At 70.9% G+C, this 225803-nt stretch carries 197 protein-coding genes, 6 pseudogenes and 1 riboswitch (1 of these 204 running past the window's edge); of the genes and pseudogenes, 98 read left to right on the top strand and 105 right to left on the bottom strand.

Annotation, left to right across the window (positions count from 1 at the left end):
• Positions 1 to 203: 203 nt before the first annotated feature.
• The 4 genes and pseudogenes from ACZ5VQ_RS20280 to ACZ5VQ_RS20265 all read right to left on the bottom strand — a co-directional run.
• Positions 204 to 837: pseudogene (locus ACZ5VQ_RS20280) on the bottom strand (IS5 family transposase); the annotation flags it as partial.
• 216 nt (positions 838 to 1053) lie between these two features.
• The gene (locus tag ACZ5VQ_RS20275; protein ID WP_469106084.1) at positions 1054 to 1713 is read right to left on the bottom strand and encodes a hypothetical protein; all 660 of its coding nucleotides are present in this window, start codon (positions 1711 to 1713) and stop codon (positions 1054 to 1056) included.
• A gap of 497 nt (positions 1714 to 2210) precedes the next feature.
• The gene (locus tag ACZ5VQ_RS20270; RefSeq protein ID WP_469106083.1) at positions 2211 to 2387 is read right to left on the bottom strand and encodes a hypothetical protein; all 177 of its coding nucleotides are present in this window, start codon (positions 2385 to 2387) and stop codon (positions 2211 to 2213) included.
• A gap of 166 nt (positions 2388 to 2553) precedes the next feature.
• Positions 2554 to 3120: a hypothetical protein gene (locus ACZ5VQ_RS20265; RefSeq protein ID WP_469106082.1), complete on the bottom strand. Its 567-nt coding sequence runs from the start codon at positions 3118 to 3120 to the stop codon at positions 2554 to 2556.
• A 133-nt stretch (positions 3121 to 3253) separates the two neighbouring features.
• Between ACZ5VQ_RS20265 and ACZ5VQ_RS20260 the strand changes: the two are divergent.
• Both ACZ5VQ_RS20260 and ACZ5VQ_RS20255 read left to right on the top strand, forming a co-directional pair.
• Positions 3254 to 3553, top strand: a pseudogene (locus ACZ5VQ_RS20260) (Scr1 family TA system antitoxin-like transcriptional regulator); the annotation flags it as partial.
• Positions 3550 to 3771, top strand: coding sequence for a DUF397 domain-containing protein (locus tag ACZ5VQ_RS20255; RefSeq protein WP_469106081.1), 222 nt, complete (start codon positions 3550 to 3552; stop codon positions 3769 to 3771). The pseudogene ACZ5VQ_RS20260 and the gene ACZ5VQ_RS20255, both read left to right, overlap by 4 nt.
• On the opposite strand, the gene ACZ5VQ_RS20250 is transcribed toward ACZ5VQ_RS20255, so the two are convergent.
• The gene (locus ACZ5VQ_RS20250) at positions 3763 to 4362 is read right to left on the bottom strand and encodes an LURP-one-related family protein (protein ID WP_469106080.1); all 600 of its coding nucleotides are present in this window, start codon (positions 4360 to 4362) and stop codon (positions 3763 to 3765) included. The two genes, ACZ5VQ_RS20255 and ACZ5VQ_RS20250, sit on opposite strands and share 9 nt — an antisense overlap.
• A gap of 237 nt (positions 4363 to 4599) precedes the next feature.
• On the opposite strand from ACZ5VQ_RS20250, the gene ACZ5VQ_RS20245 reads away from it, so the two are divergent.
• From ACZ5VQ_RS20245 to ACZ5VQ_RS20205, 9 genes are all read left to right on the top strand, one after another.
• Positions 4600 to 6465, top strand: a complete 1866-nt coding sequence (locus ACZ5VQ_RS20245) for a sensor histidine kinase (RefSeq protein WP_469106079.1) — start codon at positions 4600 to 4602, stop codon at positions 6463 to 6465.
• Positions 6466 to 6660: 195 nt separating this feature from the next.
• Positions 6661 to 7323: a response regulator transcription factor gene (locus tag ACZ5VQ_RS20240; RefSeq protein WP_469106078.1), complete on the top strand. Its 663-nt coding sequence runs from the start codon at positions 6661 to 6663 to the stop codon at positions 7321 to 7323.
• Positions 7324 to 7410: 87 nt separating this feature from the next.
• On the top strand, positions 7411 to 7833 hold the full coding sequence (locus ACZ5VQ_RS20235) for a hypothetical protein (RefSeq protein ID WP_469106077.1): 423 nt from the start codon (positions 7411 to 7413) through the stop codon (positions 7831 to 7833).
• A 67-nt stretch (positions 7834 to 7900) separates the two neighbouring features.
• The gene (locus ACZ5VQ_RS20230; protein ID WP_469106076.1) at positions 7901 to 8728 is read left to right on the top strand and encodes an SDR family oxidoreductase; all 828 of its coding nucleotides are present in this window, start codon (positions 7901 to 7903) and stop codon (positions 8726 to 8728) included.
• 7 nt (positions 8729 to 8735) lie between these two features.
• Positions 8736 to 8924: a hypothetical protein gene (locus tag ACZ5VQ_RS20225; protein WP_469106075.1), complete on the top strand. Its 189-nt coding sequence runs from the start codon at positions 8736 to 8738 to the stop codon at positions 8922 to 8924.
• A gap of 109 nt (positions 8925 to 9033) precedes the next feature.
• Positions 9034 to 9423 (top strand): sortase-dependent protein, encoded by a 390-nt coding sequence (locus tag ACZ5VQ_RS20220; RefSeq protein WP_469106074.1) that lies wholly within the window; start codon positions 9034 to 9036, stop codon positions 9421 to 9423.
• Between the two features lie 80 nt (positions 9424 to 9503).
• Positions 9504 to 10094, top strand: a complete 591-nt coding sequence (locus ACZ5VQ_RS20215) for a class F sortase (protein ID WP_469106147.1) — start codon at positions 9504 to 9506, stop codon at positions 10092 to 10094.
• A 101-nt stretch (positions 10095 to 10195) separates the two neighbouring features.
• Complete coding sequence (locus ACZ5VQ_RS20210; protein ID WP_362080760.1) at positions 10196 to 10687, top strand: RNA polymerase sigma factor; 492 nt, start codon at positions 10196 to 10198, stop codon at positions 10685 to 10687.
• Positions 10671 to 11195, top strand: a complete 525-nt coding sequence (locus ACZ5VQ_RS20205; protein WP_469106073.1) for a hypothetical protein — start codon at positions 10671 to 10673, stop codon at positions 11193 to 11195. Before ACZ5VQ_RS20210 ends, ACZ5VQ_RS20205 begins: the two co-directional genes overlap by 17 nt.
• A gap of 19 nt (positions 11196 to 11214) precedes the next feature.
• Here the strand turns inward: ACZ5VQ_RS20205 and ACZ5VQ_RS20200 are convergent, their stop codons facing one another.
• The 3 genes from ACZ5VQ_RS20200 to ACZ5VQ_RS20190 form a co-directional block, all read right to left on the bottom strand.
• Positions 11215 to 11787: a hypothetical protein gene (locus ACZ5VQ_RS20200; RefSeq protein WP_469106072.1), complete on the bottom strand. Its 573-nt coding sequence runs from the start codon at positions 11785 to 11787 to the stop codon at positions 11215 to 11217.
• A 131-nt stretch (positions 11788 to 11918) separates the two neighbouring features.
• A complete protein-coding gene (locus ACZ5VQ_RS20195; RefSeq protein WP_469106071.1) occupies positions 11919 to 14504 on the bottom strand; it encodes a bifunctional FO biosynthesis protein CofGH in 2586 nt (861 codons plus the stop codon).
• Positions 14505 to 14601: 97 nt separating this feature from the next.
• Positions 14602 to 15447 (bottom strand): LLM class F420-dependent oxidoreductase, encoded by an 846-nt coding sequence (locus ACZ5VQ_RS20190; RefSeq protein ID WP_469106070.1) that lies wholly within the window; start codon positions 15445 to 15447, stop codon positions 14602 to 14604.
• A 223-nt stretch (positions 15448 to 15670) separates the two neighbouring features.
• On the opposite strand from ACZ5VQ_RS20190, the gene ACZ5VQ_RS20185 reads away from it, so the two are divergent.
• Entirely contained in the window at positions 15671 to 17230 is a 1560-nt protein-coding gene (locus ACZ5VQ_RS20185; protein WP_469106069.1) for a CehA/McbA family metallohydrolase, read from the top strand.
• 279 nt (positions 17231 to 17509) lie between these two features.
• Here ACZ5VQ_RS20185 and ACZ5VQ_RS20180 read toward each other — a convergent pair.
• From ACZ5VQ_RS20180 to ACZ5VQ_RS20165, 4 genes and pseudogenes are all read right to left on the bottom strand, one after another.
• Positions 17510 to 18423, bottom strand: a pseudogene (locus tag ACZ5VQ_RS20180) (serine/threonine-protein kinase); the annotation flags it as partial.
• Position 18424: 1 nt separating this feature from the next.
• Positions 18425 to 20302 (bottom strand): protein kinase domain-containing protein, encoded by a 1878-nt coding sequence (locus ACZ5VQ_RS20175; RefSeq protein ID WP_469106068.1) that lies wholly within the window; start codon positions 20300 to 20302, stop codon positions 18425 to 18427.
• Positions 20303 to 20434: 132 nt separating this feature from the next.
• Positions 20435 to 21943 carry an alpha/beta hydrolase gene (locus tag ACZ5VQ_RS20170; RefSeq protein WP_469106146.1) on the bottom strand — a complete coding sequence of 503 codons (1509 nt, stop codon included), beginning with the start codon at positions 21941 to 21943 and terminating at the stop codon, positions 20435 to 20437.
• Positions 21944 to 22102: 159 nt separating this feature from the next.
• On the bottom strand, positions 22103 to 22750 hold the full coding sequence (locus ACZ5VQ_RS20165) for a TetR/AcrR family transcriptional regulator (protein WP_469106067.1): 648 nt from the start codon (positions 22748 to 22750) through the stop codon (positions 22103 to 22105).
• Between the two features lie 188 nt (positions 22751 to 22938).
• On the opposite strand from ACZ5VQ_RS20165, the gene ACZ5VQ_RS20160 reads away from it, so the two are divergent.
• Positions 22939 to 23970: a medium chain dehydrogenase/reductase family protein gene (locus ACZ5VQ_RS20160; RefSeq protein WP_469106066.1), complete on the top strand. Its 1032-nt coding sequence runs from the start codon at positions 22939 to 22941 to the stop codon at positions 23968 to 23970.
• 124 nt (positions 23971 to 24094) lie between these two features.
• Positions 24095 to 24490: a nitroreductase/quinone reductase family protein gene (locus tag ACZ5VQ_RS20155; RefSeq protein WP_469106065.1), complete on the top strand. Its 396-nt coding sequence runs from the start codon at positions 24095 to 24097 to the stop codon at positions 24488 to 24490.
• A gap of 33 nt (positions 24491 to 24523) precedes the next feature.
• Here the strand turns inward: ACZ5VQ_RS20155 and ACZ5VQ_RS20150 are convergent, their stop codons facing one another.
• From ACZ5VQ_RS20150 to ACZ5VQ_RS20115, 8 genes are all read right to left on the bottom strand, one after another.
• The gene (locus ACZ5VQ_RS20150) at positions 24524 to 26188 is read right to left on the bottom strand and encodes a serine/threonine-protein kinase (RefSeq protein WP_469106064.1); all 1665 of its coding nucleotides are present in this window, start codon (positions 26186 to 26188) and stop codon (positions 24524 to 24526) included.
• 229 nt (positions 26189 to 26417) lie between these two features.
• On the bottom strand, positions 26418 to 27224 hold the full coding sequence (locus tag ACZ5VQ_RS20145; protein ID WP_469106063.1) for a TetR/AcrR family transcriptional regulator: 807 nt from the start codon (positions 27222 to 27224) through the stop codon (positions 26418 to 26420).
• A gap of 143 nt (positions 27225 to 27367) precedes the next feature.
• The gene (locus ACZ5VQ_RS20140) at positions 27368 to 28267 is read right to left on the bottom strand and encodes an SDR family NAD(P)-dependent oxidoreductase (protein ID WP_469106062.1); all 900 of its coding nucleotides are present in this window, start codon (positions 28265 to 28267) and stop codon (positions 27368 to 27370) included.
• Between the two features lie 123 nt (positions 28268 to 28390).
• The gene (locus ACZ5VQ_RS20135) at positions 28391 to 29161 is read right to left on the bottom strand and encodes an SDR family oxidoreductase (RefSeq protein ID WP_469106061.1); all 771 of its coding nucleotides are present in this window, start codon (positions 29159 to 29161) and stop codon (positions 28391 to 28393) included.
• Positions 29162 to 29508: 347 nt separating this feature from the next.
• On the bottom strand, positions 29509 to 30960 hold the full coding sequence (locus ACZ5VQ_RS20130) for an aldehyde dehydrogenase family protein (RefSeq protein ID WP_469106060.1): 1452 nt from the start codon (positions 30958 to 30960) through the stop codon (positions 29509 to 29511).
• A 37-nt stretch (positions 30961 to 30997) separates the two neighbouring features.
• Positions 30998 to 32728 carry an N-acyl-D-amino-acid deacylase family protein gene (locus tag ACZ5VQ_RS20125; RefSeq protein ID WP_362080713.1) on the bottom strand — a complete coding sequence of 577 codons (1731 nt, stop codon included), beginning with the start codon at positions 32726 to 32728 and terminating at the stop codon, positions 30998 to 31000.
• A 134-nt stretch (positions 32729 to 32862) separates the two neighbouring features.
• The gene (locus ACZ5VQ_RS20120) at positions 32863 to 33981 is read right to left on the bottom strand and encodes an LLM class flavin-dependent oxidoreductase (protein WP_469106059.1); all 1119 of its coding nucleotides are present in this window, start codon (positions 33979 to 33981) and stop codon (positions 32863 to 32865) included.
• A 110-nt stretch (positions 33982 to 34091) separates the two neighbouring features.
• The gene (locus ACZ5VQ_RS20115; RefSeq protein ID WP_469106058.1) at positions 34092 to 34868 is read right to left on the bottom strand and encodes an SDR family NAD(P)-dependent oxidoreductase; all 777 of its coding nucleotides are present in this window, start codon (positions 34866 to 34868) and stop codon (positions 34092 to 34094) included.
• 195 nt (positions 34869 to 35063) lie between these two features.
• On the opposite strand from ACZ5VQ_RS20115, the gene ACZ5VQ_RS20110 reads away from it, so the two are divergent.
• Positions 35064 to 35801 carry a hypothetical protein gene (locus tag ACZ5VQ_RS20110; RefSeq protein WP_362080703.1) on the top strand — a complete coding sequence of 246 codons (738 nt, stop codon included), beginning with the start codon at positions 35064 to 35066 and terminating at the stop codon, positions 35799 to 35801.
• A 67-nt stretch (positions 35802 to 35868) separates the two neighbouring features.
• Positions 35869 to 36660, top strand: coding sequence for a hypothetical protein (locus ACZ5VQ_RS20105; RefSeq protein ID WP_362080700.1), 792 nt, complete (start codon positions 35869 to 35871; stop codon positions 36658 to 36660).
• Positions 36661 to 36791: 131 nt separating this feature from the next.
• Here the strand turns inward: ACZ5VQ_RS20105 and ACZ5VQ_RS20100 are convergent.
• The 3 genes and pseudogenes from ACZ5VQ_RS20100 to ACZ5VQ_RS20090 form a co-directional block, all read right to left on the bottom strand.
• Positions 36792 to 36950: pseudogene (locus ACZ5VQ_RS20100) on the bottom strand (response regulator transcription factor); the annotation flags it as partial.
• 701 nt (positions 36951 to 37651) lie between these two features.
• On the bottom strand, positions 37652 to 38554 hold the full coding sequence (locus tag ACZ5VQ_RS20095; RefSeq protein ID WP_469106145.1) for an LLM class F420-dependent oxidoreductase: 903 nt from the start codon (positions 38552 to 38554) through the stop codon (positions 37652 to 37654).
• An 80-nt stretch (positions 38555 to 38634) separates the two neighbouring features.
• The gene (locus ACZ5VQ_RS20090; protein WP_469106057.1) at positions 38635 to 39867 is read right to left on the bottom strand and encodes an amidohydrolase family protein; all 1233 of its coding nucleotides are present in this window, start codon (positions 39865 to 39867) and stop codon (positions 38635 to 38637) included.
• Positions 39868 to 40090: 223 nt separating this feature from the next.
• On the opposite strand from ACZ5VQ_RS20090, the gene afsR reads away from it, so the two are divergent.
• The 6 genes and pseudogenes from afsR to ACZ5VQ_RS20060 all read left to right on the top strand — a co-directional run bounded on the left by afsR (position 40091) and on the right by ACZ5VQ_RS20060 (position 46070).
• Positions 40091 to 43054 (top strand): SARP-family global regulator AfsR, encoded by a 2964-nt coding sequence (gene afsR / locus ACZ5VQ_RS20085; protein WP_469106056.1) that lies wholly within the window; start codon positions 40091 to 40093, stop codon positions 43052 to 43054.
• A gap of 215 nt (positions 43055 to 43269) precedes the next feature.
• Positions 43270 to 43488 (top strand): hypothetical protein, encoded by a 219-nt coding sequence (locus tag ACZ5VQ_RS20080; protein WP_469106055.1) that lies wholly within the window; start codon positions 43270 to 43272, stop codon positions 43486 to 43488.
• A gap of 182 nt (positions 43489 to 43670) precedes the next feature.
• Positions 43671 to 43868, top strand: a complete 198-nt coding sequence (locus ACZ5VQ_RS20075; RefSeq protein WP_469106054.1) for a hypothetical protein — start codon at positions 43671 to 43673, stop codon at positions 43866 to 43868.
• Between the two features lie 134 nt (positions 43869 to 44002).
• Positions 44003 to 44543 (top strand): annotated as a pseudogene (locus tag ACZ5VQ_RS20070) (Scr1 family TA system antitoxin-like transcriptional regulator).
• A gap of 341 nt (positions 44544 to 44884) precedes the next feature.
• Positions 44885 to 45949 (top strand): hypothetical protein, encoded by a 1065-nt coding sequence (locus ACZ5VQ_RS20065; RefSeq protein ID WP_469106053.1) that lies wholly within the window; start codon positions 44885 to 44887, stop codon positions 45947 to 45949.
• Positions 45930 to 46070 carry a hypothetical protein gene (locus ACZ5VQ_RS20060; protein ID WP_469106052.1) on the top strand — a complete coding sequence of 47 codons (141 nt, stop codon included), beginning with the start codon at positions 45930 to 45932 and terminating at the stop codon, positions 46068 to 46070. The genes ACZ5VQ_RS20065 and ACZ5VQ_RS20060 overlap by 20 nt, the downstream gene beginning before the upstream one ends.
• A gap of 255 nt (positions 46071 to 46325) precedes the next feature.
• Here the strand turns inward: ACZ5VQ_RS20060 and ACZ5VQ_RS20055 are convergent, their stop codons facing one another.
• The 3 genes from ACZ5VQ_RS20055 to ACZ5VQ_RS20045 form a co-directional block, all read right to left on the bottom strand.
• Positions 46326 to 47570 carry a serine hydrolase domain-containing protein gene (locus ACZ5VQ_RS20055; RefSeq protein ID WP_469106051.1) on the bottom strand — a complete coding sequence of 415 codons (1245 nt, stop codon included), beginning with the start codon at positions 47568 to 47570 and terminating at the stop codon, positions 46326 to 46328.
• Between the two features lie 201 nt (positions 47571 to 47771).
• Entirely contained in the window at positions 47772 to 48431 is a 660-nt protein-coding gene (locus tag ACZ5VQ_RS20050; RefSeq protein ID WP_383393992.1) for a response regulator, read from the bottom strand.
• Positions 48419 to 49702, bottom strand: a complete 1284-nt coding sequence (locus tag ACZ5VQ_RS20045) for a sensor histidine kinase (RefSeq protein ID WP_469106050.1) — start codon at positions 49700 to 49702, stop codon at positions 48419 to 48421. Before ACZ5VQ_RS20045 ends, ACZ5VQ_RS20050 begins: the two co-directional genes overlap by 13 nt.
• Positions 49703 to 49940: 238 nt before the next feature.
• Between ACZ5VQ_RS20045 and ACZ5VQ_RS20040 the strand changes: the two genes are divergently transcribed.
• The 3 genes from ACZ5VQ_RS20040 to ACZ5VQ_RS20030 are packed head-to-tail and all read left to right on the top strand — an operon-like array spanning position 49941 to position 53570.
• The gene (locus ACZ5VQ_RS20040) at positions 49941 to 50183 is read left to right on the top strand and encodes a hypothetical protein (RefSeq protein WP_469106049.1); all 243 of its coding nucleotides are present in this window, start codon (positions 49941 to 49943) and stop codon (positions 50181 to 50183) included.
• The gene (locus tag ACZ5VQ_RS20035) at positions 50180 to 50950 is read left to right on the top strand and encodes an ABC transporter ATP-binding protein (RefSeq protein WP_469106048.1); all 771 of its coding nucleotides are present in this window, start codon (positions 50180 to 50182) and stop codon (positions 50948 to 50950) included. The genes ACZ5VQ_RS20040 and ACZ5VQ_RS20035 overlap by 4 nt, the downstream gene beginning before the upstream one ends.
• 4 nt (positions 50951 to 50954) lie before the next feature.
• Complete coding sequence (locus ACZ5VQ_RS20030; RefSeq protein WP_469106047.1) at positions 50955 to 53570, top strand: FtsX-like permease family protein; 2616 nt, start codon at positions 50955 to 50957, stop codon at positions 53568 to 53570.
• A gap of 141 nt (positions 53571 to 53711) precedes the next feature.
• Here ACZ5VQ_RS20030 and ACZ5VQ_RS20025 read toward each other — a convergent pair whose 3' ends face one another.
• Positions 53712 to 55355, bottom strand: coding sequence for a fatty acid--CoA ligase family protein (locus ACZ5VQ_RS20025; protein WP_469106046.1), 1644 nt, complete (start codon positions 55353 to 55355; stop codon positions 53712 to 53714).
• Between the two features lie 102 nt (positions 55356 to 55457).
• Here ACZ5VQ_RS20025 and ACZ5VQ_RS20020 point away from each other — a divergent pair, with 102 nt between their 5' ends.
• From ACZ5VQ_RS20020 to ACZ5VQ_RS20005, 4 genes are all read left to right on the top strand, one after another.
• On the top strand, positions 55458 to 56612 hold the full coding sequence (locus ACZ5VQ_RS20020) for a lipid-transfer protein (RefSeq protein ID WP_469106045.1): 1155 nt from the start codon (positions 55458 to 55460) through the stop codon (positions 56610 to 56612).
• 61 nt (positions 56613 to 56673) lie between these two features.
• Entirely contained in the window at positions 56674 to 57117 is a 444-nt protein-coding gene (locus ACZ5VQ_RS20015; RefSeq protein WP_469106044.1) for a Zn-ribbon domain-containing OB-fold protein, read from the top strand.
• On the top strand, positions 57114 to 57884 hold the full coding sequence (locus tag ACZ5VQ_RS20010; RefSeq protein ID WP_469106043.1) for an enoyl-CoA hydratase/isomerase family protein: 771 nt from the start codon (positions 57114 to 57116) through the stop codon (positions 57882 to 57884). The genes ACZ5VQ_RS20015 and ACZ5VQ_RS20010 overlap by 4 nt, the downstream gene beginning before the upstream one ends.
• A gap of 116 nt (positions 57885 to 58000) precedes the next feature.
• Positions 58001 to 58501, top strand: coding sequence for a hypothetical protein (locus tag ACZ5VQ_RS20005; protein ID WP_469106042.1), 501 nt, complete (start codon positions 58001 to 58003; stop codon positions 58499 to 58501).
• Positions 58502 to 58682: 181 nt separating this feature from the next.
• Here ACZ5VQ_RS20005 and ACZ5VQ_RS20000 read toward each other — a convergent pair whose 3' ends face one another.
• Together ACZ5VQ_RS20000 and kbpA are read right to left on the bottom strand one after the other, a co-directional pair.
• Positions 58683 to 61058 carry an outer membrane protein assembly factor BamB family protein gene (locus tag ACZ5VQ_RS20000; protein ID WP_469106041.1) on the bottom strand — a complete coding sequence of 792 codons (2376 nt, stop codon included), beginning with the start codon at positions 61056 to 61058 and terminating at the stop codon, positions 58683 to 58685.
• A gap of 289 nt (positions 61059 to 61347) precedes the next feature.
• Positions 61348 to 62190 carry an AfsK-binding protein KbpA gene (gene kbpA, locus ACZ5VQ_RS19995; RefSeq protein ID WP_469106040.1) on the bottom strand — a complete coding sequence of 281 codons (843 nt, stop codon included), beginning with the start codon at positions 62188 to 62190 and terminating at the stop codon, positions 61348 to 61350.
• A 135-nt stretch (positions 62191 to 62325) separates the two neighbouring features.
• Between kbpA and ACZ5VQ_RS19990 the strand changes: the two genes are divergently transcribed.
• Positions 62326 to 62973, top strand: coding sequence for a TetR family transcriptional regulator (locus tag ACZ5VQ_RS19990; RefSeq protein WP_107015451.1), 648 nt, complete (start codon positions 62326 to 62328; stop codon positions 62971 to 62973).
• Positions 62974 to 63038: 65 nt separating this feature from the next.
• Here ACZ5VQ_RS19990 and ACZ5VQ_RS19985 read toward each other — a convergent pair whose 3' ends face one another.
• Entirely contained in the window at positions 63039 to 63578 is a 540-nt protein-coding gene (locus tag ACZ5VQ_RS19985; RefSeq protein ID WP_469106039.1) for a nitroreductase family deazaflavin-dependent oxidoreductase, read from the bottom strand.
• Positions 63578 to 64795: an acyl-CoA dehydrogenase family protein gene (locus ACZ5VQ_RS19980; protein ID WP_469106038.1), complete on the bottom strand. Its 1218-nt coding sequence runs from the start codon at positions 64793 to 64795 to the stop codon at positions 63578 to 63580. The genes ACZ5VQ_RS19985 and ACZ5VQ_RS19980 overlap by 1 nt, the downstream gene beginning before the upstream one ends.
• 123 nt (positions 64796 to 64918) lie before the next feature.
• On the opposite strand from ACZ5VQ_RS19980, the gene ACZ5VQ_RS19975 reads away from it, so the two are divergent.
• The gene (locus ACZ5VQ_RS19975) at positions 64919 to 66145 is read left to right on the top strand and encodes a thiolase C-terminal domain-containing protein (RefSeq protein WP_469106037.1); all 1227 of its coding nucleotides are present in this window, start codon (positions 64919 to 64921) and stop codon (positions 66143 to 66145) included.
• A 31-nt stretch (positions 66146 to 66176) separates the two neighbouring features.
• On the opposite strand, the gene ACZ5VQ_RS19970 is transcribed toward ACZ5VQ_RS19975, so the two are convergent.
• On the bottom strand, positions 66177 to 66794 hold the full coding sequence (locus tag ACZ5VQ_RS19970; RefSeq protein WP_469106036.1) for a dihydrofolate reductase family protein: 618 nt from the start codon (positions 66792 to 66794) through the stop codon (positions 66177 to 66179).
• 120 nt (positions 66795 to 66914) lie between these two features.
• Positions 66915 to 67505: a GtrA domain-containing protein gene (locus tag ACZ5VQ_RS19965; RefSeq protein ID WP_469106035.1), complete on the bottom strand. Its 591-nt coding sequence runs from the start codon at positions 67503 to 67505 to the stop codon at positions 66915 to 66917.
• Between the two features lie 280 nt (positions 67506 to 67785).
• Here ACZ5VQ_RS19965 and ACZ5VQ_RS19960 point away from each other — a divergent pair, with 280 nt between their 5' ends.
• Together ACZ5VQ_RS19960 and ACZ5VQ_RS19955 are read left to right on the top strand one after the other, a co-directional pair.
• Positions 67786 to 68211: a pyridoxamine 5'-phosphate oxidase family protein gene (locus ACZ5VQ_RS19960; RefSeq protein WP_469106034.1), complete on the top strand. Its 426-nt coding sequence runs from the start codon at positions 67786 to 67788 to the stop codon at positions 68209 to 68211.
• 27 nt (positions 68212 to 68238) lie between these two features.
• Positions 68239 to 68922: a pyridoxine/pyridoxamine 5'-phosphate oxidase gene (locus ACZ5VQ_RS19955; protein WP_469106033.1), complete on the top strand. Its 684-nt coding sequence runs from the start codon at positions 68239 to 68241 to the stop codon at positions 68920 to 68922.
• Positions 68923 to 69010: 88 nt separating this feature from the next.
• Here ACZ5VQ_RS19955 and ACZ5VQ_RS19950 read toward each other — a convergent pair whose 3' ends face one another.
• Genes ACZ5VQ_RS19950 through ACZ5VQ_RS19940 form a run of 3 tightly spaced genes read right to left on the bottom strand, consistent with a single transcriptional unit; the run spans position 69011 to position 70571 of the window.
• On the bottom strand, positions 69011 to 69613 hold the full coding sequence (locus ACZ5VQ_RS19950; RefSeq protein WP_469106032.1) for a GNAT family N-acetyltransferase: 603 nt from the start codon (positions 69611 to 69613) through the stop codon (positions 69011 to 69013).
• A gap of 27 nt (positions 69614 to 69640) precedes the next feature.
• Positions 69641 to 70090, bottom strand: a complete 450-nt coding sequence (locus ACZ5VQ_RS19945) for a Zn-ribbon domain-containing OB-fold protein (RefSeq protein ID WP_469106031.1) — start codon at positions 70088 to 70090, stop codon at positions 69641 to 69643.
• Positions 70091 to 70121: 31 nt separating this feature from the next.
• Positions 70122 to 70571 (bottom strand): DoxX family protein, encoded by a 450-nt coding sequence (locus ACZ5VQ_RS19940; RefSeq protein WP_362087785.1) that lies wholly within the window; start codon positions 70569 to 70571, stop codon positions 70122 to 70124.
• 209 nt (positions 70572 to 70780) lie between these two features.
• Between ACZ5VQ_RS19940 and ACZ5VQ_RS19935 the strand changes: the two genes are divergently transcribed.
• On the top strand, positions 70781 to 71986 hold the full coding sequence (locus ACZ5VQ_RS19935) for a flavin-containing monooxygenase (RefSeq protein ID WP_469106030.1): 1206 nt from the start codon (positions 70781 to 70783) through the stop codon (positions 71984 to 71986).
• A 133-nt stretch (positions 71987 to 72119) separates the two neighbouring features.
• On the opposite strand, the gene ACZ5VQ_RS19930 is transcribed toward ACZ5VQ_RS19935, so the two are convergent.
• Positions 72120 to 73448 (bottom strand): COG1361 family protein, encoded by a 1329-nt coding sequence (locus ACZ5VQ_RS19930; RefSeq protein WP_469106029.1) that lies wholly within the window; start codon positions 73446 to 73448, stop codon positions 72120 to 72122.
• Positions 73449 to 73821: 373 nt separating this feature from the next.
• On the opposite strand from ACZ5VQ_RS19930, the gene ACZ5VQ_RS19925 reads away from it, so the two are divergent.
• From ACZ5VQ_RS19925 to ACZ5VQ_RS19915, 3 genes are all read left to right on the top strand, one after another.
• Positions 73822 to 76047 (top strand): acetate--CoA ligase family protein, encoded by a 2226-nt coding sequence (locus ACZ5VQ_RS19925; RefSeq protein ID WP_469106028.1) that lies wholly within the window; start codon positions 73822 to 73824, stop codon positions 76045 to 76047.
• Between the two features lie 462 nt (positions 76048 to 76509).
• Complete coding sequence (locus tag ACZ5VQ_RS19920; protein ID WP_469106144.1) at positions 76510 to 77229, top strand: enoyl-CoA hydratase/isomerase family protein; 720 nt, start codon at positions 76510 to 76512, stop codon at positions 77227 to 77229.
• 73 nt (positions 77230 to 77302) lie between these two features.
• Positions 77303 to 77929, top strand: coding sequence for a flavin reductase family protein (locus tag ACZ5VQ_RS19915; protein WP_469106027.1), 627 nt, complete (start codon positions 77303 to 77305; stop codon positions 77927 to 77929).
• Positions 77930 to 77954: 25 nt separating this feature from the next.
• On the opposite strand, the gene ACZ5VQ_RS19910 is transcribed toward ACZ5VQ_RS19915, so the two are convergent.
• Positions 77955 to 79316, bottom strand: coding sequence for an MFS transporter (locus ACZ5VQ_RS19910; protein ID WP_469106026.1), 1362 nt, complete (start codon positions 79314 to 79316; stop codon positions 77955 to 77957).
• 71 nt (positions 79317 to 79387) lie between these two features.
• Between ACZ5VQ_RS19910 and ACZ5VQ_RS19905 the strand changes: the two genes are divergently transcribed.
• Positions 79388 to 80368: a GlxA family transcriptional regulator gene (locus ACZ5VQ_RS19905; protein ID WP_469106025.1), complete on the top strand. Its 981-nt coding sequence runs from the start codon at positions 79388 to 79390 to the stop codon at positions 80366 to 80368.
• Positions 80369 to 80602: 234 nt separating this feature from the next.
• Here ACZ5VQ_RS19905 and ACZ5VQ_RS19900 read toward each other — a convergent pair whose 3' ends face one another.
• From ACZ5VQ_RS19900 to ACZ5VQ_RS19890, 3 genes are all read right to left on the bottom strand, one after another.
• The gene (locus tag ACZ5VQ_RS19900) at positions 80603 to 81652 is read right to left on the bottom strand and encodes a Zn-dependent alcohol dehydrogenase (protein ID WP_469106024.1); all 1050 of its coding nucleotides are present in this window, start codon (positions 81650 to 81652) and stop codon (positions 80603 to 80605) included.
• Between the two features lie 33 nt (positions 81653 to 81685).
• The gene (locus ACZ5VQ_RS19895; RefSeq protein WP_469106023.1) at positions 81686 to 82846 is read right to left on the bottom strand and encodes an acyl-CoA dehydrogenase family protein; all 1161 of its coding nucleotides are present in this window, start codon (positions 82844 to 82846) and stop codon (positions 81686 to 81688) included.
• A gap of 138 nt (positions 82847 to 82984) precedes the next feature.
• On the bottom strand, positions 82985 to 83893 hold the full coding sequence (locus ACZ5VQ_RS19890; RefSeq protein WP_469106022.1) for an SDR family NAD(P)-dependent oxidoreductase: 909 nt from the start codon (positions 83891 to 83893) through the stop codon (positions 82985 to 82987).
• Positions 83894 to 83989: 96 nt separating this feature from the next.
• Between ACZ5VQ_RS19890 and ACZ5VQ_RS19885 the strand changes: the two genes are divergently transcribed.
• A complete protein-coding gene (locus tag ACZ5VQ_RS19885) occupies positions 83990 to 84916 on the top strand; it encodes a cyclase family protein (RefSeq protein ID WP_469106021.1) in 927 nt (308 codons plus the stop codon).
• Between the two features lie 574 nt (positions 84917 to 85490).
• On the opposite strand, the gene ACZ5VQ_RS19880 is transcribed toward ACZ5VQ_RS19885, so the two are convergent.
• The 4 genes from ACZ5VQ_RS19880 to ACZ5VQ_RS19865 form a co-directional block, all read right to left on the bottom strand.
• On the bottom strand, positions 85491 to 85985 hold the full coding sequence (locus ACZ5VQ_RS19880) for an ATP-binding protein (protein WP_362085876.1): 495 nt from the start codon (positions 85983 to 85985) through the stop codon (positions 85491 to 85493).
• 495 nt (positions 85986 to 86480) lie between these two features.
• On the bottom strand, positions 86481 to 87365 hold the full coding sequence (locus ACZ5VQ_RS19875; protein WP_469106020.1) for an acyl-CoA dehydrogenase family protein: 885 nt from the start codon (positions 87363 to 87365) through the stop codon (positions 86481 to 86483).
• A gap of 4 nt (positions 87366 to 87369) precedes the next feature.
• Positions 87370 to 88524, bottom strand: a complete 1155-nt coding sequence (locus tag ACZ5VQ_RS19870) for an acyl-CoA dehydrogenase (RefSeq protein ID WP_189836924.1) — start codon at positions 88522 to 88524, stop codon at positions 87370 to 87372.
• Positions 88524 to 89717, bottom strand: a complete 1194-nt coding sequence (locus tag ACZ5VQ_RS19865) for an amidohydrolase family protein (protein WP_143639786.1) — start codon at positions 89715 to 89717, stop codon at positions 88524 to 88526. The genes ACZ5VQ_RS19870 and ACZ5VQ_RS19865 overlap by 1 nt, the downstream gene beginning before the upstream one ends.
• A 155-nt stretch (positions 89718 to 89872) precedes the next feature.
• Between ACZ5VQ_RS19865 and ACZ5VQ_RS19860 the strand changes: the two genes are divergently transcribed.
• Entirely contained in the window at positions 89873 to 91381 is a 1509-nt protein-coding gene (locus tag ACZ5VQ_RS19860) for a class I adenylate-forming enzyme family protein (RefSeq protein ID WP_469106019.1), read from the top strand.
• On the opposite strand, the gene ACZ5VQ_RS19855 is transcribed toward ACZ5VQ_RS19860, so the two are convergent.
• Together ACZ5VQ_RS19855 and ACZ5VQ_RS19850 are read right to left on the bottom strand one after the other, a co-directional pair.
• Positions 91360 to 91872, bottom strand: a complete 513-nt coding sequence (locus ACZ5VQ_RS19855; protein WP_469106018.1) for an EF-hand domain-containing protein — start codon at positions 91870 to 91872, stop codon at positions 91360 to 91362. The genes ACZ5VQ_RS19860 and ACZ5VQ_RS19855 overlap by 22 nt on opposite strands.
• 176 nt (positions 91873 to 92048) lie before the next feature.
• On the bottom strand, positions 92049 to 92423 hold the full coding sequence (locus ACZ5VQ_RS19850; protein WP_469106017.1) for an STAS domain-containing protein: 375 nt from the start codon (positions 92421 to 92423) through the stop codon (positions 92049 to 92051).
• A 410-nt stretch (positions 92424 to 92833) separates the two neighbouring features.
• On the opposite strand from ACZ5VQ_RS19850, the gene ACZ5VQ_RS19845 reads away from it, so the two are divergent.
• Together ACZ5VQ_RS19845 and ACZ5VQ_RS19840 are read left to right on the top strand one after the other, a co-directional pair.
• Positions 92834 to 93397 carry a sigma-70 family RNA polymerase sigma factor gene (locus ACZ5VQ_RS19845; RefSeq protein ID WP_469106016.1) on the top strand — a complete coding sequence of 188 codons (564 nt, stop codon included), beginning with the start codon at positions 92834 to 92836 and terminating at the stop codon, positions 93395 to 93397.
• The gene (locus ACZ5VQ_RS19840; protein ID WP_469106015.1) at positions 93394 to 94821 is read left to right on the top strand and encodes a zf-HC2 domain-containing protein; all 1428 of its coding nucleotides are present in this window, start codon (positions 93394 to 93396) and stop codon (positions 94819 to 94821) included. Before ACZ5VQ_RS19845 ends, ACZ5VQ_RS19840 begins: the two co-directional genes overlap by 4 nt.
• A 96-nt stretch (positions 94822 to 94917) precedes the next feature.
• Here the strand turns inward: ACZ5VQ_RS19840 and purU are convergent, their stop codons facing one another.
• Complete coding sequence (gene purU / locus ACZ5VQ_RS19835) at positions 94918 to 95784, bottom strand: formyltetrahydrofolate deformylase (protein WP_326729129.1); 867 nt, start codon at positions 95782 to 95784, stop codon at positions 94918 to 94920.
• An 87-nt stretch (positions 95785 to 95871) separates the two neighbouring features.
• Positions 95872 to 96372, bottom strand: a complete 501-nt coding sequence (locus tag ACZ5VQ_RS19830) for an SCO4402 family protein (RefSeq protein ID WP_269654783.1) — start codon at positions 96370 to 96372, stop codon at positions 95872 to 95874.
• A gap of 117 nt (positions 96373 to 96489) precedes the next feature.
• Here ACZ5VQ_RS19830 and ACZ5VQ_RS19825 point away from each other — a divergent pair, with 117 nt between their 5' ends.
• Positions 96490 to 97785 carry an ABC transporter substrate-binding protein gene (locus ACZ5VQ_RS19825; protein ID WP_469106014.1) on the top strand — a complete coding sequence of 432 codons (1296 nt, stop codon included), beginning with the start codon at positions 96490 to 96492 and terminating at the stop codon, positions 97783 to 97785.
• A 62-nt stretch (positions 97786 to 97847) separates the two neighbouring features.
• On the opposite strand, the gene ACZ5VQ_RS19820 is transcribed toward ACZ5VQ_RS19825, so the two are convergent.
• Both ACZ5VQ_RS19820 and ACZ5VQ_RS19815 read right to left on the bottom strand, forming a co-directional pair.
• A complete protein-coding gene (locus ACZ5VQ_RS19820) occupies positions 97848 to 99608 on the bottom strand; it encodes a hypothetical protein (protein ID WP_469106143.1) in 1761 nt (586 codons plus the stop codon).
• 769 nt (positions 99609 to 100377) lie between these two features.
• The gene (locus tag ACZ5VQ_RS19815) at positions 100378 to 101763 is read right to left on the bottom strand and encodes a transcriptional regulator (RefSeq protein WP_362085818.1); all 1386 of its coding nucleotides are present in this window, start codon (positions 101761 to 101763) and stop codon (positions 100378 to 100380) included.
• 323 nt (positions 101764 to 102086) lie between these two features.
• Between ACZ5VQ_RS19815 and ACZ5VQ_RS19810 the strand changes: the two genes are divergently transcribed.
• The 3 genes from ACZ5VQ_RS19810 (at position 102087) to ACZ5VQ_RS19800 (ending at position 105314) form a co-directional block, all read left to right on the top strand.
• Positions 102087 to 102746 carry a bifunctional DNA primase/polymerase gene (locus tag ACZ5VQ_RS19810; RefSeq protein WP_269649468.1) on the top strand — a complete coding sequence of 220 codons (660 nt, stop codon included), beginning with the start codon at positions 102087 to 102089 and terminating at the stop codon, positions 102744 to 102746.
• A 148-nt stretch (positions 102747 to 102894) separates the two neighbouring features.
• A complete protein-coding gene (locus tag ACZ5VQ_RS19805; protein ID WP_469106013.1) occupies positions 102895 to 103689 on the top strand; it encodes an ABC transporter ATP-binding protein in 795 nt (264 codons plus the stop codon).
• Complete coding sequence (locus ACZ5VQ_RS19800) at positions 103686 to 105314, top strand: transporter (protein ID WP_469106012.1); 1629 nt, start codon at positions 103686 to 103688, stop codon at positions 105312 to 105314. The genes ACZ5VQ_RS19805 and ACZ5VQ_RS19800 overlap by 4 nt, the downstream gene beginning before the upstream one ends.
• Before the next feature lie 202 nt (positions 105315 to 105516).
• Here ACZ5VQ_RS19800 and ACZ5VQ_RS19795 read toward each other — a convergent pair whose 3' ends face one another.
• Both ACZ5VQ_RS19795 and ACZ5VQ_RS19790 read right to left on the bottom strand, forming a co-directional pair.
• On the bottom strand, positions 105517 to 106443 hold the full coding sequence (locus ACZ5VQ_RS19795) for an alpha/beta fold hydrolase (RefSeq protein WP_469106011.1): 927 nt from the start codon (positions 106441 to 106443) through the stop codon (positions 105517 to 105519).
• Positions 106444 to 107124: 681 nt separating this feature from the next.
• Entirely contained in the window at positions 107125 to 107817 is a 693-nt protein-coding gene (locus ACZ5VQ_RS19790; RefSeq protein ID WP_200396624.1) for a metal-dependent transcriptional regulator, read from the bottom strand.
• Between the two features lie 281 nt (positions 107818 to 108098).
• On the opposite strand from ACZ5VQ_RS19790, the gene ACZ5VQ_RS19785 reads away from it, so the two are divergent.
• Positions 108099 to 108854 carry an SIS domain-containing protein gene (locus ACZ5VQ_RS19785; RefSeq protein ID WP_469106010.1) on the top strand — a complete coding sequence of 252 codons (756 nt, stop codon included), beginning with the start codon at positions 108099 to 108101 and terminating at the stop codon, positions 108852 to 108854.
• Positions 108855 to 108970: 116 nt separating this feature from the next.
• Here ACZ5VQ_RS19785 and ACZ5VQ_RS19780 read toward each other — a convergent pair whose 3' ends face one another.
• Complete coding sequence (locus ACZ5VQ_RS19780) at positions 108971 to 110377, bottom strand: PAS domain-containing protein (RefSeq protein WP_469106009.1); 1407 nt, start codon at positions 110375 to 110377, stop codon at positions 108971 to 108973.
• A 730-nt stretch (positions 110378 to 111107) separates the two neighbouring features.
• Here ACZ5VQ_RS19780 and iscB point away from each other — a divergent pair.
• Both iscB and ACZ5VQ_RS19770 read left to right on the top strand, forming a co-directional pair.
• Positions 111108 to 112568, top strand: coding sequence for an RNA-guided endonuclease IscB (gene iscB / locus ACZ5VQ_RS19775; protein ID WP_469106008.1), 1461 nt, complete (start codon positions 111108 to 111110; stop codon positions 112566 to 112568).
• Between the two features lie 482 nt (positions 112569 to 113050).
• Positions 113051 to 114106 (top strand): isopenicillin N synthase family dioxygenase, encoded by a 1056-nt coding sequence (locus ACZ5VQ_RS19770; RefSeq protein WP_469106142.1) that lies wholly within the window; start codon positions 113051 to 113053, stop codon positions 114104 to 114106.
• Between the two features lie 100 nt (positions 114107 to 114206).
• Here the strand turns inward: ACZ5VQ_RS19770 and ACZ5VQ_RS19765 are convergent, their stop codons facing one another.
• A complete protein-coding gene (locus tag ACZ5VQ_RS19765) occupies positions 114207 to 115307 on the bottom strand; it encodes a citrate synthase 2 (protein WP_469106007.1) in 1101 nt (366 codons plus the stop codon).
• Between the two features lie 284 nt (positions 115308 to 115591).
• On the opposite strand from ACZ5VQ_RS19765, the gene pdxH reads away from it, so the two are divergent.
• Positions 115592 to 116275 carry a pyridoxamine 5'-phosphate oxidase gene (gene pdxH / locus ACZ5VQ_RS19760; RefSeq protein WP_469106006.1) on the top strand — a complete coding sequence of 228 codons (684 nt, stop codon included), beginning with the start codon at positions 115592 to 115594 and terminating at the stop codon, positions 116273 to 116275.
• A gap of 12 nt (positions 116276 to 116287) precedes the next feature.
• On the opposite strand, the gene ACZ5VQ_RS19755 is transcribed toward pdxH, so the two are convergent.
• From ACZ5VQ_RS19755 to rox, 10 genes are all read right to left on the bottom strand, one after another.
• Complete coding sequence (locus ACZ5VQ_RS19755; RefSeq protein ID WP_469106005.1) at positions 116288 to 116926, bottom strand: TetR/AcrR family transcriptional regulator; 639 nt, start codon at positions 116924 to 116926, stop codon at positions 116288 to 116290.
• Entirely contained in the window at positions 116914 to 117648 is a 735-nt protein-coding gene (locus tag ACZ5VQ_RS19750) for an enoyl-CoA hydratase family protein (RefSeq protein WP_469106004.1), read from the bottom strand. The genes ACZ5VQ_RS19755 and ACZ5VQ_RS19750 overlap by 13 nt, the downstream gene beginning before the upstream one ends.
• Positions 117645 to 119237, bottom strand: coding sequence for a 4-coumarate--CoA ligase family protein (locus tag ACZ5VQ_RS19745; RefSeq protein ID WP_469106141.1), 1593 nt, complete (start codon positions 119235 to 119237; stop codon positions 117645 to 117647). Before ACZ5VQ_RS19745 ends, ACZ5VQ_RS19750 begins: the two co-directional genes overlap by 4 nt.
• A gap of 62 nt (positions 119238 to 119299) precedes the next feature.
• Positions 119300 to 120460 carry an acyl-CoA dehydrogenase family protein gene (locus ACZ5VQ_RS19740; RefSeq protein ID WP_469106003.1) on the bottom strand — a complete coding sequence of 387 codons (1161 nt, stop codon included), beginning with the start codon at positions 120458 to 120460 and terminating at the stop codon, positions 119300 to 119302.
• A gap of 108 nt (positions 120461 to 120568) precedes the next feature.
• Positions 120569 to 122443, bottom strand: coding sequence for an acetyl/propionyl/methylcrotonyl-CoA carboxylase subunit alpha (locus ACZ5VQ_RS19735; protein WP_469106002.1), 1875 nt, complete (start codon positions 122441 to 122443; stop codon positions 120569 to 120571).
• Between the two features lie 8 nt (positions 122444 to 122451).
• Entirely contained in the window at positions 122452 to 124059 is a 1608-nt protein-coding gene (locus ACZ5VQ_RS19730) for an acyl-CoA carboxylase subunit beta (RefSeq protein ID WP_469106001.1), read from the bottom strand.
• The gene (locus tag ACZ5VQ_RS19725) at positions 124056 to 125702 is read right to left on the bottom strand and encodes an acyclic terpene utilization AtuA family protein (protein ID WP_469106140.1); all 1647 of its coding nucleotides are present in this window, start codon (positions 125700 to 125702) and stop codon (positions 124056 to 124058) included. Before ACZ5VQ_RS19725 ends, ACZ5VQ_RS19730 begins: the two co-directional genes overlap by 4 nt.
• A 122-nt stretch (positions 125703 to 125824) precedes the next feature.
• Positions 125825 to 126625 (bottom strand): TIGR03084 family metal-binding protein, encoded by an 801-nt coding sequence (locus ACZ5VQ_RS19720; protein WP_469106000.1) that lies wholly within the window; start codon positions 126623 to 126625, stop codon positions 125825 to 125827.
• 389 nt (positions 126626 to 127014) lie between these two features.
• Positions 127015 to 127965, bottom strand: coding sequence for an EamA family transporter (locus ACZ5VQ_RS19715; RefSeq protein ID WP_469106139.1), 951 nt, complete (start codon positions 127963 to 127965; stop codon positions 127015 to 127017).
• Between the two features lie 225 nt (positions 127966 to 128190).
• Positions 128191 to 129744 (bottom strand): rifampin monooxygenase, encoded by a 1554-nt coding sequence (rox, locus tag ACZ5VQ_RS19710; protein ID WP_469105999.1) that lies wholly within the window; start codon positions 129742 to 129744, stop codon positions 128191 to 128193.
• Between the two features lie 336 nt (positions 129745 to 130080).
• On the opposite strand from rox, the gene ACZ5VQ_RS19705 reads away from it, so the two are divergent.
• Positions 130081 to 130770 (top strand): MFS transporter, encoded by a 690-nt coding sequence (locus ACZ5VQ_RS19705; RefSeq protein WP_469105998.1) that lies wholly within the window; start codon positions 130081 to 130083, stop codon positions 130768 to 130770.
• A gap of 87 nt (positions 130771 to 130857) precedes the next feature.
• Here ACZ5VQ_RS19705 and ACZ5VQ_RS19700 read toward each other — a convergent pair whose 3' ends face one another.
• Positions 130858 to 134139: an FAD-binding and (Fe-S)-binding domain-containing protein gene (locus ACZ5VQ_RS19700; RefSeq protein ID WP_469105997.1), complete on the bottom strand. Its 3282-nt coding sequence runs from the start codon at positions 134137 to 134139 to the stop codon at positions 130858 to 130860.
• A gap of 190 nt (positions 134140 to 134329) precedes the next feature.
• Here ACZ5VQ_RS19700 and ACZ5VQ_RS19695 point away from each other — a divergent pair, with 190 nt between their 5' ends.
• From ACZ5VQ_RS19695 to ACZ5VQ_RS19675, 5 genes are all read left to right on the top strand, one after another.
• On the top strand, positions 134330 to 136546 hold the full coding sequence (locus ACZ5VQ_RS19695) for a sensor histidine kinase (RefSeq protein WP_469105996.1): 2217 nt from the start codon (positions 134330 to 134332) through the stop codon (positions 136544 to 136546).
• 107 nt (positions 136547 to 136653) lie between these two features.
• A complete protein-coding gene (locus ACZ5VQ_RS19690; RefSeq protein WP_234048755.1) occupies positions 136654 to 137043 on the top strand; it encodes a roadblock/LC7 domain-containing protein in 390 nt (129 codons plus the stop codon).
• Positions 137040 to 137396, top strand: coding sequence for a DUF742 domain-containing protein (locus ACZ5VQ_RS19685; protein ID WP_143639742.1), 357 nt, complete (start codon positions 137040 to 137042; stop codon positions 137394 to 137396). The genes ACZ5VQ_RS19690 and ACZ5VQ_RS19685 overlap by 4 nt, the downstream gene beginning before the upstream one ends.
• Positions 137397 to 137511: 115 nt before the next feature.
• The gene (locus ACZ5VQ_RS19680) at positions 137512 to 138198 is read left to right on the top strand and encodes a GTP-binding protein (RefSeq protein ID WP_469106138.1); all 687 of its coding nucleotides are present in this window, start codon (positions 137512 to 137514) and stop codon (positions 138196 to 138198) included.
• Entirely contained in the window at positions 138195 to 139436 is a 1242-nt protein-coding gene (locus ACZ5VQ_RS19675) for a cytochrome P450 (RefSeq protein ID WP_469105995.1), read from the top strand. The genes ACZ5VQ_RS19680 and ACZ5VQ_RS19675 overlap by 4 nt, the downstream gene beginning before the upstream one ends.
• 41 nt (positions 139437 to 139477) lie before the next feature.
• On the opposite strand, the gene ACZ5VQ_RS19670 is transcribed toward ACZ5VQ_RS19675, so the two are convergent.
• Positions 139478 to 142399: an NACHT domain-containing protein gene (locus ACZ5VQ_RS19670; protein ID WP_469105994.1), complete on the bottom strand. Its 2922-nt coding sequence runs from the start codon at positions 142397 to 142399 to the stop codon at positions 139478 to 139480.
• 131 nt (positions 142400 to 142530) lie between these two features.
• On the opposite strand from ACZ5VQ_RS19670, the gene ACZ5VQ_RS19665 reads away from it, so the two are divergent.
• The gene (locus ACZ5VQ_RS19665; RefSeq protein ID WP_469105993.1) at positions 142531 to 142749 is read left to right on the top strand and encodes a hypothetical protein; all 219 of its coding nucleotides are present in this window, start codon (positions 142531 to 142533) and stop codon (positions 142747 to 142749) included.
• Positions 142750 to 142822: 73 nt separating this feature from the next.
• Positions 142823 to 143941, top strand: coding sequence for a phosphoserine transaminase (serC, locus tag ACZ5VQ_RS19660; RefSeq protein ID WP_469105992.1), 1119 nt, complete (start codon positions 142823 to 142825; stop codon positions 143939 to 143941).
• 115 nt (positions 143942 to 144056) lie between these two features.
• Here the strand turns inward: serC and ACZ5VQ_RS19655 are convergent, their stop codons facing one another.
• The 3 genes from ACZ5VQ_RS19655 to ACZ5VQ_RS19645 all read right to left on the bottom strand — a co-directional run bounded on the left by ACZ5VQ_RS19655 (position 144057) and on the right by ACZ5VQ_RS19645 (position 147774).
• Positions 144057 to 145622: a cellulase family glycosylhydrolase gene (locus tag ACZ5VQ_RS19655; protein ID WP_469105991.1), complete on the bottom strand. Its 1566-nt coding sequence runs from the start codon at positions 145620 to 145622 to the stop codon at positions 144057 to 144059.
• Positions 145623 to 145870: 248 nt separating this feature from the next.
• Entirely contained in the window at positions 145871 to 146743 is an 873-nt protein-coding gene (locus ACZ5VQ_RS19650; RefSeq protein ID WP_469105990.1) for an ABC transporter permease, read from the bottom strand.
• A complete protein-coding gene (locus ACZ5VQ_RS19645; protein WP_469105989.1) occupies positions 146740 to 147774 on the bottom strand; it encodes an ATP-binding cassette domain-containing protein in 1035 nt (344 codons plus the stop codon). Before ACZ5VQ_RS19645 ends, ACZ5VQ_RS19650 begins: the two co-directional genes overlap by 4 nt.
• A 103-nt stretch (positions 147775 to 147877) precedes the next feature.
• Here ACZ5VQ_RS19645 and ACZ5VQ_RS19640 point away from each other — a divergent pair, with 103 nt between their 5' ends.
• Positions 147878 to 148642, top strand: a complete 765-nt coding sequence (locus ACZ5VQ_RS19640) for a TetR/AcrR family transcriptional regulator (protein ID WP_469105988.1) — start codon at positions 147878 to 147880, stop codon at positions 148640 to 148642.
• Positions 148643 to 148760: 118 nt separating this feature from the next.
• Here the strand turns inward: ACZ5VQ_RS19640 and ACZ5VQ_RS19635 are convergent, their stop codons facing one another.
• A complete protein-coding gene (locus tag ACZ5VQ_RS19635) occupies positions 148761 to 149672 on the bottom strand; it encodes a MerR family transcriptional regulator (RefSeq protein ID WP_469105987.1) in 912 nt (303 codons plus the stop codon).
• A gap of 159 nt (positions 149673 to 149831) precedes the next feature.
• Positions 149832 to 150824 (bottom strand): WD40 repeat domain-containing protein, encoded by a 993-nt coding sequence (locus ACZ5VQ_RS19630; protein ID WP_469105986.1) that lies wholly within the window; start codon positions 150822 to 150824, stop codon positions 149832 to 149834.
• Positions 150825 to 150912: 88 nt separating this feature from the next.
• On the opposite strand from ACZ5VQ_RS19630, the gene ACZ5VQ_RS19625 reads away from it, so the two are divergent.
• On the top strand, positions 150913 to 151596 hold the full coding sequence (locus tag ACZ5VQ_RS19625; protein WP_469105985.1) for an SGNH/GDSL hydrolase family protein: 684 nt from the start codon (positions 150913 to 150915) through the stop codon (positions 151594 to 151596).
• Positions 151597 to 151684: 88 nt separating this feature from the next.
• Positions 151685 to 152272 (top strand): Uma2 family endonuclease, encoded by a 588-nt coding sequence (locus ACZ5VQ_RS19620; RefSeq protein WP_469105984.1) that lies wholly within the window; start codon positions 151685 to 151687, stop codon positions 152270 to 152272.
• A 24-nt stretch (positions 152273 to 152296) separates the two neighbouring features.
• Here ACZ5VQ_RS19620 and ACZ5VQ_RS19615 read toward each other — a convergent pair whose 3' ends face one another.
• Positions 152297 to 154975: a DUF6185 family protein gene (locus tag ACZ5VQ_RS19615; RefSeq protein WP_469105983.1), complete on the bottom strand. Its 2679-nt coding sequence runs from the start codon at positions 154973 to 154975 to the stop codon at positions 152297 to 152299.
• 228 nt (positions 154976 to 155203) lie between these two features.
• Here ACZ5VQ_RS19615 and ACZ5VQ_RS19610 point away from each other — a divergent pair, with 228 nt between their 5' ends.
• Positions 155204 to 155683, top strand: coding sequence for a MarR family transcriptional regulator (locus ACZ5VQ_RS19610; RefSeq protein ID WP_469105982.1), 480 nt, complete (start codon positions 155204 to 155206; stop codon positions 155681 to 155683).
• A gap of 42 nt (positions 155684 to 155725) precedes the next feature.
• Here ACZ5VQ_RS19610 and ACZ5VQ_RS19605 read toward each other — a convergent pair whose 3' ends face one another.
• The 3 genes from ACZ5VQ_RS19605 to ACZ5VQ_RS19595 all read right to left on the bottom strand — a co-directional run bounded on the left by ACZ5VQ_RS19605 (position 155726) and on the right by ACZ5VQ_RS19595 (position 158013).
• Entirely contained in the window at positions 155726 to 156343 is a 618-nt protein-coding gene (locus ACZ5VQ_RS19605; protein WP_469105981.1) for an SMI1/KNR4 family protein, read from the bottom strand.
• A gap of 110 nt (positions 156344 to 156453) precedes the next feature.
• On the bottom strand, positions 156454 to 157488 hold the full coding sequence (locus tag ACZ5VQ_RS19600) for a hypothetical protein (RefSeq protein WP_469105980.1): 1035 nt from the start codon (positions 157486 to 157488) through the stop codon (positions 156454 to 156456).
• 105 nt (positions 157489 to 157593) lie between these two features.
• Positions 157594 to 158013, bottom strand: a complete 420-nt coding sequence (locus tag ACZ5VQ_RS19595) for a hypothetical protein (RefSeq protein WP_469105979.1) — start codon at positions 158011 to 158013, stop codon at positions 157594 to 157596.
• Positions 158014 to 158096: 83 nt separating this feature from the next.
• Here ACZ5VQ_RS19595 and ACZ5VQ_RS19590 point away from each other — a divergent pair, with 83 nt between their 5' ends.
• The 3 genes from ACZ5VQ_RS19590 to ACZ5VQ_RS19580 all read left to right on the top strand — a co-directional run bounded on the left by ACZ5VQ_RS19590 (position 158097) and on the right by ACZ5VQ_RS19580 (position 160247).
• Positions 158097 to 158909: a helix-turn-helix domain-containing protein gene (locus ACZ5VQ_RS19590; protein ID WP_469105978.1), complete on the top strand. Its 813-nt coding sequence runs from the start codon at positions 158097 to 158099 to the stop codon at positions 158907 to 158909.
• Positions 158906 to 159106, top strand: coding sequence for a DUF397 domain-containing protein (locus ACZ5VQ_RS19585; protein ID WP_469105977.1), 201 nt, complete (start codon positions 158906 to 158908; stop codon positions 159104 to 159106). Before ACZ5VQ_RS19590 ends, ACZ5VQ_RS19585 begins: the two co-directional genes overlap by 4 nt.
• A 148-nt stretch (positions 159107 to 159254) precedes the next feature.
• Positions 159255 to 160247, top strand: a complete 993-nt coding sequence (locus ACZ5VQ_RS19580; protein ID WP_469105976.1) for an aldo/keto reductase — start codon at positions 159255 to 159257, stop codon at positions 160245 to 160247.
• Between the two features lie 251 nt (positions 160248 to 160498).
• Here the strand turns inward: ACZ5VQ_RS19580 and thpR are convergent, their stop codons facing one another.
• The 3 genes from thpR to ACZ5VQ_RS19565 form a co-directional block, all read right to left on the bottom strand.
• Entirely contained in the window at positions 160499 to 161071 is a 573-nt protein-coding gene (gene thpR / locus ACZ5VQ_RS19575; RefSeq protein ID WP_469105975.1) for an RNA 2',3'-cyclic phosphodiesterase, read from the bottom strand.
• Positions 161072 to 161231: 160 nt separating this feature from the next.
• Entirely contained in the window at positions 161232 to 162581 is a 1350-nt protein-coding gene (locus ACZ5VQ_RS19570) for an MFS transporter (RefSeq protein ID WP_469105974.1), read from the bottom strand.
• A 60-nt stretch (positions 162582 to 162641) separates the two neighbouring features.
• Complete coding sequence (locus tag ACZ5VQ_RS19565) at positions 162642 to 163079, bottom strand: MarR family winged helix-turn-helix transcriptional regulator (RefSeq protein WP_362084156.1); 438 nt, start codon at positions 163077 to 163079, stop codon at positions 162642 to 162644.
• A gap of 155 nt (positions 163080 to 163234) precedes the next feature.
• Here ACZ5VQ_RS19565 and ACZ5VQ_RS19560 point away from each other — a divergent pair, with 155 nt between their 5' ends.
• On the top strand, positions 163235 to 163417 hold the full coding sequence (locus ACZ5VQ_RS19560; RefSeq protein WP_055616674.1) for a hypothetical protein: 183 nt from the start codon (positions 163235 to 163237) through the stop codon (positions 163415 to 163417).
• A 76-nt stretch (positions 163418 to 163493) separates the two neighbouring features.
• Here the strand turns inward: ACZ5VQ_RS19560 and ACZ5VQ_RS19555 are convergent, their stop codons facing one another.
• Positions 163494 to 164945: an NCS2 family permease gene (locus tag ACZ5VQ_RS19555; protein WP_469105973.1), complete on the bottom strand. Its 1452-nt coding sequence runs from the start codon at positions 164943 to 164945 to the stop codon at positions 163494 to 163496.
• 187 nt (positions 164946 to 165132) lie between these two features.
• Between ACZ5VQ_RS19555 and ACZ5VQ_RS19550 the strand changes: the two genes are divergently transcribed.
• Positions 165133 to 165405: a DUF2530 domain-containing protein gene (locus ACZ5VQ_RS19550; protein ID WP_362084161.1), complete on the top strand. Its 273-nt coding sequence runs from the start codon at positions 165133 to 165135 to the stop codon at positions 165403 to 165405.
• A 160-nt stretch (positions 165406 to 165565) separates the two neighbouring features.
• Positions 165566 to 167974 carry an HAD-IC family P-type ATPase gene (locus tag ACZ5VQ_RS19545; protein ID WP_469105972.1) on the top strand — a complete coding sequence of 803 codons (2409 nt, stop codon included), beginning with the start codon at positions 165566 to 165568 and terminating at the stop codon, positions 167972 to 167974.
• 96 nt (positions 167975 to 168070) lie between these two features.
• On the opposite strand, the gene ACZ5VQ_RS19540 is transcribed toward ACZ5VQ_RS19545, so the two are convergent.
• The 4 genes from ACZ5VQ_RS19540 to ACZ5VQ_RS19525 form a co-directional block, all read right to left on the bottom strand.
• Positions 168071 to 169000: a hypothetical protein gene (locus ACZ5VQ_RS19540; RefSeq protein ID WP_469105971.1), complete on the bottom strand. Its 930-nt coding sequence runs from the start codon at positions 168998 to 169000 to the stop codon at positions 168071 to 168073.
• Between the two features lie 187 nt (positions 169001 to 169187).
• Positions 169188 to 169967, bottom strand: coding sequence for a calcium-binding protein (locus tag ACZ5VQ_RS19535; protein WP_469105970.1), 780 nt, complete (start codon positions 169965 to 169967; stop codon positions 169188 to 169190).
• Positions 169968 to 170227: 260 nt separating this feature from the next.
• A complete protein-coding gene (locus tag ACZ5VQ_RS19530) occupies positions 170228 to 173374 on the bottom strand; it encodes a sacsin N-terminal ATP-binding-like domain-containing protein (RefSeq protein WP_469105969.1) in 3147 nt (1048 codons plus the stop codon).
• 447 nt (positions 173375 to 173821) lie between these two features.
• Positions 173822 to 174745, bottom strand: a complete 924-nt coding sequence (locus tag ACZ5VQ_RS19525; RefSeq protein ID WP_469105968.1) for a DUF3027 domain-containing protein — start codon at positions 174743 to 174745, stop codon at positions 173822 to 173824.
• Between the two features lie 476 nt (positions 174746 to 175221).
• Between ACZ5VQ_RS19525 and ACZ5VQ_RS19520 the strand changes: the two genes are divergently transcribed.
• From ACZ5VQ_RS19520 to ACZ5VQ_RS19505, 4 genes are all read left to right on the top strand, one after another.
• The gene (locus ACZ5VQ_RS19520; protein WP_469105967.1) at positions 175222 to 176643 is read left to right on the top strand and encodes an MFS transporter; all 1422 of its coding nucleotides are present in this window, start codon (positions 175222 to 175224) and stop codon (positions 176641 to 176643) included.
• A gap of 98 nt (positions 176644 to 176741) precedes the next feature.
• Positions 176742 to 177230, top strand: coding sequence for a hypothetical protein (locus ACZ5VQ_RS19515; RefSeq protein WP_469105966.1), 489 nt, complete (start codon positions 176742 to 176744; stop codon positions 177228 to 177230).
• A gap of 19 nt (positions 177231 to 177249) precedes the next feature.
• Positions 177250 to 178002, top strand: coding sequence for a futalosine hydrolase (locus tag ACZ5VQ_RS19510; protein ID WP_469105965.1), 753 nt, complete (start codon positions 177250 to 177252; stop codon positions 178000 to 178002).
• Entirely contained in the window at positions 177986 to 178888 is a 903-nt protein-coding gene (locus tag ACZ5VQ_RS19505; protein ID WP_469105964.1) for a 1,4-dihydroxy-6-naphthoate synthase, read from the top strand. Before ACZ5VQ_RS19510 ends, ACZ5VQ_RS19505 begins: the two co-directional genes overlap by 17 nt.
• Before the next feature lie 71 nt (positions 178889 to 178959).
• On the opposite strand, the gene ACZ5VQ_RS19500 is transcribed toward ACZ5VQ_RS19505, so the two are convergent.
• A complete protein-coding gene (locus tag ACZ5VQ_RS19500; RefSeq protein ID WP_055610283.1) occupies positions 178960 to 179343 on the bottom strand; it encodes a cold-shock protein in 384 nt (127 codons plus the stop codon).
• 187 nt (positions 179344 to 179530) lie between these two features.
• On the opposite strand from ACZ5VQ_RS19500, the gene ACZ5VQ_RS19495 reads away from it, so the two are divergent.
• Positions 179531 to 179779 (top strand): hypothetical protein, encoded by a 249-nt coding sequence (locus tag ACZ5VQ_RS19495; RefSeq protein ID WP_362084190.1) that lies wholly within the window; start codon positions 179531 to 179533, stop codon positions 179777 to 179779.
• An 85-nt stretch (positions 179780 to 179864) separates the two neighbouring features.
• Here the strand turns inward: ACZ5VQ_RS19495 and ACZ5VQ_RS19490 are convergent, their stop codons facing one another.
• Positions 179865 to 180497, bottom strand: a complete 633-nt coding sequence (locus tag ACZ5VQ_RS19490) for an HAD family hydrolase (RefSeq protein ID WP_469105963.1) — start codon at positions 180495 to 180497, stop codon at positions 179865 to 179867.
• A gap of 212 nt (positions 180498 to 180709) precedes the next feature.
• On the opposite strand from ACZ5VQ_RS19490, the gene ACZ5VQ_RS19485 reads away from it, so the two are divergent.
• The 3 genes and pseudogenes from ACZ5VQ_RS19485 to ACZ5VQ_RS19475 form a co-directional block, all read left to right on the top strand.
• Complete coding sequence (locus ACZ5VQ_RS19485) at positions 180710 to 181702, top strand: FecCD family ABC transporter permease (protein ID WP_362084196.1); 993 nt, start codon at positions 180710 to 180712, stop codon at positions 181700 to 181702.
• Between the two features lie 119 nt (positions 181703 to 181821).
• Positions 181822 to 182820 (top strand): FecCD family ABC transporter permease, encoded by a 999-nt coding sequence (locus ACZ5VQ_RS19480; protein ID WP_469106137.1) that lies wholly within the window; start codon positions 181822 to 181824, stop codon positions 182818 to 182820.
• Positions 182821 to 182854: 34 nt separating this feature from the next.
• Positions 182855 to 183652: pseudogene (locus ACZ5VQ_RS19475) on the top strand (ABC transporter ATP-binding protein); the annotation flags it as partial.
• Positions 183653 to 183914: 262 nt separating this feature from the next.
• On the opposite strand, the gene ACZ5VQ_RS19470 reads toward ACZ5VQ_RS19475, so the two are convergent.
• Entirely contained in the window at positions 183915 to 184913 is a 999-nt protein-coding gene (locus ACZ5VQ_RS19470; protein ID WP_469105962.1) for a hypothetical protein, read from the bottom strand.
• 335 nt (positions 184914 to 185248) lie between these two features.
• On the opposite strand from ACZ5VQ_RS19470, the gene ACZ5VQ_RS19465 reads away from it, so the two are divergent.
• Together ACZ5VQ_RS19465 and ACZ5VQ_RS19460 are read left to right on the top strand one after the other, a co-directional pair.
• Entirely contained in the window at positions 185249 to 187885 is a 2637-nt protein-coding gene (locus tag ACZ5VQ_RS19465; RefSeq protein ID WP_469105961.1) for a helicase-associated domain-containing protein, read from the top strand.
• A gap of 495 nt (positions 187886 to 188380) precedes the next feature.
• Positions 188381 to 188614: a hypothetical protein gene (locus ACZ5VQ_RS19460; RefSeq protein WP_469105960.1), complete on the top strand. Its 234-nt coding sequence runs from the start codon at positions 188381 to 188383 to the stop codon at positions 188612 to 188614.
• Here the strand turns inward: ACZ5VQ_RS19460 and istB are convergent.
• Entirely contained in the window at positions 188592 to 189977 is a 1386-nt protein-coding gene (istB, locus tag ACZ5VQ_RS19455; RefSeq protein WP_469105959.1) for an IS21-like element helper ATPase IstB, read from the bottom strand. The two genes, ACZ5VQ_RS19460 and istB, sit on opposite strands and share 23 nt — an antisense overlap.
• A gap of 223 nt (positions 189978 to 190200) precedes the next feature.
• Here istB and ACZ5VQ_RS19450 point away from each other — a divergent pair, with 223 nt between their 5' ends.
• Complete coding sequence (locus ACZ5VQ_RS19450; RefSeq protein WP_383940230.1) at positions 190201 to 191844, top strand: DNA repair helicase XPB; 1644 nt, start codon at positions 190201 to 190203, stop codon at positions 191842 to 191844.
• Between the two features lie 110 nt (positions 191845 to 191954).
• On the opposite strand, the gene ACZ5VQ_RS19445 is transcribed toward ACZ5VQ_RS19450, so the two are convergent.
• Entirely contained in the window at positions 191955 to 192143 is a 189-nt protein-coding gene (locus ACZ5VQ_RS19445) for a hypothetical protein (protein WP_200396677.1), read from the bottom strand.
• A gap of 423 nt (positions 192144 to 192566) precedes the next feature.
• Between ACZ5VQ_RS19445 and ACZ5VQ_RS19440 the strand changes: the two genes are divergently transcribed.
• A complete protein-coding gene (locus tag ACZ5VQ_RS19440) occupies positions 192567 to 194636 on the top strand; it encodes a HelD family protein (RefSeq protein WP_469106136.1) in 2070 nt (689 codons plus the stop codon).
• 103 nt (positions 194637 to 194739) lie between these two features.
• Here the strand turns inward: ACZ5VQ_RS19440 and ACZ5VQ_RS19435 are convergent, their stop codons facing one another.
• Positions 194740 to 195429: a copper homeostasis protein CutC gene (locus ACZ5VQ_RS19435; RefSeq protein WP_469105958.1), complete on the bottom strand. Its 690-nt coding sequence runs from the start codon at positions 195427 to 195429 to the stop codon at positions 194740 to 194742.
• Between the two features lie 120 nt (positions 195430 to 195549).
• On the bottom strand, positions 195550 to 196221 hold the full coding sequence (locus ACZ5VQ_RS19430; protein WP_469105957.1) for a maleylpyruvate isomerase family mycothiol-dependent enzyme: 672 nt from the start codon (positions 196219 to 196221) through the stop codon (positions 195550 to 195552).
• Between the two features lie 136 nt (positions 196222 to 196357).
• Here ACZ5VQ_RS19430 and ACZ5VQ_RS19425 point away from each other — a divergent pair, with 136 nt between their 5' ends.
• From ACZ5VQ_RS19425 to ACZ5VQ_RS19415, 3 genes are all read left to right on the top strand, one after another.
• The gene (locus ACZ5VQ_RS19425) at positions 196358 to 197011 is read left to right on the top strand and encodes an HD domain-containing protein (protein WP_469105956.1); all 654 of its coding nucleotides are present in this window, start codon (positions 196358 to 196360) and stop codon (positions 197009 to 197011) included.
• A gap of 108 nt (positions 197012 to 197119) precedes the next feature.
• On the top strand, positions 197120 to 198346 hold the full coding sequence (locus tag ACZ5VQ_RS19420) for a Cmx/CmrA family chloramphenicol efflux MFS transporter (protein ID WP_469106135.1): 1227 nt from the start codon (positions 197120 to 197122) through the stop codon (positions 198344 to 198346).
• 18 nt (positions 198347 to 198364) lie between these two features.
• Entirely contained in the window at positions 198365 to 199450 is a 1086-nt protein-coding gene (locus ACZ5VQ_RS19415) for a GNAT family N-acetyltransferase (protein WP_469105955.1), read from the top strand.
• A gap of 51 nt (positions 199451 to 199501) precedes the next feature.
• Here ACZ5VQ_RS19415 and ACZ5VQ_RS19410 read toward each other — a convergent pair whose 3' ends face one another.
• Together ACZ5VQ_RS19410 and ACZ5VQ_RS19405 are read right to left on the bottom strand one after the other, a co-directional pair.
• The gene (locus tag ACZ5VQ_RS19410; protein ID WP_055613941.1) at positions 199502 to 199777 is read right to left on the bottom strand and encodes a DUF4031 domain-containing protein; all 276 of its coding nucleotides are present in this window, start codon (positions 199775 to 199777) and stop codon (positions 199502 to 199504) included.
• On the bottom strand, positions 199774 to 200199 hold the full coding sequence (locus tag ACZ5VQ_RS19405) for a hypothetical protein (RefSeq protein WP_469105954.1): 426 nt from the start codon (positions 200197 to 200199) through the stop codon (positions 199774 to 199776). Before ACZ5VQ_RS19405 ends, ACZ5VQ_RS19410 begins: the two co-directional genes overlap by 4 nt.
• Before the next feature lie 161 nt (positions 200200 to 200360).
• Between ACZ5VQ_RS19405 and ACZ5VQ_RS19400 the strand changes: the two genes are divergently transcribed.
• From ACZ5VQ_RS19400 to ACZ5VQ_RS19390, 3 genes are all read left to right on the top strand, one after another.
• Positions 200361 to 201278, top strand: a complete 918-nt coding sequence (locus ACZ5VQ_RS19400; protein ID WP_469105953.1) for a MurR/RpiR family transcriptional regulator — start codon at positions 200361 to 200363, stop codon at positions 201276 to 201278.
• A gap of 197 nt (positions 201279 to 201475) precedes the next feature.
• On the top strand, positions 201476 to 202468 hold the full coding sequence (gene murQ, locus ACZ5VQ_RS19395) for an N-acetylmuramic acid 6-phosphate etherase (protein WP_469105952.1): 993 nt from the start codon (positions 201476 to 201478) through the stop codon (positions 202466 to 202468).
• Between the two features lie 72 nt (positions 202469 to 202540).
• On the top strand, positions 202541 to 203128 hold the full coding sequence (locus ACZ5VQ_RS19390; RefSeq protein ID WP_469105951.1) for a hypothetical protein: 588 nt from the start codon (positions 202541 to 202543) through the stop codon (positions 203126 to 203128).
• Between the two features lie 16 nt (positions 203129 to 203144).
• Here the strand turns inward: ACZ5VQ_RS19390 and ACZ5VQ_RS19385 are convergent, their stop codons facing one another.
• A complete protein-coding gene (locus tag ACZ5VQ_RS19385) occupies positions 203145 to 204671 on the bottom strand; it encodes a subtype B tannase (protein WP_469106134.1) in 1527 nt (508 codons plus the stop codon).
• A 511-nt stretch (positions 204672 to 205182) separates the two neighbouring features.
• On the opposite strand from ACZ5VQ_RS19385, the gene ACZ5VQ_RS19380 reads away from it, so the two are divergent.
• Complete coding sequence (locus tag ACZ5VQ_RS19380) at positions 205183 to 205698, top strand: MarR family winged helix-turn-helix transcriptional regulator (protein WP_469105950.1); 516 nt, start codon at positions 205183 to 205185, stop codon at positions 205696 to 205698.
• A 52-nt stretch (positions 205699 to 205750) separates the two neighbouring features.
• Here the strand turns inward: ACZ5VQ_RS19380 and ACZ5VQ_RS19375 are convergent, their stop codons facing one another.
• Complete coding sequence (locus ACZ5VQ_RS19375; RefSeq protein ID WP_469105949.1) at positions 205751 to 206401, bottom strand: FMN-dependent NADH-azoreductase; 651 nt, start codon at positions 206399 to 206401, stop codon at positions 205751 to 205753.
• A gap of 169 nt (positions 206402 to 206570) precedes the next feature.
• Between ACZ5VQ_RS19375 and ACZ5VQ_RS19370 the strand changes: the two genes are divergently transcribed.
• The 3 genes from ACZ5VQ_RS19370 to ACZ5VQ_RS19360 all read left to right on the top strand — a co-directional run bounded on the left by ACZ5VQ_RS19370 (position 206571) and on the right by ACZ5VQ_RS19360 (position 208806).
• Positions 206571 to 207236 (top strand): nitroreductase, encoded by a 666-nt coding sequence (locus tag ACZ5VQ_RS19370; RefSeq protein ID WP_469105948.1) that lies wholly within the window; start codon positions 206571 to 206573, stop codon positions 207234 to 207236.
• A gap of 67 nt (positions 207237 to 207303) precedes the next feature.
• On the top strand, positions 207304 to 208101 hold the full coding sequence (locus tag ACZ5VQ_RS19365) for a DUF899 domain-containing protein (protein ID WP_469105947.1): 798 nt from the start codon (positions 207304 to 207306) through the stop codon (positions 208099 to 208101).
• A gap of 54 nt (positions 208102 to 208155) precedes the next feature.
• Complete coding sequence (locus ACZ5VQ_RS19360; RefSeq protein ID WP_469105946.1) at positions 208156 to 208806, top strand: uridine kinase family protein; 651 nt, start codon at positions 208156 to 208158, stop codon at positions 208804 to 208806.
• A 17-nt stretch (positions 208807 to 208823) separates the two neighbouring features.
• On the opposite strand, the gene ACZ5VQ_RS19355 is transcribed toward ACZ5VQ_RS19360, so the two are convergent.
• The gene (locus ACZ5VQ_RS19355) at positions 208824 to 209024 is read right to left on the bottom strand and encodes a hypothetical protein (protein WP_055616380.1); all 201 of its coding nucleotides are present in this window, start codon (positions 209022 to 209024) and stop codon (positions 208824 to 208826) included.
• Positions 209021 to 209248 (bottom strand): hypothetical protein, encoded by a 228-nt coding sequence (locus ACZ5VQ_RS19350; RefSeq protein WP_469105945.1) that lies wholly within the window; start codon positions 209246 to 209248, stop codon positions 209021 to 209023. Before ACZ5VQ_RS19350 ends, ACZ5VQ_RS19355 begins: the two co-directional genes overlap by 4 nt.
• A 115-nt stretch (positions 209249 to 209363) precedes the next feature.
• On the opposite strand from ACZ5VQ_RS19350, the gene ACZ5VQ_RS19345 reads away from it, so the two are divergent.
• The 5 genes from ACZ5VQ_RS19345 (at position 209364) to ACZ5VQ_RS19325 (ending at position 212558) form a co-directional block, all read left to right on the top strand.
• Entirely contained in the window at positions 209364 to 210206 is an 843-nt protein-coding gene (locus tag ACZ5VQ_RS19345; protein ID WP_469105944.1) for a helix-turn-helix domain-containing protein, read from the top strand.
• Entirely contained in the window at positions 210187 to 210453 is a 267-nt protein-coding gene (locus ACZ5VQ_RS19340; protein WP_469105943.1) for a DUF397 domain-containing protein, read from the top strand. Before ACZ5VQ_RS19345 ends, ACZ5VQ_RS19340 begins: the two co-directional genes overlap by 20 nt.
• Before the next feature lie 225 nt (positions 210454 to 210678).
• A complete protein-coding gene (locus ACZ5VQ_RS19335; RefSeq protein ID WP_469105942.1) occupies positions 210679 to 211581 on the top strand; it encodes a hypothetical protein in 903 nt (300 codons plus the stop codon).
• A gap of 59 nt (positions 211582 to 211640) precedes the next feature.
• On the top strand, positions 211641 to 212312 hold the full coding sequence (locus ACZ5VQ_RS19330; protein ID WP_469105941.1) for a Uma2 family endonuclease: 672 nt from the start codon (positions 211641 to 211643) through the stop codon (positions 212310 to 212312).
• Between the two features lie 33 nt (positions 212313 to 212345).
• Complete coding sequence (locus tag ACZ5VQ_RS19325) at positions 212346 to 212558, top strand: hypothetical protein (RefSeq protein ID WP_469105940.1); 213 nt, start codon at positions 212346 to 212348, stop codon at positions 212556 to 212558.
• An 82-nt stretch (positions 212559 to 212640) separates the two neighbouring features.
• On the opposite strand, the gene ACZ5VQ_RS19320 is transcribed toward ACZ5VQ_RS19325, so the two are convergent.
• Positions 212641 to 213765 (bottom strand): NADH:flavin oxidoreductase, encoded by a 1125-nt coding sequence (locus ACZ5VQ_RS19320; protein WP_469105939.1) that lies wholly within the window; start codon positions 213763 to 213765, stop codon positions 212641 to 212643.
• A gap of 280 nt (positions 213766 to 214045) precedes the next feature.
• On the opposite strand from ACZ5VQ_RS19320, the gene ACZ5VQ_RS19315 reads away from it, so the two are divergent.
• Positions 214046 to 216538: a phospholipase D-like domain-containing protein gene (locus tag ACZ5VQ_RS19315; protein ID WP_469105938.1), complete on the top strand. Its 2493-nt coding sequence runs from the start codon at positions 214046 to 214048 to the stop codon at positions 216536 to 216538.
• 155 nt (positions 216539 to 216693) lie between these two features.
• Here the strand turns inward: ACZ5VQ_RS19315 and groL are convergent, their stop codons facing one another.
• From groL to thrC, 4 genes are all read right to left on the bottom strand, one after another.
• Positions 216694 to 218322 (bottom strand): chaperonin GroEL, encoded by a 1629-nt coding sequence (groL, locus tag ACZ5VQ_RS19310; protein WP_055617458.1) that lies wholly within the window; start codon positions 218320 to 218322, stop codon positions 216694 to 216696.
• A 346-nt stretch (positions 218323 to 218668) separates the two neighbouring features.
• Positions 218669 to 218875, bottom strand: a complete 207-nt coding sequence (locus tag ACZ5VQ_RS19305) for a cold-shock protein (RefSeq protein ID WP_007493268.1) — start codon at positions 218873 to 218875, stop codon at positions 218669 to 218671.
• Positions 218876 to 219330: 455 nt separating this feature from the next.
• Positions 219331 to 219606, bottom strand: coding sequence for a MoaD/ThiS family protein (locus ACZ5VQ_RS19300; protein WP_362084273.1), 276 nt, complete (start codon positions 219604 to 219606; stop codon positions 219331 to 219333).
• Positions 219607 to 219755: 149 nt separating this feature from the next.
• A complete protein-coding gene (gene thrC, locus ACZ5VQ_RS19295; RefSeq protein ID WP_469105937.1) occupies positions 219756 to 221060 on the bottom strand; it encodes a threonine synthase in 1305 nt (434 codons plus the stop codon).
• Positions 221061 to 221077: 17 nt separating this feature from the next.
• A riboswitch (SAM riboswitch) is annotated at positions 221078 to 221235 on the bottom strand.
• Between the two features lie 204 nt (positions 221236 to 221439).
• Here thrC and ACZ5VQ_RS19290 point away from each other — a divergent pair.
• Together ACZ5VQ_RS19290 and ACZ5VQ_RS19285 are read left to right on the top strand one after the other, a co-directional pair.
• Positions 221440 to 222387 carry a glucosyl-3-phosphoglycerate synthase gene (locus tag ACZ5VQ_RS19290; RefSeq protein WP_469105936.1) on the top strand — a complete coding sequence of 316 codons (948 nt, stop codon included), beginning with the start codon at positions 221440 to 221442 and terminating at the stop codon, positions 222385 to 222387.
• A gap of 218 nt (positions 222388 to 222605) precedes the next feature.
• Positions 222606 to 224021, top strand: coding sequence for an alpha,alpha-trehalose-phosphate synthase (UDP-forming) (locus tag ACZ5VQ_RS19285; protein WP_469105935.1), 1416 nt, complete (start codon positions 222606 to 222608; stop codon positions 224019 to 224021).
• 53 nt (positions 224022 to 224074) lie between these two features.
• On the opposite strand, the gene otsB is transcribed toward ACZ5VQ_RS19285, so the two are convergent.
• The 3 genes from otsB to ACZ5VQ_RS19270 all read right to left on the bottom strand — a co-directional run.
• Positions 224075 to 224926 carry a trehalose-phosphatase gene (gene otsB / locus ACZ5VQ_RS19280; protein ID WP_469105934.1) on the bottom strand — a complete coding sequence of 284 codons (852 nt, stop codon included), beginning with the start codon at positions 224924 to 224926 and terminating at the stop codon, positions 224075 to 224077.
• A gap of 220 nt (positions 224927 to 225146) precedes the next feature.
• Complete coding sequence (locus ACZ5VQ_RS19275; protein WP_469105933.1) at positions 225147 to 225386, bottom strand: DUF3263 domain-containing protein; 240 nt, start codon at positions 225384 to 225386, stop codon at positions 225147 to 225149.
• Positions 225387 to 225418: 32 nt separating this feature from the next.
• Positions 225419 to 225803, bottom strand: the end of a protein-coding gene (locus ACZ5VQ_RS19270) for an ABC transporter substrate-binding protein (protein WP_469105932.1). It continues 881 nt past the right edge of the window; 385 of the gene's 1266 nt are visible here — the last part of the coding sequence; the start codon falls outside the window, past its right edge — the gene reads right to left on this strand; the stop codon is at positions 225419 to 225421.

Raw genomic sequence — 225803 nt, 5'->3', positions numbered from 1 at the left:
CCGCGCGACGTCTCTATGTCGACTCCTCCGAGGTGCTCGCGCACCGCGGCCACTAGATAGGTGCGTCGGCCCCTTCAAAGCGTGACATCGCGGTGGGGCGCCGTGCTCGCTGTGGCGTCCGTACCGTCGCCGAGCGAGGGTGCCTCGGATTGCGAACCTGCAGTTCAGCCGTACCAGGTGACGTTGCAGACTTACTGATCGTTTCAGAATGAGGTTCGCAGGCGACGGAGGCATATGAGGCTGCAGGCCAGTTCGAGCAGTCCCAGGTGGAGATCGGCGCGTCGTTCGTAGCGAGTGCGGAGCCGTTTGAACTGGTGCAGCCAGGCGAAGGCACGCTCGACCACCCAACGGACCTTGCCCAGTCCGGAGCCGTGGGCGACGCCGCGTCGCGCGATCACGGGTTTGATGCAGCGCTTCCACAACAGGCGGCAGTACTTGTCGAAGTCGTAGCCCCGGTCGGCGTACAGCCGCCGCGGCTTGCGGCGGGGGCGTCCCCGCAGGCCCCGGATCGATGGGACCGCGTCCAGCAGGGGCAGGAGCTGGGTGACATCGTGCCGGTTGCCGCCGGTGAGCCTGACGGCGAGCGGGGTTCCGTACCGGTCGACGATCAGGTGGTGCTTGGAGCCGGGGCGGGCGCGGTCAACGGGCGAGGGGCCGACGTGATCCCCCCTTGAGGGCCCGGATATGCGAGCCGTCCACAGCGCAGTCATCCAGGTCCAACACGTCGGCGCGGCGCAGCTCGCTCAGCAGGGCGCCATGCAGGCGTGGCCTGGCGCCTGCCTCGGTCCAGTCCCGCAGCCGGCGCCAGGCCGTCACCCCGGATACCCTGCCGACCAAGATCATCGAGCACAAGGCCCGCAGCTCAACTCATTCTCAAACGATCAGTTAGCCCTGCCCGCTCCCGTGGTCGTCCTCATCCAGCTCGGGCGCGTGCGGATCGCGCGGCGGGCGCAGGGCGCCGGCGGCCGGGACGCTGACGGTGAAGCTGTAGCGGCCGAGCAGGCTCCGGACCCCTGCCCCCGACCGGCGGCGGAGGCAGGGGCGAGAGGCCTCTCAGGGCGCGTTGACCTGGAAGTTCTGGTTGTTGGTGTTGCTGGCGCCGGGGCTGTTGATGTTGCGGTTCGTGTTGATGTTGTTGAACATCGGGATCAGGCCGTTGAGGCTGACGGGGAGGATGGACGTTCCGTTCCCGTTCCCGCCGTTCCCGCCGTTGCAGTTGGGGCCGGGGATGTTGACGGTGTCACTTGCTGAGGCGCTGAGGCCGCCTTGGATATCGATCACGGTGGCGGTGTTGGTGACCGTGCAGGGAGCGTCCTGGGCCACGCTCATGGTCACTTCGACCGTGTAGCTGCCTCCAGGGTCGATGGGGTCCGTGGTTTCGCACTCAAGCCTGGTGCGTGGATCGTTCAGAAAACATCCAACCCCGCTTCCGGTGGTGTTCTGGGTGATCGCGATCGATGTGGCTGTAAGCCCGGCGGGGAAGGTGTCCGTCATCCGCGTCCCCGCAGGGCTGGTCGGCTCGTCGCCGGGGTTGCTCACCGTGATGGTGAAGATCCCCTGCCCGCCCCGGGGGAAGTCCCCCGCGTGGGTCTTCGTGATGTCCAGCTGGGCCTGCGCGTAGGCGGGGGTGACCCCTACGGCGAGCAGGGCGACGCCCAGCCCCAGGACGGTGCCGAGGCTGGCGAAGCGCCGCCTCAAGGTGTGGATGGCCATGGTGGGGTTTCTCCTTGTGGTGTGGAGGTCTGCCGTGATGCGGCTCCGGCCGTGACGGACGGGGAGCTCCGCTCAGGCGGGACATCTGCGCACACAAGAACGCGGCGGGGGACGGCTTGATCACGGCTGCGAAGCTGGTGTCACTCGATCGCCGCGGGGTGGTACGGCTTTTACATGCGTGCGGGGCCTTCGCCCCCTCAGCAGGACCGCGCCTACGTCCGCCAGGAGTACGCGGCCTGGCACGTCCCGATCCCCCAGGCGCGCCGATCTCCACCAAGGACTGCTCGAACTCGCCTGCAGCCTCATATGCCTCCGCCCACCGAGGAGGTCGAACTCTCGCAGCCCGCCTTCCTTGTCCACAGGTCTGCCCACTCGTACGGCGTCGTGTCCGAGCGCGGCCAGCTCCGTGGCGAGCCGTTCGACCTCTGCCACCACTCCGGGTGGCAGCCCTTCGGTGATGTACTCGGCACTTGGGTTGTAGTCCCAGGACCAGTCCGTCACAGACCCGCCTCGGCCTCGGCCGCCGCCCGGATCGCGCGGATCTCCGCGATGGCCTCGGTCGGCTCCTGGTCCCCCGCGTCCACGATCCGCTCCAGTTCGTGGAGGCGGGGGGCGCGCTGCGGGTGCCGTTCGATCGCGACGAAGACGGCCCACGAGTGCACGAAAGCCCGCAACGGGGCGAGGCTCTGGGTCTGCTGTGCGTTCGTCGTGGCCTCGAAGAGGTGTTGAGTGAGCGCCGGGACCCGACTGGGTGCGATCCGGGCGACCGCGGCCCGTAGCGCGTCAGGGTGAGCTCGGGCATGGGGATCAGAGGTCCGTACGGGCCGTCGCTCTGAGCACTCACGGGGACCTCCGGTGCGGGTGGGGCGCTCCTCGTACGGGTACCGGCGGAGCCACCGCGGGGGCGAGGCGGCGTACGTCCTGTTCGCCGAGGTGGAGTCGGGGGTCGTGGATGCGGAGGCCCGCGAGGACGTCGCGGGCGGTGCGGTGGGCGGGGACGGTCTGGGGCTCCGGCGGCGGGGGTGATGTCGGCACGGGCGGGGTGGACGGCGGGGGCGGAGTCGTCGTCTGGCTCGGGTCGCTGTGAGGCTTCGGCGGTTGAGCGGCCGTGTGCGTTCTCGGCTTGTTGTACGAGATCGTGCGCGTCACGATGCGGCCCGAGGGAAAACGTTCCTTGATGCGGGCCAGGTATCCGTGGGTCTCCAACCCCCGCAGGGCCGCGGCGATCCTCGTCTCCCCCTCGGGAAACTTCGCCGCCAGCGCCTTGATGCCGACGAGCGTGCCGCTGCGGAGCGAGTGGATGTGGACCGCCAGACCGATGGCCGCCAGGGACAGCTCGGAGTGTGTGTCCGCGCTGACGCTGCCCGACCAATCCACCTTTCCGCCAGCCGAATTGGCCGCGATCACCCGACCGAGTGATCAGCAGTCAGAGACGCGGGACTGCTGGCGGTGCGGTGGATGACGGGCTCGGTTGGGTGGGTTGGGTTCTATCCCCGGTTCTTTCTCTTTGGCGTCCGGTCCTACCGGGTCACGTCGGTCCAGAATGGTGCTGCGGCAACAGCTCGAACGCCTGTTGGAGGTCGGCAGGTTGAGGCATGTGGAGATCCAGGTCATGCCGACGGACCGTGAGGATCACGCGGGCATGGGCGGCCCGCTCCAGTTGCTGAAACTTCAGGGCGGCAAGGCGTTGGGTCACTCGGAAGGTCAGCTGCACAGTCGCCTGATCACTGATCCGAAAGAGGTTCAGATCGTTGAGATGCGCTATGGCATGATCCGGGCGCAGGCTCTCACGCCGCGGGAGTCACTGACCCTGGTCGAGAAAGTTCTGGGAGAGACATGACCCCCACCGCCGCCTCCGCCGAAGCCGACTCCTCACTGGAGTGGTTCAAGAGCAGCTACAGCAGCAACGACGGCCCCGAGTGCGTCGAGGTCGCCATAGCCAGCGCCACCAACGCCCCCGTCCGCGTCCGCGACTCCAAGGACGCTGAGCGTGGCCGGCTCGCGTTCACCAGCACCGCTTGGAGCGAGTTCGTCGGCCACGCCCGCCGCTCAGCGTGACTGGAGTGCGTCCAGGGCCACCGCCTGGGCGATGGCCAGACGGCGGTCGAGGTCGGGGGACGCGATGTCCAGGACGTAGCGGTCGCGGAGGCCGAACTTCTTGTCGACCGCCATCGATCGCTTCTCGCCCTCGGTGAAGTCGAAGTGGTACGGCCATGCGAACGGCAGGAAGTCGACGAGCGGGAGGAACTCCCAGACTCGGCGCAGTACGGCCACGAACCTGTTGCGCTCGCGTCCCGTGAGTTGTGTCGTGCCCGGTTGGTCCAGGGTCCATGTCGAGCGCAGCAGTGAGGCGGCGAACTCCTTGCGGAACGTGCCGATGGTGTTGCCCGTCTCGTCCTGTACGTCGTAGGCGGCGCCGACTTCGAGGACCTGGCGGGCCCTGAAGGTGAACAGGACTCGGTTCCTGGACTCGTCGGAGTAGACGGTCACCTGTTCCTTGAACGTCATCCGCTTCTGCTGGGCGAAGGCGACGACCTCCCCCTCGGAGCCGTCCGGACGGGCCACGGTCACCACGTACCGGTTGGCCATGAAGGTCATCTTCTGCCGGACGTTGAACCGCTCGTGCGCCTGCAGTTGTGCCGTGTCCACGTGACGTCTCCCGTTTTTCGTCCCCTGCGCTGTTTCCTGCCGAACCATCGTCGCCGCGACGGCCGGTCCGGATCAGTCCTCGAAGGTCGCGGTCCGCAGCGACCTTCGGCTACGGCGCCGACACCCCCAACAGCGCCCGCCCCGGCCGGAGTCGTCCCGTGGTCGTCCACTTTCGTCGTTCTGCGGCGCGACGCAGGGATGATGCGGGTGCTCCCCGGCACTGCCTATCGTCGGGCCGTGGAACTGGACGAAGCGAAGACCGCGCGCATCGCATTGCCGCTCCGACGCCGGCTTGTCGCCGCGTCGCCCTGGAGCCGCGGGCGGATCGCCGGGGAGGCCGTACTCACCGTTGTACTCGCCGGGCTCGCGGGGCTGATCGACGCCGCGGGGGCAGGGTTCGGCGTACGGACCTTCGTCGTCGTCGCGGGTGTTGCCCTGCTGTCGTTGATCCGGCGGTCGCTGCCTGCGACGGCGCTGGTCGTCTCGGCGGCCGCGGCCGGGGAACTGGCGGGCGCCGCCCCGCTCCTGGTCTACGCGAGCTGGTCGGCGGGCAGCCGCATCATGAGGCCCTGGCGGGTGGTCGCCGCCTTCGCCGCCGCGTTCGTACTGCATGCCGCGCTGTCGTTGCGCAGTGAGTTCGGCGCGGGTTCCGACCTGCCACTGGCCTTCACGGGCGGGCTGAGCGCAGGCCTGTTCCTCACGCTGTCGATCGTGCCGGGCCTGGCCTCCCGCTACCGGGCACAGCGCCACTCCCTGCTGGACGCACTGCAGCGCAACAACGTCCAACTCGTGCGTGAGCAGACGATGGTGGCACGGCAGGCGCGCCTGCTGGAGCGGGGCCGCATAGCCCGGGACATGCACGACAGCCTCGGCCACCAACTCGCCCTGATCGCCGTGCACGCGGGCGCCCTTCAGGTCGATCCGGATCTCACCGACCGACAGCGGGAAGGCGTACGGATCCTGCGGGACGCCTCCGTCACCGCGATGGGCGAGCTGCGCGAGGCCGTCGGCATCCTCCACGAGGAGCGGGACGACAACCGGAACTGGCCCGACGTGCGCACCACCGAGCCCGGACACACAGAGCGCACCGAGCCCACCGAGCCCGCCGACCGCACCGACCGCACCGAGCCCGCCGACACGGACGGCGGGCGTCCCGGCTCCCGCGCGGTCGCCTCCATCGACGGGCTGGTCGAGTCGTCCCGGGCCGCCGGCGCGGCCGTGGAACTGCTCCGGTCCGGCGCCTTCCGGCAGTTGGCGCCCGCCGCGGGCCACACGGCGTACCGCATAGCCCAGGAGGGCCTGACCAACGCCCACAAGCACGCCCCGGGCGCCCCGATCACCCTCGCCCTGCGCTACGAACCGGACAGCCTGGTGGTGGAGGTCGCCAACGGGCCCGCGCCTGCCGGGGCACCGGACGCCCCGGCGGTGATCAGCGGCGGCCAGGGGCTCAGGGGCCTGCAGGAGCGGGCCCGGCTCATCGGCGGCATGGTGCACACCGGTCCCACCGCGGACGGCGGCTTCCGCATCGCGGGCATGCTGCCCTACAGCACAGGCGCCGGCGCCGCCCTCGGTACCGGCGCCGGCACCGAGGGCGGCGAACTCCAACCCCAGCACCCCCACGGCGCGACCTCCGTCGGCCCGTACAACGACTTTGTGGGGCAGCCCGGCACCGGCACCGCGGACAACAGTGGGGCGGTCATCAACCGGTCCGATCCGCAAGGGGAGTTCGCCGCCACCATGAGCAAGAAGAAGAACGTCGCCATCGGCTGCGCCGTCACCGCCGTCGTCCTCGTCGTGGGCATTGTCGCCCTGGGAATCTGGGGGGTGACGGCGTTCATGGACGAGGTGGACAAGGCCATGATCCCGCCGAGGGTCTACGAGTCGGCGCAGGTCGGCGATGCCGAGGCCGACGTGCAGGACAAGCTGCCCGACGAGGACTCGATCATGACCGCCGCCTGGGAGGACCAGGGCCCGCGGATGCCCAAGGACGCGACCTGCCGCCACTTCGCGTCCGACGACCCCGACGACACCACGACCCTCTTCAGATTCTGCTTCCGCGACGGAAAGCTGGTCGAGAAGCAGACCTTCAAGGACGAGAGCTGACCCGCATGACCGGGTGGTGACCCGGAAGGCCAGGAAATGACCGCAGGGCCGCGAAGCGACCCGGCCCGCCCCCGCCCCGCCCCCGCGCCAGCGCCCGCCCCTCCCCACACCGTCTCCCCCACGCACCCGACCGGATCAGGGCATGATGGCGAGGCCATGCCATCCGCTCCCGACCGACACCGCGCAGGAGGCCGTGTGATCCGGGTCCTCGTCGCCGACGACGAGCCGCTCATCCGGGCCGGCATCAGGATGATCCTCACCTCGGCCGACGACATCGACGTGGTCGCCGAGGCGGGTGACGGCCGCGAGGCGGTGGAGAACGCCCGGAGCACCGCCGTCGACGTGGCCCTGCTGGACATCCAGATGCCGGTGATGGACGGTCTGATGGCCCTGGCCGAACTGGGCCGCGCCGCACCGGACGTACGGGTGCTGATCCTCACCACGTTCGGCGAGCGCGACAACGTACTGCGCGCGCTCGGCCACGGCGGCGCGGGCTTCCTGCTCAAGGACTCCGCGCCCGACGAGCTGATCCACGCGGTGCGGGCGGCGGCGGCCGGGAACGCCTACCTCTCACCGGCGGCCACCCGGCATGTGGTCGACGCCCTCTCCTCCCCCGGGGCCACCGCCCGCGCGGAGGAGGCCAGGCACCGCCTCGACGGGCTGACCGCGCGGGAGCGTGACGTCCTCGCCCTGCTCGGCGAGGGTCTGTCCAACGCGGACGCGGGCAGGCGGCTGCACATGAGCGAGGCCACCGTGAAGACGTATGTCAGTCGCATCCTGACCAAGCTCGACTGCGACAACCGGGTCCAGGCGGCCCTGCTCGCCCGCGACGCCGGCCTGCACCCGGGCGACGTCTGACCGGTGACGCGGTGCCGCCCCCTTCCGCGGTGTCGGCCGGCCCCGCGGTGCGCCTCACGTTTTCGTGGGCCGTCTCGTCATAGGGGCATGAACACGAAAATCCGGTACGCCAACCTCGGCTTTCTGGCCGTGACCGCGCTGTACACAGGCGCCTGGGCCTATTTCTCGCCGAAGGAGTGGCACGCGACCTTTCCCGGCTTCGGGCTGAGCTGGCTGCCCCAGCTGGGCCCGTACAACGAGCACCTCGCCAAGGACGCCGGGGCCATGTTCCTGGCGCTGGCGATTCTGACGGCCGTCACCCTGGGTTCCGTACGGAACACCCGGCTCGTGCAGACCACGGGCGCGGTGTGGCTGGTCCTCAACGTGCTGCACCTCAGCTATCACATGCAGCATCTCGGCATGTACGGCACACGCGACCAGGTGCTCAACGTCGTCCTGCTGACGGCGCTGGTGCTGTCGTCGGCCCTTCTCCTCGTGCCGGTGCTCCCCGGGCGGCGAGGGGACACATGATGGCGTACGGGATCAGGATGGACAGGGACAAGGCGGACAGGAACACGGTGGAAGAAGGAGGTCCGTCATGCGGATCGCGGTAGCGGGCGGGACCGGGCTGGTCGGACGGTATGTGGTCGACGAGCTGGTCGCCGCGGGGCACGAACCGGTGGTCCTGGCCAGGGCGCGGGGTGTGGACCTCGTCTCGGGCGCCGGACTCGACGCCGCCATGACGGGCGCGGAGGCCGTCGTCGACGTCAGCAACCTGCAGACCACCAGCGCCAAGAAGTCGATCTCGTTCTTCGAGACCACCGGCCGGAACCTCCTGGCCGCCGGCGCCCGGGTCGGCGTACGGCATCACGTGCTCCTGTCGATCGTCGGCCTCGAACGGGTCCACCTCGGCTACTACCAGGGGAAACTGCGGCAGGAGGAGGTCGTGGCCAAGGACGGCCCGACGCCCTGGACGATCATGCGGGCCACGCAGTTCCACGAGTTCCCGCAACAGGTCCTCGACCGGATGCCGGGCCCGCTCGCGATGGTGCCCCGGATGCGTACGCAGCCGGTAGCGGCCCGCGAGGTCGCCCAGCATCTCGTGCGGCTCGTCCTCGGGGCGCCCCAGGGCATGGCGCCGGAGCTCGCCGGGCCGCGGGTCGAGGAACTCGTCGACATGGTGCGAAAGGTGCTGCGGGCCGGGGGCCGGCGCAGGCTGCTGGTGCCGGTCACGCTCCCCGGCGCCGTCGGGCGGGCCATGAAGGGCGGCGGCAATCTGCCGACCGGACCGGGGTCCCGCGGCACCCAGACCTTCGACGAGTGGCTCACCCGGAACGTCCGGCACATCGCGCAGGACGGGCACGGCGGGCAGGGCGGGCACGGCGGGCACAGCGGGCTGGACGGGCGCCCAGGAGAGGGAGGCTGAGCGGCCCATGCCCACCTCGCCCGGCCCCGACCAAGGCCTCGACTCCGGCCCCGGGCTCGACGCCGACGCTGGTCCCGATGCCGACGCCGATGCCGACGTCCGCGACGGCCTGATCACCGACCTGTGGCTCGTGGTCAACCCGGACAAACTCCACGCGTGGACCGAAAGACCGACCGATACACCGACCGCCCGATGACTTTGCCAGCTCTTTACAACCCGGTCCGCCCCTGTCTCGTCTCTCCGCTCGATCCGTACCCCAGTCCGCCGGGACACCGGGCGGGCGGGCCGACGAAAGAGAGCGATTCATGCGCCGAACTGTCCTCAGCGCCATAGCACTTGCCTGCACCGCCGTACTGGCGAGCACGGTGCCCGCGTTCGCCGACGGGTCGACCCCGACCGTGGCGCCGAGCGCCTCCCCGAGCCAGGCACCCTCCGAGGCGGCCCCGACGCCGGCTCCGAGCCAGGCACCGAGCGAGGGCACCGAGCCGACGGTGGCGCCCACCCCCGCGCCGACCAAGGCGCCCGGCGACGAGGTCTCCGTCGTACCGAGCGGAGCGCCCGACACCGGTTCGGTGCCGACGTCGACGAAGTCCGGATCCGACAGCGGGCTGATCGCCGGGGGCGCCGCCGCCGCGTTCGCCGTCGGCGGAGCGGCGTTCTTCGTCGTACGTCGTCGGCGGGCGACCGGGGAATGACCTTGCCCCCCAAGCACGTGCCCTCCAGGCGCGTGCCCTCCGGACGCGCGCTCTCCCGGCGCGCGTTCGTCACCGCGGCGATGGCGTCGCTGCTCGTGAGCTGCAACGGTGACAAGGCCGACCGGTCCACGGACGACCGGGCCGGAGCCGAGAAGACCGGGAACTCGTCGCCGTCCTCGCAACCCTCCGCGAACGCGGCGAAGGCCCTGGGACGTTCGGTTCCGGTCAGGTTGCAGGTCCCGGCCATCGAGGTCGACACCCCGGTCATGCGGCTGGGGCTGGCCTCGGACGGCACTGTCGAGGTGCCCCCGATCGCGGCGGACGACAAGGCGGGCTGGTACGAGCACTCGCCGACGCCCGGCCAGGTCGGCCCGTCGGTGATCCTCGGCCATGTCACGGTCGGCTCCTACGGTGACGGGGTCTTCCATCACCTCTCGCGGCTGCGCCGGGGCGACCGGATCGTGGCGCGTCTGGAGAACGGCAGGGCGGCGGAGTTCGCGGTCACCGACGTACGGACGGTCGCCCAGGCGGAGTTCCCGACGAAAGAGGTCTACGGGAACGTGGGCAGTCCCGAACTGCGTCTCATCACCTGCGGGGGCCCCCGCACCGGTGACGGGTACCGCGACAGCGTGATCGTCTTCGCCGCGCTGAGCGCCGACAGCACGCAATAACCCGTAGCTCCAGGGTCCTGGGCCGAGGCACCGTACGTCGACGGACGGTACGCCGACGGCCCGGGATCCTTCCTACGAGTCCATCACGACCATGGAGAGCGTTGAAACGGTCCCGCGAGAAGGCAGCGTCCGAGCTGTTCGCCGCCCTCTACCCGCGCCTGGCCGGCTGGTGCCGCCGCCTGGTCGACGACGACGAGACGGCCCACGAGATCGCCTCGGAGGCGTTCACCCGGCTCTGGGCCCGCTGGACGAACGTGTCGGAGCCCCGGGGGTTCCTCTACGTCACCGCCGCCAACCTCGTCCGGGACCACTGGCGCAAACTGGAGCGCGAGCGCAGAGCCGTACGCCGTGTCAGCGACGAGGTCGCCGTCCGGCCGCGGAACGAACAGGCCGACCCGTCGGTGCGCCTGCTCGTACAGTCGCTGCCGGAACGACTGCGCGTACCGATCCTGCTGCACTACTACGCCGACATGCCGATCCGGGAGGTGTCCGCGCTGACCGGGCGCAAGGAAGGAACCGTCAAGGCCGACCTCCACGCGGCCCGAGAAATGCTCCGCGCCCACCTGAGGAGAAGCCTTGATCACACCCTCTGAGGACGGTCCGGACCTGGAGCCCGACGACCCCCTCGCCGTCATCCTGCGGCCGGCCTCCGGCTATCTCGCCCCGCCCCCGGGCGGCTACGAGGCGATCCGCCGTGACGCCTCCCGCCGCCGGGTGCTCCGCGCCGCGGCCGGGGTCGGTCTGTCCTGCGTCGCCGCCGCCCTGATCGCGCTGCCGTTCCGCCTGGCCGCATCCGACGCGCCCGTCTCCCCGACGGTCCCGCTCGCCCCGCCGCCCGCGAGCAGCCCCTCGACGCCGCCCACGCCGTCGCCGTCGGCCTCCAAGCCCGCGACTCCCAGCCCCAGCCGCAGCCCCAGCGACTCGGCACCGAGCGCCGGCCCCAGCGTCCCGAACGGCTCCAGCGCCACGACCGAGCCGACCGCCCCCGACAGCGTCCCGACACCGACGCCGACACAGGCCCCGCCGTCCCTGGAACCGTCCGAACCGTCGACGGCTCCGGACCAGGTCGATACCACGCCCGAGAGCAGCGTCCGGCCGTAAGGACCCGTCCCGCCGGTCGCTAGTCGACGACCGCGACCTTCGTCCCCGCCGTGCCGAACTTCCAGACCGCGTCGCCGTCGGCGGCGCGCATGCGGATCCCGCCGGTCGGTACGCCGGACGCGGGCGGCGGCGGAGAAGAGCCGTCCACGGCGTTCGAGAAGGCGATGTTCGTGCCCGAGCTGACGGTGAAGAAGACGATGTTCTCGATCTCCACACCGTCGCTGCCCGTGCCGCCCTCGCGCCGGGTGCCGACCGTGTACGAGCCGGGTGCCGGGTTCACCGTCCCCGGCCACACCTTGAAGCTGCGCCGGGACGCGTCGCTCGCGTCGACGAGCCATACGCGGCGCTGGTCGAGGGAGTAGACGATGCGCCGTCCGGTGCCGGAGCCGTCCGGCACCGCGACCGGCTCGGACTCGTCGGGTGAGGCGGAGGGCTTGGCGGTCGCCGAGGCGGAGGGCTTCGGCGAGGCCGAGGCCGTGGGCTGCGGGCCCCTGTCGGCCTTGACGGCCAGGAACGTCACCGCCACCAGAGCGGCCGCGGTCAGACCGGAGACCCAGACCCACGAGGGAAGCCGTCGGGCAGGCACGCGCACGCATCTCCTCAGCTGTGATTCACCCCGTCGGAGGGTCGGATCATCCTACTCCGACGGGGTCCTCGGCCGTTCCTGGCCCACCTGCCCCGAGCCCGCTCCCGCGGGCCCGGGAACCCGCACGCCCGCGTCCGTCACTCCAGCACGGGCAGCAGCTCCGGCAGATGTCCGTCCGAGGCCTCCGCCGCCCGCTGCCGCTCCTCCGGCACCTCGCCATACAGGGTGGTGCGGGGCCGGGACGGCCGTCCCGCCGCGTCCGCCACGGCGATCAGCTCCTTGACGGACTTGTACGAGCCGTACGACGAGCCCGCCATCCGGGAGATGGTCTCCTCCATCAGCGTCCCGCCGAGGTCGTTGGCGCCCGAGCGGAGCATCTCCGCCGCGCCCTCCGTGCCCAGCTTCACCCAGCTGGTCTGGATGTTGGGGATGTGGGGGTGCAGGAGGAGCCGCGCCATCGCCATCACCGCGCGGTTGTCCCGAGTCGTCGGGCCCGGGCGGGCGATCCCCGCCAGGTACACCGGCGCGTTCGTGTGGATGAAGGGCAGGGTCACGAACTCCGTGAAGCCGCCGGTCTGTTGCTGGATCCGGGAGAGCGTACGGAAGTGGCCGAGCCAGTGGCGGGGCTGGTCCACATGCCCGTACATCATCGTGGACGAGGAACGGATGCCCAGTTCGTGCGCGGTGGTGATCACCTCGATCCAGGTCGCCGTGGGCAGTTTGCCCTTGGTGAGGACCCAGCGGACCTCGTCGTCGAGGATCTCGGCGGCCGTGCCGGGGATCGAGTCGAGGCCCGCCTCCTTGGCCGCGGTCAGCCATTCGCGGATCGACAGGCCGGTGCGGGTCGCGCCGTTCACGACCTCCATCGGCGAGAAGGCGTGGACGTGCATGCCGGGCACCCGCTCCTTCACCGCGCGGGCGATGTCGAAGTAGGCCGTCCCCGGCAGGTCCGGGTGGATGCCGCCCTGCATGCAGACCTCGACGGCCCCCAGGTCCCACGCCTGCTTGGCACGGTCGGCGACCTGGTCCAAAGAGAGCGTGTACGCGTCGGCGTCCGTGCGGCGCTGCGCGAAGGCGCAGAAGCGGCAGCCGGTGTAGCAGACGTTGGTGAAGTTGATGTTCCGCGTGACGATGTACGTGACGTCGTCACCGACCGCCGACCTGCGGACGTCGTCGGCGATCCGGCACAGCGCGTCCAGCGCCGGTCCGTCCGCGTGCAGCAGCGCGAGCGCCTCGTCGTCGGTGAGGCGGGTCGGGTCGTCGGCGGCCGTCGCCAGCGCGGCCCGTACGTCCGTGTCGATTCGCGAGGGCACCATGCCGGGCGCCGCGGCCTCCCGCAGGGCGTCCCAGTCGCCGTACACGTGGTCGTAGTCCTCGCGCCGGTCGGACGTGCGCCCCTCGGTGTCGATCGCGGTGTGCAGGTCCGTACGGCCGGACGAGGTGAACGCCTCCTCGGGCTCCTGCCAGGGGTGGCCCTCCACGACCGCGTCCGGCACCGCGAGCCCCGTCTCCGGGTCGGCGAGTGCCCGTACGTGCGGGAGCAGCCGCGGGTCCAGCCACGGCTCGCCGCGCTGCACGAACTCCGGGTACACACACAGCCGTTCGCGCAGTTCGAAGCCCGCCTCGGCCGACTGCTCGCGCAGCAGGTCGATCTGCGGCCAGGGGCGCTCGGGGTTGACGTGGTCGATGGTGAGCGGCGAGACCCCGCCCCAGTCGTCGATGCCGGCGCCGATCAGCCGCCCGTACTCGGAGTCCACGAGGTTCGGCGGTGCCTGGAGGCAGGCCGAGGGGCCCATGATGTGCCGGGCGACCGCGACCGTCGCGACCAGTTCGTCCAGTTCGGCGTCCGGCATCCCGCGCATCGCCGTGTCCGGCTTGGCGCGGAAGTTCTGGATGATCAGCTCCTGGATGCCGTGGTAGGACCGCGACACGCGCCGCAGCGCGAACAGCGAGTCCGCGCGCTCCTCGTACGTCTCGCCGATGCCGATCAGCACACCGCTGGTGAAGGGGACCGACGAGCGGCCGGCGTCCTCCAGGACGCGCAGGCGGACGGCCGGTTCCTTGTCCGGGGAGCCGTAGTGCGGGCCGCCCGGCTCGCTCCACAGTCGCGTCGCCGTCGTCTCCAGCATCATGCCCATGCTCGGCGCGACGGGCTTGAGCCGCTGGAAGTCGGTCCACGACATGACACCCGGGTTGAGGTGCGGGAGCAGGCCCGTCTCCTCCAGGATGCGGATCGAGATGGCCCGTACGTACGCGATCGTGTCGTCGTAGCCGTGCGCGTCGAGCCATTCGCGGGCCTCGGGCCAGCGGTCCTCGGGCTTGTCGCCGAGGGTGATCAGGGCTTCCTTGCAGCCCAGTTCGGCGCCCTTGCGGGCGATGTCGAGGACCTCGTCCGGGGACATGAACATCCCGTGGCCCGCCCGGCGGAGCTTGCCGGGGACCGTGACGAACGTGCAGTAGTGGCACTTGTCCCGGCAGAGCCGGGTGAGCGGGATGAAGACGCTCTTCGAGTACGTGATGACGCCGGGCCGGCCCGCCGCGGCCAGGCCCGCGTCGCGGACCCGGGCGGCGGACGCGGTCAGGTCGTCCAGGTCGGCGCCGCGTGCCTGGAGCAGGACGGCGGCCTCGGTGACGTCGAGGGCGACGCCGTCGCGGGCGCGTTTGAGGGCGCGACGCATGGCGTTCGCGGTGGGCCCGGTTCCGGAGGTCGCGGAAGTCGTCATCCTTCGAGCATACGATCGCATTGATCAGGCCCTGTTACAGATGGGCCGCGTCACGAGCGGCACACCAGCGCCGCACCAGTCACACACCAGCGGCCGGCTACAGGTACTTGGCGTATTCGTCCAGAACGCGCAGTACGTCCCCATCCCCGGCCGGCGGCAGCTGGAGGACGACCTCCTCGATGCCGAGGTCCGCGTAGTGCGTGAGCTTGCCGGGGGTGGGCAGCACCGCGTACGGCACGACCTGGAGGGCCTCGGGGTCGCGGCCTGCCTCTGCCCAGGCGGCCCGCAGTACGGGCACGGACTCCGTCAGCCCGCGGCCGCCGATCGGCATCCAGCCGTCCGTGTACTCGCTGATGTGCGAGAAGAGCTTGGGCCCTGCCGCTCCCCCGACGAGCGTGCGCGGCCCGACGACGGGACCGCGCGGCCGCTGTACGGGTTTGGGGTGGGTGTGGCTCGGCCGTACTGAGCCGAACTCGCCCTCGTAGCCGGTCGGTTCGGCGGACCACAGGGCCCGCATCAGGGCCATCCGGTCCCGGACCAGCTCCCGCCGCGTGCGCCAGTCGACGCCGTGGTCGGCGGCCTCCTCGACGTTCCAGCCGAAGCCGAGGCCGAGGGTGAAACGGCCGCCGGAGAGGTGGTCGAGGGTGGCGATCTGCTTGGCGAGGGCGACCGGGTCGTGCTGGGCGACGAGGGTGATCCCGGTGCCTAGCGCGAGCGACTCGGCGACCGCCGCCGCCTGACCGAGGGCGACGAAGGGGTCGAGGGTCCGGCCGTACTCGGGCGGCAGCTCACCGCCCGCCGGGTACGGGGTGACGCGCTCCACGGGTATGTGCGTGTGCTCGGGCAGATAGAGCCCGGCGAAGCCGCGCTCCTCCAGCTCACGGGCGAGCAGCGTGGGGGTGATCGTCTCGTCGGTGAGGAAGATCGTCACGGAGATGCGCATGGCACCTCCCTACCGGCACGAGCCTCAACTGTCCATACCGACCAGTAGGCATTCCACCTGCTTCTCCCGAATGCTTCTTATGAGTGCTCCATACCGGAAAACTGCCGATCCCCTTCCCTTGCACCACAGTTCACGGCTGAATACCAGGGTTGTCGTACCACCCCCGCAGCACCTGAACCGCTACATGCCACTCAGCCACTCACGAGACCCGGGAGCAGCAGACATGTGCGAGGACGACCACAGCGGAGACCGCAGCGGTGAACACGGCATCGGCAGACGCGCGCTGTTCGTGACGGGAGCCGCCGCCGCGCTTACGTTGGGAAGCGTGAGCTTTCCGAGCGAGGCCGCCGACGCGGCAGACGCGTCCGAGACCCGGACGGTCCGCGGCACCCTGCCCACCGGTTCGCCGGACTTCGTGTACCTGCCGGTCGAAGTCCCGGACGGCGTACGGGAGATCAAGGTCGCGTACACCTACGAGAGGCCCGCCGTCCCGGCCGGCACCGCGGGCAACGCGCTCGACATCGGCATCTTCGACCAGCGCGGCACCGAGCTGGGCGGCAAGGGCTTCCGCGGCTGGTCGGGCGGGGCCCGCACGGAGTTCTTCATCCGCGCCGACGACGCGACGCCCGGTTACATCCCGGGCCCGGTCAGGGAAGGCACCTGGCACATCGCGCTGGGCCCGTACACGGTGGCCCCGCAGGGACTCCCGTACGAGATCACCATCACGCTGACGTACGGCGAGCCGGGCGCGGTCGTGAGGCCGGTGTACCCGCCGTCACGGGCCAGGGGTCGCGGGCGTGCCTGGTACCGGGGCGACTGCCATCTGCACTCCTGGTACTCCGACGGCCGCCGCACCCCGTCCGAGATCGCGGCCCTCGCGCGGGCGGCGGGCCTGGACTTCATCAACTCGTCCGAGCACAACACGCACTCCGCGCACGCCCATTGGGCCCCGGAGGCCGGTGACGACCTGCTGATCATGCTGGGCGAGGAGGTGACGACCAGGAACGGTCACGTCGTCGCGCTCGGCACCGACCCGGGGACGTTCGTCGACTGGCGCTACCGGGCGCGCGACAACCGCTTCGGCAAGTACGCACGCCGGATCCGCGAGGCCGGCGGCCTCGTCGTGCCCGCCCACCCGCACGCCACCTGCGTCGGCTGCAACTGGAAGTTCGGCTTCGGCGAGGCGGACGCGGTCGAGGTGTGGAACGGCCCGTTCGGCCCCGACGACGAGGTGTCGCTGGCCGACTGGGACAGCATGCTGGTCGCCTCCGTGCGCGAGGGCCGGGGTGACGGTGGGGGCGGCCGGGACTGGATCCCGGCGATGGGCAACAGCGACGCCCACCGCGACCCCGACCCGGTCGGCACCCCGCAGACCGTCGTCCTCGCCGACGACCTGACCCGCGAGGCGATCCAGGAGGGCATCCGCGCGGGCCGCTCGTACGTCGCGGAGTCCAAGAAGGTGTCCCTGTCGTTCTCCGCAACCGGCCCGAAGGGCGAACACGCGGGGATCGGCGGCCGGTTGAAGGTCGACCGCGACGACCCGGTGACCGTCACGCTGGAGGCGTCCGGCGTACCGCGCTGCACTGTTCGGTTCGTCACGGACCAGGGGGTGCTCCACACGAGCGCGGTCCTGCCCGTGTCCGGGGCCGGGACGGTGGAGTGGCGTACGACTGCGCAGTACGCGGCGTACGTGCGGGCGGAGGTGCGGCACGAGGCTGCGGTTGGGCCGTTGCCCGGTGCGCTGGCCGCGTTCACCAACCCGATCTTCCTCGGGCGGGGGTGAGCGGGGCTCGGCTGAGGGCTGGGGTCGGGGGTGGCTGGGGGTGCGGGTGGGTGACGGGTGGCGGTCGGATTGGGTTGCTCGCGCAGTTCCTCGCGCCCCTAAAAGATTGCGCAGTTCCCCGCGCCCCTAAGAAGACTGCGCCGTACCCCTCGCCCTCAAAAAGACTGCGCAGTTCCCCGCGCCCCTAAGGGGCGCGGTCGGGGCTTACGGAGAAGGCCGTGTCGCCTGCCACGGCCACTATCGCGTCCTTCACCAGGAGCGTGCTCGGGATGCGGTTCTCCGCCGAGGTGCCCGGGTCGTCCAGCCGCCATCGGGCTTCCGAGCGGCGCTTCGGCCCTCCGGAACGGTCGGCGGGCCCGACTCGGACGGGGCCGCGGACGTCTCCGGCAGCTCCCTGAACAGCCAGTGCAGCTCCGCGAGTTCGGGCCGGACGGCCGGTCCTTGTCCAGGCAGCGCTCGACGATGCCCCGCAACGGCTGCGGGACTCCGTCCAGGGACGGCGGCTCGTTCATCACCTGGTAGCCCGTCACATACGGGCTGCCGCCGTCGAAGGGGCCGTTGCCGGTGGCCGCGAACACCAGGAGCGAGCCCAGCGAGAACACGTCGGAGGCCGCGGTGACGTCCCGGGGCGAGGCGAACTGTTCCGGGGACATGAAGGGCGGGGTGCCGATCAGCCGCCCTGTCACGGTGAGTGCCTGGCTGTCGGCGGCACGCGAGATGCCGAAGTCGATGACGCGCGGGCCGTCGCCTGCCATCAGGACGTTGCTCGGCTTCAGGTCGCGGTGCACCACACCCGCCTGGTGGATGTCCCTCAGTGCCTCGACGAGCCCCAGCGCGAGCGCGCGCAGCTCGCGCCCGCCCAACGGCCCTACCCTGTCCACCATTTCGGACAGCGTTCGGCCCGGCACGTACAGAGTTGCCATCCAGGGCAGTTCGGCGTCCGGGTCGGCGTCCACCACCGGGGCGGTGAACGCCCCGCTCACCCGGCGGGCCGCCGCGACCTCCTGCCGGAACCGGGCCCGGAACTCCTCGTCCAGCGCGTACTGCGCGTGCACGACCTTGACCGCGACCTGCCGCCCCGAGACCGAGCGCGCCAGATACACGACCCCCATGCCGCCGCTGCCCAGCCGGTCGACGAGCTCGTAACCGCCCATGGACCCGATGGACCCCTGCTCCCCGGTGTGCTGCTGCATGCTAGGCGCCTCCTGCCATGCGGGCCTGCTGGAGGTTCGTGAGCCGTCGCACGAAGAGGATGGCCAGTACGGCGGTCACGATGCCGATGACGTTGGCCGCCTGCGAGGTGACGATGGTGTCCGTGGCCGCGACGGCGAGGTCCCTGTCGTACCAGCTGGCCCACGAGTCGTTCGCGTACGCCAGGAAGTAGGCGAGCCAGAACCACCACCACATGTGCAGGAGCCACCGGCCGGCGCCGGCCGGCCTGCCGGTCGTCGCCGTCCAGATGTCGTTGCCGATCTGCTTGGGCATGTAGAAGTTGACGACCGGGATGAACCACGAACCGGCCGCCATCCCGGACGCGTGGCGGATGCGGCCCGGCGCGAAGGCCTCGGCGTTGAGCCGGCTGCGCTGGAACCAGAACGCCCACACGATCACCACCGGGATGCCCACGAACACGGTGAGTACCTCGGTCCCCAGCGACGCGACGCTCAGGTACCTGTAGTCCTCGATGAGGTCGGTGGCGGACGTACTGCCCGCCGCGGAGAGCCGGGAGTAGGCCACCCCGAGGACGGCGATCCGCAGCAGCAGCGGCACGACGAAGAGGGCCAGCAGAAGGGCCAGAGCGATCGAGAGCCCCCGGGTCGAGCGAGGGGTGGGCAAACGGGAGCCGTAGGCGGGAGCGGAGAAGTGCGGTGCCTGCAGATGCCCAGGGGGCGGGCTGTGCGGGTGGAGGCCCCCGGGAAGCGGGCTCTGCGGGTGGAGGCTGCCGGGCAGCGGGCTGTGCGGGTGAGGACTGCCGGGCTGCGGGCTCTGCCACGAGGGCGCCGTCGGGGAGTACGCGAGGGGAGGGCCGAAGCCCGGTACGGGGCTCGATGCCGGTATGGGGCTGGATGCCGGTGCGGGGCTCGGTATCCGCACCTGGGCGCTCGCACCGGGCACGGGACCCGACGCCGGCGCGGGGCCCTGCGGGTCCTCGCTGTCCAGGAGGCGTACGGCGTGTCTGCCCAGCTCCGCCAGCACCTCGCCGGGCAGCCACGCGCCGCCCCTGCCCCCTCTGCCGACCGGTGCGCCCGGCACCTCCTCGGCCGACGCCAACAGCGTGTCCAGGGAAGGCCGTTGGGCAGGGTCCTTCGCGAGGCAGGCCGCGATCAGTCCCTGCCACACCTCGGGTACACCCTCAAGATCCGCCTCCTCCTCCGCGATGCGGAAGAGCAGCGAGTGGATCCCGCCCTCGGCGGTACCGAACGGCAGCCGCCCCGTCGCGGTGTACGCCAGCACGGCACCGAGACAGAAGACGTCGCTCGCGAACGTCACCCGCTCCCCGCGCACCTGCTCGGGCGCCATGAAGCCCGGGGACCCCACGAGGGCCCCGGGCTTGGTGAGCCCGTCGGCGGACTGCACGGCCGTGTCGAGGGCGCGCGCGATGCCGAAGTCGATGACGCGGGGCCCGTCGATCGTCACCAGCACGTTGGAGGGCTTGAGGTCGCGGTGCACGAGACCCGCGCCGTGGATGGCCTGGAGTGCGCGGATGAGACCGATCGCCAGCGCGCGCACGGACTGCGGCGGCAGCGGTCCGTACTGCTTGTCCACCACCTCGGCGAGCGAGGGACCGGCGACGTAGCCGGTGGCGACCCAGGGGGTCGGCGCCTCGGTGTCGGCGTCGAGCACGGGTGCCGTCCAGTCGCCGCCGACCCGCTGGGCCGCCTTCACCTCCTGCGCGAACCGCCGCCTGAAGTCCGGCTTGCGGGCCAGCTCCTCCTTGACGACCTTGACCGCGACCGTACGGCCGCGCTCGGAACGGGCCAGATACACCCGCCCCATGCCGCCTTCACCGAGTCTGCCGAGCAGCCGGTAACCGCCGATCCAGCCCGGATCCGCCGGGTCCAACCCGTCCATGCTTGCTCCCTCTCCCCCGGCGCCGCGTTCGCCTGAGGATAGGGGAGGTGCGCGAGTGACGTGTGGGAGACCGGTGTCTGTCCGGCGGTCCTTTGCCTGTGAACAGTCGTGTACCCAAAGGCAGTTCCGTGCCTATCGGCAGTACGTGTCCTTGGCGGGCCGTTCCCCCGTGGCCAGGTAGCGGGTGACGGCCGTGTCCCCGCAGGCGTTGCCGTTGCCGAGGTAGGCGTCGTGTCCGGTGGAGTTCACGGTCACCATGACGGCGCGCTTGCCGAGGGCCGCGCGGAGTTCGCGGGCACCGGCGAGCGGGGCGGCGGGGTCGCGCTCGTTCTGGACCATGAGGATGGTGGAGGGGCCGCGGTCGGTGATCCGTACCGGGTCCTGCTTCGGCGGATACGGCCAGGCGGCGCAGAGGGTCGCGTTCCTCGGCATTCCGGCGGTCAGCGGGTACTTGGCGCGGCTCTCGTCGACCTCCTTCTGGTAGCGGGCGGCCGACGTGGGCCACTTCCCCTCGTTGCAGAAGGTCGCGGAGGCGACGGCGAGGCCGTTCTGCAACAGCGCCTCCGGGGGCGCCTCGGGCGCGGGCGGGACGGTGCCCTTCCGGGCGGCGAGGATCAACCGGGCCGCCGCCGGGAAGCCCTCGGGGTCGTAGAACGCGTCGAGCAGGCTCTGCCGCAGCACGTTGCCGTTCAACTCGGCCGGATTGGCGCCCGGCCAGGGGATCGGCTCGCGGTCGAGGCGTGCGGCGAGCCGCAGGAACATCGGCCGCACCCCGGCCGCCGTATCGGCCAGCCGGTACGGATTCCCGGGCGCCGAGGCCCACTTGGCGAACTCGGGAAAGACGCTCTCGACACCCTTCTCGAACCCGGCCCACAGGCCACGGGAGACCTGGCCGCCGTGGGCGTCCGCGTTGGCGTCCAGATTGCTGTCCAGCACGAACCGGTCGGTGCGGTGGGGGAACAACTGGCTGTAGACGGCTGCTAGATACGAGCCGTACGAGACGCCCCAGGCGGACAGCTTCCGCTCGCCGAGGGCCTCCCGGATGCGGTCGACGTCGTGCGCGTTGGCGAAGGTGTCGATGTGCCGCATCAACTCCCCGCCGTTGCGCTCGCAGGCGCCGGCCATCCGTGTGGCGGCAGCCATGTTCGGGGCGACGGACCCGCCCGGACCGCCGGGCCACGGCCGGAACGCGGTCGCGGCCAGGTCCCGCCGCTCGAACCCGCAACTCACCGGCGCGGACCGCCCGTTGCCCCGGGGATCGAACACGACGAGGTCGTACGCCTCCCGCACCTCCCGCGGCAGTGTCCGCGCCTTCGCCGACTGCTCTTCGAGACTGCTGCCACCGGGCCCTCCGGGTATCAGCAGCAGGACTCCTCGGCGTACGGCCGGCTTCTCGCTCCGGATTCGGGAGACGGCGATACCGATCTCCTCGCCCCCGGGGTCGGCGTAGTCCATGGGCACGTCGACGGTCGCGCACTCCTGTCCGGGGCCGAACCCGCTCCCCTCGCACTTCGCCCAGTCGAGGGGCTTGGCCCGTACGGGAGTCGGAGCGGTCGAAGCGGTCGCGGTGAGCGGCAGGGCGAGCCCGAGCACCACGCCGGAGACGGCGGTCAGGGCGATGTTCCGCTTGCTCTTCTTCATCATGGGAAGAGCCTCGCGAATCCGCGCCGGCCCGCCCATCCGGCCACCCGGCCTCTGCGCACGGCGGTTTCCCGAACCGGCGGCATCGCGGGAGAGGCGCCGGCGCCGGCATGGCACGGCGTGACGTGGCCCGGCCTGACGTGGCCCGGCCTGACGTGGTCAGCGCCTCAGCAGGTCGTCCAGTTCGGCCGCGTACAGCAGTGCGGGGTCGAAGCCCATCCCGGTGAAGTGACCGGCGAGCTCCAGGGACAGGACGCCGTGCAGCCGGGTCCAGAGGGCCAGGCCCCGGTGGAGGGCCGCGGGCGGGGCGGGGCGGTCGGCCGCCCACTGGCGGTGGCTTTCGAGGTGGGTGTCGAACGGCGTCGCGGGGCCGTCCGAGGGCAGCGCGGCGCAGGCGTCGAGCAACGTCACCATGATGTCCTGCGCGATTCCGGTGACGTCGTCCGGCGCGTGGTAGCCGGGTACGGGCGTGCCGTAGATGAGGAAGTAGCGGTGGGGGTCCGTGAGGGCCCACTCGCGCAGGGCGTACGCGAGCGCGGCGAGGTCGGCGCCGGATTCGGCGGCCGCCCTGAGGGTGTCGGCGAGGCTGCCGTACGCGTCCCTGATCAGCTCGGTGATCAGCTCGTCGCGGCCGGCGAAGTAGCGGTAGAGCGCGGGGCCGCTCATGCCCATCTGCTTGGCGATCGCGTTGAGGGAGAGCGCGGTCGCGCCCGCCGTGGCGATCTGCTCCCACGCGCGTTCCTTGATCTCCGTACGCACCTGGGTGCGGTAGCGCTCTCGCGGGGTCGTCGTACCGGTCTCCGCCATGACCTGCCGCCTTCCGTGCTCGCGGGGACACCTGCCAGATACAGGCTCAAGATTTAGTTAGAGGCTATCACTGAACCTCTTGACGTCACCTTTCTCGCGGAGTTATAACTTCTAACAGAAGCGAGAGAGACTAACTCACGCGGAACCCCAACACAGAGCGCAGAGCGCAGAGCGCAATGGAGGCAGTCATGAACGCCGAAGGACTCGTCGAGGTCGTCCTGCCGGGCAAGGTGGAGCCGGAGGGACTGGAGATCCGGCACGGAGCCGTACCCACCGCGGGCCCCGGTCAGGTCCTGATCCGGATGGAGGCGACCGGCGTCTCCTTCGCCGAGCAGCAGATGCGCCGCGGCCGCTACTACGACCAGCCGGCGTTCCCCTTCGTCCCCGGCTACGACCTGGTCGGCACCGTGACCGCGACCGGCGAGGGTGTCGAACCCGGCCTGGCCGGCACCCGGGTGGCCGCACTGGTCAAGGTCGGCGGCTGGGCCAGTCACGTACTCGTCGACGCGGCGGACGTGGTGCCGGTGCCCGACGGGGTCGGAGCGGCGGAGGCGGAGACGCTGGTGGTCAATGGCATCACCGCCTGGCAGATGCTGCACCGCAAGGCCCGCGTCCGCGCCGGGCACACCGTCCTGGTGCACGGCGCCAACGGCGGCGTCGGCTCGGTCCTGGTCCAGCTCGCCCTTGCCGCGGGCGCCAAGGTGATCGGCACGGCGTCCGCGCGCCACCACGACGCGCTGCGGGCCCAGGGAGTCACCCCCGTCGACTACCGCACCGAGGACATCCCCGCGCGGGTCCGCGAACTGGCCCCCGGCGGAGTGGACGCCGTCTTCGACCACGTCGGCGGCCGCAGCGCGATCGACTCCTGGCACCTCCTCGCACCCGGCGGCACGCTCGTCTCCTACGGCACCGCCTCCACCCGGGACGACGAGGGCTCCAAGCAGTTGCCCGTCCTCAAGCTGCTCGGCCGGATCTGGCTGTGGAACGCGCTGCCCAACGGCCGGAGCGCCTACTTCTTCAACATCTGGGCCGGGCGGGCCCTTTCCCGGAACCGGTTCCGGGCCCGGCTGCACGCCGACCTCGCCCAGGTCCTCGCGGCCCTCCAGCGCGGTGACATCACCGCCCGGATCGCCGCGCAACTGCCGCTCTCCCGCGTCGCCGACGCCCTGCGCCTGGCCGAGTCCGGCACCGTCGCCGGAAAGATCGTCCTGAACCCGTAGCGCACGCTCGGCCGCCACCCCGGCCGCCACCCCGGCGGGCCGAGCCGGACGTCCGAGCCCTATCCTCACGACCGACCGACGGCCTCGGCCGACAACCGCCGCCCAGGACGAGGATCACAACGACATGTCACGCCACCACGAGACCAAGTTCCGCGTCGTCACGAAGCTCCAGCGGTGGGTCGTGAACCCGGTGTCCAGACTGCTGCCGTTCCAGACGCTGTTGGAGACCACCGGGCGCAAGTCGGGGCTGCCGCGGCGGACTCCGGTCGGTGGACGGCGGGTCGGCCAGGAGTTCTGGATCGTGTCCGAGTACGGCGAGAAGTCGCAGTACGTACGGAACATCCGGGCGAACCCGAGCGTCCGCGTCCGCGACAAGGGCCGATGGCACCACGGCACCGCCCACCTGCTGCACAAGGACGACGCCCGCACCCGGCTGAAGTCCCTCCCGCGCATGAACAGCGCCGCGGTCCGGGCGGTCGGGACGAACCTGCTGACGGTGCGGGTGGATCTGACCGACTGAGGGACCCCACCCTCCGACGCCGGGCGAAACCGGCTAGGCCGCCCCCCGCCAGACCGTCAAGTCCCCGGTCACGAATCCGATGTCCGGCAGCGCGGTCGACTTCACCTCGACCACGAACAGAGCGATGTCTCCGGAGGGGTGTTCGAAGCAGATCTCGCTGCCGGCCGCCACGATGGCGAGCGGGAGCCTGTGGTCGGCGTCGGCGAGGGTTGCGCGACAGGATTCCAGGGTGGCGCCCGGCTTCTCGGAAGGCACCCAGTCGATCAGACTCGTGTCGCTCTCCAGCGCGCAGGTCTGCCCGCAGACGAAGCGGATGTCCCCCTTACGTTCCTTCGCGCTCCTGTCGTCCTTGACGTCTTTGGCGTCCTTGATGAGGTAGCGGTAGGGATCCTTGAGATCCAGGCGTTTCGTCGCGTTCAGCATCATCAAGGGGTACGCGGTCGGTTTCGGCGGCTTGGACGCGGTCGAGGAGGGGCGTGAACCTCCTGATGTCCGGCCCCCGGCTCCCGACCCCGAGGACGCCCCGGACGTCGATGAGGAAGTCGACGACCGTGCCGAGGACTCCTGACCGGACGCCGAGGACTCGGCCGCGTTCCGGTCGCGGAGCCGGTCCGACATGTTCAGGTTCGTCCATGCCACGCCCGCCGACAGCAGCGAACCCACCGTCACGGCGACCGCAAGCATCCTGGTACGCCGCCGGAGGGCGCGCCGCTCGTCCGACTTCGTCGGCTGCGGGCCCCGCTGCAGGTGCGGCTGCGGGAGCAACGGCATCGGCAGCACCGGGGTGGGATGGGGGACCGGGGACGGAACCGTGACCTCCGGCCCCATGACCTCCCGCCAGACGGCCGGCCCGGCGCCCGCGTCGGCACCCCGGCCCAGCCGCTGCCGACACCACTCGACGATCTCCGCCGGAGTGGCCCGCTCCCCCGGATCGGCGGCGAGGCACCGGGCCATCAGCGGACGGAGCTGCGCGGGCAACAGGGACAGGTCGGGTTCCGAGTGCACGATCCGGTACAGCACGCCGACCGAGTTGCCGTCCCCGTACAACGGTTCGCCCAGCGCCGCGAACGCCGCTGTCTGGCCGAGCGCGAACACGTCGGTCGCCACCGTGACCTCACCCCCGGACGCCTGCTCGGGAGCCATGAACTGAGGCGTGCCGACAGTCGCCCCCGTGGCGGTGTGCGAGGTGACGCCGGAGGCCAGCGAGATGCCGAAGTCGATCACCCGCGGCCCGTCGGCTGCCAGCAGCACGTTGGACGGCTTCAGGTCCCGGTGCACGATTCCCGCGGCATGGATGGCCTGCAGGGCCTCGGCCACCCCCGCCATCAGCCACAGCACCGCCGGCACCGGCAGTGGTCCGCGCCGGGCGACGGCCTCCGCCAGCGAGGGGCCGGGTACGTACAGCGTGGCCAGCCAGGGCGGTACGCCGTCCGCGTCGCCGTCGATCAGCTCCGCGGTGTACGCGCCCCGGACCCGCTGGGCCGCCTTTATCTCCCTGCGGAATCCCCGCCGGAAGGTCGGGTCGTCGGCCAGCTCCGGCCGGATCACCTTGATCGCCACCGGTCGGCCGCCCTGGGTGTGCGACAGATAGACCCGGCCCATGCCTCCCGCGCCGAGCCGGGCGGCGAGGCGGTAGCCGGCCACCATGGGCGGATCGTCCGCCTGCAGTGGCTGGAACACCTCAGTCGCGTGGTCCATCGGCCACCGTCCCCCGATCCCCTGAACCCTTGATCCCCTGAACGGAAGGCACGGCGCTCGGCCACCCCGTCAAGATCGTACGAACTGGAGATTCAAGCACGCCTGCGCCGAATTCGTGACCGGGTTCGAGAGTCGCCCCGGAGTTCCCGCGAAGGTCGTCGGGTCCGGCGGGGTGAGGAGAAGCCGACGGGGTGAGGAGAAGGGAGAGGAGGAGGGAGAGGAGAACTGCCTAACTCCGGGGGGCGTTCGAGATGCGGTCCAGCCACTCCGTGAGCAGGGCGTCCTCGGCGGGGCTGAGGGTCGGGACCGGGGACTGGCGGAGGAGGGCGTTCAGGCGGGCCGCCGCGGCGGGGAGGCGGGACGCGTCCGCCTCGGTGGTTCCTGCCGTGCCTGCCCTTTCTGCCGTTCCTGCCGTGCCTGTCGTTTCTGCCGTCTCCGACGCTTCCGTATCAGGTGTCGAGGGCTCGGGGGACGCCGTCGGAGCCGTCATCACGTCCGGTGTGAAGACCGTGGCGTGGACCCCGTCCCGTACCCGGCGGGACATCGAGACGTCGGTGAACGTCGCCGGGCGGGAGACCAGCATCAGGGCCACGCCTACGTTCGCGGACATGATGATCTGGGCGGCCAGTTCGGGGGCGAGGCGCAACTTGCCGTGTTCCGCGGCCCGTTGGAGGTCCGCCGTGAGGATGCGGTGGGACTCCAGGGCCGCCGCCGGGGGCTTACGCATCGCCGGTGAGTTCATCAGGCGGTACAGGTTCGGGTTGTGCAGGGCGAACTCGACATGGGTGTCCCAGCCGTCCCGCAGGTCCTGGACGGGGTCCGTGCCGGGGGTGCGGTCGCGCTTGGTCGCGAGGTACCTGTCCCAGCCGTGGTCGACGACCGCCGACAGGAGGCCCTCCTTGTCCCCGAAGTGGCGGTAGATGGCCGGGGCGCCGACCCCTGCCGCCTCGCACACGGCCCGGGTGGAGACGTCCCCGTCCGGCGACTCGGCGACGAGGGCCGCCGCCACTTCGAGAATGCGCGCTTTCGTACTCACGGGAGCGACGCTAACCGACGCGGTACGGGCCGGTGCGGTCCGGGCCGAGATGGGGCGGGCGGCCGATGTGGGGCGGGACGTTGCCGTTCTGGGCGTTGTCGTGCCGGCCGACATGGGGCGGGTCGATGTGGTCCGGGCCGGGGTCACGCGGCCGTCCCGTGCGGGGCGAGGAGGTCGTCGAGGCCTATGCGGGTCAGGAACTCGGCGCGGATGCGGTCCGCGACCCGGCTGACCTCCTCCGACCCGTCGTTCGCCGGGTCGACGTGGACCCGGAAGGGCCGCTCGCCGAGCGGGGTGCCGACGACCTCGACGATCGCGTCGGCCACCAGGGAAGCGGGGGCGTCAGCGGGCGCGAGGGCGGCGAGGCGCTGGGCGACCTGGTCCATCAGGCCCGCGTACCGCTCCTCGTACGCGGGCAGGACCGTCTGCTCGGCGGGGTGGCCGCCGGTCGCGAAGTGGTTGGTGCCGGAGGTGAAGGCGCCGGGCACGACGATGGTCGTCTCTATGCCGAAGCGGGCCAGCTCGGCGGCGTACGACACCGCGAGCGCGTCCATCGCGGCCTTCGCGGCGAAGTACGGCGCGAGGTAGGGCGGGGTGCCGCCCCGGGTCGAGGTCGAGCCGATCCAGAGCACCAGGCCGTGCTCCTGGGCCCGCAGGTGGGGCAGCGCGGCGCGGTTGACCCGCTGGGTACCCAGCACGTTCGTGTCGTACACCGCGGCCAGTTCCTCGGGGGTGAAGGCCTCGGTCGGGCCGGTCACCATGTGGCCCGCGTTGTGGACGACCACGTCCAGCGTGCCGGCCTCGGACAGGACCGTGGCAACGGCGGCGTCCGCGGACTCCTGCGAGAGGACGTCCAACTCGACCGTCCGCAGGTCCACTTGGTGCTCGGCCGCGTACACCTGCGCCTCCGCGACCCGGCTCGCGTTGCGCCCTGCCGTGTCGCGCATCGCCGCGTAGACCGTATGACCCGCGTCGGCCAGCGCCCGTGCGGCGAGCGCACCGAATCCCGAACCGGCGCCCGTGATGACGATCGTCTTGCCCATGACGGAACTCCTGAGGAGAGAGGGAGAGAGGGAGAGGGGGAGAGAGGGAGAGGGGGAGAGGGAGAGAGGGGGAATGGAGGGAGAAGGGGGAGGGGGGAAGGGGGAGAGACGAGTGTCGGGGGCTCAGGCGATGCCGCCGTTGGCGCGGAGCACCTGGCCGTTGACCCAGCGGCCGGCCGGGCCGGCGAGGAAGGACACGACCCCGGCGATGTCCTTCGGGGTGCCGAGGCGCTCCAGCGGCGGCTGGGCGGCCATCCTCGCGATCGTCTCCTCGTCCTTGCCGTCCAGGAACAGGGCGGTGGCGGTCGGGCCGGGGGCCACCGCGTTCACCGTGATGTCCCGGCCGCGCATCTCGCGGGCCAGGATCAGCGTCATGGCCTCGACGGCGCCCTTGCTGGCGGCGTACGCGCTGTAGCCGGGGATGGCGAGGGCCAGCACGGTACTGGAGAAGTTGACGACCGCGCCGCCCTCGCGCAGCCGGCGCACGGCCTGCTGGTCGACGACGAACGTGCCGCGGATGTTCGTGCGGTGCATCCGGTCCAGGGCGTCGAGGTCGAAGTCGGCGAGCGGGGCCAGTGTCATGACACCGGCCGCGTGGACGACCACGTCGACCCCGCCGTACGTCGACTCCGCGGCGTCGAAGAGTGCCGCCACCTCCATCTCGTCCGCCACGTCGGCCCGGAAGGCGAGCGCCTGGCCGCCCGCCTCGGTGATCGCGGCGACGGTCTTGTCGGCCTCGGCCTGATTCCCGGCGAAGTTCACGACGACCGCGAAGCCGTCGCCCGCGAGGCGCTCCGCGGTCTCGCGTCCGATACCGCGGGATCCGCCGGTGACGATCGCGACGCGGTCAGTGGTGGGGGTGGGGGTGGGGGTGATGGGCTGCTGGTCGCTCATGACGGTGCTCCTGTCGTGGCGGGGGAGCGGGCTTCACTCCCCGACAGAAACAACGCTAACACCGATTCAATAGCAACGCTACCCCTGGTCGTAGCGTCGCTACGGTGTCGTGGTCCGGACGAGGTCTCGCCCCCGCCGCCCCTACCCATTCCCGTCACTTACTCGGGGGCTCCGCCCCCGAACCCCCGCCAAAAGATTGCGCAGTTCCCCGCGCCCCTAAAAAGGGGCGCGGGGAACTGCGCGATCAGCCACAACGAAGCCGCACCCGACAACACACCCCAACGGGGTCTGGGGCGGAGCCCCAGGGGACGGGAATGGGTAGGGGCGGCGGGGGCGAGGAAAAGCCCTCAGCCCGGCCACACCAGTGACTGGAGTTCCGAGTACGCGTGCAGGGCGTACGAGCCGACGTCGCGGCCCACCCCGCTCTGCTTGAAGCCGCCGAACGGCGCCTCCATGTTGCGCCCGACCGTGTTGACGCCGACGCCGCCGGCCCGCAGCTGCCGGGCCACTCGGAAGGCGCGGGCGACATCGCCGGACCAGACGTAGTCGATGAGGCCGTAGTCGCTGTCGTTGGCGAGCTCGACGGCCTCCTCCTCGTCGTCGAAGGGGAGGACCACGACGACCGGGCCGAAGATCTCCTCGCGGACGACCCGCATGTCGGCCGTACAGTCGGCGAGGAGGGTCGGGGCGACGTAGAAGCCCCGGTCGGACGGCGGCCGTTCACCGCCCGCGGCCACCCGCGCCCCCTCCTTGCGGCCCAGTTCGACGTACGACTCGATCCGGTCCCGGTGCGCGGCCGAGATGACCGGACCGACGACCGTGCCCTCCGCCCGTGGGTCGCCCACCTTCAAGTAGCCGATGTAGGACGTCAGTTGGGTCACCAGTCGGTCGTAGACCGGGCGCTGCACGAGCACCCTCGTCGGGGCCGTGCAGATCTGGCCGCTGTAGAAGGAGAAGGTGGTTCCGATGCCGCGGACCGCCGACTCCAGGTCCGCGTCCTCGAAGACGACCGCCGCGCCCTTCCCTCCCAGCTCCATCAACTGCCGTTTCATACCGCGCCCGCACACCTCGGCGATCCGCCGTCCGACGGCGGTCGAGCCGGTGAAGCTCACCATGTCGACGTCGTCCGAGTCGACGGCCGCCTCGCCGACCTCGGCGCGCGAACCGCTGACGACGTTCACGACCCCGGGCGGCACCCCCGCGGCCTCCAGCGCCTGAGCCATTCGGTAGACGGACAGCGGGTCCTGCGGCGCGGGCTTCACGACGACGGTGTTGCCCATCGCGAGCGCCGGGGCGATCTTGCCGGCCGGGTTCGCCCAGGGATTGTTGTACGAGGTGATGCAGGTGATCACGCCTACTGGTTGGCGTACCGCCAGGGCGCCCATCACCGCCGCCCTGCCGAACGGGCCCGCCTCGTTGATCTGCGGGGGCAACGGCTCCTCGACGGGCTCCACGCGCGCGTACCGCTGGAATCGGGCCGCCCCGACCCCCACCTGCATCCCGCGCGCGGTGCCGGTCGTGGCCCCGGTCTCGGCCTGGGCCAGCTCGGCGTACGGGACGAGGTTGCGCCGGATCTCCGAGGCCGCCCGGTGCAGGACCGCGGCCCGCTCCTCGGGTGGCGTGCGCGACCATGACCGGAAGGCCTCGCGGGCCGCGGCTGCCGCCGCGTGCACCTGATCCCGCGAGGCCTCCGGAGCCAGCCCGACGACATCCTCGGTCGCCGGGTCGATCACCTCGTAGTGGCCGCCGTCCGGCTCCACCCACGAGCCGCCGATGAACAGCCGCTGCCCGTCCGTCACTTGGCCCCCCACACCCGCCGCCACCGTCGTCGTGACGTCACTTCGTGCTCACGGTCCGCGTGTCCCGGCCCGACCGCAGCACCTTGCCCGGTACGGCACCGGTCACCACATCGCCCCGTATCGCCTCGACTCCGTTGACCCAGACGGCCGTTATGCCGATCGCCTTCGAGTCGAGGCGCGGGCTGTCTCCCGGCAGGTCGTGCACCAGGGTGGCCTTGCCGGCGTCGATGCGGTCCGGGTCGAAGAGCACGAGGTCCGCATGGAAGCCCTCCGCTATCCGTCCGCGCTCACGCAGTCCGAAGAGCCGCGCCGGGTCGTCCGTGAGCATCTTCACGGCCTGCTCAAGAGTCGTCAGCTTCCGGCCCCGCAGGCAGTCCCCGATGAAGCGGGTCGTGTAGGGAGCCCCGCACATCCGGTCCAGATGGGCGCCCGCGTCCGAGCCGCCGAGCATCACGTCCTCGTGCCGCCATGTCTCCTGGCGCAGCGCCCACGAGTCGGGGTCGTTGTCGGTGGGCATGGGCCAGAGGACCGTACGCATGGCGTCGTTGGCGCAGATCTCGATGATGCACTCGAAGGGTTCCTGGCCGCGCTCGGCCGCGATGTCCCGTACGACCCGTCCGGTGAGCCCCTCGTTCTCCGGGCTGTAGGTGTCGCCGATGACGTACCGCCCGAAGTCGGCGAGGCGCCGGAAGACACCGGCCTCCTTGGAGTCGGCCCGCCGCAGCATCTCGGAACGGACCACGGGGTCCCGGAGTTTCGCGATCCGCTCGGGCACGGGGAGGCCGAGCACCTCGCCCCACCCGGGTATCAGGTTCAGCGCGCAGAAGGTCCCCAGCGACATGTTCATCGGTGTGAGGATCGGCATCGTCAGCGCAACGATCCGCCCACCGGCCTTACGGGCCCGCTCACTTGCCGCCAGCTGACGTGGGACGCGCTCGGGGACGGCCGCGTCGATCGTCAGGACGTTCCAGTTCAGCGGACGGCCCGCCGCCGCGCTCATCTCCACGAACAGATCGATCTCGTCGTCGCTGAACTGGTCGAGACAGCCCGCCACGATCGCCTCGATCTGCGTGCCCTCGTGATCGCCCACCGCCTGGGAGAGCGCGAGCAGTTCGGCGGGCTTGGCGTGCCGTGAGGCGACCGGCTTCCCGTCCCCGTCGGAGTGGGTGGAGGACTGTGTCGTGGACAGTCCCCAGGCGCCGGCCTCCATCGCCTCGTGGAAGAGTGCCAGCATCTGCTCCAGCTGCTCGGGCGAGGGCTGCCCACCGACGGCGTCGGGCCCCATCACATACCGCCTGAGCGCACAATGCCCCACCATGAAGCCCGCGTTGACCGCGATCCGCCCCTCCAGGGCATCCAGATACTCCCCGAAGGAGTGCCAGCTCCACGGCGCCCCCTCCTCCAGCGCGACCAGCGACATCCCCTCGACCTTGGACATCATCCGCCGTGTGTAGTCGGCGTCCTCGGGTCGCGACGGATTCAAGGGCGCGAGCGTGAATCCGCAGTTGCCCCCGGCGACCGTCGTCACTCCGTGGTTGAGCGAGGGCGTCGCATACGGGTCCCAGAACAGCTGCGCGTCGTAGTGGGTGTGGGGATCCACGAACCCGGGCGCGAGCACGAGCCCACTCGCGTCCTCACTCGTACGCGCCGGTTCGGTGACGGTACCGATCACAGCGATCCGCCCGTCCCGTATCCCCACATCGGCGATAAAGGCGGGCCCACCCGACCCATCAACGACAGTCACGCCTTTGATCAGATGGTCAAGCACGAGAAACCCTTCTCTCCCTGAGCCTTCTGGCTAACGGTGGGGCGCACTTACCCGGGGGCGCGGGGCTGTGTCGATTCGCGGCTCCGCCGCGCGGGCACAGCCGGCCACAACGAACCCGCACCCTCCGACGAACCTCAGACCGCCCCGCGGAACCGAGTGGTCCGATGGACAGGATCCGTATCGATCTTCGGAATCACATGCTCCCCGATCAACCTGATCGTCTGGAGCGTCTCCTCCTTGGGCACCCCGACCGGCAACCCGAACGACAACTGATCGGCCCCGGCCTGCTCCCACCGCTTGCACTGCGTGAGCACCTCGTCCGGGTCCCCGCAGATCAACAGCTCCTCGGAGATGAGCAGTTCGATGAACTCCTCGTTGTACTCGGGCAGCGTCTCCGGCCACACGGGGAACCCCTCGGGCCGCGGGAACGTGTCGTGGTAGCGGAACACCAGCGACGGCAGATAGTGCAGCCCGCCGCCCACGGCGATCCGGATCGCCTCGTCGTGCGTGGGCGCACAGATCGCGGTCGTCGTCACCATCACGTTGTCGTTGACGAAGTCCCCGATCGGCTCCGCCTCCACGACGGCCGTCTTGTACTGCTCAAGGACCCACTCCATGTCGGAGACCTTCTGCACGCTGAAGCCGAGCACTCCGAGCCCCTTGCGGGCGGCCATGGAGTACGAGGGCGGCGACCCGGCGGCGTACCACATCGCCGGGTGGGACTTCCCGTACGGCTTGGGCAGGACCTTGCGCGGCGGCAGTTGCCAGTGCTTGCCCTTGAACCCGACGTACTCGTCCTGGAGCCACATCTTCGGGAACTCGGCGATGGTCTCTTCCCAGATCTCCTTGGTGTGGTTCATGTCGGTGATGCCGGGGAGGAAGCCGAGGATCTCGTGCGAGCCGGCGCCGCGTCCGCTGCCGAACTCGAAGCGGTTCTCGGTGAGATGGTCGAGCATGGCGACCTTCTCGGCGACCTTCACCGGGTGGTTGACCTGGGCCAGCGGGTTGAAGATGCCCGACCCGAGGTGGATCCGCTCGGTCGCGTGCGCGAGATAGCCGAGGAAGACGTCGTTCGCGGAGAGGTGGGAGTACTCCTCCAGGAAGTGGTGCTCGGACGCCCACGCGTACTTGAAGCCGGACTTGTCCGCCTGGATGACGTACTCGGTCTCCTCCATCAGCGCCTTGTGCTCCGCGAGCGGATCGGTCTCGGCCCGCTTGCCCACGTATCCCTGTACAAAGAGCCCGAATTCCAAGGAGGTTCACCGTCCCCTGTCCGTCACCCTGCCGAACCTGACGCACCGTCAGATCCATCTGCCGCCGACTGTTGCACCGCGCCCGCGAGGCGTCAATACCTGATGGACCGTCACATGACGCTCACGCCCGCGAGCCAGCCCCCGTCGATCACGAACGGCTGTCCGGTGATGTACGAGGAGTCCTCCGAGGAGAGGAAGAGGGCGAGTCGGGCGACCTCCTCGGGCTTCCCGATCCGGCCCATCGGCACGAGCTTGCGGTAGAGCCGCTCGACACCGGCGGAGGAAGCCTCGGCGTCCGCCGTCGGGTCGAGCAGGGCCGGGTTGCTCATCGCGGTGTCGATGGCCCCCGGGCAGACGGCGTTGACACGGATGCCCTTGGGGGCCAGTTCCAGCGCGGCCACCCGCGTGAGGCCGACTATCGCGTGCTTGGTCGCGCTGTAGGCGCCGACGTACGCCATGCCGGTCACCCCGGTGTACGAGGCGGTGTTGACGATGGTCCCGCCGCCGGCCGCCTCGATCTCCGGGGCCAGGGTCTTGATGCCGAGGAAGACACCGACCTGGTTCACCTGCACGACCTGCATGAACTCGTCGAGGGGCGTGTCGACCAGGGAGTTGAAGCGCAGGATGCCCGCGTTGTTGACGAGCCCGTCGACCTTCCCGTACGCCTCCTTCGCGGCGGCCACCGCGGACGTCCAGTCCTCCTCCCGGCTCACGTCGAGGTGGACGTAGAGCGCGCCGATCTCCTTGGCGAAGGTCTCGCCCTGTCCGTCGAGGACGTCGGCGACCACGACGTCGGCCCCTTCCTCCCTGAACAGCCGGGCCTCCCGCTCCCCCTGGCCGCGTGCGGCGCCTGTGACGAGGACGACACGTCCGTCGAGCTTGCCCATGTGGACTCCCTTCGCGGTGCATTGGCCGAGGTCAGCGTACCGCTGGATCTGACGATGCGTCAGACCTGGGGAGGGTGCTTGCATTCGCGATCCCAAGTGACCGCCGAGTAGGGACATTTGACTCTGTCGGCCCCTCCCGCGGAACTCCAATAATCCTCAATCAAAAGGCAAAGGAACCCCCAAGGAGAGCTGAGCATGGCCAAGAGGCGCTTCAGGAACAAGAAGGTCCGGTACGTGGCGATCGGGGCCTCCGTCACGACCGGTGCGGCCGTCGCCGCCGTGCTGCTGCCGTCGGCCGACGCGGCCGACGAGAAGACGCCCGAGCAGATTGTCCAGATGTGCGAGAGGTCTGCGGTGATCAACGGGGAAAAGCGGTCGGTGGAGGATTTCGGGGGCGCCTTCGCCGATGGATTCCAGGCGGACAACTGCGATTTCGTCGAGACGAAGTTCGAGACCTTCGACGGACCCACGGAGAAGGTCACGGTCGATTTCCCGAACTGCGAGCCGAACGCCACCGAACCGTCCAAGGTGACCACCGAGTTCTCGAAGGCGGTCGGCCAGGGCGAGGGCACGTACACCGAGACCGAGCAGGGCGCCGGCGGCGGCCTCTTCGGATTCCTGAGCGGATCCTGGGTCAAGCACAAGAGCACGACGGACCTGACCATCAGGACGGTCACCGCCACGGAGTCGGAACAGCGCGAAGTCCCCGTCGGCAAGGTCCTGCACGTGACGTTCACGCCGAAGATGCAGCGCATGACCGGCGAATGGCGGGTGCGTATCAACGCCCGCGAACAGACCACCGTCCTGCCCGCCAGCCCCGAGCAGAACTTCGTGGCACCGGACGTCGTCGAGGGCCCGGTCGTCAGGCCGGGGGCCGCGGGCGCGCCCGGACTCGCGGACGGCGTCTCCAAGGCCGTGCTCACCGACTGCTGAGCCCGGACCGGGACCGCGCACGCTCCCCCAGAAGCCTTCCCCCTACTCCCCGTACAGGAGAAACACCATGACACGCACCGGTCGCGGCGGAAGCCACCGGAGCAAGAAGAAGCGCGTCCTTCTCTTCCTGGCGCCGGTCGCCGCCCTGGGCCTGGCCGTCCCGCTGATGTACAGCGCGGGCGCCGCCACCCCCGACGAGGTGGCCGCCGACTGCGGTGCGGACTCGGACAAGCTGGAGAACTGCGAGTTCGTCGACGTCCAGGCCAAGGCCAACAGTCTCGGCCCCAACGAGCGGGTCACCAGCGTGACCGACAACTGCGGAATCACCTCCGCCGCGACGAAGACGTTCAGCGGAACCGCGGCCGTGACCAGGGTGATCCAGACAGGGGATGGATTCTCCGTGGACGGCGGCACGAAGCTCGGGAACTCGTTCTTCGAGATCGGTGCCAAGTTCAGCACCACGGAAATCAACATCAAGCGCGACGACACCACGTCCTCGTTCTCCTTCACCAGAAGCGACACGGTGAAGGCGGACCACATCGCCTTCTTCATGTGGTCCCACAAACGCACCGATGTGAGCGGATTCCTGCGGGCCACCTACAAGGAGGCCCAGGACGGCCAGAAGGTGTTCTTCTCCCCCAGTGAGGGGGCCGCCACCGTGCACGTCTTCTATCCGCAGCTCCTGGCCAGTGGAACACCCGACGGCCGCCTCTGGCTGCGCAATGTGCAGTGCGGCACACCGGAGGCCGACGGAATCATCAACAGCGGGAACAGCATTCGCACCGAACCCGGATTCGGCGAGGGCGGCGCGAACGTCACCGACGTCGAAGTTCCCCTGTCGGAAGTCTCGGTGTCATAGCGACACCGACAAGCGGACGAAATCAGGAGCGAGCCCCCGGCACGGATACACGGGGGCTGGCTCCCACACCCGAACAGATCGTTCTCACACGCGAATGGAGAGCGCTGCCCCAGCCACTTCACAACCGCTTCCGTGCTCCCCCGGGCGTCCAGCTTGGCGTAGATGTTGCTGAGGTTGTTGCGGACGGTCTTCTCGCTCAGACCTAACCGCAGGCTGATCTCCTGGGCGCCGAGGCCGGTCGAGAGCAGTTCCATGATCTCCCGCTCCCGGGGCGAGAGCTGGGAGCGCATCCGCTCCGTCGCCTCCCCGCCACCCGGCATCCGCCCGGCGGCCTCCCGCAGTGCGGCGCACGCGGTCGGCGAGAGGTAGGTGTGGCCGACCACGGCGGCGACGGCCGCCGCGGACAGCATGGTGGTGCAGTAGTCGCCGTCGACCAGGTAGCCCGCCCCGCCCTGGAACACCCCGACCACCGTCTCGGTGTCCCGCACGGGGCTGACGACGACCACCGGGGCACTCACGGCGCCCATGGCCTTCGACAGCTCCGCGAGGTCGGCCGACGGATCCTGGCACCGGAGAACGACGACGTCCGCCGCACCCTCCAACGGGCTTTCCCGGAGGGCGCGGTAGGGCGGGGACACGGACAGCACCCGGCTCACGTAGGGGTCGTCCGCGACCGGCCAGTCCTCGTACGGCCAGTCGCCGTCACCGTCGGCGCGGGCGAGCACGACGGTCAGCTTGCGGGAGGGACCCATGGGAAGGATGGTGCCGACGGGCGGGGCGGTGGTGTCTGTGTGCTCGGAGCTGTGCGCGGAACCGTGCTGTGAGCCGTGCATGGAGGTTCGGACGTGCCGGGGGGATCGCACTTCGCGTGTCCTTCCGCCGTAGCCATGACGTCCTTACGTACGCGGCATCGGCGAGTTTTGTTCGAAGTTTCAAGAAAGAACTGTCTGGCTGTCAGACAGGTTCCCCAGGAACGACCTGAAACAGCCGCCTACAACAGCGGGGCGACCTCGGCGCCGAATGCCGCCATCTGGTCGGTGAGTTCGGTGCGGCTCCGGCTGCGGAACCGTACCTGGATCTGGTGCACCCCCATCGCCCGGTACGCGCGCAGCGACTCGGCGAGCGCCTCGGGAGCTCCGGCGAGAGTGCGGCGTCCCACGCTCCACTCCGGCTCCCCCACGTACAGCGGCTCGGTGATCGCGCCGACGGTGAGGGGTTCGACGACCCCCGCCTCCTCTCTCAGCCGTCGGACCCGGGCGATCTGCTCGGGCAGCCGCTCCCGCGGGTCCCCCTGCGGCAGCCACCCGTCGCCCTTGACCGCGGCCCGCCGGACGGCGGCGGGCGAGGACCCGCCGACCCAGACGGGGACCCGTTCCTGCGCGGGCCGGGGCCGCTGCCCGAGCCCCTCGAAGTCGTACAACTTCCCGTGGTGGGTGGGGAATTCATCGGGTCCGAGCGCGGCCCGCAGGGCGTCGACGCATTCGTCGAGCACGGCCCCGCGCCGCTCGAAGTCCACCCCGAGCACCTCGAACTCCTCCTGTACGTGTCCGGCGCCGACCCCGAGGATCAGGCGCCCCCCGCTCAGGTGGTCGAGGGTCGCGTACTGCTTGGCGGTGAGCAGCGGGTGCCGCAGCCCGACGACCGCGACATGGCTCAACAGCCGTACGCGCTCGGTGACTCCCGCCAGGAAGGCGAGGGTGGCGACCGGGTCGTACCAGACCGTGCTCATCGCGGAGGCGAGGCGGCGCGGTATGGCGACGTGGTCGCAGCTCGCGACGTAGTCGAAGCCGGAGCGGTCGGCGGTGCGGGCGATCTCGACGAGATCGGCGGGGCCCGCGTCCGCCTCCCACGCCTCCGCGTAGAGGGTGCTCTGGGACTGGACGGGGAGCTGGATCCCGTAGGTGAAGGACGTGTTGCCGAGACGCGCGTCGCCGGGGGCCGTGCCGTCGGAGGACGCGTTGCCGGGAGGGGCGCTCAACGGGCACCGCCCGGTCCGGCCCACAGCCCGTCGTCGGTCAGCCCCAGGAGCTCGATCGCGTTGCGCCGTACGATCCGGTCGACGACGTCCGCGTCCAGGTGGCCCATCTGCGCCTCGCCGACCTCCCGCGACTTGGGCCAGGTGGAGTCGGAGTGGGGGTAGTCGGTCTCGTACAGCACGTTCCCCACGCCGATGGCGTCGAGGTTCTTCAAACCGAAGGCGTCGTCGAAGAAGCACCCGTACACGTGCTCGGTGAAGAGTTCGGACGGCGGGCGGTGGACCTTGTCGGCGACGCCGCCCCAGCCGCGGTTCTCCTCCCACACGACGTCCGCGCGTTCGAGGATGTACGGGATCCAGCCGATCTGGCCCTCCGCGTACATGACCTTGAGGTTGGGGAAGCGCTCGAACTTTCCGCTCATCAGCCAGTCCACCATCGAGAAACAGCAGTTGGCGAAGGTGATGGTGGAGCCGACGGCCGGCGGGGCGTCGGCGGAGGTGGAGGGCATCCGGCTGCTCGACCCGATGTGCATGGCGATGACCGTGCCGGTCTCGTCGCAGGCGGCGAGGAACGGATCCCACTCGTCCGTATGAACGGAGGGCAGTCCGAGGTGCGGAGGTATCTCGGAGAAGGCGACGGCCCGTACTCCACGGGAGGCGTTGCGCCGCACCTCCTGCGCGGCGAGTTCCGCGTCCCACAGAGGTATGAGGGTGAGCGGTATCAGCCGGCCCCGGGCGTCGGGGCCGCACCACTCGTCGACCATCCAGTCGTTGTACGCGCGCACCGAGAGGAGCCCCAGTTCCCGGTCCTTGGCCTCGGTGAAGGTCTGGCCGCAGAAGCGGGGGAAGGTGGGGAAACAGAGGGCGGACTGGACGTGGTTGACGTCCATGTCGGCCAGCCTCTGCGGGACGTCGTACGACCCCGGGCGCATCTGCTCGTACGTGATGACTTCGAGTTTGATCTCGTCCCTGTCGTATCCGACGGCGGTGTCGAGACGGGTGAGGGGGCGGTGCAGGTCCTCGTAGACCCACCAGTCGCCGATCGGGCCGTCGTCCCCGGGGTTGCCCATGACCGGGGCGAACTTGCCGCCCAGGAAGGTCATTTCCTTGAGCGGGGCGCGGACTATGCGCGGGCCCCGGTCCCGGTACTGGGACGGGAGCCGGTCCCGCCAGACGTTGGGGGGCTCCACCGTGTGGTCGTCCACCGAGATGATCTTCGGGAAGGTCTCCATGGGTTTTACGGTAGCGCCGATCTGACGGCCCGTCAGCTATCGGGCGGCGGCTCTCTGGAATGCGGGAACCTCGTCACGGGGTTGCGGGGAGGGGGTGTGGGCCCTGTGAGGGCTTGCGCCACTCGGCACGGCGGCCTGTGATCGGTGTCTCCCACGGCTGACGCATCCGCCATGAACAAGGCAAACTGGCCTGGTTGTCATGACGTTTCGGCAGGGGGCAGCGATGGACGGTGTACCGCGAGTACCGGAGCAGTGGCGTCCCGATGATTCGGCGGCGCTCCGCTTCAGCGTGCTCGGCCCGGTGCGCGCCTGGCGTGGGGCGGATTCCCTACCCACCGGGTCCCCTCAACAACGTGCCCTGCTGGCGGCCCTGCTGCTCCGCGAGGGCCGCACGGCCACGGCGGGCGAGCTGATCGACGCGCTGTGGGGGGAGGAGCCGCCTTCACAGGCACTGGCGGCCGTTCGTACGTATGCGTCGCGGTTGCGGAAGATCCTTTCGCCGGGGGTTCTGGTGAGTGAGTCGGGCGGGTACGCCGTCCGCCTCACCGACGAGTCCGGCGTGGGCGCTTCGCTGGACCTCGCGCTGGCCCAGGAGCTGGCGGCCGACGCGGAGAAGGCGAAGGCGACGGGCGACCTGTGCCATGCGCGCGCCCTGCTGAACAAGGCGCTGAGTCTGTGGGACGGGGAGGTCCTGGCGAGCGTTCCCGGCCCGTACGCGGAGACCCAGCGCGCCCGCCTGGAGGAGTGGCGGCTCCAGCTCGTCGAGTCCCGGCTGGACATGGACCTGGAGCAGGGCTGCCACGCGGAGGCGATCTCCGAACTCACGGCGCTCACCGCGGCCCACCCCCTGCGGGAACGGCTGCGCGAGCTGCTGATGCTGGCGCTGTACCGCTCGGGCCGGCAGGCGGAGGCCCTGGCCGCCTACGCGGACACCCGCCGGCTGCTGGCGGACGAACTGGGCGTGGACCCGCGGCCCGGTCTGCAGGAACTCCAGCAGCGCATCCTGCAGGCGGACCCGGGGCTCGCGGAGCCCTCGGCCCCGCTGGCCCCCGAGACCGCGGCCGCGCCGGTGCGGCCCGCCCAACTTCCCGCCACCGTCTCGGACTTCACCGGCCGGACGTCCTTCGTGACCGAGCTGAGCGAGGTGCTGGCGGCGGCGTCGGCGTCCGAGGGCCAGGTGATGGCGGTGTCGGCGCTGGCCGGCATCGGCGGCGTGGGCAAGACGACGCTGGCCGTCCATGTCGCGCACCGGGCCCGGAGCGCCTTCCCGGACGGACAGCTGTACGTGGACCTTCAGGGAGCGGGCTCACGGGCGGTCGCCCCCGAGACGGTCCTCGGCGCCTTCCTGCGCGCCCTGGGCACGGCCGACTCGGCGATACCCGACTCCCTGGAGGAGCGGGCGGCCCTGTACCGCTCGACCCTGGACGGCCGCCGGATCCTGGTGCTGCTGGACAACGCACGGGACGCGGCCCAGGTACGCCCCCTGCTGCCCGGCATGGAGGGGTGCGCGGCGCTGGTGACGTCGCGGGTGCGGATGGTCGACCTGGCCGGGGCCCATCTGGTCGACCTGGACGTGATGTCGCCGGAGGAGGCGCTTCAGCTCTTCACGAAGATCGTGGGCGAGGAGCGGGTGGCCTCGGAGCGCGAGTCGGCCCTTGACGTGGTGGCGGCGTGCGGATTCCTGCCCCTCGCGATCAGGATCGCCGCCTCCCGCCTGGCGGCCCGGCGCACATGGACGGTCTCGGTCCTCGCCGCGAAGCTCGCCGACGAACGACGCCGGCTGGACGAACTCCAGGCGGGCGACCTGGCCGTGAAGGCGACCTTCGAGCTCGGCTACGGGCAGCTGGAGCCGACCCAGGCCCGCGCGTTCCGGCTGCTCGGACTGGCGGACGGCCCGGACATCTCCCTGGCGGCCGCCGCGGCGATGCTCGATCTGCCGGTCGAGGAGACCGAGGACCTCCTCGAATCCCTCGTCGACACCTCACTGCTGGAGTCGGCCGCGCCCGGCCGCTACCGCTACCACGACCTGGTACGGCTCTACGCGCGTGCGTGCGCGGAGCGGGACGAACAGCCACCGAGCGAACGGGCGGCCGCGATGTCGCGGATGCTCGACTTCTACCTGTCCACGGCCGCCGGGGTCTATGCGATCGAGCGGCCCGGGGACCGGCTGGTGGACCACCTGGAGCCCACGGAGTACGCCGGGCTGGGGTTCAACGAGGGCGCGGCTGCCCTCGACTGGCTGTACACCGAGGCGGCTTCGCTGCTGGCCTGTGTACGGCAGTCCGTCGGCACGGACAGACTTCGGCGCGCGGTCGACCTCCTCTGGGCGGCCAAGGACCTGACCGAGTCGGGCGCCAACTCCCACCAGTACGAGACGACGGCCAGGGCGATGTGCGAGGCCACCCGGCTCGCGGGGGACCTCCGCGCGGAAGGCCGGGCCCGGACGATCCTCACCGACGTCCTCCTGGTCTCCGGCCGTATCGAGCAGGCGGAGGAGGAGGCGCGCCTCGCCATGGAACTCGCGGGCGACGCGCAGGACGCCACTGCCATCAGCTGGGTGGCCAACAACCGCGGACTCATCTGCCTGCACCAAGGCCGGCCCGCGGACGGCAAGGCCTTCTTCGACCAGGCCATAGAGGGTCTGCGGGCAGCCGGCAACCGACCGTTCGAAGCGACCAGCCTGTGCAACCTCTCACGCGCCCACCTCGGTATGGGCAGCGTCGCCAAGGCGGTGGAGATCGCACAGCGTGGCGTCGAGATACACGCCGAGTTCGGCCGGACGGTGCGCCTCGCCAACAGCCACTACGCCGTGGGCATCGCCCTGCACAGGGCGGGCCGGCACACCGAGGCGCTCGGTCACTTCTCCGAAGCCCTGGGCATCCTCCACGACCACCGGCAACGGCTCTGGGAGGGGACCACGCACTTCCGGATCGCCGAGGTGCACCTCGCCGCCCGTCGTCCCGCGCAGGCTGCCCAGCACGCCGAACAGGCGCTCGCGCTCAGGTGCATCGGCGGCGACCGCATGCGGGGCAACGTCCTGACGCTCCTGGGGCGTGCGCTCTCCGTTCTGGGGCAGGTGGACCGGGCCAGGGCCTGCTGGCGCGAGGCGCTCAACCTGTACGAACAGAGCGGCGCCGAGGAGGCAGCCGAGGTACGCGCCCTGCTCACGCCTGCCACGGCGGCTTGAGCTCCGGGCCTCCCACCAGTGCGGATGCTGCCGTTCAGCATTCGTTTATCGGCGCGCGGCACTCTCTACCTGTCACACCGTCGCGTCGGGGGGCAGACGGTCTGACCAGGAGCCCAACGGCTAATGTGCGGCTCCGAACGCCCGTCCAGCGACCCTCGGGGGAGTTTCTGGGCGGGCGTTCCTCACTCGTTCACCACAACGGAGGATTCAGGCCCATGAGTGACACGAAGAAGGACACGGACGCCGTACTGCCGGACGACTCGGTCAAGGACGAGACCGCCACCACGCTGGACAACCCGATGCCCACGCCGCCGGTCAAGCCGGACGTCACGACGCTGGACAACCCGATGCCCACGCCGCCGGTCAAGCCGGACGTCACGACGCTGGACAACCCGATGCCCGCGCCGCCCTCGCTCGGCGTGGACAACAAGTAGAGACCTTCTCCTGACGGGGATCGGCCGCGGTGGCGCGGAGGGGGAGCCACCGCGGCCGAAGTCTGTCCGGCACCGGTTCGGGCCATGGATTGGCCCGAACTGTTCGATGGGATCGAACAATCGCCCCCTGTACCGCTAGCGTCACTTGCTGTTCGGAAGTCCCCTCCCCCACAGGAGCCGAGATGACCCGTACCAAGAAGACCCTCGCCACGATCGCCCTGATGCTCGGCGTCACCGCCGCAGCCGCGAGCCCGGCCCTGGCCGACAACGGCATGCCCGTTGCGCCGCTGGACAACGGTATGCCTGTTGCGCCGCTGGACAACGGTATGCCGGTCGCCCCTCCGGACAACGGCATGCCCGTGGTCCCGGTCGCTCCGTAAGGCAGCACTTCCCCGATGGGGGCCGAGCCCACCCGGCTCGGCCCCCATCGCCGTATCCGCCCCTGGCACCCCGGGGGTGAGTGCGTACCCGCGAAGGTCGGCAGGTCGACGTGCAAGGAGGGGAGGGTGATGCCGTGGGCGGCGAGGGCGGTGCGGAGTTCGCCTTCTACGGCGCCGAGTTGCGCCATCAGAGGGAGTTGGCGGGCCTCACGCTCGAACAGCTGGCGGAAGGGAGCTTCCGAGGCATCCCCTTCCTGAGCCAGATCGAGCGAGGTGAGCGGCGCATGCCGCTGGACCTGGCCCGGCACGTCGACAAGGTTCTGAGGACTGACGGCTTCTTCGAGCGCCGTACCGGCCGCTCAGATGGCCGAGTTGCTGGAGCAGATCGCGGAGGTGGTCCGGACCACGCGCTTCATTCTGCAGATCGTTCCGGAAACCGCGGCTGCCCATCCGTTCATGATGGGCATGACCAAGATCATGACCTTCGCGGACGCCCCTCCCGTGGTGTACGTCGAGAGTCTGCACAGCGGCCAAGTCATCGACTGCCCGGCGCTCGTGAAGCAGTACCGAGAGTCGTACGATCTGCGCAGGGCCGCCGCACTGCCGCCTGAGGCGTCCCTCGCCATGATCGAGGATGCGGTAGAGGACTATCGAGAAGGCAAGCACCGAGATTGACTTGAGCGCCGCTCTCTGGCGCAAGAGCAGCAACGGCACCGGCACCGGCACCGGCGGTGATTGCGTCGAAGCAGCCCCAACCTCCCCGGAGTCATCACCGTCCGCGACTCCAAGTCCAAGGCCAGCCCAGTACTCCTGATCGGCGCCACCCCCTGCCCCACCTTCATCACAGAACCGCTGCCCCCTCTCCCGCAGGAGTGATGGGAAGAAACGGGACACCCACAGCACTCCTCAGCCACCTCCAACCGTCCCAAACCTTCCAATCACCCCCCTACATCCACCCGCGCCATCGTTATCCACAGGCCGAGGTGGAGTGGATCTGGCTCCGGGATCCTGGGGGCGTGGATCACAGGGACCCCCTGCTCACCCTCGCCGAGGACGGCGTGCTGCTCTCCTCCCGTGCCCTCGCGGCCGGGTGGGGGCGCCGCGCGCTTTCCCGGGCGCTCGGGAGAGAGGGCTGGACCCGGATTCGGGCCGGGGCTTGGGCCGTGCCCGGGCGCGACGTGGACCTCCCCACCCGCCTCCGGGGCGTGCAGCTCCTGCGGCCGCAGCTCGTCGTGAGTCACCGCTCGGCGGCCGCAATCTGGGGGATCGAGACGCTTGGCCCGGTAGCCCCAGCCCGGAGTCCCCTGGAGTTCATCGATCCCGAGTGCCTCATTCGCCGGCAGGACAAGGGCGTGCTCGTCCACCGCATGGCCCTCGGAGAAGGAGACCTCGCCCGGAGGAATGGCCTGCGCGTGACGGACGTCGGCCGTACGCTCGCCGACCTCCTCCGGAGCGGGCCCCGGGACGAGGCCCTCGTCGCCGTCGAGTCAGCCCTCACCTGGCGAAGGGTCGGGGGTGTCCGCCGCCCGCCCCGCACGACCAGGTCAGCGATCGCCCTCGCGCTCGAAGCCCCCGCGCGGGGAGCGGAAAGAGCGGACCGCTGGTTACGGCTCGCCGATCCGAACGCCGGGTCACCCGCCGAGACCATCGCACGCCTGCGCCTGCACGACGCGGGTCTTCGCCCAGAGAGCCAGGCCGAACTCCGTACGCCCGACGGCCGCCGCCGCTACCTGGACTTCCTCTTCCGGGCCGAGGGGTTGGCCGTCGAGATCGAGGGATACGCCTACCACGGCACCCGGGAGTCCCACCGCCGGGACATCGACCGCTTCAACCAGGTCCTCCAGTGCCCCGAGGTCCGCCTTCTCCTCCGCTACACCGCGGCGCACGTTTTCCACCGCCCCGGGGACATGGTCGAGGAGATCCGCGCCGCTCTCTCCAAGCTCCGGGAGGACCGCGGCTCAGGAAGCCCGGGAACCCAGCGCCCCTCGGAACACCCCGCGCGGCCGGTCCCACCGGCCGTACCGTGGGCACGGCACGGCACGGTCTCAGGGAAGGATCAGGATGACCGCACAGCACATTGAGCCCGGCGGGCCCCTCATCCTCCGGCCGAGCGAACACCCGGCGCCCTGCGCGTGGCGCGGCGTCATGGACGAACTACGCAACCTCCACTCCTCCGCCCGGGAGTCGGTCACCCGTTACTGACTGGCGCTGGGAGGCTCGGGGTACGACCCGGGCGAACCCATGTCATCGGCGGTGACACCCCGCGCCGCCCGCCTTTGTCGCAGAGGTGGAGAAGTCTGCGGACGAGTTCGTGCGAGCCGCTGATGCACGCATCTCGACGGCGGCCAGTACCAAGGGGCAGGCGAAGGCGTCAGGTAGACCTTCACTTCGAATCACCACAGCGACCGGCCGCGGCAACCCCGGAGGGAGGGTCGTCGCGGCCGGGGCAACCCGGTCTCAGGCGCAGAGTTCGCCGTCGATCAGGTTGTTCTGGGCCTTCTCGGTGGAGAGGTCGGAGGCGCCGTCGCCGGTCGCGTGCAGGACCACGGACCGGCGGCCGTCCGGGCTGACGCCGTCGCGGGTGGTGGAGCCGGGGAGGTCGCCTCCGTGGCCGTAGTAGACGCCGCCGCAGGTCAGCGGGACCTCCATCAGGCCCAGGCCGTAGCGCGCGCCGGGCCATACGGGGTCCATCTCCGCGGCCCGTACGGTCGTCTTCATCTCCGCGAGCTGCGCCGGGCGGAGCAACTTGCCGCCCAGGAGCGCCTGGTGGAAGCGGGTCAGGTCGGCGGTCGTACCGATCATGGCGCCGGCCGCGCCCCCCGCCGACGGGTTGAACGCGGTGGTGTCGATCGTCGGCCCGGTCTTCCCGAAGTCGGAGTAGCCGTGCAGGTGGCGGCCGCGGATCCTGGGGTCCGTCGTCGGGGCGGAGGTGTCGCGCAGGCCCAGCGGGCGGATGATGCGCTTGGTGACCTGCTGCTCCCAGCTGTGCCCGGTGACCTTCTCGATGATCATTCCGGCGAGGATGTAGTTGGTGTTGGAGTACGACCACTTGGCGCCGGGCTCGAAGTCCGGGGCGTGCCGCATCGCGATGCCGACCAGCTGTTCCGGGGTCCAGGTGGTGTAGCGGCCCGCCTGGTAGGCGTCCACGCTGGTCAGCATGGGGAAGTCCGCGGTGTAGTTGAACAGCCCGCTGGTGTGCTGGAGCAGCTGCCGCACGGTGATCCTGCTGCCGTCGTTGCCGTTGCCGGACACCACTCCCGGCAGCCAGTGCTCCACGGTGTCGTCCAGCGACAGGCGTCCCTCGCCGACGAGTTGGAGTACGACCGTGGCGACGAACGTCTTGCTGGCGCTGGCCATCCGGAACCGGTCGCCGGAGCGCGCGGCCGCGCCGGTGGCCTTGTCTGCAACCCCGGCGGTGGCGTACCGGGAGCCCCGCGGCCCCGTCGACTGGGCAACGACACCGACGCTCCCGGTCTTCAGGATCGCGTCCACGTCCGCCTGAAGCGCCTTGTCACGCGCCTTGTTGAGTGCCTTGTCCTGCGCCTTGTTGAGTGTCTTGTCCTGCGCCTTGTCCTGCGCCTTGTTGAGCGTCGGCTTCGCCGCCTGGTCCGTCGCGCCCGCCGCGGGCAGGGTCAGTCCGATGCCGGCCAGGGCCGTCACCAGTGTCGTGGCCACGATGCGGGACGTGAGCTTCGTCTTCATGGGGGCGGGCTCCTTGCGGGTCGGTCGTCGTACCGCCGTTGCGGTGTGATCACCAACCTAGGAATTCCGGGCCCGCGTCACGATCCGGCTGCCTGGCCGTTCGGTACGGGTGCTCGCTCCCCTTCGGCGGTAGCGCCTGCTGTACCGGACCCGCCCCGACCTCGGCCAACACCGCTGAGATCTAAGGCTGGTGACGGTACCTCAGGTGCGGCGCCGTGCGTCGTCGAGGTAGCGCAGGACCGCCGCGACCCGCCGGTCCACCTGGTCGGCGGGCGACAGGTCGAGCTTGGCGAAGATGCTGCGGATGTGCTTGTGGACGGCGCCGTCCGTGACGACGAGCCGTTCGGCGATGGCGCCGTTGCCCAGTCCCTCGGCCATCAGCCCGAGCACGTCGCGCTCGCGCGGGCTGAGCCGCTCCAGACGGGTGTCCTGGCGGCTGCGCGTGAAGAGCTGCGCCACGACCTCCGGGTCGATGGCCGTGCCCCCGGCGGCCACCCGGTTGAGCGCGTCGAGGAACTCCTCGACCCGGCCGACCCGTTCCTTGAGCAGGTAGCCGAGCCCGGTGACCCCACCGACGAGCAGCTCCGTGGCGAAGGACTGCTCGACGTACGCCGACAGGACGAGGACCGCGAGATCGGGCCTGCGCCGCCGGGCCTCGACGGCCGCGACGATCCCCTCGTCGGTGTGCGTCGGCGGCATCCGTACGTCGAGGATGGCGACGTCGGGCTTGTGGGTGTCGATGGCGTCGAGGATGCCGTCGGCGGTTCCGGCGGTGGCCACCACGTCGAGGCCCTCCGCGCGCAGCAGCAGGGCAAGTCCCTCCCGCAGCAGCGGGTCGTCCTCGGCGATCACAATCCGCATGGCAGGTCCACCTTGAGAGTCGTCGGGCCGCCGGGTGGGCTGGCCAGGTCGAGGGTGCCGTCGTGGGCCGCGATGCGGCGGCGGATGCCGGTGAGCCCGGAGCCGCCCGCCTCGTCGGCGCCGCCGCGGCCGTCGTCGGTGATGTCAAGTTGCAGCCGGCCGCCACGGCTGCGGACCGTGACGGTGGCGCTCTTCGCCCCGCTGTGCTTGGCGATGTTGGTCAGCGTCTCGGCGACCACGAAGTAGGCGCTGGCCTCCACGGACGCGGCGCACCGCTCGGGCGCCTCGACATCGATCCGGCAGGGCACCGGGCAGCTCGCGGCGAGTCCGGTGAGCGCACCGGCGAGACCGCGGTCGGCCAGTACGGGCGGCAGGATGCCCCGGGCGACCGAGCGCAGTTCGGCGAGGGCCTGCTCGGCGGCGCTCTGGGCCCGTTCGAGGAGTTCGTCGGCGCCCGCCGGGTCGCGGGCCACCATGCGGCGGGCGGCGCCGAGCAGCACGGTGACGGTGACGAGCCGGTTCTGGGTGCCGTCGTGCAACGAGCGCTCGATGCGCCGCAGTTCGGTGGCGTGGGCGTCCAGGGCGGCCGCCCGGGTGGCGGTGAGTTCCGCGACGCGCAGGGACAGGTCGGTGTCGGGTCCGGCCGCGAGGAGGGTGCGTCCGGGGCGCGCCTGGAGCCGTGCCATGGCGGGGGTGAGGCCCAGGATGATCGCGATCCAGCCGAGCCCCAGCAGAGTCACGCCGAGGGCGTCGGCCCAGCCCTGGGCATGGCCGAGGCCCACGGACGTACTGGTCGCGTTCTCCGGCATGAGGCGCCAGTACAGCGGGAACAGCGCGTCGCGTACGGCCATCAGCGGCAGCAGCAGCGCGATCAGACCGAGCAGCAGCCCGAGCGTGCCGTGCCGGGACAGCCAGCGCAGCTCCCGCCGGGTGGTCGGGTCGACGAGGGCGAGCCGCAGCCGGGTCGGTGCCGGGTCGGGTCCGATGATCTCGGGGCCCCACCGGGCGAGCCGGTGGCGTTCACGGTCGGCGAGGGAGTGCAGGACGCGCAGCACGGCGGGGGCCATGAGCAGCCCGACGCCCACGACGGACGTCACGGCGGCGACGGCCAGCCAGACCAGCACGGCCAGCGCGAGCATCGCGGTCCCGAGCCCGCCGATGAGCTGTCCGAGCGCGCCGCCGGCGGCCTCGGCGGTCCGGATCGCGCTTGCCCTGATCCCGGGCGGGCCCGCGTCGGCCGGCCCACCGTGCCGGGTCGTGGAGGTCGACATCCGCCCCCTCCCTTCCTTCTTGCCTTCGCACCTTCGCCAACGGCCTTCCACGGCCGCGCAGTTCTGACGCCGCACAAGCCCGGGGGCTCGGTCAGGAGCCTAGAGGTACAGCCTGCTGTACCCCGAGTCGGGCTGCTGGCGGGCTCGGCCGCGCAGGGTGGTGATCCGTAGCTTCGAAGCATGGAAGCGGGACCCGCCCAAGGGCCCCCGGAACGCGACGAGTTCGGAGAGAACAGCCATGACGACCACGGACCCCTACCGCCTCACCAGCGGCACCGAGACCCCGGACGAGAGGGGGCCCGGCGTGCAGCGGGCCGACATCGTGCGTACGACGCTGTGGCTGGTGCTGGTCATCAGCACCGTCGGCAACATGGTGGCCTCCTACGGCGCCGCCTCCACCCAGCTCCACCTGGCCTGCGGCGCCGTCACCGCACTGTGCGTGACCGCGCTCGTCACCCGCCACCTGCGGGGCCGGCGATGAGCGGCGTCCACGCGGGAGCCGGCGCCGGACACCCGATGGCGACCCGGACCGCTCCCGCCATCGAGCTGGCGAACGTCAGCAAGACGTACGCGGGAGGGGTCCACGCCCTCGACGACGTGTCGCTGGCCGTGGAGCACGGCACGTTCCTCGCCGTGATGGGGCCCTCCGGGTCCGGCAAGAGCACGCTGATGCACTGCGCGGCCGGTCTTGACTCCCCGACCTCGGGCAGCATCCGGATCGGCGGCCAGGAGATCGCCGGGCTGAACGAGACCCGCCGCACCGAACTGCGCCGCGAGCACATCGGGTTCGTGTTCCAGTCCTACAACCTGGTCCCCGCACTCAGCATCGCCGACAACATCACGCTGCCGCTGCGCCTGGCGGGGCGGGCCCCCGACCGGGAGTGGCTGCGGACGCTGGTCGAGCGGGTCGGTCTCGCCGACCGGCTGTCGCACCGGCCCGCCGAGCTCTCCGGCGGCCAGCAGCAACGGGCCGCGATCGTACGGGCGTTGGTGGCCAAGCCGGCCGTCGTGTTCGCCGACGAGCCGACCGGCGCGCTGGATCTGCGCAGCGCCCACGAGGTGCTCGGCCTGCTGCGCGAACTCGTCGACGAGCTGCGCCAGACGGTGGTGATGGTCACCCACGACCCGGCCGCCGCCGCCCAGGCGCACCACGCGGTGGTGATGGCCGACGGCCGGGTGGTCGAGCGCCTGTACCAGCCCACCGCCCCGGAACTGGCCGACCGTCTCGTCAAGCTCGGAGAGGTCTAGAACCATGCTGCATCTCGCGGTCCGGATGGCCGGACACCGGATCACCGCCCTGCTGGCGGTGGCGTGCGCGGTCCTCGGCGGAGCGGCCCTGATCACCGGCACCGGAGTGATGGCCGAGTCCGGGTTTCGCTCCCAGCTGCCGGCCGGGCGCCTCGCGGGCGCGGAGGTCGTGGTCTCCACCGAACAGAGCTTCAGTTCGGGCCCCGACCTGCCGATCGCGCTCCCGGAGCGGGGCAGGGTCCCGGCCGAGCTGGTCGACGAGCTGGCCCAACTGCCCGGCGTCACCGCGGCGGTCGGCGACATCGGCTTCCCCGCCGCCCTCGTCGACGCCGACGGTCGGGTCGTACCGACCCAGGACCCGAGGACGGCCGGGCACGGCTGGTCCTCGACGAAGCTCTTCGTGGACGCGAAGGTCGACGGATCCGCGCCGGCCGGCACCGGCGAGGTCGCCCTCGACAGCGCGACGGCCAGCGCCGCGGGAGTACGGGTGGGCGACGGGGTCGAGGTCGTCGTGGCAGGCCGCGCCGCGGCCGCGTACCGCGTCACGGCGCTGGTCGACGCATCGGACGCCGGAATCCTCTTCGCCGACCCGACGGCCGTACGGCTGTCCGGCCGCGCCGACGGAGAGCGCGCCGGGACCGTGGACCTGGTCGCCCTGCGCACCGAGCCCGGCGCCGAGGCCTCGGTGGCCGCCGCGGCCCGCGAGAAGATCAAGGACACCGCCAAAGGCACGGCCAAGGACACCTCCACAAGCACCAGCACCGGCACCAACGCCGGCCCCGCCGGCCCCTCCGGCCTGGTCGTCTCCACTGGCTCCGAGCGCGGTGACATCGCCTCCCCCGGCGCGGGCGCCGCCCGCTCCCTGCTGATCCTGCTGGCCAGTTCGCTGGCCGGGGTCATCATGCTGATCATCGGTTTCGTGCTGGCGAGCGCGCTGGCCGTGTCGATCGGCGGCCAGCGCCGCGATCTGGCCCTGATGCGGGCCGTCGGCGCAACTCCCAAGCAGATCAGGCGGCTTGCGGCCGGGCAGGCCTCGATCATCGCCGCGGTGGCGGTCGTGCCCGGAGTCGGCCTCGGCTATCTGCTGGCCGGGCAGTTCCGGCGGATGCTCGTCGACCGCGGAGTGATCCCGGATGCCCTGCCGCTCACGTTCAGTCCGCTGCCCGCCCTCGCCACCGTGCTGCTGCTCGGCCTCGCCGTGCAGGTGTCGGCCCGCAGTGCCGCGTGGCGGACCTCGCGCATGCCGGCCACCGAGGCGGTCGCCGAGTCGCGCAGCGAACCCCGCACGCCGTCGAGGATGCGGGCCCGCTTCGGGCTGCTGCTGATCGTCGCCGCCACCACGCTCTCGGTCGTACCGCTGCTGAGCCGTACGGTCCTCGGCGCGACGGCCACCTCCATGGCCGGGATCATCGGCGCGATCGGTCTGGCCCTGGCGGGACCCGCGCTGGTCCGGGGCATCGGCGACGCGGCGGGCCGGCGGCTGCGGCCCGGGGTCTCGGCGCCGACCTGGCTCGCGGTGTCCAACATCCGCGGCTACGCGCTGCGGCTCTCCGGGGTCGTCAGTGCCCTGGCCATGGCGGTCGTGTTCGTCTTGACCTACACGCTGGCCCAGACGACCGTCATGAGCGCCACCGCGCAGGACACCCGCACCGGCACCCTCGCCCAGCAGCGCCTGACCGCGCCGGGCCTCGGCGGCCTGCCCGCCGGTACCCTCGCCGCCGTCACCAGGACCTCGGGCGTCGAGGCGGCGGCCCCGGTCAGCGACACCACCGTGATCCGGGAGTACGAGCAGTTCGGTGACCCGGTCGTCGAGTCCGGCTCGGCCATGATCCTGACCCCGGCCGCGTCGGGCGTCCTCGACCTCGGCGTACGGGACGGCAGCCTGGCCGAGCTCACCGGCGACACGGTCGCCGTCAGCACCGAGGTCGCCCGCTCCCCCGGCTCGGGACTCGGCAGCCGCATCACCCTGGTCCTCGGGGACGGCACCCGGGTCAGCCCCGAGGTCGTCGCCGTCTACGACCGCGCCCTCGGCTTCGGCCCGCTCGCCCTCTCCCACGACCTCGCCGAGGGCCACACCACCGCAGGGCTCGACCAGCGAATCCTCGTCCGCACCGACGGCACCGACGCGGCCCAGCGCGCCCTCACCGCCCTCGCCGCGGCCCGCCCCGGCCTGGCGCTTGAGCCCACCGACACCGGATCGGGAGGCAGCCTGAGCGACGCGCCGCCGGAGGTCTGGATCAACCTGGCCCTCATCGTCGTACTCCTCGGCTACCTCCTCCTCAGCATCGCCAACAAGCTCGTCGCGACGACCGCCCAGCGGCAGGGCGAGATCGCCACGCTCCGCCTCAACGGCACCACTCCGCGCCAGATCCTCGCGATGATGCGCCGCGAGGCCGCGGTGATCGGGGCCACCGCCCTCACCACCGGCCTGCTGCTGTCCGCGATCCCCCTCACGCTGCTCGGCATCGGCTTCCTGGACCGGCCGTGGCCCGCGGGCCCGGTGTGGCTGCTCCCCGCGGTCGCGCTGACCGTGATCTGCACCGCGTTCATCACGGTCGAACTCCCCACCCGGCAGGCACTGCGCACGGCACCCGCCCATGCGCTGTCCGCCCGCGAATAGGGCGCGACGCGGACGGAACCGGGAGTACGGGCAGACGCGCGGCCGGATCGTCCCGGCCGCGCGTCTGCGCCCGTACTCCCGGACCGGGCCAGCCCCCACCAGCCCTCAGCCTCCCGGACCGGACCAGCCCCTCAGCGACCCTCAGCGCCCCCGCAGCTCGCCCTTGACGACCTTCCCGCTCGCGTTCCTCGGCAGTTCTCCCACGAACTCCACCGTCCTGGGCACCTTGTAGTTCGCCATCTCCCGTCGGGCCCAGGCGATGAGGTCGTCCGCGGTCGCCACTGCCCCCGGCCGCCGCACGACGTACGCCCTGCCGACCTCGCCCAGCCGCGCGTCCGGTACGCCGATCACCGCCACGTCGGCCACGTCCGGGTGCAGGCCGAGGAGTTGCTCTATCTCCGCCGGGTAGGCGTTGAAGCCGCCGACGATGAACATGTCCTTGAGGCGGTCGGTGATGCGGAGGTTGCCGGCCGGGTCCAGGACGCCGATGTCGCCCGTGCGGAGCCAGCCGTCGGGGGTGAGGACCTCGGAGGTGGCCCGGGCGTCCTCGTAGTAGCCGCCCATGACGTTGAATCCGCGGACCAGGACCTCGCCCTGGGCGCCGGGAGCGACGGAGACGCCCGCCGCGTCCACCACCCTGACCTCCGTGCCAGGGATCGCACGGCCGGACGTCGACGCGATCACGCCCGGCTCGTCCCCGCGTCGGCACATCGAGACGATCCCGCTCGCCTCGGAGAGGCCGTAGGCGGTCAGGACGGTGTCCACCCCGAGTTCCTCCCGCAACCGCTCCACCAGGCGCAACGGCACCACCGCGGCGCCCGTCACCACCAGTCGCAGGGGCGAGAGGTCGTACGCGTCGCGGCCCGGGTGGTCCAGGAGCGACTGGTGGAGGGTGGGCGGGCCGGGCAGGACGGAGATCCGTTCCGAGGCCACGTTCGCGAGGACCGTGTCCACGTTGAACACCGGCTGCGGGATCATCGTCGCGCCCCGCATCAGACAGGCGATGACACCGGCCTTGTAGCCGAAGGTGTGGAAGAAGGGGTTCACGATCAGATAGCGGTCTCCCTGGCGGAGGCCCGCGAGATCGCTCCACACCTCGTACGCCCGCAGTGTCTGCGCGTGGGTGATCACCGCGCCCTTGGGGCGGCCCGTCGTGCCCGAGGTGTAGACGATGTCCGAGGGGGAGGACGACTCGACCGCCGAGGCCCTGGCCCTTACGTCCGCCGCGTCCACGCCGTCCCCGCTCGCCAGGAAGTCCTTCCAGGTGCGGAAGTCGGCGGGGGCGTCGTCCGAGAGGACCACCACCTGTTCGAGGTCCGGGAGCCCGGCGAGCGGACCCACGGAACCCGCCCCTCGACCCGCGGAACCCGGTCCTCGTCCCGCGGAACCCGGTCCTTCGCCGGCCGCCCGACGCAGCGACGCCACGTACGAAGTCCCCAGGAAAGTGCCCGTCACGAACAGCAGCTTCGCCCGGCTCCGGGAGAGGATGTACGCCGCCTCCGTGCCCTTGAAGCGGGTGTTCAGCGGAACGAGGACGGCGCCGGCCGACACCGCGCCCAGTGAAGAGACGATCCAGTCCAGGGTGTTGGGCGCCCAGATGGCCACGCGGTCACCGGGTTCGACGCCGTTCGCGACGCAGGCCGCCGCCGCGCGTTCCACCCGGGCGCCCAGCTCCGCGTACGAGACGCGGGTGCGGCCCTCGACGACCGCCTCCACGTCGGCGTACCGCTCGGCCGCCCCCCGCACCAGCCCGGGAATGGTGCCCCACTCCATGTCACCGCGCACGGCGAGCCTCCCCACGGTCGACACCCACTAGCTGACTACCCGTCAGATTAGCTGTAGCCTGACGCCCTGTCAGCATTCGTGGACCACGGTGGAGGTGCGCCCATGACAGGGGCAGGACTCAAGGACGCCACGGCCGTCGTAGGGATCGGGCAGACCCCCTTCGCCAAGCAACTCCCCGAGAGCGAGAAGGCGTTGGCCTGCCGGGCGATCCTCGCCGCCCTCGATGACGCCGGGATCTCCCCCGCCGAGGTGGACGCGCTCGCCTCCTACACCATGGAGGAGACCGACGAGGTGGAGGTGGCGAAGTCCGTCGGCTTCGGCGACCTCACCTTCTTCAGCAAGGTCGGGTACGGGGGCGGCGGTTCGTGCGCCACAGTCGCGCATCTGGCCGCCGCCGTGGCCACCGGGCAGGCGACGGTCGGGGTCGCCTGGCGCTCACGGAAACGGGGCAGCGGGCCGCGCCCGTGGAAGAACACCGCGGTCCAACTCCCCACCCCCGCCCAGTGGACCCGCCCTTTCGGTCTCCTGCGCCCCGCCGACGAGATCGCCATGCTCACCCGCCGCTACCTGCACGAGTACGGGGCGACCCGCGACCACCTCTTCAACGTCGCCCTGGCCTGCCGCAACCGGGCCAACCAGAACCCCGCGGCGATGATGTACGAGCGGCCGCTGACCCGGGACATGTATATGACCTCGCGGTGGATCAGCGAGCCCCTCTGCCTCTTCGACAACTGCCTCGAAACGGACGGCGCGTTGGCCTGTGTCGTCGTCTCCGCCGAACGGGCGCGCGACTGCCGGCAGCGGCCCGTGTACGTCCACTCCGCCGCCCAGGGCCTGCCCGCCCAGCACCACGGCATGGTCAACTACTGGAACGACGACCCGCTGACCGGACCCGCCTGGACCGCGGCCCGACACCTGTGGAAACACGCCGACTTCACCCCGGAGGACGTCGACGTCGCCCAGATCTACGACGCGTTCACCCCTCTCATACCGCTCTCCCTTGAGGGCTACGGCTTCTGCGGCCGGGGCGAGGGCGGCGCGTTCACGGAGGGCGGCGCCCTGGAGATCGGCGGACGGCTGCCGCTGAACACGAGCGGCGGTGGCCTCTCGGAGGCGTACGTCCACGGCTTCAACCTCATCAACGAGGGCGTGAAGCAGCTGAGGGGCACGAGCACCGCGCAGGTCCCGGGCGCGGCCACCTGCCTGGTCACGGCGGGTGAGGGCGTACCGACGTCCGCCCTGCTCCTGAGGACCTGACCATGTTCCGGAAGAAGCGACCGCCCGGGCATCCGCCGAACCAACCATCCGAAGGGCCGACATGCTGACACCTGTCGTGGACGACGACGGCGCCCCCTTCTGGGAGTACGCCGCCCGGGGCGAGCTGCGCGTCCAGGCCTGCGCCGAGCCCGACTGCGGCGAACTCCGCTTCCCGCCCCGGCCCTGCTGCCCGCACTGCCACTCCTTCGACAGCGAGTGGCGCAGGATGAGCGGCAAGGGGCGCGTCTGGTCGTACGTCGTCCCGCATCCGCCGCTGCTGCCCGAATACGCGGCACTGGCCCCGTACAACGTGATCGTCGTCGAGCTGGCGGACGCCCCGCGCATCCGGCTCGTCGGGAATCTCGTCAGTGGGCCGGAGGCGCCGCTCAACTCCGTCGCCCAGGACCGGATCCGGATCGGGGCGAAGGTGCAGGTGGTCTTCGCGAACGATGAGGGCGGCGAGGGCGGCACCGGGTTGCCCCGCTGGGTACTGGAGCGGCCATGACCCTGCGCGTCTCCGCCGACAAGGACACCGGCGTCGCGGTCGTCACCCTCGACCGCCCCGAGAAGCTCAACGCCATCGACCTCGGCACGGCGGCTGAACTGACCGCCGTCTGGCGGGAGTTCAGATTCGACGACTCCGTACGGGCGATCGTGCTCACCGGCGCGGGCGGGCGGGCCTTCTGCACGGGGCTCGACCGCGACGCCGTCGTCCCGCAGCCCAACTCCCCCTACATGGTGGACGATCCGCTCGTCGCGATCGGACCGAAGGCATGCGACCTGTGGAAGCCGGTCATCGTCGCCGTGAACGGGATGGCCTGCGGCGGCGCCTTCTATCTCATCGGCGAGGCGGACTTCGTGATCGCCGACGAGACGGCCACCTTCTTCGATCCGCACACGACGTACGGCATGGTCAGCGCGTACGAGTCCATCCTCCTGGCACAGCGGATGCCGGTCGGGGAGGTCGCCCGGATGGCGCTGATGGGCACGGCCGAGCGGGTCTCCGCGCGGCGGGCGTACGAGGTGGGGCTGGTCAGCGAGCTCACCGCACCCGGTGAGGCGCTGGCCGCCGGTGTGCGGTGCGCGGACGTCATCGCCTCCTGCCCGGCCGAGGCCGTGCAGGGCACGGTCCGGGCGCTGTGGGCGGCGAAGGAGGCGACACGGACGGCCGCGCTGGCGCACGCCCCGCATCTCGTTTCGATGGGCAATCTCCCGAGCGAGGCACAGGCGGGACTGTTCGCCGGTCGCCGCGGGGAGTTCCGGACCCGCTGACCCTCGCGCCTGGCCCGCCAACCGCCCGGGCCGTCACTGAGCGTGATCGTCGCGTGGCGGGGGTCGGCCACCCGGCGTAGCGTCTGCATCGAGAGCCCGGGAACGGAGGTCCGCGCATGGCCCGCAACCTGCTCGGGTCCGTCCTTGCTCTCGCCGGAGCGACGGCCGCCGTATGGAGCCCCTTCCGTGCCTGGTACGACGGCCGTCACGGTCGGCACTACCGCCTCGGGGACCTCTTCTCCGCGGGCGGCGTCACGAACGTCCCCGCGGAGCTCTTCGCCTCGCTCTTCCTGCCCTTCGCGGGCGCCGCGCTGATCACGCTGGCCGGGCTGCTGCTCCGGTCGCGACTGCTGGTGGCCCTGGCCGGCGTGATCGTCCTCGGCTTCACCGTGCTCTGGCTGATCCGGGTGGGCCAGGCCGCCGGCAGCCTCGTCATCTCCGGCGACGCGGGCGAGGGCCTGGGCGCCGGCACGGGGCTCGCCTTCGGCGGTGGTCTGCTGTTGCTGCTGGCCTCCGTGGTCCTGCGGGGGCGGGGGGCCCGGGCGGAGCCCGTGTACGTGCCTCCGGCGGATCCGGCGGTACCGACGCTTGACGGTCCGACCGCGGACTATCGCTGAGCGCGTCCGCGGGTTCTGCTCCGGAGGGCGACCGCCGAAGTGCGAGGGCCGGGGCCGCGCCCCTTCAGGGGCGCGGGGAACTGCGCAATCTTCTTTCAGGGGCGCGGGGAACTGCGCGACAAGCCCCCGCCGAGCCGCACACGCCCCCGAACCCCCAGGCGGTCCCGGGCGGCCCCACCCGTCAGGAACGGGCCGTCCCCGTCCCCTTCTCCGCGTCGAGCGCGTACACGCACCGGTCCTTGCTGCACGCGTACACCACCCCGTCCTTCACGACGGGCGCCCCGGTGATCTCCCCACCGGTCGCAAGCTTCCATCGCAGGCGGCCGTCGTCGGCCTTGAGCGTGTAGAGCAGATGGTCGGTGGACCCGAAGTGGATCCGTCCGTCGGCGACGGCGGGCGCGCCCACGACGTCACCGCCCGCCTGGAAGCGCCACTTCGGCGTACCGGTGACGGCGTCGAGCGTGTAGAGCCCCTTGCCGGACCCCACGTGGACGTGCCCCGCGGAGACGAGCACGGGATCGAGCGAGGACCGGGCCTCCGTGGCGATACGCCACCGGTCGCGCCCGTCGGTCGCGTCGAGGGCGTACACCGTGCCGAGGTAGTCGGCGAGGTAGATCCCGCCGCCCGTGACGGCGGGCCCCGGCGCGAAGGTCGGCGGGCTGAGGAAGACGGCGGGTGCCTCGAAGTGCCAGCGGACGTGGCCGCCGGCGATGTCGATGGCGAGGACCCGGGTGCCGGCGGACACGTACACGTATCCGTCGTCGGCATGGGTGATGCGCACGGGGACGCCGCCGCAGGACGCCGCGTCCCCGATGGGGTACGACCAGCGCTCCTCGCCGGTGCGGGCCTCCAGGGCACGCAGCCGGGCGTCCTTCCAGACGTAGACCGTGCCGTCGTGGACGGCGGGTCCTGCCTCGGGCGACTCGAAGTCGGTCTGGGCGCCGGTGACCTCCCAGAGCTTCTGCCCGTTGGCGGCCTCCCAGGCCTGTACGCCACCGCCGCGGGTGCCGGTGACGACCGTGCCGCGGTCGGCCTTGAGGGAGTACACCCAGGCGTCGGTCGGCAGCCGCCACAGGTCGGTGCCCTCGCGGGCGTCCAGGGCGAAGAGGGTGGGGCCGTCGGAGGCGTGGACGCGGCCGCCGGCGACCGCCATCGACCAGGCGACGTCCCGGGTCTTGAAGCGGCGCCGGCCGGTGGCCACGTCCAGGGCGTGCACCTCGAAGGACGTGACGTAGACGAGGTCGCCGGCGACGGCGGGGGTGCCCCACACGTCGTTCGACATGCGGAAGCGCCACGGCCGCCAGGAGGTGGCGGAGTCGGGGCCGGGGGCCGTCGCGGGCGCGGGTACCGGGACGGGTCCGGCGCCGGGTACGACGGGGTCGGCGCCGTTCACGCCGGGGCGCGGCCGGGACCAGGAGGCGGCGAGGCCGGCTTCGGGAGGAGGTGCCTTCACGGCGGCGGCGCGGGCGTCGGCGACACGCGGGCCGGGGCCGATGGGCACCTGGGCGCCCGCGAGGCGTACGGGCCCGGTGTCGGGCGCGCCGCCGTGCCGGCCCGTGCCGACGCCGACCGGGACGGGAGGCGGGTCGTGGGGCGGCGGGGGCGGCACCACGGGGGCGCCTCGTCCGCCGCTGCGGCCGGAGGACGGCTTGGCCGCCGGGCGGCCCCCGCGGCGCTGCTCGATGAGGCCCACGGCCCGCTCGGGCAGCCACGCGGACGCCGTACCGCTGTCGTCGGAGCCGGAGCCGAAGAGGTGGGGGGCGAGCTGGGCCTGGAGGTCGGCCGGGTTGGGGCGGCCCGTCGCCTCCATCTGCATGCAGGACTCGATGAGCGGGCGCAGCTCGTCGGGGAGTCCTTCGAGGTCCGGGCCCTCGCGCAGGAGCATGAAGACGGTCTCGACGGGGTTCGCGCCGTGGAAGGGCGCGTGGCCGGTGGCGGCGAAGACGAGCATCGAGCCGAGCGAGAAGACGTCGCTCGCGCCGGTCACGCTGCGGGAGTCCTTCGCCTGCTCGGGCGACATGTAGGCGGGGGTGCCGACGGCGACGTTGGTCATCGTCAGACGTGTGTTCGACACCCCGGAGGCGATACCGAAGTCGATGACGCGCGGCCCGTCCTCCACGACGAGGACGTTCGACGGCTTGAGGTCGCGGTGGACGAGACCGGCCCCGTGGATGGACTGCAGGGCCTCCGCGACACCCGCCGCGAGCCAGCGGACCGCCTGGGCCGGCAGCGGCCCGCACTCGGTCACTATCTCTTCGAGGGAGGGCGCGGGCACGTAGGCGGTGGCCAGCCAGGGCACGGCGGCGCGCGCGTCGGCGTCGACCACGGCGGCCGTGTAGAAGCCGGAGACGGCGCGGGCCGCCTCCACCTCGCGCGAGAAGCGGACCCGGAACAGCTGGTCCTCGGCGAGCTCCGTCCTGACCGTCTTGATCGCCACCCGCCGGCCCGAGGCCGAGCGCGCGAGATAGACCAGCCCCATGCCGCCGGCTCCCAGCCGTCCCAGCACCTCGAACGGCCCGATCCGCCGCGGATCGTGCTGTGTCAGCTGATCCACCACTTGCCTGCCACCTCCCCGTACGCGGCCGCGCTTCCAGCCACCGCTCCAGCCGCAGCATCAGCCACTGCGCAGCGTCTCACCACCGAACCGCTCCGGCGGCACGCACCCCGATTCTTCCTGGCCGCGGCTCCGGTTGCGAACCCGGGCCCGAATCGGGATGTCTCAGCGCGTCTCATGACAAAAGACCCGCGCTCGCCTTGCTTTTCAACGCCGCCCGGTGTTTTTCGACGCCTTTCGCAGCTTTGCGTACGCCGTTCGTACGCCCTTCAGTACTGAAGGGCCGCGAATTTCAAGTTTGCAGCAGGGCAAAGGACGCCCCCTGGTTGTCCGTGACGACCGCCACGCGCCCGTACGAGGCGTCGAAGGGCGGTGCCTGGACCCGTCCGCCGAGCCGTACCACCGTCCCGAGCAGGGCCTCGCAGTCGTCCACCCCGAAGTGGACGAGGAAGTGGGGCGGCATCTCGGCCGGGAAGGCCTCGGTGACGAGGACCCGGCCGAAGTCGCGGGTGGTGCCGGGGCCGAAGAGGGCGTCGTGGAAGAGACCGGTGTAGAAGGAGTCGGCGACGGCCGTGTCGCGCGCGTACAGCTCGACCCAGCTGAAGGAGCCCGGCCCGTGCCGTCTGCCGAAGCCGGGGTGCGTGCCGCCCTCCCAGAGCCCGAAGACCGCGCCCTCGGGGTCGGCGGCGAGCGCCATCGTGGCGTACGGGCCCACGGGCACCGGTGTCGTGATCACCTGGCCGCCCGCCTCCCGGATCCGGTCGGCCAGGTCATCGGCGTCCGGGGTGGCGAAGTACACCGTCCACACGGTGGGCATCCGGCCGTCCCGCTTCGGTACGAGGGCGGCCACGGGCTCGCCGTCGAGGTGCGCCCGTACGGAGCCCGCGTACGGGCCGGGGCCCGCGTAGGCCGCGGGGGCCGGGGACTCCAGGGAGCCCGGGGAGCCCGGGGCCGCCGAGGAGCGCGGGGCACCCGGGGAGGGCCCGGTCGTCTCCTCCGTCTTGTCGAAAGGCTCGAAGGTCCACCCGAACAGCTCGCCGTAGAAGCGCTTGCCCGCCTCGACGTCCGGGAGCTGGGCGTCGATCCAGCAGGGGACGCCCTCGGCGAAAGCGGCAGAGCCTTCAGATCCAGCCATGCGGCCAAGCTAACGGCCTTTCACGCATCCCGCAGAGCGAGCGGCAGCCCTTCTCCGGACCCTCTCCGAAGGTCCGCGCACCCCATTTGCAGTCGGCCGAATCGCGCTCCGATCACCCCTCGGTAAGCTGACGGCATGACAGGACAAGTGCGTACCGTCGACGGCCGTGTGGCCGGTCGGCGCGGGCAGGCGACGCGGCAGAAGCTGCTCGACTGCCTCAGCGAGATGCTCAGCTCCTCGCCCTACCGCGACGTCAAAGTCATCGACGTCGCGCGGAAGGCGGGCACTTCACCGGCGACCTTCTATCAGTACTTCCCGGACGTCGAGGGCGCCGTCCTGGAGATTGCAGAGCAAATGGCGGCGGAGGGCGCCGGGTTGACCGAACTCCTCGAAGGACGCTCCTGGGTCGGCAAGGCCGGCTGGCAGACCGCGCAGGAACTCGTGGACGGCTTCCTGGAGTTCTGGCGCAAAAACGATGCCATCCTCCGAGTCGTCGACCTGGGCGCCGCCGAGGGCGACAAACGCTTCTACAAGATCCGCATGAAGATCCTGAACTCCGTGAACAACTCCCTCACGGACACGGTCAAGGAGCTTCAGGCGAAGGGCAAGGTCGACAAGGACGTCAGCCCGGCCGCGATGGCGGGTTCCCTCGTCGCGATGCTCGCGGCGGTGGCCTCGCACCAGAAGGGCTTCCAGACCTGGGGCGTGAAGCAGGCCGAACTGAAGCCGAACCTCGCCCTGTTGGTCCATCTGGGTGTGACCGGCAAGAAGCCGACCAAGTAGTCCGCCGCACCCCGCGCCGGACGCCGGGTTTTTCCAGGCACAAGTCCTGTCACACAGGCGGCAGTTCACTCAGGTGGGCTGCCGCCTGTCGCGTTCCCCCAACTCCCGGCTCCGTCCCGCCGGACGATCCGGAACAGCCGGATCTCCCGCTCGACCCGCGCCTGGTACGTGGCATACGGCGGCCAGAACTCCAGCAGCGCCTTCCAGACCGTGTCCCGCTCCTCGCCCCGCAGCAGATGCGCGGTGACCGGGACGTCCCTGCCCTTCCAGCTGACCTCCGCGTCGGGATGGGCGAGGAGGTTGGCGGTCCAGGCGGGGTGATCCGTACGCCCGAAGTTGGACCCGATGAGGATCCAGCTCGCGCCCTCCCTCCCCTTTTCCCCCTCCGGCATGCAGGCCAGCGGCGTACGCCTGGGCAGTCCGCTCTTCGCGCCGCGCGCGGTGAGGATGACACCGGGCAGCATCTGGGCGCTGAGCAGGACCTTCCCGCGGGTGAGCCGGTGGACGGCGCGGTCCAGCGCGGGGATGAGATGGGGCGCGACCTTCGCGAAGGCGGGTGTCGAGGACACCCTCTGCACGATCCGAACTCCTACTCCGACGCCCATCAGACCGCCACCTCCCCGCCGCCGAACAGCCGTGCCGCGTCCGCCGCGTGCTCCCGCAGCCGGTGCACCGGCCCGAAGAGCAGCTCGTCGCCGGCCGCCCGCTTGAAGTACAGATGCGCCTCGTGCTCCCAGGTGAACCCGATACCGCCGTGCAGCTGCACGGCCTCGGAGGAGGTGATCCGCAGCGCCTCCAGCGCCTGGGCCAGCGCGAGCCCGCCCACCCGTTCCTCACCCACGGCGGCCGCCCAGGCCGCGTAGTAGGCCGCCGAGCGTGCCGCCTGCACCTGTACGTAGAGGTCGGCGAGCCGGTGCTTCACGGCCTGGAAGGACCCGATCGCTCGCCCGAACTGCTCACGCTGCTTGACGTATTCGACGGTCCGCTCCAGTACGCGGTCGGCGGCGCCGACGGCCTCCGCGGCGAGGACGGCGGCGGCCGAGTCACCGACCGCGACGAGCGCCCCGGTCACATCGGCGGACTCGTCGTCACCCAGCAACTCGGCTTCCACATCCCGGAGTTGGATCCGCGCCTGCGACCGCGTCCCGTCGAGGGAGGTGAGCCGTACGCGGGTCGCTCCCCCGCTCCCGGAACCGTCCTGTTCGGCGGGCAGAGAGTCCCGTACGAGAAAGAGGAGAGTCCGCGAGCGGGCGAAGCCTCCCGCGTGCGCGGCCACGACCAGCAGGCCCGCGCTGTGCCCGTCGAGCACCTGGTCGGCCTGCCCGTACAGCCGCCATCCGCCGTCGGTGCGCCGCGCCTGTACGCCTCCCGCGCGTCCGCCGCCCGCCCAGTCACCGCGGTTGTCGCCGGTCAGCCCGAGGGCGGTGGTCAGGCTCGCGCCGGACACCGCGAGGGCGGCGGTGAGTTCGCCGGAGGCGATCCGGGGCAGCAGTGCGGCCCGCTGAGCCTCGCTTCCCAGGGCCAGCAGCAGAGGTGCGCTGAGCACGGCCGTGGCGAGAAGCGGCGAGGGGGCGAGACTCCGCCCCAACTCCTCACTGGCGAGGGCGAGTTCGGTGACCGAACAGCCGACTCCTCCGTACGCCTCGGGAAACGCGAGCCCGGGCAGCCCGAGTTGCTGCGCCAGGGTTTCCCAGAGCGCGGAGTCGTACCCGCCCTCGGTCTGTACGGCGGTCCTGACCTCCTCCGGACCACAGCGTTTGAGGAGGAGCTCACGGAGGGTGCGGCGGATCTCGTCCTGCTCCGCGGTGAAGGTGGCGTCCATGGGCAGCACACTCCTTCGCATCTGACGGCGCGTCATGTTAGAGCGGCGGCGGCCAGATGCACAGAGGTGTGACGCCCCGCGCACCCTGCCGAGGCCCACCGAACCTGATGTACCGTCAGATTCATGACTGGGACCCGGACTCGAACCCGTCCACGGCCACGACCGCAGCCGCAGCCTCGGCCTCGGCGGAAGGTGGCGGTCGTCGGCGTGTCCCTCTCCGACTGCGGCCGGGTGGACGAGGCGACGCCGTACGCGCTCCATGCCCAGGCAGCCCGCCGGGCCCTGGCCGACTCGGGCCTGGACCGCTCGGTGATCGACGGCTTCGCCTCGGCAGGCCTCGGCACGCTGGCGCCGGTCGAGGTGGCCGAGTATCTGGGCCTGCGGCCCACCTGGGTCGACTCCACCTCCGTCGGCGGCTCCACCTGGGAGGTCATGGCGGCCCACGCGGCGGACGCGATCGCCGCCGGACACGCCAACGCTGTCCTGCTGGTGTACGGGTCCACGGCCCGCGCGGACATCAAGGCGGGCCGCCGCACGGGCAACCTCTCGTTCGGCGCGCGCGGTCCCCTGCAGTTCGAAGTCCCGTACGGCCACACGCTGATCGCCAAGTACGCGATGGCCGCGCGCCGCCACATGCACGAATACGGCACGACGCTGGAGCAGTTGGCGTCGGTGGCGGTGCAGGCGCGGGCCAACGCCACGCTGAATCCGGACGCGATGTTCCGGGACCCGATCACGGTCGACGACGTCCTGTCGGGCCCGATGATCGCGGACCCCTTCACCAAGCTGCACTGCTGCATACGGTCCGACGGCGGGGCGGCGGTCCTGCTGGCGGCCGAGGAGTACGTCCAGGACTGCCGTACGGCTCCCGTCTGGGTCCTCGGCACCGGGGAGCACGTCTCCCACACGACGATGTCGGAGTGGCCCGACTTCACGGTGTCACCGGCGGCGGTGAGCGGCCGAACCGCCTTCCGGCGGGCGGGAGTCGGTCCGCGGGACATCGACTTCGCCGAGATCTACGACGCCTTCACCTACATGACCCTGGTGACGCTGGAGGACCTCGGCTTCTGCGAGAAGGGCGAGGGGGGTGAGTTCGTGGCGAAGGGCCGCCTGGAGGTCGCCGGCGGCGAACTCCCCGTCAACACGGACGGGGGCGGCCTTTCGGCCCAGCATCCCGGCATGCGGGGCCTGTTCCTCCTCGTGGAGGCAGTCCGCCAACTCCGCGGCGAGGCGGGGACCCGCCAGGTCCACCGCCCCGACGGCCACCTACCGGAACTGGCCGTGGCGTCGGGGACGGGCGGCTGGTTCTGCTCTTCGGCGACGGTGGTGCTGGGGCGGTCACCGTCCTAGCCCCGCCTGCGGCCCGCGGTCGACGACCGGCCTACTCCCCCTGCGGGAGATGGCCCTTGGCCTCGTCATACGTGCCGCCACCCGCTGCCGCCGCGTCGTCCGGCCCGTAGACCAGGTTCACCACACCCGTCTCAAAGGTCTGCGAAGAGATCAGCTTCAGCGGAATCGAGGAGTCGCTCTCCTCGAACAACCGCATCCCCTTGCGCACGGCGATCGGATGCACCAGCAGATGCAGCTCGTCCAACAGCCCGGCGGCCAGCAGCTGCCGTACGACCGAGACGGAACCGCTGAGGGCGATGTCGCCACCCTCCTCGTTCTTCAGCGCGGTGACGGTCTCCACGAGGTCGCCCTCCAACTGCTCGGAGTTCCGCCAGGTGAACGCGAGCTCCTGCCGGGACGCGACGATCTTCCGCACATCACCGAGCTGCTTGGCGAACCCGGCGTCCTCACCGCCGGCGGCCTCCCGCTCGGGCCACGCCCCGGCGAAGCTGTCGTAGGTCGTGCGGCCGAACAGCATGGTGTCGGCCGTACCGAAGGTCGCACCGACGGCCGCGCCCATCTCGTCGTTGAAGTACGGGAAGTGCCACTGGTCGGGCGCCTCGACGACGCCGTCGAGCGAAATGAACAGCCCCGCGGTGATCTTCCTCATGAGGTTCCTCCAGGTTCCGGCAGAGCTGGTCGGTCAACTCTGTGTCGTCTCTGTGTCGTCGGGTAGACGGCGAGGACGGGAGAAACTAATCGGCGAAACCCCTGACTCGCGATCCGAGGCTCATGATCCGACCGCGAGCGCCGCGGGGGTGAGGACACGGTTCGGCAGGCGTGTCGGCACCGAGACCACCCGGCGCCGGGCGGCGGCGGCCTCGCGGACGAAGGCGCGGTCCCGGTCCTGGCCCTGCTTCCGGTCCTGGACCTGGCCCCCGTCCCTGCCACCCGCGAAGACGAACAGCCGCAGCACCAGGAAGCGGCCTGTGCCGGCGAGCCCGGAGGCGCTGAGGTAGACGACCTGCTCGGTGACCATGCCGGGCGACGACTGCACGAGGTGCAGGATCAGCATCGCGAGGGAGGTCACCGCGTACGCCGCCGTGGCCGACCCGGCGGACTGCCAGTGCTGACGCCAGCCGGCCCGCTTGCCGGTCCCGAAGGTGAAGAGCGCGTGCAGCTCCGTGCAGAGGACGGTCGAGGCGACCGTGATGACCGCGTTCGCCGCCACCCAGGGCATCGTCCCGGCCAGCAGGGCCACCGCACCACTGGAGAGGACCCCGATCCCGCCGCCGCACACCACGAACCGGACGAAGGAGGCGAACGGCCCCGGAGCAGCGTCGCCCACCGTCTTCGCCTGCTGCGCGAGCTGGGGCTTCATGGGGATTTCCTTCCGGGCGGCGGGGCCGTGAACCCCTGCGATCAACTGGGTTCAACCATGCCGTCGCCCGCCCGCGCCGACGAGACAGCCCACACCCGAACCCATGGTGGTGCTGGCTCCACCATGGAAGGGGGGTCCGCCCGCCGAGCGGCCCTGAACGCCTTCCGCGCGGCACCGCGCTTCCGGACCGCGGAACCGGAATACGGGACTGGAATACGGGACTGGACAGAACACGCTGAAACGACTGGAAGGAACGGACTCAACCGGCTGGAGGACCCGCATGGCCCTGACCCGTGAAGAGCGAGAGAAGTTCCTGAAAGAGCCGCACATCGCCGCGTTCGCGGTCGACGCCGGGGCGGGCCGCGCCCCGCTCACGGTGCCGGTCTGGTACCAGTACGAGCCCGACGGCACCGTATGGATCCTGATCCAGGCGGACTCCCGCAAGAACCAACTGATCGGCGCGGCGGGCCGGTTCTCCCTCATGGTCGACCGGCTCGAACCCACCATCCGGTACGTGTCCGTCGAGGGCCCGGTCCTCGACACGACCCCCGCAACCCACGAGCAGCTCCACGAGATCTCGGCCCGCTACCTCCCGGCCGACAAGGTCGACGGGTACGTCGACTTCTCCTGGAAGGAGCACGGCACCCAGGTGGTCGTCCGGATGCGGCCCGAACGCTGGCTCTCGTCGGACCTCGGGGCGGTCTGAGCCGGAGGCAGGCGCGACAATCGCCCCATGAGCACCGAGTCTTCCTCCTCCCCGCCTCCGTCCGAGTTCGTACGGCTGCTGAGGGAACAGCGGGTCTGGGACACCGAGCTGCCCCGATTCGCCCCGGACGCCGCCCCGGCGGAGCCGTTGCCGCTGTTCGAGCAGTGGTTCGCGGAGGCGGTGGCGGCCGGGCAGACCGAGCCGCACACGATGTCCCTGGCCACGGCGGACGAGGAGGGCAGGCCCGACGTACGGATCGTGATGCTGCACGGCGCCGACGAGGAGGGCTGGCACTTCGCGTCGCACGCGGGCAGCCGGAAGGGGCGGCAGCTGGCGGCCCGGCCGTACGCGGCGCTCGGCTTCTACTGGCCCGTGCAGGGCCGGCAGATCCGGGTGCGCGGCCGGGTGACCGTCGCTCCGCCCGAGGTCGCCCACGCCGACCTGCACGCCCGCTCGACCGGCGCCCTCGCCTCCGCGCTGGTGGGCCGCCAGAGCGAAGTCCTCGGCTCCTACGAGGAGTTGGAACGCGCCTCGGAGGCCGCCTGGCACCGGGCCCAGCAGGAACCGGACGCCGCCGCGCCCTCATGGACGGTGTACGTCCTCGCCCCCGACGAGGTGGAGTTCTTCCAGGGCGACCCCCACCGCCGCCACGTACGCCTCGCCTACCGCCGCACCGACTCCACTTGGCACAGGGAACTCCTGTGGCCGTAGGCCCGCCGACGGGTGTGCTTCGCCTGCGGCCCGGTGGGGGGTTGGGTGCGCAGCCGCCCGAACAACCGGAGCCCGCCCCACCCGGGCGTCAAAAAACACCAGCCTCCCCATCCGTGGCGAGCCGCGCATGCAGATGCACATCCCGAAACGCATCCTGCCGCCCCGCCTCGAACATCGCCCCCCGCAGCGTCCCCTCGTACGGAAACCCGCACCGCTCGGCAACCCGGCACGACACGTCGTGCCCCACCGCATGCCCCAACTCCAGCCGATGCAGCCCGAGCCCCTCGAACGCCCACCGCCCGGCCAGCGCCAGCGACCGCCTCGCGACCTGCCGCCCGCGCGCCTCCGGGAGCACCCAGTAGCCGACCCGCGCGACGCGTATGACGTGGTCGATGTCGTTGACCCCGATGTGCCCGAGCGTCACGCCGCTCTCCGCGTCGGTGACACGGAAGGAGGCCCCGACGCCTTCCACGGCCGCCTTGGCCCGGGCCCGCAGCGACTCCCGCGCACTGTCCAGGTCCTCGATCGCCCTGAGCGGGGTGTTCCACCGCCTGAACTCGGGGTCGGAACACCCCCGCAGCCATGCCTCGACATCCGAGTCGGCCTGAGCGTCCCACGGCCGCAGCCGCAGACCGTGACCGTGGAGTTCGGGAAAGGGACGGGCGGCGTGGGACTCGTACAAGTCGGTCATCGTTCCATTCAACAACGGGCGCCCGGGCTAGACGGAAGCGGGCCGGAACACCGGAACCGTGACCGCCCCCTCCCCTTCCCCCTCCCCTTCGTCCGCGCCGTCGGCGCTTCCGGTCCGGAAGGCCACCTCCAGCGCCATCCCCACCCGCAGCGACTCCTCCCCGCACCCCACCACCTCGGTCATCATCCGCGGCCCCTCCGCGAGATCGACGACGGCGGCTACGTACGGCGTGCGGGAGCCGAAGGGCGGCAGGTCGTTGCGGTGGACGACGGACCAGGTGTAGAGCGTGGCGCGGCCGCTGGCCCGTTCCCAGGTGACGTCCTCGCTCCAGCAGCGCGGGCAGAACTCGCGGGGGTAGTGGTGGGCGCGCCCGCACGCCCCGCATCGGCGTAGAAGCAGCAGCCCCTCGGCGGCCGCGTCCCAGTACGGCTGCGTAAAGGCGTCGACCTCCGGCAGATCGAACCGCGCCCCGCTCACGACAGCACCTCCACCAGAAGAACCCCGGCCATCAGAAGAAGCCCACCGCGCTGTCCAGCGACCACGTCTGCCACGACATCCCGAAGAGGGCCACCAGGGAGATCAGCGCCATCATCGCGTTCTGCCCCTGCTCGGCCCAGTCGTGGATCATCAGCACGAGGTAGAGGAGGTTGAGGAGCAGCCCGCCGACCAGGGCGATCGGGGTCAGGAAACCGACGACCAGACCGAGCCCGAGGGCGAGTTCCGCGTACACGACGACGTACGCCATCGTGCGCGGCCGTGGTGCGACCACCACCTCGAAGCCGCTGCGCACCGTGTTCCACCGGTGCTTGGCCGCGACGTCCGCCGCCCACGCGATCCCGGTCCCGCGCTCGAACCAGCCCTTCTTGTCCTTGTGCCGCCAGCTCTCCAGCCACCACAGCCCGAGACCGATACGAAGCACGGCGACCCATTCCGCCCCGGTGAGCCAGATCGTGTCCATGAACTCCCCTGCCGCCGAACGGGATCTGACGGTACGTCAGTTCAGCGTACGGACGGCGTACGCGCAAGAGCCGCGCCTCACCAAGCCCCCACAACCAGACGCCCTACGCCACGAGCCCCACGCACTCCTCCTACAGCCGTGATCAATCCGCAACCAATTCCGGGCTTGACCGAGACCCATCAAGTGACTACATGAATACGCTCTGGCACATGGCCGACTCCACAGCGCCCGCGGACCCCGCGGCACAGCCCCTCGCCGACCGCCCCGTGTACGTCATCGGCGGCGGCCCGGGCGGTCTCGCGGCGGCGCACGCGCTGCGCGCGCAGGGCGTGCGCGCCGTCGTGCTCGAAAAGTCCGAGCGCGTCGGGGCATCCTGGCGACGACACTACGACCGGCTCCATCTGCACACCACGCGGCGGCTGTCCGGGCTGCCCGGCCTGCCGATGCCGCGCTCGTTCGGGCGGTGGGTGTCGCGCGACAACGTGGTGCGGTACCTGGAGAAGTACGCCGAGTACCACGAGCTGGAGATCGTCACGGGTGTCGAGGTCTCCCGCGTGGAGCCCTCCGCCGACGGCAGCGGCTGGCTGCTGCACGCCACCGGTGGCCGGGAGCTGACCGGCAGCGCGGTCGTCGTCGCCACCGGCTACAACCACACTCCGCACGTGCCGGACTGGCCCGGCCGCGACGCGTTCAAGGGCGAACTCCTGCACGCGGGCGAGTACCGCAACCCCGCCCCCTACGCCGGACGTGACGTCCTCGTCGTCGGGGTCGGCAACACCGGTGCCGAGATCGCCGTCGACCTCGTCGAGGGCGGCGCCTCGCGCGTACGGCTCTCGGTGCGGACCGCGCCGCACATCGTGCGCCGGTCGACGGCCGGCTGGGCCGCCCAGTTCACCGGGATCCTCTGCCGGCGGCTGCCGGTCGGCCTGGTGGACCGGATGGCCGGGCCGCTGGCCAAGGTCAGCGTGCCCGACCTGTCGGCGCAGGGGCTGCCGCGTCCCGACACCGGGCTGTACTCCCGTGTGAACGAGGGGGCCATCCCCGTACAGGACGTCGGCCTGATCGACGCCGTCCGCAAGGGGCGCGTCGAGGTCGTGTCCGCGGTCGACGGCTTCGAGGACGGCAAGGTCGTCCTCGCGAACGGCGACCGCGTCGGCCCGGACGTCGTGATCGCCGCGACCGGTTACCGACGCTCCCTGGAGAACGTGGTCGGCCACCTCGACGTCCTGGACGGCCGGGGCCGCCCGGTGGTGCACGGCCCGCGCACCCCGAAGAACGCCCCCGGCCTCTACTTCACCGGCTTCACCAACCCCATCAGCGGCATGTTCCGCGAACTCTCCATGGACGCCGAAAAGATCGCAAAGGCAATCGCCCGAGACAGGGACCAAAGGCTCCCGTCCCGCATCACACGCTGACCCGCACGATCCCTCCGCTTTTCAGGGGCGCGGGGAACTGCGCAGTCTTTTGGCCTTTCCAGGGGCGCGGGGAACTGCGCGACCGGCCCCCACCGGCCCGCAGCCAAAAACCACCCCCACCCCCGCGGAGCGCCTAGTTCACGACCAGGGCCGCCGAGTTGTTCGAACTGTCCGGGTCGAACGGGAAAGTGTCACCCCACTCCGGGTGAACCGTGACCGCCCCACTCGCCCCGGGCACCACCGTGTCGACACGCAGCTTGAAGGCGTACGTACGCTTCGCGCTCTCCGACACCCAGTACGGCAGGTTGCACACATAGCGCGGGGCCCCCGTGGACCCCGGGTAGTGGCCGCCGTCCAGCGTGCGCGGGAAGCAGCCGGACGGGACTCCGGTGACCGTCGTGCCCTGCGGAACGCGCAGGTCGACGCTGGCCACCGGATCGCCGGAGCCGAGGTTGCCGACCCAGGCCGGGCCCTTGTTCCGGAAGGCGATCGAGGCCGTCACCGTGTCGCCGACGGCGCCCGAGACCTTGGCACCGCGCACCGCGAAGTCCGCCGTGTTGGCGGCGCCGATCTGCAGCGCCACGTAGTTGTCGTCGTTCCAGAGGTCGGTGGCACCGCCACCGGGCTCGACGCTCAGGTCCAGCCGCTCGTTGAACGCGTGCTCCGCGATCGCCACCTTCAGCGGCTCGGGCAGCTCGAACGACTCACCGGGCGGGAGGACTTCGTCGAACGTGCAGGTGGCGTGCGCGACCGGAACAGCGTCGGTGTACTCGCACTCGGGGTACGTCGACACGAATTCGAGCCCGTAGGACGCGTACATCGTCAGCGTGAAGCCGTTCGACGCCTCGTTGCCCTTGTTGGACAGCGCGAACGGGATCGTCTCCGTCGTCCCCGGCTCGGTCTCGCCGATCGGCGCCTCGTCACGGATCGAGAGGTCGGGGCCCGACGACGCCACCGTGAGCGTCGTGTCGAAGCTGTCCGCCACGAGAACGCCGTCGGGACCTCCGGTCGCGGTCGCCTCGTACGTGATCCGCCCCTGCGCACCGACCGCGGCGCCGTCTGCCGCCCGGACCTCCAGATGAATCTGCTCGTTGTCGCCCTCCCCGACGGGCACGTCCGGTACGACGCACACGGCGGTCGTGCCGCTCGGCGTGCAGTTGTCCGGCCAGGTCACCTCGGCGACCCCGGCGAGCCCCGAGACGTCCACGGTGAGCCTGCCGTCGGTCACGGTGAAGTTGCTGTTGTCGTGGAACATGCCCAGGTCGAGCGTCCGGGCCGGTGGCTCACCGCCGTCCGCGCCGAGCGGCAGGCTCTGCTCGTACGGGGCGTTGATCCACAGCTGGTCGGTCTCCGGTTCGTCGTCGGCCGCCGCCGGCAGGGCCAGGCCCACCGTCAGCAGGCCGGCCATCGCGCCGGTACAAGCTCCGAGGCGCAGGGCGCGCCGGACGGAGTCGGGTCTCATGTCTCCCCCAAGGGACTCGGTCGTGTCTCCTTCGACATGTGCAACATCTAGACCAGCGTGGGTGGTTGAAGGTTGCGCCCGGACTGTGCGGAACCTGTGTGCCCGGTCCCAGGACCGGATGCACCGGACGGGACACGCCGAGCCGGATACGCCGTTCCGAACAGCCGGACCGGACACGCCAAGCCGGACACGCCAAGCCGGACACGCCGGACCGGATACGCCGGACCGGGCGGGTTCCTTGGCAGACCCTGCCGGGTACAAACCCTGTGCTCGCCACAAGTTCTTTGCGTGCAGACCCGTTCCTGACGCGCCGTCAGTTCAGTAATCTGACACTGCGTCAGTTATTGGCAGCCACACAGGAGCGGGCGGACCGATGCTTGGATCAACCCACGGCACCCTCACCACCGACTCCCGCCGGGCCCGCGTCATCGCCTGCGGCGAGCAACCGGCCCCTGCCGTGCACGGCAGGCCCGCCGCCACCGACGACCTCGACGTCAGCGGCCGACCGCTGTACGCCGGCGTACCCGATCTGGACCGCTTCTTCCGCCCCGAACGCGTGGCCGTCGTCGGCGCCTCGGACGCCGAGGGGCGCCCGAACACCGGCATCACCCGGCAACTGCTCGCCTGGTCCGAGCGGGTGGGCGCGCAGCTGTATCCGGTGCATCCGACGCGTGAGTCGGTCTTCGGCATTCCGTGCGTCGCCGCTGTCGGGGAGCTGCCCGAAGAGGTCGACCTGGCCGTGCTGCTGGTCTCCGATCCACTGCCCGTGATCGAGGAACTCGCCGAGACCAAGGTGAAGTTCGCGGTCGCCTTCGCCTCCGGGTTCGCCGAGACCGGCGCGGAGGGAGCCGCCGCACAGGCCAGGCTGGCCGCCGCCGTGGAGCGCTCCGGGCTGCGTCTGCTCGGCCCGAACACGAACCTGAACGCCTTCGAGAAGTTCCGCGACGACCTGGACGGACCGGCGATCGCCCTGATCACCCAGTCCGGACACCAGGGGCGCCCGGTCTTCACCCTGCAGGAGCTGGGCATCCGCCTCTCCCACTGGGCGCCCACCGGCAACGAGGCCGACCTGGAAAGCGCCGACTTCATCTCCTACTTCGCCGAGCAGCCGGAGGTCGGGGCCATCGCCTGCTACGTCGAAGGGCTGAAGGACGGGCGCTCCTTCCTGCTCGCCGCGGACCGGGCGGCGCGGCGTGGGGTGCCGGTGGTGGCGGTGAAGGTCGGCCGCACGGAGACCGGTGCCCGCACGGCCGCCTCGCACACCGGCAAACTGACCGGCGCCGACGCGGTGGTGGACGCGGCGATGCGACAGTACGGCGTGATCCGCGTCGACGGCCTCGACGAACTCCAGGACACCGCGGCCCTGTTGGCGCGGGCCCGCCCCCCGTCCGCCGACGGTGTGGTCGTCTACTCCATCTCGGGCGGCACGGGCGCGCACTTCTCGGACCTGGCGTCGGAGGCGGGGCTCTGTCTGCCCACGCTCTCGGCCGGCAAGCAGGCCGAGCTGCACGAGTGGATACCCGAGTACCTGGACGTCTCCAACCCCGTCGACAACGGCGGGCATCCGGTGGGCGACTGGCGTGGCCGGAAGATCATCGACGCGATCCTCGCGGACCCGTCGGTGGGGGTGCTGATCTGTCCCATCACGGGCCCCTTCCCTCCGATGAGCGACAAGCTGGCGCAGGACCTGGTGGACGCGGCGGAACAGACGGACAAGCTGGTGTGCGTGGTGTGGGGTTCGCCGGTCGGCACGGAGGCCGCGTACCGGGAGACGCTGCTCGGTTCGTCCCGCGTGGCCACCTTCCGTACGTTCGCGAACTGCATCACGGCGGTGCGGGCCCATCTGGAGCATGCGCGGTTCTCCTCGTTCTACCGCTCGCCCTTCGACGAGGCGCCGCGTACGTCGTCCCCCTCGTTCCGCAAGGCGCAGGCGCTGATGCGGCCGGGGCAGCAGCTGAGCGAGCACGCGGCGAAGCAGTTGCTGCGCGCGTACGGGATACGCGTGCCGCGTGAGCAGTTGGTGACCAGTGCCGCGGCGTCCGTCCGGGCGGCGGGGCTCGTCGGCTACCCCGTCGTGATGAAGGCCTCCGGCGCGCAGCTCGCCCACAAGACGGAACTCGGCCTGGTGAAGATCGGGTTGACCTCCGCGAGTCAGGTCCGCGACGCGTATCGCGACCTCACCGACATCGCGCGGTACGAGGACGTGCCGCTCGACGGGGTGCTGGTGTGCCAGATGGTCGAGCCCGGTGTCGAGATGGTCGTGGGTGTCACCCAGGACGCGCTGTTCGGGCCGACCGTGACGGTCGGGCTGGGCGGGGTGCTCGTCGAGGTCCTGCGGGACACGGCGGTGGGGGTGCCGCCCTTCGGTGAGGACCAGGCGCGGTCGATGCTTTCTGAGCTCCGCGGGCGGGCGCTTCTGGACGGCGTGCGGGGGCGTCCTCCGGCGGACCTCGACGCGCTCGTCGAGGTCGTCCTCCGTGTCCAGCGCATGGCCCTCGAACTGGACGGCGAACTCTCCGAGCTGGACATCAATCCGTTGATGGTGCTGCCTCGGGGGCAGGGGGCGGTAGCCCTGGACGCGTTGGCTGTGTGCCGCTGAGGGGGACTTGCGGTGGGGTGTCGGGGGCGGTGATGTGTCGGGTGCGGGTTGGGTGGGTGCTGGTTGCGCAGTTCCCCGCGCCCCTAAAGGATGCGCCTGCCGTTCGTCGTTGGGTCGGGGCCGCGACGGGGCATCCGATCGCAGCTGTGTCATCCCGGGCCTATTGGGTGCCCTCGGGAGGTCGTGCTGCGATCGGAAACCCCGACACGACCCCTTGCTCCGGAGGGCGACTGCCGGAGGGTGGGGGGCGGGCCCCGTCAGGGGCGCGGGGAACTGCGCGATCAGCCCCCACCGGCCCGGGAGGTACGCACCGTCCTCAGCCACGCTCTTTGGGGGCGCGGGGAACTGCGCGACCAGCCACACACAACCCGCACCCACCCACAACCGGATCGGACCACCCCCTTGATACTCCACACCACCACCGACCACGTCTCATGGATCACCCTCAACCGCCCCGAAGCGATGAACGCCCTCACCCCGGACCAGCGCGACCACCTGATCCGGCTGTTCGAGGAAGCCTCCGCGGACCCGGACGTACGGGCGGTCGTCATCACGGCAACCGGCCGTGGATTCTGCGCGGGCGCAGATCTCCGCGGCGGCGGCCCACGAACGGACCGAGTCGCCGGAGACGTCGCCCGAGTCATCCGCCAGGGCGCCCAACGCCTGATCACCGCGATCCTGGACTGCGAGAAACCGGTGATCGCCGCGGTGAACGGCACCGCGGCAGGCATAGGCGCCCACCTCGCCTACGCCTGCGACCTGGTCATAGCCGCCGAATCGGCAAGGTTCATCGAGGTGTTCGTACGCCGCGGCCTCGTCCCGGACGGCGCCGGCGCCTACCTTCTCCCCCGCCTGATAGGCCCCCAGCGGGCGAAGGAGCTGATGTTCTTCGGCGACGCCCTGACCGCCGCGGACGCGGAACGCCTCGGCCTCGTCAACCGGGTCGTACCGGACGAGGAGTTGGAGAAGACGGCCCGCACCTGGGCCGAACGCCTCGCCACGGGCCCCACCCGCTCGATCGCCCTCACCAAGCAACTGGTGAACGCGTCCCTGGACACCGACCGCTCGACCGCCCTCACCGCCGAGGCCACCGCACAGGAGATCAACATGACGACGGCGGACGCACAGGAGGGAGTGACGTCGTTCGTGGAGCGCAGGGGACCGGAGTTCCACGGCCGCTGACCCCGCAGCGGCCGGGCCCGCTCGTGAGCACCCCTTCCAATCTGACACCCCGTCAGCTTCAATGGACAATGTGATGGGACACGCAGGAATGGCCGCCGCGGCGGTCCGCTACCTCAGGTCGGCCGGAGCCCCGGGCACCACGGGCCGGGTCGAACCCCTCCCGCGCCCGGACCTGCGAGCGGTCGGCGACGACGAACGCGCACCGATCGACCCGGCCGAATTCCGTCGCGTACTGGGCAACTTCGCCACGGGCGTGACCGTCGTGACCGCACCGGCGAGCGGCGGCGAGGACGAGCCCGCGGGCCCGGCCGGCTTCGCCTGCCAGTCCTTCTCCGCCCTGTCCCTCGACCCGCCGCTGATCGCGTTCATGGTCGCGCGTACGTCGACGACCTGGCCCCGCATCGCCCGCGCGGGCGTCTTCTGCGTGAACGTCCTGGGCGCCCACCAGGGCGACCTGTGCCGCGGCTTCGCGGTGAGCGGCGCCGACAAGTTCGCCGGGGTCGCCCACGACCCGGCCCCGGTCTCCGGCTCGCCGCGCCTCGCCGGCGCCCCCGCCTGGATCGACTGCACGATCCACGCCGTCCACACGGGCGGCGACCACCTGATCGTGGTCGGCAGGGTGGACGCCCTGGGCACGGCGGACGGCGACGGCGCGCCCCTGCTGTTCCACCGCGGCCGGTTCGGCCGGCTCACCGACTGAGGCCGCGCACCGGCCTCGTACGCGATCAGGCGAGAGCCGTCCGCGCCGCCACCGGCCGCCTCCGGATCACCAACGCCATCAGTGCCGCCGCCGCGCACAGCGCGCCCGAGGCGTACCACATGACGTCGTACGAGCCGAAGGTGTCGCGGGCGACGCCGCCGAGGAAGGCGACGAGGGCGGCGCCGACCTGGTGGGAGGCGAGGACCCAGCCGAAGACGATGGCGCTGTCGTCGCCGTAGTGCTCGCGGCACAGGGCGATGGTGGGCGGGACCGTGGCGACCCAGTCGAGGCCGTAGAAGACGATGAAGAAGATCATCGACGGGTGGACGGACGGGGCCAGCAGCATCGGGAGGAAGAGGAGGGAGATGCCGCGCAGGGCGTAGTAGACCGCCAGCAGGCGGCGCGGTTCGAAGCGGTCCGTGAACCAGCCGGAGGCGATCGTGCCGATGACGTCGAAGACGCCGATGACCGCGAGGAGCGACGCGGCCGCCGTGATCGGCATGCCGTGGTCGTGGGAGGCGGGCACGAAGTGCGTCTGGATCAGGCCGTTGGTCGAGGCCCCGCAGATCGCGAACGTGCCGGCGAGCAGCCAGAACGGGCCGGTGCGCGCGGCCGAGAAGAGGACCTTCACCGTACGCCGTGCCGCGCCGGGCACGGGTGGCGGCTTCTCCACGAACTCCGTTGCCCCGTACGGCTTCAGCCCCACGTCCGCAGGATGGTCGCGCAGCAGCAGCCAGACGAAGGGCACGACCGCGAGGGCCGCCAGGGCGACGGTGACGGCGGCCGGACGCCAGTCGTGCTTCTCCACGATCCAGGAGAGGACGGGCAGGAAGATCAGCTGACCGGAGGCGGAGGCTGCCGTGAGGATGCCCGTGACCAGGCCGCGCCGCTCGGTGAACCAGCGGTTGGTGACGGTCGCGGCGAAGGCAAGGGCCATGGAGCCGGAGCCCAGCCCGACCAGCAGTCCCCAGCACAGCAGCAGCTGCCACGCGGTCGTCATCCACACCGTCGCGCCGGAACCGACCGCGATCACCATCAGGGCCACCGCGACGACCCGGCGGATGCCGAACCGGTCCATCAGCGCGGCGGCGAACGGCGCCGTGAGCCCGTACAGCGCGAGGTTGACGGAGACCGCGAGCCCGATCGTGCCGCGCGACCAGTGGAACTCCTCGTGCAACGGGTCGATCAGCAGCCCCGGCAGCGAACGGAAGGCCGCGGCCCCGATGATCGTCACGAACGTCACGGCGGCGACGAACCAGGCCCGGTGTATCCGCCGCCGGCGCTTGCGGCCGCTGGGCTCCTCGCCGCCTGCGGATGCGTCCGTGGCGGCGGCTGCGGATCCATCCGCGACTGCGTCTGCACCTGCGGCATCGGTTGTCTGTGTCACGTCATAGAGCTTCCGGCCTGCGGACTCTCCGAACGAGTGGCCAGAAGGACAGCATTCGCTAGAATCGGGCCATGGGTCCGCACGCTCCCGTCCACCCCCACCGCGTGGTCGTCCTCGCCCTGGACGGCCTCCTCCCCTTCGAGCTGGGCATCCCGCAGCGGATCTTCGGCCGCGCCAAGGACGCCGAGGGCCGCCATCTGTACGAGGTGGTGACCTGCTCGATCCGGCCGCCGGGCCGGGTCGAGGCGGAGGCGGACTTCTCCATCCTGGTGGAGAACGGCCCGGAGGCCCTCGCCACCGCCGACACCGTCGTCGTTCCGGCCTCGTACGAGCTCGGCCCGGTGCACGACGAGGGCGTGCTCACGGACGAGCTGGCCGCGGCCCTCGCTCTGATCCGGCCCGGCACGCGGCTCGTCTCCATCTGCACGGGCGGGTACGTGCTCGCCGCCGCCGGATACCTCGACGGCCGCCCGGCGACCACGCACTGGGCGTCCGCCGAGCACTTCCAGCGGATCTTCCCTAAGGTGCGGGTGGACGCGGACGTGCTGTTCATCGACGACGGTGACGTGCTGACGTCCGCCGGGGTCGCGGCCGGGATCGACCTGTGCATCCACATCGTGCGCCGGGATCACGGCACGGCGGTCGCCAACGAGGTGGCCCGCCGTACGGTCGTGCCGCCGCACCGGGACGGCGGGCAGGCCCAGTACATCCAACGCCCTGTTCCTGAGCCAGAGTTGGCGTCCACGACCGCTGCCCGTGCCTGGGCGCTGGCGCGTCTGCACGAGCCGATCCAGTTGCGTGACATGGCCGAGCAGGAGTCCATGTCGGTGCGCACCTTCACCCGCCGCTTCCGCGAGGAGGCCGGCATCAGCGCCGGCCAGTGGCTCACCCAGCAACGCGTCGAACGCGCCCGCCACCTCCTGGAATCCACCGACCTCTCGATCGACCAGATCGCCCACGCCTCAGGCTTCGGCACCCCCCAGTCAATGCGCCAACACCTCCAATCCACCCTCGGCGTAACCCCCACGACCTACCGCCGAACCTTCCGCTGACCAACAGACTCCCTTCGCCCCCGCCGCCCCTACCCATTCCCGTCCCTTTTCGGGGGCCAGCCCCCGAACCCCCGCTCCTCAAACGCCGGAGGGGCTGACTACTAGCCCGTCCGGCGTTTGAGGACGAGCGCGTTCAGCGCGATACGGGGGTTCGGGGGCGGAGCCCCTGAGTAAGGGACGGGAATGGGTAGGGGCGGCGGGGGCGAAAACCCTCCGGTGCCCCGGCAACACCGCTCAGAACGTAAGAACAGCCCGGGCAACCCGCCCGGCCCCCGCATCGGCCGCAGCCTTCTCGAAGTCCTCCACCGGATACGTCTCCGTCACCAACTCGTCCAGCAACAACCGCCCCTCGCGATAAAGCTCCGCGTACAACGCGATATCCCGCTGAGGCCGAGAAGACCCATACCGACACCCAAGAATCGACTTGTCCAAGTACATCGACGAGACAAGGAAGGACGCCTCGGCCGTAGCCGCCGGAACCCCGAGCAGAACCGCCTGCCCATGCCGGTCGAGCAGATCGACGGCCTGCCGAACCAGCTCCACCCTCCCCACACACTCGAAGGCATGATCGGCCCCCGTGGGAAGAACCTCCCGCACCCCCTCCGTCGAAGACAGAAAGTGCGTAGCCCCGAACCGCCGGGCCACCCCCTCCTTCGCCGGATTCGAATCCACGGCCACCACGGTCAGCGCCCCGGCGATCCGAGCCCCCTGAATCACATTGAGCCCGATCCCCCCGGTACCGATGACGACCACGCTGTCCCCGCGATCCACCCGCGCCCGGTTCAGCACGGCCCCGACCCCGGTCAGCACCCCGCACCCGATGAGCGCGGCGGAGGTCAGCGGAATGTCGTCGGGAATCCGCACGGCCTGCACGGCCTTCACCAACGTCCGTTCCGCGAAGGCGGAGTTGGACGCGAACTGGTACAACGACTGCCCCGCCCGCGTGAACGGCCGCTGAGGCATCCCGATGGCCTTGCGGCACATGGTGGGCCGCCCCCGGTCGCACTCGGCGCAGGTCCCACAGTTCGCGAGTGTGGACAGGGAAACATGGTCCCCGGGCCGGACATGGGTGACGCCCGCACCGACCGCCTCCACGACCCCCGCACCCTCATGGCCGAGGACCACAGGTACGGGGAAGGGAATGGTCCCGTCCACCACGGAGAGATCGCTGTGGCACAGCCCCGCCGCGGAGATCGCCACCAGCACCTCCCCCGGCCCCGGCTCCCGTATCTCCAGGTCGTCGACCACCTGGGTCTGCCTGCCGTCGAAGATCACACCTCGCATGCCACACCCCTCGGACCCCGCATCGCGCCCACCTCATCCCTTCGGTTCCCTGGGAAGGCCGAGCACACGCTCGGCGATGATCGTGCGCTGAACCTCGTCCGAACCGCCGTAGATGGTGTCGGCCCGGCTGAACAGGAACAGGTGCTGCAGCTCGTCCAGTTCGTAGGGCGCCGAGGCGGACCAGTCCGCAGGCCCCACCGCCGCCCCCGCGCCCCGCACCCGCATCGCCAGCTCCCCGAGCCGCTGATGCCAACGCCCCCACAGCAGCTTGGCCACACTGGGAGCACCCTGGACCTGGAGCTGGTCCGCCGAACTCCCCAGCGTGCGCAGCGCGTTCCACCGCATGACGCGCAACTCGGCCCACTGGCGCACGAGACGGGCCCGTACGACGGGATCGTCCGCCGCACCTGTCGAGACGGCCGCCTCCACGACCCGCCCCAACTCCTGGGCGAAGCCGATCTGCTGGGCGAGTGTGGAGACACCCCGCTCGAAGCCGAGCAGGCTCATCGCGACCTGCCACCCGTTGCCCTCGCCCCCGACGACGTGCTCCACGCGCGCGTGCGCCCCGTCGAAGAAGACCTCGTTGAACTCGCTCGTACCCGTCATCTGGCGAATCGGCCGCACCTCGATCCGCCCCGGCTGATCCATCGGTACGAGCAGAAAACTCAGCCCGCGATGCCGCCGCGACCCCGCCTCCGTACGTGCCAGCACAAAACACCAGTCCGCCTCATGGGCGAGCGAGGTCCAGATCTTCTGCCCAGTGACCCGATACACGCCCGCGTCGCCGTCCCGTACGGCCTCCGTACGAATCCCCGCGAGGTCCGACCCGGCGCCCGGCTCGCTGTACCCCTGACACCAGAGCTCGTCACCGGACGCGATCGCGGGCAGAAACCGGGACTTCTGCTCCTCACTTCCATGAGCGATGAGAGTGGGCGCAAGAAGGTTCTCCCCGATGTGCCCGGTCCGAGCAGGCGCCCGGGACCGCGCATACTCCTCGGCCCAGACAACCTGCCGACTCAGCCCACCCAGCCGATTCCCGTACCCGTCCTCACCCCACCCGAGCCCAATCCACCCGGCCGCACCGAGCGTCCGCTCCCAGTCCCTCCGGTCCAGGCCACCCGAAACGCGCTCCCCCAGCCACCCCCGCACCTCAACCCGAAACGCCTCATCCTCCGCGGTGACCCCGAACTCCACGTCTCCTCCGCCCACCACAGCGCCCCATTAAGGGGCGCGGGGAACTGCGCAATCTTTTAGGCTTTTAGGGGCGCGGGGAACTGCGCGCTCAGCCACAGCCAACCCGCACCCACCGGCCAGCCCGCCCCTACGGCGCGCTCATTCCTCCCCAGCCGCGCGCCGCGCAGCCCGCGCCATCTCCTCCACCTGCTCAAGCAACGGCATCGGATCCGCCCCCACGGTCCCCGGCAGAAAGTCCGCGATCCGCTCAGGCGTCCAGGGCCCCTCCGCATACGCGGAACGGAGTTCCCTCGGCTGCGCCCACACCGCGATCTTCGGCCCGGCGATCGTGTAGACCTGCCCGGTGATCCGCTCCTCCCGCGCCCGCTCGGACAGCAGGTACACCACGAGCGCGGCAACGTCCTCGGGTTCGCCGATCTCCTTCAACTCCATCGGCACGTTCGCGGACATACGCGTACGTGCGACGGGCGCGACCGCGTTCGCGGTGACCCCGTACTTGTGGAGCCCCAGCGCGGCGCTCCGCACGAGCGAGATGATCCCGCCCTTGGCGGCGCTGTAGTTGGCCTGGGAGACGGACCCCTGGTGGTTGCCGCTGGTGAACCCGATGAGCGTCCCGGAGCCCTGCCGCCGCATCACGGCGGACGCGGCCCGGAAGACGGTGAACGTGCCTTTCAGGTGCGTGGCGAGGACCGGATCCCACTCCTCCTCGGACATGTTGAAGAGCATCCGCTCGCGGAGGATCCCGGCCACGCACACGACTCCGTCGAGCCGTCCGTACGTCTCCAGTGCCGTGTCGACGACGCGCTGTCCGCCCGCCATCGTCGAGATGTCGTCGGCGACGGCGATCGCGTCCCCGCCGGCCGCCTCGATCTCCTTGACGACGGCCTCGGCTATCTCGCTGGTCGGCTCGGCGCCCTCGATGGACACCCCGTAGTCGTTGACGACGACCCGTGCGCCCTCGGCCGCGGCGGCCAGCGCCACCGCGCGCCCGATGCCCCGGCCCGCCCCGGTCACGGCGACGACCTTGCCTGCCAAGAAGTTCCCCACGCCCCGGCCCCTTCCCGCAGTTTCTGACGGTCCGTTAGATTCGACTCAGATTCTACGACCCGTCAGATACCTGGAGACAAGCCCCGGGGAGCACTCATGTCGATGCCGGCCGAGTTCCACGAGATCGCCAAGCGCGTGAACAACTGGGGGCGTTGGGGCGCCGACGACGAGATCGGCACGCTGAACCTGATCACCGACGAGGTGGTGCGGGAGGCCGCCGCGACAGTCCGTACCGGCCGCCGCGTGCCACTGGCCCTCCCCCTGAAGCAGGACGGCGTACAGACCGGCATGATCCCGGGCCGGGTCAACCCGCTGCACGCGATGGTGCAGATCAACCAGGAGCTGTTCGGGCCCGGCACGGTCGCGTGCAGCGACGACGTCGTGACCATGGGCCTCCAGGCGGCCACCCACTGGGACGCACTCACCCACGTCTCACACTCGGGGAAGATCTACAACGGCCGTCCCGCGACCACCGTCACGGCCCACGGCGGCGCCGAGTTCAGCGGCATCGACAAGCCCCGCCACATCGTCTCGCGCGGCATCCTCCTGGACGTGGCCCGCGCGCTCGGCAAGGACCGCCTCGACGGCGGCCACGCGGTGACCCCGGAAGACCTCGAAGCGGCCGAGGAACTGGCCGGGACGAAAGTCCGCGCGGGCGACATCGTCCTCGTACGCACCGGTCAGATCCAGCTCTGCCTGGCGGGCGACAAGCACGCGTACGCGTTCCCGTCGCCCGGCCTGTCCGTCCGCACCCCGGAGTGGTTCCACGCACGCGATGTGGCCGCCGTCGCGAACGACACCCTCACCTTTGAGATATTTCCGCCCGAAACAGAGGACTTGTGGCTTCCCGTACACGCCCTCGATCTGGTCGAAATGGGCATGCTTCAGGGCCAGAACTGGAATCTCGAAGAGTTGTCCACAGCCTGTGGAGAACTTGGCCGCCATACGTTCCTGCTGTCGGCGATGCCCGAACCGTTCGTCGGCGCCACCGGAACCCCCGTGGCACCTGTCGCGATCCTCTGAGACACCCTGCCCACCGACCCGACCCCACCGACTCCGCCGGTTCCGTCGGTGGAGGGTCGGCTGGCGGCGCGCCTCCCCCACACTCGGCCGCACCCGGGCGGGAGGGACCCCACCTCACCCCGAGCACGACACCGCGCGCCGCCATCCGGCTCCGGCGTACCCGCCCTGCTCCCGACCCTGGAGGAGCCGACGCCGATCGCGACCCACGCTCGCCAAGGGCTCCCGTCACCGGAACCCTCGCCGTCCCCTCACGGCGAATCGCTGACCACAAGCGTGATCAAACGGACACGAATCGTCAACACCTGTTCGGGGATTCACGGCTTACGCCCCTCTTTGTGCCGCCACGGGCGGAAGCACGGCACGGCGCATCGGGCAGCACGGGACGAGTGGGGCGCGGCCCCTGTGCTTCCGTGCTCCGCCCGGAGGTCCGGATGCCATGGGCAGGTCGCAAGGCGCTGGTCGCGCCCCGCGGCGGAGCCGCACATGACACAGCCCCGCGCCCCTGAAGGGGCACGGTCGTTCGGCCGCGTAGGGACATGACGGCCCACTCGCCCCCGAAGGGACAACGCCCCGCTCAGACGACCTCGAACGCCAGATCCCCGTAAGCGGCCGGAGCCGCGTCGCACGTCACCGCGGTCGCCGCCGTCGCCGAACAGCGGTCCACCTCGCACCAGATGCGCTTGCCTGCGCCCTCGCTGCTCCAGCCCCAGCGGTCGGCGAGGCCGTCGACGAGGGCCAGGCCGCGGCCGTTGGTCTCGTCACCGTCCGCACACCGGGGGCGGGGTGGCCGGGCGCTGGCGTCGAGCACCTCAAGACGGACGGTGGCCACGGCCTCCGCAACGGCACGCTCTCCGGCGGTCGGACCCGTCGCGAAACTCGGCAGCAACAGGCGCAGCACGGCCGGACGGCCGGTGTGCACCACCGCGTTGGTGACCAGCTCGGAGACGAGCAGGATCAGCGTCTCGGCAAGCGGCTCATCGGCCTCTATCCCGGACCCCGCGAGCCGCGAACGGGCCCACCTCCGGGCCCGCCCCACCTCTGCGGGGTCGGGCCGGATCTCCAGCTGCACTTGAAGCACCTGCACCGCTCACACCATCCGAACCGGCGGACACATCGCCTCGCGCCTCGCAAGGGCCACGATCGTGGTCAGAAAAGGGTTCACGGAACGTGATCCCCTTAGGAGACAGCATGGTTGACGTACAGTCACCCCAACAAGCGCTTCGGGCATATTCCAGCGCGAAGGAGTACGCGTGCGGCATACTGTGCGACGCTCGTCACGGGGAGTCGAACAGGCAGGAACGGTCCTGCTTCCTGCCTCACGAGCGGTACGCATCGCCGGATCCGGAGCTGCCTCAGGGGCAACACCGTGATGGCCCGGCCTCAGAACCACTCGCATCCCACACAAGGTACCGGAGCACAGCTCCGACTCCAGGCCGTGACGAGTCACGCATAGGACACAACCCGATATCAACGCTCGGTAATTCCGGTATGCCACGTTCAGTGACATCCGTCCGTTCGAGCCCGTTCCGTCATGCCACGATCGACGGCAATGGACGTGCACAGTTCATGTCCGGGGCCCTGGTGCGACGGCCATCAGATCCTCCGCGAGCGCCTCCTCGGCCTCGGCCGCGCTCTGCCCGCGACGGGCCCGCAGCCAGGCACGTTTGAGGTGAAGGTGCACGTCGGACTCCCATGTGAAGCCCATGCCGCCGTGCACCTGGAGGCAGTCCCGGGCGCCGAGCCCGGCGGCCTCGTCGGCCAGCAGTCCGGCCGCCGCGATGTCGAGCGGATCGGCCGTGACGGCGGCCGCGTACACCGCACCGCGCGCCACCTCCACCCGCACCAGCATCTCCGAACACAGGTGTTTCACCGCCTGGAAGGCCCCGATCGGCTGCCCGAACTGCTCACGGGTCCGGGCGTGTTGCACGGCCAGTTCGCAGGTACGGGAGGCGGAGCCCAACTGCTCGGCGGCGGTCAGCAGCGCGGCCACCGGGTCGGGCGGCGCGGGGCGGGGCACCCGGTGCAGCGGAGTGAGCGGGTCCGCCGAGCGCATCGCGACGGCTCCCGTCACGTCTCCGCGTACGACGTCGGCCTCGTCCAGCCATTCGACGAGGGTGCCGTCGACGGCCGCGACGACGCTCTCGCCGGTGGCCGCTCCGGGCACCTCGCCGGCCGCGAGGTGCGTGGCCACGAGCGGTCCGGTGAGCAGGGCCCGGCCGGCCTCCTCGAAGGCCAGGACCGCCTCCGGGAGTCCCAGTCCGACTCCGCCCTCCGACTCGGGGAGCCGCAGTGCGAAGAAGCCCGCCTCACCCAACTCCCGCCAGAGCGCACGGTCGAGCCCCGGGGCGTCCACGGTGGCCCGCAACCGCTCCCGTCCGAAGCGCCGGTCCAGCAGTTCGCGCACCCCCGCCCGCAACGCCCGTTGATCATCAGTGAGTTGGAAATCCATACGGTCATCGCCCCTTCGGGAGGCCCAGGATCCGTTCGGCCACGATGTTCCGCTGGATCTGCGAGGTGCCGGCCGCGATGGTGTACGAGAGGGACGACAGCCGGTCCAGCGTCCACCGGCTGTCGAGGTCGAGCGCCTCGGGACCGAGGACATCGGCAGCAGCGTCGTACAGGTCCTGCCGCGCGCGCGAGTACCTCAGTTTGAAAACCGAACCCCCGACGCCCGGCACTCCGCCCGACCGCTCCGACTCGCTGACGTTCCACTGCGTGAGCCGCCAGAGCGCACGGAACTCGGCATTGAGACGACCGAGCCGGCGACGCAGCACCGCGTCGTCCCAGCGGCCGTTCTTCCGCGCCTCTCGCGCGAGTTCGCCGAGGACTCGCCGACAGGCCACCACCTCGCCCACGAAGGCCGTCCCGCGCTCGAACGACAACGTCACCATGGTCACGCGCCAGCCGTCGTTCTCCTCACCGACCCGGTTCGCGACGGGCACCCGCACGTCGTCGAGGAACACCTCGGCGAACTCGGTCGAACCCGCGAGCGTACGCAGTGGACGTACCGTGATCCCCGGCGCGTCCATCGGCATCGCGAGCCACGAAATCCCCCGGTGCTTGGGCGCCTTGGCGTCCGTCCGCACCAACAGCTCGCACCAGTCGGCGACTTCCGCGTGGGAGGTCCAGATCTTCGATCCGTTCACCACGTAGTCGTCGCCGTCCCGCCGCGCGCGTGTGCGCAGTGCCGCGAGGTCCGAGCCGGCGTCCGGCTCGCTGAACCCCTGGCACCACACCTCCTCGCCGCGCAGCACAGGCGGCAGCCAGCGCGCCCGCTGCCCGGCGTTCCCCTCGGCGGCGATGGTGGGCCCGGCGTGCAGCAGCCCGACGAAGTTGGCCCCTACGTAGGGCGCGCCCGCGTTCTCCGTCTCCTCCAGGAAGATCAGGTGCTGCGTCGGCGTGGCCCCGCGGCCCCCCGCGTCGGCGGGCCAGTGGAGCCCCGCGTACCCGGCGTCGTACAGCATGCGCTGCCAGCCGAGGTCGTACGCGCGTCTGCCGGGCCAGTCGTCGGGCGAGGGTTTCGGGGGCAGCCCGGGGAGGACCTTCGCGAGCCACTCCCGCAGCCGCGCGCGGAACTCCTCCTCCTCGGGCGTGCAGGAGAGGTCCATTACTTGTCGAGGTCCAGGCCGAGCATGCGGATGGCGTTGCCGCGCATCAGCTTGTAGACGGTCTCGTCGTCGAGGCCCTTCATGTGGTCGAGGGCGACCTCCTTGGTGTGCGGGAAGGTCGAGTCGACGTGCGGGTAGTCGGTCTCGAAGGTCGCGTTGTCCCGGCCGACCACGTCCAGCGACGCGACGCCGTGCTTGTCGCGGAAGAAGCAGCAGAAGATCTGCCGGTAGTAGTAGGTGGACGGCGGCTCGGGGATCAGGTCCCTGACCCCGCCCCAGGCCCGGTGCTCCTCCCACACGTCGTCGGCGCGCTCCAGGGCGTACGGGATCCAGCCCATCTGCCCTTCGGAGTAGGCGAGTTTGAGCTGCGGGAACTTCACGAGCACCCCGCTGAACAGGAAGTCCATCATCGAGGCCATGGCGTTGTTGAAGCTGAGCGAGGCCTGGACGGCGGGCGGCGCGTCGGGCGAGGCGGCGGGCATCTGGCTGCTGCTGCCGATGTGCATGTTGACGACCGTGCCGGTCTCCTGGCAGACCGCGAAGAACGGGTCCCAGTAGCCGGAGTGGATGGACGGCAGCCCGAGGTGCGTGGGGATCTCGGAGAAGGTCACGGCCCGCACGCCCCGGGCGGCGTTGTGCCTGATCTCGGCGACCGCGAGGTCGATGTCCCAGAGCGGAATGATGCACAGCGGAATCAGCCGCCCCCCACTCCCCCCGCACCACTCCTCGACCATGAAGTCGTTGTACGCGCGCACGCAGGCCAGCGCGACCTCCTTGTCGTGCGCCTCGGCGAAGGTCTGCCCGCAGAACCGCGGGAAGGTCGGGAAGCAGAGCGAACCCTCGACGTGGTTCGCGTCCATGTCCTTGAGCCGCTCGACCGGATCCCAGCACCCCGGCCGCATCTCCGCGCGCGTGATGCCCTCAAGGGTCATCTCGTCGCGGTCGAACCCGACGGCGGCGATGTTGCGCTTGTACGGGAACTTCAGGTCCTCGTAGATCCACCAGTCGGTGGGCGGCCCGTCCGGGTCCATCGTGATCTGGTACTTGCCCGCCACGTAGGCGAGTTCGCCGATCCCGGCCGTCAGCGGCTTGGGGCCGCGGTCCTGGTACTTCTTCGGCAGCCAGGTCTCGAAGAGGTTCGCGGGCTCGATCACATGGTCGTCGACGCTGATGATGCGGGGCAGTTCGGTCATGAGTCCCCTCCGCCTTGGCCAACTGCGAGTATCTGACGGACCGTCAGTTAAAGGTCCCCTAGAAGGCTAGCCCCGCACCCCTGGACCGACAAGGCACCGAGCCCTACGCTCTCCAGCCAATCTGACTACCCGTCAGCTGTGAGGAGTACCGGGCAATGACCGACACCCCGCACGCGCTGGGCACCTCCCGCACCTTCTGGGAACTCGTCGAGCGCCGCGCCGCGCTCACCCCCGACCGTCCCGTCCTCCTCCAGGACGACCGCACAATCACCTTCGAGGAACTGCGCTCGGGCGCGGAGCGGACCGCGGCCGGCCTCCATGACCTGGGCGTACGCCCCGGCACGGTGGTCGCCTGGCAGCTGCCGACCCGTATCGAGACGGTCGTGCTGGCGATGGCCCTGGCCAGGCTGGGCGCGGTCCAGTCCCCGGTGATCCCCTTCTACCGCGACCGCGAAGTCGCCTTCGCCGTACGGGAGTCCGGGGCCGCCCACTTCGCCGTACCGGGCGAGTGGCGCGGCTTCGACCACACGGCGATGGCGGAACGCATCGGCGCACACGGCGTCTTCGAGGCGTACGACTCCCTCCCCGAAGGGGACCCGTCCGTCCTGCCCCCGCCCCCCACCACGGGCACGGACGTGCGCTGGATCTACTGGACCTCGGGGACGACGTCCGACCCCAAGGGCGTACTGCACACGGACCGTTCGCTGATCGCCGGCGGCTCCTGCCTCGCCCACGCGCTGCGTCTGACGGCCGACGACATCGGCTCGATCGCGTTCCCCTTCGCGCACATAGGCGGCCCCGACTACCTGGTCATGCTGCTGCTGTACGGGTTCCCGGCGGTCCTCTTCGAGAAGTTCGCGCTGCCGGACGCCCTGGAGGGCTACCGCAAGCACGGGGTGACGGTGGCGGGCGGCTCGACGGCGTTCTACTCGATGTTCCTGGCCGAGCAGCGCAAACAGCCGGACACCAAACTCATCCCCACGCTGCGGCTCCTGGCGGGCGGCGGGGCACCGAAGCCACCGGAGGTGCACCATGCCGTCGTACGGGAGATGGGCGTCCGGCTGACCCATGGATACGGCATGACCGAGGTCCCGATGATCACGATGGGCTCGCCCGACGACTCGGAGGAGAACCTCGCGACGACGGAGGGAAGGCCCCCGGAGGGCATGGAGATCCGGATCGTGGACGGGGAGGTACGCCTGCGCGGAGAGGCCGTCTGCACGGGCTATCTGGACCCCGCGCAGACCACGGAGGCCTTCGACGAGGACGGTTTCCTGATCACGGGAGACCTCGGGCACCTCACCCCCGGCGGCCATCTCGTCCTGACGGGCCGCCTGAAGGACGTCATCATCCGCAAGGGAGAGAACATCTCGGCGAAGGAGATAGAGGACCTGCTGCACCGGCACCCGGCGGTCGGCGACGTCGCGGTGATCGGTCTGCCGGACGCGGAACGCGGCGAACGCGTATGCGCGGTGATCGAGCAGCCACCTGACGCCCCGCGGTTGACGCTCTCCGCAGCAACCAGCTACCTACGCGCGGAAGGACTGTCCGTGCACAAGCTGCCGGAGCAACTGGAGGTGGTGGACGCCCTTCCGCGCAACGAGACCCTGCGGAAGGTCCTCAAGTACAAACTCAGGGAACGCTATTCGGGCACCGTGAAGTAGCGGGCGAAGGCGCTCACGATCTCCGGCTCGGTGACCCGGCCGTCGGCGTCCGTGTCGAGCGCGCCGGCCGCGGCGGTGGCGACGGTCTCGGGCGCGCCGAGGGCCTTGAGGGCCCGCGCGATCTCGTCGACGGTCGCCGCCGAGTCCCCGTCGCCGTCCGCGATGGCGAGCGCCGCGTCCAGGAAGGGGCGGGCGATCTCGGCGAACCGGTCGGGGTTGTCCCGCAGCCGCTTCACCGCGCCGCCCACGAACTCCTCGCGGGTGATCCGCTGGTCGCCGTCCCGGTCCGCTATTCCGGCCATGCCCTGCCAGAAGGCCTCCGCGCCGATGTAGAGGGCCTGGCCCTTGTCGGACCGGGCCGTCGTGCCGAACTCGGCGAGCAGCGCCTTGGTCGCCGCGTTGAAGTCCTCGCGGTCGATATAGCCGTTGCCGTCCTGATCGAAGGTGGCGAACCGGGCGGCGATCTTTCGCTCGTACTCGGTGCTGACCATGTCTTTTCGGGCCGCCTTACATCACGTGGGTACGTCTGGCAGGGAGCGTACGACGACCGGGGCCCTCGGGGAGCGGGAAAACGACGCTTGTGCCAAGACCGGGGGAAATCCGCGACAACGCCGTCGCGGAGTTACGGGACGATCTTCCCCCGCAGGCGACCCGGACGTGACGCGAATCACGCCGACAGGGAGTCCGGCCCGTCGTCGACGGCGGCGTCGACATCGGGATACACGTCGAAGAGCCGGCGCACACCGAGGGCGCCGAGGACCCGGTTGACGTGGGAACCGTCCACGGCGCCCTGCGCGGGAAGGATCAAGCGGAGGCGTCCCTGGCAGGAGCGGAGGAGCCGGCGGGTCGCTATCAGCACCCCGACACCGCTGGAGTCGCAGAACAGGACTTCGGAGAGATCGAGGACAAGACTGTGCCGCCCCTCGGCCACGGCGTCGTGCACGCGCTGCCGCAGCACCGGTGACGTCACCAGATCCATCTCGCCCGACACCCGGAGCACGGCCCAGCCGCGCTGCTCGCCGTAGGTCACCCTGAGCGTCACGCGCCTGCCCCTCGCTCGACGTTGTGGACCCTGACGGCCCGACGACGTCGGACCCGGAAACGGAACCGGAAGTGGTCCTGTCACTTCCCTGGTGCGCGGCTGCCCCACCCTCACTCCATGAAACACCGGATGCGGAATCGAAGCGTGCCCCAGTTGGGCTGTTTCGGTCGAGAACGGTCTAGTACGGTCGATCCTGATCGGGCCGAGCCGCGGCAGACACACGCACACCGTGAGAAGCCGCACGCACAGCGTGATCGGGGCACTACCATCCACAGCTCCGCGAGGGGCGCGCATTGCCACAAAGGGGCGTGCGTTGTCAGGGGTGCCGACTACATTCGGGAGGAAGCCGGAGAGGAGAATCCGGTGGACACAGGGACAGGCGCACCGCACGACCGGGGGTGAGGGGCCGCATGACCAAGAAGGACGCGCCGCCCCGCTGGGACCGCAAGATGCAGCAGCGGCTCGCACGCGGGGAGGCGGCCGCGCTCGGTGAGCTCTACGACCGATTCGCTTCGCTCGTGCACGGCCTCGCCCATCGCGTGCTCGGAGACGACCGGGCGGCCGACGGCGTCACACGCGAGGTCTTCGCCCATGTCTGGGAGAACCCCGAGGCGTACGACCCCAAGCAGGGCCCCCTGCGCTCCTGGGTCGCCACGCTCACCCACCGCCTCGCCGTGCAGCGCCTGCGCGCGACGGAGACCGCCGCGCTCGCCCACGACGGCTCCGGCAGCACCGAGGAGCTGGAGCGCAAGGTCCGCCGCGCCTCGGTGGCGGCCCGCGCCGACTACATCGTGACGTCCATGCCCGCCCCGCTGCGCGCGGCCCTGGAGCTCGCGTACTTCCAGCGCCGCGACTACCGCCAGACCGCCGCCGACCTCGGCGTCACCGAGGACGAGGCCCGCCGCCGCCTGCGCCTGGGCCTCCAGCTCCTGTCCACTGCCCACGACACGGGCCGGTCCGGGGGTGCCCGATGAGAGGCATCGAGGCGCACGACGGATACGGCGACCAGCCGGACCCGGAGGACCACAACAGCCGAGTGGGCCCCCAGAAGGACACCTCACCCCCGTCCGACGACGCGGGCGGACCATCAGGCCCCAACTCCCCTCCCCCCGACACACCCCGCACCCCCGACGAACCCCAACCCCCACGCATACCCGTGCCACGCGCGTCGGTCGAGGACACGGGCCTCCCGCTCCCCGAGCCGGCCCCGGCCCTCCTGTTCCTCGAACACCGGGTCCTGAAGGCCCTGCTCGGCGCCTGGGCCCTGGCGGCCTGCTCGCCCGAGGAGACGGCGGCCGTCGAGGACCACCTGGGCACCTGCGGCGCGTGCGCGGACGAGGCGCTGCGCCTGCGCGACGCGGTGGGCCTCCTGCACCCGCCGGAGAGCCTCGACCTGGACCCCACCCTCCGCACCCGGGTCCTGGAGAGCTGCCTGGACCGCCGCCCGCCCCGTATCCCGGTCCCCGAATGGGCAACGCCGTACGACGCGGAGACGGCCCGCCTTGACGCCCTCCTCCAGGACATCGGCGACGCGGAGTGGCACGCTCCCGTACGCCTGCGCTGGTTCGAGGGCGACGAACAGACCAGCCGCCGCACCACCGTGGCGGGCGTGATCGCCCATCTCCTGACCGTGGACGGCCTGGTGGCCCTGACCCTGGGCCTGGACGACCCCCTCGAAGCCCCCGCGGACACCCCCACCCCCGCGGCCCGCACAGAGGCCTTCTGGTCCAGCTCGCACTTCCCGCCCACCCGTTCCGTACGAGGCCCTTGGCGCGAGCAGGCCCACAACCTGGTCCGCACGGTCGCCTTCGCGGCTGGGGGCACCTCCCGCGCATGGGGGTCCCCCCGGTCGAGCGAAGCCGAGACTGGGGGAGGAGCCGAGCGTGGGGGAGGCTCCGGCCGCCTCCCGGTCTCGTACGGCGCCTTCGAACTCCCCCTGCGGGACTCGATGCTGGACCGCGCCTTCGAGACGTGGGTCCACGCGGGAGACATCGCAGAGGCGGTCGACTACCCCTACGAACCGCCGTCGCCCCGCCACCTGCACGCCATGATCGACCTGGGTGCCCGCATGCTCCCCACGGCCCTGGCCGCCCGCCGCCAGGCCGGTCTCGCCGCCCCCGGCCAGACCCGCCACCTGGTCCCGGCCGGCGCCCCGGGCCGCAGCCTCCGCCTGGAGATCGAGGGCCTGGGCGGCGGCGAATGGCTCATCCCCCTGGACTCCCCCGGCGCGCTGCCCTCCCCCGACCACGAGGTGGCCCACATAGCCCTGGACGGCGTCGAGTTCTGCCAACTGGCCGCAGGCCACGTACCACCGGAGGAAGCGGCAGCGGGCCAGGTCGGCGACCGCGAGGCAATCCGGGACGTCCTCTTCGCAGCGGCGTCACTGAGCCGCATGTAGCGCGCAGGCGCAGGCCCCCGCCCCGCGCCTGTCCGCACCCGCCCCACACACGGGCACGGCCCGCGCCCCCCACGACAACGCGAGGCGCGACACACCTCAGTCGAAGACGACGGTCCGCCGCCCGTTCAACAGAATCCGCCGCTCCGCATGCCACTTCACGGCCCGGGCGAGCGCCTGGCACTCGACATCCCGCCCCACAGCGACAAGCTGCTCAGGCGTGACCTGGTGCCCCACCCGCTCGACCTCCTGCTCGATGATCGGCCCCTCGTCGAGGTCGGCCGTCACATAGTGCGCGGTGGCACCGATCAGCTTCACACCACGAACGTGCGCCTGGTGGTACGGCTTCGCGCCCTTGAAGCTCGGCAGGAACGAGTGATGGATATTGATGATCCGCCCGCTCAACTGCTTGCACAGGTCATCGGAGAGCACCTGCATGTACCGAGCGAGCACAACGAGCTCGACACCCTGCTCCCGCACCAGCTCCAACAACTGCGCCTCGGCCTGCGCCTTGTTGTCCTTGGTGACCGGAATGTGATGAAACGGCACATCATACGAGGCCACAAGCTCGGCGAACTCCGTGTGATTCGAGACCACAGCCGCGATCTCGACGGGCAGCGCCCCGGTCCGCGCCCGGAACAGCAGATCGTTCAGGCAGTGCCCGAACTTGCTGACCATCAGCACGACCCGCATCCTGTCCTCGGCCCGGTGGATCTGCCACTCCATCTGGAACGAGTCACCGATCGCCGCGAAGCTGGCCCGCAGCTTCTCCACCGTCACCGGCGACTCCGCCGAGAAGTGGACTCGCATGAAGAACAGCCCCGTGTCATGGTCACCGAACTGCTGGCTGTCCTCGATGTTGCACCCGGTCATGAAGAGATAACTCGACACGGCGTGCACGATGCCCTGCTTGTCAGGACAGGAAAGCGTAAGGACGTACTGCTCGGTCACGGACTGCTCGTTCATGCACGCCAGGGTCCCACAAGTCGAGCCGCACCCCACCACACGTCCCGCCTGCCGGACTGGGGACCGGGCCCGTCAGGGGCGCGGCCCTCAAGCCGAACGAGTCATGATCCGCAGAACCTCAAGCGTCCGAGGCTGCACATCGGGATCCTCCCCGTCGCTCACCGCCATCCGAACGTGCGCATCCCGAGCAGCCCGCACAGCCTCCGGCCACCCCTGATGTTCGAGATAGACGGAGACGGCGGCATCGGGCCCCACCTGATGCATGATCCGCAGCACCCGAAGCACGGCGCTGTCGACGAGCGCCGCCTCCTGCGAGTCCCGGAAGATCGTCCCCACGTATTTCTCGGCGGACCAGTTGTCCAGCCAGGTGTCCTCGACGAGGCGATAGACGGCGTCGGTCACATCCCCGTACCCGTCGACCCCCGCGAGCCAGACCCCTCGCTGGAACTCGGTGTCGGAAAGCATGTGCAGCGCGGAGCGCACATTGCTGCGCCAGCGCCACCACGGCATGTCGTTCAGTGGCATGCCGCCCATGGTGGATGAGCGACGCCCGCGACGGGAAGAGTTCTCCGAACCTTGCACGGTCACCGATCGTACGTTCTCGCCGATTCGTCCCGCCCCGCACCCCGGAGTTCACCTTCTGGTCACCAAGCGTTGACCATGGGTCACACCGGCCGTAGTGATGTGACGGAATCGTGCGTGTCCATGACCGGCAGGCGACGCACCCGCACCTTCCTCCCCGCCCACCATCGTCCCGCCAAGGCCAGAGTGCTGTCCGCGGGCGCGTTGGCGGCGTGTGCGTTCATAGCCGTCGGATGCGGTGTCGTCCCCGGTACCACGGGGGGTTCCGGGGACGACCCCATAACGGTCATGACGTGGGCGCCCGAGGAGACGAAGGCGACCAACAAGCCGGGCATGCCCGCCATGGCCCTGGCGTACGCGCGCTGGATCAACTCCAAGGGCGGCATCAACGGCCGCAAGCTCAAGGTCCTCACCTGCAACGACCGCAACGACACGGTGGCCGCCGCCAACTGCGCCCGCCGCGCGGTCGACGAGAACGTCGTCGCGGTCGTCGGCTCGTACAGCCAGCACGCCCGCTCCTTCTTCTCCCCGCTGGAGGCGGCCGGCATCCCGTATCTCGGCGGGTACGGCGTCACCGACGACGAGTTCACCAGCCCGCTCTCCTACCCGGTCAACGGCGGCCAGCCCGCCCTCCTGGCCGGCCTCGGACAGCAGCTCGCCAGGACCTGCGGCCCCGTCACCCTCGTACGCCCCGACACGATCGCCGGCGACGATCTGCCCGTCCTGCTCGACTCCGGCCTCAGCGCCGAGGGGCACTCGGCCGCCGTCGACCAGCGCGCCGCCGAGGACGCCACGGAGTACTCGACCCACGCCGACCAGGCGCTGCGGCGGGTCACGGCGGATCCGACGGAGGAGGGATGTGTGGTGCCCGCGCTCGGGGACCGCACGGACACCTTCATGGACTCGTTCCGGCGTGCCCGCAAGGCGTACCCGACGGTGCGGACGGCGTCCGTGCTGGGCAGCGTCGACCAGTCGGTGATCGACGCGACGGGCAGCGCGTACGAGGGCTCGTACGTGACCGGCTGGTACCCGGCGTCGCGCGACAAGCGGTGGAAGCCGATGCGCGCGGTCATCCGCGAGGAGGCCTTCGGTGACAACCGGATCGACGCGGCCGACCCCGGGGTGCAGACCACCTGGGTCGCCTACACGGTGCTGAAGAAGGCCGTCGAGTCGCTGGGCGACGGCGAGGTGTCCTCACGGACGCTCCGGCGGACGCTCGACGACGGCCTGAAGATCAACACGGGCGGTCTCACACCGACGCTCAGCTGGAGCTTCGACGATCTGACCGCGGCGAGCGGCTTCCCCCGGCTGGTCAACTCGGACGTGTCGTTCCAGGTGGTGCGCAAGGGGCAACTGGTCTCGGCCCGCAAGGGGTTCGTGAACGTGTCGAAGGTGCTGGAGAACACGGAAGCGTCCTGACACCGGCCGGCGCGCCCACCGGGCACCGGCCCGACCCCCGTCGGCCTCCCCGGCCGGGCCGGTCACAGCTGGCCGGGCTGGCGCTCCGTCAGTCCGTAGGTCTGGGCGATGGAGTTCCACAGCTTCGCGGCCTTGGCCTTCTGCGTGGTCGCGGTGCCGCTCTCCCGGTTGCCCGCCGCGGTCTGGCCCGTGTTGCGGGCCTGGCCCTTGCGGCAGCCCTTCTTGCCCGCAGTCTGGTCGGCCCAGGCCGCGTAGTGGGTGTCCGCCGCTGAGGAGGCCTTCCAGGCGCTGTTGAGCGCGGCGGTCAGCTGCGCGTGGTTCGGCAGCTTGTCGACCGAGAGGTCCGCGAGGCTGGTGACCAGGCCGTCGCGCTGCTTGGCCGCGTTGCGCAGATCGGTGGCCGCCTGGCCGAGGTCGGCGCACTTGCGTACGTTGCCGACGGCCTTGACCACCGAGTCGCGGCTGTCGCCGCTGTCCGCCAGGAGCTTGTCCAGGGCCACGGCCTGCTCCTTGGCCGGGTCGGCGGACGCGGAGGCCGATTCGTCCGTGGCGGGCGCGGTCGCCGCCACCGTCTTGTTGTCGTCGCCCTCATCACCCCCGCCACCGCTGAGCAGGGCGCCCGCGCCGATGCCGAGTACGGCGATGCCCACGCCGACCGCGGCGATCACGGGCACGCGGGAACGGCTGCGGCCGCCGCGGCCGTTGTCACCGTCCGCCGCGCCTCGGCGTGCGCCGCGGCCTGCGGGACCCTCGGGTGCGCCGGGGCCGCCGGGGGCACCGGGACCGTTCGGGGTGCCGAAGCCGGCCGCGGCGCCCTGTCTCCCCCGCGGCTGGTCGACCCGGGGCAACTGCTGCGTGGAGCCTCCGGCGTCGGCCCGGAAGAGGTTGTCGAACTCGGCCGGCGGCTGCTGCCGGTCCTCGGGTACGCCCGGGCGTACCCCGTACTGCGCCGCGCCGGGCTGGGCCGGCACGGGGGCGATGAACTGGGTGGGCTGGGCGTCGGGGTCGACGGCGGGAGGCAGGGGGCCCGCGCCGTTGCCTCCGGACGCCGGTCCCGGCCCGTCCGGCCGGACCCGGCCGAGGTACCGCGTGGACTCGGAGGACATCGCCGCGGGGGCCGCCCCCGCGGGAGGCATCTCGGGCGGCAGCGCACCGGGGCCCACCGGGGGAAGGAGCTGTGTGGCGCCCTCGTCGACGGACGGCGCGGCGGGCACCGGCGGCAGGTACTGGGTCGCACCCTCGTCCATGGCGGCGACGGGCGGCAGCGCACCGGAGCCCGCACCAACGGGCGGCAGCGGCGCGGCAGTCTGACCGCCGGGAGCGTACGGCGCGGGCGTCTGGCCGCCGGGCGCCTGCGGGTAGCCGTAGCCACCGGGAACCTGCGACTCGGCGGAGCCGCCCTGCTGGTGGGGCTGCGGCTGCTGCGGTGCCGCGTGGCCCGCGGGAGATTGGGGTGCCGCCTGGCCGTCGTGGGCCTGCGGATAGCCGTAGCCACCCGGTGTCCGCGACTCGGCGGAGCCGCCCTGCTGGTGGGGCTGCGGCTGCTGCGGTGCCGCGTGGCCCGCGGGAGGCTGGGGCGCCGCCGCCTGGCCGCCGTGGGCCTGCGGGTAGCCGTAACCGCCCGGAGCCTGTGACCCGGCGGGGCCCTGTGCGTGTGCCTGTGCGTTCTCGGGTGCGTACGGGCCCGGAGACTGCGGGGCGCCGTACCCGTTCGTCGGCGCGCCCTCGTGCGGGAGGGGTGTCCCGCCGCCCGGCCGCTGCTGGGGCACGGAGCCCGCTCCGGCGGTCTGCGGCGGATGCTGGCCGCCCCATGGGCCGCCCACCGTGCCCTGCGCACCGTACTGGGCCGTCGGCTCGGCGTACTGCGACGGCTGCCCGGCCGGCTGACCGGCGTATCCGCCCTGCGCACCGGAGCCGGGTGCCGACCCGTCCCAGCCCGGAGCCTGGGCTCCCGGACGTCCCTGGTTCGCCTGGTTTGCCTGGCCTTCCGGTCCCGAAGTGGTCGCGCCCCAGCCCGAGGGCTGTGCTCCCGCGTCCGGAGCCTGGGCGGTCCAACTCGAAATCTGCGGGGGCGCCTCCGGCGTCGGAGCGGCCCCGCCCTGGTCCCCGTGCTGCGTGCCCCAGCCGGGCGCCTGCGCACTTTGGTCCTGGCCCGCATTACCCCATTCACCGGTCGGCGTCCAACCCTGTCCGGGCTCCGGAGAGGCCCCCGGGGCGGGTCCCGGACCCCACGGCTGGTCCCAGGCCTGGCCGCCCGCGGGGACGGCGCGGTCGCCCGTCTGGCCCGGCAGGAGGGGTTCGCCGCCGTCGGACGGCAGCACGATGCCTTCGTGCGCGGGCCGCGCCGAGGGCTCGTCGCCCTGCCCGTTGTGCGTCACCGGGACTCCTACGAATGGGGGACCTTCGGAATCGTCGGTTCACGCTACCGGGTCCCCACAACCCGGTGCCACGCAGCACAGGTCGTGACAGCCGTCTCCGGGGGCGGCAGTAACGAATCCGCCCCCCAAGACGCTGTTCATGCCTCCTTTCGCCTCAGGGCCCTCCGTTCACCCCGCGTTCACTCCCGCGTAGACCTCAGGCCCGTGCGGCTGATCAGGCCGCCGCCTGCAACTCCATGCGCGCCCCGAACTCCCGTACCACCGGCTCGTCCCGGTAGGGCTCCAGGCGCTGTTGGAAGTCGTCCAGATACTCCGCCCCGCGGTTGGACCGCAGCGTGCCGAGCAGTTCGACCGCGCGCAGACCGGTGTGACAGGCCTGCTCGACCTCGCGCTGCTGGACCTGCGCGGTGGCGAGCAGTACGTACCCGATGGCGCGGCGCCTCGCGCGCGTCTCGGGGTGCCCGGCGAGGGACTCCTGAGCGCATCGCGCGGCCGCCTCCGACTGCCCGAGGTCCCGGTGACAATGCGCCAACTCGTCGGCCAGATACGCCTCGTCGAAGTGCGCGATCCACCGCGGGTCGTCGCCGGAATCCGGATCGGCCTGCTCCAGCGCCGCCACGGCCCGCCCGGACGCCGCCTGCGCGGAACGCGCGTCGCCCATCAACGCGTGCCCCCGCGCCTCCGCGGCGTGGAACATCGACTCCGCGCGCGGTGTGACCCGCCCGCGCGCCCCCTCCTGCGCCGCCCGCGCCAACTGCGCGATCTCGCGCGGATTCCCGAGCTGCGCCGCCAGGTGGCTCATGGACGCGGCGAGCACATACCCGCCGTATCCGCGGTCGCCCGCCGCCTGTGCGAGCCGCAGCGCCTGGATGTAGTACCGCTGCGCGAGCCCCGGCTGTCCGGTGTCGACCGCCATGTAGCCGGCCAGCTCCGTCAACCGCGCGACCGCCGCGAAGAGTTCACGCCCGACCGCTTCCCGGTACGAGCCCGCGAGCAGCCCGGAGACGACGCTGTTCAGGTAGTGCACGACCACCGGGCGTACGTGCCCGCTGCCGTACTGGTGGTCGAGGTCGACCAGCGCCTGGGTCATCGCGCTCACCGCCGCCACGTCGGACTGCCCGACCCGTGGCCCGGCGGCGCGCGACACCTGCGCGTCCGGCGAGGAGATCAGCCAGTCCCGGCTCGGCTCGACGAGCGCGGAGGCCGCGACGGACGAGCCGGACAGGAAGTCCCGCCGCCCCACGTCGCTGCGCCACAGCTCGCAGACCTGCTCGATCGCCCCGAGAACGGTCGGCGAGAACTGCAGCCCCACACCGGAGGCGAGGTTCTTGCCGTTCGCCATGCCGATCTCGTCGATCGTGACCGTCCGGCCCAGCTTGCGGCCGAGCGCCTCGGCGATGATCGCGGGCGCCCGCCCGCGCGGCTGCTGTCCTCGCAGCCAGCGCGCCACGGACGTCTTGTCGTAGCGCAGATCGAGGCCGTGCTCCGCGCCGCACATGTTGACCCGGCGGGCCAGCCCGGCGTTGGAACAGCCCGCTTCCTGGATGAGCGCCTGCAGTCGTTCGTTCGGCTGCCGCGCGACGAGAGGCCTTGCGGCCATTGGCGTACCCCCTGTGGCTGCGGTGCCTGCCCACGCACCGAGTTGACGGTCCTCAGTGACCGGGACCTCCCGCGCCCCTGCGGGGAGCGAAAAGATCCGGCCTCGAAGATCAATGCCCCGCGGACATACCGAAGATGCGAGACATGTGAGGATTGCCGGGGTAAAGGCTGCTGCCCGCCCCTCCGGTGGCTACCCACCCCCCGCTGCCGCCTCCCATGCGCGCCCCCACAGATGCATCCATGCGCCCCACGTGTGGAATCGGTGCTCCTCCCCCGCGCGCGTGTGAGCCGTAACCCCTGGTGGGTGCGGGAGTTGAGTTCAGCGTGGAAGAGACGATCGCAGGCACCGAGACCGCCCAGATCCCGAAGCAGCGAGGCGAGTCGCTGCAGGACATCGCCGTGCGCTATGCCGAAGAGCGCCATTGGGACGTGTTCCCAGGCACTTGGCTGGAAGCCGCCGACGGGGTGCAGCGCTGCTCGTGCGGCGAGCCCTCGTGCGCCGTGCCCGGCGCGCATCCGGCGCGTGAGGACTGGGCGACGCAGGCCACGGGCAGTGCGACCGTCGCGCGTCGGCTGTGGGCGAAGCAGCCGTCGGCGTCGATCCTGCTGCCCACGGGGCGGACGTTCGACGCGATCGACGTCCCCGAGACCTCGGGGTTTCTCGCGCTCGCCCGGATGAGGCGGATGGAGCTGACGCTCGGTCCTGTGACGTGTACGCCGGACCGGCGGATGCAGTTCTTCGTGCTGCCGGGCGCTGCCGTGAAGGTGCCTGATCTTGTGCGGAAGCTCGGGTGGCCGCTTGCTTCTCTTGATCTGAACGTCCTGGGGGAAGGTACGTACGTGGCCGCGCCGCCCACCCGGTTCGGGGCGCGGGGGGCCGTGCAGTGGGCCTGCCGGCCGACTCCCGCGAATCGGTGGCTGCCGGATGCCGAGGAACTGATCTCGCCCTTGGCTTACGCCTGTGGGCGAGACGCCCGGCGGTAGTGCTGCGCACGGCCGGTGGGGTCTGCGGGCGGGTGGGGGCTGGTCGCGCCCCGCGGCGGAGCCGCAAATGTCACCGCCCCACGCCCCTAAGAGACTGCGCAGTTCCCCGCGCCCCTAAAGGGGCACCGGCCCCCGTATCGTGCCCTGCATGACGGACGGAGTGCGGGTGAATGACGCGGTGGCCGTGCGGGTGCGGGGGCTGTGGAAGCGGTTCGGGGAGCAGGTCGCCGTCGCGGGGATCGATCTGGAGTTGCCCGCGGGGCAGTTCATCGGGCTGGTCGGGCCCAACGGGGCGGGGAAGACCACGACTCTGTCGATGGTGACCGGGCTGCTGCGGCCCGATCAGGGGTCCGTGGAGGTCGTCGGACACGATGTGTGGCGCGACCCCACGGAGGTCAAGGCCCGGATCGGGGTCCTGCCCGAGGGGCTGCGGCTCTTCGAGCGGCTCTCGGGGCGGGAACTCCTCGCGTACGCCGGGCGGCTGCGCGGACTGCCCGGTGCCGAGGTCGACAAGCGGGCCACCCAGCTGCTCGACGTGCTCGACCTCGCCGGCGCCCAGCACAAACTCGTCGTCGACTACTCGACCGGCATGCGCAAGAAGATCGGGCTTGCGGCGGCGCTGCTGCACAACCCGGAAGTGCTGTTCCTGGACGAGCCGTTCGAGGGCGTCGACCCGGTCTCCGCGCAGACGATCCGCGGGGTCCTGGAGCGCTACACCGCCTCCGGCGCGACCGTCGTCTTCTCCTCCCATGTGATGGAGCTCGTCGAGTCGCTGTGCGACTGGGTCGCCGTGATGGCCGCGGGCCGTATCCGCGCCCACGGCCCGCTCACCGAGGTGCGCGGCGAGGCGCCCTCCCTCCAGCAGGCCTTCCTTGAACTCGTCGGGGCGAACGCCCGCGACACCGGCTCCGACCTCGACTGGCTGGGCGGCGGCGCCCGGTGAGCGCCACAACCGCCACGAAGGCCGCCACCACCTCGACCGCCTCCCTCACCCCCGTCGTCGTACGCCTCAAGGTGTCGCTGCTGCGCAACGGGCTGCGGCAGTCGGCGGGGCGGCGGGCGGTGTACGTGGCGTCGCTCGTCGTCGTGCTGCTGTTCGCCGCGCTCCAGCTCATCGGGCTGATCGCGCTGCGCGGCAACACCCACGCGATGACCGTGACGGTGCTACTCACCGCCGTACTGGCGCTCGGCTGGGCCGTGATGCCGCTCTTCTTCTCCGGCGGCGACGAGACCCTCGACCCGACCCGCCTGGTGATGCTTCCCCTGCGCCCGGAGCCGCTCGTACGCGCGTTGCTGGTGGCCTCGCTGGTCGGCATAGGCCCGCTGTTCACGCTGTGCCTGCTCGTCGGTTCGGTCGTCGCGATGGCGCACGGGGCGGCGGCGTACGTCACCGGAGTCGTCGCGGTCGTCCTCGCGCTCCTGGTGTGCGTGGCCCTCGCGCGGACCATCGCCACCGCCAACACCCGGCTGCTGACCAGCCGCAAGGGCCGCGACCTGGCCGTCCTGAGCGGTCTGGTGATCGCGGTGGGCGCGCAGGTCGTCAACTTCGGGGCGCAGAAGCTCAATTCGTCGGGCATGTCCACGCTGGACCCGGCGGCAGACGTGGTCCGCTGGGTGCCGCCCGCGTCGGCGCTCGGCGCGGTGGACTCCGTCAGCGAGGGCTCGTACGCCGTCGGCCTCGCCCAGCTCGCCGTGAGCGGGGTGGCGCTGGCGGTACTGCTGGCCTTCTGGCAGCGGAGCCTGACCCGGCTGATGACCTCGCCGGACGGCTCGACGCTGCAGGCCGCCGAGCCCTCCCGGGACAAGGCGGGCCGTTCCTCCGGGCTCGGCCGGCTGCTGCCCGCGGGGCGCACGGGCACGGTCATGGAACGCAGCTTGCGGTACGTGTGGCGGGATCCGAAGACCAAGGCCGCGTGGGTGACCTCGCTCGCGATCGGTCTGATCGTGCCGGTGTTCAACGCGCTGCAGGGCACCGGCTCGATCTACTTCGCGTGCTTCGCGGCGGGCATGCTCGGCATCCAGATGTACAACCAGTTCGGGCAGGACACGTCCGCGTTCTGGATGGTCGCGATGACGATCTCGTCGACCCGGGACGCGTATGTCGAGCTGCGGGCACGGGCGTTGGCGCTCCTGGTGATCACCCTTCCGTACGCGGCCCTGGTGTGCGTCCTGACGACGGCGCTGCTCGGCGACTGGGCCGCGCTGCCCGAGGTGTTCGGCCTGTCGTTCGCGCTGCTCGGCGCGATGCTGGCGACCGGGGCCTGGTCCTCCGCCCGCTTCCCGTACTCGATCCCGCAGGAGAGCTACAAGAACGTGGCTCCCGGCCAGGCGAGCCTCGCCGGATTCTCGATCTTCGGCGGCATGATCGCGGCGGCCCTGCTGTGCGCGCCCGTCATCACCCTCACCATCTGGCTGAACGTCTCGTCGGACGGCCAGGACTGGACGTGGCTGCTGCTCCCGATCGGCACCGCCTACGGAGCGGCGATCGCCCTGGCGGGACTGCACCTCGCCGCACCACGAACAGCACGGCAACTGCCGGAGATCCTCGCGGCGGTGAGCAAGGGCTGACCGACCGGCATGGGCCCGCGCCCCGTTCTTTTGGGGGCGCGGGGAACTGCGCGGTCTTTTCGGGGCGCGGGGCTGCGGCATTTGCGGCTCCGCCCCGCGGGCGCGATCAGCACCCGCCAGGCCGCTGGCGAAGGACAACTCGCGGTACAGAAGGACAACTCGCGGTACAACGGCGCCATCCTGTCCAGGCGCCTCCAGGCGCCTAGCGCAGCGCGTCGTCCAGGAACGGCTCGACCGCCGCGCGCCACGCCTCCGGCTGGTCGTAGTGGACGAGATGCCCCGCATCGGCCACCTCCGCGTACTGCCCGTTGGGCAGAACACGGACCATCTCCTGGGACTCGGCCCGGCCGAGCTCGCCGTCGAGGCCACGGACGACGAGGGCGGGGCACTGGACCTGCGTGAGCTCCTCCCAGTGCGCGTCGTACACCCAGGTCTCGCGGGACTTGAGCATCTGCTCGGGCTCGAAGACGGGCCGCCAGCCGTCCGGCGACTCGGCCATCACCTCGGCGTAGAACTCACCGCGCGACGGGTTCGGGCGCTCCACCCAGGGGTCGTCCTCGCCGAACCACTTCCGTACGTCGGCGAGTGTGGCGAACGGGACCGGCCAGGCCTTGAACCAGTTCTCCCACTCGCGCTGCGAGGCGGCTCCCAGCGCCGAGGCCCGCATGTCGCAGATGACCAGGCCGCGCACGAGGTCGGGGCGCTTGGCGGCCAGCTGCCAGGCGGTCAGGGCGCCCATGGCGTGACCGATGAGGACGGCCGGGCCGAGGCCCAGCTGTTCGAGGGCGGCCTCGGCGTCCTCGACGTACGCCTCGCGGGTGTAGGAGGCCTCGGGCGGCTTGTCGCTCTGGCCGTGGCCCCGCTGATCGAGCGCGACGGCGCGATGCCGCTCGGAGAGCCAGCGGGCGGTGGGCGCCCAGTGGGATGCACGGCCCATGAGGCCGTGCAGTAACAGCACGCCGGGCGCACGCTCGATCTCCCCGGACGCGGTCCCGGTCCCGGACTCACCGGCCGGGGCTCCGGCCCCTGAGGGGTCGCCCCTCGGAGGGTCGATCTTGGGAGAGTCGGCGAACTCCCAGGCGGCGAGGTGTACGCCACCCGCACCGCTCACGTCGATGCGCCGCACCATACGTTGGCACCCCCCTTGATCCGCTCGGCCGGGTCGTCCCGCACGAACCGGCCGGTCCACTCGTACCGCTGGTCGTACCGTGCTCCTGCTGGTTCTTCCTGCGTAATCCGTAGTGGTTCCGTCACTCATACGCTATCGAATGCGCATTCGAAGATGGGGGTCTTGGCGGCAACACCCCTCCTTCGAGTGACCTCGCTCAAGGATTGACCGCCGCCGTCGAGGGGAGATCTTCAACGGGAGGCGGGCCGCTCGGGGAAAACGGTCCGTGGGGAATGACCCTGGGAGCTCGGGGCTCCGGGTCAGCACAGGGGAGGACAGGCCCCGGCGCCTCAGGGCGCCGGGGCCCTCCTCATGTCCGCGGCACATCCTCCCGCCCCCTCCCCGACCGCGCACCGGCGCCGCTGCCGCCACGGTCAAGAGCCCTCAGGTCATATGCCTCTCGCGACAGCCTCGCACGCAAACGGCCCGACCGCTGCGATTCCGCGCACTGAATCTTCATTTCTGAGCGAACAACGAGGTGGGACAACTGGGTTGTGTGTTACGGGAGTTGACGGCTGGGTTCACCGAACGAGCCGGGCGCACAAGGGCGCCCCGCAAGGGGCGCGGGGAACTGCGCGACAAGCCCCCACCACCCCGCAGACGAAGCAACCGCAGCCGAAGCAACCGCAGCCGAGCGGAGCGCTACCGCTTGGCGACGAAAACGTGGGACGCCACGTCCGCCTCCAGCTCCGCCGCCTCACCGCCGCTGCCGACCAGCACCCCGCCCGCGGACTCCGTCACGCTGACGACGGACCCGGGCTGCACGCCTGCCCTCCGCAGCGTGTACATCAGCTGCGCGTCCGTCTGGATCGGCTCACCGATGCGACGGACGACGACCGTCTTGCCGTCGAGCCCGGGGTCGAGATCGGCCAGCGACACCATGCCCGCGTCCAGGAACGGGTCCGCGCCGTCCTTCTCGCCCAGCTCCTCCAGGCCCGGGATCGGGTTGCCGTACGGCGACTCGGTGGGGTGACGCAGCAGTTCGAGCACACGCCGCTCGACCGCCTCGCTCATCACGTGCTCCCAGCGGCAGGCCTCGGCGTGCACCTGCTCCCACTCCAGACCGATCACGTCGACGAGCAGACACTCGGCGAGGCGGTGCTTGCGCATCACGCGCGTGGCGAGCCGACGGCCCTCGTCCGTGAGCTCCAGGTGCCGGTCGCTGGCGACGGACACCAGGCCGTCGCGCTCCATGCGCGCCACGGTCTGGCTGACCGTCGGCCCGCTCTGGTCGAGCCGCTCGGCGATCCGGGCGCGCATGGGGACCACACCTTCCTCCTCCAGCTCGAGGATGGTGCGGAGATACATCTCCGTGGTGTCGATCAGTCCGGACATACGTGCCCCTCGATTAGCTCTGCCGGAGGCTGAGTGGCTCACCGGCGTGTGCGCTGGCCCTGGCACCAATTCTGACGCATCCCACTGACAACCGTGCCGCGCAGGTGAAACCGCGTGGTGACGAGTGCCGGCGCGAACGGCCGGACTTGAGCTCGGCCGGGCGGGAACGGGGGCCCTCAGCACCCAGTGTCGCCCCTGCCGACCGTATTGACACAGCACTGGTCCAGACCGCAACGTGATCCGCGACACGACCGGGTGGACGGGGAGAGAGGGCTTCGCGCATGGGCGACAGCAAGCTGGCCGGGCAGTTCTTCGACGCCGCGATCGGCCTGCTGCAGCGGGTGCGGGACGAGGAGGCCGGGGCCGTCGAGGCCGCCGGGACGCTGATCGCCGACACGGTCGCCGACGGCGGGCGGCTCTTCGCGTTCGGCGCCGGTCACTCGTCGCTGGCCGCGCAGGACCTCGTGTACCGGGCGGGCGGCCTCGCGCTGATGAACCTGCTCGCCGTGCCGGGCGCCGTCGGGGTGGACGTCATGCCGGCGACGCTGGGCTCCGCGCTGGAGCGGGTCGACGGCCTGGCGAGCGCCGTCCTCGACACCAGCCCGGCCCGCTCCGGCGACGTACTCGTGATCGTCTCCCTCTCCGGGCGCAACGCCCTGCCCGTGGAGATGGCGATGAACGCCCGCGCGCTGGGCCTCAAGGTCATCGGGGTCACGTCGGTCGCGTACGCCACCGAGACGAAGTCCCGGCACACCTCGGGTACGTATCTGAAGGACCACTGCGACGTCGTCCTCGACTCGAAGATCGCGATCGGCGACGCGGAGCTCACGCTCGACACCGTCCCTGCGCCCTTCGCGCCCGCCTCCACGGTCGTCACCTCCGCCCTCCTCCAGGCCGTCATGGCCACGGCGGCAGGCACCCTCGCGGACCGCGGCATCGAGCCCCCACTCCTGCGCTCCGGCAACGTCGACGGCGGCCACGAGTGGAACGGCCGCGTGTTCGAGGAGTACGGGGACCGGATCTTCTACCGCCGTTGAGTGCCCTGCCCGTCCGGCGTTTGAGGACGGGCGCGGCAGCGCGATACGGGGGTTCGGGGGCAGAGCCCCCGAGCAAGGGACGGGCATGGGTAGGGGCGGCGGGGGCGAGACCCCCCTCACCCCCTCCGTTCCAGCGTCTCCCCCAGGTCCAGAGCCGTCGCGATCCGAACGGCGACATCCTCCGCGTACGTGGCATCGAGCCGCTCGAACTGCGTACGACTGGACCCACGCAGAAACGTGACGACACCCAACGTCCGCCCCCGACTGCGCAGAACCGCACACAAGGCGTGGACGGAGTCCGCAGGCCACTGCCGGGCAACGGCCCACTCACGCGCCCGCTCGGGCTCACTCGCCCCGGCCCCCGCACGCGCCGCCCCCGCACTGGCACGCACGGACCCGATCCGCTCCACACACTGAAGCGCCGGATGCCCGTCGGCATACCGCACGGGCAGCCCCGCACGCCCCGCGGGAAGGCTCGGCCCCGGCGCCCCGGAGGGCGTGGCGGCGGCCCGTACGAGCCGGACAGGACCCTCGCCGTCGGGCACGGCGCCACCGGCCACCCGGTCGATCAGCGCGTGGTCGGCGAAGCCGGCCAGCGCGAAGTCGAGGTGGACGCTCGCCGCCTCCGCCGGATCCTCGCACTCGGCGGCGGCACGCGCGGCCCGGTGCAGCTGGTTGGTCCTGAACCGCAGAAGCGCCGCCTCCTGCTCGGTCTGCTTGGCCTCGGTCACGTCCTGGAAGAGCCACCCCACCCCCAACGGAACCGGTTCTTCCGCGAGCGGCGAGGCGAGCCGCAGGAACCCGCTGCGCCAGCACCGCCGCTGTTCGCCCTCGTCGGTCCGCACGGTCACCCACATCTCGGCGGGCGCGGGCGGAGCGCCCTCCGCGAGGACGTGCGTGAGCGCACTCTCCAGCTCCTCCACGCCCTGGGCGAGCAGCTCGCCCAGGGGGCGCCCCAGTACAGCCGTACGCCCCGCGCCGAACGCGCGCGCCGCGTGCGCGTTGACGACGGCGGGCCGCAGATCGGCGTCGACGAGCACGACGCCCCAGGAGGCGTCGTCGAACAGCGCCTCGCTCAGCGCGATCGACCGCTCCAGATCGATCTGCGCGTGCACCTCACTGAAGGCGCAGTACACCCCGGCCGGCTTCCCGTGGGGACCCGGCACCGCGGCGGACTGGGTCCGTACGAGCACCCGGCCGCCGTCCTTGGTGAGCAGCGCGAACTCGTGGACCTGCCGTCCGGGTGCCTGCATCGCGGAGAGCAGCCGGCCCTCGACCTCCTCGGCGTCCGCGGGCCGCACGGCCCAGCCGGCGAACCCCTGCCGTCCGACCGCCTCGGCCGCGGTCCAGCCGAGGATCCGCTCCGCCTCCCGGTTCCAGTGCGTCACCACTCCGTCGGCGTCGAACGCGCACAGCGCCGCGTCCATCCCGTCGAGCAGAGCGGCGAGCAGATCGGCCCCGTCCCGCTCGGGCTCCTGCGGCCCGAGCTCGTCCGTGGTCCCACTACGCCGCGAAGCACTCACCTGGCACCCCCTGCAGGCCGTGTCGGCGTGTCCTGCGCGGTGTGCCCGCGCGTCTGATCACTCACTTCACTCACTACGAATCACTCACTAGGAATCATTCAACTCGAACGTGACGCAGCCCACATCTGGTTCCCACAAGATTGAGGAAATCGTTGTGTGGGGCCCAGGCCGCCGAGGCTCGGAGGCCCGACATGGACGCAGCCGCACCGGACACCAGGATCCCCGACGGGAAAGTGCGGATCGGCGGGGTCCCAGGTCACAGCAGGCGCCGCCGGGTCGGCGTACATAACAGCAAGATCGGGTGGGCGTTCGAGGAATGGGACCGATTCGCACGGATGGGCGTTTCCGGAGGAGATCGGCTTCCTCGGGGCCCTTGATCGCTAGCGTCGTCTGCACACGCCGAAAGGAGGTCACTCGCTCCTCGGCCGCAAGCCGCAGCCTGTGCCTGTTACGCACAGGCCGAGTGACCAGCCCCAGTCATCACGATCCAAAGATCAGGGAGGTGCCCTCGATGACTACGTTTCCCGCAGGCGGGCAGACCCACCAGGCTGTGCTTCCTCAGCAGCCTGCTCTGGAATCCGTGGGAGCAGACACCCCTGGGAGCAGGGACGAAACGGCTCACGGACACCCCGCCACCGCGCGGGGCACCGGCAGGAAACATGGGCGAGGGGAGACCGACGGGCGCGGCACCGGACCCCGTCGGCGTCACGCCGAAACCAGCGCATCGGCGATGGAGACGGCAGAGAACGGGAGCGGTGACGTTCCCACACAGGGCCATACGTACGCCGGTGGCATCGGCGCGAGCAGGGTCTTCGTCCTCTCCAAGGACGGTCGGCCCCTCATGCCCTGCCATCCCGCCCGCGCACGCGAACTCCTCGGCAAAGGGCGGGCCGTGGTCGCCAGGCAGGTTCCCTTCACCATCCGGTTGAAGGACCGCACCCTCGCCGAGTCAGAGGTCGATGGCGTGCAGTTACGCATCGACCCCGGCTCCAAGGGCACGGGCCTCGCGCTCACCGACGAGAAGAAGGAAGCCGACGGGCAAGGGGGCACTGTCACCGTCCGGCGCGGGCTGATCTCAGTCGAACTCCAGCACCGGGGCGATCAGATCCGCATGTGCATGCAACAGCGCGCCGGATACCGGCGCAGACGACGGTCCGCCAACTGCCGCTACCGAGCACCCCGCTCGAACAACCGCACCCGCCCCGGAGGATGGCTGCCTCCTTCACTGCGCCACCGCGTCGACACCACCGCCTCCCTGACCAGGCGCATGTGCCGATACGCACCCGTCACCGAGATCCACATGGAACGCGTCGCCTTCGACACCCACGCCATGAGCGCAGGCAAGCCCCTCACCGGAGCCGAGCGGCAACAGGGCACGCTCGCCGGAACCGAAATCCGCTCCTACCTCCTCACCAAGTGGAACCACGCCTGTGCCTACTGCGACGCCACCGGCGTACCTCTGAACATCGACCATCTCCGGCCCCGGAGTCGTGGAGGCTCAGACCGCGTCTCGAACCTCGTCCTCGCCTGCGTTCCCTGCAACCAGGCCAAAGGAAGCACGCCCGTCGAAATCTCTCTGGCCCACCGACCCGACCGCCTCGCAAAGATCCTCCGACAGGTCAGGACACCGCTCCATGACGCCGCCGCCATGAACGCCACCCGATGGCAGCTCACAGAGGCCTTGGAAACCCTCGGGAGACCGGTCCACGCGTGGTCGGGCGGCCGTACCAAGTGGAACCGCACAGCCATGGGGCTGGGCAAGACCCACACCTTGGACGCCCTGTCCGTCGGGCGTCTGGATCACGAGAGCGGCGACGCGATCGTCCGGCTGCCGGTACAGGTCCTCATCGTCAAGGCCACTGGACGCGGCTCGTACGCCCGCACCACACCGGACCGGTTCGGGTTCCCTCGCCTTCGGCGGGCCCGCGCGAAACAGCATTTCGGGTACGTCACCGGGGATCTCGTACGGGCGAACATGCCGACCGGCAAGTGGGCAGGCACGTGGACGGGGCGGATCTCCGTACGAGCCAGAGGACAGCACAGCCTCGCGACGGCACAGGGCCGGATCAACGTTTCGCACTGGAACCTGCGGCTCGTGCAGCGGGGCGATGGATACGGGTACGCCGCCAGGCAAGAGCCCCTGCCGTCCCCATCGCGAAAACCGGTTGAGCGACGTGCGACCAGTTCCTAGAGTATGGCCATTCCGGAAAGGAGGTGGTTCGGCAGATGTATGAAAACCGGACAGGAGAGGTGGCTGCGGGCTAGCGGCCCGTCACCACATTCAGTGCGGTGCCGGACCAGCGCGTGAGATGAGCGTGCAGCCGGCCCAATCTCAAGCAGTCACCCGACCCGCGAGCTCGCCGGTAAGTCCGGCCGGCTCCCTCCTCGGAGGGAACCAGAGTTCGCGGGTCGTCTGCGTTTCGCAGGCTTGTGAGGTGGGGCACTGGCGCATTGGGCGAGCCGGAGTAGGCTTGCGCCATGCTTCCGATGCTCGTTCGACGCCGACACGTGGACTACGTGCGCGTCACGAGCATGGGCTGTCGGCGTTCCGCCTGACCTCAGCCCCCCTTTCTCTCTCCTTCACCTGGCACCTGCGGGCCCGCCCCACCCTCGGCGGCTGCCCCGGGCCCGTAAACCATGCGGACGCACACCATGACGAACCTGAACGTGGCGATGAACCCGTCGGATCAGCCGTATCAGTCCCATTCGCCTTCGCCGTATCAGCCGTATCAGCAGCTTCCGATCATCGATCTTTCCGCGGCCGATCGTGGGCCGCAGGCGCGTGCGCTGCTGCACGCGCAGTTGCACAGTGCCGCGCACGACGTGGGGTTCTTCCAACTCGTGGGGCACGGGGTGGGGGAAGGCGAGACAGCCGCTCTGCTCGGCGCGATGCGTCGGTTCTTCGCGCTTCCGGAGGCGGACCGGCTCGCGATCGACAACGTCAACTCGCCTCACTTCCGCGGCTATACGCGGACCGGTGACGAGCGCACGGGTGGCAGCCAGGACTGGCGCGACCAGGTCGACATCGGGGCGGAACGGCCCGCGCGGACCCCCGGTCCCGGTGAGCCCGCGTACTGGTGGCTGGAGGGGCCCAACCAGTGGCCCGCCGCGCTGCCGGAGCTGCGTACCGCCGCGCTGGCGTGGATCGACCGGCTCAGCTCCGTCGCGGCGCGGCTTCTTCGCGAGCTGCTCACCGCCATCGGCGCGCCCGCCGGTTTCTACGAGCCCGTGTTCGGCGAGCGTGCCCATCCCCATCTGAAGCTGGTCCGGTATCCCGGCAGTGCGGGGGACGGCGCCGGTCAGGGCGTCGGGGCGCACAAGGACTACGGGTTCCTGACGCTGCTGTTGCAGGACCAGGTCGGCGGGTTGCAGGTGCAGCGCGAGGACGGGCTGTTCCATGACGTGCCGCCGGTCCCGGGGGCGTTCGTGGTGAACCTGGGGGAGCTGCTCGAAGTCGCCACCGACGGGTATCTCGTCGCCACCAACCACCGGGTGTTCAGTCCGCCGGGCGACAGTGAGCGGTTCTCCGTTCCCTTCTTCTACAACCCCCGGCTCGACGCCCGGATCGAGCCGCTGCCCTTCCCGTACGCCTCCGCCGCACCCGGGGTGACGAGCGACCCGGCGAACCCGCTCTTCGCGGAGTACGGGCGGAACGAGCTGAAGGGCAAGCTGCGGGCGCATCCGCTGGTCGCGGCCCGCCATCACGCGGAGCTGCTGGTCCCCGCGTGACCCGGCTGAGACGGGTGACCCGCGTGAGACGGGTGTGGCGGCTCCCCATGGAGAGCCGCCACATGGGCCCAGCACACATGGGCCCAGCACGCATGAGAAATCAGTGGGCGATGTCCTCGTAGCCCTCGATCTCGCGCGGGTTGCGGGTGCCCGGTCCCACATAGCGTGCGGAGGGTCGTACGAGCCGGCCCGTGCGCTTCTGTTCCAGGATGTGCGCGGACCAGCCGGCGGTGCGGGCGCAGGTGAACATCGAGGTGAACATGTGGGCCGGGACCTCGGCGAAGTCCAGGACGATGGCGGCCCAGAACTCGACGTTCGTGGCGAGGACGCGGTCCGGGCGGCGGGCGTGGAGCTCCGCCAGAGCCGCCTTCTCCAGGGCCTCGGCGACCTCGAAGCGGGGGGCGCCGAGTTCGCGGGCGGTGCGGCGCAGGACGCGTGCGCGGGGGTCCTCGGCGCGGTACACGCGGTGGCCGAAGCCCATCAGCCGCTCGCCCTTGTCGAGGGCCTGCCGGACGTAGGCGTCGGCGTCGCCGGTGCGCTCGATCTCCTCGATCATGCCGAGGACGCGGGAGGGGGCGCCGCCGTGCAGCGGGCCGGACATGGCGCCGACGGCACCCGAGAGGGCCGCCGCCACGTCGGCGCCGGTGGAGGCGATGACGCGGGCCGTGAAGGTGGACGCGTTCATGCCGTGCTCCGCGGCGGACGTCCAGTACGCGTCGACGGCCGCGACGTGCTTGGGGTCGGGCTCGCCGCGCCAGCGGATCATGAAGCGTTCGACGACGGACCGGGCCTTGTCGATCTCGCGCTGCGGGACCATGGGCAGGCCCGGGCCGCGGGCGGACTGGGCGACGTACGAGAGGGCCATGACGGCGGCGCGAGCGAGGTCCGCGCGGGCCTGCTGCTCGTCGATGTCGAGGAGGGGGCGCAGGCCCCACACGGGTGCCAGCATGGCGAGCGCGGACTGGACGTCCACGCGGATGTCACCGGAGTGGACGGGGATCGGGAACGGCTCGGCGGGCGGCAGGCCGGGGTTGAAGGCTCCGTCGACGAGCAGCCCCCAGACGTTGCCGAAGGAGACGTGGCCGACCAGATCCTCGATGTCGACGCCCCGGTACCGCAGGGCGCCGCCCTCCTTGTCCGGTTCGGCGATCTCCGTCTCGAAAGCGACGACTCCTTCGAGCCCGGGTACGAAGTCGGACATCAGGCGGCTCCTCATGATGTGTGCGACAGATGGTTTGTGGGGTGTGCGAGGGTGCTCGTGACCATATGTCTGTGATGGGTGGTGGCCGTCCGGTTCCGCGGTCGCCTCGTGGACTCGCGGTCCGTACGTCACCCCGGTGATGCCCCGTCCGGATGGCGGTCACCCAACCGTTTCGGAAGCAGGACGATATCCCTTGGTGTCACCTTTGGGGAGAGTACGCGGCACTGAGTGCCATGGCGTGATGAAGGCCACGCCCGCCGGGAGCCCCTCTGCCGCCGTTCGGAATGCGGCAGGATGACCGCGTGACCGACCGTGAACCCGTCCTCGACCCGGCGTTGATGCGCAAGCACTACCGGGCCGAGGGAATCGACGAGACAGAGCTGGCCGACCACCCGATGGAGCAGTTCGGGCGCTGGTTCGCCCTGGCCGCGAGGGACGGCCTGCTGTACGAGCCGAACGCCATGGTCGTCTCCACCGCGGACGCCGAGGGACGGACCAGCTCCCGCACGGTCCTCATGAAGCAGTACGACGAGCAGGGATTCGTCTTCTTCACCAACTACGAGTCCCGCAAGGCGCGCGACCTCGCCGCCAACCCGTACGTCTCCCTGCTCTTCCCGTGGCACGCGATGGCCCGGCAGGTCATCGTCAGCGGGACGGCCCGGCGCACGGGCCGCGACGAGACGGCCGCGTACTTCCGCACCCGTCCGCACGGCTCGCAGCTCGGCGCCTGGACCAGCACCCAGTCCGCGGTGATCTCATCCCGTGCCGAACTGGACTCCGCGTACGCCGAACTGGCCGCGCGCTACCCCGAGGGCGAGCAGGTCCCGGTCCCCCCGAACTGGGGCGGCTTCCGCGTCGCTCCTCAGACGGTCGAGTTCTGGCAGGGCCGCGAGAACCGCCTCCACGACCGCCTGCGCTATGTGGTCCGGGAGGACGGGTCGTGGCGGGTGGAGCGACTCAGTCCGTGAGGGCGGGAGCCCTCAGCCCAGCACCCCGTCGAGGATCTTCGACCACTGGGCGACCACTCGTTCGCGGCGGGCCTTGTCGTCCGTGAGGAGGTTGGCCAGGCCCAGGCCCCGGGACATGTCGAGGAGGCCCTGGACGGTTTCCCGGGCGCCGGGGCGGGTTTCGTCGGCGTTCAGGAGTTCCACGGCTATGCGGTGGGTCTCGCGGCCGACGTGGGCCTCCAACTCCGTTACGCGGGGGCGTAGTTGGTCCTCGTTGGAGGCGGCCACCCAGAGGTGGAGGGCGGCGCGGAAGAGGGGGCCCGTGTAGAGGTCGACGAGGGCGGCGACGACCGTGTGGCGGTCCGTGGGTCCGTCGGGGAACAGGTCGCGCAGGGCGGTGGAGCGTTCTTCGGCGACGTACTCGACGGCTGCCGTGAAGAGGTCCTCGCGGGTCGGGAAGTGGTGCTGGGCGGCGCCCCGGGAGACGCCGGCGCGTTCGGCGACGACGGAGACCGTGGAGCCGGCCCAGCCGTGTTCGGCGAGGCAGGCGACCGCGGCTTCGAGGAGGCGCTGCCGGGTGGCCCGGCTGCGGTCCTGCTTGGGTACGCGCTCGGCCGGCGGCGCGCCGTTCAGCACGCCGCCGGTCGTCGCGCCGCCGTTCACCACACCCATGAGGGATCCCGTCGTTCGAGGAAGGCCGTCATTCCCTCGCGGGCCTGCGCGGAGGAGAACAGCCGGGCCGAGAGCGCGGTGAGGTCGGCCGCGTCCCGGTCGAAGGTGTCCAGCACCTTAGCCGTGAGCAGCCGTTTCGTCTCGGCCAGTCCGTCCGGGGAGGCCCGACGCAGTCCGTCGAGCACGGGCGCGAGTACGTCGTCGGCGTCCTCGCCCGCCGCCGTGACGAGGCCGATCCGGGCGGCCTCGTCCGCGTCGAACCTCTCCCCGGTGAGGTAGTAACGGGCCACCGCGCGCGGGTCGAGCCGCGGCAGCAGGGGCAGCGAGATCACGGCCGGGGCGACCCCGATGCGTACCTCCGTGAAGGCGAACGTGGCCTCCTGGGAGGCGACGGCGATGTCGCAGGCGCCGAGCAGTCCGAGGCCGCCCGCGCGCACATGTCCTGTGACGCGGGCGACGACGGGTTTGGGCAGTTCGACGATCTGGCGCAGCAGGGCGACCAGGACGTCGGGGTCGGGAGGGTCGCGCAGGTCCGCGCCCGCGCTGAAGGTGTTGCCGGTGTGGGTGAGGACGACGGCGCGTACGTCACCGTCCTTGCCGCACTCCGTGAGCGCGTCCGCCAGCTCCCCCACGAGTCGGGCGGAGAGGGCGTTGCGCCGCTCGGGCGCGTCGAGCGCGAGGGTGGTGATCCCGCGCTCGTGCGCCCGCCGTACCACCGTCATGCGCGCTCCCTCAGTTCCCTCAGCTCCCGCAGTTCCCGCAGTTCCCGGCGCAGGATCTTGCCGGAGGCCGCCCTGGGCACGCCTTCGATGAAGACGACCTGCCTGATCTTCTTGTACGGGGCGACGCGCTCGGCGACGTACCCCATCACGTCGTCCTCGGTGAGGTCCTCCGCGGCCGGCTGGCGCACCACGTACGCGTGCGGCCTTTCGTTGTTGTCGCTGTCGTAGACGCCGATGACGGCGGCGTCGGCGATGCCGGGGTGCGTGAGCAGAAGGGCCTCCAGTTCGGCGGGGGCCACCTGGAAGCCCTTGTACTTGATCAGTTCCTTGACGCGGTCGACGACGTACAGCCAGCCGCCCGCGTCGACGTGCCCGACGTCCCCGGTGTGCAGCCAGCCGTCCTCGTCGATCATGGCGGCGGTCGCCTCGGGGCGGCCGAGGTAGCCCTTCATGACCTGTGGTCCGCGGATGACGATCTCGCCGCGCTCGTCGACGCCGACGTCCTTGCCGGGGTCGTCGAGGGAGACGATCCGCATCTCGGTGCCGGGGATGAGTTTTCCGACGCTTCCGGGAGGCGGGTTAGCGGAGTCCCGGGGCACGACGTGCGTACCGGGCGAGAGTTCCGTCATGCCGTACGCCTGGCCGACCGGCGGCAGTCCCAGCCTGCGCGAACAGGCCTCCGCCAGTTCGGCGTCCAGGGGCGCGGCCGCGCTGATGATGTACTCCAGGGACGACAGGTCGTAGCCCTCGACGGCCGGGTGCTTGGCGAGGGCGAGGACGATCGGCGGGGCCACGTACAGGCCGGTGATGCGGTGTTTCTCGATGGCCGCGAGGAACGTCTCCAGGTCGAAGCGCGGCAGTACGACGACGGTGGCGCCCTGCCTGAGCGGCGCGTTCATGAGGGCCGTGAGCCCGTAGATGTGGAAGAACGGCAGGACGGCGAGGATGCGGTCGCCGGGGCCCATCGGCATGGTGGGCGACAGCTGGGCGAGGTTGGTGGCGATGTTCCGGTGGGTGAGCATCACGCCCTTGGGGATGCCGGTCGTCCCGGAGGAGTACGGGAGGGCCGCCACGTCCTCCACCGGGTCGATGTCGATCTGCGGCTCGGGGGCCGTGGAGCCCAGCATGTCGAGCAGCGAGCGGTGCCCGGGTGCCTGGTCGCAGACGAAGATCTCCCGTACGCCGCCCGCGAGTTCGGCCGCCGTACGGGCCGTGTCCAGGAGCGGTGACACGGTGACGATCCACTCGGCCCTGCAGTCCCGCAGCTGCTTGGCGAACTCCTCGGGCGTGGCGAGCGGATGCACGGTCGTGACCGAAGCCCCCGCGCGCGTGGCGGCGAAGAACGCCACGGGGAAGGCGACGGTGTTGGGGCTGTGCAGCGCCAGCACGTCCCCCTTGCCGACCCCGAGGTCGGCGAGCGCGGCGGCGACCCGCCGGTGGAACGTGTCGAGTTGGGCGTAGGTGAGGGCCATCCCGTCCACGCCGTCGATCAGCGCGGGTGTGTCGCCCCGGGAGGCGGCGCGGCCCAGCACCGCCTCGTGGATGGGTTCTTCGACGGCGGGGACGTCTTCGTACTCGCTGCGGAACACCATGGCGGGCCCTTTCAGGAGTCGAACCGGAGGCTCGGCCGGAAGCTGTAGGGGAGATAGTGCTAGTAGGACTTCGGCAGGCCCAGGGTCTGGTGCGAGACGTAGTTGAGGATCATCTCCCTGCTGACGGGCGCGATCCGGGCCACCCGGGATGCCGTGATGAGGGACGCGAGGCCGAACTCGCCCGTCAGGCCGTTGCCGCCGAGGGTGTGCACGGACTGGTCGACCGCTTTCACACAGGCTTCGGCGGCCGCGTACTTGGCCATGTTGGCGGCCTCTCCGGCTCCCGCGTCGTCCCCGGAGTCGTACAGGAAGGCCGCCTTCTGCATCATCAGGCGGGCGAGTTCGAGTTCGATGTGTGCCTGCGCCAGGGGGTGCGCGATCGCCTGGTGGGCGCCGATCGGGTCCCTCCAGACGGTACGTTCGCGGGCGTAGGTGATGGCCCTGGAGAGGGCGTAGCGGCCCATGCCGATCGCGAAGGCGGCGGTCATGATGCGCTCGGGGTTGAGGCCCGCGAAGAGCTGGAGCAGGCCCGCGTCCTCGTCTCCGACGAGTGCGTCGGCGGGCAGGCGTACGTCGTCGAGGGTGAGTTCGAACTGCTTCTCCGCGCCGTGCAGTTCCATGTCGATCTGCCGCCGCTCGAAGCCGGGGGCGTCGCGGGGGACGATGAACAGGCAGGGCTTGAGCTTGCCCGTACGGGCGTCCTCCGCGCGGCCGACGATGAGCGTGGCGTCCGCGATGTCCACGCCGGAGATGAAGACCTTGCGGCCCGTGAGGATCCAGTCGGTTCCGTCCCGGCGGGCGGTCGTGGTGATGCGGTGGCTGTTGGAGCCGGCGTCGGGTTCGGTGATGCCGAAGGCCATGGTGCGGGTTCCGTCGGCCAGGGCCGGGAGCCAGTCCTGTTTCTGGGCTTCTGTGCCGAAGCGGGCGATCACTGTGCCGCAGATGGCCGGGGAGACGACCATCATGAGGAGGGGGCAGCCCGCGGCTCCCAACTCCTCAAGGACGATGGAGAGTTCGGCGATGCCGCCGCCTCCGCCTCCGAATTCCTCGGGGAGGTTGACGCCGAGGTAGCCGAGCTTGGCCGCCTCTGACCAGAGTTCGTCGGGGTGGGCGCCCGCCGCGACGACCTTGGTGAGGTATTCGCGGCCGTAGCGGTTGCCGAGGGCGGCCACGGCTGCTCGGAGGGCCTTGTGTTCGTCCGTTTCGAGGACGGTTGTCATTGGGGGCTCCTCAGGGGGAGGGGTGTTCTGTTGTGTGGAGGGTGCGGGTTCGTTGTGGCTGGTCGCGCCCACGCGGCGGAACCGCATGATCGACCCGGCCCCGCGCCCCTATCGGGGCGCCTCTTGCTGGACGACCGCCAGCAGCGCGCCCACCTCGACCTGCTGCCCCGGAGTCGCGTGCAGGGCCGTCAGCGTGCCTGTCGCCGGGGCTGTGATCTTGTGTTCCATCTTCATCGCCTCCAGCCAGATGAGGGGGTCTCCGGCCTGTACGGCGGAGCCGGTGGTGAGGCCGTCGGCGATTCGGGCGACCGTGCCGGGCATGGGGGCCAGGAGGGAGCCGGGGGACTGTTGGGCGGTGGGGTCCGGGAAGCGGGGCAGGGCGGTGAGCGCGGTGGTGTTCACGTAGACGCGGTCGTCGTCGTGGCGGGTGACGTCGAACTTCCGGCGTACGCCGTCGATTTCGAGTACGACGAGATCCGCGGCGGCGCTCAGCACGCGGACACCGTCGGCCGTCAGGCCCTCGCGGGTGTGCCGGTACTGAACCTCGTGTTCGCCGTGCGCCGAGGCGTAGCGCTTGGTCTGGGGCTGGGAGGGCAGGTTGCGCCAGCCGCCGAACCGGGAGCGGCCGTGGGCGTCCGCGAGGGCGGCGGCCAACGGGGCGTACGGGTCCGGGGCGGCCGTGGTGAGGGCGGCCAGGTGGCGGTCGTAGAAGGACGTGTCCATGCGGGCCGTCGTGAACTCCTCGTGGCGCAGGGAGCGTACGAGGAGGTCGCGATTGGTGACCGGGCCGTGGATCGTGGCCCGCTCAAGGGCTCCGGCCAGCCGGCGGATCGCCTCCGCGCGCGTGGGGGCGTACGCGACGGCCTTGGCGAGCATGGCGTCGTAGTGGACGCCGATCGTGTCGCCGTCCTCGTAGCCGGTGTCCAGGCGGATGCCGGGTACGGAGAGGCGGTGCAGGGTGCCGGTCTGCGGGGCCCAGTTCTGGGCGGGGTCCTCGGCGTAGAGGCGGGCCTCGACCGCGTGGCCGGACGACTGCGGTGGTTCGCCGTCCAGGCGCGCTCCCTCGGCGACGCTCAGCTGCAGGGCGACCAGGTCAATGCCGAACACCGCCTCCGTCACCGGGTGTTCGACCTGGAGGCGGGTGTTCATCTCCAGGAAGTGGACGTCGTCCCCGGAGACCAGGAACTCGACGGTGCCCGCACCCGCGTAGGTGATCGTGCGGGCGGCGGCCGTCGCCGCGGAGTGCAGGCGCTCCTCGACACCGGGGGCGAGGGCCGGCGCGGGTGCCTCCTCGATCACCTTCTGGTGGCGGCGCTGGAGGGAGCAGTCGCGGGTGCCGTACGCCCACACGGCGCCGTGCGTGTCGGCGACGATCTGCACCTCGACATGGCGTCCGTGCTCGACGTACGGCTCGACGAAGACCGTGCCGTCCCCGAAGGCGCTCAGCGCCTCGGCCGACGCGGCCTCCAACTCGCCCTTGAGATCGGCGAGTTCGCGGACGATCCGCATGCCGCGGCCGCCGCCGCCCGACGCCGCCTTCACCAGGACCGGCAGATCGGCCTCGGTCACCGCGTCTGGATCCAGGGGCGCGAGCAACGGCACCCCGGCGGCCGCCATCAGCTCCTTGGCACGGGTCTTGGAGGCCATCGCCTCGATCGCCTCGGGCGGCGGGCCGATCCAGACCAGGCCCGCGTCGAGGACGGCCCGCGCGAAGTCGGCGTTCTCGGACAGGAAGCCGTACCCGGGGTGCACCGCCTCCGCGCCCGCCGTCAGCGCGGCCTTCACGATCAGTTCGCCGCGCAGATACGTCTCGGTGGGCGTCGATCCCGGCAGGCGTACCGCGGTGTCGGCCACGCGCGCGTGGAGGGCGTTTTCGTCCGCGTCCGAGTACACGGCGACGGTTCGGATTCCCAACTCACGGCAGGTTCGGAAGACTCGGCAGGCGATCTCGCCCCGGTTGGCGACCAGCACACTCGAAATCATGGGACCTCTCACATCCGGAAGACGCCGAAGCCGCCGCGTGCGCCCTCGTAGGGCGCCGTGTGGATCGCGGACAGGCACAGGCCGAGGACGGTGCGGGTGTCGCGGGGATCGATGACCCCGTCGTCGTACAGCCGCCCGGACAGGAACATCGGCAGGGACTCGGACTCGATCTGCTGCTCGACCATGGCGCGCAGGGCGGCGTCGGCGTCCTCGTCGTAGGGCTGCCCCTTCGCGGCGGCGGACTGCCGGGCGACGATCGACAGGACGCCCGCGAGCTGCTGGGGGCCCATGACGGCGGACTTGGCGCTGGGCCAGGCGAAGAGGAAACGCGGGTCGTACGCCCGCCCGCACATGCCGTAGTGCCCGGCTCCGTACGACGCGCCCATGAGCACGGAGAGGTGGGGCACGCGGCTGTTGCTCACCGCGTTGATCATCATCGCGCCGTGCTTGATGATGCCGCCCTGTTCGTACTCCTTGCCGACCATGTAGCCGGTGGTGTTGTGCAGGAAGAGCAGGGGGATGTCCCGCTGGTTGGCCAGCTGGATGAACTGGGCCGCCTTCTGGGACTCCTCGCTGAAGAGCACGCCCTGGGCGTTGGCGAGGATGCCGACCGGGTAGCCATGGAGGGTCGCCCAGCCGGTGGCGAGGCTCGTTCCGTAGAGGGGCTTGAACTCGTCGAAGTCGGAGGCGTCGACGAGGCGCGCGACGACCTCGCGGGGGTCGAAGGGGGTGCGCAGGTCCCCGGGGACGATGCCGAGCAGCTCGTCCTCGTCGTACTTGGGCGGGGCGGCCGGGCCCGGATCGCCGTACGCCTTGCGGTGGTTGAGGCGGGCGACGACGCGGCGCGCCTGCCGGAGGGCGTCCTGCTCGTCGACGGCGAAGTAGTCGGCGAGGCCCGACACGCGCGCGTGCATCTCGGCGCCGCCCAGCGACTCGTCGTCGCTCTCCTCGCCGGTGGCCATCTTGACCAGCGGCGGACCGCCGAGGAAGACCTTCGCCCGCTCCTTGACCATGATCACGTGGTCGGACATGCCGGGGATGTACGCGCCGCCCGCGGTGGAGTTCCCGAAGACGACCGCGACGGTCGGGATGCCGGCCGCCGAAAGCCGCGTGATGTCACGGAAGATGGCGCCCCCGGGGATGAAGATCTCCTTCTGGGAGGGCAGGTCGGCGCCACCGGACTCGACGAGGCTGATGCAGGGCAGGCGGTTGGCGAGCGCGATGTCGTTCGCCCTGAGCGCCTTCTTCAGGCTCCAGGGGTTGCTGGCGCCGCCGCGCACGGTCGGGTCGTTCGCCGTGATCAGGCACTCCACGCCCTCGACGACACCGATGCCGGTGACGAGCGAGGCACCGACTGTGTACTCGGGGGAGGCGCTCCCCCAGGCCGCGAGCGGCGACAGCTCCAGGAACGGAGTGTCGGGGTCGAGGAGCAGCTCGATGCGCTCGCGGGCGAGCAGTTTGCCGCGCTTTCGGTGCCGGGCGACGTACTTCTCGCCGCCGCCCGCGAGGGCTTTCGCGTGCTCGGTGTCCAGCTCGGTGAGCTTGGCGAGCATGGCCTCGCGGTGGGCGGCGTAGTCCGGGGAGGCGGTGTCCAGCGCGGACGCCAGGACCGTCACAGCAGTACCTCCGGGATGTCGAGGTGGCGGGAGCGCAGCCATTCGCCGAGGGCCTTGGCCTGCGGATCGAAACGGTGCTGGGCGGCGACACCCTCGCCGAGGACTCCCTCCACTACGAAGTTGAGGGCGCGCAGGTTCGGCAGCACATGGCGTACGACGGTCAAGTCGGCCGTTTCCGGAAGGAGTTCGCGGAACCGGTCGGTGGTGAGGGTGTGCGCCAGCCAGCGCCAGGCGTCGTCCGAGCGGGCCCAGACGCCGACGTTCGCGTTGCCGCCCTTGTCACCGCTGCGGGCCCCGGCGACGAGGCCGAGGGGGGCGCGGCGGGTCGGTCCCGGGGTCGGGGATTCGGGCAGCGGCTCCGGCAGCGGGGGTTCCTCCAGCGGCTCCAGTACGCGGGTGTCCTGGGCCGGCATCACATGGATCCGGTGTCCGTCGTGGAGGACGGCCATATGGTCGACGTCGCCATGGGGGACGTACACATCCTCGAAGACCCCATAGGGCGCGCCCTTTCCGGGTGGCGCCAACACATGGAATCCGGGGTAGCTGCCGAGCGCCAGCTCTACGGCGGCTCCGCTGAGGGTCCGGCCCACCGTGTCCTGGTCGGGGTCACGCACGACGAGCCTGAGGAGGGCGCTGGCCGTCTCCTCGGTGGGGGCGTCGGGGTGGTCGGTGCGGGCGAGTTCCCAACGGACGTCGGCCGGGCGGGACTTGGCCGCCATGAGCGAGGTCTCCAGCTGGTCCCGGACGAGCGCGGCCTTCTTCTCGATGTCGAGCCCGGTCAGGACGAAGACGACCTCGTTGCGGAAACCGCCGAGGCGGTTGAGCCCGACCTTGAGGGTGGGCGGCGGGGCCTCGCCGCGCACACCGTCGATCCGTACCCGGTCGGGGCCCTCCTGGGTGAGCCGGACCGAGTCGAGGCGCGCGGTGACGTCGGGGCCCGCGTACCGGGCGCCGGACGTCTCGTACAGGAGCTGGGCGGTGACCGTACCGAGGTCGACGACGCCGCCGGTGCCGTCGTGCTTGGTGATGACGCTCGTGCCGTCCTCGTGGAGTTCGGCGACGGGGAAGCCCGGGTGGTGCAGGCGGTCCGGGTCGTGCTCGGCGAAGAAGGCGTAGTTGCCGCCGGTGGCCTGCGTGCCGCACTCCAGGACGTGCCCGGCGACGACGGCACCCGCGAGTCGGTCGTACGCGTCCGGCGTCCAGCCGAAGTGGGCGGCGGCCGGTCCCGTGACCAGGGCGGCGTCGGTGACTCGGCCGGTGACGACGATGTCCGCGCCCTCGCGGAGGCAGGTGGCGATGCCTTCGCCGCCCAGGTAGGCGTGCGCGGCGAGGCTCTTGGGGTGGCGTGCGGTGAGGTCGTCGCCCTCGACGTGCGCCACCCGCGCCGGGATGCCGAGCCGCTGGGCCAACTCCCGTACGGCGTCGGCGAGTCCGGCCGGGTTGAGGCCGCCGGCGTTGGCGACGATCCGTACACCCTTCTCGTGCGCGAGCCCGAGACACTCCTCCAGCTGGCGGAGGAAGGTGCGCGCGTAGCCGCCGGCCGGGTTCTTGAGGCGGTCGCGGCCGAGGATGAGCATGGTCAGCTCGGCGAGGTAGTCGCCGGTCAGGACGTCCAGGGGACCGCCGGTGAGCATCTCGCGCATCGCGTCGAACCGGTCGCCGTAGAAACCAGAGGCGTTGCCGATGCGGAGGGGGTGGGGATGGGGATGGGGTCGGGTTGCCGGGGCGGGTGTTGATCCTGTCGTGGAACGGACCCCTGAGTCGGTCATCCCGTGGCCCCCTTCGGCGCGCGGCCGGTGCCGGGCGGACCCGCGAAGGCCTGCGCGAAGTCGAGCCAGCGGTCGGCGTCGGGCCCTTGCGCCCGTACGGCGAGATCGGCGCGGTGGGCCCGCCGGGTGACGAGCAGACAGAAGTCGAGGGCGGGGCCGGTCACGCGCTGGGCCGCGCCCTCGGGGCCGTACGTCCACAACGCGCCGTCGCCGGAGGGTGCCGTCAGTTCGACTCGGAACTCCTCCTCCGGCGCGTCCAGCCCCTGTACCCCGAAGGCGAAGTTCCGGGCTCGCACCCCGATGCGCGCCACATGCCGCAGCCGGTCGGTGGGTGGCCTCATCACATGCAACGCGTCGGCGATGTCCTGGCCGTGGGCCCAGGTCTCCATCAGCCGGGCCGTCGCCATGGAGGCGGCGGACATCGGCGGCCCGTACCAGGGGAAGCGCACTCCTCTGGGTGCCGAACTCAGCACCTTGTGCAGGGCGTCACGCCCCGCGCGCCACTCGGCGAGCAGCCGTGCGGGCGGCAGCCCGGCGCCTTCCTCGGCCCCCTCGTCGACGAACCGGTCCGGGGCGGCGAGCGCCTTCTCCACCTCCGCCCCGAAGGCTGCCAGGTCGGTCGCCGCGAGCAGCGCCGACCGGTCGGTCCAGGCGAGATGCGCGATCTGATGGGCGACGGTCCAGCCCGCCGCGGGGGTCGCGAGCGCCCAGGCGTCCTCGCTCAACTCCCCCACCAGCCGGTCGAGTTCCTCGCTCTCGTCGCGCAGGTCGTCGAACACTGGCGTCGGATCGGTCACGATGCGCTCCCCTCGGGCACGGCGGTGTGCGGCGCGGTGTGCCCAGGAGCATGGCAGCGCTCACAGAAACAAGCAAGCGTGCTTGCATTATTGAAACCGGGATGGCGGACGGCATGTCTGGAGCGGGGCCGGTGCCGGGGCAGAGGCCGGAGCCGGAGCCGGGGCCGGAGCCGGGGCCGGTGCTGAAGCCGGTGCCGGGGCAGAGGCCGGAGCCGGAGCCGGGGCCAGGGCCAGGGCCAGGGAGAAGCTCATCGGTCGGAGGGAACCCCCGTCGGCCGGGGAGAAGCCGTCGGTAGGGGAGAAGCCCGCCTTGCTGGGGCCCGTCAGTCGGGGAAAAGCCCGCCGGTCGGCGGTGCCCGGGCAGGCACCTCGCCGGCGGGGCGGCGCGTCTAGGAGTCCAGCCCCTTGGCCCTGCCCCGGCCCACCTGGGTTCGTACCGCTCCCATGCTCGCCGCGATGACGAGTGTGATCGCCAGGGCCTCCGTCATGGAGAGCGTCTGGCTCAGGACCAGGAAGCCGGCGATCGAGGCGACGGCCGGTTCGAGGCTCATGAGGACGGCGAAGGTGGAGGCGGGCAGGCGGCGCAGGGCGAGGAGTTCGAGGGTGTAGGGGAGCACGGAGGAGAGGACGGCGACGGCGGAGCCCAGCGCGAGCGTGGTCGGGTCCAGCAGCTTCGAGCCGGACTCGACGAGGCCGAGCGGCAGGAACAGCACGGCCGCGACCGCCATGGCGAGCGCCAGCCCGTCGGCCTGCGGGAAGCGCCGCCCCGTACGGGCACTGAAGACGATGTACGCGGCCCACATGGCGCCGGCCGACAGGGCGAACGCGACACCGACCGGGTCGAGACTGTCGAAGCCTCCGCCGCCGAGGAGGAAGACGCCGCCGAGGGCGAGGCCGGCCCAGACGAAGTTGAGGGCGCGGCGGGAGGCCACCACCGAGAGCACGAGGGGGCCGAGCACTTCCAGCGTGACGGCGGGGCCGAGCGGGATGCGGGCGACCGACTGGTAGAAGAGGCCGTTCATCGCGGCCATCGTGATGCCGAAGACGACGACGGTTCCCCAGTCGGTGCGCGAGTGCCCGCGCAGTTTGGGGCGACAGACCACGAGCATCACGATCGCGGCGACCACGAGGCGGAGCGTGACGACGCCGAGCGCTCCGGTGCGCGGCATGAGCGTCACGGCGAGGGCACCGCCGAACTGGACGGAGATACCTCCGGCGAGCACGAGCCCCACGGGGCCGAGGGCCCGGATCCCGCGCGGGCCGCCCGCCGGACCGTCCGTCGGGCCCCCCGTCGAGCCCTCCGTCGGACTGGTCGCCGAGCCGACCCCCGGGTCGAACACGGGGGCCGGCCCGGCGACGGCGGCCGTGGGGTCGGCGACCGACGGGGAGCGGTCAGCGCTGGGGATGTTCACGGGGCCGTCCAGGAAGTTCGGGTCGAGAGCTGTTGTACGTTGCAGTACATCATGGTGGACTTTCCGGTCCAGGGTAATGGACTCAGTCAGGGCTGTACAACAGTTTTGCAGCTTACGCTGCGGTGAAATGTCCTGGGCGGCCCGGCGCCGGAATCAGTTGGCGGGCCTGCCGAACCAGCGGGTGAGGTGGTCGTCCAGGTCCCGCTGGTCGTCGCCGATCCAGGCGACGTGGCCGTCGGGGCGCAGCAGGACGCACGGAACATCCAGTGCCGCTGTGGGATCCGAGAGGTGATCGACCCGGTCCGACCAGCCGCCGACGGTCAGTCGTTCGGTACGGTCCAGCAGCAGGCCGCGGCCGCGATGCAGCAGGCCGTAGAGGTGGCCCTGTTTCACGTCGATGTCGCGCAGGCGGCGGCCGAGCAGGTCGGGGCCTTCGCCGAAGTCGTAGCGGACGGCGATCGCGGTGATCTTCTCGATCAGGTAGCGGTTCACCTCGTCGAAGTCCATCAGTTCGGTGAGCAGCCTGCGCAGGGCCTGCGGGCCCGGTTCGGTGGAGTGCAGTTCCATCTGGGCTCGGGTGTTGTCGAGCACGTCCTCGGCGACGGGATGACGTTCGGCCTGGTAGGTGTCCAGCAGTGTTTCCGGCGCCCAGCCGCGGATCTGTGCGGCCAGTTTCCAGCCGAGGTTGAACGCGTCCTGAACGCCCAGGTTGAGACCCTGTCCGCCGACGGGTGGATGGATGTGTGCCGCATCGCCGGCCAGCAGCACCCGCCCGACCCGATAGCGTTCGGCCAGCCGGGTGGCATCGCCGAAGCGGGACAGCCAGCGCGGGGAGTGCACACCGAAATCGGTTCCGGCGATGGCCCGCAGTTGTTGCCTGAAATCCTGGAGGGTGGGCGGTTCCGCGCGATCGCCGACTCCCGCGGCGGGGACTACGACGCTGTACGCCTTTTCGCCGAAGGGCCTGAGCCAGAATCGCTGATTGGTCCCGCCGATTTCGGCCACCTTGGCGGCGATCTCCTCCTGCGGCACACCCACTTCCATCTCGCCCATCAGCGTCTCGGTCCGCGAAGGCTCGCCGGGGAAGCCGACGCCGAGCAGTTTGCGCACCGTACTGCGCCCGCCGTCACAGCCGACGAGGTAGCGCGCACGCAGCCGTTCGCCTCCCCCGCCGGCTACGCCCTCACCGGCGGGGGTCCCCCAACTGGCCAGTTCGACGGTCACGCCCTCGTCGTCCTGCTCGAAACCGGCCACCGCACAACCGCGCCGGACCTGTGCACCCAGTTCGATCGCGTGCTCTTCGAGCAGACGGACGACGACCGGTTGCGGGATGCCCAGCAGATAGGCGTGCGCGGAATCCAGGCCCTCGGGCGCGGGTTTGTCGATGGCGGCGAAGAATCCTGCGGCCGGACGCCTTCTTCCGTGTTCGAGAAGGCGATCCAGCAGTCCGCGCATTGCCATCAGCTCGACACTGCGAATGTGCAGACCGACGATGCGGACCAACGACGCGGGCTCGGTTTCCTTCTCCAGAACGAGTACCCGCACATCGTGCAGCCGCAGTTCGGCGGCCAGCATCGCGCCGGTCGGCCCGCACCCGGCAATGATCACGTCGAACGTGACCGTATCCAGATCCGTCGCCGTATCCGTCGCCGTATCCCTATCCGGATCCGTCGCCGACGGCTCGGCGGTGAACTGTGGAGAGTGCATAGGTGTGTTGCCCTTCGGGAGTGCCTTGTTGGCAAGGCGCTCCCGGCGACACCTACGTCAATCGCCCGGCCGTGACGGGAAGGGGGAGCACCCACGTCGATGCAGCGTTCATGGGTCTCACCTCCTCGGGCGGTGTCACGGTCGTCTGGAAGCTACTGGCCCCGGCATCGTCCGGTCCAACCCTTTTCATCCGTCGGCCAGGCGGCGCAGGAGGGCCCGGGGGCGGTAGGGGATGACCTCGGCCAGTGAGATGGCGGTGCTGGTCCGGTCGGCGTTCCTCGGGACGTCCCGGGCCGTGTTCCCCGCAACGTCCGGGCCGACGTTCCCCGCAGCGCGGTGGCCGCCCTCAGCCGCATCGGCCGCACCGTCCGGGCCCCCGCCCCCTGGACGGCCGGCCTCGTCTTCGCCTGCTACACCCTTCCGTGGATGGCCGTGGTCGGGTTCCTGCCCACCATCTACCGCGACGGCGGGATGGCGGGCAGCTGGCCGGGCGTCCTCAGCGCGGTGGTCGGCGCGGCGAACGCCATCGGCTCGATCACCACCGCGGCACTCATGAGACGCGGCCTGCCCGCCCGCGCCCTCCTCGTCCCCGCCTTCGTCCTCATGGCCACCACATCCCTGCCAGCCTTCGCAGTCGACTGGCATACCCTCCCCGCGGGCACCGCCTGGCAGTTCCTCTGCGTCGTGGCCTTCTCGCTGACCGGCGGCGCGATACCGGCCACCTTGTTGCGCATGATCGGTGAACTCACTCCGGCAGGCGGCTCCGCCCCCGCCACCATGGGTCTGATCCAGCAGCTCTTCAACACCGGCAGTTTCATCGGTCCCGCGCTCGCCGCATGGCTGGCCACCCGCACCGGCGGCTGGCATTCCAGCTGGTGGATGACCTGTGCCTGCGCGGCAGTTGGCATCGTCCTCAGCCTCCGCCTCAGGACCCGGGTCACGGGCACGGTGGCGGCCCCGGTGGGAGACTCGACGACCGCCCTCACCACGTCCGCACAACCTTCCGGGCCCCCACGGCACCGCTGACGGCACGGCTGACGGCTTCGCGCCGCACGCTTGACCTGCGCCTGATCTGCGCCTGATCTGCGCCTGTTGTGCTGATCTACGCCACACCTAGATCTCGGGGCCGTCCAGACCCTCCGCCAGCACCTCCGCCAGGTGTCTGCCCTTCCGGCCTCCGAGCTGTTCCAACTGTTCCAGTTGGGCGCGGCACGAGAAGCCGTCCGCCAGGACCACCGGTTCCTCCCCGGCCGCCCGGACCGCCGGCAGCAGCTGTTCCTCCGCGCAGGCCACCGACACTTCGTAATGGCCCTTCTCGAAGCCGAAGTTGCCCGCCAGGCCGCAGCAGCCGCCGGAGAGTTCGCCGGTCAGGCCCGCTGCCGTGCGAAGGCGGCGGTCCGGGGCGTCGCCGAGGACCGCGTGCTGGTGGCAGTGGGTCTGACCCACGACAGGGCGGTCCAGTCGGGGTGGGGTCCAGTGCGGGGCGTGGCGTTCGAGCGCCTCCGCGAAGGTCAGGACGGCCGACGCCACTCGCTTGGCGCGCGGATCGTCGGGCAGCAGCTCGGGCAGGTCCGTGCGCAGGGCGGCGGCGCAGCTGGGTTCGAGGACGACGATGGGCGTGCCTTCCCCGGGGAAGGCCGGATCCCCGAGCGGATACAGCAGGTCGAGGGTGCGTCGCATCACCTTGCGGGCGCGGTCCAGTTGACCCGTCGAGACATAGGTCAGGCCGCAACAGACCCGGCCACGGGGAGCCACCCGCGGGACGTCGGACGGGCTCGGGGCGGCGGACGGGCTCGGGACAGCCGACGGGTCCGGGGCAGCCGACAGACTCGGAACGGCCGACGGAGCCGGGGCGGCCGACGGGGCCGGAGCAGTCGACGGGGCCGGAGCAGTCGACAGACTCGGAGCAGCGGGCAGACTCGGGGCAGTCGACAGACTCGGATCGGCGGGCGGGCCCGGGACATCCGACGGGTTCAGGGCGGTCTGCGGGCTCGGTGCGGCCAGCGATCCGTCGCCCGACGCCCGGCTCCACGGCTGCCGCCTGCCCATGCCCGGCACCCACCGAAGCCACCCGCCCACGGCCGGCATCCACCGAAGCCACCTGCCCAAGGCCGGCACCCGCAGGAGCCGTCTCTCCCTCGGCGGCCACGGCAGCACCCTCAGCCCCGCCGCCTCCAGAACCCGTGCCGCCGCCTTTCCGACGGACGGTGACAGGTACTCCGTGAAGGTGTCCGGCCAGAGAACGACCGTCTTGGGCAGGCCGTCCGGGTGCTCTTCGTACTCGACGCCGCCCTCGCGCATCTCCTGCCGTGCCTGCGCCCTGACCCCGCGGCCCCACCACCGGGTGAACGTCTCCCCCGCCACCCGCGGAATCTCCCGCTCGGGCGCGATCCCGCCCAGCCACTTCACCACGGCCGCCAACGGGCGTACCGAAGCGAGGAAGTTGACCGGGCCGGCCAAGTGCAGGCGGGAGACCGTGCCGAGCCAGACCGGCAGCCACCCCATCGCGTAGTGCGCGGCCGGTCGCCGGCGGCCCGCGTAGTGGTGGTGCAGGAACTCCGCCTTGTACGTGGCCATGTCGACCCCCACCGGGCAGTCGGAGCGGCAGCCCTTGCAGGACAGGCACAGGTCCAGCGCGTCCCGGACCTCCGTGGACGCCCAGCCGTCGGTGACGACCTCGCCCGCGAGCATCTCGTGCAGCAGCCGGGCCCGCCCGCGCGTGGAGTGCTCCTCCTCGCCGGTCGCGCGGAAGGAGGGGCACATGACGCCGGAGCCCGGACCGGCCGTCTCCGTGCGGCACTTGGCGACGCCCACGCATCTGCGGACCGCCGCCGAGAAGTCCCCTCCGTCGTGCGGATAGCCGAAGGCCACGTCCACCGGCTCGCGCGGGAGCACGGCGAATCTCAGGTTCTCGTCCAGGGCGGCGGGCCGGACCAGCATTCCCGGGTTGAGCAGGTCGTCCGGGTCCCACACCGACTTCGCTCGCTCGAAGAGGGCGACCATCTCCTCCCCGTACATCTTCGGGAGCAGTTCGGCCCTGGCCTGCCCGTCGCCGTGCTCTCCGGAGAGCGAGCCGCCGTGGGCGACGACCAGCTCCGCCAGCTCCTCCGAGAAGCGGCGGAAGCGGCCGATGCCCTCGGGGGAGAGCAGGTCGAAGTCGATGCGTACGTGAATGCAGCCGTCCCCGAAGTGCCCGTACGGCGTGCCGCGCAGGCCGTGGGAGGTCAGCAGCCCTCTGAAGTCCCGCAGATACGGGCCGAGTCGGGCCGGGGGCACCGCGCAGTCCTCCCAGCCGGGCCAGGCCTCGGTGCCGTCCGGCATCCGGGTCGCCGTGCCGCTCGCGTCCTCGCGGACGCGCCACAGGGCCCGCTGACCGGCCGGGTCGGTGACCACGAGGGAGTCGACGACGTCCGCGGCACGCACGATCGCGTCCGCACGCGCGCGTGCCTCAGCCGCCGTCCCGCCGCCCGTCTCCACGAAGAGCCAGGCGCCGCCCCTGGGCAGTCCCGCGTCCGCCCGTACGAGATCGGCCGCCATGCCCTCCACCGTCAACGGCCGGTACGGCAGCAGGCCCGCCGCCGCCTCGGCCGCCGCGCTCTCGTCCGCGTACGCCAGCACGGCCAGCGCACGCGCGCGTGGGGCCTCGACCAGCGCGACGACCGCCTCCGTCAGCACGCCGAGGGTGCCCTCGGAGCCGCAGAAGGAACGGGCTACGTCGGCGCCCTTCTCGGGGAGCAGCGCGTCCAGCGCGTACCCCGAAATACGGCGGGGCAGGTCCGGGAAGCCGGTGCGCAGCCGCTCCAACTCCCCCTCCACCAGGGCCCGCAGCCCCTCCGGAGCGCCCGCCCAGGAGCGGCCCGGCGACAGGAACTCGCCCCTCGCCGTCACCACGGACAGCTCGCGCACGCTGTCGGCCGTCGTGCCCCAGGCCACCGAGTGCGACCCGCACGAGTTGTTGCCGATCATCCCGCCGAGCGTGCACCGGCTGTGGGTCGACGGGTCGGGCCCGAAGCGCAGGCCGTGCGGCGCGGCCGCCTCCTGGAGGCGGTCCAGGACGACCCCCGGCTGGACCACGGCCGTGCGCTCCTGCGCGTCCAGGGACACGATCCGGTTCATGTGGCGGGTGAAGTCCAGCACCACACCCGTGCCGGTCGCCTGTCCCGCGATCGACGTACCACCACCACGCGCGACGACCGGCACACGGAGACGGGAGCAGACGGACAGCGCCGCCGCCACGTCGTCGGCGTCTCTCGGGGCGACCACACCGAGCGGCACGCGCCGGTAGTTGGACGCGTCCATGGTGGTCAGCGCCCTCGCCGTCACGCCGAAGGCGACCTCTCCGCGCACGGCTTTCCGCAGCTCCGACCGCAGCTCCCCGAGATCCATTTCCGTCATGCCTCCAAGAATGCACCCCGTCACTGACAGTGACCCCCGGCGGGCGAAGGAGGGTCGGCCCCCGGATTGGGGACGACTTGTGAAAGCGGGCACGAATCCTGCCCGGTCCGATCACGAACTCCCATATAGTGACCGCCAGTTGAGCACCAGGTGTCGCATCCCGCCCAGGACACGACCGAGGACACGATTGATGACCGCGCCCACCCCGCAAGCGCGCCCCACCCCGGATCGGCCGTCCCCAGCGCACCTCGGAGGCGAGCGACCTCGCCTGCGTGCCGTCGTGCTCGCCCCGCTCCTGGCCGCCGTACCGGCGGCGCTCGCCGTCGGCGCCGCGGTCGCCCTGGCCCCCGCGTCGGTGCGCGTGGCCCTCGCCTGGGGCGGCAGCGCGGGCGTCGTCCTGCTGTGCGCTGCCGTCGCCCTGGCGAGCCGCGCCATGGCAACGTCGCGATTACTCGTCCGCCGCCTCGAAGCGGTGTCCCAGGAGGCCGGCCGGCTGCTCCAGGAGCACGCCCGCCTCACCGAGGAGTCGGCCCGCGAACGCGCGCGCCTGACCGACGAGTACACCCGGGAACGCGCCCGCCTCGCCGAGCAGAACACCCACCAGAAGGTCCGTCTGGCCGCCGAACTCGACCGGGAGCGCATCCGCCTCGGCGCCGAGCACGCGCGCGTGGCCGACGAACTGCGGCAGGCGAGAACCGACCGCGCCGCCGCGATCTCGGCGGCCGCCAACACCGCGGGCCGGCTGCAGGCCCTGGCCACGAGCATGCTGGCCGACCTGCGCGCCATGGAGGAGCGGCACGCCGACGAGGACGTCCTCACCGACCTCCTCCACCTCGACCACCGCACCGCCCAGGCGGGCCGTCTCGCCGACTCCGTCGCCGTCCTCGCGGGCGCGCGCTCGGGCCGCCGCTGGGCGCGGCCCATCGTCATGGAGTCGATCCTGCGCGGCGCGATGGGCCGTATCAGCGGCTACCAGCGCGTACGCGTGCACTCGTCCAGCGAGGCCGCCGTGGCCGGGCACGCCGCCGAGGGCGTGATGCACGCGCTCGCCGAGATCCTCGACAACGCCGCGAACTTCTCTCCTCCGACGGCCGAAGTGCACGTCTACGTAGAGGAGGTTCCGGCCGGAGTCATCATCTCCGTGGAGGACAGCGGGCTGGTGATGGGCGACGTGCAGCTGCGCCGCGCCGAACGCGCCGTCTCCGGCGAGGAGGCGGAACTCGGCGGCCTCAGCGGCACCCGGCTCGGCCTCGCGGTCGTCGGCCGCCTCTCCCGCAAGTACGGCCTGAAGGTCTCCTTCCGCCCCTCCGCGCGCGGCGGCACGGGCGTCCTGGTGCTCATCCCCCAGGACATCCTCGCGAGCCCTGCCGCGACCGCGACGCAGACGCCGCCGCAGACTTCGGCTTCGAAGCCCACATCGGCTTCGACGCCAGCTTCGGCTTCGACTTCGGCTTCGATGCCGACTTCGGGTTCGGTGCCGACGTCGGGTTCGGTGCCGACTTCGGGTTCGGTGCCGACTTCGGGTTCGATGCCGACGTCGACGACCGGCTCGGCTCCGGAGGCTTCCCCGACGCCGACTTGGGCCTCCACCGCGACTCCGACGCCGGCCTCGACAACTGGCGCTGCCCCGACGTCCGCTTGGGCCTCGTTCTCGGCCTCGTCCTCGTCCTCGGCGCCTGCCTCGACATCGGCTTCGGACCTGGCCCCGGACCCGGACCCGGACCGGGACCGGGCATCGGCATCGACTCCGAGCCACGTACCGGCCACACCCCAGGTACCGACCGCGAACCGGGTCTCGCCCTCGCCCTCGGCCTCGGCACCCGGCCCGGCCGTGGCCTGGGTCCCGATTCCGGCCACGCATGACGCCCCTGAGACCCATGGCACCCACGGAGCCCAAGGCGCCCATGACGCCCACGACGCCCGTCACGGTCACGAGCCCGAGGTGTCCGACCCTGCGCCGCAGTCCTGGCCCCAGCCCCAGCCCTGGCCCCGCCCCCAGCAGTCGTACGCCGCCGCGCACGCCCTGCCCGACCTGGACCCGGAGCCCGTGCCCGCCCACGGCTCCCCGCTCCGGCCCGTGGTCGCCGACCCCCTCGTCAGCCTCCCCAAGCGCCACCGGGGCCGCACCCTCGCCGAGGCGGAGGCCGAAGTGGAGGCCCAGCGCTCCCGCAGCAGACCCCCGGCCGCGCTCGGCAGCCGTGACGACTCCGACGGTTCCGACGGTTCCGACCGCTCCGGCACCCCCTACTCCCCGGAGGCCCCCGGCTCCGCGCACGACGACGTGATGACCCGCGCCGCCCGCTTCAGCAGTTTCCGCCAAGCCGTCCGAGGGACGTCGGCGGAGGAGCCCGTACAAGCCCGTACGAGCCCTGCCACCTCCCACCCGGAAAGCGACCCCACTTCATGACCGGCCCCACCGGCCCCATCGGCAGCTCGGCCACGGCCGCCATCGCCGCATCCGCCTCCCCCACCGCCCACTCCTCCGCCTCCACCGAGGAGAAGCTGACCTGGCTCATGCAGGGCATGCTGGCGCGCACCCCCGGCGCCCGGCACGCGCTCGTGCTCTCCCGGGACGGCCTGAAGCTGTGCCGTACGCCGGAACTCTCCGTCGACCAGGCCGACCAGCTCGCCGCCATCGCCGCCGGTATCCAGTCGCTGTCCCACGGGGCGTCCATGGAGTTCGGGGACGGCACCGGGGGCGTACGGTCGGCGATGGCCGAGTTCTACGGCGGGGTCCTGTTCATCGTGGAGGCGGGCGAGGGCGCGCATCTGGCCCTGGTCACGGCCGAGGAGGCGGACCCCGGGCTCGTCGGGCACAACATGGCCGAACTCGTGGAACAGCTCGGCGAACACCTGAGTTCACAGCCTCGTACGTCACTGAGCGCGCAGCCACGTACGTCATGAGCCGGCCGGGCAGGGACGACGCGCCCGACCGGCTCTACACCGTCACGCAGGGACGCAGCCGGTCCACGCCCGGAACGCCGTTCGACCTGGTGACCCTGGTCGTCGCCGAGTGCGACGCGGTCCCCGGCATGCAGTCGGAGCACGCGGCGATCCTGCGCCTCGCCGAACGGCCCACCGCCGTCGCGGAGGTCGCCGCGGAACTGCGGCTGCCGGTCAGCATCACGAAGATCCTGCTCTCCGACCTCCTCGCCGAGGGCCGCGTCAGCGCCCGCCACCCGCGCAGGGCCGCAATCGCCGGCCGCCCCGATCCCGACATCCTGGAGCAGGTGCTCGTTGGACTCCGCAACCTCTGAACCGACCGCCGCCGCCCGGACACCCGACACGGGTACGTCCGACACGGGCACGTCCGACGCCGCTACATCCAGCGCCCGTACGCCCGAGGACCGTGCGCCCGAGGTTCGTACGCCCCTGGCGGCGTCCGCCGACAACGGGCTGAAGATCGTGGTCGTCGGCGGTTTCGGCGTCGGCAAGACGACGATGATCCACTCGGTGAGCGAGATCCGCCCCCTCAGCACCGAGGAGACGATCACGGGGGCCGGCGGGACGGTCGACGACGTCAGCGCGGTGCCCGGCAAGTCCCGGACGACCGTCGCCTTCGACTTCGGCCGCATCACGCTCAGCGCCCGCACCGTGCTCTACCTCTTCGGCGCGCCGGGCCAGGAGCGCTTCTGGTACCTCTGGGACCGGCTCTTCACCGGGGCGCTCGGCGCGGTCGTCCTCGTCGACACCCGCCGCATCGACGACTCCTGGTACGCCATCGACCGGCTCGAACGCCTCGGTACGCCGTTCATCGTCGCCCGCAACGACTTCCGCGGCCCCGCCCACACACCCGAACAGGTCCGCGACGCCCTCGATCTCGCCCCGCACATCCCGCTCGTCGACTGCGACGCACGCTCCCGCAACTCCGGCAAGCGTGTCCTGATCGCCCTCGTCGAACACATCAAGAGCCTGTACCTCGCCGAGGATCCGCAGGTCATCGAGAGGGTGCGGGCCGCCAGGAGTCCGTACGCGGCCGGGGGCTCCGCCGGTACACCGCAGGACCAGGTCACCGCACCCGCCGCGGTCACCTCACCCGCGCCGGAGTTGACCCAGTGAACCCCGCCCCCGTACGCCTCAACGGGCCCCGGTTCCTGGCAGAACCCGCGGAGCTGTACCGGGAGTTGAGGCGTGAGCACGGTGCCGTGGCGTCGGTGCTGCTCGACGGGGACATCCCGGCCTGGCTCGTGCTCGGCTACCGCGAGCTGCACCAGGTCACCGGGGATCCGGTGCTGTTCAGCCGCGACTCCGGCCTCTGGAACCAGTGGGACCGGGTCCCCGACGACTGGCCGCTGCTGCCGCTGATCGGCCGCGGGCAGCCGTCCATCCTCTACACCGTCGGCGAACGCCACCGCGAGCGCGCCGCGATGGTCAGCGACGCCCTCGAAGCCGTCGACGCCTTCGAACTGCGTACCCTCGCCGAGCGGTTCGCCGACGAACTGATCGACGCGGTGTGCGCCAAGGGCGCGACGGACCTGGTAGCGGACTACGCGGCCCTACTCCCCGTACGTGTCCTCGCCACCCTCTACGGCTTCGCCGACGAACAGGGCCCCGGGCTCGTCGCCGCCCTGAACGACATGGTCGACGGGCACGAGGGCGCCATCGCCGGGCAGTTGCACGTGGCCGCCGCGATGGCCCACCTGGTGGCGGACAGGGCGGCGCGCCCCGCGGACGACGTGGTCAGCCGGATGCTCGAGCGCGGACACGCGGGAGGGGGCGCGGGCGGCTTCACGCACGAGGAGATCACCCAGGACCTGATGGTCATGATGGCCGCCGGGCACCAGCCGACCGCCGACTGGATCGGCAACTCGCTGCGGCTGATGCTCACGGACGAGCGGTTCGCGGCCTCGCTCTTCGGCGGGCGGCGCAGTGTCGCCGAGGCGATGAACGAGGTGCTGTGGGAGGACACGCCCACGCAGAACGTGGCCGGGCGCTGGGCCGCCCGCGACACGCGGCTCGGGGGGCGGGGTGTGCGCGCCGGTGACCTCCTGCTGCTGGGCCTCCAGGCCGCCAACCACGACCCACAGGTCCGCACCCACAGCTCCGCCCTCACCGGCGGCAACAGCGCGCACTTCTCCTTCGGCCACGGCGAACACCGCTGCCCGTTCCCCGCCCAGGAGATAGCGGAGGTCATCGCCCGCACAGCCATCGAGGTAGTCCTGGACCGCCTCCCGGACATCGACCTGACCGTCCCCGCCAACTCGTTGACGCGTCGTCCCTCGCCGTGGCTACGAGGCCTGACGAACCTCCCCGTGCGCTTCACCCCTGCGCCGCCCCTCGGAGGCCTGCCCACCTGAGGAGTTGAGGCCTTCACGAACGCCGGACGGGCACGAGCAGTTCAGTTCCTCGGGCGGGGCTTTCGGGTGATGGCGCCGGGTGGGAAGTGCTCTGTGCCGAGGACTTCGTCTGCCCGGTGGATGGTGACGGCGAGGTCTGCCATGCCGCGCAGTGGAGTGAGGTCTACCTGCCGGGGCCCGCCGTAGCAGGTGATCGTCAGCTTTTTGAGGTTAGGAAGTGCCCTGGCCGCCGTGGCAAGGTCGTCGTCCGCCTTCCAGTTTCCCAGCCAGAGCTCCTCGATCTGTGGGGTGGGCGGGAGGTCGGCAAGCATGGACAGGCTGGCGCGGACCTGCAGCGTGAGACAGCTGAGCTCGGGCAATGCCGAGATCTGAGAAAGGCCGTCCAGGGGACCACACAGGTTCAGGTAGGTGAGGTTGGGCCAGCGGGCGACGCCTTCAAGCGTGTGGAGATGTTCGCAGGAGAGGATGCCGAGCCACAGGCTCGTGAGATCTGCGTCGACAGGCAGTGCTTCAAGGTTACGGAGCGGGTGCTTCACATTAAGACTCAGGCTCTTCAGGTGGGCCAGGCCCTGGAGGTCGTCGAGGCGTGCCGCCTCACACCCGTAGAGGCTGAGGCTGGTGACGGGCGTGGCGGCCAGTGGTGTCAGGTCCGCGACGTTCCGGCACTGGTTGAAGGAGATGTCGGTCAAGGACGTGTACGCCTGAAGGAAGCCCAGATTTTCCAGCGCAGAGTTCCGAGTGGCCTCCAGCCTCTGAAGCTCTCCCGGCCTGATCGCACTGGTGATCTCGCCGCTCGTGAAGTTTCCGGTGAATTCGACTCTGGTGAGAGTGCGCAGGTGGCGCAGCACCGAGAGTTGTTCGGCTGAGCGGACCCTCACATAATGGGCGCTCGGTGCGTGGGCGAGGACTTCGCGGGCGTAGTCCTCAGTGTCGAAGTTGCTCCATTCGTCATGCAGCGTGAACTGGACGTTGAAGCTAGTGCTGGCGCGGAATTTCTTCATGACCGTGAGAGCGGCGTCGCCGCCGATACGGCCGGCCGTACTGACAACGGCTTCGGCCTCGTCGTCCTCCAGGCCTTCGGGGCCGGGCAGCAGATCGAGGATGACCGGGCCGACCGCGGCCAGCGTATGGGCCTCTTCAACGCTCCGCGGGGGCAGGAGAGCAGCCGTGCGCTGCTGGACGTCCTCGCGGACGGCCGGGTCGAGCTCGGTCGCGTGTTCCAGGCAGGCCGTGGCCAGCAGATGCAGACGGGTGCGGTGCTTGGGGGTGCGGTCGCCGCGCGTGATCAAGCGGCGCAGCAGGCTTGCGCGTTCATGGGGACGCGCGTGGGCCACGGCCATACGCAGGACGTCCTCCCACTGATCGTCATGGGCGTGCCGGACCAGCAGGGGGATGTCGCGTGCCTCGATGGCGGCCTTGGCACCGAGATAGTCCTGGAAGGTGCGGTGGACGAAGTCGATGGTCTCGGCGGTGGGTTGCCGTAGCAGCCCGGAGCGGGCGAGCAGGTGGGTGAGGACACCGTCGGCGTCGGCCTGCTGAGCAATGTGCGGCATGGCGGGCAGGGCGTCGTCGACGAGCGCCCGCGCCGTGTCGTGGTCGAGTTCGGTCTGGCCGTTGCGAATGAGCCAGTAGGCCAGGCGCTGCAGGAGCTGGACGCTCTGGTGCTCGGTGAGGCTGAGCCCCTCGGGCGCCTCGATGTCGCGTTCGCGGTCACGGCGGTGCATCAGCATGGACAGGGCGGCCTCATAGAGCTCCATCCGGCCGTGCGGCAGGTGCCCGCGCCGGTCGCGGTGCAGGGCACAGACCAGCGCGCACAGCAGCGGTGTGGTGGTCAGGCGGGCCAGGTCGCGCTGAGAGCGCACGGTGTCCTTGAGCGCCTCTTCCAGAGTGGTCAGGTGGGCCCGTTCCTGATCGGTGGTGGCGTTGAAGGCGGCCGCGGTGTGCCAGCGGGTGACGAACACCGCCACGTCCCGGGTGCTCATGGGCCGTACGGTCAGTTCGGTGAATCCGCTGTCGGCGAGCCAGCCCTCGGGTACGGCGGAAGGCCGGGTGGTCACCAGATAGGCGGCCTGCGGGTAGGCGGCGAGCAGTTCGCGCAGCCACTGCCTGGTCTTGGCCCGCTGGGCCTGGGGTACTTCGTCGAGGCCGTCGATGAGCAGCAGGGCACGGCCCTCGACCAGGGCCCGGTCGGCCCAGTTCGCAGGCTGGGCGCCATCGCGCGGGCAGCCGACCGCAGTCAGGTATTCGTGCGGGGCGGGCAACTCGCCGCGGCGTACAAGGGTCCGCAGTGGCAGGACAAACGGCAGGCAGCCCTCCAAGTGGGCCAGCTGGGGCGGCAGGCGACGGCGTGCGGCGGAGACGGCGAGCCACTGCATCAGAGTGGTTTTGCCGCTGCCGGCCAGCCCCCGCACAAGGGTCCGCCGCCGTCCGGCCAGGGCCTGCTCGGCCCGCTCCACCCACACCTCCGCCCCTCCGTGGCCGAGCCCGGTGCCCATCTCGCCTCGGCTGTCGGTGAGCCCGGCGCCCCGGACAGGGGCGGAGAGTTCCAGGCTGAGATATGCGGCATCCAACGGCCAGCAGGCACGCTCCGGACGGGACAGATCCAGCCCGATCACCGACAGCTGCCCATATCGCTGCTCCAGATAGCCCCGGTACCAGTTCTCGAACCACTTCTCCGGGTCCGGATCGGCGTCGTCCACTGTCCCGACAGGCGCGGTAGGAGGCAGCGCGCGGGCCCGCAGCCGTAGCAACGGTTGGGCATCGGTCTTCAGAGCCGCCGCGAGTGCCACGACGGTCGCCTCGCTGGGCATGCCGGTCCCGTTCAGCGCCTGGCTGACCGTGGTGCGCCCCAGCCCCGCCCGCCCCGGCAGAGCGGTCATCGACAGCCGCCGCTGTACGCGCAGGCTCCGCAGCCGCTCCTTCAGCTCCGCCAGCACTTCCTGTCGGCTCTCGCTCGCCCCCACCCCGGCCCCCTCCACGGACAGCGCCGCCCCCGTTGTTCAAGCCCGTTCATCTTTGTCCATCCGAACGCCGCCGTACGCGACTTCGGCCACCTTCCTTCCATCGCCCCGCTCACGGAACGGAAGAAGCCCTCATGACCGCCTCGCCCACGCCCACGCACCTGGCGCTACTGACCCTGGCCCTGCTCGCCGCCTTCCTGCTCGCCCTGCTCGCCGCTGTCACCGCCGGACTGCTCGCCCGCTGGGACGGCGCCTCCGCGCCCGCCGCGCTGCTCCGCGCCGGAATCGCCTTCGGCGGGACCCTCACCCTGCTCATCGCCGTGCTGGCGCTGGTGGCCGGCACCCTCACATAACGCGCATGGACACCTCGTCTCACCGGCCGGACGACGTTTCACCCACGTTTCCGGAAACGGATACGCTCCCGTCGTGGCTGATATCCAGATCCCCGCTGACCTCAAGCCCGCCGACGGCCGTTTCGGCGCGGGCCCCTCCAAGGTGCGTACGGAGTCGCTCACCGCGCTCGCCGCGACCGGCACGTCCCTGATGGGGACGTCCCACCGCCAGGCCCCGGTTAAGAACCTCGTGGGGAAGGTCCGCGAGGGAGTGCGTGACCTCTTCCAGCTCCCCGAGGGCTACGAGGTCGTCCTCGGCAACGGCGGCTCCACCGCGTTCTGGGACGTCGCGACGCACGGCCTGATCGAGAACAAGTCGCAGCACCTCACCTTCGGTGAGTTCAGCTCGAAGTTCGCGAAGGCCGCCAAGCTCGCCCCCTGGCTCGCCGACCCGGACGTCATCACCTCCGAGCCGGGCACCCACCCGGAGCCGGTCGCCCAGTCGGGCGTGGACGTCTACGCCCTCACGCACAACGAGACCTCCACCGGTGTCGCGGCCCCGGTCAAGCGTGTCGCGAGCGCCGACGAGGGCTCCCTCGTCGTCGTGGACGCGACGAGCGGCGCGGGCGGCCTGCCCGTCGACATCGCCGAGACGGACGTCTACTACTTCGCCCCGCAGAAGTCCTTCGCCGCGGACGGCGGCCTGTGGATCGGGATCTTCTCCCCGGCCGCCATCGAGCGCGCCGAGCGCGTCCACGCGAGCGGCCGCCACGTCCCGGAGTTCTTCAGCCTGCCCACGGCGATCGACAACTCCCGCAAGAACCAGACGTACAACACCCCGGCCCTCGCCACCCTCTTCCTGCTGAACGACCAGCTGGAGTGGATCAACGGCCAGGGCGGCCTCGACTGGTCGGTCCGCCGCACTGCGACCTCCTCGCGCACGCTGTACGGCTGGGCCGAGGACGTCAAGTACGCGAACCCGTTCGTCACCGATCCGGCCAAGCGCTCCCAGGTCATCGGCACGATCGACTTCACCGACGACGTCGACGCGGCCGCCGTCGCCAAGGTCCTGCGCGCCAACGGCATCGTCGACACCGAGCCCTACCGCAAGCTCGGCCGCAACCAGCTCCGTGTCGCCATGTTCCCCGCGATCGACCCGGCGGACATCGAGTCCCTCACGAAGTGCGTCGACTACGTGATCGAGAAGCTGTAACCGTCGTCATCGAGCAGCTGTAACCGTCGCTCGTACGGCAACTGGGGCGCCCGGCACGGCAATCGTGCCGGGCGCCCCCCGTCTGTGCCATGGCGCCCGTCTCATGGCTCCTGTCTCATGTCGCCGTGCAGCTCACCGCCGGTGCTCCCCCGCCGCCCGGCGCGCCCCCGAACCCGAAGCTCGCCGAACCGCCCACCGCGACCGTCCCGTTGTGGTCGGCGTTCGACGCGGTCACCGTCGAACCGCTCTGCGTGTACGAGGCGTTCCACATGCTGGTGACCTTCTGGGCGCCCGGCCAAGTCCACGTGGCCTTCCAGGACTTGAGCGCGGTGGTGCCCGAATTGGTCACCTTCACCTCGGCGTTGAAGCCGCCGCCCCAGTCGCTGCTGACGGTGTAGGCGGCGGTGCAGGCCGCCGTGCCCCCGCCCGGGTCACCGGGGTCTCCGGGATCCCCCGGATCACCGGGATCGCCCCCGCCGCCCGGAAACCCCGGCGCCTTCACGCTCGCCAGGTATCCGTCCTTCACCGTGTCCACGGTCGTCCAGTCGTCCTTCAGGATCCCGCCCGTGTCACCGGAGTTGGGGTTCCAGGACCAGAAGGTCCAGGAGATGCTGTCGGCGCCGTACGTGCTCGTGGGCCGGAGGTAACTCACCAGCGCGGCAAGCCACTTCTGGTCGATCGTCGACTGGAGTGTCGTGCCAAACTCGCCCACCCACACCGGGGCGATGTTCTGCTTGAAGATGTAGCCCCAGTACTTGTCCCAGATGCCGGGCATGTTGGCGGGGAAGGTCGGGTCGCTGAACCAGCTCTGCTGGGCCACGCTCGTGGCGTAGTCGTGGGCCGAGTAGACGACCCGGTTCGGGACGTCCAGCTGGACGGGGTACTGGGCGACGCCCATCAGATTGCCGCCCCACCAGCCGGACACGCCGTTGAACGTCTGCACTCCCTCGACGAAGACCAGCAGCTCGGGGTTGACGGACAGGACCGCGTTGCCGGCGCGCTGGGCGGCCAGGCGCCAGTCCCTCGTCGTGTCGCCGCAGCCCCAACAGGCCGGATCGTGCGGCTCGTTGTGGAGGTCGATGCCGATCACCGTGGAGTTGCCCCGGTAACGGGTCGCCAGTGCCTTGAGGTTGGCGATCCACGTCGACTCCGGTACCGCGGAGGTGTACCAGAGCGCCGACTGGCCGGCCGCGTCCGGACGATGCCGGTCCAGTACGACCTTGAGGCCGCCCTGACCCGCGTACGCCACGATCCTGTCCATGATCTGGAGGGAGCCGAGGCCCTGGAGATCGGCGTTCTTGCCGCCGGAGAAGTCGATGCTGTTGGGTACGGTGCCGCTCTTGAAAAGGTCGTCGCTGTACGGCAGCCGGATGGTGTTGTAGCCGAGCGACTTCATCTGGTCGATCATGCTCTTGTAGTCGCGCGCCCAGAGGCCGTGGGGCGTGTGGTTGGCGGTCTCGAAGCCGAACCAGTTGATGCCGGCGATCCGTACGGGCTGACCGGCCGCGTCCAGCATCTGCCGGCCGCTGGTGTGCCAGTAACCGGCTCCGGGGGCCGCCGCCCCGGCCGCCCGGTCCACGGCGTCCGCCGGGTCGGCGTGGGCGGCCGTCTGCACACCGGCCAGCGGTAACAGGAGCGCCGCGGCGGCAGCACACAGCGCTCTTCGCAAGCTGCGGAACATGTCGCTGCTTCCTCTCGGGAGGCGCGGGCCCGGAACGAGTGGGAGCGCTCCCACCACACCGCGTATCCCCATGGAAGGGATCCTGCGTGGACACGTCAAGAAGTTGTGCGGTGTTCGGGACACTTGAGTCCCGAACACCGCACGCCCCCTGTCGCCGCACTCCCCCGTCGCCGCACAACCACGAACCAGCTGGGCCTACTGCTGCCGACTGCGGCCGATTACTGCCGATTACGGCCGATTACGGCCGACTACTTGCTGAGCTTCTGGAACCTCCGTACCGCCAGCGGAACGAAGATCAGCGTGAGGATCAGCGGCCACACGCCCGCCATCAGCAGCGCGTGCTGCTCGACCCACGAGTCGCCGCTGCCCACCGGCGTGCCGAACAGTTCGCGGGTGGCCGCGGCCGTCGACGAGATCGGGTTCCAGGCCGCCACGAAACCGAGCCAGTCCGGCATCAGCTGCGGGGCGACGAAGATGCTGGAGATCATCGTCAGCGGGAACGCGACCGCGAACAGACCGCCCGCCGCCTCCGGGTTGGGCACGAGCAGACCGAGCCACACCCCGAGCCAGATCAGCGCGAACCGCAGCCACAGCAGCAGCGCGAAGGCCCCCAGGAAGCCGAAGCCGCCGTCGGGCCGCCAGCCCATGGCGACCGCGGTGAGCATCAGGATCGTCAACTCCGCGCAGGCGACGATGAGATCGGTGACCCCGCGCCCGGCGACGACGGCGGACGGCGCCATCGGCATGGAGCGGAACCGGTCGATGACGCCCTTGGTGGAGTCGTACACGACGAGTGTCGCGGTGTTGATGAACCCGAAGGCCATCGTCATCACGAACATGCCCGGCATCAGGAAGTCCCGGTAGTCGCCGCCGCCCGGCACCTGCATCGCGCTGCCGAAGACGTACCCGTAGAGCAGCACGGACAGGATGGGGAAGCCCAACTGCCAGGCGATGTTGATCGGTTGGCGCTGGTAGTGGGTGAGCCCGCGCCGAACGACGTTCCAGCAGTCGGCGAGCACCCAGTACGTACGGCCGTGGTCGCCCTGCGCGGCCGGGCCGTGGTCGCCCTGTGCCGCCGGGGCCGGGGTGGTGGCCTGTGTGGTCGGGTCGAGGGTGGTCACGCCGCCTCCTTCTTGTTCGGCACGTCCTTCTTGTTCGGCACGTCCTTCTTGTTCAGCACGTCCGTCTCGTTCGGCACGTCCGTGCGGTGGCCGGTCAGACGCAGGAACACGTCGTCGAGGCTCGGCCTGCGCAGGCCGATGTCCTCCACCCGCACGCCCTCGTCCTGGAGGGTGCGGGCCACCTCGGTGAGCGCCGCGACCCGGTCGGTCACGGGCGCGTGCACCCTCAACTCGGTCTCGTCCGACTCCGGTTCGCCGTCCGACACCCGGGCGACGACCTTCACCGCCCGCGCGATGTCGGCCCGCTCGGCGACAACGACCTCGATCCGGTCGCCGCCCACCGTGCTCTTCAGCCCGTCCGGGGTGTCGTCGGCGATGGACCGCCCCTGGTCGATCACGGTGATGTGCGAGGCGAGCTTGTCGGCCTCCTCCAGATACTGCGTGGTCAGCAGCACGGTGGTGCCGCCGGTCACCAACGCCCGTACGGAGTCCCAGACTTCACCCCGGCCGCGCGGGTCGAGCCCGGTCGTCGGCTCGTCCAGGAACAGCACACGCGGGGTGAGGATCATCGACGCGGCGAGGTCCAGGCGCCGCCGCATGCCGCCGCTGTACTTCCCGACTCCCTTGTCCGCGGCGTCGGTCAGGTCGAACTGCTCCAGCAGCTCGCCCGCCCGCAGCCGCGCCCGGCGCCCGCCCAGGTGGAACAGCCGCCCGAACATCTCCAGGTTCTGCCGGCCGGTGAGCACCTCGTCCACCGCCGCGTACTGACCGGTGAGCCCGATCCGCGCCCGCACCTCCCGAGGGTGCCGGGCCACGTCCAGGCCCGCCACCTGTGCGCTCCCCGCATCGAGCTTCAGGAGTGTGGACAGGATGCGGACGGCGGTCGTCTTGCCCGCGCCGTTCGGCCCGAGCAGGCCGTGCACCGTGCCCTCCCGCACGGCCAGATCGAAGCCGTCGAGGGCCCGCTTCTCCCCGTACCTCTTCTCGAGCCCCTCGGCCCTCACCGCGTAACCGCTCACAGCAATCCCCATCCCTTGAAGCCCGCCCCTGAACCCGTCCCCAAAACTGGGTACGCCGTACCCTTTTGAGAGTACACCGTACTCAGTTTTGGCCCAAGGGATTATTCTGAGATCCATGACAAGCGGCTCGGGCGGCACGGAGACCAGCGGGAGCGGAGACATCGTCCGCACCCTCCACCTGCTGTGGGACACGGGCCCCCGGCCCAGCCGCGGGCCGAAGCCGGGCCTCACGCTCGACCGGATCGTGGAAGCGGCGGTCCGGATCGCGGACACGGAGGGCCTGGAGGCCGTCTCGATGCGACGGCTCTCCACGGAGCTCGGCACCGGCACGATGTCCCTCTACCGGTACGTCCCCGGCAAGGGCGAGCTGCTCGACCTGATGCTGGACCGCGTCCAGCGTCCGGGCGACGACACGCCCGTCTTCGGCGACAACTGGCGCTCGGCCCTGGAGGTACTCGGCCGCGAAAGCCTCGCCCTCTACCAGCGCCACCCATGGCTACTGCAGGTCAACCAGTCCCGCCCGGTCCTCGGCCCCAGCGCCATCGACGGCATGGAGAAGGTGATCTCCCAGATCAAGCCCATGGGCCTGAGCGACCCGGAGCTGGTCTCGGTGGTCATCATGATCGACTCGTACGTCACCGGCGCCGCCCGCTCCCAGCTGTACACGCAGGAGGCGGAGCGCAGGACGGGCCTGACGGACGCGGAGTTCTGGGCCGCCCAGGCCCCGATCCTGGAGAAGATCATGACCGGCGGCCGCTACCCCGTGATGGCCTCACTCGCCGAGGACGCCTTCGGCTCCGACTTCGACCACTTCGACTTCGGCCTGCAGCGGATCCTGGACGGCTTGGAGACGCTGGTCGAGCGCAGGGGCGCCCCGTAAGGGGCGCGGGGCTGTGACCATGTGCGGCTCCGCCGCCTGGGCGCGACCAGCCACAACCGGCCCGCACTGTCCGGCGGCCCTCACCCACCCTGCGGCCCGCGGAGCGCTGGGCCGTGTTTCAGGTGGCGGGTGACTCTTGGGCGGATAGTTCTTCGGCCAGTTCCATACAGCGCAGGCGGGCCGGGGAGAAGTCGTAGGGCATCTTGCCGATGGCTTCGAACACGCTCATGGAGTCGGCCTCCCGCCTGCCGGAGCTGAGGTCGGCCTCGTCCTCGCCGTCATCGGCGGTAGCAGGGTGCAAGGTGTCCCAGGCGTCGAAGAGGGCATCGTCGTCCTTATCCAGGCCGGACTCCTCGATGACGGCCTCCAGGGCGCTTTCGAAGGTGTGCCGCTCGACGGCCACCTGAGCCACCCGCGGATCATCGACGGCGACGCTGTCATCGAGTGCCTCCTCGGCGTCATCGATGCGGTCGGAGTCCTCCCGGAGAGCGGGATGCGTGGCCAGGACGACGAAGCGGGTGGCCTGGACGGCCGCGCCGAGCGGGCCGAAGATCCGCTCAGTGACCAGCAGACTGTCCAGGTCCGCCTGCCGCAGGGAGCCCTCGGGCAGGCTCTTGAGACGGTCGGTGACGAAGTCGGAGAGCAGGCCCATCCGGCTGCCTTCGGTGCGCATCCGCTGCACGGCGGTCCGCTGCCGCCGCAATTCCGCCTCCTGCTCGGCGAGGGTTTCCTCCAACCGCTCCAGGATGCCCGCGATACCGTCTCCGCTGTCCGCACCGGCGGAAGCCGTGCCGGTGGTAAAGGCGTCACGGATGTCGTCCAGGGCGATCCCGGCGTCGGCCATCTTGCGAATCCACAGCAGTCGGATCATGTCCTCGTACCCGTAGCGGCGGCGGTCATCGCCGCCCCGCTCAGGCTCGGGGAGCAGGCCGATCTCGTGGTAATGGCGAATCGCCCGCGGCGTGGTGCCGGCGAAGGCCGCCGCGTCACCGATCTTGACCTGGCGGGGTGGCATGAAGGACGAACGCATGAGCAAGGACCTTTCCTCAAGGGACCAGGACGTAGGTCCACCGGACCACATGCCGCTACGGAAGGTGCAACCCCACTGCTCATCAGCAAGATCGCCTCGCCCCACATCTTGATCATCATCGTGCAGGGCGCGCACAGGAATCCGAACCCAGAACACGGCCTAGTCGCGCCGCAGCAACCTCTTGAGCCCGTAGATGACGGCCAGGGCGACCACCAAGGCAACGGCACCCATCTTGATATCGGCGTTCATCCCGTCACCACCCCCGCCCCCGTCGACAGAACCGCCTTCCCCGGAAGGCGACTTACCGTCTCCGCCGCCCCCGCCCGGCACGTTCCCCGGCTCCACCGAGCTGTCCGAGCCCTCACTCCCGTACAGCAGCGTGGATCCGTCGGGGATGTACGCCATCGACTCGCCCTGCCCCTGGAGCGGCACGCTCAGCCGCCCCTCCTTCTTCACCTTCCCACCGTTCCAGTCGTACGCGAGGCCGCCGAAGTAGCCGCGTACGGCGAGCTGCTTGCCGTCGGGGGAGAAGGCGCCGTCGGTGACCCAGAGGTCGATGGCGCCGATGCGTTCGAAGGTGTTGGTGCCGGAGGGAGTGAGCTTGGCGGGCCCCTCGTACAGCCCTCCCCCGTCCTCGTTCTTCGAGACGATGTAGACGCGTCCGGTCTTCGGGTGGACCATCAGCGCCTCGGCGTCCCGCGCCCCGTCGGCGTACTTCACGTCGTACTGCGTGGCGCGGACGGTCTGGTTCTTGAGCTGCTTGGGCTCGGGCAGCTCGTAGATCCAGACGTGGTCCCAGGTGCCGCCGAGGTTGTCGCCGATGTCACCGACGTAGAGATGGCCGTTCGGGCCCATGGAGATGGCCTCGACGTCCCGGGGCCGGCCGACGCCCGCCATGGTGACGGTGGCGACGGTCTCGCCGGTCTTGCTGTCGACGGCGTAGAGGAAGGCCCCGTCGTCGCTGTCGTTGTGGGTCCAGTAGACGCCGGGGTGGACGCGGGAGGCGACGAGCCCGCTGGACTCGGTGATCCGGGGATCCTTGATCGTGAACCCGTCCGCCCCCTCCGAACCGGCGCTGTCGGCGGCAACGGCGGGCGCGACGAGCACCCCGGCGAGGAGGGCCCCGAAAAGGAACGCAAGCGAGCGACGCATGCCCCAAGACTGCCATCCCCGCCGCCGGTTCAGCGGGCGTGTCCAGCCTCACACCCTGCCCCTTCCGCTGATCGTCCATGATGAGCGGATGCTCAGGTTCATGCCCGTCGGCGATTCCATGACCATCGGAAGCGCGGGTGAACACACCTGGCGTTACCGGATGTGGCAGCACCTGCGCGCGACGTACGGCGGCCCCTTCAAGATCGTCGGCCCGCGCGAGACGCTCTACGACAAGGCCACGGAGACCGCCGACTCGTACGAGTACGCCGACCGGGACTTTCCGCTCGCCCATCTGGCGGGGTGGGGCGAGGGCTGGCACCACCTGACCCCGTTGATCGCGGACGCGGTCCGCAGGTCACGCGCCGACGTGCTCCTCGTCTCCCTCGGACTGATCGACCTGGGCTTCTACACGAACGCGGCCCAGACGGCGGAGAACGCCCGCACCTTCATCGCCGAGGCCCGCTCGGCGAACCCCCGCGTGGCGATGGTCCTCCTGCCGGTGATCCCGAACACGAGGGCGGAGACGGACGCGCCCTTCGCCCGCGAGGTCGGCCTCTTCAACGAGCTCCTCGCGAAGACGGTCGCGGACCTGGACGAGCCCGCGTCCCCCCTCCTCCTGGCCTCGGTCCCGCCCTCGTACGACATCACCCACGACACATACGACGGCACCCACCCCAACGCCTCCGGCGAACACAAACTGGCGGCGGCCTTCGCCGAGGCGATGCATCAGGCGTGGGATGTGGGCGAACGGTACGAGGCCGAAAGCGACTGACCGAATCGGGGCGTGGCCTGGTCACCGTGCGTATCGTTGTACCGCGCGGCTGCACTCGTCCGAGTAGCGGCCGGGGAGGAGCGCCACGATGACCGTCCTGGAAGACAGGATCGAGATGGCCGACACGAACGTCGATCGCCTGGACCAGTGGTTCGAGCGACTTGAGCGGATGCCCGTCCCCGAGGGAATCAAGGTTGAGATCGTCGGGGGTAACGTCTTCATGACGCCGCAGCGAAGCGTCCACTGGCACGTCATCCGGAGGATCATCCGGGCGTTGGAGGACAGGTTCGGCATGGACGTCGAGGCACTGTCCGACGTGCGGATCGACTTTCCCGGTCACGAGAACGGCTTCTGCCCCGACGTGGTCAAGATGCGTGACGGCGCTACGGATGGCACCGAAGGCCGCTGGCGTCACGAGGATGTCGAATTCGTCGCCGAGATCATCTCAAGGGGGACGGCCCAGAACGACTACGGCCCCAAGAAGGACGCCTACGCCGCCGCCGAGGTCCCCGTCTACCTCATCGCCGACCCCTACCAGGGCAAGTGCCACCTCTTCACGCAGCCCAAGGACGGGGAGTACGTCATCGAAACCTCCGTCGGCTTCGGCGCGGACGTCGACATGACGGGCACGGTCCTCGGCCTCACCCTCAAGACGGACGAGTTCCCCCGGGACTGACGTCCCTCAACGGGATCCGCCGGCTCACTTGCTCTCGGCGGGCTCCGGCGTCACCGCGGGTTCCGCGAAGAACTGCCAAATGCTGATCATTGCGATGATCTGGGCGACCAGATAGGCGACCTGGAGCGAGTAGTACCGCATCTGGTAGACCGACAGCAGTAGTCCCAGACGGCTCTGCCAGTAGCGCCGTTCACCCTGGAACGTGTCGAGGTCGAGCGCGATGCCAGTGACTGTGAGGACGAACAGCATCGCCGAGACGTGCAGGGCGAGGTTGCTGACGCTTTCGCGCGTGAACCAGGCGAGCAGGGCATCGAGCCCGGCGGGCAGCGCGAACGCGAGCGTGACCGGGAGCGCCTTGACCGCTCCCCGCCGTCCTGGAAGCACACGCCACAGCGCTCCCAAAACGAACCCTGCCCCCGCCCAGGTGACCATCCAGTAGACAAGGGTGAGCACCATCTCAGGGAAACCGAACTGGTTCGAGAGGGTGGACTCCCATGCTTCTCCCCGGACCGCCCACGCCCAGGTGGTGAGGGCGGCCGCCGGCAGCCCGGGGATCAGTGCGAAGCGGGCACCCCTGCTGCCGTTGGCCCACCAGGTGTCGCGCGGGCCCAGCGCCAGGGCGGCGTCCACCACGGACACCTTCGACGGGAGCCGGTCGGGAACGGTCAGAACGCCGTTCGCGGGCCAGTCGTGCAGATCGCTCAGCTTTCTTTCCTCTTCATCTCGTACGGGAGGCTGGTCACCGAACAGCCCTTGGTCGAGCCGACGCAGCGTGGCGTGGGTCTCGCGATACGTGCGGGCCCTGGACAGCAGCTCGGTACGGACGCCCGGCCCGAGGACCTCGGCCAAAGCGCGTCCGGAACGCGCGAGAGGCTGGGCCAGAACGGAGCGGCCGACAAAGAGGGTGGCAGCCCCGTAGAGGGCCATCATGTGCAGGGGTATCCACATACTTGAGGGAAGGGCGACGGCCAGTGGCCAGCCGCCGCCCAGCCCTACCCCGACCGGGAAGAAGGTGAGGAACAACAGGCGCGCCGCCCAGTCGCCCGGCGGTCGGTCCACCGGCGACAGGCAGGAGGAGATGTGCCAGGCACGAAGGGCGGCCAGTGCGGCCACGCTCGTCAGTAGCCAGCCGTAACCGGTGATCCAGTCCTGTCCGTTGGAGACGGACCACATCGCGTCCCAGAGCAGCTTCATCCGGTGGTCCTTGCCGTAGTCGGCGTCCACGGGCTCGCTCAGCCAGGAGACACGCTGCCAGGTGCGCTCCTGCGTCAACGCGGCGCATACGGCGATGACCACGGTCGCGCCCAGGACGGCCGGTAGGACGACACGCAACTGCAGGACCCGGTCCTTGCCCGGGAATCGGCGGCTCTCCGGGAGTAGTTGTCCGTCGGTGGCGAGCCGCCAGATGGCGGCGACGAAACCGAGCAGGGTCAACGCCATGAGACAGCACACGGAGGCTGTCTGTGCGGCGAGCGCCTTGTCCGAGGCGGTATAGACGTAGTCCGCCGGTGCGACACGCAACGGACGTAGATCGAACCGCTCCGGCCACTTCATTTCTGCGAGCGGCAATAGGGCCAACAGACCCGCCAACGCCCAGATCCGCCGAGGCGGTCTGGCGAGAAGCAAGAGCATAACGGCGATCGTCAGGGCAAGGCCGTGCCCGTGGAAGATCCACTCGTCGAGCCACCGATCGTCGCGCCTGCGCTGCACGTATTGGTCGATCAGGTCGCCTGTCAGGGTCAGCGCGTCAATGGCGGCGGAGACCCAGGCCCACGCGACGAGATTACGCCGTGTGTGTCGCTGGTGATCGGTCGGGTTGGCAGAACGCCCTCCGTAACTTCGGGCCGCGGCCAACAGCAGAGCGGATACCACGACCGTCCACATCAGCCCGCCGAATCCGTTCAGCCCCATAACAGTCAGCCGGTTGTTCTGCGCGGCCCAGGAACGTTGCCAGGAGGGCCGGAGCCAGACGGTCACCGAGGGCGCTGAACGACCCTTTGCCGTCTGCCGGCCCGAAGTCTCTTTCTCCCCGGCCTTGCTCCCCGTGGCCCCTTTCTCCTTCTCTGCCCCCTCCTCGGCCGCCTTCTCTGCCGTCCTCTTCTGTTGAGCAACGGCTTCGGGCCGCCACACAAGAGTTGTGGCTCCCTGCCCCGCGTAGGGCTTCGGCTTCGCCGACTCGGCTCCCGGCTCCCCGGGATCAACCGTGATCTTGGCCCACTGAGCACCTTCAAGAGCGGGCGGAACCTGAAGTCGTACGAACCACCGCTCCGCGCCAGCCCGGACGGTCCACACGCCCACATGGAGGTCGGATCGGTACTGGTCGACCCACGAGTGCGCCCTGTCAACGACCTTGACGCGCCCGCCCTTCGACGTCACCACGGGGTTGCCGACCCGCCACTCCGCCCAGTGTCGCTGCTGATTCTTCTGTTCACTCCTGGTGAGGCATGACATCGCCGTGATGTACCGACGGCTGTCCTCGCTGAGCAACAGGTCCTGCGCGAGGGGCCAACTGTCCGGTAGATCGACCGTCAGCCTGGTGACTATCTTGGTCCACGTCCGGTCGTCATGCTGCAACTCCACCGACGCACTGACCCGCGCCTTGGTGAGTCGCTCCCTTTTGCAGGTGTCGTCCGGCGATGGCTCTGCCGCCCGAGCGCCCACCGGTACGACCAGCACGCACAGCAGTCCTACGAGAGCCGACACGGCCCACCTGAACGCACGGGTTCCCAACAGACGCCCCCCGACTGAATCCGTGCCGCACATCATGACGCATGCTGCTGACATCTGCCGAGGCCACTTGACAAACCAACACCCATGACCCACGCGCCAGTTGTTGGCCCACCATTCCGGACGTCAAACTCTCCACCCGACTCAGCTGCACCCGACCAGCCGTCTTGACCTCAACCAAACTTGAGCTCCTACGGTCGCCGCATGACCACTCAGAGCCCGACGCAGCTCACCCCGTACCCCCGTCAGCAGCTCGCCGCCCAGCCCATCGGTTACTGGACCGGCGCCGCCTACCGTGAGGTGGTGGGCCGAATCCGCAAGGAGCTGGCGACGGAGTCGCTCACCCAGCCCCACTGGTGGATCCTCAACCACGTCGCCGCGTCCCCGGCCCACTGGACCCGCGCCGAACTCACCGCGAAGCTCACCCGCTACGACGACCAGGGCATCGACTTCTCCGAGGTCTTCGACGACCTGGCGAACCGCGGCTGGACCGCGGAGGACACCGCAGGCACCCTCACCCTCACCGAGGCGGGAGAAGCCGGCCGCGTCCGCGCCAAGGAGCGCAACCTCCGGGCCCACGAGCAGACGCACGCCGGGATCACCGAGGAGGAGTACGTGGCCACCCTCGACGTCCTGCGCCGGGTGATAGCGAACCTGGGCGGGAACAGCGACCTGCCGGAATGACCGAATGACCGAATGACCGGCCGGAATAGCTCCGCCGGTGCGTCAGGAGCCGTCGCCGTCGTCGATGAACCCGAACTGGCGATTGAGACTGTTCATGTCCCAGCCGGCAGGTGCGTCGGGTTCATCGGGTTCGTCGGTCCACGAGAGGGTGCCCGGGAAATCCGCGTCCTCATACGTCGCCTCCCACTCTTCGTCGCCCGGCAGCATCACGATCCACGGCGGGGAGGAGTCCAGAGCGTCCGCCACCCAGGCCAGCAGAGCCGAGAACGACGCCCCGAGCGGATCGTCGTCCCGGACATACCCCTGCACGGGGTCGTAGCTCCCGATACGTCCCGTCCTCGTATCGACCGTCATCTCCAGTGGGCCGAGGCTGCCGATGGGCACGTACACGGGCTCGTCGCTCTTGAGGGCGTGCCACTCGGTGTAGGAGCGCACGATCTCGTCGACGCCGTACAGAACAAAGCCGGGCGGGACGACCGTGACGAGCCCCGAGCCGTTGTGTCGGAGCATCGACCGTTCGAGGTCCGGCGGGAGGCGGATGCCGGCCTGATCCGACAGCCGCGCGATGTCGTCCCGCCCGGCCGGCTCCGGCAGTTCGTCCTCGGGCGCATACCGCGCCAGCCACCGCTCGACCTTCTCCCACGACTCGTCGACCGTCACGAGACCGCCCCCTTCAGTCGCGTCAGTCGCGCGACGCCGCCTCGCTCCCAGCATGCCCTCGACCTCGGCCCTCGGTGCGCGAACTCACGGACCCAGTGCGGCCGGACGCGCTACGCACCGGCGGCACACTCCTGTACGCGCGTCCGCCACTGCTCCGAGAGCGGCTGGAGTTGGAGTGTCGCCTCGAAGGCGGCGGCTGTGCGGCAGCGGAGGCAGTGGGTTTCGCCGTTGCGGGGGCGGAAGACGTGTTCGGTGCCGGGACCGGGGCAGGTCACCAAGCCCCGCCGGGCCGGGGCCACGGCCCGCTCGGGCGGTGGGGTAGTCACCTGACGCCTCGCCGCCGGTAGCTTCTGGATCAGGCGGTGGCGCAGGAAGCCGACCGCCGAGCGGATGCCGTCCGCCGGGAGGCCGGTCGTCAGGGCGCGGCGGAGGTCCGGCGCCGAGACGCCCCGCCGCAGCCACTCCGCTGCCGCGTCGGCCAGGAGACGGGCCTCGCGTACACCGAGGAGCAGGTCACGGTTCGCGTGACGCAGGGACAGCAACACCCCTTCTGCCTCGGCGAGTTCGGAGGCTGGGGCGGGGGCAGACCCAGGTTCCGCCTCAGGTTCGGGTTCGGGTTCCTCGACGACAGCCGCTTCATCGACACACGGGGCCCGGCGGTCTTGGGGTGGTGGGTGGGGAAGGTTCTTCTCTCCCGAGTCTTCTGTCTGGGGAGAGTCACCGACCGTCCGCTCCCCCGGCCCGCCGACCGTCGGCGGACGCTCACTCGGTACGTCGTCGCCCGAGTCCGCGCCCACGTCCGCGTCCGCCCCTCCCCCGCGGGCCCGGGACGCCTCGTCACGCGTGAGGGTGACATTGGTGAGGAGTTGCTCCGTGACCCAGCGGCCCCGCGCGCCCTGCTCCCGCCACTCGTGCAAGTAACCGCAGTCGGCGAGGAGTTGCTTGGCCTTCTGGTACGCCCGGCCCTTCAGGCCCAACCTGGCCGCGTGTTCGCTGAGCGGCTTGGGGGCGGTGGCCTCGGACTCGGGGAGCCCCTGTACGTACAGCAGCAGAACCTTCGCGTCACTGTTGAGCCGCGAGTGCCGTACGACGTCGTGCGAGGCCTTCGTGTAACGCCGAACCGGCGCGATAGCATGCCGAAGCATTTCTGGTGGAGTTCCGTCCACTGGTGGTGAAGGTCCTCGGGCGGTGTTGGTAGCACCTCCGGGGACCGCTCCGCACACGGATGCGTACGGAGTGTGATGTCGCGGTCACGCTACAGCACCGATCAAGCGACCCACCACTTCATGCAGCAACCCCGCCTCCACGAACGGCACTTCGGGCGTCGGCTCCGACCGCCACTCCAACGGCCAGGTCAGCCCACCCAACGCGGGCACCCCCACGTACGCCCATCCCTGCGCGTCCCGGCCGAGTGCCCGCGCCCCGGCGGGCCAGCGGTAGCCGGTGACACTTTGCGGGGGCAACAGGAAGTACATGTACCGGTGCCCCGTCGCCTCCCGGACGATCGGGCCCGCCCGAAAGTCCGTGAACTGCATCAGCTCGTACGCCACTTGTTCTGCGAGCACGCCCGCGATGCGTACGGCGTCGAAGTGGATGCCGGCGTGACGGAGTCCGTGACCGGAGGCGGGGATCCAGGTGTGGAGGGCGGCGGGGGGAGTTTTCGGGTTCATGGAGCAAATGCTTATGGGCCGTCACATACTGTGACCAGGGTTACGCAAGGTCCGTGCACCTCTGTGCACTTGGGGAGGTCGTTGTGCACTCCGGTGATCAGAGTTCGAGCAACCTGGAGATGTTCGGCTCGTTGCTGCGGTTCTTCCGCGAACGGGCCGGGATCACGCAGGAGGGGTTGGGCGGGCAGGTCGGATACTCCAAGTCCCAAGTGGCGATGGTGGAGCGGGGAGAGCGGCCCCCCAAGGGACAACTCGTCGAGATCGCGGATGAGGCGCTGGGTGCACAAGGTGCACTTCTGGCGGCGGGCAGGACGTTGAAGACCAGCCGTTTCCCCTCATGGTTCGAGGACTACGCCGGGCTGGAAGCCAAGGCGACCGCCATCTACATGTACGCGAACCACCTGATCCCCGGCCTGCTCCAGACCGAGGTGTACGGGCGGGCGACCTTCGACGTCCACTGCCCGCCCCTGGAGGACGACGAAATCGAGGCCCGGCTCGCGGCCCGCCTCGACCGGCAGGGGGTCCTGGACCGTAAGCCCGCCCCGGTCATCGGCTTCGTGCTGGAGGAACACGTCCTGAGGCGGCCACTCGGAGGCTGGCAAGCTCTCAAGGAGCAGTTGGGCCACATCCTCGACGTGGGGAAGCGGCGCAACGTCGCGATCCAGGTGATGCCGACCAACCGGCAGGTCCACGCGGGACTCGACGGCCCGATGATCCTGCTGGAGACGCACGAGCACAAACAGATCACTTACGTCGAGGGGCCGAGCAACGGCTACTTCATCAGCGAACAGCCTGACCTGGGAAACACGTTCGCGCGATATGGCATTCTGCGGGCGCAGGCCCTCAACCCCGAGGAGTCGGCGAAGCTGATCGACGAAGTGGCAGGCGGACTATGAGCACTGACCTGAACTGGTTCAAGAGCAGCTACAGCAGCGGCCAGGGCGGCGAATGCCTAGAGATAGCCATAGCCCAGACCACCCCCGCCACCCCCACCACCATCCACATCCGCGACTCCAAAACCCCCACCGCCCCCATGCTCAAGGTCGCTCCCGCGTCATGGGCCACCTTCCTAGCGCTCGTCGCCGAGCCGTGACCTACGCGAGTCTCGCCGTCCGGGCCGAGACCAGCAGCACGAACCGTCGGACGCGCCGGAGTGACGAATCCGCACGGGGGATTCTCATGGCCGGACACCCTGGAAGCGGTGTTGCCTAGAGCGCACTCCACGACGTTGGCTATGAGCCATGAAGTACACGCAGCTGGGACGCACAGGACTCAAGGTCAGCCGACTCGTGCTCGGGACCATGAACTTCGGTCCGCAGACCGACGAGGCCGACAGCCACGCGATCATGGACGCGGCGCTGGACGCGGGGATCAACTACTTCGACACCGCCAACGTGTACGGCTGGGGCGAGAACAAGGGCCGTACCGAAGAGATCATCGGCAACTGGTTCGCCAAGGGCGGCGAGCGGCGCGACAAGGTCGTGCTCGCCACCAAGGTGTACGGGAACATGGCCGCCGACGGCGACGCCTGGCCCAACCACGACAAGCTCTCCGCGGTCAATATCCGGCGGGCCGTCGACGCCAGCCTCAAGCGGCTCCAGACCGACTACATCGACGTCTACCAGTTCCATCACGTCGACCGCCGCACTCCCTTCGAGGAGATCTGGCAGGCCATCGACGTACTCGTACAGCAGGGCAAGATCCTGTACGTCGGGTCCTCCAACTTCCCCGGCTACAAGATCGCCCAGGCCAACGAGATCGCCGCCAGGCGCGGCGGCACCATCGGCCTCGTCAGCGAGCAGTGCCTCTACAACCTCGCCGAGCGCCGCGCCGAGATGGAGGTCATCCCGGCCGCGCAGGAGTACGGGCTCGGCGTCATCCCGTGGTCCCCGCTGCACGGCGGTCTGCTCGGCGGTGTCATCAAGAAGGAGGTCGAGGGCGGGCGCCGGGCGAGCGGCCGGGCCGCCGACGCCCTCGCCAACACCGCCATCCGCGCGCAGATCCAGTCGTACGAGGACCTGCTCGACAAGCACGGCATCGAGCCCGGCGAGGCCGCCCTGGCCTGGCTCCTCACCCGCCCCGGCGTGACCGGCCCGATCGTCGGCCCCCGCACCGCCGGGCAACTGGACTCCGCCCTGCGCGCCGTCGAACTGGAACTGACCGACGACCTGCTGACCGGCCTCGACGAGATCTTCCCGGGCCCGGGCCCTTCGCCGGAGGCCTTCGCCTGGTAGCGGCACGTGAAAAGGGCGCCCCGACGGGGGCGCCCTGAAGGGGCGCGGGGAACTGCGCGACCTGGGGCACCTCCCGGCCGAAGGCTGGGGGACCACAACGGGTCCGCAGCCGACAGCCCGCCGACGAAGGCAGACGGCTACCTACCGACCGCCGCCGCCATCGCCACCACAACAAACATCAGCACAAGAACACCGGCCATGATCCGGTTACGCGTCTTCGGGTCCACGCCATCGAGCGTAACCGGCCACCCTTACGCCTCCGCGCCTAGGGCCCACCGCCCGTGCACCTCATACCGCGGCTGCTCCCCGGGCACCCCCGAGGCAGGCAGCCGACTCCGCATCAGACACAGCTCGCCGACCGTCCACCCCCGCCCCTCGAACCCGTCGAGCAAGGCCACGTACGGACCGAAGTCCGTCTCCTCCCGGCTCCGCGCCAGCGTGAGATGCGGCTGGTACCGCCGGTGCTCCTCCCGCTCCACCCCCGCCTTGCGCCCCGCCGCCCCCGCCCGCTCGGCGAGCAGCCGCAAGGTACGTACGTCCCCCGCGGCGCCCGCCCACAGCGCGCGGCCCCCGAAACGGCCGCCGCCCCGCAGCGAGAGCGGGAAGGGATCGGTCCGTCGCGCCGAACGCTCCAGCCGGGCCGACAGATCCGGTACGAGTTCCTCGTCGACCTCTCCGTAGAACGCGAGCGTGAAGTGCCAGCCGGGCCGGCCCGTCCAGCGCAGCCCGTGGTCGGCACCGGGCAGGTGCCTCAACTCGTCGACCACCGAGGCGAGTTCGGCGGTCACGTTCTCCGGGGGCAGCACGGCGGCGAAGAGTCTCATGCCGTCACCCTGCCAGGCGGCCCGTGAGGGGCGCCGGGCTGCATCGATCTGCGGCTCCGCCGCGTTGGGGGTCCCCCCGCGCTCGATCGAAGCCGAGAGTGGGGGGGATCGACCAGCCACAACGGACCCGCGGACAAAGAGCGCGCTCCCAGCGGAGTGTTCAGGCGGCGGTCGCCAGTGCCCGTTCTCTAGGCACGAAGCGGACCTGTGGGTGGCCGTGGTGCCAGCCCACCGACAGGCGCAGGCCGCCCACGCGGGCCAGGGCGAGGCCGACGGTTACCGCGGCCAGGGCCGAGATGACTCCGCCGACGGCGAAGCCGACCCGGGGACCGTAGGCGTCCGTGATCCAGCCGACGACGGGCGCCCCCAGTGGCGTACCGCCCATGAAGACCATCATGAACAGGGCCATGACGCGGCCGCGCATGGCCGGGTCGGTGCCCATCTGGACCGCGGTGTTCGCCGTGACGTTGACCGTCAGGCCGGCGATCCCGATCGGGACCATGAGGAGAGCGAACAGCCAGTAGGACGGGGCCAGGGCGGCCACTATCTCCAGGACGCCGAAGGCGACGGCGGCCGCGACCAGCACGCGCGCCCGGGCCGTGCCACGCCGGGCGGCGAGGAGCGCGCCCGCGAGCGACCCCACGGCCATCAGCGTGTTGAAGAGGCTGTACGCGCCAGCGCCGGCGTGGAAGACGTCGTCCGCGTAGGCCGAGAGCCAGACCGGGAAGTTGAAGCCGAAGGTGCCGATGAAGCCGACGAGGATGATCGGCCACATCAGGTCGGGGCGGCCGGCGACATAGCGCAGGCCCTCGCGGAGCTGGCCCTTGCCGCGCGGGGTGCGCTCGACCTGGTTCAGCTCGCGGGAGCGCATCAGGAGCAGACCGGCGATGGGCGCGACGAACGACAGTCCGTTGAGCAGGAACGCCCAGCCCGTGCCCACGCTCGTGATCAGCACACCCGCGACCGCGGGGCCGACGAGACGGGCGGACTGGAAGTTGGCGGAGTTGAGGCTGACCGCGTTCTGCAGCTGGTCGGGGCCGACCATCTCGGAGACGAAGGACTGCCGGGCCGGGTTGTCTATCACCGTGGCGAGGCCCACGGCGAAGGCGGCGACGTAGACGTGCCAGACCTGGACGTGGCCGGAGATGGTGAGGAAGGCGAGCGCGAGGCCGGTGAGGCCCATGGCGGTCTGGGTGGCCAGCAGCGTCGGGCGCTTCGGGAGGCGGTCCACGAGGACACCGCCGTAGAGGCCGAAGAGCAGCATCGGCAGGAACTGCAGGGCCGTGGTGATACCGACGGCGGCGGAGGAGCCGGTGAGGCTCAGCACCAGCCAGTCCTGGGCGATTCGCTGCATCCAGGTGCCGGTGTTGGAGACGACCTGGCCGGTGAAGAACAGCCGGTAGTTCCTGATCTTCAGCGAGCTGAACATCGAGGAGCGTGGCTTGGGAACGGACGGGGAGTTGTGGGCGGCAGGTGCGGGGGCGGAGTCTGCTCCGGGTCCCGTACTCAACGGCGTTCGCCTCCTTGGACGGGGGTGGGTTCGGTGCGCGCGGCGTGCGGGTGCGCGCGGTTACAGATGCGCGAGCTTCTCCAGGACGGGGGCGGCCTCGCGGAGCTTCGCCCAGTCGTCCTCGTCGAGGCCCTCGACCAGGGAGGCCAGCCACGCGTTCCGCTTGCGGCGGCTCTCGTCGAGCATGGCCTCGGCCCGCTCGGTCTGCGTGACGACCTTCTGGCGCCGGTCCTCGGGATGCGGCTCCAGCTTGACCAGGCCCTTGGCTTCGAGGAGCGCCACGATGCGGGTCATGGAGGGCGGCTGCACATGCTCCTTGCGGGCGAGCTCGCCCGGGGTGGCCGTGCCGCAGCGGGCGAGGGTGCCGAGCACCGACATCTCGGTCGGGCTCAGCGACTCGTCGACCCGCTGGTGCTTGAGTCGACGCGACAGGCGCATCACGGCGGATCGCAGGGAGTTCACGGCGGCAACGTCGTCGCCATGGGTCAGGTCAGGCATGTTCCTTAGAATAACTCATTACTCTCGCTAAAGACCACCCGAGTGCACGCCTGATGCCCGTGAAACGGGCCACTGACGCATTTCATCACTCATACGAGTGAGACAGCTCCGGAAAGTGACCCGACGGGTGGCCGGATGCGGCAACCCTCGACCGCATGGGGACCAGTGTGCTCAGCCTGCGGATAGACGGGGAGCTGCTCGATCGGCTCCGGCACCATGCGGCCAAACGGGGAATGAGCGTCCAGGACTACGTCGTCCGGACGCTCGTGCGCGACGACTTCGACGAACGGTTCCAGACCGCGGTCGAGGAGACGGAAAAGTTCTACGGGGTCACGTGAGCCCGAGAGCCTGATTGCCCTGCGGGGTCACGTGAGCCCCGCGGCGGGTCGGGATTGAGGCCTCAGGCCTCAGGCCTCAGGTCAGACCCAGCGCCGGCATCAGGTAGTAGAAGACGAACACCGCCGACACCACGTACATCGCGACCGGTACGTCCCGCCCGCGCCCGGCCGCCAGCCGCAGCACGACGAACGTGATGAAGCCCATGCCGATGCCGTTCGTGATCGAGTACGTGAACGGCATCATCAGCATCGTCACGAACGCCGGGATCGCGATGGTGTGGTCGGCCCAGTCGATCTGGCGGATCGAGCCGGACATGATCAGGAAGCCGACCGCGAGCAGCGCGGGCGTGGCGGCCTGGGACGGGACCATCGCGGCGACGGGGGTCAGGAAGAGCGCGGCACCGAAGAGCGCGCCGGTGACGACGTTCGCGAAACCGGTGCGCGCGCCCTCGCCGACGCCCGCCGTGGACTCCACGAAGCAGGTGGTGGCGGAGGACGAGGTGGCGCCACCGGCGGCGACCGCGATGCCGTCGACGAAGAGCACCTTGTTGATGCCCGGCATGTTGCCGTCCTCGTCGGTCAGCTTCGCCTCGTCGCCGATGCCCATGATCGTGCCCATCGCGTCGAAGAAGCACGAGAGCAGCACGGTGAAGACGAACAGCACACCGGTCAGTACGCCGACCTTGCCGAAGCCGCCGAAGAGGCTGACCTGCCCGACGAGCCCGAAGTCGGGGCTCGCGACCGGGCTGCCGGGCCACTTCGGGGTGGTCAGACCCCAGGAGGGCACCGTGGCGACGGCGTTGATGACGAGCGCGACGACGGTCATGGCGACGATCGAGATCAGGATCGCGCCCGGCACCTTGCGCACGATGAGCGCGAGCGTGAGGAGCGTGCCGAGCACGAAGACGAGTACGGGCCAGCCGTCGAGGTGACCGGTCCCGCCGAGCTGCAACGGCACGGTGGTCTGTGCGGCGTCCGGGATGCGCGAGACGAAGCCCGAGTCGACGAGCCCGATCAGCATGATGAACAGGCCGATACCGATCGCGATGCCCTTGCGCAGGCCGAGGGGCACGGCGTTCATCACGCGCTCACGCAGACCGGTGGCGACGAGCAGCATCACCACGAACCCGGCGAGCACCACCATGCCCATGGCGTCCGGCCAGGACATCCGGGGCGCGAGCTGGAGCGCGACGACGGTGTTCACGCCGAGACCGGCGGCGAGCGCGATCGGTACGTTGCCGATGACGCCCATCAGGAGCGTGGTGAACGCCGCCGTCAGCGCGGTCGCGGTGACCAGCTGGCCGTTGTCCAGCTGGTGTCCGTACATGTCCTTCGCGCTGCCCAGGATGATCGGGTTCAGCACGATGATGTAGGCCATCGCGAAGAAGGTGGCGAAACCGCCGCGGATCTCGCGCGACAGCGTGCTGCCGCGCTCCGAGATCCGGAAGTAGCGGTCGAGTGCGCCGGAGCCGGACCGGGGGTCCGGCTGCTTGGGCGCGGAGGCCTTGGCGGGGGCCGAGGTGGGCATGCGGGGACCTCATCGCCGGCGGACATCCCCGATGTCCATGTGGCGTCTCGTGATGTGGCGTTTCATACGAACGGAAGTGGCCAGAAGCAAACAGTTTCAGTATGAACATACGTCACGGAGAGCGCTATCTCCGCGCGTAGACATGACCGCCCGCGCATGGTCCTGATCACCTCGTAAGCTGTCCCCCATGGCTGGGTTTTTTTCGGGATCCCCGAAACACGAGGCGCCGGAGCCCCTGGAGGGTCCCGTGGTCGCCACCATCACGGGTGGCACGATCCTCTGGTTCGTCCTCTTCCTGGCACAGCTGCCCTTCTACAACTGGTTCGACGACCACGGACACCTGTGGTGGCTCTGGACCTGCCTGGCCGGCGCGGGCCTCGGCCTGATCGGCATCTGGTACGTGCGGGGCCGCGAAGCGGCGCTGAAGAGGGACGAGGCGGCGCAGGAGCCGACCCCGTAGGGGGCGCGGGGAACCACGCGAGCAACCCCCACCGGCCTACGGGCGGACAACCGCACCGCGCGGGCGCGTACAACCACGGAACCATTCCGGCTCCTCCCCTGGTCGGATCTTTGCCGCACTCGGCGGGTGAAGCCGTATATCCACCCGTACCGTCGGATGCATGACGCACATCGACGCGGGTGCCGAACTCGACCCTGTGCATCCCACACCCGTACCCACCCCCGCCGCGAGGGCGGTGGGCCTCACCGCGGCCGAGGTCGCCGAGCGGGTGGCGCGGGGCGAGGTCAACGACGTACCCGTGCGCAGCAGTCGCTCCACGGCCGACATCGTCCGGGCGAACGTCTTCACCCGGTTCAACGCGATCATCGGCGTGCTCTGGCTGATCATGATGTTCGTCGCGCCGTTCCAGGACAGCCTGTTCGGCTATGTGATCCTCGCGAACACCGGGATCGGCATCATCCAGGAGCTGCGCGCGAAGAAGACGCTGGACTCGCTGGCGGTGATCGGCGAGGCGCGGCCGACCGTCCGCAGGGACGGGGTCGCCGCCGAGGTCGGCACCTCCGAGATCGTGCTCGGGGACCTGATCGAGATCGGGCCGGGCGACAAGATCGTCGTGGACGGCGAGTGCGTCGAGGCCGACGGCCTGGAGATCGACGAGTCGCTGCTCACCGGTGAGGCGGACCCGGTCGTCAAACAGCCCGGTGACCAGGTGATGTCGGGCAGCTTCGTGGTGGCGGGCGGCGGCGCGTTCACCGCGACGAAGGTGGGCCGCGAGGCGTACGCGGCGCAGCTCGCCGAGGAGGCGAGCCGCTTCACCCTCGTCCACTCCGAGCTGCGGACCGGTATCTCCACGATCCTCAAGTACGTGACGTGGATGATGATCCCGGCCGCGATCGGCCTGGCCATCACCCAACTCGTCGTCAAGAACGACGACTTCAAGGACTCGATCGCGCGGGCCGTCGGCGGCATCGTGCCCATGGTCCCGGAGGGGCTGGTCCTCCTCACCTCCGTCGCCTTCGCGATCGGGGTGATCCGGCTTGGCCGGAAACAGTGCCTCGTCCAGGAACTCCCGGCCATCGAGGGCCTCGCCCGCGTCGACACGGTCTGCCTCGACAAGACGGGCACGCTGACCGAGGGCGGCATGGACGTCACCGAGCTGCGCCCCCTCAACGGCAGCGACGAGCCGTACGTACGGAAGGTGCTGGGCGCCCTCGGCGAGTCGGACCCGCGGCCGAACGCCTCGCTCCAGGCCATCATCGACGCCTACCCGGACGGCGAGGGCTGGCGCTGCGTCGAGTCGCTGCCCTTCTCCTCCGCGCGCAAGTACAGCGGGGCGACCTTCAGCGAGGGCGACGGCGGGTCGAGTACGTGGCTGCTGGGTGCCCCGGACGTGCTGCTGCCGTCCGAGGACCCGGCGCTCGCCGAGACCGAGCACCTCAACGAGCAGGGGCTGCGGGTGCTGCTGCTGGCCCGCGCCGACAAGGACCTCGACGACCCGCGGGTCCAGGAGGGCGCCCGGCCGACCGCGCTCGTCGTCCTGGAGCAGCGGCTGCGGCCCGACGCGGCGGACACCCTGCGGTACTTCGAGGAGCAGGACGTACGGGCCAAGGTGATCTCCGGCGACAACGCGGTGTCGGTCGGCGCGGTCGCCGCCAAGCTCGGGCTGCCCGGAGCCTCCGCCACGGTCGACGCGCGGCGGCTGCCCACCGAGAAGGCCGAGATGGCCAGGGCGCTGGACGAGGGGACGGTGTTCGGGCGGGTCACTCCCCAGCAGAAGCGGGACATGGTGGGGGCGCTCCAGTCGCACGGCCACACGGTCGCGATGACGGGTGACGGCGTCAACGACGTGCTCGCCCTGAAGGACGCCGACATCGGGGTCGCGATGGGGTCCGGGTCGGAGGCCACCCGGGCCGTCGCCCAGATCGTGCTGCTGAACAACAGCTTCGCGACTCTGCCGTCCGTCGTCGCCGAGGGGCGGCGGGTCATCGGGAACATCACTCGGGTCGCGACGTTGTTCCTGGTCAAGACCGTGTACTCGGTGCTGCTCGCGGTGATGGTGGTCTGCTCGCAGGTCGAGTACCCGTTCCTGCCCCGGCACTTGACCCTGTTGTCGACGCTGACGATCGGTGTGCCGGCGTTCTTCCTGGCCCTGGCGCCCAACAAGGAGCGGGCCCGGCCGCACTTCGTGCGGCGGGTGATGCGGTACTCGATTCCGGGCGGGGTCGTCGCGGCGGTCGCCACGTTCGCCACGTATCTGATCGCTCGTCACCACTACACGGGCGAAGGGGCGTTGGACGCGGAGACCAGTGCGGCGACGTTGACCTTGTTCCTGATCGCGATGTGGGTCCTTGCGATCATCGCGCGGCCCTACACGTGGTGGCGGGTGGGGCTCGTCGCCGCGATGGGGCTCGGGTTCGTGATCGTGCTCGTCGTGCCGTGGCTCCAGGAGTTCTTCGCGCTGAAGCTGGTCGGAACGACCATGCCGTGGACTGCCGTCGGCATCGCGGTGGTGGCCTCGGCGTCACTGGAGTTCGTGTGGAGGTGGGTCGACCGGAAGTTCCCCGCGTGAGCGCTCCGCTCGGGGCCGGGGGTGGCGGGGGTGTGTTGACGCCGCTGGCCCCACGCCCGTCGAGGCGTGGGGCCAGTGGTTGGCAAGCGAGAGGGGCTAGTTCACGTCGACGAAGTCGCCCGCGGCCTTGACGGCCGGAGTGGTCGTCGTGCCCGCGAAGTTGTAGCGGAAGTAACCGTCGGCGGCAGCCTTGACGGTGGTCTTCAGGGCGCCGGCCGTACCGGACTTGACCGTCTTGACGTCCACGTAGGTGGACGTGCCCTTCTTCTTGAACTGCAGCTTCACCGACTGGACGGTGTAGCCCGCGTACTTGTTGGTCTCCCAGTTGGCACGCGTCAGGTTGCCCTTGACCGTGATGGTCTTGCCCTTCTTCACGGGCTCCGGCGAGGCGTTGACCGTCAGCTTCGAGAAGCGCTGGACCTTGGTGGTGCCGACCTTGGCGGCCTCGGCGACACCGACCTTGGTGACGTCGAAGTCTTCGGCGGTCGGGTCCTGGCCGTTGAAGGCGACGGCGTAGGCGTTGGCGTTCCACGTACCGGCGTCGGAGTTGAGGAGCTCGCCGTCGCCCGGACGGACGTCGATGGTGCCCTTGCAGGACGCGACGGTGGTGGAGACCGGCGTGCAGGTCGGGTAGAGGTCACCGAACAGGTAGTTGTCCGGCGACTCGTAGGAACCGCGGTAGACCTCCAGGTCGACGACGAAGTCGGCCGCGGCGATGTCGACGTCGGCGGCGTGCGTCAGCGTGAAGGTCGTCGGGACGGTGACGTGCTTGCTGGTGCCGGCGACGATCGCCTTGCCGCCGTTGATCTTCACGTCCGAGAAGCTCGCGTCCAGGACGTACGGCGCGTCGGCCTCGGCGGCGGCGATACGGGTGCCGCTCTTGCCGGAGGCGGCGTGGGCGGAGTCGAGCACCTTCGCGACGTCCGCGCGCGAGATGGCGGAGTCGTCGGCCTGAGCGGCCGGAACAGCGAAGGCGGAGAGAGCCAGGGCGCCGGTGACGGCGGCCACGGTGGCACGTATGCGCATGCGTTCCCCTGATGGAGAAAGGGCCCCGGACGGCATTCGTCCTCACGTCGGGGCCGAAGTGATCAAGAGTCTGTTGACCCGAGTGATCAGATGCGTGACGGGGGTGAATGGTTGTACGCGAGGTGAATCTTTTGCGTACGCGTGACCAAGGTCATCTTCACCACTCACCCCGACACACCCGAGGGGCCTACTGCACGTCGATGAGGTCACCCGCGGCCGCGACCGCCGGAGTCGTCGTCGTGCCCGCGAAGTTGTAGCGGTAGTAGCCGTCGACCGAGGCCGTGACCGTGGTCTTCAGGGCACCGGCCGAACCGGACCTGACCGACTTGACGTCCTTGTAGGTCGTCGTGCCCTTCTTCTTGAACTGGAGCTTCACCGACTGGGAGGTGTAGCCCGCGTACCTGCCCGTGTCCCAGTTGGCACGGGTCAGGTTGCCCTTGACCGTGATGGTCCTGCCCTTCTTCACGGGCTCCGGCGAGGCGTTGACGGTCAGCTTGGAGGCGCGCTTGACCTTGAAGCCCTTGGCGTTGTCCTTCTGGACATAGTCGGCGTCGACGCCCGCGGCGAGCGCCCAGACCTTCCAGCCGCCGGCCACCGAGTTGATCAGGTTGGCGCCGGACTCAAGGGTGAAGCTCGACTTGCAGGTCGAGGTCGTGGCGTTGACCTCGGCGCAGGTGGCGCGGAGGTCGCTGCTGTTGGCGACGGCGCCGCTGTCGGACGACTCGATGTCCGCGCCGTGGTACAGGATCGCCTGGGCCCAGTCGATGCCCGAGTCGTCCGTGGCGGTGAAGGAGACCGTGAAGGTCTTCTTCCCGGTCGCGCCGCCGACGACGTCCTTGCCGCCGTTGACCACGACGTTCGAGATCTTGGTGTCGCCCGCCGAGTCGTCGGCCTGGGCGGCCGGCACGGCGAGGACGGACAGGGCCAGGGCACCGGTGACGACGCCCAGGGTGGCACGTATGCGCATGCGTTCCCCACGTGGAGAGGGACCTCGCGGCGAAGCCATGTCACGCGAGGTCCGGTCATTGAGACTGCGGAGCCCGAGGGCTCGCGGTGATCAGATCCACGAAGGGAACGAATGGTTGTACGAGTTGTGAACTTCTGGTGCCTATGTTGCCCAGATCACATCAGTGGCCCCGGGCGCCCCTGCCGAACCTCCGGCCCGGAGCCCGTCTGCCGAACCTCCGGGCCGGAGCGCGTCTGCCGAACCTCCGGCCCCAGGTCCCCTCAGTCGAACCAGCGGTCCCGTGCCAGTTCCTCCGTCCTGGACGGGTCCTCCAGCAGGGCGCCGACCTCGAAGCGGCGTGGCCACTGGCCGGCCGCCCAGGCGAGGCCCGCGGCGACGCCCTCCACAGTGGCGGCGTGCAGCACGCCGTCGCGGGTGCGGCGCCAGTCGAGTTCGGTGCCGTCGACGAAGAGCTCCTCGTGCTCGACGTACGTCGTGGGGGTCGAGGGGCCCAGCAGGACCCGTACGGACTCCGGGACGTCGTGTTCGACGCCCTCGCTCGTGACCTCGCCGGTCACGGACTCACTCAGCCGCCGGACCTGGAACAGCTCGGCGAGGTCGGCGGCGCGGGACGGGCGGACGGGGAGCAGCGGGGTGCCGGCGGTGAAGGGCAGCAGGTCGGGCGAGTCGACGACCACGGCGTCGGCCGCGTCCACGACGGTCACCCGGCCGTCCACCACGGCCCGCAACTCGTCCGGCAGGGTGACCTGTTCGGGGTCGAGGTCGGCCAACGCGCTGTAGAGGGCGTGCAGTTGGGCGGAGGTGACCTCGCGGTCGGGGTCGGCGAGGCGGTCGAGGAGCTCCGCGGCGCCGCCCGGTTCGGCGAGGAGGGCGGCGACGGAGGTGCGGACGCCGAGGGCCCGCAGGACCTGCTCGTCGTTGAAGCCGGTGGCGTCGGCGGCGTCGTACAGGCCGTGCAGGAGCGGGTCGCCGCCCTCGGCGCGCAGGCCGGCCGGACGGCGGCCGTCGAGGACCGGGTTCCCGCGCAGCCACCAGGCGGTGTACGGCCGGACGATCTCGTGCGTTCCGTCGGGCAGCAGGATCCGGACCGGCTGGGTGAGGGCGTCCCGCAGCGGCGGCCGGGAGAGCAGGGCGAGGGCCTCGGGCCAGCGGTCCTCGTCCACCAGGTCGAGGTCCCGTACGGCGACGAGCTCCGTGGCGACGGGCGGCACCGGCGAGTCGGGCAGCCGGTCCAGGACGTCCTCGCACCACACGTCCACGGCGTCGAGGAGCCCCGCGTCGTCGGGCTCGGCGAACTCCCCTTCCCGCGGCTCAAGTTCGTCGGGGTCGAGGACCACGTCCGTGGCGCGTACGAGGGTGAAGTTGGCCAGCACCCCGCAGGCGGCGAGCGGCTGTTCGCCCCAGCGCTCGGCCAACTCGGTGTCCACGGAGGCGAGTTCGTCCTCGCGCATCACCTGGGCGAACGGGCTGCCGGGGAGGACGAGTTCGCCGGCCGGGGCGAGTTCGCCCTCCTCGTCGGGGAGGGCGAGGGCGCCGAGCCAGGGTTCGTCGCCGGGTTCGAGGCGCGCGTCGCGGACGAGCGCGAGGACCGTGTCGGCCAGTTCCTCGGCGTCCGGGGCGTCCTCGTCCCAGGCTCCGCCGTCGTCGTCGAGGGAGGCGGCGACGGCCGCGCGGACCTGCGGGGTGGTGAGGACGGCACGCGGGGTGGCGGGCAGGGCGCCCAGCTTCTCCAGGAGCGGATGTGCGGCGTCCGGGTGGGCGACCTTGAGGCCGAGGCGGGCGAGGCGCACCAGGGCCTCCGGGGCGGCCCGCTCGCCGTCCGCGGCGGGCAGCAGGACCTGCCGGGGCCCGATCGTCGTACGCCCGTCCGCGAGCGGCACGGGAAGCCCGGTGAGCCGGTCCGGGTCGACGCCGGCCAGGCTGTCGTAGAGCCGCCGCCACCACTCGGGGTCCTTCTCCAGTCCGGCCAGCCGGTCGATCGCCTCGGTCAGCGGCACACGGGCGACGCCCAACGTCCGCAGTTCCGCCCGCCGTTCGAGCCCGGCGGGCAGCAGGCTGGGCAGCACCTCGGCGAGGACCTGCACGGTCTCGGCGCCCGCCCCCTCCACCACCTCGGCGTCACGGGGGCGCAGGGACTCCGGGAGGTCGGAGTCCTCGTCCTCGTCGCCGGTCGGCTCGACAGCGGGCGGCAGGAAGGCGGTACGCGGCAGCCGGTCGAGGATCGCCTGACGCAGGGTCCCGTCGAGCTCGCCCTTGCCGAGCGAGCCCGGCACGAGGCCGATGATCCCGGTGGTCACCGGCCGCCAGTCGGCCAGCAGTTCGGCGTACGCGTCCGCCGCGCGCTGCATCAGGAAGTCGGTCAGCGGGCCGGGGGCGGCGTGCCGGCGGGTGGTGTCGAGCGGGAGCGAGGCGATGAGCAGCGCGGGCACGCCGAGGGGTTCGTCGCTGGGCGTGGGCGCGTGCACGACAGGGCTGGTGCGGGGCCTGGCCAGGGTCCCGTCGGCGTCGACCGGGACGGCCCAGGTGACCGACCAGTGGGGGCGCAGCCGCTCCTCGACGGGCCGGTCGGCGAGCAGCGCGGGCTCCAGGGCGCCGTGCGCGGAGACGGTACGCCAGCGGGTCGTGCCGTCGCGGGAGTCCTCGACGACCACATCGCCGCTCTCCGCGTCGGCGCGGCGCCGGATGGTCCGTACGCTCCCGTCCCGGGCCTCGACGACGACTTCCGTCAGTCCGGGCAGGGCCAGCAGCAGCGCGTCGTCGACGCCCCCGAGGAGCCGCTCGGCGAGATCCTCGGCCGCCGCGTCCCGCAGCGGCAGGATCACGACGCTGTCGTACGAGTCCGGGGCGGTGCCCTCGGCCGCGAACGGCAGCCTGAGCAGCGGCACATGACCGTCGCGGCGCCGCAGTTCGTCGCCGAGCCCGGGGCTGTGGCGGGCGATGTCGGTGGCGAGTTCGCGGGCCTCGACGAGAGACCAGCGGACGCCTCCGTGCCGTCCCACGAGGGCGGGTTCGTCGGTCACGGCGAGCACGGCCGCGAAGCCGACGCCGAAGCGGCCGACCGCACTGTCGTGGTCGTCCCGCTTGGCGGAGGCGCGCAGCGTGGAGAGGGACTCGACGCCCGTCGCGTCCAGCGGGGCGCCGGTGTTGGCGGCGACGAGGACGCCGTCGCGGAGGGTGAGCCTGAGCCTGCCGGGTGCTCCGGCCCGGGCGGCGGCGTCGGCGGCGTTCTGCGCGAGCTCGACCACCAGCCGGTCGCGGTAGCCGCCGAGAACCAGGTCCTCCTCGGCGTTGGCGTCCTCGCGGAACCGGGCCGGGCTCGTCGCCCAGGCGTCCAGCACCCCGCGCCGGAGCCGCGCCGTCCCGAACGGGTCCGCGCCCTCGGCAGCCGGCCGCACGAACTTGCTCACGGTTACTCTCCCTTACGTCGTACGGCCGCACGCGGTGGCTCGGTCGCGGCACGAAGGTACCGCGTGGTCCCCTGCGGGGGGCTCCGCGGGTGAGGTGGGTGGGGCTGTGGCTGGCCGCGCAGTTCCTCGCACCCCTGAGGTGGGTGGGGTGGCTGATGTCGTGGGTTCACCGCGGGCCGGTGTGCTGGTCGCGCAGTTCCCCGCGCCCCTGAGGTGGGTGGGTGTTGATGTGCTTGGTTCACCGCGGGTCGGTCGGGGTTGCTCGCGCAGTTCCCCGCGCCCCTGCCTTTTCGTCTTTAGGGGCGCGGGGAACTGCGCACTCAGCCAAAACTCACCCGCACCCGACATCCCACGCCGACCCCACCCACCTCAGGGGCGCGGGGAACTGCGCACCAGGCCACAGGCACCCCGCACCTCAAAGCGAGCCGGCGGCAGCCAGAGGGCAGCCTAGGAGTGGCCGAACTCCGCCGAGGACTCGTCCGGGCCGACGGACACGGACCCCGAGTCCGGCGACGGACGCAGGGGGAACGGGTCCACCCGGGTCTCGTCGATCACCGGCGGAGCAGGACGCGGCGGTTTGGGCATGACCGCGGCCTCCGAGTGGCCACCGCACCCGTACGACAGCGACACCACACGCCCGTCCGCCGGCGAGAACTCGTTCGCGCACAGACCGAACGCCTGCCCGAGCGAGCCCCCGATGGGATTCAGGAAGCCACAGCTGACGCAGGTGGCGGGAGCGGCCTGGGCCATCGCGGTCTTGGGCCCGTACGACTCCTCCCAGCGGTCGGCCGCGACATGCAGCCCGTACCGCGAGAGCACCCGCGCCCGCCGCATCCCGAGCTCCTCGGCGACGGAGGCGATCGACCCGCGGGTCGGTACGGCGGGCAGTGTGGCCGGCGTCCCGGCCGTGACCTCGGCGTCCTCCGCCTCCACGAGCTCGGCCATCTCCTCGGAGATCGGCGAGTTCGGCGCGGGCTCGTCCTCGCCGGAGAACCCCGCCTCCAGGCGCAGATCCTCCGCGTCCGTGGGCAGGAGGTCCCCCGGACCCATGTCCCCGGGCCGGAGCCGCTCGCTCCACGGCACCCACTCGGGTGCCTGCAGCGCGTCCGGTCCTGGCAGCAGAACCGTCTCGTCGAGGGTGACGAGCTTCGCCCGCGAGGCCCGGGCCACGGTCACCGCCCAGCGCCACCCGCGATAGCCCAGGTCCTTGCACTCGAAGAAGTGCGTGACGACGCGGTCCCCTTCGCTGACCATCCCCGCGTGCTCCCCGACGACGCCGGGCACGGCGGCCTCCTCGGCGGCGGCCCGGGCGAGGTCGACGGCCTCGGCGCACAGACGGTCGGGGGTTCGGCTTCGCGTTGTCGCGCTCACAGGTATCGCTTCTCTCCTACGCCGTCTCACGAGTGCGCCGTCCCTCGACGGGGGTGCGGACGGAGCGGACCGGAGGGCCGCGTCGACGTCCGCGCCCGATCGCACTCGGGCGCACCTACGTCATCCATTCTGCGGGATGGCCGAGAGGCGCGCGGCCGAGAACAACCGCCGCGGGCGCGCTACGCACGCTACCGTCTCGTCGGCGCCTGGCCTACACCGCGGTCTCTTCGCCGCTCCTCGGCGTGGCCTTTGCGGGCTCCGCGATGGGTACTTTGCCCGCTCCTCAATGGACGGTTCCGCCCACTTGACAGGCTGTTCTTCGCCTCTCCGTGGCCAATTCTCGCCCGTCCGCCCATCCGGAGCAGCTCCACAATCCCCCGAAACCTGCCGCTGAGCGGCGAACCCACAGCGTCCACTCAGCCCCTATACGCGCGGTAACCGCGCTACATGCGCCGTTCTCGGGGCACTATTGCGGAGTGGCAGCCGCAAGGTCGCCCCATGGTGCCACCGGGATCGGTGAGGCCGGGGCGGGACAAACGAGCGGATCGGGCCCGGTGCGAGGGGCCGTCCGTTCCGTCGGGCGTGCCCTGCACCTGCCGTTCACGGGGACGGCCAGGGGCATCAGAAAGGCGACACACGCGCACGGCGCGGGCGAGTCGGGCCTCGGCAAACTGATCGAACTGCACGGGGTGAACGGCGCCGGCGACATGATGATCACCGTCGCGCTCGCCTCCACGGTCTTCTTCTCGGTGCCGACGGACGAGGCCCGCGGCCGCGTGGCGCTCTACCTCGCGATCACGATGGCCCCGTTCGCACTCCTCGCCCCGGTCATCGGGCCGCTCCTGGACCGCCTTCCGCACGGCCGCCGCGCCGCGATGGCGGGCGCGTTCATCGCCCGCGCGTTCATGGCCCTGCTGCTGTCGAGCGCGGTCGTCACGGGCAGCATCGAGCTCTACCCGGCGGCCCTCGGCGTCCTGGTGGCGTCGAAGGCGTACGGCGTGGTCAGAAGCGCCGTGGTGCCCCGGCTCCTGCCACCCGCGTTCTCCCTGGTCAAGGCGAACTCACGGGTCACGCTCGGCGGCCTCCTCGCCACCGGTGCGGCCGCCCCGATCGGGGCCGGACTGCAGGCGCTCGGGCCGCGCTATCCGCTCTACGGCGCCTTCGTGATCTTCGTGGCGGGTACGTTCCTGTCGTTCCAGCTCCCGCACAAGGTCGACTCGGCCAAGGGTGAGGACAAGGCCCTGCTCGCCGCGGACGAGCAGCACCTGCACGGGCCGCACCTGAAACCGCCGAAGCGCCCGGGGCTGCGCACGGTCGGCACGGCGGTCACGCACGCGCTCGCCGCGAACGCGGCGCTGCGCTGTCTCTCCGGGTTCCTGATCTTCTTCCTCGCGTTCCTGCTGCGCGAGCATCCGCTGGCCGGTGCGAGCGCGGCGGTCTCGCTGGGGATAGTGGGTGTCTCGGCGGGCGCGGGCAACGCGCTCGGCACGGCGGTCGGGGCGGCGCTGAGAACCCGGTCCCCGGAGCTGATCATCGTGACGGTGATCGCGGTGGTGCTGGGGGTCGCGATCACGGCCGCGGTGTTCTTCGGGGTGATCCTCGTCGCGATACTCGCCGCGTTCGCCGGGTTCGCGCAGGCACTGTCCAAGCTGTCGCTGGACGCGCTGATCCAGCGGGATGTACCGGAACTGGTCCGGACGTCCGCGTTCGCCCGCTCGGAGACCATCCTGCAGATGGCCTGGGTGGTCGGCGGGGCGATCGGCATCGCACTTCCGCTCAACGGCACGCTGGGGCTGTCCGTGGCCGCCGGGATCGTCGCCGCCGGCTGGCTCACCACGGTCCGCGGGCTGCTGACCGCGGCTCGCCGCGGGGGGCGGCAGCACGCGCGGGTGGCGTGAGGGGCTCCGCCCCTCACGGAGCGCGGGGAACTGGCGCGGCGCGCCGCGTACCCCACCCGCGTAGGTGGGGCGCCTGGGCCGCCCGATAGCCTTCGGGCATGAGCTCCCAGCGTCCCCTTGCGCGCCGTCGCCGCGCCGTCGCCGCCGCAGGCGCCGTTTCCGCCGGACTTCTCGTCCTGTCCGCCTGTGACAAGCCGACGCCGATGGCCACCGTCACGATCGGCAACGACTCGGTCAGCACCGAGGCCGAGTGCTACAAGGACGGCGACAACATCGGCCGCGCGGAAGCCACCAAGTGCGCCCAGAAGAAGGCCTCCGACACGATCAGCGTCCCGCAGGGCGAGACGCTGCGGATCGGCGTCGACCCGGAGATCGCGGACGAGGGCTGGGCCCTGTGGATCAACGGTCAGCGCGTCACCGACCCGTTCAAGAAGACGTACTACTCCTTCGAGGGCGTCGACCTCTTCGCGAGCCAGCAGGGCCAGCCCGCGCCGAAGACGCTGAACATCAGCATCGTCCAGCAGAACAAGGCCGACTCGAAGTTCGCGGGCGTCTGGAACTTCAAGCTCGAGAACGCCGACGCTTGAGCCGCCTGATCCGCCGCCCATGCGTGTCCTCGTAGCCACCGCGGTCCTCGTCGAACGGGACGCGGTGGCCGCGGCGTTCGCGCCCTCGCCGGCCCGGGAGTACGCGATTCCGGGGGCGACCCTGAGCAGGGTGACGCCCGCGGAGGGCGGCCCCGCCGTCTTCGATCTGCTCGCCGCGGGCGTGGGCCCGGCGGCCGCCGCCGCCGCGACCGCGGCCGCGCTCACGGCAGCCGCCCTGAACGAACCGCCGCAGGGTCCATCCGGGCCGTACGACCTGGTCGTCTCCACCGGTATCGGGGGCGGTTTCCAGCCCGGGGCGCCCGTCGGGTCGCTCGTCCTCGCCGACGAGATCACCGCGGCGGATCTCGGTGCCGAGACCGCGGACGGATTCGTACCGGTCACCGAACTGGGCTTCGGTGCCGTCACCCACCGCCCGCCGGAATCACTCGTACGAGCGGTCGCGGCCGTCACCGGAGCGCGTACCGGTGCTGTTCTCACCGTCAACACCGTGACCGGAAGCGCCGGCCGCGCCGCCGAACTGCGCCGGCGCCATCCACGGGCGCTCGCCGAGGCGATGGAGGGGTTCGGGGTCGCGGAGGCGGCCGCCGCGCACGGTGTGCCCGTACTGGAGCTCCGTGCCGTGTCCAACCCCGTCGGGCCCCGCGACCGTGCCGCCTGGCGGATCGGGGACGCCCTCGCGGCACTCACCGGGGCATTCGGGAAGCTCGCGCCCGCATTGGAGAGTTGGAATCCACATGACCGCACTCAATGAGAACGAGACCGACGCCGATGCCGGCACCGGCGGCTCCGGCGGCACCGAGCCGCTGAGGATCGCGTACTCGCCCTGCCCGAACGACACCTTCGTCTTCGACTCGTGGGCACATGGCCGGATCCCGGGGGCGCCCGCGCTGGACGTGACCTTCGCGGACATCGACATCACCAACGGCATGGCGGAACGCGGCGAGTTCGACGTCCTGAAGGTGTCGTACGCCGTCCTGCCGTACGTCCTGGACGAGTGGGCCCTGCTGCCCTGCGGGGGCGCCCTGGGGCGGGGCTGCGGGCCGCTGGTGCTGACCCGGGAGCCCGGCGTGGACCTCACCGGCCGCACGGTCGCCGTGCCGAGCGAGAGGTCGACCGCCTACCTGCTGTTCCGCCTGTGGGCCGCGGACACCGTGCCCGGCGGGGTCGGCGAGATCGTCGTCATGCCGTTCCACGAGATCATGCCGGCGGTGCGGGACGGCAAGGTCGACGCGGGCCTGGTGATCCACGAGGCGCGCTTCACCTACCAGAACTACGGGCTCCACAAGCTCGCGGACATGGGCGAGCACTGGGAGTCGACGACGGGTCTGCCGATCCCGCTCGGCGCGATCATCGCCAAGCGGTCGCTGGGCGAGGACACGTTGCGGCTGCTCGCCGAGTCCGCCCGTACGTCGGTGCGCGCCGCCTGGGACGATCCCGAGGCGTCGCGGGCGTACGTCATGGAGCACGCCCAGGAGATGGACGTCTCCGTCGCGAACCAGCACATCGGGCTGTACGTCAACGAGTTCACGGCCGACCTCGGCGAGGACGGGTACGCGGCGGTTCGGGGGCTGTTGACGCGCGCGGCGGCCGAGGGACTGGTGCCGGCTCTCGCGCCGGACGCGCTTTCGTTTCCCTGAAAAACTGCGCCCGCTCCCCTGAAGGGGCGCGGGCGCAGATGCCCAGTACCGGGAGTCTGCGAAGCAGGTCCCTAGACGTCCAGTTGGTCCGCCACCGCGCGGAGCAGGCCCGCGATCTTCGCGCCGGAGGCCTTGTCGGGGTAGCGGCCCCTTTCCAGCATGGGCGTGATGTTTTCGAGGAGCGTCGTCAAGTCCTGCACGATGGACGCCAGTTCGTCCGGCTTACGGCGCTGGGCGGCCGCGACGGACGGGGTGGGGTCCAGGATCGTCACCGAAAGCGCCTGGTCACCGCGCTGTCCGGCGACCACGCCGAACTCCACGCGCTGACCCGGCTTGAGAACATCGACTCCGGCGGGCAGGACCGAGGAATGAACGAAGACGTCGCCGCCGTCGTCGCGGGAGAGAAAGCCGAAGCCCTTCTCGCTGTTGAACCACTTGACCTTGCCGGTAGGCACGTCTGTCCTCGTCCTCGTACTCGTCGGGAAACTGCGGCTGAAAACTACGGCTGAAACTGCTCGGGAAACGGGTCCGTATAGCACTACAGCGGGTCGTCGGACCCGCCGGTACCAAGGCTAATGGTCCGGCGGCTGCTGACAAGACGTCGCCGGATTGTTCCTCCGCGCAGGGAACTACCCTGGTCGGGTGCGTGACAAAACCCAAACGAATTCCGCCGCGACCGGAGACGGACTGATCCGTGCCGGTGCCATCGTGTTCTTCGTCGGCGCCTTGGCCACACTGGTCACCGTTGCCCCACTGTTGCTGGGTACGACGCCCTTTCCCACGTACATGTTCGGGTTGAGCATGTTGATGGGGGTTGGCTTCCTGATTGCGGGGGCGGGGGTGTTCCAGTCGATTGCCAGTGGGCGTCGGCAGGCGCGCGGGGGTTCGTGAACCTGAGGTCGTCCTGCGACCGCGGGTAGTTCGTGGCTGGTCGGGCCCACGCGGCGGAGCCGCATATGTACACAGCCCCGCGCCCCTATCGGGGCGCGCCCACGTATCCCACCAGCCAACTCGGGAACCCCGTCAGGTCCGTGAGGACCACGTCCGCGCCCGCCGCGCGCAGTTCCCGCGCGTCGCACGGGCCCGTGGCCACCGCTACGGACAGGGCGTTCGCGGTGCGGGCGCCTCGTACGTCGCCGGTGTGGTCGCCGACGTAGATGCCCGCGTCGTACTCGCGCAGGGCCTCGGCCTTGCGTTCGGCCCACAGATCGCCGATGACGGCGTCGGGCTCGATACCGAGGTGGCTGAGATGCAGCTTGGCATTCGGCTCGTACTTGGCGGTGACGACGATGGCCCGGCCGCCCGCTTCCCGTACCGCGGCCATGGCCTCGCGGGCACCGGCCATGGCGGGCGTCGCGGCGATGGCGTGTGTGGGGTACATCTCCCGGTAGACGTCCGCCACGGCCTCGACCTCCTCGGCCGGGAACCAGTTCACCAGCTCCTCCGCGAGCGGCGGCCCGAGCCTCGTGACGGCCAGATCGGCATCGATGTACGTCCCGGTCCGCGCGGAAAGTGCCTGGTAGCAGGCGTGGATACCGGGCCGGGAGTCAATGAGGGTCATGTCGAGATCGAAGCCGACGGTCAGCACACGAGAAGTCATATGGACCATTGTGCCCAGCAAAGGTGGCTCTCCTGTGATGGTCCGGTGAGCATGAGCGGCCCCGACAGGGGCGCGGGGCTGTGTACATGTGCGGCTCCGCCGCGTGGGCGCGACCAGCCCTCCACCGGCCCGCGGCCGACGCCCCACAACCGCCACATAGACTCAGCCAAGCCTTACCAAACCAGCCAGCCATCAGCCACGCACTCCCGGAGCACCAGCCCATGCAAGCCAGACGCGCCGCCGCCCTCGCGGCAGCCGTCGTGGCGCTGCTGCTGGCGATCCTGTTCAGCCTGGCGGTCGGCGCCCGCGCCGTCCCCCCGTCCGCGGTCCTGGACGCACTGCTGAACGGCGGCCACAGCGACGCCGCCGAAGTCGTACGCGGCCTGCGCGTCCCCCGTACCCTCATCGGCCTGATGGTCGGCGCGGGACTCGCGCTCGCGGGCACGGTCCTCCAGGGCATCACCCGCAACCCCATCGCCGACCCCGGCATCCTCGGTATCAGCCAGGGCGCCTCGGTCGGTGTCGTCCTCGCCATCGCGTTCGCGGGGATCCACACGCTCACGGGGTATGTGTGGTTCGCCTTCGCAGGCGCGGCCGTCGCGTCGGTCGCGGTGTACGCGATCGCGTCCAGCGGGCGGGGCGGCGCGACGCCGGTGAAGCTCGCGCTGGGCGGGGCCGCCATCAACGCGCTGCTCGTGTCGGTCACCACCGCCGTGCTCACCACCAAGGCCTCCGCGCTGGACGAGTTCCGCTTCTGGCAGGTGGGCTCGCTGGCCGGGCGGGACGCGGAGATCGTCGGGCAGGTGTGGCCGTTCCTGCTGGCCGGGGCCGTGCTCGTGCTGTCGGTGGCCCGCGGGCTCGACGCGCTCGCGCTCGGCGAGGACGTCGCCCGGGGGCTGGGGCAGCGGGTCGCGACGGTACGGATCGTCGGCGGGCTCGGGGCCACCGTCCTCACCGGGGTCGGGGTCGCCGCGGCCGGGCCCCTCGCCTTCATCGGGCTTGCGGTTCCGCACATCGCCCGCGCGATCGTGGGGCCCGCCCACCGGTGGGTGCTGCCGCTCGCGGCGCTCCTCGGCCCGACCATGCTGCTCGTCTCGGACACCGTCGGCCGGGTGCTGTTCCCGCCGAGCGAGGTCCCGGCGGGCGTGATGACGGCGCTGATCGGCGTGCCGTTCCTGGTCGGGCTCGTCCGCAGGAAGGCGGTACCTGCGTGACGACGGCCGCGACGAGCCATAAGACCCCGACGCCCCCCACGGCCAAGGCCTCCACTGACGGAAGGGCCACCACCGCCTCCGCCGGATACTCCGTACTCCGCGCCCGGCCGGCCACCTTCCTGCTGCACCGGCGGGCGGTCGCCGTGGGCGCGGGCCTCGCCGTGCTGCTCGCGGCGACCTGTCTCGCGTACCTCTGCGTCGGCGAGAGCTTCGTCGCGCCCGGTGAGGTGCTGAAGGTCCTGACCGGGCGGCCGTCGGCGGACGAGCTGGTGGTCGGGACGCTGCGGGCGCCCCGGCTGGTGGTCGGGCTGCTCGTCGGGGCGGCCTTCGGGGTCGCGGGCGGGCTGATCCAGACCGTCGCCCGCAACCCGCTCGCGAGCCCGGACATCATCGGGATCAGTCAGGGCGCGAGCGCGCTGACAGTGGGCGCGATGACGTTCGGGGTGACGTCGTACACGGTCCTGCCGTATCTGTCCGTCGCGGGCGGGCTGTTGGCCGCCGCGCTCGTGTACGTCTTCGCCTGGCGCGGCGGGCTGCAGGCGACGCGGTTCGTGCTCATCGGGATCGGGTTCGCGATCGCGCTGCGCTCGGTGACCACGCTCTTCATGACGAAGGGCGACTATCTGGTCGCACAGCAGGCGCAGATCTGGATGACGGGCTCGCTGAACGGCCGTGGCTGGGCGGAGGCCGCGCCCCTCGGCTGGACGCTGCTGGTCCTCGTACCGGCCGTCGCGTGGGCGGCACGGGCGCAGCGGACCGTCGGCCTGGACGACGACACGGCGACGGCGCTCGGTGTGCGGCTGAACCGGGTGCGGCTGGGGCTCGTGGTGCTCGGGGTCGTCCTCGCCTCGGTGGCGACCGGGGCGGCGGGGCCCGTCGACTTCGTGGCACTGCTCGCTCCGCAGATCGCCCGGCGCATGACCCGTACCGCCCAGATCCCCCTCGTGTGCTCGGCGTTGCTGGGTGCCGTCATCGTCGTCCTCGCCGATCTGCTGGGGCGGAAGCTGTTCTCGCCGACCGAGGTGCCGGTCGGGGTGTTCACGGCGGCCGTGGGGGCGCCGTATCTGATCTGGCTCATCGTCCGGAGCCGTACCGTCCGTTCTGGGGTCAAGGCGTGAGGCAGAGCATGGCAAAGGGCAAGAGGGGCAGGGCATGAGCAGGCTGTCGGCGCGTGAGCTGACGCTCGCGTACGAGGACCGCACGGTGGTACGCGAGCTGGATCTCGCGATTCCGGACGGGCGGGTGACGGTCGTCGTCGGGCCCAACGCCTGCGGCAAATCAACCACTTTGCGCGCTCTCGGGCGGCTGCTGAAGCCGAAGGGCGGGGCCGTGCTCCTGGACGGAACCTCGCTCGCCAAGCTGCCCACCAAGCGGATCGCCCAGCAGATCGGGCTGTTGCCGCAGACGCCGGTCGCCCCCGAGGCGATCACGGTCGCGGACCTCGTCTCGCGTGGCCGGCAGCCGCACCAGAGCTGGTGGCAGCAGTGGTCGGAGGCGGACGAGCGGGCCGTGACCGAGGCGATGGAGCGTACGGACGTGGCCTCGCTGGCCGAGCGGCCCGTGGACGAGCTGTCGGGCGGGCAGCGACAGCGGGTCTGGATCGCGATGGCGCTCGCGCAGGAGACCGAACTGCTGCTCCTGGACGAGCCGACGACCTACCTCGACATCGCGCACCAGGTGGAAGTCCTGGACCTGGTACGGCAGTTGAACCATGACCGCGGCCGCACGGTCGTGGTCGTCCTGCACGACCTCAACCAGGCCGCCCGCTACGCCGACCACCTTGTCGCCATGAAGGAGGGCCAGATCGTCGCCTCCGGGCCGCCGTCGGAGATCGTCACGGCCGATCTCGTACGGGAGGTCTTCGGGCTGGAGTGCGTGGTCGTGCCGGATCCGGTGACGGGGTCGCCGCTGGTGGTGCCGGGGGCGCCCTGGCGGGGCGGCGATGCCGGTGCTCCGGGCGCGACGAGCGGCACCGAAGCCCTGGTCCCGGCGGGCGATGCCGGAGCGCCGGGCCCGGGGGGCACCGCAGAAGTCCCCGGCCCGGCGGGCGGGGCCGAGGCCGTCGGCCCCGCGGACGACCCGGAGGTCCTGGAGGTCCCTGAGGTCCCGGAAAGCCCCGAAGTCCCGGAGGTCCCGGAAAGCCCCGAAGTCCCGGAGGTCCCGGAAAGCCCCGAAGTCCCGGCCCAGGGCGGCGCCCCGGAGGGGGACTCCACTACCTCGGGCGCTGGGACCTCCACACCAGGTACAGCGCCGAAGCGATAGCCGCGCCGCGCAGGACCCAGGGCCAGGTCTCGGCGACCGCGTCGTTCATCCGGCCGTCCGCGATGGGCGTGCCCCAGCGGCCTTCCGTACGGCCCCAGAGCCAGACGATGCCCGCGGTGACGGCCAGGCCGGGGACGCCGAGGACGGCCCACTTCGACTCGGTGGGGCTGAGGCGGCGCGAGAGGTAGGCGATGAGCCAGCCGAGGCCGAGCATCACGAGGTTGCCGATGGCGGCGCCTGCGACCAGCAGGGCCGCGGCGAGCAGCAGCAGGGGGTTCGTCCAGCCGCCGCCGACGGGGCGCAGCCGGGGGACGAGGCGGCGGGTCTTCTTCCCGGCCGCCGCATCCGCCTCGGCCGCCTCGACGGGTGCCGCGGGCACGACGGGCGCCGCGGGCTTCGGGTCCGGCTCCTCCGTCTCCCGGGGCGGCGGCTTGAGCAGTTCGGGGATCTCGATGCCGCCCGTGAACCCGGGCACGCTGTCCACCGACCCGAACGGGCTGCTCTCCACCCGCCACCAGTCGGGCTGTCCGGACCCGAGTTCCTCCGCGCTCGCGAGGTGCGGCGGGGAGGGCGCGGCGTCGGCCGTCGCGGGGACGTCCGGCTCGGCGGGGCGCGGCCGGGGGACGACCCGGCGCAGGCGCTTCGACCGCGGCTCGGGCTCCTGGGCGCGCTGGGTGGGGACGGCCGCCCGGGGCTCGGCGGGGCCCTCTCCCCCGCCGGTGTCGGCGTTCGCGGCGGCGACGACCGACTCGGGGGTGCCGAGCCGTTCGAGGATGCGGCGGACCGCGGCCGGACTGTCGACGGTCGCCTTGGCCCGGCGCCTGTCGATCTCGTTGCGCAGCTCCGAGACCAGGCGCATGCGGATGCCCGACGGCAGCTGCCGTTGCTGGGCCACGTCTCCGACACGGCTCAGATACTCGTAGACGACCTGGTCGCTCTCGATACCCACGAAGTCCCCTCCGGGGCGGGTGCGTCGAATACCCCGTGGGACGACGTTAGCGCAGGGGGATGGGCGCGGACGCGGGTCAGGTCGGCTCGCACACGCGTCGAAGTCGAGGTCCGTTCTCGGATCCCCCAATCCCCTTGACCGGCCGAGCAGTTGACCGGGAGCCCAGAGTGAGCGATGGGAGTGGAGTGTCGCCAGGGGTGCCGTGTTCCTCCTGACGACGTTCGCCTCGCAGCCGTCCGGGAAACGTTCCGTTCGTCCGGCGTTCGCCCGGCACACGGGTTCCGGGCCCTGGTACACGGCCCCTGGCGGGCCCGCCACCCGCTACCGTTGAGCGGATGAGCAGCGATGAGAAGCAGGTCGCCCCGCGGTCCCTCGCGGAGGCGCTCCGCGCGAAGGACGACGGTTCCCTCGCCGCGCTCCTGCGCGCCCGCCCGGACCTCATCACGCCCGTCCCCACCGATCTCACGCAGCTCGCCACCCGCGCAGGCACCCGCGCCTCGGTGATCCGCGCCCTGGAGCGCCTGGACCGGTTCACGCTCCAGACGGCGGAGGCGCTGGCGGTGGCCCCTGAGCCGGCGGACCGCGAGACGCTCCTCGCGCTGCTGGCCGGCGACGAGAACGACCCCGCGGTCGTCGGGGCGTTCCCGCACGCCCTGGCCGCCCTGCGCGAACAGGCCCTGGTGTGGGGCCCGGACGACCGGCTCCGCCTGGTCCGCACGGCCCGCGAACTGCTCGCGCCCTCGCCGCAGCACCCGTCCCCGACGGGTCTCGGCCCGACGGTCGCGGAGGCCACGTCGGGCATGTCCCCGGGCCGGATCCAGGAGATCCTCACGGCGGCGGGGCTGCCCACGACGCACGACGCGGTGTCGGCGGTGGCGTCCCTGACCGCCCTGTTCACCGACCGCGCCCGGATGGCGGAGCTGCTCGCCGCGGCCCCGCCCGACTCCCTGGACGTCCTGTCCCGGCTGGTCTGGGGCCCGCCCTACGGCCAGGTGACCGCCGATCCCGCCTCGCGTCTGCGCTGGCTCCTGGACCGCGGTCTGCTCCTGCCGACGGCGCCCGGCACGGTCGTACTGCCCCGCGAGGTCGCCCTCCATCTCCGGGCGGGCCGCGCCCATCGCGACACCGAGCCCCTGCCACCGGCGGTCGAGCCCGCCGCCACCCACCGTCCACAGGTTGTGGACACAACTGCGGCAGGCCAGGCGTACACCTCGCTCGCGACCATCGAGGAGCTGCTGAAGGACTGGGACGAGGGCGGCCCGACCGTCCTGCGCGCGGGCGGCCTGAGCGTACGGGACCTCAAGCGCACCGCCGTGGCCCTGGACGTCCCGGAGCCGGTCGCCGCGTTCTGGGTCGAACTCGCTTATGCGGCAGGCCTGTTGGCGTCGGACGGCGAGGCCGACGAGCGGTACGCGGCGACCCCGGCGTACGACGAGTGGCTGGAGCTCCCGGCGGCCGCGCGCTGGACGCGACTGGCCACGGCCTGGCTGTCCGCCACCCGCACGGCGGGCGTGATCGGCGGCCGGGACGCCAAGGAGCGCACCCTGTCGGCGCTGGGCCCGGGCCTCGACCGCTCGGCCGCCCCCGAGGTCCGCCACCGTGTCCTGACACTCCTCGCCGCGCTCCCCGAGGGCACCTCCGCGTCCCCCGACTCCCTCGTCGCCCGCCTCCACTGGGAGCGCGCGCTGCGCGGGGCCGCCTCCTCGGACGACCTGCGGGCCCGGCTCGCCCGGTGGACGCTGTCCGAGGCCGAGTCACTGGGGATCACCGGGCGGGGGGCGCTGTCGGCGCACGGGCGGGCGCTGATCGGGGCGCAACCGGGCGCGGCCGCCCCGGAGACGAGGACGGGAACGGGAACGGAGACGGGGACGAGAACGGAGACGGGGGCAGGGACTGAGGCGGGGACGGGAACGGGAACGGGGACCGAGACGGACTCCGGCCCGGGCGACAAACTGCCCGTCCACCACCACAGGCACCACCCCGCGCCCCCTCCGCAACCCCGCTCGTCCGCCGAGCTGGCCTCCGCCGCCGCCCGCGCCGGCAAACTGCTCGCGCCTCTGCTGCCCGAGCCCCTCGACCACGTCCTCCTCCAGGCGGACCTGACGGCGGTGGCCCCCGGCCCGCTGCAACGCCCGCTGGCGGACACGCTGGACGTCCTGGCGGACGTGGAGTCGAAGGGCGGGGCGACGGTGTACCGCTTCACACCGGGCTCCGTCCGCCGGGCCCTGGACGCGGGCCGCTCGGCCTCGGACCTGCACGCCTTTCTCTCCGAGCACTCCCGTACGCCGGTTCCGCAGCCGCTCACCTACCTGATCGACGACGTGGCGCGCAGGCACGGCCATCTGCGGATCGGTTCGGCGTCGGCGTACGTCCGCTGCGACGACGACGCCCTGCTGAACGAGATCATCGCCGACAAGCGCTCCCAGGGGCTGCGCCTGCGCCGTCTCGCGCCCACGGTGCTGGCCGCGCAGGCCGACCCGGCCACGCTGCTCGAAGGGCTGCGCTCGATGGGCTTCGCACCGGCCGCCGAGTCCGCCGAGGGCGACGTACTGATCACCCGCGCGCACGCCCACCGCACGCCCCCGCGCACGGCGCCCGAGCCGGTCCCCGACGGTCCGCCGTCCCCCGACACCACCCTGCTGGGCGCCGCGATCCGGGCCATCCGCGCGGGCGACCTGGCCTCCACGACCCCGCACAAGCCCACCGCCTCCGCCGCTCCCGGTCGCAACGGCACGCTCCCGCGCACCACCTCCGCCGAGACCCTCGCCACCATGCAGGCCGCCGTCCTCACCGGCGACACCCTCTGGATCGGGTACGTCAACGCCGAGGGCTCCGCCAGCCAGCGCGTCATCGCCCCGATCAAGGTGGAGGGCGGCTTCGTCACGGCGTACGACCACACCGCGGACGAGGTCCGCACGTACCCGCTGCACCGCGTGACGGGCGTCGCGGAACTGGCGGACGAGCAGGCCTGAGGCAGGCCCGGGGCAGATCTGAGGCAGATCTGAGGCAGGTTCGAAGCCGTCCCGGCCGGAAAACGCGCCCCGCCCCCGGCCGGAGGTCCGCCCCCGTCTCACTCGTCCGGGTGTACACGGCGGTTCATGCACGCCACGCCGGACGCTTCCCACTCATGAGGGACCTTCGGGGACCTCCCGCATCGTGGCGCGGGTCGCGGGGCAGCCACTGGACGTCCTGATCAGGCACCGGCCTGATCACACCACCAGGAGGTAGTCCCATGCGCACTGCTCGCCGTGTCGCCACCGTTCTGATCGGTACCGCCGCGCTGCTCGGCGCACTCGCGTCACAGGCCGCGGCGATCGGCATCGATCTCGGCGGGGGCCTGACCCTCTGAGGCCGCCCCCGCACGTCCCGTACGCCCCGCGGGCCGGACTCGGCATCCCGAGTCCGGCCCGTCCCCTCCGAGGGCCCCCGCCCCCGCTCAGCAGCGTCAGAAAGGCCTCAGAAACCCCATGCGTTCCACGCTCCGGACCCGCACCGCGGCCCGTACCGCGATCCGTACCGCCGCCACCGCCACGCTCTTCGCCTCGGCCGCGCTCGTCGGCGTGCTCGCCCCGCAGGCCGCCGCCGCGCAGCCCGCGCTGCCGCTGCCCATCCCGGTCGCCGCCGTCGAACCGCTCGTCACCGAGGGGGTCAGCATTGAGGGACCGCTGGTCAACAACATCACTCTGCCCACGCTGAAGTAGCCCGGCGCATCCGGTAGCTGTCCCCTTCGAGCCGGACGATCTCCGCGTGGTGCGCGAGGCGGTCGACCATCGCGGGGGCGGCCCCGCCGAAGATCTCGTCCCAGCGGCCGAGCGGGCGGTCGCCGGTCACGATCAGCGAGGCCCGCTCGTAGCGGTGCGCGACGAGCTGGAAGAAGAGGTGGGCGGTGTCCGCGTCGAACGGGGTGTATCCGACCTCGTCCACGATCAGCAGCGGGTGGGAGTCCAGCGCGGCCAGCTCCTCGGCGAGCCGCCCGGCCGCCCGCGCCTCCCGCAGCCTCGCGGCCCACTGCGCGGCGGTCGCGAACAGCACCTGGTGTCCCGCCTGGCAGGCCCGCACACCGAGGGCGACGGCGAGATGCGTCTTGCCGGTGCCGGGTGGCCCGACGAACACCACGTTCCGCCGCGCGGCGACGAAGTCCAGCTTGCCGAGCCGGGCCAGCACCTCCCGGTCGAAGTCCCGCGGATGATCCTCGTCGAACTCCTCCAACTGCTTCCGGGAGGGAAAACGGGCGGCACGGATCCGGGTCTCGGCCCCCGTCTCGTACGAGGAGGAGTTCTCGTACGAGGGCGGGGACAGGTACGAGCCCGTCGCCTGGGCGGGAATCGGGACCTGGACCGGGGGCGGGGCCGGGGCCCGCGTGGCCGCCGCCGAGGTCGAGACCTCAGCCGGGACGGCCGTCGAGGCGCAGTGCCCCCCGCCGGCTCCGTCCTGCCCGTACGCCGGCGCGTGCCCGTGCCCCTTGTGCGAGCGGTCCCCGTGCTCCGCCATCGGCCCCGACATGTACGCCAGGATCGCCGCCGAGGCGATGAAGGCCATGTGGATCACCGTCCCCCACAGCAGCGAGTGCTGCGAGGTGTGGTGCACGTCCACGAACATCTGGAGCAGATGGACGGAGGAGATGCCCACGATGGCGGTGGCGAGCTTCACCTTCAGGACGTTGGAGTTGACGTGCGAGAGCCATTCCGGCTGGTCACGGTGGCCCTGGAGACCGATGCGGGAGACGAAGGTCTCGTACCCCCCGACGATCACCATGATCAGCAGGTTCGCGATCATGACGACGTCGACCAGCTTCAGCACGGCGAGCATGACGTACGTCTCGTTCGCCTGCCCGGTCACGCACCGGAGAATTAAATTCCACAGCTCGTTGAAGAACTTGTAGACGTACACGCCCTGCGCGGCCACCAGCCCGAAGTAGAGCGGGGCCTGGAGCCAGCGGGTGGCGAAGAGGGCGTACCCGAGCGTCGTGGACGGCTGGGAGACGACGGGCAGCGCAACAGTCGGCGAAGCCGGCGGGGGCGCGTGCGGTGGGGCATGGACGTGGCTGTGACCGGGTCCGGACAACGGTGGCTCTCCCTGGGCGGTGACCTGGGGCAGTGACCTGCGGGGACCGCCATTCTTCGGGTACGCGGCCGTAAATCTGAATTCCCACCACTCATTGGAATGAATAGACATCCAGTAGGACAGGACGGGGCGTCATCCGGTTCGAGGCGTGCGGCGTGGACGATCAGGCACACTGGACGTTTGGCCGTGCACACCGCACAGCTGTGCAGAAGGGGACGCACGCGTGAATGGTCCACTCATCGTCCAGTCCGACAAGACGCTGCTCCTGGAGGTCGACCACGAGCTGGCGGACGAGTGCCGTCGTGCCATCGCGCCCTTCGCGGAGCTGGAGCGGGCGCCGGAGCACATCCACACCTACCGGCTGACGCCGCTCGGGCTGTGGAACGCGCGGGCGGCCGGTCACGACGCCGAGCAGGTCGTCGACGCGCTCGTGCAGTACAGCCGTTATCCGGTGCCGCACGCGCTGCTGGTCGACATCGCCGAGACGATGGACCGCTACGGACGCCTGACGCTGAGCAAGGACCCGGCGCACGGGCTCGTCCTCACGACCACCGACCGGCCCGTGCTGGAGGAGATCCTCCGCTCGAAGCGGGTCATTCCGCTGGTCGGCGCCCGGATCGACCCGGACACGGTCGCCGTGCACCCCTCCGAGCGCGGCCAGATCAAGCAGACGCTGCTGAGGCTGGGCTGGCCGGCCGAGGACCTCGCCGGGTACGTGGACGGCGAGGCGCACCCCATCGAGCTGGCCGAGGACGGCTGGGCCCTGCGGCCGTACCAGAAGCAGGCGGTGGAGAACTTCTGGCACGGCGGGTCAGGGGTGGTCGTACTCCCCTGTGGCGCCGGAAAGACGCTGGTCGGCGCCGGGTCCATGGCCCAGGCCAAGGCCACCACGCTCATCCTCGTCACGAACACCGTCTCCGCCCGGCAGTGGAAGCACGAGCTGGTGAAGCGGACCTCGCTGACCGAGGAGGAGATCGGGGAGTACAGCGGTACGCGGAAGGAGATCCGCCCGGTCACCATCGCGACGTACCAGGTCCTGACGACGAAGCGGAAGGGTGTCTATCCGCACCTGGAGCTGTTCGACTCGCGCGACTGGGGCCTGATCGTCTACGACGAGGTGCACCTGCTGCCCGCGCCGGTCTTCAAGTTCACGGCTGACCTGCAGGCACGTCGGCGCCTGGGCCTGACGGCCACGCTGGTGCGGGAGGACGGCCGTGAGTCGGACGTGTTCTCACTGATCGGCCCGAAGCGTTTTGACGCTCCCTGGAAGGAGATCGAGGCGCAGGGGTACATCGCGCCCGCGGACTGTGTGGAGGTCCGCGTCAATCTCACGGACGCCGAGCGCCTCGCGTACGCGACCGCCGAGACGGAGGAGAAGTACCGCTTCTGCGCGACGACCGCGACGAAGCGGAAGGTGACGGAGGCGCTGGTGCGGCGGTTCGCCGGGCAGCAGATCCTTGTCATCGGGCAGTACATCGACCAACTCGACGAGCTGGGCGAGCACTTGGACGCGCCGGTCATCAAGGGTGAGACGTCGAACGCGCAGCGCGAGAAGCTCTTCGAGGCGTTCCGGCAGGGCGAGATCAGTGTGCTCGTGGTGTCGAAGGTGGCGAACTTCTCGATCGACCTGCCGGAGGCGACCGTCGCGATCCAGGTGTCGGGAACGTTCGGGTCCCGCCAGGAGGAGGCACAGCGGCTCGGGCGGGTGCTGCGGCCGAAGGCCGACGGGCACCAGGCGCACTTCTACTCGGTGGTGGCTCGGGACACGATCGATCAGGACTTCGCGGCGCATCGCCAGCGGTTCCTGGCCGAGCAGGGGTATGCGTATCGCATCGTGGATGCGGACGAGTTGCTCGCGGACAGCTGAGCGAGGAGGTTCGTGGGGGAGGGTGCGGGTCGGTGGGGGCTGGTCATCGCAGTTCCTCGCGCCCCTAAAGGCCAAAAGACTGCGCCGTTCCCCGCGCCCCTTTCAGGGCGCTACCGGCGGCGTACGCCTGCTTCCTCTTCGTATTCGCCCAGGAGGACCACGCTCAGGGTGGCGGTCGCGAAGACCTTGACGGCGCGGAGGGCGTCGCCGAGGCGGTGGCGGTGGCTGCCCTGGAGGGCGGTGGCTCCCGAGGGGGGTCCGGGACTGACAGGGGCTGGGGTGAAGGTCGCTGCGCTCATGTATCCATAGTGGAATTTCCGCCCTCCGCTTTCATCGGCCTGCGGACCGAACCTCCGTCGTCCGCGCGTACGACTCCGGAGTGACCCTTCCCCCGTAGGGAGGGGGACCGCGTCCCCTAGGGGACGCGGGTGTCGTACGCGGCCGGTCGTACGGATCGGGGGGCTCGGTCGCCGGATCCGGGGCTCGGTCGTACGGATCCGGGCTCGGCCGCCGCGAAAATGGTTGGCCCCCGCCACTCCCTCTCGCCTAGGATCTCCGCTCTTGCCCGCCTCCCTCGCGGAGTGCCGCCGACCGGACGGAAACCGGTCGGCACACAGCCCGGCCATACGGCGACAGCCCCGCCATACGGCGATGAGGCACACCCACGCAGCAGGCTCCAGGCCCCGGAGGCATCACCCGTGTCCACCCCGCCCGACTCCGCCATGTCGGTCCCCGATCCGTCCGACGACCCGCTCTCCCGCGAGCGCGCCCACCTCACCCACTCCCGTGCCGCCCTCCGCTCGATGCGCGAGGACGTCGAGTCGCTCGACATCCGGGACGTCACCGCGAACTGGGTCAACGCGGAGGTCCTCACGCGCCAGATCGGCGAGCGGGTCAAGGCCCTCGCGGACCTCTCGCACACCCCGCTCTTCTTCGGCCGCCTCGACTATCTGCACTCCCCGGGTGCCGACCAGGCCGAGGGCGCGGAGGGCGAGCGCTTCTACATCGGGCGCCGGCACGTGCACGACGCCGACGGGGACCCGATGGTGATCGACTGGCGTGCCCCGGTGTCCCAGCCCTTCTACCGGGCCTCCAAGAAGAACCCGCTGGACATCGCGCTGCGCCGCCGCTTCGGGTACACGGGCGGCGACCTCACCGCGTACGAGGACGAGCACCTCTCCGACCCGGCTGATTCATCGGGGGACGCCACCACCAGCAAACTGCTCCAGCAGGAGATCGAGCGCCCGCGCGTCGGCCCGATGCGCGACATCGTGGCGACGATCCAGCCCGAGCAGGACGAGATCGTACGGTCCGGTCTCGGCGGCACGGTCTGCGTCCAGGGCGGTCCGGGCACCGGGAAGACGGCGGTCGGCCTGCACCGGGTCGCCTACCTCCTCTACGCCCACCGCGACCGGCTCGCCCGCACCGGCACCCTGGTCATCGGGCCGAACGCGTCCTTCCTCCACTACATCGAGCAGGTGCTGCCCGCACTGGGCGAGTTGGAGGTCAAGCAGGCCACGGTCGACAATCTGGTCGCGCATGTGGAGGTGCGGGGCAGGGACGAGGCGGCGGCCGCGGTCGTCAAGGGCGACGCACGGATGGCCGAGGTGCTGCGCCGGGCCGTCCGCTCGCACGTGACCATGCCCACCGAGCCGGTCATGGTGGTCCGCGGCTCACGGCGCTGGCGCGTTCCGGCGTACGAACTCGAAGTCATCGTCCGTGAGTTGCTCGACCGGGACATCCGGTACGGCGCCGCCCGCGAGGCCCTTCCGCAGCGCATCGCGCACGCCGTGCTGGTGCAGATGGAGCGGTCGGGCGAGGCCCCGGACGACCGGGTGCAGGACGCCGTGGCCCGCAACACCGCGGTGAAGGCGGCGGTGAAGGAGGTCTGGCCGCCGGTCGACCCCGCGAAGCTCGTGCTGCGCCTGCTCTCCGACGCCGACTTCCTGGCCACCCACGCCGAGGGCATCCTCACCGAGGACGAGCAGAAGACGATCCTGTGGGCCAGGCCCGTACGGTCGGTCAAGTCCGCCAAGTGGGCCGCCGCGGACGCCGTGTTGATCGACGAGGCCACCGATCTCGTACAGCGCACGCACTCCCTCGGGCATGTGGTGCTCGACGAGGCGCAGGACCTCTCTCCCATGCAGTACCGGGCGGTGGGGCGGCGCTGCACGACCGGTTCGGCGACCGTGCTCGGGGACCTGGCACAGGGCACGACGCCCTGGGCGACCCGGAGTTGGGAGGAGGCGCTGACCCACCTGGGCAAGGGGGATGCGGTCGTCGAGGAGCTGACGGCCGGTTTCCGTGTGCCGACGGACGTCATCACGTACGCGTCCCGGCTCCTCCCCCACATCGCGCCCGGCCTGACCCCGGTGGCGTCGGTCCGCGAGAACCCCGGCTTCTTCGAGGTCCGCCCGGCCACCGCAAACACCGCGGACACCGAAGTGGTCGCCGCCTGCGAGGAGTTGCTGCGCAACGAGGGCTCGGTCGGCCTGATCGCGGCCGACGCGCGCGTACCGCTGCTGGCCGAGGCCCTGACGGCGGCCGGGCTCCCCTACCTGGGCCCCGGCGAGGAGACGACCCTCACCACCCGCCTCACCCTGGTCCCGGCCTCGCTCGCCAAGGGCTTGGAGTACGACTACGTGGTCCTGGACGAGCCCCGGGCCGTAGTCGACGGCGAACCGGACGAACGCACCGGCCTGCGCCGCCTGTACGTGTCCCTGACCCGAGCGGTCTCGGGCCTGATCGTCACACACGCGGCGCCGCTTCCGCCCCAACTGTCGGAACACTGACGACTCCGGTCCGGAAGCGCCCCGAAAGGGGCGCGGGGAACTGCGCGACCGGCCCCCACGCACCCGCAGACGAATATCCGCACCCCAGCGGAGCGCAGAGCGCTTACGCGTCCAGCGCCGTCCGCCACTCCCGTACCGCCTCCGCCGAGACCGGCACGTTCCAGCCGCCGGGCCGGGCCGCTCCCCCGATGTGGAAGGCGTCGACGCCGACGGCCCGCAGCCGCGGTACGTGGTCGAGGCGCAGGGCACCGCCGACGAGGAGCCGCGGCTCGTACCCCGGTTCGCCGCGGCGGGCCGCCTCCGCGAGGAGCGTGGCCAGACCCTCGTCCACACCCGCCGCGGACCCCGCCGTGAGGTACGCGTCCAGACCGGGCAGGTCGGCGAGGCTCTTGCGCAGCGCGTCGCGGTCGGCCGCGCGGTCGATCGCCCGGTGGAACGTCCAGCGGCAGCCGTCCAGCTCGGCGAGCACCGCCTCCAGCGCGGGCAGGTCCGGGTCCCTGGTCTCGTCCAGGAACCCGAGCACGAACTCGTCCGCCCCGGCGGCCCGCAGCTCCCGGGCCGCCCGCCGGAGTTCTCGTACGTCCCCGGCCTCGAAACCGTCGGCCAGGCGCAGCATCACTCGCAGCGAGATGCCGACGGCGGCCCTGATCTCCGCGAAGGTCGCGACCGGCGGGGTCAGCCCGTCGGCGGCCATGTCGGTGACCAGCTCCAGTCGATCCGCGCCTCCGGCCTCGGCGGCGACCGCGTCCTCGACACCGAGGGCGATCACCTCCAGGACTGCACGCTCACTCATAGGACCTCTTCCCTCGGGCGGCTACAGGTCTAGTCCAATAGTCAGCCTACGCGCTCGACGCCGAGGACCGACGGACCGGGCCCGCTCGGCCGGGCCGGAGCCCGGGGCCGCCGCCGGGGCTCAGCCGAACAGATTGAGCTCCGCCTCGGTCGCCCCCGCCAGCTCGTAACGCGTCCCGGTCAGCGGGCGCCCCGCGTGCAGCCGTACGAGGGTGGCCGCGTCGCCGATGTAACGGGCCGGCGGCCGGTCGCCCGAAGGTGCGCCGAGCAGCAGCGGCTCGTCCAGGTCGTCGAGGTCGGCGTGCAGGGCCGGCCGCCCCCGGTCGCGGGTGATCCACGCCAACAGGTCGAGCGCGGGCCCCACTTGGGCACCCGCGTACGCTCCGGGCTCGCCCCAGGCCTCCCGTACGTCTCCCGCGTGCACCCACTCGCCGAGTCCGACCCCGTCCAGCGCACCGCCGGCCTTGGCGATCACGGGGCCCGCGTCGGTCATGCCGCGCTCCAGCTCGTCGACGATCTCCGCGAGGGACCGGCCGGACCGCTCGGCGATGTCCCGGTCGTTCGCCTCGGGGCTGAACACCCCCTCCTCGTAGCGGCTCTCCACGACCCGCGACAACGCGGCCGAGCAGTGCGCGAGGACGTGTCGCACGGTCCAGCCCGGACAGCAGGTCCTGACCTCGAAGTCCTGCTCGGGCCGCCCTCGCAGGAGGGGGATCAGGACGTCCCGTTCCGCGGCAAGCAGGCGGGCGGGCAGTTCCGGGTCGCGTACGGGGTGCGTGTCTGTGGCAGTCATGCAGACACGCTAGATGCTCCGCTGCGGGGCGGTCATGGGTCTGCGGGTCCGTTGTGGCTGGTCGTGCCCACGCGGCGGAGCCGCAAAATTGATGCAGCCCCGCGCCCCTTACCAGGCGCGGTGGAGAATGAGGCCCATGGCCGACCTCGACTCCCTGCGCAGCCGCTGGTTCCTCGCCCTGGAAGGGGCCCGTGACGCCGACGCCCGGACGGACCCCGCCCCCTACGCCGACAACCTCATCTCCCGCTGGTCGGAGCCGCAGCGGCGGTATCACACGGTCGAGCATCTGACGGCGGTCCTGGACCACATCGACGTACTGGAGGCGCACGGGAAGTACGCGGACGACGCCGATCTGGTCCGGCTGGCCGCGTGGTTCCACGACGCGGTCTACCTCCCCGACCGTTCCGAGAACGAGGAGCGGTCGGCCCGGCTCGCCGAGCGCGCGCTTGCCGAAGCCGGTGTCCCGGCGGCCGGGACGGCGGAGGTCGCCCGTCTCGTCCGCCTCACCGTCACGCACGCCCCGGGCGACGACGACCCCAACGGCCAGGTCCTCTGCGACGCCGACCTCGCCATTCTGGCGGCGCCCCCGGCCGCGTACGTCGCCTACACGGCCGCCGTGCGCGAGGAGTACGCCTTCGTCCCGCCGGAGGCCTTCCGCGAGGGCCGCGCGGCGATCCTGCGGCAGCTCCTGGAACTGCCGCGCCTCTTCCACACCCCGTACGGGACAAGGGAATGGGAGGGTCCGGCACGCCGGAACCTGGAGTCGGAGCTCGGCCTGTTGACGGGCTGAACAGCAGCCGATGGAATGACAGGCCCATCCATGAGGTTGGCACCTGATATGCCCGTCCCCACGAGCGCCGGCTCAGCCACGCCCACCCGCACCACCACCCGCACCCGTATGCCCCTGGCCGTCTACGTCCTCGGGCTCTCCGTCTTCGCGCTGGGCACCAGTGAGTTCATGCTCTCCGGGCTGCTGCCGGCCGTCGCGGACGACATGAACGTGTCGATTCCGCGCGCGGGGCTCCTGATATCCGCCTTCGCCGTCGGCATGGTGGTGGGCGCGCCGCTGCTGGCCGTGGCGACGCTCCGGCTGCCCCGCCGTACGACCCTGATCTCGCTCATCGCGGTCTTCGGAGTGGGCCAGATCGCGGGCGCCCTCGCCCCGAACTACGCCGTGCTCTTCGCGTCCCGTGTCGTGAGCGCGCTGGCGTGCGCCGGGTTCTGGGCGGTCGGCGCGGCCGTGGCCATCGCCATGGTCCCGGTGAACGCCAGGGCCCGCGCCCTCGCCGTGATGATCGGCGGCCTGTCCATCGCGAACGTCCTCGGTGTCCCGGCGGGCGCCTTCCTGGGCGGGAGCCTCGGCTGGCGGTCGGCGTTCTGGGCGGTCGGCGCGGCCTCCGCGGTCGCCCTGGTCGGAGTGGCCACGCTCATCCCCCGTATCCCGCTCCCCGACGAGAAGCCGCAGCTCAGGCGGGAGCTGCGGATCTACCGCGACCGGCAGGTCTGGCTGTCCATCTCGCTGATCGCGTTCGCCGCGGGCGGTGTCTTCTGCGCGTTCAGCTATCTCGCGCCGCTGCTCACCGACGTCTCCGGGCTCGACGACAGCTGGGTGCCCGTGGTGCTCGGGCTGTTCGGCGTCGGGGCGCTGATCGGCACGGTGATCGGGGGCCGGATCGCCGACGCGCACCTCTTCGGGGTGCTGCTCTCCGGTATCGCGGCCTCGTCCGTGCTGCTGGTCGCGCTGGCACTGCTCGGCCAGTACGCCGTCGCCGCCGTCACCCTCGCCTTCCTCCTCGGCGTCTCCGCCTTCTACACGGCCCCGGCCCTGAACGCCCGGATGTTCAACGTCGCGGGCAAGGCCCCGACCCTGGCCGGTGCCACCACCACGGCCGCGTTCAACCTCGGCAACACCGGCGGCCCCTGGATCGGCGGTGCCGTCATCGACGCGGGCCTCGGCTTCGCCTCCCCGGCCTGGGCGGGCGCGGCCCTGACGGTCACGGCGGGCGCGGTGACGGCGGCCTCGCTGCGCCTGCACCGGCGTACGGCGGCCTCGCGGGTGGTCATCGCCGGAGCCACAGCCCCAGCCCCCAACGAGCCGATTAATCAGTCTCGTTCGGCGAACTGATCACCTATTCTCACCGGCATGCTGGACATGGGCGGGGATCAGGTGGAAGAGGCGGTGGCGGACGCGGTGGCGACACTGCGGCAGGTGGCCGACCGGGACTGGAGCGTCAAGGCGGGCCGTCTGGACTGGAGTTGCCGTAGGACGGCGGAGCACATCGCGTCGGACTGCGTCGCGTACGCGGGGCAGCTGGCGGGCCTCCCCACCGACCGTTACGTACCGTTCGACATCACCTTCGACGAGTGCGAGAGCCCCGAGGACGTCCTCCAGGTCGTCGAGGCGACCGGCACCCTGCTCGCGGCCGCCGTCCGGACCGCCCCGCGCGAGGCCCGCGCCTTCCACCCGTACCCCTTCCGCAGCGCGAACCGCGAGGGCTTCGCCGCGATGGGCGTCACCGAGGTGCTCGCGCACACGCACGACATCACCGAGGGCCTGGGCATTCCGTACGAGCCGCCCGCGGCGCTCTGCGAGGCGGTGCTCACCCGGATCTTCCCGCACGTCCGGCCCGCGCCCGGCGACGGCCACTGGCGCACGCTCCTGTGGGCCACGGGCCGCGGCGACCTGCCCGGCCGAGCGCCCCTCACCGGCTGGCGCTGGAACAACAACCTCGTGATCCCCGCCGAACGTCTCACCCTCCAGGGCGTCACCCCCGCGGCCGCCGCCGACCTCGGCGCGGGCGGCACCGGCGGCTTCGAGTGGACGCAGGACGGCCCCTTCGAGGGCACGCGGGACGCCGCCGGCATGGTGACGAAGGCGTACGAGGCCGGTGTGCACCGCCCGGAGTTCGGCCTGTTCGTCCTGGTACGCCGCGAGGACGGCCGCGCGGTCGGCGGCATGGGCTTACACGGCACCCCGGACGAGGACGGCCGCGCCGAGGTCGGCTACGACCTGGCCGAGTCCGCCCGCGGCAACGGCTACGCCGCCGAGGCCCTGCGCGCCCTGTCCGCCTGGGCCCTCTCCCGCGACGACGTCACGTCCCTGTTCGCGACGGTGGACCGCGTCAACGCCCCCTCCCAGAGCGTGCTGTCCCGCGCGGGCTTCACCCGGGTGAGCGGGGAGGGCAGGGACGGGGACGGGGAGCAGTACGCGTACGAGCTGAGGGGCTGATCGCTGCGCGAGTGATGGCTGCGCGGCCGATGCTGAGTGTTGTCGCGCCCGTCAACTCCCGGGCACGGCACGGCCCTTGGGCCTGCGCAGCCCGGATGCGAGCAGCAGCCGCACCACCTCACGGCTGCGAACCTCCACCGCTCCGGCCGCCACCGCGTCCTCGTACCGGTGCGAGGGGATGTCATAGTGATCACGCTCGAAGGCCCGGGCGGGGGCGCCCAGCCGGCGGGCGAAGTCGTGCAGTTCGTCGTACGAGACGTCGCTGACGAGGTGGGACCACATGCGGCCGTGCCCCGGCCAGTCGGGCGGGTCGATGTAGACGGTCACGAGGAGAGCGTCCCCCCGCCGGTCCCGCCGCCTGGGCCCGCGCCGGCCGCCTTGAGCGCGCCCACCGCCGAGACCTTCACTCCCGCCTTGTGGCACACCCAGTGCGGGTCGGGCCCCAGCTCCGGCTCCACTTCCAGGGCGTGGGGGTCACCGGTACCGCAGACGGGACACAGCGGCCAGCGCCCGTACCGCTCAAGAAGCGCGTCCTGTACGTCCTGGGCGACGAGCCCCGCCACGTAGTCGACCCCGTCCGGCCACTGCTCCACCCACCAGCGCCGCTGCACCACCGACTCCTCGACGAACGAGACGACGTCCGGCTCGGCAACCTCACCCGCGGCAAGATCGGCAAGCACGAGCGCCCGCGCCGCGTGCAACGCCTGCTCCAAGGGGCTGATGGGATGGGGGGAGGGCGGAGAATCCATACGTCCATTGTGCGCCACCCGGGCAGCGCGGTGCCGGGCCCGTAAGGGGCGCGGGGCTGTATACATGTGCGGCGCCGCCGCGTGGGCGGGAGCCCCCGTCGGCCCGCAGACGCAGGACCCACCCCCTTGACCCTCCCCCGTGCCGAAAATATCTTTCATACGTGACCCACGAAGTGAAGGAAATTTTCGCGGGCGAAACCCCGCCGGCCCCCGCGGCCCTCGCCGCCAAGGTCCGCACACTCGCCCCGTCGATGACCCGCTCCATGCAGCGCGTCGCCGAGGCCGTGGCCGCCGACCCCGCCGGCTGCGCGGCCCTCACGGTCACCGGCCTCGCGGAACTGACCGGCACCAGCGAGGCGACGGTCGTCCGCACGGCCCGTCTCCTCGGCTACCCCGGCTACCGCGACCTGCGGCTGGCCCTCGCCGGACTCGCCGCCCAGCAGCAGTCGGGCCGGGCCCCCGCCGTGACGGCCGACATCGCGGTCGACGACCCGATCGCGGACGTGGTCGCCAAGCTCGCGTACGACGAACAGCAGACGCTCGCCGACACGGCGGCCGGCCTGGACACGGTCCAGCTCGGCGCGGCGGTCGGCGCCCTCGCGGCCGCCCGCCGTATCGACGTGTACGGCGTCGGGGCATCCGGCCTCGTCGCGCAGGACCTGACCCAGAAGCTCCTGCGGATCGGTCTCATAGCGCAGGCGCACAGCGACCCGCACCTCGCGGTGACCAACGCCGTGCAACTGCGGGCCAAGGACGTGGCGATCTCGATCACGCACTCCGGGTCGACGGGCGATGTCATCGAGCCGTTGCGGGTCGCGTTCGAACACGGGGCCACGACGGTCGCGATCACCGGGCGCCCGGACGGTCCCGTCACCCAGTACGCGGACCACATCCTCACCACGTCCACGGCCCGGGAGAGCGAGCTGCGGCCCGCGGCGATGTCCTCGCGGACGAGTCAGCTGCTGGTGGTGGACTGCCTGTTCATCGGGGTCGCGCAGCGGACGTATGAGACTGCGGCGCCTGCGTTGTCGGCGTCGTACGAGGCGTTGGCGCACCGTCACCGGAGCGGGTCGCGCTAGCCGCGGTTTGAGGCCGGTGGGTAGCTGCGGGTGCGTGGGCGCTGGTTGCGCCCACGCGGCAGGTCGCATAGGTACACAGCCCCGCGCCCCTGAAAGAAGGCAGGTACACGTCCCCGGCACCGGAAAGTCCAGCCGCCGAAAGCCCGGACCGGACAGCCCAGCACCAGAACGCCCAGTACCAGAAAGAGCCGTCGTACATGACCTCCAGCGCCGATGCCACCGACGCCCCCTCTCATTCCTCGCGCTCCTCCCACTCCTCGCCCTCCGACCACCGCGATGTGCGGGCCGAGTTGGAGAGTCTGACCACTGAGGCCTTTCGGCCCGAGTTGTCCGAGATCGATCAGTTGCCCACGCTGGACATCGCGAAGCTCATGAACGGGGAGGACGCGACCGTGCCGGGCGCGGTCGCCGCGCAGCTGCCGGGCATCGCGGCGGCGATCGACGCCATCGCGGAGCGGATGGGGCGGGGCGGGCGGCTCGTCTACGCGGGCGCGGGCACGGCCGGCCGGCTCGGGGTGCTGGACGCGTCCGAGTGTCCGCCCACCTTCAACACCGACCCCTCCGAGGTCGTCGGCCTGGTCGCGGGCGGCCCGGCGGCGATGACGACGTCGATCGAGGGCGCGGAGGACTCGGCGGAGCTGGCCGTGGAGGACCTCTCCGCCCTGGACCTCACGGCGGACGACGTGGTCGTGGGCGTCTCGGCCTCGGGCCGCACCCCGTACGCGATCGGGGCGGTGGAGCACGCGCGGGCGCTCGGTGCCCTCACGGTCGGCCTGTCCTGCAACGCGGACAGCGCCCTGGCGGCGGCGGCCGACCACGGCATCGAGGTGGTCGTGGGGCCCGAGCTGCTGACCGGCTCCACCCGCCTGAAGGCGGGCACGGCCCAGAAACTCGTCCTCAACATGCTCTCGACGATCACGATGATCCGCCTGGGCAAGACGTACGGGAACCTGATGGTCGACGTACGGGCCTCGAACGAGAAGCTGCGCGCCCGCTCCCGCCGTATCGTCGCGCTCGCCACCGGCGCCTCCGACGAGGAGATCGAGACAGCCCTCGCCGCAACGGACGGCGAGGTCAAGAACGCCATCCTCACCATCCTGGGCAACGTGGACGGCCCCACGGCGGCCCACCTCCTGGAGGAAAGCGACGGCCACCTGCGCGCGGCGCTGGCAGCGGCACCCCGTCTTTAGTCTTTTGGCTCTCCCCGGACTGTCAGTGGGACATGCGAGGGTGGAGGAGCCAAAAGGAAGGGACGCCAAACCGTGAACCACGCGCAACTGACCGCTCTGGGCCGCGCCCTGCGGGTGCTCGGCGAGCACGGGGACGCCCTGTCCTCCGATACGCAGGACGCGAAACTGCATGAGGTGAAGGCCGACCTCAAGCGGGCGCTGGACCTGCTGGAGGAGACCGTGACGACGGCGGCCCCGACCACGCGCTGCCCGGAGCACCCCACGGGCCCGGTCGACCAGGACGCCCCGGACCTGTGCCTGCTCTGCGAGACCCGTCGCCGCCTCGCCCGCCGTTCGAAGGTCAACGACTCGTTCCCGCAGGGCCGTCCGACCGCCCCGGACGAGCTCGTGGAGCGCACGAAGTCGCGTTACGGCGTCCGGGGCGACCGGCCCCAGCCCCAGCAGCGCTGGCTCCCCGAGCTGTGGACGGGCCAGGCCTGGCAGCTCTGCGGCACACCCCGCCGCGACAAGCAGGAGGCGGAGCTGTATCTCGCCGCCCAGCGCCGGGGCCCCCGCCCGAGCATGGCCTACCGACTGGTGCACGAGTTCACCGACTACGAGGTGCTGCGGATCTGGGGCACCCCGGTGAAGATCGACATCGAGCCGATGGGGAACCTCTAGCCCGACACCCCTGTTCTCAGCCGGTCCCTCCGCTCCAGCCCGACACCTCGGCGATCCACTTGATGAAGTCGCCCGGGTCCTGGTCGGCGCCGTGGCCGGCGTCCCAGTAGTACGCGGTGTCGGCGTCGTCGCCCAGGCTCGTCAGGCGGGCGGAGAGGTTGCCCGCGACCGAGAGCGAGGTGTCGCTGTCCTTGGTGCCGAGGCGTATCCACCAGTGCTTGGACCGGTTCCGGTTGAGGTCCTCGACGAGGTGGTGCATCGGGTTCATCAGGTCGAGCTTCGCGGGGATGTCGACGTCGAGACGGGCGCTGTCGCCGCCGGCGTGACGCAGGCTGTAGAGCGTGAAGTGGCGGGCCTTCGTGGTCCCCGTGCCGAACAGGTTGTTCTCGGGGGTGGCCAGGTCGAAGCCGTCGAACGACGGCGCGTTCTTCTTCCGGGCGCCCACGTGGGTGAGGAAGTCGGCCCAGGAGAAGGCCGCCCGGCCGCCGGACCACGTGATGAACGTGTTCGCGGCCAGGTAGGCGGCACGGTCCGCGTCCGGCAGGGCGGCGAGGTATCGGGTGGCCGACGGCTCCAGATGGGTCTTCAGCAGGTACTCGTCTAGGTTGCGCGCGGTGAGCCTGCCGAAGCCCTTCGCCCGCAGCCCGAGTGAGGCCAGGTGGTCGCCGTACGCGGCCTTGAGCTCCCGGGAAATGGTCTGGTCGACCTGTGCGCCGCTGCCCAGCGGGTTGTCGCCCCAGCACCACTCGTACGCCATGTCGGAGTGTTCGAGGTCGGTGATCGGGCACCAGGCGCCGACGGCGAAGATCGCGTCGCTCGCGTCGGCCGCGCCGATCGCCTTCAGATACGGGTCGTAGCGCGGGCTGTCACCGGACGCGCCGAGCAGCGAGGACAGGGCCCCGCCGGCACTGACACCGGAGGAGACGATCCGGTGCACGTTGCCCGGGACGCGGCCCTCGTTGGACTTCAGGTACCGCACGGCGGCCTTCAGGTCCACGATGGCGGCCGGTGCTGTGCCGTAGTACGTCCCGGTGGCGTCGACGAGGGTACGGCCGCGGGCGCCCGGCTCCACGACGACGTACCCGGCGGCGAGCGCGAGCGCCTGGCGGCTGGTCCCGCCGCCCATCCCGGACGGGACGATCCCGGTGTTCTTCGCCACGGACGACGGCATGTAACCGCCGATGGCGTTGGCGAGGAGGATCGGCGCGTCGGTGGCGTCGACGGCCGTTCCGTCGATCCGCACCGGGACGCTGACGTTCAGGGACTGGTACGCCGCGTCGACCGGCTTCGCCACGTACGAGGCGACCTTGTGGAATCGGTAGACGACCTCATGGGCGACGCCGTCGGTGTCCTTGATGGTGAGGGTCGACTCGGTGTAGGCGTCGGGGTCGAAGGCCAGGGAGGAGCGGCTCGCGGCGGCCGAGGCCACCGAGGGTGCCGCTGAGGTCCCGCTCCCGGCCCGAGTTGCCTGAGTGGCCTGCGCGGCCCGTGCCCCGGAGGCGAAGCCGACCGTCGGCACCGCCGCGGCCGCCGTGAGTCCCATGACCACTGCTCTACGCTGCACTTCCGTCTCCTGTCTGCACGGCCCATACGGTCAACAACCGTTTGCCAACGCCCGGTTGGGTGCCGACGGACCCCAGTGCAGCAGCGATTTCTTAAGACTTCCTGTGCCCCTCCGGCCACAGCACAGGGAACCGGCCACCACCCCCCAACACCACGTCCTGCCTGGTCCACCGCCATACCGAACGAATCGCCCACAAAATTGTCAGCAATTTTGGCGCATTCTCGCGCGGGGAGCGGGGGGGGGGAAAACCCCCCCCCCCCCCCCCCCCCCCCCCCCCCCCCCCCAAACCCCCCCCCCCCCCCCCCCAACCCACCCCCCCCCCCCCCCCCCCCCCTCCCCCTCCTCCTCCTTCTTCCTGTTGGGGGTGGGGGGGGGGGGGGGGGGTGGTGGGGGGGGGGGGGGGCACCCCCCCCCCCCCCCCCCCCCCCCCGGCCGCATACCGTTTCAATCGAGACCGTATCGATCGGATTAACAGCGGTAACATGCCGCCATGACCGCCGACGCTCCCCACCCCGTCACCACCAGCGCCTCGCAGCCCGCCGCCACAACCACCTCGCGCGCGACCGACGGCCCCGGGGACACCTCACCCTTCGCTCTCGGTCTGCTGCTGCGGCAGGCGCACTGGCGGGCGGCCGCGGTGATGTCGGAGGCGCTTCGGCCGCTCGGCATCGAGTTGCGGCATTTCGCCGTGCTGATCGCGCTGGTCGACCGCGGACCCACGGTGCAGCGCGACCTGGCGGCGGCGACGGGGACGGACAAGGCGGGGATCATGCGGGTCGTCGACGACCTGGAGCGCAAGGGCCTGGCCGTACGCAAGTCCGTTCCGGGGGACCGGCGGGTGCGGGCGGTGGAGATCACGCCTCAGGGCATCGAGCTCTTCGACGCGGCCCATGCGGGGGCGGCGCCGCTGGCCGAGAGCCTGGTCGCCGACCTGGCGCCCGGCGAGCCCGAGCAGCTGACCGACCTGCTGACCCGGTTCGCCTATCCCGCGGGCGGCGAGGGGTAGGCACTCCCACGGCCCACAACCCACGGCCCACGACCCACTGCCCGGGGGCGGTTTACGCGGCGAGGCGTTCCGCGAGCGCCTTGGCCTTGGCGGTCGCGTCCGCGAAGGCGCGCTCGCGCGAGGCCTCGTACAGGGGGATCAGCTCGGACATGGCGGGGTTGCGGGGGGCCATGGTGAGTTCCGGGACGATGAATTCGAGGTCCAGGCCGAGGGCACCCTGGAGGACGACCTCCAGGTAGTTCTGCACGAACTCGAAGCCCTCGCGCGGGGTGCCCGGCGCGTAGGAGCCGCCGCGGCTGGCGACGACGACGACCGGGGTGCCCTGGGCGGAGGGGGCCTCACCCGCCGTACGACCGAGCAGGAACACGTTGTCCAGCCACGCCTTGAGGGTCGACGGGATCGAGTAGTTGTGCATCGGGGCGCCGATCAGGACGACGTCCGCCCGCTCCAACTCCTCCATGAGCCGCACGCGCTCGCCGAACGCGGCGGCCTGCTCCGGGGTGCGCTCGGACGGGTCCGTGAAGCCGGCGGACCAGGCGGCGGCGGTGATGTGCGGGACCGGGTCGGCGGCGAGGTCGCGGTGGATCACCGTGCCCTCCGGGTGCTGCTCCTCCCAGGCCTTGCGGAAGGCGTCCGCGACCGAACGGGACGAGGACGCCTCGCCGGGGAGCACGGACGAGTCGATGTGCAGCAGCGTGGTCATGCGCTTTCTCCAAGGAACGGTGCCCGGGCGGAGGCCGGGGGCAGAGGATTCGTACTCGAAGACAGTTAAACACGAGAAGGTATCGAATGATACCGTCGTGGGTAAGACGATGAAACCAGTGACGTGGAGCAGCGTCGAGCAGCGGCGAGCAGATGGGAGGTAGGCGGCCTTGGACGTCTATGAGGCGGTCACGAGCCGACGGGCGGTGCGCGAGTTCACCGACCGGTATGTCCCGAGGGAGGCCCTGGAGCGCGTACTGTCCACCGCGGCCTGGGCGCCGTCCGCGTCGAACCTCCAGCCGTGGCACGCCTACGTGCTGACCGGCGGTCCGCTGGCCGAGCTCAAGAAGCGCGCCGGTGAGCGCCTGTCCGCGGGCGACCCCTGGGACGAGCCGGAGTACGAGATGTACCCGCCCGCGCTCAAGTCCCCGTACCGGGAACGCCGGTCCGCCTTCGGTGAGCAGCGCTACGGCGCACTCGGCATTCCGCGCGAGGACCTGGAGGCGCGCCAGCGGGCGGCCGCCGCGAACTGGGAGTGCTTCGGCGCGCCCGCCGCCCTCTTCTGCTACATCGACCGCGACCTGGGCCCGGCCCAGTGGTCCGACGTCGGCATGTTTCTGCAGACGGTCATGCTGCTGCTCCGCGCCGAAGGGCTGCACAGCTGTACGCAGATGGCGTGGGCGAAGTACCACCGGACCGTCGCGGAGGTTCTGGCACCCCCGGACGAGCTCATCCTCTTCTGCGGCATGTCGATCGGGTTCGAGGACACCACATTGGGATACACCCGTACGGGCCGGGCTCCGCTCGACGAGACGGTCGTGTTCGTCGAGCCTTGAGTCCGACGGGAGCAGGGAGCCGCGAGCAGTAACCAGGACAGCGGCGAGAGCAGCTGGGAGGTCCGCGATGGCGACGATGGGGAACCTGCCCGAGGTGGTGTCGCGCGAGGAGTGGCTCGCGGCCCGCAAGGAGCTGCTGGCGAAGGAGAAGGAGCTCACCCGGGCACGCGACCGGGTGAACGCCGACCGGCGGCGCCTGCCGATGGTCCGCGTCGACAAGCCGTACACCTTCGAGGGCCCGGACGGGACCGTGTCGCTGCCCGACCTGTTCGAGGGGCGGCCCCAGCTGGTCATGCACCACTTCATGTGGACGTACGACATCGACGCCGACGGCAACGAACACCCCCGCGACACGGGCTGCCCCAGCTGCTCCTCCGCCGCCGACGGCATCGCCGGCCTGCGGCAGCTGCACGCCCGCGACACGACGCTGGTCGCGGTGACGCGCGCGCCGTACGCGAAGCTCGCCGCGTACCGCGAGCGGATGGGCTGGACGTTCCCCTGGTACTCCTCGGCCGGTGGCGACTTCAACTACGACTTCCACGCGACGGTCGACGACCGCGTCGCGCCCGTCCAGGTCTTCCACTACACCGAGGCCGAACTCGCCGCGGCCGGAATGCCCTGGTCGGAGAACCTGCGCGGCGACTGGCCGGGCATCAGCGCGTTCCTGCGGGTGGGCGACGAGGTGTTCCACACCTACTCGACCTTCGGCCGTGGCATCGAGGAGTTCCACAACGGCTACCGCTGGCTCGACCTCACCGCGCTCGGCCGCCAGGAGGCATGGGAGGAGCCGAAGGACCGCGCGACCCCGCGCGGCATGCAGGTCGGCGGCCCCGGGATGCGCATCCCGGACGAGTACGACGTCTGAGACGGAACGTGTAGGGCCGGACGTGTGAGACGGGACGTGTGAGACGGGTTGGCGATGCGTCTGCACCCGGGCGAGACCGAGGCCGCCGGCTGGCGGACGGTGAACGTGCTCGACGCCGTCCGGCAGCTGCGCTCGGCATCACCCGGCGTCACCGGACGTCCGCGGGTGATCGCGATCGACGGCCGGGGCGGCGCCGGCAAGACGACCCTGGCCGAGCGGCTGCGCAGGGCGGTGCCCGACTCCGCCGTCGTGCACACCGACGACATCGCCTGGAACCACGCCTGCTTCGACTGGGGCGCCGCGCTCGTCGAGAACATCCTGCGCCCCTTGCACCGGGGTGAGTCGGTGGACTTCCGCCCTGCTCCCTGGATCACCCACGACCGGCCCGGATCGATCACCGTCCCCGCCGGTGCCGACGTCATCTGGGTCGAGGGCACCGGCGTCATCCGCGAGGAGCTCGCCCCGTGGCTGGACGCCTCGGTGTGGATGCAGGGCGACCTCGACGAGCAGGAGCGCCTGCTCTCCGTCCGCGACGGTGACTCCCCCGAGCAGCGGAAGCACGTGGCCAACTGGCTGCTGGAGGAACTGCCGTTCATGCTGCGGGAACAGCCGTGGGCCCGGGCCACCCTGATCGTCGCCGGCCCTCCGTGGACCGACCACGACCCGGACACCGAGTTGGTCGTCGCCCCGCCGACGGGCCCGTAGTCCGGCCGCCCACCCGGTCACGGCAGCCGCCCCTCCCAGTTGAGCCGCCGCACCCGCGCGCGCAACACCTCCCCCACCGGAGCCTCGCCCACCGCCTCCGGCGGACAGTCCCACTCCCGACCGCCACCCACGGGCCGCAGCTGTACGTATCCGCCCTCGCGCCCCATGACCTGCCCGACCCGCCCGTCGCGCAGGTCGACCGCGTACTCCCGGCTCACGCGTCCCCACCCGCCGCCGCCCCGCGCAGCGCGTCGGCCAGCCGGACCGCCGTCCGTACGTTGCACCGCCCCAACTCCACCAGTGCGTACGGTTCGCCGGTGGCCGCCGTCACCGGGTCGACGCCCAGCGACGGCAGCGCGACGCCCGCCCCCTCCAGGGCCGCCCGAAGGCACGCCACCGCGTCCTCCGTCGACAGCACCCGCTCACTCGACGTCATCTCCATCGCGCCCAGCCTCCACTCTGAGTGTTCACGTTCACCACACAGCGTGGCCATCCCGGCTCTAACCTGGCCAGAGACGGCGCCCCAACAACCCCTCCTGTCGGACAGGGAGTTGCACATGCCTGGATCGAAGGACCTTGACCCGTCCTCGTCACCTCGCGCGCTGATCGGCGCCGAGTTGCGCCACGCCCGCGAGAGCAAGGGCCTCAGCCAGAGCGAACTGGGCGAGCCCTTGTTCGTCAGCGGTTCGTTCATCGGCCAGTTGGAGGCCGGGACTCGACGCCTCCAGCTCGAATACGCCGCCCAGATAGACGAGATCCTCGACACGAACGGCTTCTTCGAGCGCAACTGCTCAGCTCTGGCCAAGTCCAAGTACCCGGATCACTTCGAAGAGGCAGCGGAGGCCGAGGCAGTTGCTACGGCCATCAGGCACTACCTACCGCTATTGATCCCCGGCCTGTTGCAGACCCCGGCGTACGCCTCAGCGCTGTTCCGCTCCTATCGGCCGACGGCCTCGGGCGCCGAGATCGAAGAGCTGGTGACGACCCGAATGGAACGTGCCCGCCTCCTCGGCGATCCAACAACCCCGTTGTTGTGGGTAGTCCTCGATGAGGCTGCGCTCCGGCGACCGGTCGGTGGAGCGGCGGCGATGGCAGAGGCCCTGCGCCATGTGGCAGACCTGGCGCGTCGCCACCGGATCATCATGCAGGTGCTGCCGTTTGACGCCGAAGCACATGCCGGAATGGGCGGCTCCTTGAAACTCATGGAGTTCGCAGACGCCCCGCCGCTCTGCTTCGTCGAGGGGCTGGACATGGGCAAACTGCTGGACGACCCCGCCACAGTTGCCCGTCACGCCCTCACGTTCAGCCTCCTCCAAGCGGCAGCACTTCCGCCTCAGGGTTCCTTGGCCCTGGTGGAGTCAGTGGCGCAGGATTACGAGCATGAAGACCAGCACCCGTGAGTACGACCTGCCCTCCGCCATCTGGTTCAAGTCCAGCTACAGCGCTGGCGACGGCGGCGACTGCCTCGAAGTCGCCCGCTGGCGCAAGTCGACTCACAGCGACGGCAGCGGCGGCAACTGCCTGGAAGTGGCCCCCGGCCACCCCACCCTCGTCCCCGTACGCGACTCCAAGAACCCGCTCGGCCCGAAGCTCGCGTTCCGGGCCGAGGCATGGTCGGCGTTCGTCGCGAACCTCAAGCAGGACTAGGCAGCCGTCGCCCCGAAGCTCAAGCGTCGAGCTTCGAGCCCTGCTTCTGAGGATTGGGTGGTGGGTCTCAACCCACCCACCCTCCCTGTGAGTTGACTCGACGCGACCGGCTTGCCACGGACAGTCACGAGAGTCTAGCGTGCCCGGATAACGAACAGCCCCCGCCAGGTGCTAGCAACACCTGCGGGGGCTTGACCTACGAGATCGAAGGACAAGTTCGATCCCATGGCTGACGCCAAGCTTAGTGCTGCCTTCTCCCCTGCGCACGCACTCCCACACCCCATGGCCAATCCGGGTTACGGAAAACGCGCCGCCCCGGGCCAACTCCCCCGTACGGCGCACGACTTCGCGCACCTCCCACCCCGAGAAGCGGCCGTCGCCGCGTACATCGACCGCCTCCCCGGTGGCGCCGACATCTCCGTAAAGACGCTGGCCAAGACGCTCCCGTACGGCCAGTGCGCACTCCGCAGCGCCCTCAACAACCTCCAGCGGGCAGGGCACTTGCGCCGAGGCCGCGAACACCTGGCCGACTCGGGAAGCCCCCGCTGGATCACCCGAACGTGGTTCTCGCGAACGGCGCGCGACGACGACTGGTGGGCGGCGTTCACGCGGGGCGACGTACCGAAGGAATCGCAGGAACCCCCTTCCGGGCGGGGCGGCCCCACCCGCTCCCGCGCGTACATCCTGCTCGCGGCGCTCGGCCGTACGACCCCGTCACTGTCCCTGTCCGCCAGAGCGTGCGAGGACCTCGCCCCGCTCGTCACGGAGTGGTTCGCGAGGGGCGCGACCGACGAACACGTACTCCGGGCCCTGACGGCGGGCCTCCCGGTCCCGGTCCACAGCCCGGCGGCCATCGTCCGCACCCGCCTCACCACGAAGCTCCCCCCGGAACAGGAACAGGAACCGGAACCGACTCCGCCGCGACGCCCACCCCTCCGCGTACTGGAGTGCGCCAAGTGCGGCACACCGGGCCGCCCCGAGGCCCTGCCAGGTGGCATCTGCGGCCCGTGCCGGGGCGAGGCGGTGCCACCTGGGCCGTCCGTCCCCCTGACATCCACCGCAGTCCACGCCCACGCCGCCGCGGCCCGCGCGGCGATGGTCGACCGACGAGAAAGGCCACGCCTATGACCGCTCCAACAGTCCGAAGGCACACAGCCGGGGCACGATGGAAGGGAGGAGGCAAAACCATGACCCCTGGCACCACCGAACACCCGCAGATGTCCGTCGAGGACTTCGAAGAGCTTGCCCGCAAGGCGCCGAAGCGCGTGCAGCTCGAATTCCTCGAAGGGCGCCTGTCCAGCAAGTACCCGCTCGACGTCGAGGACTTCGAGGAGCTGGAGAGCCAGGCACCCGAGACCGTGCGGCTTGAGTACATCAACGGAAAACTAAGGGTCAAGGCAATGCCGGACGGCAAACACACGTCGATCTTTATGTGGCTCCTCCGCCAGTGCATGCAGCAACGCCCCGACCTGGACCTCGCGCCCGAGCGGGGCGTCAAGGCGGAGGCCTACCGCAAGGGCCGCGCACGTACGGACGGCTTCCTGGCGCCGGTGGATCACTTCAGGGACGACGGCGAGTGGTCCGAGACCGACGGCGCTCTCATGGCCGTCGAAATCACCTCCCACGACCGCGACACCGACCAGCGCGACCGCATCGACAAGCCCGTCGGCTACGCGGAGGCCGACATCCCCGTCTACCTCCTGATCGACCGCGACAACAACACCGTCACCGTGTTCAGCGAGCCGAAGGACGGCCGCTACCAGCAGGCTCCCTCCTACCCGTGGGGATCCATCGTGGAGATCCCCGAACCCGTCGGCATCACCCTGAAAACCGAGAAGCTCAAGGACTACGCGGACTGACGGCCCACGCGCGCCGACGAAGGAACAGCCAGAGTGAGCCGACCGCACTCTCCCACCGGTGAGCACGGCAAGTCCGCCGCCGTACCCATCCCGACGAGCGGACCGGAAGAGCCGCAGCGGTTGCGGGACGAGGCGGACATCGCCGAAGCGCAGGCCCGTGAGGCCGCTCCGTCCGGGGCAGCCATGTCCCACGACGAGTTCATGGCCCAGCTGGAGGAAGAGGACCGTCAGGAGGCCGCTTCCTGACCCACCCGCGGGACGCCCGAGGGCGGCACCCCGCGAGAAGGGCGCCGCCCTCGGCGTACAACAGCCATCAGTGTTGGTCGGCTCAGCTGAGTGAGCCCAGCGCCGCCGCGTCGTACGCCCCCAGCTCGTCGAACCGGCCGTCGAGGACCTTCGCCGCCCACTCCGGGTCCTGGAGCAGCGCGCGGCCCACGGCCACCATGTCGAACTCGTCGCTCTCCAGGCGGTCCAGCAGGTCGTCGATGCCCCTGGCCGGGGCGCCCTCGCCCTGGAAACCCTTGAGGAAGTCGCCGTCGAGGCCGACCGAGCCGACGGTGATGACCGGCTTGCCCGTCAGCTTCTTCGTCCAGCCGGCCAGGTTCAGGTCCGAGCCGTCGAACTCCGGGAGCCAGTAGCGGCGGGTGGAGGCGTGGAAGGCGTCCACACCGGCCGCGGCGAGCGGGGCCAGCAGCGCCTCCAGCTCCTCCGGCGTCTGGGCGAGACGTGCTTCGTAGGCCTGCTGCTTCCACTGCGAGAAGCGGAAGATGATCGGGAAGGACGGCGAGACGGCGGCACGCACCGCCGCCACGATCTCCGCGGCGAACTGCGCCCGGGCGACGAGGTCACCGCCGTACGCGTCCGTGCGGCGGTTCGTGCCCGACCACAGGAACTGGTCGATCAGGTAGCCGTGCGCACCGTGCAGTTCGACCCCGTCGAAGCCGATGCGCTCGGCGGCGGCAGCGGCCTCGGCGAAGGCCTGGATGACGTCGTCCAGGTCCTGGCGGGTCATGGCCTTGCCGGTGACCTCGGCGCCCTCCGTGTGGATACCGGACGGGCTGACGGACGGGGCGTCCGCGAACGGCGGCTCGCCGGCCCTGCGCACACTCCCGATGTGCCACAGCTGCGGCACGATCTTCCCGCCCGCCGCGTGCACGGCCTCGGCGACCTTCGCCCACCCGGCCAGCTGCTCCGCCCCGTGGAAGCGCGGGACCCGGTCGCTCTGCCCGGCCGAGTCGTGGCCCACGTACGTGCCCTCGGTGACGATCAGGCCGACCCCGGCGGCGGCACGGCGCGCGTAGTACGACGCCACGTCCTCCCCCGGAACACCGCCCGGCGAGAACTGCCGGGTCATCGGCGCCATCGCGATCCGGTTCGGAACGGTCAGGCCGTTGATGGAAACGGGCCGGGAAAGGATCTCGGCCGCGCGGGAGGCGGAGGGGGCGACAGTCACGTAGGGGCTCCTCTGGGGGATGGAGTGGTCGAGCGGTTCGGTCGAGCGGTTCGGTCGGTCTGCGGATCCGTGCGTACGTATGCGCATCCCCGTTGGTATGTGCATACGCATGGACCACTCCTCGCATCAACCACCCCGGTGACCAGGACATTCCGCTTTCCCGCCGCCGACCCTCCGTGATCCCGGCCACACCTCCGCACCCCGATCAAGGCCGACCCGTTCGCGCGCGTGATCTATAAAGTGTGGTGGTCACCAACACCATTCGAACGCAAGGGAACAGATGGGTAGACAGATACGGTGGACGGCCGCTCTCGCCGTCCCCCTCGCCCTCGGAGCCACACTGCTCGCTCCGACGACCACCGCACAGGCGGAGACGGTCGTCTCCGGGAACTACACCTCGGTCTTCAACTACCCGAAGCCCACGGGCGCCTACGACTACTCGATCAGCACCGGCGCCGGTGAACTGATCGACCTCGCGGCGCCGGACTCGACCCTCTATATGGGGATGTACTGGTTCAGCAGCGCGACCCTGCGGGAGAAGCTCGCCGCCGCGCAGGCGCGGGGTGTGACCCTGCGCATCGTCGCGGAGAGCGTGAACTCCGGCGACCTGAGCCAGCTGCCGCTGACGGGCGACTCGACCCTCACCCGGTGCAGCAACGGCTGCCTCGGCAACGGCTCGGGCGACACGCGGGCGATCAACCACGACAAGTACATGGTGCTCGACGCGCTCACCGACGGCCGCAAGAACGTCGTCTGGCAGAGCTCGCAGAACCTCGCGGGCGGCCAGGACGGCGAGATCAACAACGCGGTCGTCGTGGCGAACAACGCGACCCTCGCCACCCGGTACCGCAACCACTTCAACGACCAGGTCGAGCACGCCGGCGACAGCCTGCACACGACGTACGACCACACCACCGGCGACCCGAGCTCCCCGGTCGAGGCGTACTTCTCCCCGCGCGACACGGCCTCGGACGCCACTCACTACGGCAACGCCGACATCCTCGCCTCGTTCATCGACCAGGTCGACTGCGAGCGCGACGGCAAGATCAGGATCGCGGCGGCCGAGCTCGACCAGCGCTCCACCCGCCCCGCTGTCTACGAGGCCCTGGAGACCAAGCGGACCGAAGGCTGCGCCATCGAGGCGAACGTCCGCGACCTCAGCGACGGCGGCGGCAACAACGGCGTCAACGAACTCGCCGGCCTCGACGTCCCGGCCTACGGCAACCGCCCCGGCGGCTGCCGCTACAAGGCCACGGCGACGTCGTCCTGCAACCGCGGCACCGTGCACTCCAAGTACCTGCTGACGGAGTGGAAGAAGGCCGACGGCACCCAGGTCCAGCACGTGTACACGGGCTCCCACAACTGGACCGCGGGCTCGCTGAAGACCAACGACGAGACGATCCTGCGCATCGACGACGCGGGGACCTACCAGGCGTTCGTCGCCAACTTCAACAAGGCCCGCGCCCTCGTGGTCGACATCGACTCCACGAAGTACGGATCGACGTCCCAGCACTACTCCCGCGTCAACGTGAACGCGAACGGCGACCAGCACTACAGCGCCGTCGCCTCCGGCGGCACCTCCGCCGTCTACACGGCGGTCGTGTACGAGCAGGGCGACCGGCACGACGCCTCGGACACCGAGCTGGGCACCGACGTGTACATCCGCATGTACAAGGACGGCGTACCCCTCTGGGACGAGAAGCTGCTGAGCAACAGCGGGACCGGTACCACCTGGTCGCACCAGAAGCCCGACGTCGGCGTGGACGACCAGGGCAACGCGATCGTCGTCTGGGCCAAGGACGACGACGGCAACAAGTACGCCGACATCGCCGTGCGCCGGATCACCCCGGCCGGCACGATCACCACCCTGCCGCGCCCGCACGCCTCCGGTGACGGTGACCAGCTGCGGCCGACGGTCGCGGTGGCCGGCGACGGTTCCTACGGCGTCGCCTGGGAGTCCACGGCCGACGGTTCGACGCTCAACCAGGTGTACGCGAGCAGCTGGTCGCCGACCGGTGCCGCGCGCTACCAGGACGTCCAGGTCAGCACGATCAACTCCGGTGCGGCCGGGTCCAACCGCCGGCCCGACGCGGCGATCGACGACGCCGGGAACATGGTGGTCGCCTGGGAGGAGGACGCTGACGGCAACGGCGGCCTCAACGTCGGGGTGGCGAAGCTGACCACCTCGGGCGGTTTCGCCGTGGCGCGCAAGGTGGCCAACTCGCTCACGGACGGGCAGCAGACCAGGCCCGCGGTGGCCTCGGCCGGTGACGGCCGGTTCGTCGTGGCGTGGACGGACGAGTACACCACCGGCACCGGCACCCTGGTCCGGGACCAGCGGATCCAGCACCGCGTCTTCTCGGCGGCCGGCGTCGCCGCGGCGGCCGACCGGCGGACCACCGAGGACGCCGCCGAGAGCGGCCCCTACGTCGACGGCAAGCGGCCGATCTCCGATCAGGCCGACGCCGACGTGGCGGTCGCCGACGACGGCAGCTTCGTCGTGGCGTGGAAGGAGGCCTTCGACGTGCTCCTCGGCAACCCCGCGACCCTGCACGCCGGCCAGGACGACGTCTGGGCCCGCGGCTTCAACGCGGACGGGACCGCGACCGACCGGCTCGTTCCCACCCGGATGAACGTGGTGACCGGCGGGGGCCAGGGCGGCCCGGCCGTGGCCCTGGCCGCGAACGGCCGTCTGGCGCTGACGTACTCGGACGACTACGACGGCAACGGCCACAACGAGATGCGCCTGCGGGACGCGTTCAAGAACGCCTGATCAAGGCACCGCCGACGGAAACGCCGGCGAAAACGCCCGAGGGCGGCACCCCTGGAATGGGGTGCCGCCCTCGTTCGCGTGATGCGAAGTACTGCGTAATGCGAAGTACTGCGAACTGCGACGAACTACCGAGCCTTGGCTGTTTGCGCCGGGGCTCAGAAGTCCATGTCACCGCCCGGCATGCCGCCACCGGCGCCGGCGCCGGCACCGGCCTTCTCCGGCTTGTCGGCGATGACGGCCTCGGTGGTGAGGAACAGCGCGGCGATGGACGCGGCGTTCTGCAGGGCAGAGCGCGTGACCTTCGCCGGGTCGATGATGCCTTCGGCGATCATGTCGACGTACTCACCGGTCGCGGCGTTCAGGCCGTGGCCGACGGGCAGGTTGCGCACCTTCTCGACGATGACACCGCCCTCAAGGCCGCCGTTGACGGCGATCTGCTTGAGCGGGGCCTCCAGGGCGAGCTTCACGGCGTTGGCGCCGGTCGCCTCGTCACCCTCCAGGTCCAGCTTCTCGAAGACCGAGGAGGCCTGGAGCAGGGCCACGCCACCACCGGCGACGATGCCCTCCTCGACGGCCGCCTTCGCGTTGCGAACGGCGTCCTCGATGCGGTGCTTGCGCTCCTTGAGCTCGACCTCGGTGGCGGCACCGGCCTTGATGACGGCCACGCCGCCGGCCAGCTTCGCCAGGCGCTCCTGGAGCTTCTCGCGGTCGTAGTCCGAGTCGGAGTTCTCGATCTCGGCACGGATCTGGTTGACGCGACCGGCAACCTGGTCCGCCGAACCCGAGCCGTCGACGATCGTCGTCTCGTCCTTGGTGATGACGATCTTGCGAGCGCGGCCGAGCAGCTCCAGGCCCGTGTTCTCGAGCTTGAGGCCGACCTCCTCGGAGATGACCTCGCCGCCCGTGAGGATGGCGATGTCGTTCAGCATCGCCTTGCGGCGGTCACCGAAGCCCGGAGCCTTGACGGCGACGGACTTGAAGGTGCCACGGATCTTGTTGACGACCAGGGTCGACAGGGCCTCGCCCTCGACGTCCTCGGCGATGATCAGCAGCGGCTTGCCCGACTGCATGACCTTCTCCAGGAGCGGGAGCAGGTCCTTGACGTTGGCGATCTTCGAGTTGGCGATCAGGATGTAGGGGTCGTCGAGGACGGCCTCCATACGCTCCATGTCGGTGGCGAAGTACGCCGAGATGTAGCCCTTGTCGAAGCGCATACCCTCGGTGAGCTCGAGCTCCAGACCGAAGGTCTGGGACTCCTCGACCGTGATGACGCCTTCCTTGCCGACCTTGTCCATCGCCTCGGCGATGAGCTCGCCGATCTGGGTGTCGGCGGCGGAGATGGAGGCCGTCGAAGCGATCTGCTCCTTGGTCTCGACATCCTTGGCCTGCTCAAGGAGGGCACCGGAGACGGCCTCGACGGCCTTCTCGATACCGCGCTTGAGAGCCATCGGGTTGGCGCCGGCGGCTACGTTGCGCAGGCCCTCGCGGACCAGCGCCTGCGCCAGAACGGTCGCGGTGGTCGTACCGTCACCGGCGACGTCGTCCGTCTTCTTGGCGACTTCCTTGACCAGCTCAGCGCCGATCTTCTCGTACGGGTCCTCGAGCTCGATCTCCTTGGCGATGGAAACACCATCGTTGGTGATCGTGGGGGCGCCCCACTTCTTCTCGAGGACGACGTTGCGACCCTTGGGACCAAGGGTGACCTTGACGGCGTCGGCGAGCTGGTTCATCCCGCGCTCGAGACCGCGCCGTGCCTCCTCGTCGAACGCGATGATCTTGGCCATGTGAAGTGGTCCTCCCGGACTGGGGTGGAATCTCCAGGACCGCGCCCGCGCCCGCGACGGACGGCCTGCCGACCTCGTGGTTCCTTGCCCCACCCGGCCAGCGGGCCTCACCGACCCGGTCCTCGTTATCACTCTCACCTTCAGAGTGCTAACGCCAATGATTAGCACTCGACCCATGCGAGTGCAAGCGGCTCAGGATGATCCGCAGGTGGGAGCAGGTGGGAAGAGAGTGGGCAGAGAGGCAGTGGACGGCGCGGACGGCGCGCGGGCGTGCCGAAGGGCCCGCACCCGGTGGGGTACGAGCCCTTCGGAAGAAGAACGTCGCTGCAGTAAGTCGGCGCGTGCTTCAGCCGGTCGCCAGTCGGACCATGTCCGCCTGCGGCCCCTTCTGGCCTTGCGAGATCTCAAAATCGACCCGCTGACCCTCTTCCAGGGTGCGGTAGCCGTCCATCTGAATCGCGCTGTAGTGGACGAAAACATCCGCACCACCGTCGACCGCGATGAAGCCGTACCCCTTCTCCGCGTTGAACCATTTGACGGTGCCCTGAGCCATGCCTAACTCCCCTATTACTGGCCCTTGCACAGACCCGCACTTCGCGGATCCGGGTCAGACCTCACCCCCCAACGGTTGGGGGTGTGCGCCGGAACGCGTCGACCGCGGCTGAATGTATCCGTCCAACTGCCGTCTGCAACAGGTCAATCCGACGAGAATTCCGGGCACGACCGATCGGGAATATGTGAAGAATTCACGAAGATTCAGGGCAAGTCGGGCCCCATGAATGCCATAAAAGGCTCAAAAAGGCGGGGCACTTTGGCTACTTCTTGTCGGGCTTCGGGCGGGATCTCAATGCGCCCGGCGTGCGGATCGAAGCAGGTTCCCCAACTGTACCGCGCTCAACCATACAGAATTGCCCCTTCCGCTTCTCTCACGGAGGGGGCAATTCGATGAACTCTCGGTGACGTCCGTTACCGAAGGTAATGATCAGCCCTCGGCGCGGCGCCCGACGGTCAGCCGCCGGCGACCGCGGGAATGATCGACACCCCGGCACCGTCCGGCGTCGCCGTCTCCAGGCCCTGCTCGAAGCGGACGTCGTCGTCGTTCACGTACACGTTGACGAACCGGCGCAACTGCCCCTGGTCGTCCAGGACCCGGGCGGCGATCCCGGTGTGGTTCTTCTCCAGATCGGAGATGACCTCACCAAGAGTCCCACCCTCAGCAGAAACCTCGGCCTTGCCGCCCGTGTAGGTGCGCAGGATGGTGGGGATACGAACGTTGACGCTCATGGGGTTGGACCTCCGTCGGAGTGGGTGGCCCCTTCAGGGGCGCGGGGAACTGCGCAGTCTTTGGCTTTCAGGGGCGCGGGGCAGTGACATTTGCGGCTCCGCCGCGGGGCGCGACCAGCCCCCACGCACCCGCAGCGAAGGAACAACGACTAACCGAGCCCAGCCTCACGGAAGGAATCCAGGTTCGGCCGGATCGTCGCGGTCAGCCCCGTGTCGGAAGCAACCGCGTCCAGGGTCTTCAGACCATCACCGGTATTGAGGACAACCGTGGTCAGACTCGGATCCAGCAGACCGTTCTCGATCAGCTTCTTCGCCACCCCCACCGTCACACCACCGGCGGTCTCCGCAAAGATCCCCTCGGTCCGCGCCAGCAACTTGATCGCGTCGACCACCTGCTCGTCGTTCACGTCCTCCACGGCCCCACCCGTACGCCGGGCGATATCGAGAACGTAAGGACCGTCCGCCGGGTTTCCGATCGCGAGCGACTTCGCGATCGTGTTCGGCTTCTGCGGCCGTACGACATCGTGCCCGGCCTTGTACGCCACGGACACCGGCGAGCAGCCCTCGGCCTGCGCACCGAAGATCTTGTACGGCTTGTCCTCGACGAGCCCGAGCTTGATCAGCTCCTGCAGACCCTTGTCGATCTTCGTGAGCTGCGAGCCGGAGGCGATCGGGACGACCAGCTGGTCGGGCAGCTGCCAGCCGAGCTGCTCACAGATCTCGTACGCGAGGGTCTTGGAGCCCTCCGCGTAGTACGGCCGCAGGTTGACGTTGACGAAGCCCCAGCCCTCGCCGGCCGGGTCGCCGATCAGCTCGGAGCAGAAGCGGTTCACGTCGTCGTAGTTGCCCTCGATGCCGACGAGCTCGCCGCCGTAGACCGCGGCCATGACGACCTTGCCCTGCTCCAGGTCGTGCGGGATGAACACGCAGGACCTGAAGCCGGCGCGCGCGGCGGCGGCGCCCACCGCGCCGGCGAGGTTGCCGGTGGAGGAGCAGGAGAGGGTGGTGAAGTTGAAGGCACGCGCGGCCTCGATGGCCTGGGCGACGACGCGGTCCTTGAAGGAGTGCGTCGGGTTGCCGGAGTCGTCCTTCACGAAGAGCTTGCCGGCGTCGACACCCAGCTCGCGCGCGAGGTTGTCGGCCTGGACGAGCTTGGTCCAGCCGGGGTTGATGTTCGGCTTGTCGGCCACGTCCGCGGGGACGGGCAGCAGCGGCGCGTAACGCCAGATGTTCGCGGGGCCCGCTTCGATCCGCTTGCGGAGCTCCTCGGTGTCATAGGCCGAGAAGTCGTACGCGATCTCCAGCGGGCCGAAACACTCCTCGCAGGCGAAGACCGGACCGAGCGGGACGCGGTGGCCGCATTCCCGGCAGGAAAGCGCGGCGGCCGGGCCGAGGTCGACGGAGTTCGCGGCGGTGGTGGAGTTCGTGGTGCTTGCAACTGTCTGCGCAGCCATGGAGGCGAGGCCCTTTCTCCTCATCTTCCTCACGACGCACTTCGCCGTGAGACGGATTTGGCACCTTCCCTAGCCGGGAGCCTCGCTGCGCTGATCGACGATGATCAGGCCGAGACCGGCTGGAGGGTTGCCGGGGCTTCAACGGGCCGTATCCCTCTGCCCCTCTGGATGAGCGGTATTCAGTTGTGGTTCTGGCTCTGGTTTTGGTTGTGCACGCAACGACCCCCGACATGCGATGGTCATCAGCGTTGTTCAAGACTGTAACCGAAGGCCTGGATGGTGGAGAGAGCCGTCCGAACCGCGAGATGACAGTGACACAACCCACACTGCAGGCCGCGGCGGGCACACGCATCCCAATGAACGCAAGGGAGAGCCGCACGTGCTGGAAGACGTCGAGCGCTGGCTGAGCACGCGCTCCTGGTCCGTCGAGGACCGCCCGCTCAAGCAACTCATCGCCGCGAAGCGTGCCACCGGCTCCACGGTGAGTGTCGTACTGCCCGCGCTCAACGAGGAGGAGACCGTCGGCGAGATCGTCGCGATCATCCGCCGTGAGCTGATGACCAGGAAGGTGCCGCTCGTCGACGAGATCGTGGTGATCGACTCGGGTTCGACGGACCGCACCTCCGAGGTCGCCGCCGACGCGGGCGCCCGTGTCGTGCACCGGGACGAGATCCTGCCCCGGCTGCCGGCCGTCCCCGGCAAGGGCGAGGTGCTGTGGCGCTCGCTCCTCGTCACCCGCGGAGACATCGTGGCCTTCGTCGACGCGGACCTGAAGGAGTTCTCGGCGGACTTCGTCTCCGGGATCGTCGGCCCGCTCCTCACCGAACCGGGCGTGGATCTCGTCAAGGCGATGTACGACCGCCCGCTGGGCTCCGCCGCAGGTCAGGGGGGTCGGGTCACCGAACTCATGGCCCGCCCGCTCCTGAACATGCACTGGCCGCAGCTGGCCGGCTTCGTCCAGCCGCTGGGCGGGGAGTACGCGGCCCGCCGCTCCCTCCTCGAACAGCTCCCGTTCCCCGTCGGGTACGGCGTCGAGCTGGGCATGCTGGTCGACGCGCTGCACCTGGTGGGTCTGGACGCCCTGGCCCAGGTCGACGTCGGCGTCCGCAAGCACCGCCACCAGGACGGCCAGGCCCTGGGCCGCATGTCCGCCGCGATCTACCGCACCGCCCAGCTCCGCCTGGCCCGCGGCCACATGATCCGCCCCTCCCTGACCCAGTTCGAACGAGGCGAGCACGGCTTCGAGCCCCGCACGTACTCGGTGGACATGGAGGAGAGGCCGCCGATGGCGGAGATCGAGGAGTACGTGGAACGCAAGGCGGCGTAGCGCTCCGCGGGGTGCGCCGTTGTTGTCTGCGGCGCCGCGCCCCTAAAGCCAAAAGATTGCGCAGTTCCCCGCGCCCCTTGAAGGGGCGCGGGGCCGTGACATTTGCGGCTCCGCCGCGGGGCGCGACCAGCCCCCACCGGCCCGCAGCCAACCGACAACCCCGCCTCCACGGCGAGGGGAACGTTTGAGCGTTTACACCAAGGGCTAGATTTCGAGGCATGGTCTCCACCCGCGCCACCCACAACATCCTGGTCGCCTCCAACCGCGGCCCGGTCTCGTACACCCTGGACGAGACCGGGGCGCTCACCGCCAAGCGCGGCGGAGGCGGCCTCGTCTCCGGCCTCTCCGCGATCGGCCCGGACGCGGGCGCCCTGTGGGTGTGCTCGGCCCTCGGCGACGGCGACCGCGAGGCCGTACGACGAGGGGTGGGCGAGGACGGCGTACGGATGCTGGACATCGACGCCGCCACCCACGAGGCCGCGTACAACGGCATCGCCAACTCCGCGCTGTGGTTCGTGCACCACCTGCTCTACCAGACACCGCTGGAGCCGGTCTTCGACAAGGAGTTCCGGCGCCAGTGGGCGGCGTACGAGACGTACAACCACGCCTTCGCCGAGGCGCTGGCCGAGGAGGCGGCGGAGGGCGCGGCCGTCCTCGTGCAGGACTACCACCTGACCCTCGTCCCGCGGATGCTCCGCGAGCTCCGCCCCGACCTGCGGATCGGGCACTTCTCGCACACGCCTTGGGCGCCGCCGGAGTACTTCCGGCTGCTGCCGGACGACATCGCGGCGAAGGTGCTCGGCGGGATCCTCGGAGCGGACCGGGCCGCGTTCCTCACCCAGCGGTGGGCGGACGCGTTCACGGACTGCTGTCACGCCGTCCTGGGTCCCGGGATTCCCTCCGGTACGCGGATCGGGGTGCACGGTCTCGGGGCGGACGCGGACTTCCTGCGCGAGCGCTCGCACCGGCCGGACGTGGACGAGCGGCTGGCGGTACTGCGCGAGCAGATCGGCACGGCCCCCGACGGCAGCGCCCGTAAGGCGATCGTGCGGGTGGACCGGACCGAGCTGTCCAAGAACATCGTGCGCGGGCTGCTGGCGTTCCGGGAGCTGCTGGAGGAGCGCCCGGAGTGGCGCGAGCGGGTGGTGCACGTGGCGTTCGCGTACCCGTCGCGGCAGGACCTGGCGGTCTACCGCGACTACACGGCCGAGGTGCAGCGGGTCGCGGACGAGATCAACTCCCAGTACGGGACGCCCGGTTGGACCCCCGTCCTGCTGAACCTCAAGGACGACTTCGCACGTTCACTGGCCTCCTACCGGCTGGCGGACGTGGCCCTCGTCAACCCCATCCGGGACGGCATGAACCTCGTCGCCAAGGAGGTGCCGGTCGTGTCGGACGACGGGTGCGTGCTGGTGCTCTCGCGGGAGGCAGGGGCGTACGAGGAGTTGGGCGAGGACGCGGTCGTGGTGAATCCGTATGACGTTTCGGGCACGGCCCGGGCGTTGCACGAGGCGTTGACGATGCCGGCGGGGGAACGGGCCGAGAGGACAAAGCGGTTGGCCGCGGCTGCCACCGCTCTGCCTCCGGCACAGTGGTTCCTGGACCAGCTGCACGCGCTGCGCTCCGCGGGTTAGGCCCAGAAGCCAAAAGATCGCGCAGTTCCCCGCGGCCCTGGAGGGGCACGGGTTCAGCCCAGCTTCGTCGCCAGTGCAGCCAGTAGGCGTACTACTCCCTGCGGGCCGTCCACCACCAGGTCCGCGCGGTCGGACAGTTCCGTGACCTCGTTGCTGCCGCTGCAGACCAGGAGGCCGTGGACGCCGTCGGAGCGGAGTTTGTCGACGGCGGCGAAGGCGGGGAGGTCGCCGAGGTCGTCGCCGCAGTACATGACCGACTCGGCGCCGGCGTCGCGTACGTACTCGCCGAGGGCGACGCCCTTGTCCATGCCGGGCGGCCGCAGTTCCAGCACCATTCTTCCCGGTTCGACGATCAGGCCGTGGCGGGTGGCGAGTTCGGCGAGGGGTTCGCGGAGGGCCTCGAAGGCGGCCTGGGGGTCCTGGGCGCGGCGGGTGTGGACCGCGACGGCCCGGCCCTTCTCCTCGATCCACGTGCCCTGCCAGGCGCCGATGGCGTCGAGGAACCCGGGGAGTTCGGCGCGGGCCTCGGCGACGCCGGGGTGGGGGGCGGGGGCCTGGACGGTGCCGGTGACGGCGTCCCAGCGTTCCGCCCCGTAGTGGCCGAGCACGACGAGGTGCTCCAGGCCGGGGACTCCGGCGAAGCCGCCGTGGCGTACGGCCACGCCGGCCGGTCGTCCGGTGACGACGGCGACGGAGGCGACCTTCGGGGCGAGTGCCGCCAGGGCGGGTACGGCGTCCGGGTGGGCGCGGGCCTGTTCGGGGTCGGGGACGATCGGGGCGAGGGTGCCGTCGAAGTCGAAGGCGAGGACTGCCCTGGCGGGCCGCGCGATGATGGCTTCGAGGCCGTCTCGGCCCGCCGGGGTCACGGGGGTCGGCATCGACGATGACTCGGGGTGACTGGCCATGCTGCGACCCTATCCGCGGCCGGGAAGTCTTTCGCCCCCGCCGCCCCTACCCATTCCCGTCCCTTTCGGGGGCCAGCCCCCGAACCCCCGCTCCTCAAACGCCGGAGGGGCTGAATACCTCAGGGGCGCGGGGAACTGCGCAGTCTTTTGGGGGTTCGGGGGCGGAGCCCCTGAGTAAGGGACGGGAATGGGTAGGGGCGGCGGGGGCGAGGAAAAGCCCTCAGCCCTCCCTCTCCCCCCGGCGCACATCCCTCACCCGTCGCAGCCGATTGACCGTGACGGGGTCGTGGGCCAGGGCCCGGGGCGCGTCCAGGAGGGCGTTCAGGAGCTGGTAGTAGCGGACGGGGGCCAGCCCCAGCTCCTCCCGTATCGCCCGCTCCTTGGCTCCCGGCGTGACCCACCCCCGCCGCTCCAGCGCAAGGACGGCACGCTCCTGGGGTGTCAGCTCCTCGTCGTCCATGCCCGGCACGGTAGCCGCTGCCACCGACAGGGCTACGCCGCGTTCTCCTCCGCGGCGGCGGCCCGCTGCAGCTGTCCCAGGATCGCCGCCGGACTGCCCTTCGGGCCCACGGCCTTTCCTATCTGCTGCTTGATGTCCGCGCTCACGGACGCCCAGGACGTCTTGCCCACGGGATACAACTCGGCGTTGGGCAGCTCGTCGAGGAAGCCGACGAGATCCGCGTCGGACTTGTCCGCCGCCATCGCCTCGGACGCCGACGTGGTCACCGGCAGCAGGTCGTACTCGTGCGAGAACTTGAGGACGTTCTTCTCGCTGTACACGTAGTCGAGGAAGTCCCCGACCTGCTCGGCGTGCCCGGGCTTCTTGAACGCCATCATCCAGTCGGCGACGCCCATCGTCTCCTTGGACCGCCCGTCG

It is taken from the genome of Streptomyces sp. NPDC033178, assembly GCF_055577685.1.
The sequence above is the reverse complement of the archived record's forward strand: the minus strand, read 5'-3'. Positions and strand labels throughout refer to the sequence as shown.

Coding starts and splice junctions, on each gene's coding strand:
- ACZ5VQ_RS19950 (WP_469106032.1), bottom strand. CDS start 69,613: ATGACCGACTTGTACGAGTCCCACGCCGCCCGTCCCTTTCCCGAACTC.
- ACZ5VQ_RS19875 (WP_469106020.1), bottom strand. CDS start 87,365: ATGGATTTCCAACTCACTGATGATCAACGGGCGTTGCGGGCGGGGGTG.
- ACZ5VQ_RS19740 (WP_469106003.1), bottom strand. CDS start 120,460: ATGACAACCGTCCTCGAAACGGACGAACACAAGGCCCTCCGAGCAGCC.
- ACZ5VQ_RS19735 (WP_469106002.1), bottom strand. CDS start 122,443: ATGATTTCGAGTGTGCTGGTCGCCAACCGGGGCGAGATCGCCTGCCGA.
- ACZ5VQ_RS19460 (WP_469105960.1), top strand. CDS start 188,381: ATGCGTTCCACGCTCCGGACCCGCACCGCGGCCCGTACCGCGATCCGT.
- purU (WP_326729129.1), bottom strand. CDS start 95,784: ATGAACGAGCAGTCCGTGACCGAGCAGTACGTCCTTACGCTTTCCTGT.
- ACZ5VQ_RS19845 (WP_469106016.1), top strand. CDS start 92,834: ATGACCAAGAAGGACGCGCCGCCCCGCTGGGACCGCAAGATGCAGCAG.
- ACZ5VQ_RS19980 (WP_469106038.1), bottom strand. CDS start 64,795: ATGGACGCCACCTTCACCGCGGAGCAGGACGAGATCCGCCGCACCCTC.
- ACZ5VQ_RS19815 (WP_362085818.1), bottom strand. CDS start 101,763: ATGGCCGCAAGGCCTCTCGTCGCGCGGCAGCCGAACGAACGACTGCAG.
- ACZ5VQ_RS20010 (WP_469106043.1), top strand. CDS start 57,114: ATGACCCTGCGCGTCTCCGCCGACAAGGACACCGGCGTCGCGGTCGTC.
- ACZ5VQ_RS19550 (WP_362084161.1), top strand. CDS start 165,133: ATGGCTGGGTTTTTTTCGGGATCCCCGAAACACGAGGCGCCGGAGCCC.
- ACZ5VQ_RS20140 (WP_469106062.1), bottom strand. CDS start 28,267: ATGGGCAAGACGATCGTCATCACGGGCGCCGGTTCGGGATTCGGTGCG.
- ACZ5VQ_RS19940 (WP_362087785.1), bottom strand. CDS start 70,571: ATGGACACGATCTGGCTCACCGGGGCGGAATGGGTCGCCGTGCTTCGT.
- ACZ5VQ_RS20020 (WP_469106045.1), top strand. CDS start 55,458: ATGACAGGGGCAGGACTCAAGGACGCCACGGCCGTCGTAGGGATCGGG.
- ACZ5VQ_RS19665 (WP_469105993.1), top strand. CDS start 142,531: ATGACCGCCTCGCCCACGCCCACGCACCTGGCGCTACTGACCCTGGCC.
- ACZ5VQ_RS19300 (WP_362084273.1), bottom strand. CDS start 219,606: ATGAGCGTCAACGTTCGTATCCCCACCATCCTGCGCACCTACACGGGC.
- ACZ5VQ_RS20170 (WP_469106146.1), bottom strand. CDS start 21,943: ATGAAGAAGAGCAAGCGGAACATCGCCCTGACCGCCGTCTCCGGCGTG.
- ACZ5VQ_RS19315 (WP_469105938.1), top strand. CDS start 214,046: ATGGGTAGACAGATACGGTGGACGGCCGCTCTCGCCGTCCCCCTCGCC.
- ACZ5VQ_RS20080 (WP_469106055.1), top strand. CDS start 43,270: ATGAGTGACACGAAGAAGGACACGGACGCCGTACTGCCGGACGACTCG.
- ACZ5VQ_RS19335 (WP_469105942.1), top strand. CDS start 210,679: ATGGCTGACGCCAAGCTTAGTGCTGCCTTCTCCCCTGCGCACGCACTC.
- ACZ5VQ_RS19750 (WP_469106004.1), bottom strand. CDS start 117,648: ATGACGGTGGTACGGCGGGCGCACGAGCGCGGGATCACCACCCTCGCG.
- ACZ5VQ_RS20230 (WP_469106076.1), top strand. CDS start 7,901: ATGCGGATCGCGGTAGCGGGCGGGACCGGGCTGGTCGGACGGTATGTG.
- ACZ5VQ_RS20235 (WP_469106077.1), top strand. CDS start 7,411: ATGAACACGAAAATCCGGTACGCCAACCTCGGCTTTCTGGCCGTGACC.
- otsB (WP_469105934.1), bottom strand. CDS start 224,926: ATGGCCAGTCACCCCGAGTCATCGTCGATGCCGACCCCCGTGACCCCG.
- ACZ5VQ_RS19580 (WP_469105976.1), top strand. CDS start 159,255: ATGAAGTACACGCAGCTGGGACGCACAGGACTCAAGGTCAGCCGACTC.
- ACZ5VQ_RS19900 (WP_469106024.1), bottom strand. CDS start 81,652: ATGCGAGGTGTGATCTTCGACGGCAGGCAGACCCAGGTGGTCGACGAC.
- ACZ5VQ_RS19985 (WP_469106039.1), bottom strand. CDS start 63,578: ATGGGCGTCGGAGTAGGAGTTCGGATCGTGCAGAGGGTGTCCTCGACA.
- ACZ5VQ_RS19860 (WP_469106019.1), top strand. CDS start 89,873: ATGACCGACACCCCGCACGCGCTGGGCACCTCCCGCACCTTCTGGGAA.
- ACZ5VQ_RS19365 (WP_469105947.1), top strand. CDS start 207,304: ATGGCGACGATGGGGAACCTGCCCGAGGTGGTGTCGCGCGAGGAGTGG.
- ACZ5VQ_RS20275 (WP_469106084.1), bottom strand. CDS start 1,713: ATGGCCATCCACACCTTGAGGCGGCGCTTCGCCAGCCTCGGCACCGTC.
- ACZ5VQ_RS19490 (WP_469105963.1), bottom strand. CDS start 180,497: ATGGTCCATATGACTTCTCGTGTGCTGACCGTCGGCTTCGATCTCGAC.
- ACZ5VQ_RS19540 (WP_469105971.1), bottom strand. CDS start 169,000: ATGCGCATACGTGCCACCGTGGCCGCCGTCACCGGCGCCCTGGCTCTC.
- ACZ5VQ_RS20255 (WP_469106081.1), top strand. CDS start 3,550: ATGACCCCCACCGCCGCCTCCGCCGAAGCCGACTCCTCACTGGAGTGG.
- ACZ5VQ_RS19770 (WP_469106142.1), top strand. CDS start 113,051: ATGAACCCGTCGGATCAGCCGTATCAGTCCCATTCGCCTTCGCCGTAT.
- ACZ5VQ_RS19960 (WP_469106034.1), top strand. CDS start 67,786: ATGGCCCTGACCCGTGAAGAGCGAGAGAAGTTCCTGAAAGAGCCGCAC.
- pdxH (WP_469106006.1), top strand. CDS start 115,592: ATGCGGCAGGATGACCGCGTGACCGACCGTGAACCCGTCCTCGACCCG.
- ACZ5VQ_RS20185 (WP_469106069.1), top strand. CDS start 15,671: ATGTGCGAGGACGACCACAGCGGAGACCGCAGCGGTGAACACGGCATC.
- ACZ5VQ_RS20225 (WP_469106075.1), top strand. CDS start 8,736: ATGCCCACCTCGCCCGGCCCCGACCAAGGCCTCGACTCCGGCCCCGGG.
- ACZ5VQ_RS19350 (WP_469105945.1), bottom strand. CDS start 209,248: ATGGAGATGACGTCGAGTGAGCGGGTGCTGTCGACGGAGGACGCGGTG.
- ACZ5VQ_RS19375 (WP_469105949.1), bottom strand. CDS start 206,401: ATGACCACGCTGCTGCACATCGACTCGTCCGTGCTCCCCGGCGAGGCG.
- ACZ5VQ_RS20075 (WP_469106054.1), top strand. CDS start 43,671: ATGACCCGTACCAAGAAGACCCTCGCCACGATCGCCCTGATGCTCGGC.
- ACZ5VQ_RS19765 (WP_469106007.1), bottom strand. CDS start 115,307: ATGTCCGACTTCGTACCCGGGCTCGAAGGAGTCGTCGCTTTCGAGACG.
- ACZ5VQ_RS19415 (WP_469105955.1), top strand. CDS start 198,365: ATGCTGGACATGGGCGGGGATCAGGTGGAAGAGGCGGTGGCGGACGCG.
- ACZ5VQ_RS19305 (WP_007493268.1), bottom strand. CDS start 218,875: ATGGCTCAGGGCACCGTCAAATGGTTCAACGCGGAGAAGGGGTACGGC.
- ACZ5VQ_RS19645 (WP_469105989.1), bottom strand. CDS start 147,774: ATGGGGATTGCTGTGAGCGGTTACGCGGTGAGGGCCGAGGGGCTCGAG.
- ACZ5VQ_RS19635 (WP_469105987.1), bottom strand. CDS start 149,672: ATGCGTTCGTCCTTCATGCCACCCCGCCAGGTCAAGATCGGTGACGCG.
- ACZ5VQ_RS19920 (WP_469106144.1), top strand. CDS start 76,510: ATGAACGCCCTCACCCCGGACCAGCGCGACCACCTGATCCGGCTGTTC.
- ACZ5VQ_RS20060 (WP_469106052.1), top strand. CDS start 45,930: ATGACCGCACAGCACATTGAGCCCGGCGGGCCCCTCATCCTCCGGCCG.
- ACZ5VQ_RS19595 (WP_469105979.1), bottom strand. CDS start 158,013: ATGAACCCGAAAACTCCCCCCGCCGCCCTCCACACCTGGATCCCCGCC.
- ACZ5VQ_RS19445 (WP_200396677.1), bottom strand. CDS start 192,143: ATGAGCGCAGCGACCTTCACCCCAGCCCCTGTCAGTCCCGGACCCCCC.
- ACZ5VQ_RS19790 (WP_200396624.1), bottom strand. CDS start 107,817: ATGTCCGGACTGATCGACACCACGGAGATGTATCTCCGCACCATCCTC.
- ACZ5VQ_RS19585 (WP_469105977.1), top strand. CDS start 158,906: ATGAGCACTGACCTGAACTGGTTCAAGAGCAGCTACAGCAGCGGCCAG.
- ACZ5VQ_RS19505 (WP_469105964.1), top strand. CDS start 177,986: ATGACCGCACTCAATGAGAACGAGACCGACGCCGATGCCGGCACCGGC.
- ACZ5VQ_RS20045 (WP_469106050.1), bottom strand. CDS start 49,702: ATGTCGACCTCCACGACCCGGCACGGTGGGCCGGCCGACGCGGGCCCG.
- ACZ5VQ_RS19870 (WP_189836924.1), bottom strand. CDS start 88,524: ATGGACCTCTCCTGCACGCCCGAGGAGGAGGAGTTCCGCGCGCGGCTG.
- ACZ5VQ_RS20115 (WP_469106058.1), bottom strand. CDS start 34,868: ATGGGCAAGCTCGACGGACGTGTCGTCCTCGTCACAGGCGCCGCACGC.
- ACZ5VQ_RS20215 (WP_469106147.1), top strand. CDS start 9,504: ATGGCGTCGCTGCTCGTGAGCTGCAACGGTGACAAGGCCGACCGGTCC.
- ACZ5VQ_RS19840 (WP_469106015.1), top strand. CDS start 93,394: ATGAGAGGCATCGAGGCGCACGACGGATACGGCGACCAGCCGGACCCG.
- ACZ5VQ_RS19330 (WP_469105941.1), top strand. CDS start 211,641: ATGACCCCTGGCACCACCGAACACCCGCAGATGTCCGTCGAGGACTTC.
- ACZ5VQ_RS20015 (WP_469106044.1), top strand. CDS start 56,674: ATGCTGACACCTGTCGTGGACGACGACGGCGCCCCCTTCTGGGAGTAC.
- ACZ5VQ_RS19625 (WP_469105985.1), top strand. CDS start 150,913: ATGCTCAGGTTCATGCCCGTCGGCGATTCCATGACCATCGGAAGCGCG.
- ACZ5VQ_RS19955 (WP_469106033.1), top strand. CDS start 68,239: ATGAGCACCGAGTCTTCCTCCTCCCCGCCTCCGTCCGAGTTCGTACGG.
- ACZ5VQ_RS19430 (WP_469105957.1), bottom strand. CDS start 196,221: ATGACTGCCACAGACACGCACCCCGTACGCGACCCGGAACTGCCCGCC.
- ACZ5VQ_RS20090 (WP_469106057.1), bottom strand. CDS start 39,867: ATGGAGACCTTCCCGAAGATCATCTCGGTGGACGACCACACGGTGGAG.
- ACZ5VQ_RS20165 (WP_469106067.1), bottom strand. CDS start 22,750: ATGGCGGAGACCGGTACGACGACCCCGCGAGAGCGCTACCGCACCCAG.
- ACZ5VQ_RS20160 (WP_469106066.1), top strand. CDS start 22,939: ATGAACGCCGAAGGACTCGTCGAGGTCGTCCTGCCGGGCAAGGTGGAG.
- ACZ5VQ_RS19925 (WP_469106028.1), top strand. CDS start 73,822: ATGCTTGGATCAACCCACGGCACCCTCACCACCGACTCCCGCCGGGCC.
- ACZ5VQ_RS19275 (WP_469105933.1), bottom strand. CDS start 225,386: ATGGACGACGAGGAGCTGACACCCCAGGAGCGTGCCGTCCTTGCGCTG.
- ACZ5VQ_RS19405 (WP_469105954.1), bottom strand. CDS start 200,199: ATGGATTCTCCGCCCTCCCCCCATCCCATCAGCCCCTTGGAGCAGGCG.
- ACZ5VQ_RS19990 (WP_107015451.1), top strand. CDS start 62,326: ATGACAGGACAAGTGCGTACCGTCGACGGCCGTGTGGCCGGTCGGCGC.
- ACZ5VQ_RS19620 (WP_469105984.1), top strand. CDS start 151,685: ATGACCGTCCTGGAAGACAGGATCGAGATGGCCGACACGAACGTCGAT.
- ACZ5VQ_RS19795 (WP_469106011.1), bottom strand. CDS start 106,443: ATGGTGCGGCGCATCGACGTGAGCGGTGCGGGTGGCGTACACCTCGCC.
- ACZ5VQ_RS19935 (WP_469106030.1), top strand. CDS start 70,781: ATGGCCGACTCCACAGCGCCCGCGGACCCCGCGGCACAGCCCCTCGCC.
- ACZ5VQ_RS19435 (WP_469105958.1), bottom strand. CDS start 195,429: ATGAGTGAGCGTGCAGTCCTGGAGGTGATCGCCCTCGGTGTCGAGGAC.
- ACZ5VQ_RS20195 (WP_469106071.1), bottom strand. CDS start 14,504: ATGACGACTTCCGCGACCTCCGGAACCGGGCCCACCGCGAACGCCATG.
- ACZ5VQ_RS19515 (WP_469105966.1), top strand. CDS start 176,742: ATGAGCTCCCAGCGTCCCCTTGCGCGCCGTCGCCGCGCCGTCGCCGCC.
- ACZ5VQ_RS19285 (WP_469105935.1), top strand. CDS start 222,606: ATGGTCTCCACCCGCGCCACCCACAACATCCTGGTCGCCTCCAACCGC.
- ACZ5VQ_RS19965 (WP_469106035.1), bottom strand. CDS start 67,505: ATGAAGCCCCAGCTCGCGCAGCAGGCGAAGACGGTGGGCGACGCTGCT.
- afsR (WP_469106056.1), top strand. CDS start 40,091: ATGGACGGTGTACCGCGAGTACCGGAGCAGTGGCGTCCCGATGATTCG.
- rox (WP_469105999.1), bottom strand. CDS start 129,744: ATGCACTCTCCACAGTTCACCGCCGAGCCGTCGGCGACGGATCCGGAT.
- ACZ5VQ_RS20155 (WP_469106065.1), top strand. CDS start 24,095: ATGTCACGCCACCACGAGACCAAGTTCCGCGTCGTCACGAAGCTCCAG.
- ACZ5VQ_RS19915 (WP_469106027.1), top strand. CDS start 77,303: ATGGGACACGCAGGAATGGCCGCCGCGGCGGTCCGCTACCTCAGGTCG.
- ACZ5VQ_RS19380 (WP_469105950.1), top strand. CDS start 205,183: ATGACCGCCGACGCTCCCCACCCCGTCACCACCAGCGCCTCGCAGCCC.
- ACZ5VQ_RS20220 (WP_469106074.1), top strand. CDS start 9,034: ATGCGCCGAACTGTCCTCAGCGCCATAGCACTTGCCTGCACCGCCGTA.
- ACZ5VQ_RS20005 (WP_469106042.1), top strand. CDS start 58,001: ATGGCCCGCAACCTGCTCGGGTCCGTCCTTGCTCTCGCCGGAGCGACG.
- iscB (WP_469106008.1), top strand. CDS start 111,108: ATGGAGACGGCAGAGAACGGGAGCGGTGACGTTCCCACACAGGGCCAT.
- ACZ5VQ_RS19420 (WP_469106135.1), top strand. CDS start 197,120: ATGCCCCTGGCCGTCTACGTCCTCGGGCTCTCCGTCTTCGCGCTGGGC.
- ACZ5VQ_RS19865 (WP_143639786.1), bottom strand. CDS start 89,717: ATGACCGAACTGCCCCGCATCATCAGCGTCGACGACCATGTGATCGAG.
- ACZ5VQ_RS19930 (WP_469106029.1), bottom strand. CDS start 73,448: ATGAGACCCGACTCCGTCCGGCGCGCCCTGCGCCTCGGAGCTTGTACC.
- ACZ5VQ_RS19905 (WP_469106025.1), top strand. CDS start 79,388: ATGGGTCCGCACGCTCCCGTCCACCCCCACCGCGTGGTCGTCCTCGCC.
- ACZ5VQ_RS19690 (WP_234048755.1), top strand. CDS start 136,654: ATGCAGGGCATGCTGGCGCGCACCCCCGGCGCCCGGCACGCGCTCGTG.
- ACZ5VQ_RS20050 (WP_383393992.1), bottom strand. CDS start 48,431: ATGCGGATTGTGATCGCCGAGGACGACCCGCTGCTGCGGGAGGGACTT.
- ACZ5VQ_RS19555 (WP_469105973.1), bottom strand. CDS start 164,945: ATGCCCACCTCGGCCCCCGCCAAGGCCTCCGCGCCCAAGCAGCCGGAC.
- ACZ5VQ_RS19855 (WP_469106018.1), bottom strand. CDS start 91,872: ATGGTCAGCACCGAGTACGAGCGAAAGATCGCCGCCCGGTTCGCCACC.
- ACZ5VQ_RS20035 (WP_469106048.1), top strand. CDS start 50,180: ATGAGCGGCGTCCACGCGGGAGCCGGCGCCGGACACCCGATGGCGACC.
- thrC (WP_469105937.1), bottom strand. CDS start 221,060: ATGGCTGCGCAGACAGTTGCAAGCACCACGAACTCCACCACCGCCGCG.
- ACZ5VQ_RS19610 (WP_469105982.1), top strand. CDS start 155,204: ATGACCACTCAGAGCCCGACGCAGCTCACCCCGTACCCCCGTCAGCAG.
- ACZ5VQ_RS19885 (WP_469106021.1), top strand. CDS start 83,990: ATGTCGATGCCGGCCGAGTTCCACGAGATCGCCAAGCGCGTGAACAAC.
- ACZ5VQ_RS20110 (WP_362080703.1), top strand. CDS start 35,064: ATGGCCAAGAGGCGCTTCAGGAACAAGAAGGTCCGGTACGTGGCGATC.
- ACZ5VQ_RS19385 (WP_469106134.1), bottom strand. CDS start 204,671: ATGGGACTCACGGCGGCCGCGGCGGTGCCGACGGTCGGCTTCGCCTCC.
- thpR (WP_469105975.1), bottom strand. CDS start 161,071: ATGAGACTCTTCGCCGCCGTGCTGCCCCCGGAGAACGTGACCGCCGAA.
- ACZ5VQ_RS19755 (WP_469106005.1), bottom strand. CDS start 116,926: ATGGGTGTGGTGAACGGCGGCGCGACGACCGGCGGCGTGCTGAACGGC.
- ACZ5VQ_RS19785 (WP_469106010.1), top strand. CDS start 108,099: ATGGGCGACAGCAAGCTGGCCGGGCAGTTCTTCGACGCCGCGATCGGC.
- ACZ5VQ_RS19340 (WP_469105943.1), top strand. CDS start 210,187: ATGAAGACCAGCACCCGTGAGTACGACCTGCCCTCCGCCATCTGGTTC.
- ACZ5VQ_RS19725 (WP_469106140.1), bottom strand. CDS start 125,702: ATGCGCGAGATGCTCACCGGCGGTCCCCTGGACGTCCTGACCGGCGAC.
- ACZ5VQ_RS19970 (WP_469106036.1), bottom strand. CDS start 66,794: ATGAGGAAGATCACCGCGGGGCTGTTCATTTCGCTCGACGGCGTCGTC.
- ACZ5VQ_RS20040 (WP_469106049.1), top strand. CDS start 49,941: ATGACGACCACGGACCCCTACCGCCTCACCAGCGGCACCGAGACCCCG.
- ACZ5VQ_RS19510 (WP_469105965.1), top strand. CDS start 177,250: ATGCGTGTCCTCGTAGCCACCGCGGTCCTCGTCGAACGGGACGCGGTG.
- ACZ5VQ_RS19805 (WP_469106013.1), top strand. CDS start 102,895: ATGACGGACGGAGTGCGGGTGAATGACGCGGTGGCCGTGCGGGTGCGG.
- ACZ5VQ_RS19695 (WP_469105996.1), top strand. CDS start 134,330: ATGACCGCGCCCACCCCGCAAGCGCGCCCCACCCCGGATCGGCCGTCC.
- ACZ5VQ_RS19535 (WP_469105970.1), bottom strand. CDS start 169,967: ATGCGCATACGTGCCACCCTGGGCGTCGTCACCGGTGCCCTGGCCCTG.
- ACZ5VQ_RS19345 (WP_469105944.1), top strand. CDS start 209,364: ATGCCTGGATCGAAGGACCTTGACCCGTCCTCGTCACCTCGCGCGCTG.
- ACZ5VQ_RS19640 (WP_469105988.1), top strand. CDS start 147,878: ATGACAAGCGGCTCGGGCGGCACGGAGACCAGCGGGAGCGGAGACATC.
- ACZ5VQ_RS19825 (WP_469106014.1), top strand. CDS start 96,490: ATGACCGGCAGGCGACGCACCCGCACCTTCCTCCCCGCCCACCATCGT.
- ACZ5VQ_RS19465 (WP_469105961.1), top strand. CDS start 185,249: ATGAGCAGCGATGAGAAGCAGGTCGCCCCGCGGTCCCTCGCGGAGGCG.
- ACZ5VQ_RS19425 (WP_469105956.1), top strand. CDS start 196,358: ATGGCCGACCTCGACTCCCTGCGCAGCCGCTGGTTCCTCGCCCTGGAA.
- ACZ5VQ_RS20175 (WP_469106068.1), bottom strand. CDS start 20,302: ATGGACGGGTTGGACCCGGCGGATCCGGGCTGGATCGGCGGTTACCGG.
- ACZ5VQ_RS20150 (WP_469106064.1), bottom strand. CDS start 26,188: ATGGACCACGCGACTGAGGTGTTCCAGCCACTGCAGGCGGACGATCCG.
- ACZ5VQ_RS19700 (WP_469105997.1), bottom strand. CDS start 134,139: ATGACGGAAATGGATCTCGGGGAGCTGCGGTCGGAGCTGCGGAAAGCC.
- ACZ5VQ_RS19600 (WP_469105980.1), bottom strand. CDS start 157,488: ATGCTTCGGCATGCTATCGCGCCGGTTCGGCGTTACACGAAGGCCTCG.
- ACZ5VQ_RS19565 (WP_362084156.1), bottom strand. CDS start 163,079: ATGCCTGACCTGACCCATGGCGACGACGTTGCCGCCGTGAACTCCCTG.
- ACZ5VQ_RS19360 (WP_469105946.1), top strand. CDS start 208,156: ATGCGTCTGCACCCGGGCGAGACCGAGGCCGCCGGCTGGCGGACGGTG.
- ACZ5VQ_RS19655 (WP_469105991.1), bottom strand. CDS start 145,622: ATGTTCCGCAGCTTGCGAAGAGCGCTGTGTGCTGCCGCCGCGGCGCTC.
- ACZ5VQ_RS20030 (WP_469106047.1), top strand. CDS start 50,955: ATGCTGCATCTCGCGGTCCGGATGGCCGGACACCGGATCACCGCCCTG.
- ACZ5VQ_RS20135 (WP_469106061.1), bottom strand. CDS start 29,161: ATGAGCGACCAGCAGCCCATCACCCCCACCCCCACCCCCACCACTGAC.
- ACZ5VQ_RS20190 (WP_469106070.1), bottom strand. CDS start 15,447: ATGCGCATCTCCGTGACGATCTTCCTCACCGACGAGACGATCACCCCC.
- ACZ5VQ_RS19975 (WP_469106037.1), top strand. CDS start 64,919: ATGACTGGGACCCGGACTCGAACCCGTCCACGGCCACGACCGCAGCCG.
- ACZ5VQ_RS19685 (WP_143639742.1), top strand. CDS start 137,040: ATGAGCCGGCCGGGCAGGGACGACGCGCCCGACCGGCTCTACACCGTC.
- ACZ5VQ_RS19440 (WP_469106136.1), top strand. CDS start 192,567: ATGTCGGTCCCCGATCCGTCCGACGACCCGCTCTCCCGCGAGCGCGCC.
- murQ (WP_469105952.1), top strand. CDS start 201,476: ATGACCTCCAGCGCCGATGCCACCGACGCCCCCTCTCATTCCTCGCGC.
- groL (WP_055617458.1), bottom strand. CDS start 218,322: ATGGCCAAGATCATCGCGTTCGACGAGGAGGCACGGCGCGGTCTCGAG.
- ACZ5VQ_RS20105 (WP_362080700.1), top strand. CDS start 35,869: ATGACACGCACCGGTCGCGGCGGAAGCCACCGGAGCAAGAAGAAGCGC.
- ACZ5VQ_RS19560 (WP_055616674.1), top strand. CDS start 163,235: ATGGGGACCAGTGTGCTCAGCCTGCGGATAGACGGGGAGCTGCTCGAT.
- ACZ5VQ_RS20055 (WP_469106051.1), bottom strand. CDS start 47,570: ATGAAGACGAAGCTCACGTCCCGCATCGTGGCCACGACACTGGTGACG.
- kbpA (WP_469106040.1), bottom strand. CDS start 62,190: ATGGCTGGATCTGAAGGCTCTGCCGCTTTCGCCGAGGGCGTCCCCTGC.
- ACZ5VQ_RS19485 (WP_362084196.1), top strand. CDS start 180,710: ATGCAAGCCAGACGCGCCGCCGCCCTCGCGGCAGCCGTCGTGGCGCTG.
- ACZ5VQ_RS19630 (WP_469105986.1), bottom strand. CDS start 150,824: ATGCGTCGCTCGCTTGCGTTCCTTTTCGGGGCCCTCCTCGCCGGGGTG.
- ACZ5VQ_RS19545 (WP_469105972.1), top strand. CDS start 165,566: ATGACGCACATCGACGCGGGTGCCGAACTCGACCCTGTGCATCCCACA.